General features: G+C 68.2%; 213 protein-coding genes, 1 tRNA gene and 25 pseudogenes (2 of these 239 cut by a window edge). 106 read left to right on the top strand and 133 right to left on the bottom strand.

Translation table 11 applies throughout. The features are described 5' to 3' along the window. The 5 genes and pseudogenes from ACFJI0_RS26205 to metC all read right to left on the bottom strand — a co-directional run. A protein-coding gene (locus ACFJI0_RS26205) for a D-amino acid dehydrogenase (protein WP_382322919.1) crosses the window boundary here: on the bottom strand, positions 1-954 show its 5' portion. 315 nt of this gene lie to the left of the window's left edge; 954 of the gene's 1,269 nt are visible here — the first part of the coding sequence; its start codon is at positions 952-954; the stop codon falls past the left edge of the window. A 64-nt stretch (positions 955-1,018) separates the two neighbouring features. Then, a complete protein-coding gene (locus ACFJI0_RS26200; RefSeq protein WP_382322918.1) occupies positions 1,019-2,032 on the bottom strand; it encodes a Bug family tripartite tricarboxylate transporter substrate binding protein in 1,014 nt (337 codons plus the stop codon). Positions 2,033-2,118: 86 nt separating this feature from the next. Then, positions 2,119-2,898, bottom strand: coding sequence for an SDR family oxidoreductase (locus tag ACFJI0_RS26195; protein WP_382162774.1), 780 nt, complete (start codon positions 2,896-2,898; stop codon positions 2,119-2,121). Position 2,899: 1 nt separating this feature from the next. Continuing rightward, a pseudogene (locus ACFJI0_RS26190) lies at positions 2,900-3,836 on the bottom strand (4-hydroxy-tetrahydrodipicolinate synthase family protein). A 125-nt stretch (positions 3,837-3,961) separates the two neighbouring features. Further along, positions 3,962-5,149, bottom strand: a complete 1,188-nt coding sequence (gene metC, locus ACFJI0_RS26185; RefSeq protein WP_382322917.1) for a cystathionine beta-lyase — start codon at positions 5,147-5,149, stop codon at positions 3,962-3,964. A 126-nt stretch (positions 5,150-5,275) separates the two neighbouring features. Between metC and ACFJI0_RS26180 the strand changes: the two genes are divergently transcribed. Together ACFJI0_RS26180 and ACFJI0_RS26175 are read left to right on the top strand one after the other, a co-directional pair. Beyond that, positions 5,276-5,737 carry an Lrp/AsnC family transcriptional regulator gene (locus tag ACFJI0_RS26180; protein WP_382162782.1) on the top strand — a complete coding sequence of 154 codons (462 nt, stop codon included), beginning with the start codon at positions 5,276-5,278 and terminating at the stop codon, positions 5,735-5,737. Positions 5,738-5,771: 34 nt separating this feature from the next. Continuing rightward, positions 5,772-8,078 (top strand): molybdopterin guanine dinucleotide-containing S/N-oxide reductase, encoded by a 2,307-nt coding sequence (locus ACFJI0_RS26175; protein WP_382322916.1) that lies wholly within the window; start codon positions 5,772-5,774, stop codon positions 8,076-8,078. A 21-nt stretch (positions 8,079-8,099) separates the two neighbouring features. Here ACFJI0_RS26175 and argP read toward each other — a convergent pair whose 3' ends face one another. Beyond that, positions 8,100-9,005, bottom strand: a complete 906-nt coding sequence (gene argP / locus ACFJI0_RS26170; protein WP_382322915.1) for an HTH-type transcriptional regulator ArgP — start codon at positions 9,003-9,005, stop codon at positions 8,100-8,102. A gap of 112 nt (positions 9,006-9,117) precedes the next feature. Between argP and ACFJI0_RS26165 the strand changes: the two genes are divergently transcribed. The 5 genes and pseudogenes from ACFJI0_RS26165 to ACFJI0_RS26145 all read left to right on the top strand — a co-directional run bounded on the left by ACFJI0_RS26165 (position 9,118) and on the right by ACFJI0_RS26145 (position 12,908). Further along, positions 9,118-9,747 carry a LysE/ArgO family amino acid transporter gene (locus tag ACFJI0_RS26165; RefSeq protein WP_382322914.1) on the top strand — a complete coding sequence of 210 codons (630 nt, stop codon included), beginning with the start codon at positions 9,118-9,120 and terminating at the stop codon, positions 9,745-9,747. 16 nt (positions 9,748-9,763) lie between these two features. Further along, positions 9,764-9,973: pseudogene (locus ACFJI0_RS26160) on the top strand (NAD(P)-binding protein); the annotation flags it as partial. Positions 9,974-10,055: 82 nt separating this feature from the next. Further along, positions 10,056-11,441 carry a flavin monoamine oxidase family protein gene (locus ACFJI0_RS26155; RefSeq protein ID WP_382322913.1) on the top strand — a complete coding sequence of 462 codons (1,386 nt, stop codon included), beginning with the start codon at positions 10,056-10,058 and terminating at the stop codon, positions 11,439-11,441. Positions 11,442-11,443: 2 nt separating this feature from the next. Next, positions 11,444-12,244, top strand: a complete 801-nt coding sequence (locus ACFJI0_RS26150; RefSeq protein ID WP_382325843.1) for a carbon-nitrogen hydrolase family protein — start codon at positions 11,444-11,446, stop codon at positions 12,242-12,244. A 64-nt stretch (positions 12,245-12,308) separates the two neighbouring features. Then, positions 12,309-12,908 carry a hypothetical protein gene (locus tag ACFJI0_RS26145; protein WP_382322912.1) on the top strand — a complete coding sequence of 200 codons (600 nt, stop codon included), beginning with the start codon at positions 12,309-12,311 and terminating at the stop codon, positions 12,906-12,908. A gap of 44 nt (positions 12,909-12,952) precedes the next feature. Here the strand turns inward: ACFJI0_RS26145 and ACFJI0_RS26140 are convergent, their stop codons facing one another. Both ACFJI0_RS26140 and ACFJI0_RS26135 read right to left on the bottom strand, forming a co-directional pair. Next, the gene (locus tag ACFJI0_RS26140; protein WP_382322911.1) at positions 12,953-13,108 is read right to left on the bottom strand and encodes a hypothetical protein; all 156 of its coding nucleotides are present in this window, start codon (positions 13,106-13,108) and stop codon (positions 12,953-12,955) included. After that, positions 13,066-13,884: a LysR family transcriptional regulator gene (locus ACFJI0_RS26135; RefSeq protein ID WP_382322910.1), complete on the bottom strand. Its 819-nt coding sequence runs from the start codon at positions 13,882-13,884 to the stop codon at positions 13,066-13,068. The genes ACFJI0_RS26140 and ACFJI0_RS26135 overlap by 43 nt, the downstream gene beginning before the upstream one ends. Before the next feature lie 108 nt (positions 13,885-13,992). Here ACFJI0_RS26135 and ACFJI0_RS26130 point away from each other — a divergent pair, with 108 nt between their 5' ends. The 11 genes from ACFJI0_RS26130 (at position 13,993) to ACFJI0_RS26080 (ending at position 24,514) form a co-directional block, all read left to right on the top strand. Then, complete coding sequence (locus ACFJI0_RS26130) at positions 13,993-14,964, top strand: Bug family tripartite tricarboxylate transporter substrate binding protein (protein ID WP_382162800.1); 972 nt, start codon at positions 13,993-13,995, stop codon at positions 14,962-14,964. A gap of 52 nt (positions 14,965-15,016) precedes the next feature. Beyond that, positions 15,017-16,390 (top strand): MmgE/PrpD family protein, encoded by a 1,374-nt coding sequence (locus tag ACFJI0_RS26125; RefSeq protein WP_382322909.1) that lies wholly within the window; start codon positions 15,017-15,019, stop codon positions 16,388-16,390. Between the two features lie 13 nt (positions 16,391-16,403). Then, positions 16,404-17,594, top strand: coding sequence for a CaiB/BaiF CoA transferase family protein (locus ACFJI0_RS26120; RefSeq protein WP_382322908.1), 1,191 nt, complete (start codon positions 16,404-16,406; stop codon positions 17,592-17,594). Then, positions 17,594-18,403 carry an enoyl-CoA hydratase gene (locus tag ACFJI0_RS26115; protein WP_382322907.1) on the top strand — a complete coding sequence of 270 codons (810 nt, stop codon included), beginning with the start codon at positions 17,594-17,596 and terminating at the stop codon, positions 18,401-18,403. Before ACFJI0_RS26120 ends, ACFJI0_RS26115 begins: the two co-directional genes overlap by 1 nt. Positions 18,404-18,425: 22 nt before the next feature. Continuing rightward, positions 18,426-19,415, top strand: a complete 990-nt coding sequence (locus ACFJI0_RS26110; protein ID WP_382162812.1) for a zinc-binding dehydrogenase — start codon at positions 18,426-18,428, stop codon at positions 19,413-19,415. A gap of 28 nt (positions 19,416-19,443) precedes the next feature. Then, on the top strand, positions 19,444-20,418 hold the full coding sequence (locus ACFJI0_RS26105) for a Bug family tripartite tricarboxylate transporter substrate binding protein (protein ID WP_382322906.1): 975 nt from the start codon (positions 19,444-19,446) through the stop codon (positions 20,416-20,418). Between the two features lies 1 nt (position 20,419). Next, complete coding sequence (locus ACFJI0_RS26100; RefSeq protein ID WP_382322905.1) at positions 20,420-21,235, top strand: ABC transporter substrate-binding protein; 816 nt, start codon at positions 20,420-20,422, stop codon at positions 21,233-21,235. Between the two features lie 43 nt (positions 21,236-21,278). Further along, a complete protein-coding gene (locus ACFJI0_RS26095; RefSeq protein WP_382322904.1) occupies positions 21,279-22,499 on the top strand; it encodes a helix-turn-helix domain-containing protein in 1,221 nt (406 codons plus the stop codon). A 48-nt stretch (positions 22,500-22,547) separates the two neighbouring features. Beyond that, positions 22,548-23,204: a hypothetical protein gene (locus ACFJI0_RS26090; RefSeq protein ID WP_382322903.1), complete on the top strand. Its 657-nt coding sequence runs from the start codon at positions 22,548-22,550 to the stop codon at positions 23,202-23,204. 148 nt (positions 23,205-23,352) lie between these two features. Next, positions 23,353-23,934 carry a hypothetical protein gene (locus ACFJI0_RS26085; RefSeq protein WP_382322902.1) on the top strand — a complete coding sequence of 194 codons (582 nt, stop codon included), beginning with the start codon at positions 23,353-23,355 and terminating at the stop codon, positions 23,932-23,934. Positions 23,935-24,058: 124 nt separating this feature from the next. Then, positions 24,059-24,514 (top strand): SRPBCC family protein, encoded by a 456-nt coding sequence (locus tag ACFJI0_RS26080; protein WP_382322901.1) that lies wholly within the window; start codon positions 24,059-24,061, stop codon positions 24,512-24,514. Between the two features lie 15 nt (positions 24,515-24,529). On the opposite strand, the gene ACFJI0_RS26075 is transcribed toward ACFJI0_RS26080, so the two are convergent. The 4 genes and pseudogenes from ACFJI0_RS26075 to ACFJI0_RS26060 form a co-directional block, all read right to left on the bottom strand. Beyond that, positions 24,530-25,096 carry an NADPH-dependent FMN reductase gene (locus ACFJI0_RS26075; protein ID WP_382162834.1) on the bottom strand — a complete coding sequence of 189 codons (567 nt, stop codon included), beginning with the start codon at positions 25,094-25,096 and terminating at the stop codon, positions 24,530-24,532. Positions 25,097-25,109: 13 nt separating this feature from the next. Continuing rightward, positions 25,110-26,038: pseudogene (locus ACFJI0_RS26070) on the bottom strand (LysR family transcriptional regulator). 63 nt (positions 26,039-26,101) lie between these two features. Continuing rightward, entirely contained in the window at positions 26,102-27,313 is a 1,212-nt protein-coding gene (locus tag ACFJI0_RS26065) for a CaiB/BaiF CoA transferase family protein (RefSeq protein ID WP_382322900.1), read from the bottom strand. A gap of 18 nt (positions 27,314-27,331) precedes the next feature. Next, a complete protein-coding gene (locus ACFJI0_RS26060) occupies positions 27,332-28,255 on the bottom strand; it encodes a hydroxymethylglutaryl-CoA lyase (protein ID WP_382322899.1) in 924 nt (307 codons plus the stop codon). A 107-nt stretch (positions 28,256-28,362) separates the two neighbouring features. On the opposite strand from ACFJI0_RS26060, the gene ACFJI0_RS26055 reads away from it, so the two are divergent. Beyond that, positions 28,363-29,109: an IclR family transcriptional regulator gene (locus ACFJI0_RS26055; protein ID WP_382322898.1), complete on the top strand. Its 747-nt coding sequence runs from the start codon at positions 28,363-28,365 to the stop codon at positions 29,107-29,109. A 117-nt stretch (positions 29,110-29,226) separates the two neighbouring features. On the opposite strand, the gene ACFJI0_RS26050 is transcribed toward ACFJI0_RS26055, so the two are convergent. After that, positions 29,227-30,312, bottom strand: a complete 1,086-nt coding sequence (locus tag ACFJI0_RS26050; RefSeq protein WP_382322897.1) for a porin — start codon at positions 30,310-30,312, stop codon at positions 29,227-29,229. Between the two features lie 379 nt (positions 30,313-30,691). On the opposite strand from ACFJI0_RS26050, the gene ACFJI0_RS26045 reads away from it, so the two are divergent. Beyond that, the gene (locus ACFJI0_RS26045; RefSeq protein WP_382322896.1) at positions 30,692-32,905 is read left to right on the top strand and encodes a malate synthase G; all 2,214 of its coding nucleotides are present in this window, start codon (positions 30,692-30,694) and stop codon (positions 32,903-32,905) included. Positions 32,906-32,947: 42 nt separating this feature from the next. Here the strand turns inward: ACFJI0_RS26045 and ACFJI0_RS26040 are convergent, their stop codons facing one another. The 8 genes and pseudogenes from ACFJI0_RS26040 to ACFJI0_RS26005 form a co-directional block, all read right to left on the bottom strand. After that, positions 32,948-34,042: a Rieske 2Fe-2S domain-containing protein gene (locus ACFJI0_RS26040; RefSeq protein ID WP_382322895.1), complete on the bottom strand. Its 1,095-nt coding sequence runs from the start codon at positions 34,040-34,042 to the stop codon at positions 32,948-32,950. Positions 34,043-34,077: 35 nt separating this feature from the next. After that, positions 34,078-35,033: pseudogene (locus ACFJI0_RS26035) on the bottom strand (PDR/VanB family oxidoreductase). Between the two features lie 3 nt (positions 35,034-35,036). Beyond that, the gene (locus tag ACFJI0_RS26030) at positions 35,037-35,597 is read right to left on the bottom strand and encodes a MarR family winged helix-turn-helix transcriptional regulator (protein ID WP_291117335.1); all 561 of its coding nucleotides are present in this window, start codon (positions 35,595-35,597) and stop codon (positions 35,037-35,039) included. 22 nt (positions 35,598-35,619) lie between these two features. Next, positions 35,620-36,321 (bottom strand): ABC transporter ATP-binding protein, encoded by a 702-nt coding sequence (locus ACFJI0_RS26025; RefSeq protein ID WP_382322894.1) that lies wholly within the window; start codon positions 36,319-36,321, stop codon positions 35,620-35,622. Beyond that, positions 36,314-37,075: an ABC transporter ATP-binding protein gene (locus tag ACFJI0_RS26020; RefSeq protein WP_291117329.1), complete on the bottom strand. Its 762-nt coding sequence runs from the start codon at positions 37,073-37,075 to the stop codon at positions 36,314-36,316. Before ACFJI0_RS26020 ends, ACFJI0_RS26025 begins: the two co-directional genes overlap by 8 nt. After that, positions 37,072-37,833, bottom strand: coding sequence for a branched-chain amino acid ABC transporter permease (locus tag ACFJI0_RS26015; protein WP_382322893.1), 762 nt, complete (start codon positions 37,831-37,833; stop codon positions 37,072-37,074). Before ACFJI0_RS26015 ends, ACFJI0_RS26020 begins: the two co-directional genes overlap by 4 nt. A 243-nt stretch (positions 37,834-38,076) precedes the next feature. Further along, positions 38,077-38,934 carry a branched-chain amino acid ABC transporter permease gene (locus tag ACFJI0_RS26010; RefSeq protein ID WP_382162870.1) on the bottom strand — a complete coding sequence of 286 codons (858 nt, stop codon included), beginning with the start codon at positions 38,932-38,934 and terminating at the stop codon, positions 38,077-38,079. A 25-nt stretch (positions 38,935-38,959) separates the two neighbouring features. Beyond that, a complete protein-coding gene (locus tag ACFJI0_RS26005; protein WP_382322892.1) occupies positions 38,960-40,138 on the bottom strand; it encodes an ABC transporter substrate-binding protein in 1,179 nt (392 codons plus the stop codon). 147 nt (positions 40,139-40,285) lie between these two features. Between ACFJI0_RS26005 and ACFJI0_RS26000 the strand changes: the two genes are divergently transcribed. After that, on the top strand, positions 40,286-40,588 hold the full coding sequence (locus ACFJI0_RS26000; protein WP_382322891.1) for a hypothetical protein: 303 nt from the start codon (positions 40,286-40,288) through the stop codon (positions 40,586-40,588). Positions 40,589-40,601: 13 nt separating this feature from the next. On the opposite strand, the gene ACFJI0_RS25995 is transcribed toward ACFJI0_RS26000, so the two are convergent. Continuing rightward, entirely contained in the window at positions 40,602-41,351 is a 750-nt protein-coding gene (locus ACFJI0_RS25995) for an SGNH/GDSL hydrolase family protein (RefSeq protein WP_382322890.1), read from the bottom strand. A gap of 123 nt (positions 41,352-41,474) precedes the next feature. Between ACFJI0_RS25995 and ACFJI0_RS25990 the strand changes: the two are divergent. Then, positions 41,475-43,062: pseudogene (locus ACFJI0_RS25990) on the top strand (gamma-glutamyltransferase family protein). Positions 43,063-43,097: 35 nt separating this feature from the next. Beyond that, positions 43,098-44,165, top strand: a complete 1,068-nt coding sequence (locus ACFJI0_RS25985; RefSeq protein ID WP_382322889.1) for an acyltransferase family protein — start codon at positions 43,098-43,100, stop codon at positions 44,163-44,165. On the opposite strand, the pseudogene ACFJI0_RS25980 reads toward ACFJI0_RS25985, so the two are convergent. Continuing rightward, a pseudogene (locus ACFJI0_RS25980) lies at positions 44,152-44,962 on the bottom strand (crotonase/enoyl-CoA hydratase family protein). The gene ACFJI0_RS25985 and the pseudogene ACFJI0_RS25980 overlap by 14 nt on opposite strands. 67 nt (positions 44,963-45,029) lie before the next feature. Here ACFJI0_RS25980 and ACFJI0_RS25975 point away from each other — a divergent pair. Genes ACFJI0_RS25975 through ACFJI0_RS25960 form a run of 4 tightly spaced genes read left to right on the top strand, consistent with a single transcriptional unit; the run spans position 45,030 to position 50,443 of the window. Further along, on the top strand, positions 45,030-45,542 hold the full coding sequence (locus tag ACFJI0_RS25975) for a sigma-70 family RNA polymerase sigma factor (RefSeq protein WP_382322888.1): 513 nt from the start codon (positions 45,030-45,032) through the stop codon (positions 45,540-45,542). A gap of 4 nt (positions 45,543-45,546) precedes the next feature. Next, the gene (locus ACFJI0_RS25970) at positions 45,547-48,933 is read left to right on the top strand and encodes a TonB-dependent receptor domain-containing protein (RefSeq protein WP_382322887.1); all 3,387 of its coding nucleotides are present in this window, start codon (positions 45,547-45,549) and stop codon (positions 48,931-48,933) included. Continuing rightward, positions 48,933-50,177, top strand: a complete 1,245-nt coding sequence (locus tag ACFJI0_RS25965; protein WP_382322886.1) for a PepSY-associated TM helix domain-containing protein — start codon at positions 48,933-48,935, stop codon at positions 50,175-50,177. Before ACFJI0_RS25970 ends, ACFJI0_RS25965 begins: the two co-directional genes overlap by 1 nt. A 32-nt stretch (positions 50,178-50,209) precedes the next feature. Beyond that, positions 50,210-50,443 (top strand): cysteine-rich CWC family protein, encoded by a 234-nt coding sequence (locus ACFJI0_RS25960; RefSeq protein ID WP_382322885.1) that lies wholly within the window; start codon positions 50,210-50,212, stop codon positions 50,441-50,443. Here ACFJI0_RS25960 and ACFJI0_RS25955 read toward each other — a convergent pair. Beyond that, positions 50,440-51,549, bottom strand: a complete 1,110-nt coding sequence (locus ACFJI0_RS25955; protein ID WP_382322884.1) for an AI-2E family transporter — start codon at positions 51,547-51,549, stop codon at positions 50,440-50,442. The genes ACFJI0_RS25960 and ACFJI0_RS25955 overlap by 4 nt on opposite strands. 139 nt (positions 51,550-51,688) lie before the next feature. Here ACFJI0_RS25955 and ACFJI0_RS25950 point away from each other — a divergent pair. From ACFJI0_RS25950 to ACFJI0_RS25930, 5 genes and pseudogenes are all read left to right on the top strand, one after another. Then, positions 51,689-53,195 (top strand): annotated as a pseudogene (locus ACFJI0_RS25950) (DHA2 family efflux MFS transporter permease subunit). A 5-nt stretch (positions 53,196-53,200) separates the two neighbouring features. Next, positions 53,201-53,965 (top strand): class II glutamine amidotransferase, encoded by a 765-nt coding sequence (locus ACFJI0_RS25945; protein WP_291117293.1) that lies wholly within the window; start codon positions 53,201-53,203, stop codon positions 53,963-53,965. A gap of 106 nt (positions 53,966-54,071) precedes the next feature. Further along, complete coding sequence (locus tag ACFJI0_RS25940) at positions 54,072-55,097, top strand: ABC transporter substrate-binding protein (protein ID WP_382322883.1); 1,026 nt, start codon at positions 54,072-54,074, stop codon at positions 55,095-55,097. A gap of 1 nt (position 55,098) precedes the next feature. After that, positions 55,099-55,914: an ABC transporter ATP-binding protein gene (locus tag ACFJI0_RS25935; protein WP_382322882.1), complete on the top strand. Its 816-nt coding sequence runs from the start codon at positions 55,099-55,101 to the stop codon at positions 55,912-55,914. A gap of 4 nt (positions 55,915-55,918) precedes the next feature. Beyond that, positions 55,919-56,746 carry an ABC transporter permease gene (locus ACFJI0_RS25930; protein ID WP_382322881.1) on the top strand — a complete coding sequence of 276 codons (828 nt, stop codon included), beginning with the start codon at positions 55,919-55,921 and terminating at the stop codon, positions 56,744-56,746. A gap of 10 nt (positions 56,747-56,756) precedes the next feature. Here the strand turns inward: ACFJI0_RS25930 and ACFJI0_RS25925 are convergent, their stop codons facing one another. Together ACFJI0_RS25925 and ACFJI0_RS25920 are read right to left on the bottom strand one after the other, a co-directional pair. Then, complete coding sequence (locus ACFJI0_RS25925; RefSeq protein WP_382322880.1) at positions 56,757-58,238, bottom strand: rhodanese-like domain-containing protein; 1,482 nt, start codon at positions 58,236-58,238, stop codon at positions 56,757-56,759. 191 nt (positions 58,239-58,429) lie between these two features. Beyond that, a complete protein-coding gene (locus ACFJI0_RS25920; RefSeq protein WP_382322879.1) occupies positions 58,430-58,873 on the bottom strand; it encodes a hypothetical protein in 444 nt (147 codons plus the stop codon). A gap of 155 nt (positions 58,874-59,028) precedes the next feature. On the opposite strand from ACFJI0_RS25920, the pseudogene ACFJI0_RS25915 reads away from it, so the two are divergent. From ACFJI0_RS25915 to ACFJI0_RS25890, 6 genes and pseudogenes are all read left to right on the top strand, one after another. Then, positions 59,029-59,721, top strand: a pseudogene (locus tag ACFJI0_RS25915) (NAD(P)/FAD-dependent oxidoreductase); the annotation flags it as partial. 133 nt (positions 59,722-59,854) lie between these two features. Continuing rightward, on the top strand, positions 59,855-60,367 hold the full coding sequence (locus ACFJI0_RS25910) for an NAD(P)/FAD-dependent oxidoreductase (RefSeq protein WP_382325914.1): 513 nt from the start codon (positions 59,855-59,857) through the stop codon (positions 60,365-60,367). A gap of 129 nt (positions 60,368-60,496) precedes the next feature. Next, complete coding sequence (locus ACFJI0_RS25905; RefSeq protein WP_382322878.1) at positions 60,497-61,375, top strand: hypothetical protein; 879 nt, start codon at positions 60,497-60,499, stop codon at positions 61,373-61,375. Next, positions 61,372-62,169: a lysophospholipid acyltransferase family protein gene (locus tag ACFJI0_RS25900; protein WP_382322877.1), complete on the top strand. Its 798-nt coding sequence runs from the start codon at positions 61,372-61,374 to the stop codon at positions 62,167-62,169. The genes ACFJI0_RS25905 and ACFJI0_RS25900 overlap by 4 nt, the downstream gene beginning before the upstream one ends. A 3-nt stretch (positions 62,170-62,172) precedes the next feature. Continuing rightward, a complete protein-coding gene (locus ACFJI0_RS25895) occupies positions 62,173-62,931 on the top strand; it encodes a glycosyltransferase family 2 protein (RefSeq protein WP_382322876.1) in 759 nt (252 codons plus the stop codon). A gap of 13 nt (positions 62,932-62,944) precedes the next feature. Then, on the top strand, positions 62,945-64,150 hold the full coding sequence (locus ACFJI0_RS25890; RefSeq protein ID WP_382322875.1) for a cation:proton antiporter: 1,206 nt from the start codon (positions 62,945-62,947) through the stop codon (positions 64,148-64,150). 8 nt (positions 64,151-64,158) lie between these two features. Here ACFJI0_RS25890 and ACFJI0_RS25885 read toward each other — a convergent pair whose 3' ends face one another. From ACFJI0_RS25885 to ACFJI0_RS25805, 17 genes and pseudogenes are all read right to left on the bottom strand, one after another. Continuing rightward, complete coding sequence (locus ACFJI0_RS25885) at positions 64,159-65,268, bottom strand: phospholipase A (protein WP_382322874.1); 1,110 nt, start codon at positions 65,266-65,268, stop codon at positions 64,159-64,161. Between the two features lie 10 nt (positions 65,269-65,278). Further along, positions 65,279-65,997, bottom strand: a pseudogene (gene fabG / locus ACFJI0_RS25880) (3-oxoacyl-ACP reductase FabG). Further along, positions 65,994-66,405: pseudogene (locus tag ACFJI0_RS25875) on the bottom strand (3-hydroxylacyl-ACP dehydratase). The pseudogenes fabG and ACFJI0_RS25875 overlap by 4 nt, the downstream one beginning before the upstream one ends. Positions 66,406-66,527: 122 nt before the next feature. Next, positions 66,528-67,323: pseudogene (locus ACFJI0_RS25870) on the bottom strand (beta-ketoacyl synthase chain length factor). After that, positions 67,320-68,516 (bottom strand): beta-ketoacyl-[acyl-carrier-protein] synthase family protein, encoded by a 1,197-nt coding sequence (locus ACFJI0_RS25865; protein WP_382322873.1) that lies wholly within the window; start codon positions 68,514-68,516, stop codon positions 67,320-67,322. Before ACFJI0_RS25865 ends, ACFJI0_RS25870 begins: the two are co-directional and overlap by 4 nt. A gap of 62 nt (positions 68,517-68,578) precedes the next feature. After that, positions 68,579-69,301 (bottom strand): methyltransferase domain-containing protein, encoded by a 723-nt coding sequence (locus ACFJI0_RS25860; RefSeq protein WP_382322872.1) that lies wholly within the window; start codon positions 69,299-69,301, stop codon positions 68,579-68,581. Continuing rightward, positions 69,298-69,894: a polysaccharide deacetylase family protein gene (locus tag ACFJI0_RS25855; RefSeq protein WP_382322871.1), complete on the bottom strand. Its 597-nt coding sequence runs from the start codon at positions 69,892-69,894 to the stop codon at positions 69,298-69,300. The genes ACFJI0_RS25860 and ACFJI0_RS25855 overlap by 4 nt, the downstream gene beginning before the upstream one ends. A 213-nt stretch (positions 69,895-70,107) precedes the next feature. Next, positions 70,108-70,674 carry an alpha/beta fold hydrolase gene (locus ACFJI0_RS25850; protein WP_382322870.1) on the bottom strand — a complete coding sequence of 189 codons (567 nt, stop codon included), beginning with the start codon at positions 70,672-70,674 and terminating at the stop codon, positions 70,108-70,110. A gap of 69 nt (positions 70,675-70,743) precedes the next feature. Further along, positions 70,744-73,086 carry an MMPL family transporter gene (locus ACFJI0_RS25845; RefSeq protein WP_382322869.1) on the bottom strand — a complete coding sequence of 781 codons (2,343 nt, stop codon included), beginning with the start codon at positions 73,084-73,086 and terminating at the stop codon, positions 70,744-70,746. Further along, on the bottom strand, positions 73,083-73,646 hold the full coding sequence (locus ACFJI0_RS25840; RefSeq protein ID WP_382322868.1) for a LolA-related protein: 564 nt from the start codon (positions 73,644-73,646) through the stop codon (positions 73,083-73,085). The genes ACFJI0_RS25845 and ACFJI0_RS25840 overlap by 4 nt, the downstream gene beginning before the upstream one ends. Next, on the bottom strand, positions 73,643-74,548 hold the full coding sequence (locus ACFJI0_RS25835; protein ID WP_382322867.1) for an acyl-CoA synthetase: 906 nt from the start codon (positions 74,546-74,548) through the stop codon (positions 73,643-73,645). The genes ACFJI0_RS25840 and ACFJI0_RS25835 overlap by 4 nt, the downstream gene beginning before the upstream one ends. Continuing rightward, positions 74,545-74,853, bottom strand: coding sequence for a hypothetical protein (locus ACFJI0_RS25830; RefSeq protein ID WP_382322866.1), 309 nt, complete (start codon positions 74,851-74,853; stop codon positions 74,545-74,547). Before ACFJI0_RS25830 ends, ACFJI0_RS25835 begins: the two co-directional genes overlap by 4 nt. Further along, a complete protein-coding gene (locus ACFJI0_RS25825) occupies positions 74,840-76,192 on the bottom strand; it encodes an AMP-binding protein (RefSeq protein ID WP_382322865.1) in 1,353 nt (450 codons plus the stop codon). Before ACFJI0_RS25825 ends, ACFJI0_RS25830 begins: the two co-directional genes overlap by 14 nt. Then, complete coding sequence (locus ACFJI0_RS25820) at positions 76,189-76,851, bottom strand: hypothetical protein (RefSeq protein WP_382322864.1); 663 nt, start codon at positions 76,849-76,851, stop codon at positions 76,189-76,191. The genes ACFJI0_RS25825 and ACFJI0_RS25820 overlap by 4 nt, the downstream gene beginning before the upstream one ends. Before the next feature lies 1 nt (position 76,852). After that, positions 76,853-77,137: a phosphopantetheine-binding protein gene (locus tag ACFJI0_RS25815; protein ID WP_291114403.1), complete on the bottom strand. Its 285-nt coding sequence runs from the start codon at positions 77,135-77,137 to the stop codon at positions 76,853-76,855. A gap of 25 nt (positions 77,138-77,162) precedes the next feature. After that, positions 77,163-78,428 carry a beta-ketoacyl-[acyl-carrier-protein] synthase family protein gene (locus tag ACFJI0_RS25810; protein WP_382322863.1) on the bottom strand — a complete coding sequence of 422 codons (1,266 nt, stop codon included), beginning with the start codon at positions 78,426-78,428 and terminating at the stop codon, positions 77,163-77,165. Between the two features lie 2 nt (positions 78,429-78,430). After that, a complete protein-coding gene (locus ACFJI0_RS25805) occupies positions 78,431-78,670 on the bottom strand; it encodes an acyl carrier protein (protein ID WP_382322862.1) in 240 nt (79 codons plus the stop codon). A gap of 241 nt (positions 78,671-78,911) precedes the next feature. On the opposite strand from ACFJI0_RS25805, the gene ACFJI0_RS25800 reads away from it, so the two are divergent. Continuing rightward, on the top strand, positions 78,912-79,577 hold the full coding sequence (locus ACFJI0_RS25800) for a phosphatase PAP2 family protein (RefSeq protein ID WP_382322861.1): 666 nt from the start codon (positions 78,912-78,914) through the stop codon (positions 79,575-79,577). Here the strand turns inward: ACFJI0_RS25800 and ACFJI0_RS25795 are convergent. Then, positions 79,564-81,103 (bottom strand): annotated as a pseudogene (locus ACFJI0_RS25795) (methyl-accepting chemotaxis protein); the annotation flags it as partial. The gene ACFJI0_RS25800 and the pseudogene ACFJI0_RS25795 overlap by 14 nt on opposite strands. A 63-nt stretch (positions 81,104-81,166) precedes the next feature. Here ACFJI0_RS25795 and ACFJI0_RS25790 point away from each other — a divergent pair. Then, positions 81,167-81,775, top strand: a complete 609-nt coding sequence (locus tag ACFJI0_RS25790) for a cupin domain-containing protein (RefSeq protein WP_382322860.1) — start codon at positions 81,167-81,169, stop codon at positions 81,773-81,775. Positions 81,776-81,977: 202 nt separating this feature from the next. Here ACFJI0_RS25790 and ACFJI0_RS25785 read toward each other — a convergent pair. Beyond that, positions 81,978-82,053, bottom strand: a tRNA-Arg gene (locus tag ACFJI0_RS25785). 144 nt (positions 82,054-82,197) lie between these two features. On the opposite strand from ACFJI0_RS25785, the gene ACFJI0_RS25780 reads away from it, so the two are divergent. Continuing rightward, positions 82,198-83,058, top strand: a complete 861-nt coding sequence (locus tag ACFJI0_RS25780) for a c-type cytochrome (protein ID WP_382322859.1) — start codon at positions 82,198-82,200, stop codon at positions 83,056-83,058. 67 nt (positions 83,059-83,125) lie between these two features. Here ACFJI0_RS25780 and ACFJI0_RS25775 read toward each other — a convergent pair whose 3' ends face one another. The 3 genes and pseudogenes from ACFJI0_RS25775 to ACFJI0_RS25765 all read right to left on the bottom strand — a co-directional run. Beyond that, positions 83,126-83,653 (bottom strand): DUF2946 family protein, encoded by a 528-nt coding sequence (locus ACFJI0_RS25775; RefSeq protein ID WP_382322858.1) that lies wholly within the window; start codon positions 83,651-83,653, stop codon positions 83,126-83,128. Between the two features lie 11 nt (positions 83,654-83,664). Continuing rightward, the gene (locus tag ACFJI0_RS25770; RefSeq protein WP_382325841.1) at positions 83,665-84,663 is read right to left on the bottom strand and encodes a YheT family hydrolase; all 999 of its coding nucleotides are present in this window, start codon (positions 84,661-84,663) and stop codon (positions 83,665-83,667) included. Positions 84,664-84,873: 210 nt separating this feature from the next. Next, positions 84,874-85,008: pseudogene (locus ACFJI0_RS25765) on the bottom strand (DUF4440 domain-containing protein); the annotation flags it as partial. A gap of 181 nt (positions 85,009-85,189) precedes the next feature. Here ACFJI0_RS25765 and ACFJI0_RS25760 point away from each other — a divergent pair. The 3 genes from ACFJI0_RS25760 (at position 85,190) to ACFJI0_RS25750 (ending at position 87,259) form a co-directional block, all read left to right on the top strand. Further along, positions 85,190-85,798 carry a LemA family protein gene (locus tag ACFJI0_RS25760; RefSeq protein WP_382322857.1) on the top strand — a complete coding sequence of 203 codons (609 nt, stop codon included), beginning with the start codon at positions 85,190-85,192 and terminating at the stop codon, positions 85,796-85,798. A 210-nt stretch (positions 85,799-86,008) separates the two neighbouring features. Then, a complete protein-coding gene (locus ACFJI0_RS25755) occupies positions 86,009-86,719 on the top strand; it encodes a TPM domain-containing protein (protein WP_382322856.1) in 711 nt (236 codons plus the stop codon). Positions 86,720-86,731: 12 nt separating this feature from the next. Next, complete coding sequence (locus ACFJI0_RS25750) at positions 86,732-87,259, top strand: TPM domain-containing protein (protein WP_382163109.1); 528 nt, start codon at positions 86,732-86,734, stop codon at positions 87,257-87,259. A 15-nt stretch (positions 87,260-87,274) separates the two neighbouring features. Here ACFJI0_RS25750 and ACFJI0_RS25745 read toward each other — a convergent pair whose 3' ends face one another. The 10 genes and pseudogenes from ACFJI0_RS25745 to ACFJI0_RS25700 form a co-directional block, all read right to left on the bottom strand. After that, positions 87,275-87,820: a cyclic nucleotide-binding domain-containing protein gene (locus ACFJI0_RS25745; RefSeq protein ID WP_291114468.1), complete on the bottom strand. Its 546-nt coding sequence runs from the start codon at positions 87,818-87,820 to the stop codon at positions 87,275-87,277. A gap of 158 nt (positions 87,821-87,978) precedes the next feature. After that, on the bottom strand, positions 87,979-88,395 hold the full coding sequence (locus ACFJI0_RS25740; protein WP_382322855.1) for a F0F1 ATP synthase subunit epsilon: 417 nt from the start codon (positions 88,393-88,395) through the stop codon (positions 87,979-87,981). Between the two features lie 122 nt (positions 88,396-88,517). Continuing rightward, positions 88,518-89,924, bottom strand: a complete 1,407-nt coding sequence (atpD, locus tag ACFJI0_RS25735; RefSeq protein WP_382322854.1) for a F0F1 ATP synthase subunit beta — start codon at positions 89,922-89,924, stop codon at positions 88,518-88,520. Positions 89,925-89,968: 44 nt separating this feature from the next. Next, positions 89,969-90,836, bottom strand: a pseudogene (atpG, locus tag ACFJI0_RS25730) (F0F1 ATP synthase subunit gamma). A gap of 30 nt (positions 90,837-90,866) precedes the next feature. Continuing rightward, positions 90,867-92,429: a F0F1 ATP synthase subunit alpha gene (gene atpA / locus ACFJI0_RS25725; RefSeq protein WP_382322853.1), complete on the bottom strand. Its 1,563-nt coding sequence runs from the start codon at positions 92,427-92,429 to the stop codon at positions 90,867-90,869. A 54-nt stretch (positions 92,430-92,483) separates the two neighbouring features. Continuing rightward, a complete protein-coding gene (locus ACFJI0_RS25720) occupies positions 92,484-93,014 on the bottom strand; it encodes a F0F1 ATP synthase subunit delta (RefSeq protein ID WP_291114483.1) in 531 nt (176 codons plus the stop codon). 40 nt (positions 93,015-93,054) lie between these two features. Further along, positions 93,055-93,526, bottom strand: a pseudogene (locus ACFJI0_RS25715) (F0F1 ATP synthase subunit B). A 125-nt stretch (positions 93,527-93,651) separates the two neighbouring features. Then, a complete protein-coding gene (gene atpE / locus ACFJI0_RS25710) occupies positions 93,652-93,897 on the bottom strand; it encodes a F0F1 ATP synthase subunit C (protein WP_382322852.1) in 246 nt (81 codons plus the stop codon). Positions 93,898-93,973: 76 nt separating this feature from the next. Next, positions 93,974-94,841, bottom strand: a pseudogene (atpB, locus tag ACFJI0_RS25705) (F0F1 ATP synthase subunit A). A 26-nt stretch (positions 94,842-94,867) separates the two neighbouring features. Next, positions 94,868-95,374: an ATP synthase subunit I gene (locus tag ACFJI0_RS25700; RefSeq protein WP_382322851.1), complete on the bottom strand. Its 507-nt coding sequence runs from the start codon at positions 95,372-95,374 to the stop codon at positions 94,868-94,870. 150 nt (positions 95,375-95,524) lie between these two features. Between ACFJI0_RS25700 and ACFJI0_RS25695 the strand changes: the two genes are divergently transcribed. From ACFJI0_RS25695 to ACFJI0_RS25670, 6 genes are all read left to right on the top strand, one after another. After that, positions 95,525-96,409, top strand: coding sequence for a D-amino acid aminotransferase (locus tag ACFJI0_RS25695; protein ID WP_382322850.1), 885 nt, complete (start codon positions 95,525-95,527; stop codon positions 96,407-96,409). Between the two features lie 19 nt (positions 96,410-96,428). Next, positions 96,429-96,713 (top strand): DUF493 family protein, encoded by a 285-nt coding sequence (locus tag ACFJI0_RS25690; RefSeq protein ID WP_382163125.1) that lies wholly within the window; start codon positions 96,429-96,431, stop codon positions 96,711-96,713. Then, the gene (gene lipB, locus ACFJI0_RS25685; RefSeq protein WP_382322849.1) at positions 96,710-97,402 is read left to right on the top strand and encodes a lipoyl(octanoyl) transferase LipB; all 693 of its coding nucleotides are present in this window, start codon (positions 96,710-96,712) and stop codon (positions 97,400-97,402) included. Before ACFJI0_RS25690 ends, lipB begins: the two co-directional genes overlap by 4 nt. 19 nt (positions 97,403-97,421) lie before the next feature. Beyond that, a complete protein-coding gene (lipA, locus tag ACFJI0_RS25680) occupies positions 97,422-98,438 on the top strand; it encodes a lipoyl synthase (protein ID WP_291114503.1) in 1,017 nt (338 codons plus the stop codon). Between the two features lies 1 nt (position 98,439). Then, on the top strand, positions 98,440-99,138 hold the full coding sequence (locus ACFJI0_RS25675; protein WP_382322848.1) for an AraC family transcriptional regulator: 699 nt from the start codon (positions 98,440-98,442) through the stop codon (positions 99,136-99,138). Between the two features lie 102 nt (positions 99,139-99,240). Then, positions 99,241-100,194, top strand: a complete 954-nt coding sequence (locus ACFJI0_RS25670) for a DMT family transporter (RefSeq protein ID WP_382322847.1) — start codon at positions 99,241-99,243, stop codon at positions 100,192-100,194. Here the strand turns inward: ACFJI0_RS25670 and ptsP are convergent. From ptsP to ACFJI0_RS25645, 5 genes are read right to left on the bottom strand one after another with little or no spacing between them, the layout of a single operon-like run. Beyond that, a complete protein-coding gene (gene ptsP, locus ACFJI0_RS25665; RefSeq protein WP_382163135.1) occupies positions 100,191-101,945 on the bottom strand; it encodes a phosphoenolpyruvate--protein phosphotransferase in 1,755 nt (584 codons plus the stop codon). The genes ACFJI0_RS25670 and ptsP overlap by 4 nt on opposite strands. Next, on the bottom strand, positions 101,942-102,211 hold the full coding sequence (locus ACFJI0_RS25660) for an HPr family phosphocarrier protein (protein WP_297398850.1): 270 nt from the start codon (positions 102,209-102,211) through the stop codon (positions 101,942-101,944). The genes ptsP and ACFJI0_RS25660 overlap by 4 nt, the downstream gene beginning before the upstream one ends. Next, positions 102,180-102,626 carry a PTS sugar transporter subunit IIA gene (locus tag ACFJI0_RS25655; RefSeq protein ID WP_382163137.1) on the bottom strand — a complete coding sequence of 149 codons (447 nt, stop codon included), beginning with the start codon at positions 102,624-102,626 and terminating at the stop codon, positions 102,180-102,182. The genes ACFJI0_RS25660 and ACFJI0_RS25655 overlap by 32 nt, the downstream gene beginning before the upstream one ends. 9 nt (positions 102,627-102,635) lie before the next feature. Next, positions 102,636-103,937: an MFS transporter gene (locus ACFJI0_RS25650; RefSeq protein ID WP_382322846.1), complete on the bottom strand. Its 1,302-nt coding sequence runs from the start codon at positions 103,935-103,937 to the stop codon at positions 102,636-102,638. Further along, positions 103,934-104,500, bottom strand: coding sequence for a hypothetical protein (locus tag ACFJI0_RS25645; RefSeq protein ID WP_382322845.1), 567 nt, complete (start codon positions 104,498-104,500; stop codon positions 103,934-103,936). The genes ACFJI0_RS25650 and ACFJI0_RS25645 overlap by 4 nt, the downstream gene beginning before the upstream one ends. Before the next feature lie 67 nt (positions 104,501-104,567). Between ACFJI0_RS25645 and ACFJI0_RS25640 the strand changes: the two genes are divergently transcribed. Both ACFJI0_RS25640 and ACFJI0_RS25635 read left to right on the top strand, forming a co-directional pair. Beyond that, complete coding sequence (locus tag ACFJI0_RS25640; RefSeq protein ID WP_382322844.1) at positions 104,568-105,833, top strand: CaiB/BaiF CoA transferase family protein; 1,266 nt, start codon at positions 104,568-104,570, stop codon at positions 105,831-105,833. Between the two features lie 28 nt (positions 105,834-105,861). Continuing rightward, the gene (locus ACFJI0_RS25635; protein WP_382322843.1) at positions 105,862-106,293 is read left to right on the top strand and encodes a thioredoxin fold domain-containing protein; all 432 of its coding nucleotides are present in this window, start codon (positions 105,862-105,864) and stop codon (positions 106,291-106,293) included. Positions 106,294-106,320: 27 nt separating this feature from the next. Here the strand turns inward: ACFJI0_RS25635 and ACFJI0_RS25630 are convergent, their stop codons facing one another. Next, complete coding sequence (locus tag ACFJI0_RS25630; RefSeq protein WP_382322842.1) at positions 106,321-107,025, bottom strand: DUF4197 domain-containing protein; 705 nt, start codon at positions 107,023-107,025, stop codon at positions 106,321-106,323. Positions 107,026-107,098: 73 nt separating this feature from the next. Here ACFJI0_RS25630 and ACFJI0_RS25625 point away from each other — a divergent pair, with 73 nt between their 5' ends. Beyond that, the gene (locus ACFJI0_RS25625) at positions 107,099-107,626 is read left to right on the top strand and encodes a TlpA family protein disulfide reductase (RefSeq protein WP_382163147.1); all 528 of its coding nucleotides are present in this window, start codon (positions 107,099-107,101) and stop codon (positions 107,624-107,626) included. Positions 107,627-107,698: 72 nt separating this feature from the next. On the opposite strand, the gene ACFJI0_RS25620 is transcribed toward ACFJI0_RS25625, so the two are convergent. After that, a complete protein-coding gene (locus tag ACFJI0_RS25620) occupies positions 107,699-108,148 on the bottom strand; it encodes a c-type cytochrome (RefSeq protein ID WP_382163149.1) in 450 nt (149 codons plus the stop codon). Between the two features lie 150 nt (positions 108,149-108,298). Here ACFJI0_RS25620 and ACFJI0_RS25615 point away from each other — a divergent pair, with 150 nt between their 5' ends. Both ACFJI0_RS25615 and ACFJI0_RS25610 read left to right on the top strand, forming a co-directional pair. Next, on the top strand, positions 108,299-108,967 hold the full coding sequence (locus ACFJI0_RS25615; RefSeq protein WP_382322841.1) for a cytochrome b/b6 domain-containing protein: 669 nt from the start codon (positions 108,299-108,301) through the stop codon (positions 108,965-108,967). 77 nt (positions 108,968-109,044) lie between these two features. After that, positions 109,045-109,542: a GNAT family N-acetyltransferase gene (locus tag ACFJI0_RS25610; protein ID WP_291114544.1), complete on the top strand. Its 498-nt coding sequence runs from the start codon at positions 109,045-109,047 to the stop codon at positions 109,540-109,542. A gap of 66 nt (positions 109,543-109,608) precedes the next feature. On the opposite strand, the gene ACFJI0_RS25605 is transcribed toward ACFJI0_RS25610, so the two are convergent. The 22 genes and pseudogenes from ACFJI0_RS25605 to ACFJI0_RS25500 form a co-directional block, all read right to left on the bottom strand. Beyond that, complete coding sequence (locus ACFJI0_RS25605; RefSeq protein ID WP_382322840.1) at positions 109,609-110,121, bottom strand: peroxiredoxin; 513 nt, start codon at positions 110,119-110,121, stop codon at positions 109,609-109,611. Positions 110,122-110,249: 128 nt separating this feature from the next. Then, entirely contained in the window at positions 110,250-110,519 is a 270-nt protein-coding gene (gene rpsQ, locus ACFJI0_RS25600) for a 30S ribosomal protein S17 (RefSeq protein ID WP_291114550.1), read from the bottom strand. 9 nt (positions 110,520-110,528) lie between these two features. Continuing rightward, positions 110,529-110,735 carry a 50S ribosomal protein L29 gene (rpmC, locus tag ACFJI0_RS25595; RefSeq protein ID WP_291114553.1) on the bottom strand — a complete coding sequence of 69 codons (207 nt, stop codon included), beginning with the start codon at positions 110,733-110,735 and terminating at the stop codon, positions 110,529-110,531. A 16-nt stretch (positions 110,736-110,751) separates the two neighbouring features. Beyond that, the gene (gene rplP / locus ACFJI0_RS25590; RefSeq protein ID WP_066089098.1) at positions 110,752-111,168 is read right to left on the bottom strand and encodes a 50S ribosomal protein L16; all 417 of its coding nucleotides are present in this window, start codon (positions 111,166-111,168) and stop codon (positions 110,752-110,754) included. Between the two features lie 2 nt (positions 111,169-111,170). After that, positions 111,171-112,046 carry a 30S ribosomal protein S3 gene (gene rpsC, locus ACFJI0_RS25585; RefSeq protein WP_291114559.1) on the bottom strand — a complete coding sequence of 292 codons (876 nt, stop codon included), beginning with the start codon at positions 112,044-112,046 and terminating at the stop codon, positions 111,171-111,173. Between the two features lie 15 nt (positions 112,047-112,061). Continuing rightward, complete coding sequence (gene rplV, locus ACFJI0_RS25580; RefSeq protein WP_137918325.1) at positions 112,062-112,391, bottom strand: 50S ribosomal protein L22; 330 nt, start codon at positions 112,389-112,391, stop codon at positions 112,062-112,064. A gap of 9 nt (positions 112,392-112,400) precedes the next feature. Next, on the bottom strand, positions 112,401-112,676 hold the full coding sequence (gene rpsS, locus ACFJI0_RS25575) for a 30S ribosomal protein S19 (RefSeq protein WP_204735724.1): 276 nt from the start codon (positions 112,674-112,676) through the stop codon (positions 112,401-112,403). A gap of 12 nt (positions 112,677-112,688) precedes the next feature. Beyond that, positions 112,689-113,513: a 50S ribosomal protein L2 gene (gene rplB, locus ACFJI0_RS25570; RefSeq protein ID WP_291114567.1), complete on the bottom strand. Its 825-nt coding sequence runs from the start codon at positions 113,511-113,513 to the stop codon at positions 112,689-112,691. Positions 113,514-113,515: 2 nt separating this feature from the next. Then, a complete protein-coding gene (gene rplW / locus ACFJI0_RS25565; protein WP_068174618.1) occupies positions 113,516-113,830 on the bottom strand; it encodes a 50S ribosomal protein L23 in 315 nt (104 codons plus the stop codon). Next, a complete protein-coding gene (gene rplD, locus ACFJI0_RS25560) occupies positions 113,827-114,447 on the bottom strand; it encodes a 50S ribosomal protein L4 (RefSeq protein WP_291114572.1) in 621 nt (206 codons plus the stop codon). Before rplD ends, rplW begins: the two co-directional genes overlap by 4 nt. Continuing rightward, a complete protein-coding gene (gene rplC, locus ACFJI0_RS25555; RefSeq protein WP_137918338.1) occupies positions 114,447-115,121 on the bottom strand; it encodes a 50S ribosomal protein L3 in 675 nt (224 codons plus the stop codon). The genes rplD and rplC overlap by 1 nt, the downstream gene beginning before the upstream one ends. Before the next feature lie 199 nt (positions 115,122-115,320). Continuing rightward, positions 115,321-115,635 (bottom strand): 30S ribosomal protein S10, encoded by a 315-nt coding sequence (gene rpsJ / locus ACFJI0_RS25550; protein ID WP_056266806.1) that lies wholly within the window; start codon positions 115,633-115,635, stop codon positions 115,321-115,323. A 9-nt stretch (positions 115,636-115,644) separates the two neighbouring features. Continuing rightward, positions 115,645-116,835, bottom strand: a complete 1,191-nt coding sequence (tuf, locus tag ACFJI0_RS25545; RefSeq protein WP_382162668.1) for an elongation factor Tu — start codon at positions 116,833-116,835, stop codon at positions 115,645-115,647. A 150-nt stretch (positions 116,836-116,985) separates the two neighbouring features. Further along, complete coding sequence (gene fusA / locus ACFJI0_RS25540; RefSeq protein ID WP_291116159.1) at positions 116,986-119,088, bottom strand: elongation factor G; 2,103 nt, start codon at positions 119,086-119,088, stop codon at positions 116,986-116,988. Positions 119,089-119,179: 91 nt separating this feature from the next. Continuing rightward, positions 119,180-119,650, bottom strand: coding sequence for a 30S ribosomal protein S7 (gene rpsG / locus ACFJI0_RS25535; protein ID WP_137918320.1), 471 nt, complete (start codon positions 119,648-119,650; stop codon positions 119,180-119,182). A gap of 156 nt (positions 119,651-119,806) precedes the next feature. Next, positions 119,807-120,184 (bottom strand): 30S ribosomal protein S12, encoded by a 378-nt coding sequence (gene rpsL, locus ACFJI0_RS25530; RefSeq protein WP_068169701.1) that lies wholly within the window; start codon positions 120,182-120,184, stop codon positions 119,807-119,809. A gap of 132 nt (positions 120,185-120,316) precedes the next feature. Then, positions 120,317-121,445: pseudogene (locus ACFJI0_RS25525) on the bottom strand (D-alanyl-D-alanine carboxypeptidase family protein). Positions 121,446-121,539: 94 nt separating this feature from the next. Further along, on the bottom strand, positions 121,540-122,163 hold the full coding sequence (locus tag ACFJI0_RS25520) for an alpha/beta hydrolase (protein ID WP_382322839.1): 624 nt from the start codon (positions 122,161-122,163) through the stop codon (positions 121,540-121,542). A 6-nt stretch (positions 122,164-122,169) separates the two neighbouring features. Further along, complete coding sequence (locus ACFJI0_RS25515; protein ID WP_382163155.1) at positions 122,170-122,508, bottom strand: ferredoxin; 339 nt, start codon at positions 122,506-122,508, stop codon at positions 122,170-122,172. Then, a complete protein-coding gene (locus ACFJI0_RS25510) occupies positions 122,505-123,626 on the bottom strand; it encodes a VanZ family protein (RefSeq protein WP_382322838.1) in 1,122 nt (373 codons plus the stop codon). Before ACFJI0_RS25510 ends, ACFJI0_RS25515 begins: the two co-directional genes overlap by 4 nt. A gap of 4 nt (positions 123,627-123,630) precedes the next feature. Next, entirely contained in the window at positions 123,631-124,059 is a 429-nt protein-coding gene (locus ACFJI0_RS25505; RefSeq protein WP_382325839.1) for a CopD family protein, read from the bottom strand. Between the two features lie 267 nt (positions 124,060-124,326). After that, positions 124,327-125,451, bottom strand: a complete 1,125-nt coding sequence (locus tag ACFJI0_RS25500; protein ID WP_382322837.1) for a hypothetical protein — start codon at positions 125,449-125,451, stop codon at positions 124,327-124,329. Between the two features lie 246 nt (positions 125,452-125,697). On the opposite strand from ACFJI0_RS25500, the gene hemB reads away from it, so the two are divergent. Further along, a complete protein-coding gene (gene hemB, locus ACFJI0_RS25495; protein WP_382322836.1) occupies positions 125,698-126,699 on the top strand; it encodes a porphobilinogen synthase in 1,002 nt (333 codons plus the stop codon). A gap of 20 nt (positions 126,700-126,719) precedes the next feature. Then, positions 126,720-127,829 (top strand): magnesium transporter CorA family protein, encoded by a 1,110-nt coding sequence (locus tag ACFJI0_RS25490; RefSeq protein ID WP_382322835.1) that lies wholly within the window; start codon positions 126,720-126,722, stop codon positions 127,827-127,829. Positions 127,830-127,833: 4 nt separating this feature from the next. Here ACFJI0_RS25490 and ACFJI0_RS25485 read toward each other — a convergent pair whose 3' ends face one another. The 4 genes from ACFJI0_RS25485 to ACFJI0_RS25470 are packed head-to-tail and all read right to left on the bottom strand — an operon-like array spanning position 127,834 to position 130,713. After that, a complete protein-coding gene (locus tag ACFJI0_RS25485; protein WP_382322834.1) occupies positions 127,834-128,484 on the bottom strand; it encodes a glutathione S-transferase family protein in 651 nt (216 codons plus the stop codon). 5 nt (positions 128,485-128,489) lie between these two features. Next, positions 128,490-129,395, bottom strand: coding sequence for an amidohydrolase (locus ACFJI0_RS25480; RefSeq protein ID WP_382322833.1), 906 nt, complete (start codon positions 129,393-129,395; stop codon positions 128,490-128,492). Between the two features lie 4 nt (positions 129,396-129,399). Further along, positions 129,400-130,083 (bottom strand): dienelactone hydrolase family protein, encoded by a 684-nt coding sequence (locus ACFJI0_RS25475; RefSeq protein ID WP_382322832.1) that lies wholly within the window; start codon positions 130,081-130,083, stop codon positions 129,400-129,402. A 30-nt stretch (positions 130,084-130,113) separates the two neighbouring features. Beyond that, complete coding sequence (locus ACFJI0_RS25470) at positions 130,114-130,713, bottom strand: 2-hydroxychromene-2-carboxylate isomerase (RefSeq protein WP_382322831.1); 600 nt, start codon at positions 130,711-130,713, stop codon at positions 130,114-130,116. A 96-nt stretch (positions 130,714-130,809) separates the two neighbouring features. Between ACFJI0_RS25470 and ACFJI0_RS25465 the strand changes: the two genes are divergently transcribed. From ACFJI0_RS25465 to ACFJI0_RS25455, 3 genes are read left to right on the top strand one after another with little or no spacing between them, the layout of a single operon-like run. Continuing rightward, complete coding sequence (locus tag ACFJI0_RS25465) at positions 130,810-131,559, top strand: SDR family oxidoreductase (protein WP_382325837.1); 750 nt, start codon at positions 130,810-130,812, stop codon at positions 131,557-131,559. Position 131,560: 1 nt separating this feature from the next. Then, positions 131,561-132,058, top strand: a complete 498-nt coding sequence (locus tag ACFJI0_RS25460; protein ID WP_382322830.1) for a MaoC family dehydratase — start codon at positions 131,561-131,563, stop codon at positions 132,056-132,058. 29 nt (positions 132,059-132,087) lie between these two features. Further along, entirely contained in the window at positions 132,088-132,708 is a 621-nt protein-coding gene (locus ACFJI0_RS25455) for a MarC family protein (RefSeq protein WP_382163174.1), read from the top strand. Here ACFJI0_RS25455 and ACFJI0_RS25450 read toward each other — a convergent pair. The 11 genes and pseudogenes from ACFJI0_RS25450 to hpaR form a co-directional block, all read right to left on the bottom strand. Next, positions 132,697-133,704 carry a 2-dehydropantoate 2-reductase gene (locus ACFJI0_RS25450; RefSeq protein WP_382322828.1) on the bottom strand — a complete coding sequence of 336 codons (1,008 nt, stop codon included), beginning with the start codon at positions 133,702-133,704 and terminating at the stop codon, positions 132,697-132,699. The two genes, ACFJI0_RS25455 and ACFJI0_RS25450, sit on opposite strands and share 12 nt — an antisense overlap. Before the next feature lie 4 nt (positions 133,705-133,708). Then, positions 133,709-134,597, bottom strand: a pseudogene (locus ACFJI0_RS25445) (class II aldolase/adducin family protein). Between the two features lie 12 nt (positions 134,598-134,609). After that, the gene (locus ACFJI0_RS25440; protein ID WP_382322826.1) at positions 134,610-135,428 is read right to left on the bottom strand and encodes an aldolase/citrate lyase family protein; all 819 of its coding nucleotides are present in this window, start codon (positions 135,426-135,428) and stop codon (positions 134,610-134,612) included. A gap of 17 nt (positions 135,429-135,445) precedes the next feature. Continuing rightward, positions 135,446-136,273: a 2-oxo-hept-4-ene-1,7-dioate hydratase gene (hpaH, locus tag ACFJI0_RS25435; protein WP_382163182.1), complete on the bottom strand. Its 828-nt coding sequence runs from the start codon at positions 136,271-136,273 to the stop codon at positions 135,446-135,448. 4 nt (positions 136,274-136,277) lie between these two features. Beyond that, entirely contained in the window at positions 136,278-136,724 is a 447-nt protein-coding gene (locus ACFJI0_RS25430) for a 5-carboxymethyl-2-hydroxymuconate isomerase (RefSeq protein WP_382322825.1), read from the bottom strand. An 11-nt stretch (positions 136,725-136,735) separates the two neighbouring features. Then, positions 136,736-137,659: a 3,4-dihydroxyphenylacetate 2,3-dioxygenase gene (hpaD, locus tag ACFJI0_RS25425; RefSeq protein ID WP_382322824.1), complete on the bottom strand. Its 924-nt coding sequence runs from the start codon at positions 137,657-137,659 to the stop codon at positions 136,736-136,738. A gap of 312 nt (positions 137,660-137,971) precedes the next feature. Further along, positions 137,972-139,450: pseudogene (gene hpaE / locus ACFJI0_RS25420) on the bottom strand (5-carboxymethyl-2-hydroxymuconate semialdehyde dehydrogenase). Between the two features lie 8 nt (positions 139,451-139,458). Then, positions 139,459-140,232, bottom strand: coding sequence for a fumarylacetoacetate hydrolase family protein (locus ACFJI0_RS25415; protein ID WP_382322823.1), 774 nt, complete (start codon positions 140,230-140,232; stop codon positions 139,459-139,461). Then, the gene (locus tag ACFJI0_RS25410; RefSeq protein WP_382322822.1) at positions 140,229-140,675 is read right to left on the bottom strand and encodes a fumarylacetoacetate hydrolase family protein; all 447 of its coding nucleotides are present in this window, start codon (positions 140,673-140,675) and stop codon (positions 140,229-140,231) included. Before ACFJI0_RS25410 ends, ACFJI0_RS25415 begins: the two co-directional genes overlap by 4 nt. Beyond that, entirely contained in the window at positions 140,651-140,878 is a 228-nt protein-coding gene (locus ACFJI0_RS25405) for a hypothetical protein (protein ID WP_382322821.1), read from the bottom strand. The genes ACFJI0_RS25410 and ACFJI0_RS25405 overlap by 25 nt, the downstream gene beginning before the upstream one ends. After that, positions 140,875-141,366, bottom strand: coding sequence for a homoprotocatechuate degradation operon regulator HpaR (gene hpaR / locus ACFJI0_RS25400; protein ID WP_382322820.1), 492 nt, complete (start codon positions 141,364-141,366; stop codon positions 140,875-140,877). The genes ACFJI0_RS25405 and hpaR overlap by 4 nt, the downstream gene beginning before the upstream one ends. 78 nt (positions 141,367-141,444) lie before the next feature. On the opposite strand from hpaR, the gene ACFJI0_RS25395 reads away from it, so the two are divergent. Continuing rightward, entirely contained in the window at positions 141,445-142,506 is a 1,062-nt protein-coding gene (locus ACFJI0_RS25395; RefSeq protein WP_382322819.1) for an NAD(P)H-dependent flavin oxidoreductase, read from the top strand. On the opposite strand, the gene ACFJI0_RS25390 is transcribed toward ACFJI0_RS25395, so the two are convergent. After that, complete coding sequence (locus ACFJI0_RS25390; protein ID WP_382322818.1) at positions 142,481-143,560, bottom strand: hypothetical protein; 1,080 nt, start codon at positions 143,558-143,560, stop codon at positions 142,481-142,483. The genes ACFJI0_RS25395 and ACFJI0_RS25390 overlap by 26 nt on opposite strands. Positions 143,561-143,589: 29 nt before the next feature. Between ACFJI0_RS25390 and radA the strand changes: the two are divergent. From radA to ACFJI0_RS25320, 14 genes and pseudogenes are all read left to right on the top strand, one after another. Then, positions 143,590-144,965: pseudogene (radA, locus tag ACFJI0_RS25385) on the top strand (DNA repair protein RadA). A 60-nt stretch (positions 144,966-145,025) separates the two neighbouring features. Then, positions 145,026-145,460, top strand: coding sequence for a glycerate kinase (locus tag ACFJI0_RS25380; RefSeq protein WP_382163201.1), 435 nt, complete (start codon positions 145,026-145,028; stop codon positions 145,458-145,460). Positions 145,461-145,512: 52 nt separating this feature from the next. After that, positions 145,513-146,463, top strand: coding sequence for a branched-chain amino acid transaminase (locus ACFJI0_RS25375; RefSeq protein ID WP_291116073.1), 951 nt, complete (start codon positions 145,513-145,515; stop codon positions 146,461-146,463). Between the two features lie 10 nt (positions 146,464-146,473). Next, a complete protein-coding gene (locus ACFJI0_RS25370; protein ID WP_382322817.1) occupies positions 146,474-146,680 on the top strand; it encodes a zinc-finger domain-containing protein in 207 nt (68 codons plus the stop codon). 108 nt (positions 146,681-146,788) lie between these two features. Further along, positions 146,789-147,859, top strand: a complete 1,071-nt coding sequence (gene rfbB, locus ACFJI0_RS25365; protein ID WP_382322816.1) for a dTDP-glucose 4,6-dehydratase — start codon at positions 146,789-146,791, stop codon at positions 147,857-147,859. After that, positions 147,856-148,776 carry a dTDP-4-dehydrorhamnose reductase gene (rfbD, locus tag ACFJI0_RS25360; RefSeq protein WP_382322815.1) on the top strand — a complete coding sequence of 307 codons (921 nt, stop codon included), beginning with the start codon at positions 147,856-147,858 and terminating at the stop codon, positions 148,774-148,776. The genes rfbB and rfbD overlap by 4 nt, the downstream gene beginning before the upstream one ends. Next, entirely contained in the window at positions 148,773-149,660 is an 888-nt protein-coding gene (gene rfbA, locus ACFJI0_RS25355) for a glucose-1-phosphate thymidylyltransferase RfbA (RefSeq protein ID WP_382322814.1), read from the top strand. Before rfbD ends, rfbA begins: the two co-directional genes overlap by 4 nt. Beyond that, a complete protein-coding gene (rfbC, locus tag ACFJI0_RS25350) occupies positions 149,657-150,196 on the top strand; it encodes a dTDP-4-dehydrorhamnose 3,5-epimerase (protein ID WP_382322813.1) in 540 nt (179 codons plus the stop codon). Before rfbA ends, rfbC begins: the two co-directional genes overlap by 4 nt. A 26-nt stretch (positions 150,197-150,222) precedes the next feature. Then, positions 150,223-151,521 carry a nucleotide sugar dehydrogenase gene (locus tag ACFJI0_RS25345; RefSeq protein WP_382322812.1) on the top strand — a complete coding sequence of 433 codons (1,299 nt, stop codon included), beginning with the start codon at positions 150,223-150,225 and terminating at the stop codon, positions 151,519-151,521. Between the two features lie 9 nt (positions 151,522-151,530). Continuing rightward, positions 151,531-152,485, top strand: a pseudogene (locus ACFJI0_RS25340) (Gfo/Idh/MocA family protein). Between the two features lie 30 nt (positions 152,486-152,515). Beyond that, positions 152,516-154,381, top strand: coding sequence for an acyltransferase family protein (locus tag ACFJI0_RS25335; protein WP_382322811.1), 1,866 nt, complete (start codon positions 152,516-152,518; stop codon positions 154,379-154,381). Between the two features lie 6 nt (positions 154,382-154,387). Further along, a complete protein-coding gene (wbpD, locus tag ACFJI0_RS25330) occupies positions 154,388-154,966 on the top strand; it encodes a UDP-2-acetamido-3-amino-2,3-dideoxy-D-glucuronate N-acetyltransferase (protein ID WP_382322810.1) in 579 nt (192 codons plus the stop codon). Between the two features lie 23 nt (positions 154,967-154,989). Further along, entirely contained in the window at positions 154,990-156,081 is a 1,092-nt protein-coding gene (locus tag ACFJI0_RS25325) for a DegT/DnrJ/EryC1/StrS family aminotransferase (RefSeq protein ID WP_382322809.1), read from the top strand. Between the two features lie 28 nt (positions 156,082-156,109). Then, on the top strand, positions 156,110-157,450 hold the full coding sequence (locus tag ACFJI0_RS25320) for a lipopolysaccharide biosynthesis protein (protein ID WP_382322808.1): 1,341 nt from the start codon (positions 156,110-156,112) through the stop codon (positions 157,448-157,450). A gap of 11 nt (positions 157,451-157,461) precedes the next feature. On the opposite strand, the gene ACFJI0_RS25315 is transcribed toward ACFJI0_RS25320, so the two are convergent. The 6 genes from ACFJI0_RS25315 to ACFJI0_RS25290 form a co-directional block, all read right to left on the bottom strand. Then, entirely contained in the window at positions 157,462-158,667 is a 1,206-nt protein-coding gene (locus ACFJI0_RS25315; protein ID WP_382322807.1) for a hypothetical protein, read from the bottom strand. After that, the gene (locus ACFJI0_RS25310; protein ID WP_382322806.1) at positions 158,555-159,844 is read right to left on the bottom strand and encodes an ArnT family glycosyltransferase; all 1,290 of its coding nucleotides are present in this window, start codon (positions 159,842-159,844) and stop codon (positions 158,555-158,557) included. Before ACFJI0_RS25310 ends, ACFJI0_RS25315 begins: the two co-directional genes overlap by 113 nt. Before the next feature lie 242 nt (positions 159,845-160,086). Beyond that, positions 160,087-163,125, bottom strand: coding sequence for a hypothetical protein (locus tag ACFJI0_RS25305; RefSeq protein WP_382322805.1), 3,039 nt, complete (start codon positions 163,123-163,125; stop codon positions 160,087-160,089). A gap of 68 nt (positions 163,126-163,193) precedes the next feature. Further along, positions 163,194-165,035 (bottom strand): glucosamine 6-phosphate synthetase, encoded by a 1,842-nt coding sequence (locus ACFJI0_RS25300; protein ID WP_382325835.1) that lies wholly within the window; start codon positions 165,033-165,035, stop codon positions 163,194-163,196. A gap of 218 nt (positions 165,036-165,253) precedes the next feature. Then, the gene (locus tag ACFJI0_RS25295) at positions 165,254-166,570 is read right to left on the bottom strand and encodes a lipopolysaccharide biosynthesis protein (RefSeq protein WP_382322804.1); all 1,317 of its coding nucleotides are present in this window, start codon (positions 166,568-166,570) and stop codon (positions 165,254-165,256) included. Between the two features lie 5 nt (positions 166,571-166,575). Then, positions 166,576-167,571 carry a glycosyltransferase family 2 protein gene (locus ACFJI0_RS25290; protein WP_382322803.1) on the bottom strand — a complete coding sequence of 332 codons (996 nt, stop codon included), beginning with the start codon at positions 167,569-167,571 and terminating at the stop codon, positions 166,576-166,578. 399 nt (positions 167,572-167,970) lie between these two features. On the opposite strand from ACFJI0_RS25290, the gene ACFJI0_RS25285 reads away from it, so the two are divergent. The 14 genes and pseudogenes from ACFJI0_RS25285 to ACFJI0_RS25220 all read left to right on the top strand — a co-directional run bounded on the left by ACFJI0_RS25285 (position 167,971) and on the right by ACFJI0_RS25220 (position 181,933). Then, complete coding sequence (locus tag ACFJI0_RS25285; protein ID WP_382322802.1) at positions 167,971-168,162, top strand: hypothetical protein; 192 nt, start codon at positions 167,971-167,973, stop codon at positions 168,160-168,162. Position 168,163: 1 nt separating this feature from the next. Continuing rightward, positions 168,164-168,793, top strand: coding sequence for a CatB-related O-acetyltransferase (locus ACFJI0_RS25280; RefSeq protein ID WP_382322801.1), 630 nt, complete (start codon positions 168,164-168,166; stop codon positions 168,791-168,793). Beyond that, on the top strand, positions 168,790-169,953 hold the full coding sequence (locus ACFJI0_RS25275; protein WP_382322800.1) for a glycosyltransferase family 4 protein: 1,164 nt from the start codon (positions 168,790-168,792) through the stop codon (positions 169,951-169,953). The genes ACFJI0_RS25280 and ACFJI0_RS25275 overlap by 4 nt, the downstream gene beginning before the upstream one ends. Positions 169,954-169,957: 4 nt before the next feature. Next, positions 169,958-171,319 (top strand): hypothetical protein, encoded by a 1,362-nt coding sequence (locus ACFJI0_RS25270; RefSeq protein WP_382322799.1) that lies wholly within the window; start codon positions 169,958-169,960, stop codon positions 171,317-171,319. A gap of 15 nt (positions 171,320-171,334) precedes the next feature. Next, on the top strand, positions 171,335-172,477 hold the full coding sequence (locus ACFJI0_RS25265; RefSeq protein WP_382322798.1) for an N-acetyl sugar amidotransferase: 1,143 nt from the start codon (positions 171,335-171,337) through the stop codon (positions 172,475-172,477). Next, positions 172,474-173,091, top strand: coding sequence for an imidazole glycerol phosphate synthase subunit HisH (gene hisH, locus ACFJI0_RS25260; RefSeq protein ID WP_382322797.1), 618 nt, complete (start codon positions 172,474-172,476; stop codon positions 173,089-173,091). The genes ACFJI0_RS25265 and hisH overlap by 4 nt, the downstream gene beginning before the upstream one ends. Beyond that, a complete protein-coding gene (locus ACFJI0_RS25255) occupies positions 173,091-173,888 on the top strand; it encodes an AglZ/HisF2 family acetamidino modification protein (protein ID WP_382322796.1) in 798 nt (265 codons plus the stop codon). The genes hisH and ACFJI0_RS25255 overlap by 1 nt, the downstream gene beginning before the upstream one ends. Positions 173,889-173,898: 10 nt before the next feature. Continuing rightward, a pseudogene (locus ACFJI0_RS25250) lies at positions 173,899-174,943 on the top strand (polysaccharide biosynthesis protein). A 4-nt stretch (positions 174,944-174,947) separates the two neighbouring features. Further along, positions 174,948-176,069: a capsular polysaccharide biosynthesis protein CapF gene (locus ACFJI0_RS25245; protein WP_382322795.1), complete on the top strand. Its 1,122-nt coding sequence runs from the start codon at positions 174,948-174,950 to the stop codon at positions 176,067-176,069. 11 nt (positions 176,070-176,080) lie between these two features. Next, entirely contained in the window at positions 176,081-177,211 is a 1,131-nt protein-coding gene (gene wecB, locus ACFJI0_RS25240) for a non-hydrolyzing UDP-N-acetylglucosamine 2-epimerase (protein WP_382322794.1), read from the top strand. A 109-nt stretch (positions 177,212-177,320) separates the two neighbouring features. Further along, positions 177,321-178,463: a glycosyltransferase family 4 protein gene (locus ACFJI0_RS25235; RefSeq protein ID WP_382322793.1), complete on the top strand. Its 1,143-nt coding sequence runs from the start codon at positions 177,321-177,323 to the stop codon at positions 178,461-178,463. Continuing rightward, entirely contained in the window at positions 178,460-179,410 is a 951-nt protein-coding gene (locus ACFJI0_RS25230; RefSeq protein WP_382322792.1) for a UDP-glucose 4-epimerase family protein, read from the top strand. Before ACFJI0_RS25235 ends, ACFJI0_RS25230 begins: the two co-directional genes overlap by 4 nt. Then, positions 179,407-179,967, top strand: coding sequence for a sugar transferase (locus ACFJI0_RS25225; RefSeq protein WP_382322791.1), 561 nt, complete (start codon positions 179,407-179,409; stop codon positions 179,965-179,967). The genes ACFJI0_RS25230 and ACFJI0_RS25225 overlap by 4 nt, the downstream gene beginning before the upstream one ends. A 52-nt stretch (positions 179,968-180,019) precedes the next feature. Next, entirely contained in the window at positions 180,020-181,933 is a 1,914-nt protein-coding gene (locus tag ACFJI0_RS25220) for a polysaccharide biosynthesis protein (RefSeq protein ID WP_382322790.1), read from the top strand. 315 nt (positions 181,934-182,248) lie between these two features. Here the strand turns inward: ACFJI0_RS25220 and ACFJI0_RS25215 are convergent, their stop codons facing one another. Further along, a complete protein-coding gene (locus ACFJI0_RS25215) occupies positions 182,249-183,502 on the bottom strand; it encodes an ATP-binding protein (RefSeq protein ID WP_382163266.1) in 1,254 nt (417 codons plus the stop codon). Beyond that, positions 183,499-184,218 carry a response regulator transcription factor gene (locus ACFJI0_RS25210; protein ID WP_382163268.1) on the bottom strand — a complete coding sequence of 240 codons (720 nt, stop codon included), beginning with the start codon at positions 184,216-184,218 and terminating at the stop codon, positions 183,499-183,501. Before ACFJI0_RS25210 ends, ACFJI0_RS25215 begins: the two co-directional genes overlap by 4 nt. Positions 184,219-184,305: 87 nt before the next feature. Here ACFJI0_RS25210 and ACFJI0_RS25205 point away from each other — a divergent pair, with 87 nt between their 5' ends. Then, positions 184,306-185,835, top strand: a complete 1,530-nt coding sequence (locus tag ACFJI0_RS25205) for a class I adenylate-forming enzyme family protein (protein ID WP_382322789.1) — start codon at positions 184,306-184,308, stop codon at positions 185,833-185,835. Between the two features lie 3 nt (positions 185,836-185,838). Here ACFJI0_RS25205 and ACFJI0_RS25200 read toward each other — a convergent pair. Next, positions 185,839-187,222: pseudogene (locus tag ACFJI0_RS25200) on the bottom strand (AmpG family muropeptide MFS transporter). A gap of 62 nt (positions 187,223-187,284) precedes the next feature. Here ACFJI0_RS25200 and ACFJI0_RS25195 point away from each other — a divergent pair. After that, on the top strand, positions 187,285-188,151 hold the full coding sequence (locus ACFJI0_RS25195; protein ID WP_382322788.1) for a M48 family metallopeptidase: 867 nt from the start codon (positions 187,285-187,287) through the stop codon (positions 188,149-188,151). A 2-nt stretch (positions 188,152-188,153) separates the two neighbouring features. Here ACFJI0_RS25195 and ACFJI0_RS25190 read toward each other — a convergent pair whose 3' ends face one another. The 8 genes from ACFJI0_RS25190 to ACFJI0_RS25155 all read right to left on the bottom strand — a co-directional run bounded on the left by ACFJI0_RS25190 (position 188,154) and on the right by ACFJI0_RS25155 (position 195,546). Further along, entirely contained in the window at positions 188,154-188,792 is a 639-nt protein-coding gene (locus ACFJI0_RS25190) for an MBL fold metallo-hydrolase (RefSeq protein WP_382322787.1), read from the bottom strand. A 101-nt stretch (positions 188,793-188,893) separates the two neighbouring features. Next, positions 188,894-189,829 carry a PDR/VanB family oxidoreductase gene (locus ACFJI0_RS25185; RefSeq protein ID WP_382322786.1) on the bottom strand — a complete coding sequence of 312 codons (936 nt, stop codon included), beginning with the start codon at positions 189,827-189,829 and terminating at the stop codon, positions 188,894-188,896. A gap of 32 nt (positions 189,830-189,861) precedes the next feature. Next, complete coding sequence (locus ACFJI0_RS25180) at positions 189,862-190,608, bottom strand: ABC transporter ATP-binding protein (RefSeq protein ID WP_382322785.1); 747 nt, start codon at positions 190,606-190,608, stop codon at positions 189,862-189,864. Further along, complete coding sequence (locus ACFJI0_RS25175) at positions 190,605-191,366, bottom strand: ABC transporter ATP-binding protein (protein WP_382322784.1); 762 nt, start codon at positions 191,364-191,366, stop codon at positions 190,605-190,607. The genes ACFJI0_RS25180 and ACFJI0_RS25175 overlap by 4 nt, the downstream gene beginning before the upstream one ends. Continuing rightward, positions 191,363-192,385, bottom strand: coding sequence for a branched-chain amino acid ABC transporter permease (locus tag ACFJI0_RS25170; RefSeq protein ID WP_382322783.1), 1,023 nt, complete (start codon positions 192,383-192,385; stop codon positions 191,363-191,365). Before ACFJI0_RS25170 ends, ACFJI0_RS25175 begins: the two co-directional genes overlap by 4 nt. Beyond that, positions 192,382-193,257: a branched-chain amino acid ABC transporter permease gene (locus ACFJI0_RS25165; RefSeq protein ID WP_382322782.1), complete on the bottom strand. Its 876-nt coding sequence runs from the start codon at positions 193,255-193,257 to the stop codon at positions 192,382-192,384. The genes ACFJI0_RS25170 and ACFJI0_RS25165 overlap by 4 nt, the downstream gene beginning before the upstream one ends. Positions 193,258-193,263: 6 nt before the next feature. Further along, positions 193,264-194,352 carry a Rieske 2Fe-2S domain-containing protein gene (locus ACFJI0_RS25160; RefSeq protein WP_382322781.1) on the bottom strand — a complete coding sequence of 363 codons (1,089 nt, stop codon included), beginning with the start codon at positions 194,350-194,352 and terminating at the stop codon, positions 193,264-193,266. 15 nt (positions 194,353-194,367) lie between these two features. After that, entirely contained in the window at positions 194,368-195,546 is a 1,179-nt protein-coding gene (locus ACFJI0_RS25155) for an ABC transporter substrate-binding protein (protein WP_382322780.1), read from the bottom strand. A 123-nt stretch (positions 195,547-195,669) separates the two neighbouring features. Between ACFJI0_RS25155 and ACFJI0_RS25150 the strand changes: the two genes are divergently transcribed. Beyond that, positions 195,670-196,149, top strand: coding sequence for a MarR family winged helix-turn-helix transcriptional regulator (locus ACFJI0_RS25150; RefSeq protein WP_382322779.1), 480 nt, complete (start codon positions 195,670-195,672; stop codon positions 196,147-196,149). A gap of 23 nt (positions 196,150-196,172) precedes the next feature. On the opposite strand, the gene ACFJI0_RS25145 is transcribed toward ACFJI0_RS25150, so the two are convergent. Together ACFJI0_RS25145 and ACFJI0_RS25140 are read right to left on the bottom strand one after the other, a co-directional pair. Continuing rightward, complete coding sequence (locus ACFJI0_RS25145; RefSeq protein ID WP_382322778.1) at positions 196,173-196,808, bottom strand: LysE family translocator; 636 nt, start codon at positions 196,806-196,808, stop codon at positions 196,173-196,175. 15 nt (positions 196,809-196,823) lie between these two features. Continuing rightward, positions 196,824-197,615 (bottom strand): exodeoxyribonuclease III, encoded by a 792-nt coding sequence (locus ACFJI0_RS25140; protein WP_382163282.1) that lies wholly within the window; start codon positions 197,613-197,615, stop codon positions 196,824-196,826. A gap of 10 nt (positions 197,616-197,625) precedes the next feature. Between ACFJI0_RS25140 and pyrE the strand changes: the two genes are divergently transcribed. Next, entirely contained in the window at positions 197,626-198,342 is a 717-nt protein-coding gene (gene pyrE / locus ACFJI0_RS25135; RefSeq protein WP_382163284.1) for an orotate phosphoribosyltransferase, read from the top strand. A 13-nt stretch (positions 198,343-198,355) separates the two neighbouring features. After that, on the top strand, positions 198,356-199,057 hold the full coding sequence (locus ACFJI0_RS25130) for a DUF4124 domain-containing protein (RefSeq protein ID WP_382322777.1): 702 nt from the start codon (positions 198,356-198,358) through the stop codon (positions 199,055-199,057). A 3-nt stretch (positions 199,058-199,060) separates the two neighbouring features. On the opposite strand, the gene gatB is transcribed toward ACFJI0_RS25130, so the two are convergent. From gatB to gatC, 3 genes are read right to left on the bottom strand one after another with little or no spacing between them, the layout of a single operon-like run. Beyond that, the gene (gatB, locus tag ACFJI0_RS25125; protein ID WP_382322776.1) at positions 199,061-200,515 is read right to left on the bottom strand and encodes an Asp-tRNA(Asn)/Glu-tRNA(Gln) amidotransferase subunit GatB; all 1,455 of its coding nucleotides are present in this window, start codon (positions 200,513-200,515) and stop codon (positions 199,061-199,063) included. Between the two features lies 1 nt (position 200,516). Continuing rightward, positions 200,517-202,007, bottom strand: a complete 1,491-nt coding sequence (gene gatA, locus ACFJI0_RS25120) for an Asp-tRNA(Asn)/Glu-tRNA(Gln) amidotransferase subunit GatA (RefSeq protein ID WP_382322775.1) — start codon at positions 202,005-202,007, stop codon at positions 200,517-200,519. After that, entirely contained in the window at positions 202,004-202,303 is a 300-nt protein-coding gene (gatC, locus tag ACFJI0_RS25115) for an Asp-tRNA(Asn)/Glu-tRNA(Gln) amidotransferase subunit GatC (RefSeq protein WP_382322774.1), read from the bottom strand. The genes gatA and gatC overlap by 4 nt, the downstream gene beginning before the upstream one ends. A gap of 269 nt (positions 202,304-202,572) precedes the next feature. On the opposite strand from gatC, the gene ACFJI0_RS25110 reads away from it, so the two are divergent. The 4 genes from ACFJI0_RS25110 (at position 202,573) to mrdA (ending at position 207,244) form a co-directional block, all read left to right on the top strand. After that, positions 202,573-203,616 carry a rod shape-determining protein gene (locus ACFJI0_RS25110; protein ID WP_066269288.1) on the top strand — a complete coding sequence of 348 codons (1,044 nt, stop codon included), beginning with the start codon at positions 202,573-202,575 and terminating at the stop codon, positions 203,614-203,616. Positions 203,617-203,676: 60 nt separating this feature from the next. Continuing rightward, complete coding sequence (mreC, locus tag ACFJI0_RS25105) at positions 203,677-204,621, top strand: rod shape-determining protein MreC (protein ID WP_382322773.1); 945 nt, start codon at positions 203,677-203,679, stop codon at positions 204,619-204,621. Continuing rightward, on the top strand, positions 204,618-205,148 hold the full coding sequence (mreD, locus tag ACFJI0_RS25100; protein ID WP_291118056.1) for a rod shape-determining protein MreD: 531 nt from the start codon (positions 204,618-204,620) through the stop codon (positions 205,146-205,148). Before mreC ends, mreD begins: the two co-directional genes overlap by 4 nt. 134 nt (positions 205,149-205,282) lie before the next feature. Continuing rightward, positions 205,283-207,244, top strand: a complete 1,962-nt coding sequence (gene mrdA / locus ACFJI0_RS25095; protein WP_382322772.1) for a penicillin-binding protein 2 — start codon at positions 205,283-205,285, stop codon at positions 207,242-207,244. A gap of 9 nt (positions 207,245-207,253) precedes the next feature. Here mrdA and ACFJI0_RS25090 read toward each other — a convergent pair whose 3' ends face one another. Together ACFJI0_RS25090 and ACFJI0_RS25085 are read right to left on the bottom strand one after the other, a co-directional pair. Next, entirely contained in the window at positions 207,254-207,709 is a 456-nt protein-coding gene (locus tag ACFJI0_RS25090) for a TspO/MBR family protein (protein WP_382325833.1), read from the bottom strand. Positions 207,710-207,771: 62 nt separating this feature from the next. After that, positions 207,772-208,534, bottom strand: a pseudogene (locus tag ACFJI0_RS25085) (sulfite exporter TauE/SafE family protein). 373 nt (positions 208,535-208,907) lie between these two features. Between ACFJI0_RS25085 and ACFJI0_RS25080 the strand changes: the two are divergent. Beyond that, on the top strand, positions 208,908-210,176 hold the full coding sequence (locus ACFJI0_RS25080) for an ammonium transporter (protein ID WP_382322771.1): 1,269 nt from the start codon (positions 208,908-208,910) through the stop codon (positions 210,174-210,176). Between the two features lie 17 nt (positions 210,177-210,193). After that, on the top strand, positions 210,194-210,499 hold the full coding sequence (locus tag ACFJI0_RS25075; RefSeq protein ID WP_382163301.1) for a hypothetical protein: 306 nt from the start codon (positions 210,194-210,196) through the stop codon (positions 210,497-210,499). Positions 210,500-210,590: 91 nt separating this feature from the next. Here the strand turns inward: ACFJI0_RS25075 and ACFJI0_RS25070 are convergent, their stop codons facing one another. After that, complete coding sequence (locus ACFJI0_RS25070; protein WP_382322770.1) at positions 210,591-212,249, bottom strand: GMC family oxidoreductase; 1,659 nt, start codon at positions 212,247-212,249, stop codon at positions 210,591-210,593. Between the two features lie 129 nt (positions 212,250-212,378). Next, entirely contained in the window at positions 212,379-213,896 is a 1,518-nt protein-coding gene (locus ACFJI0_RS25065) for a CoA-acylating methylmalonate-semialdehyde dehydrogenase (RefSeq protein ID WP_382325831.1), read from the bottom strand. Between the two features lie 94 nt (positions 213,897-213,990). Between ACFJI0_RS25065 and ACFJI0_RS25060 the strand changes: the two are divergent. The 5 genes and pseudogenes from ACFJI0_RS25060 to ACFJI0_RS25040 form a co-directional block, all read left to right on the top strand. Continuing rightward, a pseudogene (locus ACFJI0_RS25060) lies at positions 213,991-214,548 on the top strand (LysR family transcriptional regulator); the annotation flags it as partial. 46 nt (positions 214,549-214,594) lie between these two features. After that, a complete protein-coding gene (locus tag ACFJI0_RS25055; RefSeq protein WP_382325829.1) occupies positions 214,595-214,960 on the top strand; it encodes a LysR substrate-binding domain-containing protein in 366 nt (121 codons plus the stop codon). Between the two features lie 222 nt (positions 214,961-215,182). Then, a complete protein-coding gene (locus ACFJI0_RS25050; RefSeq protein ID WP_382322769.1) occupies positions 215,183-215,758 on the top strand; it encodes a PAAR domain-containing protein in 576 nt (191 codons plus the stop codon). A 4-nt stretch (positions 215,759-215,762) separates the two neighbouring features. After that, the gene (locus ACFJI0_RS25045) at positions 215,763-216,311 is read left to right on the top strand and encodes a hypothetical protein (RefSeq protein WP_382322768.1); all 549 of its coding nucleotides are present in this window, start codon (positions 215,763-215,765) and stop codon (positions 216,309-216,311) included. Then, positions 216,308-216,577 carry a hypothetical protein gene (locus ACFJI0_RS25040; RefSeq protein ID WP_382163313.1) on the top strand — a complete coding sequence of 90 codons (270 nt, stop codon included), beginning with the start codon at positions 216,308-216,310 and terminating at the stop codon, positions 216,575-216,577. The genes ACFJI0_RS25045 and ACFJI0_RS25040 overlap by 4 nt, the downstream gene beginning before the upstream one ends. 55 nt (positions 216,578-216,632) lie before the next feature. On the opposite strand, the gene ACFJI0_RS25035 is transcribed toward ACFJI0_RS25040, so the two are convergent. Then, positions 216,633-216,950 (bottom strand): OmpA family protein, encoded by a 318-nt coding sequence (locus ACFJI0_RS25035; RefSeq protein WP_382325827.1) that lies wholly within the window; start codon positions 216,948-216,950, stop codon positions 216,633-216,635. 92 nt (positions 216,951-217,042) lie between these two features. Between ACFJI0_RS25035 and ACFJI0_RS25030 the strand changes: the two genes are divergently transcribed. Further along, the gene (locus ACFJI0_RS25030; RefSeq protein WP_382322767.1) at positions 217,043-217,165 is read left to right on the top strand and encodes a hypothetical protein; all 123 of its coding nucleotides are present in this window, start codon (positions 217,043-217,045) and stop codon (positions 217,163-217,165) included. A 565-nt stretch (positions 217,166-217,730) separates the two neighbouring features. On the opposite strand, the gene ACFJI0_RS25025 is transcribed toward ACFJI0_RS25030, so the two are convergent. The 3 genes in view from ACFJI0_RS25025 to ACFJI0_RS25015 are tightly spaced (at most 14 nt apart) and all read right to left on the bottom strand, a layout consistent with a single transcriptional unit that may run on beyond the window. After that, on the bottom strand, positions 217,731-220,469 hold the full coding sequence (locus ACFJI0_RS25025) for a hypothetical protein (protein WP_382322766.1): 2,739 nt from the start codon (positions 220,467-220,469) through the stop codon (positions 217,731-217,733). Further along, a complete protein-coding gene (locus ACFJI0_RS25020; RefSeq protein WP_382322765.1) occupies positions 220,390-220,839 on the bottom strand; it encodes a hypothetical protein in 450 nt (149 codons plus the stop codon). Before ACFJI0_RS25020 ends, ACFJI0_RS25025 begins: the two co-directional genes overlap by 80 nt. A 14-nt stretch (positions 220,840-220,853) precedes the next feature. Beyond that, positions 220,854-221,180, bottom strand: the 3' portion of a protein-coding gene (locus ACFJI0_RS25015; RefSeq protein WP_382325825.1) for an SdrD B-like domain-containing protein. 3,414 nt of this gene lie beyond the right edge of the window; only the last 327 of its 3,741 coding nucleotides appear in the window; the start codon falls outside the window, past its right edge; its stop codon occupies positions 220,854-220,856.

Below are 221,180 nucleotides of genomic sequence, written 5' to 3'. Positions count from 1 at the left end.
CAGCTCGGCCATGCCCGCCGCGCGGATGCGCCCGCCCAGGCGCGAGATCATGACCTTGTTGTGCTCGTCCATCAGCGCGGGACGGATGTCGGGCGCGTCCGCCAGGAGCGGCACGGTGATCGAATAACCCTTGAGCGGGTAGACCGGCAGGTTCAGCCCCAGCGGGCGCAGCAGGAAGGGGGCCTGGTTGCCCAGGGCCACCACGCAGGCGTCGGCCGTCAGCCGCCCGGCCGAGCTGCGCACGCCGGTGACGCGGTCCCCTTCGGTCTCCAGCGCCTCGACCGTGGTGTTGAAGCGCAGCGCCACGCCCTGGTCGCGCAGCAGCTGCGCCAGCGACTGGGCGAACCGGTGGCTGTCGCCCGAGGCGTCGGCGGGCAGCTGCAGCGCGCCGGCGATGCGGGCGCTGCGCTGCGCCAGCGCGGGTTCGCAGGCATCGACCTCGTGCGGCTCCAGCCAGCGCCAGGGCACGCCGAAGCTGTCCAGCGCCCGCGCGGCCAGCCGCCCCAGCTCGGCCTCCTGCGGTGTGCGGAACAGCCACAGGGTGCCGTCGGCGTGGAAGTCGAAGTCGTGCAGGCCCGCCTCGTCGGCCAGGCTGCGCAGGCAGGCCAGGCTGTAGTGCGCCACGCGCTGCATGCGCAGCTTGTTGCGGCGAAAGCTCTCCGGGTTGCATTCGGCCACCCAGCGGGCGATCCAGCGCCACTGGGGCAGGCTGGCCTGCGGCCGGAAGCGGATGGGGGCGTCCGCCTGCAGCAGCATGCGCATCACCTTGGACACCATGCCGGGCGCGGCCCAGGGGCCGGCGAAGCTGGGGCACAGGCCGCCGGCATTGCCGAAGCTGGTCTCGCCGGCCGCGCCGGCGTTGCGCTCGACCACGGTCACTTCGTGGCCATCGCGCCAGAGGTAGTAGGCCGTGGCGATGCCGACCACGCCCGCGCCCAGCACCAGGACTCTCATCGTCGGATCGGCCCGCTCGCGCGCCCACCGGCTCCGCGGCCCGGGGCCGCGCAAGACCGGGTGGTCACTCGATCTTGATGCCGGCCTTCTCGATGATGGCCTGGTACTTGGCCGTCTCGCTGATGATGTACTTGTTGAAGTCGGCCGAGTTGCGGAAGGTGGCGTCGAAGCCCAGACCGTTGAGCTTGGTCTTGAACGCGGCCGACTTCGTGGAGCGCTCGGTGGCGGACTCCAGCGCCTTCAACACGGGTGCGGGCAGCTTGGCCGGCGCCCACAGGCCGTACCAGGAATAGAACTCGAAGTCGCGCAGGCCGGCTTCGCGCATGGTGGGCACATCGGGCAGCAGCGGGCTGCGCACGCGGCCGGTCTGGGCCAGGGCGCGCAAGCGACCACTCTGCACATGGGGCAGCGAGGACAGGAAGGGGTCCATCATGGCGTGCACCTGGCCGCCGATCAGGTCCTGCAGCGCGGGCGCGGCGCCCTTGTACAGCGCGATCGGGATGCCCTTGTCGGCCAGGCCGACGTCGGACACGAACTGCGCCATGCCCAGGTGGCCCGCGGAGCCATAACCGCTGGTGACGAAGCTGTACTTGTTGGGGTTGGCCTTGACCACGTTGACCAGGTCGATCACCGTGTTCGCCGGCACCTGCGGGTTGACGCTGAAGATCAGCGCGCCTTCGGCCACCATGCCGATCGGCGTGAAGTCCTTGATCGCGTCGAACTTGACCTGGCTCTTGTAGAGCAGGGGCGCCGCGGCGTGGATGGAGGCGTTGAAGTACAGCGTGTAGCCGTCGGCCTCGGCACGCGCCACCGATGCGGCGCCGATCAGGCCCGAGGCCCCCGGGCGGTTCTCCACCACCACGCTTTGTTTCAGATCCTCGGCCAGGCGCTCGGCCAGGGTGCGGGCCACACCGTCCACCGCGCCACCGGCCGCGTGCGGCACGACGATGACGATGGGCTTGGCGGTGGGGTACGGCGCCTGGGCCTGGGCCAGGGGCGCGTGAAGCGCACCAGCGGCGGCCAGGCTGGCCAGGGCGACGCCATAACGGGTGAAAGCGCGGCGATGGATCGATTTCATGGAGACCTCGGATGGTTGGCGATGGGACGGTGGTGGGGACGCTGTCTCCGGTGACGCCGGTCGGGTGCCGGCTTGCAAAACGGATGTCAGAAGGTGCCTGGGTAGGCGCCTCCGTCGATCAAGAGGTTCTGACCGGTGATGTAGCCCGCGCGCGCCGAGCAGATGAAGCCGCACAGCGCTCCGAGCTCATGGGCCTCGCCATAGCGGCCGGCCGGGTTCTGCGTGCCGCGTTCGTGCCAGAGCTGGTCGAAGGTCTTGCCCGTGGTGTCGAGCATGCCCAGGATGTGGTGGCGCTGCGCGTCGGTGGCGAACACACCGGGCAGCAGGTTGTTGATGGTCACGTTGTGGCGCACGGTCTGGCGCGCCAGACCGGCCACGAAACCCACCAGGCCCGAGCGCGCGCCGTTGGACAGGCCGAGCTCCAGCTGTGGCGTCTTGACGCTGCGCGAGACGATGTTGACGATGCGGCCGAAGCGCCGCTCGATCATGCCGTCCACGGTGCGGCGCATCATTTCGATCGGGCCGACCATCATCGAGTCCACCGCGCGGTGCCAGTCGGCCGGCGTCCACTCGCGGAAATCGCCGGGCGGCATGCCGTCGGCGTTGTTGATCAGGATGTCGGGCGCCGGGCAGGCGGCCAAGGCCGCGTCGCGCCCGGCATCGGTGGTGATGTCGGCCGACACCCAGCGCACCGGGGTGCCCGTTTCGGCCGCGATCTCCGCCGCCGCCTGTTCCAGCGTGGCCGGCGTGCGGGCGGCGATCACCACCTCGACGCCCTCGGCCGACAGCTCGCGCGCGCAGGCGCGGCCCATGCCCTTGCTGCCGCCAAACACGAGCGCCTTGCGCCCTGCGATGCCCAGGTCCATGTCAGACCGCCTTCAGCTCGGGCGAGCTCCAGCCGTACTTCTTGTCCAGCTCCAGCTCCTTGACGATGCGCAGGCCCTTGAGCAGCGCTTCGCCTTCCAGGTTCTTGAGCGGCTTGCGCAGGATGCCGGAGGGCAGGCCGACGGCCTTCATGAGGGACTTGATTGCGCACCGGGTTGATGGCGGAGTAGGAGTAATGCAGCATGGGCAGCAGGCCGAGGTAGGCGTCGCGGAAGCTGACCGACACGTCCGGCGTGGTCCAGGGCTTGGAAATGGTGACCAGCTCGGCGGGGGCGATGTTGCCGGTCATGTTCGCGGTGCCGTGGCCGCCCAGGCTCATGGTCGGCACGACCAGGCCCAGGTTGGGCGAGTCGCAGCACATCACCGACACGTCCGGGCGTGCCTTGAGCACCTGCGCGACCTGACCCACGCGGGTGGTCGACTCCTTGTGCACCACGTAGTTGGGGTGCTTGAAGATGCGCAGCAGGTTGTCCCAGTGCAGGTCGGTCTTGACGCGCGGCGGGTTGTTGTAGAGGCCCAGCGGCAGGTCGGTGGCGTCGGCCACTTCCAGGAAATAGTCTTCCAGATCGGCCTCGGGGCCGCAGATGTAGGCCGGTGCGGCCAGGATCGCACCGTCGGCGCCGTTGGCACGGGCGAACTTCAGGTAGTCGATGGTGGTCTGGGTGTTGTTGCCAGTGCAACCGTAGAAGAACTTCATCTTCCCGGTCTTGAAACGCGCGGTCTCGGCGATGATGGTTTCGCGCTCCTTCTGCGAGAGCATGGAGACTTCGCCGGTCGATCCCATGATGAGCACCGCGCTGGTGCCGTGGTCTTCCTGGAATTTCAGCAGGCTGCGAAAGGCGCCGAAGTCGGGGCTGCCGTCCTGGTTGAACGGCGTGATCAGGGCGACGAAGGAGCCCTCAATTTTCATCTTGCTCATGGGGAGATACCTGGGATGGGGTGGAACAGAAAAAAGGCGAACCAGTATGTCCCAAGGGGAACGATGGTAGTCGCCGAAAGGTCATTTGAAGCCGATCGTTTAGACAGATTGGAAAGAAGCTTATGTCAGGCCGCGCGCAGGCGCCGCGGACATCGCACCAGGGCCTGATCGAGGTCCGCGATCAGGTCCCGCGGGTCTTCCAGGCCCACGTGCAGGCGCAGGGCCTGGCCGCGCCAGGGCCAGCGCGCGGCGGTGTGGTCGCCGCCTGGCGTGAAGGGGATGACCAGGCTTTCGAAGCCGCCCCAGGACACACCCAGGCCGAACAGCTGCAGCGCGTCGACGAAGCCGTGCATGTCCTGCACCGAGGTGGTCTTGAGCACCACCGAGAACAGCCCGCAGGCGCCCAGGAAATCGCGTTGCCACAGGGCGTGGCCCGGGTGGCTGGGCAGGGCCGGGTGCAACACGGCCTCGATGGCGTCGTGGCCTTCCAGCCAGCGCGCCACCTCCAGGCCGGCGCTGTGGTGCTGGCGCAGGCGCACGCCCAGCGTGCGCAGGCCGCGCAGCGCCAGGTAGGCATCGTCGGGGCTGGTGGTCTGGCCCAGGTCCTGGGCCGCCTGCTTGATCAGCGGCCAGGTCTGCGCGGTGCAGGTGGCGATGCCCAGCATCGCATCCGAGTGGCCGACGATGTACTTGGTGGCGGCCTGGATGGACACGTCCACGCCGTGCTCGAAGGGCTTGTAGAACAGCGGCGTGCCCCAGGTGTTGTCCATCACCACATGGGCGCCCTGGCGGTGCGCGACCTCCGCAATGGCCGGGATGTCCTGGATCTCGAAGGTCTCGGAGCCCGGCGATTCCACGTACACGACCCGGGTGTTGGGCCGCATCAGCGCGGCGATGCCGGCGCCGATGCGCGGGTCGTACAGCGTCGTCTCGACACCGAAGCGGGCCAGCACGCGCGAGAGAAAACCGCGCGTGGGGCCGTAGGCGCTGTCGGTCACCAGGATGTGGTCACCCTGGCGCAGCAGGCCGGTGAGCACGGTGGTGATGGCCGCCAGCCCCGAGGGAAACAGCTGGGCACGGTGACCGCCTTCGAGCTGCGCGATGGCGTCTTCCAGCGCGTGCGTGGTGGGGGTGCCGAAACGGCCGTAGGTGGTGGCACCCGGCACGTCGGCGGCGCGATCGGCCTTGCGCTGCTCCCATTCGGCCATGCTGGACGAGAGGATCGTCGAGCCGCGAAAGATGGGCGTATTGACCAGGCCGCCGAAGCGCTGGGGGTCTCGGCCGAGGGAGGCCAGGCGGGTGCTTTCTTGCATGTGAGGGAACTCCTTGAGCGGCCAGTCTAGGAGCGGGGGCGGGGACGTTTTTTTCCAAATGGGCGCTCAATCCGCCTTGCAAGTGAAAAAAATTTACCATTGCCGACCCGACACTCGGAAGCACCCATGGACAAGAAAGACCGAGCCATCCTCGCCCTGCTGCAAACCGATGCGCGGCTGCCCGTCAGCGAGATCGCCGAGCGCGTGAGCCTGTCGACCACCGCCTGCTGGAAGCGCGTGCAGCGCCTGCACGAACAGGGCTACATCCGCCAGCAGGTGTGCCTGCTCGACAGCGCCAAGCTCGGCCTGGGCGTGACGGTGTTCGTGTCCATCAAGACCAGCCACCACGATCTGCAGTGGCTGCGCCGCTTCGCCCTGGGCGTGCGCGACCTGCCCGAGGTGGTCGAGTTCTACCGCATGAGCGGCGACACCGACTACCTGCTCAAGGTGGTGGTGCCCGACATCGCGGGCTTCGACGTCGTCTACAAGAAACTGATCCAGATCGTGGAGCTGTTCGACGTCAGCTCCAGCTTCGCGATGGAAGAGATCAAGTACACCACCGCGCTGCCGCTCAACTACGCCGTCTGACCTCCCGTGCCAGACGCGGCCTCCATTTCCGACCATGCAACACCCGCGCCAGCACTTTCCTTCCCTGTCCCACTGGGGCGCCTTCACCGCCGTGGTCGAGAACGGCCGTGTGGTCGACTGCCTGCCCTTCGCGCGCGACCCGGTCCCCTCGCCCATCCTGCGCTCCATGCCGGGCATGGTGCATTCGCCGCTGCGCATCGCGCGCCCGGCGGTGCGCGAGGGCTGGCTGCGCCAGCGTGAGGGCAGCGACCGCGCCGCGCGCGGCCACGACCGCTTCGTCGAGGTCGACTGGGACACGGCGCTGGACCTGGTGGCCGGCGAACTGGCCCGGGTGCGCGGGCAACACGGCCACGACGCCGTCTTCGGCGGCTCCTACGGCTGGTCGTCGGCCGGCGGCCTGCACCACGCGCGCACGCTCACCCAGCGCTTTCTGCACAGCGGCGGCGGCTGCGTCGGACAAGCCGGCAACTACAGCTGGGGCGCGGCCCAGTTCCTGCTGCCGCACGTGATCGGCACCTACGCCCCCGTGACCGGCCGCGTGACCGACTGGCGCAGCGTGCTGGCCCACACCCGGCTGTTCATCGCCTTCGGCGGCCTGCCGCTGCGCAACACCCAGGTCACCTCCGGCGGCGCGGGCGAACACAGCAGCGCGGCCTGGATCGCCCGGGCCGCCCAGTCCGGCATCGAGTTCGTGGTCGTCAGCCCGACGCGCGCCGACGTCCCCGAGGGCCTGAACGCGCGCTGGATCCCGATCCGGCCCAACACCGACACCGCGCTGATGCTGGGCATGGCCCACACCCTGCTGGCCGAGGACCTGCACGACACCGGCTTCCTGCGCACCCATTGCAACGGCTTCGACGCCTGGGCCCGCTACCTGCGCGGCACGGACGACGGGCAACCCAAGGACGCGGCCTGGGCCGCCGCCCTCTGCGGCGTCGACGCCCTCACCATCGCCGAGCTGGCGCGCAGCGCCGCGCGCCAGCGCACCATGATCAACTGCACCTGGTCGCTGCAGCGCGCGCACCACGGCGAACAGCCTTACTGGGCCAGCATCGCGCTGGCCGCCGTGCTGGGCCAGATCGGCCTGCCCGGCGGCGGATTCGCCTTCGGCCATGGCTCCATCAATGGCGCGGCCACGCCCCGGCCCGATGTCGCCGCCCCCCGGCTCTCGGCCGGCCCCAACCCCATCGGCCGCAGCATCCCGGTGGCGCGGATGGCCGACATGCTGCTGCAGCCCGGCGAGAGCTACGCCTTCAACGGGCGCACCGGCACCTACCCCGACATCGAGCTGGTCTACTGGGCCGGCGGCAACCCGTTCCACCACCACCAGGACCTGAACCGCCTGCTGCGCGCCTGGCAGAAGCCCGAGACCATCGTCGTGCACGACAGCTGGTGGACGCCCACCGCGCGCCGTGCCGACATCGTGCTGCCGGCCACCACCACGCTGGAGCGCAACGACGTCGGGGGCTCTTCGCGCGACCGTTACCTGCTGGCGATGAAGCAGGCGATCGCGCCGGTGGGCCAGAGCCGCAACGACTTCGACATCTACCGCGACCTGGCGGCGCGCGCCGGGCACGAGGCCGCGTTCACCGAGGGCCGCGACGAGGCCGCCTGGGTGCGCGCCCTCTACGACAGCACCGCCGAGAACTGGCGCGCCGCCGGCTTCCCGCTGCCCGATTTCGACCGGTTCTGGGAAGAGGGTGTGGCCGAGCTGCCCGAGCCCGAGCGCGAGATGGTGCTGTTCGAAGCCTTCCGCCAGGACCCGCAGGCCGCGCCCCTGGGCACACCGTCGGGCCGCATCGAGCTGCACTCGAGCGCCATCGCGGGCTTCGGCTACGCGGACTGCCCGCCCCACCCGAGCTGGCTCGCCCCCGCCGAGTGGCTGGGCGCGGACAGCGCGCGCCAGTGGCCGCTGCACCTGATCAGCTCGCAACCGGCCGACAAGCTGCACTCGCAGCTCGATGCCGGGGTCGTCTCGCGCGAGCAGAAGCTGCGCGAGCGCCAGCGCGTTCGACTGAACCCGGACGACGCCCGCGCACGCGGCATCGCCGACGGCGACCTGGTGCGCGTGTTCAACGCCCGCGGCACCTGCCTGGGCGGCGCCACGCTGGACGAGGCCGTGATGCCGGGCGTGGTCGTGATCTCCACCGGCGCCTGGTTCGACAGCGACGGTGGCGAGCCGGAGCGCCACGGCAACCCGAACGTGCTCACGATCGACCTCGGCACCTCGCGCCTGGCCCAGGGCAGCAGCGCCATGACCGCGCTCGTGGACGTGGCGCTCTGGCACGGCGAGGCGGCACCCGTGCGCGCCTTCGAACCGCCGACCCTCACCCCCGCCTGAGCGCCACCGCCGCCCGGGCGCTCAGCCCGGCGCCGCCAGGTGCGCGCGCGCCGCCGCCTTCACCGCTTCGGTCAGTCGCTGCGCCGACAGCGATTCGTGCGCCCAGTGCTGCCAGTACAGCGACACGTCCACCGTGGCGCCGGGCAGGATTTCCTGCAACGCCGGGCGGTTCTGCAGGTGCTGCTCGGGCACCATGCCCCAACCCAGGCCGAGCTCGATCGCGGTCTCGAAGGCCTCCACCGCCGGCGCGAAATGGCGCGGGTAGCGCGGCTGGCGCAGGCCGAAGTGCTGTTCCAGAAAGGCGTCCTGCAGCGCATCCTTGCGGTTGAAGATGATGGCCGGCTGCGCCAGCAGCTTGTGCACCGAGACCGCGCCCTTGGGCGTGCGGCAGCGCTGCACCACGGCCGGCGAGGCCACGCAGTGGTAGCGCATCACGCCCAGCGGCTCGGCCACGCAGCCGCGCATGGCCGTGGACAACGCGGTCACGCAGCCCATCACGTCGCCGCTCTTGAGCGCGCTGTGCGTGTGGTCCTGGTCGTCGATCATGATGTCCAGCAGCAGGTGGTGGCGCCGCAGCAGCGGGGCCACGCCGGGCAGGAACCAGCCCGCCACGGAGTCGGCGTTGATCGCCACCGACAGGCTCTGCCAGCGCACGCCGCCCGGGGCCGGCGCCCCGCCCTGCAGGCCGTCGAGCAGGTCGGCCTCCATCAGCCGCACCTGCTTCACATGGGCCAGCAGCGCCTGCCCGGCCGGGGTGGCGCGCACCTGCTTGCCACGCACCAGCAGGCGCTGGCCCAGCGTGTCCTCCAGCGACTTGATGCGCAGCGACACCGCCGCCAGCGTGAGCGAGAGGGCCTGCGCGGCCGGGCCGAAGCCGCCGTGTTCGACCACGGCGGCCAGGGCGTCGAGTTGGCGGGCGTCCAGCATCATTCACTCAAGTTATTTTCAATCGATCTGAGTTTAAGTTAACTTGATTTAAATGAAGCGGTTTTGCGCGCACACTGCCGGCCATTCACCCGTTTTGGTTTCCGGAGTTCGCATGACCCTCGCCTTTCCCACCTTCACCGCCGGCATGGTGCTGAGCATGTCGCTGATCATGGCGATCGGCCCGCAGAACGCCCACGTGCTGCGCATGGGCCTGCAGCGCCAGCACCTGTGGCTCACCGTGATCACGTGCGCGCTGGCCGACGTGGTGCTCATCGGCCTGGGCGTGCTGGGCCTGGCCCAGCTCGGCGGCCTGTCGGACAAGCTGCTCGGCGCGATGATCGGCGCGGGCGTGCTGTTCCTCGGCGTCTACGGCTGGCAGGCCTTCCAGCGTTTCCTGCGCCCGCGCGCCACGCCCTTCAGCGCCGACGGCGGCCTCACCGCCGAGCCGGTGTCGCCGCGCCAGGCCGTGCTCTCCGCCCTGGCCTTCTCCTTCCTGAACCCGCACGCCTGGCTCGACACCGCCGTGCTGATCGGCACCGCCTCGCTCGCCTACGGCCAGGGCAGCGCCGTCTTCGGCCTGGGCGCGGCCACCGGCTCGCTGGTCTGGTTCATCGCGCTGGGCGCGGCCGCCTTCTGGCTCGGCCGCCGGCTCAACTCCCTGCACGTGTGGCGCGTGCTGGATGGCCTGGTTGCGTTGATGATGTGGGGCACGGCCGCCTGGTTGTTGACCAGCCTGTTCTGACCCCGGAGGTTTCACCATGTCCACCCCCCAACGCGGCGCCGATGCGCCCGTGACCCTGTTCGGACCCGACTTCCCGTTCGCCTTCGACGACTGGATCGCCCACCCGCAAGGCCTGGGCGAACTGCCCGCCGAGCGACTGGGGCAGGAAGTGGCGATCGTCGGCGCCGGCATGGCTGGCATGGTGGCGGCCTACGAGCTGATGAAGCTGGGCTTGAAGCCCGTGGTCTACGAGGCCTCGCGCATGGGCGGGCGGCTGCGCTCGCAGGCCTTCGAAGGTTGCGCAGGGCGCGATCGCCGAGCTCGGGGGCATGCGCTTTCCCGCGTCGAGCACCGCTTTCTTCCACTACGTGAACCGGCTCGGTCTCAAGACCCAGCCCTTCCCCAACCCGCTCACGCCCGCCGCCGGCTGCACCGTGATCGACCTCGAAGGCCAGACCCACTGGGGCCGCACCCTGGCCGACCTGCCGCCGCTGTTCGGCGAGGTGGCCGAGGCCTGGGCCCAGGCGCTGGAGGAAGGCGCTGGCTTCACCGGCCTGCAGCAGGCGCTGCGCGAGCGCGACGCGGTGAAGCTCAAGGCCTTGTGGGACCGCCTCGTGCCCCTGTGGGACGACCGCACCTTCTACGACTTCGTCGCCACCTCCAAAGCCTTCTCGCGCCTGCCGTTCCAGCACCGCGAGGTGTTCGGCCAGGTCGGCTTCGGCACCGGCGGCTGGGACTCCGACTTCCCCAACTCCATGCTCGAGATCCTGCGCGTGGTGCTCACCGGCTGCGACGAGAACCAGCACCTCATCGTGGGTGGCGTGCAGCAGGTGCCGCTGGGCCTGTGGCACCACGCGCCCGCCGAAAACGAGCTGCGCCACTGGCCCGCCGGCACCACCCTGGCCAGCCTGCACCACGGCGCGCCGCGCCCCGGCGTCACGGCCATCGCGCGCGCGGCGAGCAACGAACTCGCCGTCACCGACACCTGGGGCAACACGCGCAGCTACCCGGCCGTGCTCACCACCTGCCAGAGCTGGCTGCTGACCACGCAGATCGCGGTGGAAGAGGCGCTGTTCTCGCAGAAGCACTGGATGGCGCTGGACCGCACGCGCTACATGCAGTCGTCCAAGACCTTCGTGATGGTGGACCGCCCGTTCTGGAACGACCTGCGGGCCAATGGTTGGCCTTTGATGGGCATGACCCTCACCGACCGCCTCACGCGCGGCACCTACCTGTTCGACAACGGGCCCGACCAGCCCGGCGTGATCTGCCTGAGCTACGCCTGGATGGGCGATGCGCTCAAGATGCTGCCGCACGGCACCCAGAAGCGCGTGCAGCTCGCGCTGCAGGCCCTGCAGAAGATCTACCCCGACGTGGACATCGCCAGCCACATCATCGGCGACCCGATCAGCGTCTCCTGGGAGGCCGACCCGCACTTCCTCGGCGCCTTCAAGGGCGCGCTGCCGGGCCACTACCGTTACAACCACCGCATGTACAGCCACTTCATGCAGGACGGCTTCGCGGCCACCGAGCGCGGCATCTTCCTCGCGGGCGACGACGTGTCCTTCACGCCCGCCTGGGTCGAGGGCGCGGTGCAGACCTCGCTGAACGCGGTGTGGGGCATCGTCAAGCACCTGGGCGGCCACACGCACGCGGCCAACCCCGGGCCGGGCGACGTGTTCGCCGAACTCGGGCCCATGGCCCTGCCGGACTGAGCATGGACGACACCCTCACCCTCGCCCTCTGGCAATGCCCCTACGCGGGCAGCCCGTCCCAGGCCCTGGTGCTGCTCGACGCCACCGCCGCGCAGGCGCGCGACCAGGGCGCCGGGCTGCTGCTGTGCCCCGAGATGTCGCTCACCGGCTACCAGATCGGCGCGGCCGGCGTGGCGGCCCTGGCCGAGCCGGCCGACGGCGCGCTCGCGCAGGCCGTGGCCGCCATCGCGCAGCGCCATGGCATCGCCATCGTCTACGGCTACCCCGAGCAGAACGCCGACGGCAAGCCCTGGAACGCGGTGCAGTTCATCGACGCCGACGGCCAGCGCCTCGCGAACTACCGCAAGACCCACCTGTTCGGCGACATCGACCGCGCGCAGTTCAGCCCCGGCCCGCAGGCGCCCGCCGTGTTCGCCTGGCAAGGCTGGCGGCTCGGCCTGCTGATCTGCTACGACATCGAGTTCCCCGAACCCGCGCGCGGCCTCGCGCTGCAGGGCGCCGATGCCGTGCTCGTGCCGACCGCGAACATGATCGACTTCGACCAGGTGCAGCGCGTGCTGCTGCCCGCGCGCGCGCTGGAGAACCGCGTGTTCGTGGCCTACGCCAACGCCTGCGGCCAGGAAGGCCACACCACCTACGGCGGCCTGAGCACGGTCTGCGCGCCGGACGGCGCCGTGATGGACCAGGGTGGGCGCGAGGAAGCCCTGCGCTTCGCCACCCTCGCGCGCGGCGCGCTGGCCGAAGCGCGGCAGCACTCGCAGCTGCGCGACCGGCGCGGCGATCTCCCTTCCGCTTGGAGCTGAACCGAGCGCGGGACCGCGCCCACTGCTTCTGCTTCATCCTTTTTGAAGCGAAAGTGAGCCCCCCGTGCACTCCATCTTTGGTACCGGCCTTCGTCCACAGGCAGCCGTCGATCCCGGCGATCTGGCGCGCCAGGCCATCGCCAACCACGACCTGCCCCAACTCATGTGGCAGCTGGCCCAACAGAACGTCAACCTGAATACGCGGAATGCCCAGGGCGTCACCCTGCTGATGGAGACCGTGAGGCACCGCAACGCCAACGCCCTGTACCTGCTGCTCGCCGACGTGGCGATCCGGTCGATCGAACCCGAACTGATGCACCACGATGACCAGGGCAACACGGTGCTGCACGACATGGCGATGCACCTGCCAGATGCCTGGTTTGACGAACCCTCGGACCAACCGGTGCTCGCGAACCTGCTGGAAGACTTCTTCCACGAATTCCACCTGTTCTTCGACTGGGAACGCCACAACATCCGAGGCCTCACTGCGGTCGAGCTGGCCGAAACGGTGCACAAAGACAACCTTCTCGGCTTCCTGGCGACCTACGAAGTCCCGGGCGTGGACACCTCGGCCAGCAGCGACCTCGAGTCCGACCATTCGTTCCGCAGCGGTTCGGATGGGCCGGGCGATCCGGACGTTGAAGGCCACGGCCTGCTGGTCTGAGAGGCGCCACCCGGACAGCCGCTCGCGTTGAAGCGGCCAGCGCGTCAGCCCACGCCTGAACGCCGAAGGCCGCGCCGCGTCGTGGCGCGGCTGGCCTGCGTGAGCAGGCGCGCGAAGGCCGCCGCCGCCGGCGAGAGGCTGCGCCCGGTGCGCTGCGTCAGACCGATGGTGCGGCTGATGACCGGGTGCTCCAGCGGCACGCCCACGACCGAGGCCGGCTGGTGCGGCAGCGTGAGTTGCGGCACGATCGCACGCCCAGGCCGTTGTCCACGAAGCCAATCAGCGTGGAGATGTGGCGGAACTCGCACACCGGCCGGGGCAGCGGCGTCACCTCGGCCAGCGCCTGGTCGATCAGCACGCGGTTGCGGCTGGCGTGCGACACCAGCGCGTAGGGGTAGTCCACGATCTCCTCCCAGCGCACCGAGCGGCGCTTGGCCAGCGGGTGCCCGACCGGGCAGGCCAGCACGAAACGCTCCTTCAGCAAGGGTGTGAACGCCACCTCCGGGTCCTGCATGCCGGTGTAGTTGAGCGCGAAGTCGGCTTCGCCGCTCTTCACGCTGGCCAGCACCTCGTCGGCCCCCTCTTCGATGATGCGCACCAGCACGTGCGGGTGCTGGTCGCGAAAACTGCGGATCACGCCGGGCAGGAAATGGTGCACCGCGGAAAACACACAACCCACCGTCACGTCGCCCGCCTCGATGTGGGCCACGTCGTGCAGGTCGACCACCGAGCGGTCCAGGTCGGTGATGACGCTGCGCACCTGGCCCAGAAAGCGCTGGCCCAGCTGCGTGAGTTCCACGCTGCGCGTGGTGCGGTCGAACAGGCGCACGTCCAGCAGCCCCTCCAGGTGCGAGATGCGGCGCGAGAGCGCCGGCTGCGACAGGTGCAGGGCCTTGGCGGCGGCCGCGAAGCTCTGCAGTTCGCCCACGGTGACGAAGGCGCGCAGGTCCGCCAGCGTGGGTTTGAGCGTGCCCATGGGGTGCCTTTCATTCTTGCAAGCAATGCATCAAGACCTCAGAAAGATGCAATTTACAGCAGGTTGTCCCACTGTCAACATGCGCCCACAACGAAGGAGACAAGCCACATGAAACGCCGCCACCTCTTGCAGGCAGCGGGGGCCACCCTGGCCCTGCCGCAGCTCGCCATGGCCCAACAGGCCTACCCCGCGCGCTCCATGCGCTACATCGTCCCGGTGGCGGCCGGCGGCGGCAGCGACATGATCGCCCGCGTGGTCACCGAGCGCTGGGGCAAGCTGCTCAACCAGAACTTCGTCGTGGACAACCAGAGCGGCGGCGGCGGCGTGGTGGCCTGCCAGCTCACCGCGCGCGCGCCGGCCGACGGCTACACCCTGCTGCAGGGCTACGTCGCCACCCACGGCACCACGCCCGCCACGCGCCGCGTCAGCTACGACGCCGTCACCGACTTCACCCCCATCGGCATGATCGGCGCCACGCCCAACGTGCTGGTGGTCAACAGCAGCGTGCCGGTCAAGGACATCAAGGAATTCATCGACTACGTGAAGCGCCAGCCGGGCAAGCTCAGCTACGGCTCGGCCGGCCAGGGCTCGCTCACCCACCTCACGATGGAGCTGCTCAAGCAGGAGACGGGCATGTTCCTGCTGCACATCCCCTACCGCGGCGTCGCGCCGGCCATGAACGACCTGCTCGGCGGCCAGACCCAGGCCGTCTTCCCCGGCCTGGCCGCGGCCCTGCCGCACCTGCGCTCGGGCCGCATGCGCGCGCTGGCCGTGACCGGCAAGCAGCGCAGCCCGCAACTGAAAGACGTGCCGACCATGGAAGAGGTCGGTTTCAAAGGCTTCGACGCCATGCAGTGGTACGGCGTGGTCGGCCCGGCCGGCATGCCGCCCGACATCGTGCGCCGCCTCAACGAAACCCAGGTCGCCGTGCTCAAGGCGCCCGAGCTGGCCGAGAAGCTCGCGGGCGAGGCGGTGGAGCCGTGGCCCATGACGCCCGAGCAGTTCGGCCAGTACATCAAGGCCGACGTCACGCGCTGGACCGCGCTGGCCAAGGCCCGAAACATCCGCCTGGACGAGTGACGCCCGGCGCCCGCTCTTTCTTTCTCTTCTCCAACCTCAGAGCCCCGAACCCGTGACCCGCAACACCCAAGTCCCCGCCGACCTCACGGCCCCGCCCATCACCACCCTGCTCGCCCGCTTCGTCGCCCGCCACCCCTCGCGCGGCTGGAGCGACGCCGTGGAGCGCGAGGCCCACCGCACCTTCTACAACTGGCTGGGCTGCGCCATCGGCGCGGCGCGGCACGAGGCCGCCGACGCCGCCGTGGCCGCCGTGCAGCTGCTGCAGCCCGCGCCCCAGGCCAGCGTGCTCGGCCGCCGCGAGCAGGTGGACATGGCCAGCGCGGCGCTGGTCAACGGCATCACCTCGCACACCTTCGACTTCGACGACACGCACCTGAAGACCATCATCCACCCCGCCGGCCCGGTGGCCTCGGCCGTGCTGGCCCTGGCCGAGCACCGGGGCAGCAGCGGGCGCGAGGTGCTCGACGCCCTGGTGCTGGGCATCGACGTGGCCTGCCGCATCGGCAACGTGATGTACCCCGACCACTACGACCGCGGCTGGCACATCACCGGCTCCACCGGCATGCTGGGCGCGGCGGCCGGCTGCGCGCGCCTGCTCGGGCTGGACGAGGCGCAGACCGCCATGGCCATCGGCATCGCGGCCTCGCAACCGGTCGGCCTGCGCGAGCAGTTCGGCACCATGACCAAGCCCTTCCACCCCGGCGGCGCGGCGCGCGCCGGCCTCATGTCGGCCCTGCTGGCCAGCCAGGGCTTCACCGCCAGCCCACGCGCGCTCGAGGCACCGCGCGGCTTCGTGCAGGTGGCCTCGGACAAACGCGCCTGGAACGAAGCGACGGACGAACTCGGCGAGCGCTTCGAGATCTCCTTCAACACCTACAAGCCCTTCGCCTGCGGCATCGTCATCCACCCCAGCATCGACGCCTGCGTGCAACTGCGCGACCAGGGTGTGACACCGGATCAGGTGAAGCACATCGAATTGCGCGTGCACTCGCTGGTGCTGGAACTCACCGGCAAGAAGGCGCCGAAGGACGGCCTGCAGGGCAAGTTCAGCGTTTACCACGGCTGCGCGGTGGGCCTGATCCACGGGCGCGCGGGCGAGGAAGAGTTCTCCGACGCGGTCGTCACCGACCCGCAGGTGGTGGCCCTGCGCGACAAGGTGCAGGCCACGGTGGACGACAGCATCGCCGAAGCGGCGGTGCATGTGACGGCCGTGCTGCTCGACGGCCGGCGCGTGGAAGTGCGCGTGGAGGACGCCATCGGCTCGCTGCGCAACCCGCTGTCGGACGCACAGCTGGAAGCGAAATTCCAGGCCCTGGTGGTGCCCGTGCTGGGCGAGGCGAAGGCGCGCGACATCACGGCCGCCTGCGCCTCGCTGGCCTCGCTGCCGGACGTGCGCGCGCTCACCGCGCTGTGCCGCCCGCAGTGACTGGAGGCGCGCCATGCCCCACCTGCCCGCCTCCACCGCCTTGCAGCGCTTTCGCGTCATCGACCTGACCCAGGTGCGCGCCGGCCCCACGGCCTGCCGCCAGCTCGCCGACTGGGGCGCCGACGTGGTCCAGGTGCAGATGCCCGACAGCATGCGCGGCGACGACACGCTCGGCGGCCAGGACGGCTCCGACTACCAGTACACGCACCGCAACAAGCGCTCCATCACGCTCAACCTCAAGACGGACGAAGGCATCGCCACGCTCAAGCGCCTGATCGACGGCGCGGACGTGGTGGTCGAGAACTTCCGGCCCGACGTGAAGTTCCGCCTGGGCATCGACTACGCCTCGCTGGCCGCGAGCAACCCGGGCCTGGTCTACGCCAGCATCTCGGGCTTCGGCCAGACCGGCCCGCTCGCCTCGCGCCCCGGCTTCGACCAGATCGCGCAGGGCATGGGCGGCCTGATGTCCGTCACCGGCACGCCGGGCGACGGCCCGATGCGCGTGGGCATTCCGATCGCCGACCTGTGCGCCGGCATCTTCGCGGCGCAGGGCATCCTGGTCGCGCTGCTGGAGCGCGAAGCCTCAGGGAAAGGCCAGTTCCTGCACACCTCGCTGCTGGAGTCCATGGTCTACATGCTGGACTTCCAGACCTCGCGCTACCTGATCGACGGCGAGGTCGCCACGCAGGCCGGCAACTTCCACCCCACCAGCATCCCCACCGGCGTCTACAAGGCGCGCGACGGCTACATGAACATCGCGGTGTTCGGCTCCAAGATCTGGGAACGCTTCTGCCACATCCTCGGCGCGCCCGAATGGATCACCGACGAGCGTTACCACGACAAACCCTCGCGCTCGGTGAACCGCGACACGCTCAACGCCGAGATCAACCGCCGCCTGGCCGAACACGACCGCAGCCACTGGATCGCGCAACTCAACGACGGCGGCGTGGCCTGCGGCCTGATCAGCAACATGCAGGAAGCGCTGGAAGAACCGCAGGTGCAGCACCTCGGGATGATCAAGGACGTGGTGTCGAAGTGGCAGGGCCCGCAGCGCCTGGTGGGCCAGCCCATGCAGCTGGAGCGCACGCCCAGCACCATCGCGCGCGCCGCGCCGCGCCGGGGCGAACACACCGAAGAAATCCTGGCCGAACTCGGCCTCGGGCCCGAGGACCTCGCCCGCATGAAAGCCGCCGGAGTCTATTAATGACCGATCCCACCTACACCTCCCCCACCGAGCGCGTGCAGACCTGGCTGGACGGGCGCACGCTGTACATCCGCTTCAACAACCCGGCGCGCCACAACGCGCTCTCGGTCGACATGTGGGAGGCCGTGCCGCCGCTGCTGGCCCTGGCCCGCGACGATGACCGCGTGCGCCTGGTCGTGTTCTCCGGCGCGGGCGACAAGGCCTTCGTCTCGGGCGCGGACATCACGCAGTTCGAGGACATGCGCGCCGCGCGCGAGGCCGTCGCCTACTACGAGAAGATGGCCGAGACCACGCTGATGGGCATCCACGACTTCCCCAAGCCCACGCTGGCCTGCATCCGGGGTTACTGCATCGGCGGCGGCGTGAACGTGGCGATCAGCTGCGACCTGCGCATCGCGGCCAGCGACTCGGTGTTCTCCATTCCGGCCGCGCGCCTGGGCCTGGGCTACCGCTATTCCGCCATGAAAAACCTGGTGGACCTGATCGGCCCGGGTGCAGCCAAGGACCTGTTCTTCACCGCGCGGCGCATCGACGCCGCCGAAGCGAAATCGCTCGGCCTGGTCTCGCGGACCTGCGAGCCCGAGGCCCTGCCCGCGCTGCTGGCGGAGTACGCGGGCAGCATCGCCGAGAACGCGCCGCTGACCGTGATGGCCGGCAAGGCGATCACGCGCGAAATCCTCAAGCCCTCGCCCGAACTCGACAGCGCGCTGTGTGCCTCGCTCATCCGCGGCTGCTTCGAAAGCGCCGACTACACCGAAGGCCGCACGGCCTTCATGCAGAAGCGCAAACCCGTGTTCACCGGCCGCTGAGCCACACCAGGAACCCCCCACCATGCAGGCCTACTGGATGCAGATGACCGACACCGCCACCGAGCTCGCCCTGCGCGAGACGCCGGTGCCCACGCCCGGCGCGCGGCAACTGCTGGTGCGCATGCGCGCGGCGGCGCTGAACCGCGGCGAGTTCCTGCTCGGCCATGGCCTGCACGGCGCGCCCGGCACCTGGAAAGCCATCGGCGGCGAAGGCGCGGGCGAGGTGATCGCCGTCGGCGCCGAGGTCACCACCTTCCGACCCGGTGACCGCGTGATGGGCCGCTGCCCGGGTGCCTTCGCCGAGTGCGCGCTGATGGAAGAGATCGAGGCCATGCCCGTGCCGGTGGCGCTCGGCTGGGAACAGGCCGCCGCCGTGCCGCTCACCTTCCTGGTCGCGTTCGACATGCTGGTGCTGCAAGGCCGGCTGCAGGCGGGCGAGTGGCTGCTCATCAACGGCGTGTCCTCCGGCGTGGGCGTGGCCTCGCTGCAGCTGGCCAAGGCCCTGGGCGCACGCGTCATCGGCACCTCGGGCTCGGCCGACAAGCTCGCGGCGCTGCAGCCGCTGGGTCTGGACGTGGCGCTGCACACCCGCGCGGCGGACTTCGCGCCCGCCGTGCTCAAGGCCACGGACCAGCAGGGCGTGAACCTGGTCATCAACACCGTGGGCGGCACGGTGTTCGCCGAAAGCCTGCGCGCGCTCGCGTTCGAAGGGCGCCTGGCCACCGTGGGCTATGTGGATGGCGTGGTGCGCGCCGAGATCGACCTCGAAGCCCTGCACGCCAAACGCCTCGTGCTGTTCGGCGTCTCCAACAAATTGCGCACCAAGGAACAGCGGGCGGCCGCGCTGCCGCGTTTCGTGGCCGAGGTCATGCCCCTCATCGCTGCCGGCCGCATCCAGCCGCACATCGACCGGGTGATGGACTTCTCGCAACTCGAGCAAGCCAAGGCGCGCATGGAAGCCGGCGCGCACATCGGAAAAATCGTCCTGCGCATGCCGGCGGACGCGAGCTGAACCACCACCCGCAAGAGGAGACAACCCCGTGAAGCACCGCAAACAATTCGTCCTGGCGCTCGCGCTGGGCACCCTGGCCTCCCTCGGCTGGGCGCAGCCCGCGCCCTACCCGAACAAGCCCATCCGCATCGTGATCGGCTTCGCGCCGGGCGGCGCGGCCGACTACGTGGCGCGCGCCATGAGCGAGTCCTTCAGCAAGGCCCTGGGCCAGACCGTGCTGATCGACAACAAGCCCGGCAACGGCTCCAGCATCGCGGCCGACATCGTGGCCAAGGCCGCGCCCGACGGCTACACGCTGCTGATCGCCAGCCCCAGCGCCATCTCGGTCAACCCCGCGCTCAACCCCAAGCTGACCTACAAGCCCAGCGACCTGCTGCCCGTGGGCAAGATGACCACCTCGCCGCTGGTGCTGGCGGTCAACCCCAGCAGCAGCATCCGCTCCGTGCCCGACCTGATCGCGGCGGCGAAGAAGGACCCCGGCAAGCTCAACTACTCGACCTCGGGCAACGGCTCGGCGCCGCACCTGGGCGCCGCGCTCTTCAGCCTGCTGACCAACACCGAGATGACGCACGTGCCCTACCGGGGCGGCTCCTTCGCCATCACCTCGGTGATGGCCGGCGAGACGCAGCTCACCTTCGGCACCTCGCCCTCGGTGCTGCCCCAGGCCAATGCGGGCAAGCTGCGCGCCATCGCCGTCAGCACGCGCGAACGCTCGCCGCTGGTGCCCGACATGCCCGGCATGCGCGAGGCCGGCCTGCCCGAATACAACCTGGAGTTCTGGTACGGCATGTTCGCGCCCGTGGGCACGCCGCCGGCCACCGTGAAGACCATCCACGACGCGGTGCGCACCGCCATGCAGCAGCCCTCGGTGAAGGCCGCGCTGGAGCGCGAAGGCACCGAGGTCTCGCTCTCCGGCTCGCCCGAGCAGTTCGCCAGCTTCCTGGTGGAGGACGGCAAGTTCTGGGTCAACCTGGTCAAGACCGCCAACGTGAAGGTGGACTGACATGGACCGCTTTCGCCGCACCCTGTGCGCCGCCAGCGCCCTGGCGCTCGCCGGCTGCGCCGCGCCCGGACCCGCCTCGACGCCCCCGCCGGCCGCCGCGATCGCCGAACTCTCGTCCACCGGCAAGCTGCGCGCCGCGATCAATTTCGGCAACCCCATCCTGGCCACGCGCAGCGCCTCGGGCGAGCCGCAGGGCGTGTCGGTCGATCTCGCGCGCGAGGCCGCACGGCGCCTGGGCGTGCCCATCGAACTGGTGCTGTTCAACTCGGCCGGCAACGTGGTGGAGGCGGTCAAGGCGCGGCAGGTGGACCTCGCCTTCGTCGCCATCGACCCGGTCCGCGCGGCCGACATGGAGTACACCGCGCCTTACGTGATCATCGAAGGCGCCTACCTCGTGCGCAACGACTCGCCGCTGCGCCGCAACGAGGACGTGGACCGCGCCGGCACGCGCGTGGTCGTCGGGCGCGGCAGCGCGTACGACCTGTTCCTCACGCGCGAGATCAAGGCCGCCACCCTGGTGCGCGCGCCCACCTCGCCCGCCGTGACGGACCTGTTCCTCGCCGAAAAGCTGGACGTGGCCGCCGGCGTGAAGCAGCAGCTGGAGGCGGACGCGCAGCGCGTGGGCGGCGTGCGCCTGCTGCCCGGGCGCTTCATGGTGATCGAGCAGGCCATGGGCGTGCCCAAGGGCCGCACGGCGGCGCAAGCCTGGCTCAGCGGGTTCATCGGAGAGATGAAGGCCAGCGGCTTCGTGACCCAGGGCCTGCAACGGCACCAGATCCAGGGCGCCGCCGTGGCGCCCGCGCGCGCCAGCCGCTGACCACGGCGAGGCGCCCCTGCGCCGGCTGGGGTAGCCTGTCGGCATGGATTCCCTCATCACCGCCGCCGCGCGCGCCCTGGCCGCGGGCGACGCGCTGGGCGCGCTCAAGCGCGTGGCCTTGCGCGACGACCCGCCGGCCCTGGCCTTGCGCGGCATCGCCATGGCCCAGCTCGGGGAACATCCGCGCGCACGCGACCTGCTGCGGCGCGCCGGCCGAGGCTTCGGCGCGCACGAAACCCTGGCGCGCGCCCGCTGCGTGGTGGCCGAGGCCGAGGTGGCGCTGGCCATGCGCGACCTCGGTGGCTCCACGCGCCCGCTGGCCGCCGCCGCGGCCACCCTGGAAGCCCACGCCGACCACGCCAACGCGCGCCAGGCCCGCTTGATCGCGGCGCGGCGCCTGCTGCTGCTCGGCCGCCTGACCGAGGCCGAAGCCGTGCTCGCGGCCATCGACACCACCCGCCTGCCACCCGCGCTCGCGGCGGTGGCCGAGCTGGTCGCGGCCGAGCTCGCGCTGCGCTCGCTGCGCGTGGAGGCCGGGCGCGCGGCCCTGGCCCGCGCGCGCGATGCGGCCACACGGGCCGGCGTGCCCGCCCTTCAGGCCGAAGTCGCACAAGCCCAGGCCACGCTGAACCAACCGGCCGCGCGCCGCCTGGGCAACGGCAGCGAGCAGGCGCTGCGGCTGGCCGACGTGGCGGCCCTGCTGGCCTCCGACGCGCTGGTGGTGGACGCCTGCCGCCGCGGCCTGGGCACAGGCGCCGCGTGGCAATCGCTCGCGCGCCGGCCCGTGCTGTTCGCGCTGGCGCGCGCGCTCGCCCAGGCCTGGCCGGGCGACGTGGAGCGCGAGGCCCTGATCGCCGAGGCGTTCCGCACCCGCCGCCCGGACGAGACGCACCGCGCGCGCCTGCGCGTCGAGATCGGCCGCCTGCGCGCGCTCGTCAAACCCCTCGCGGGCATCGAGGCCACCGCGCGCGGCTTCGCGCTGCAGCCCTCGGGCGGGCGCTCCCTCGTGCTGCTCGCGCCGCCCATCGACGGCGAACAGGCTTCGTTGCTGGCGCTGCTGGCCGACGGCGCGGCCTGGTCCACCTCGGCCCTGGCGCTCGCGCTGGGCGCGAGCCAGCGCACCGTGCAGCGCGCGCTCGCCGAGCTGGAGGCCGAGGGCCGCGTGCGCGCCATCGGCCAGGCGCGGGCGCGGCGCTGGCTGGCGCCGCCGCTGGCCGGATTCGCGACGATCTTGTTACTCCCTGCTTCGCTGCCGATTGAATAGAGTGACCCTCAAGCGCCGACACCCGGTGCTGCCACAAGGAGATTCACCATGACCCGTCAGACCACCCCCACCGCGCGCACCGCCGAAGTCGTGCGCGAGTACGGTCCCTTCCTCGGCTCCGAGCGCGTGCACGGCGTCACCCACGACGGCCAGCGCGTGTGGGCCGCCACCGACGAAGGCATCGTCGCCTTCGACCCCGCCAGCGGCGAGGTCACCCGCACGCTGAAACGCGCGGGTGATGCCGGCACCGCCTTCGACGGCAAGCACCTGTACCAGATCGCCGAGGCGCGCATCGACAAGATCGACCCCGCCTCCGGCACCGTGCTCGCCTCCATCCCCGCGCCCGGCGGCGGCGCCGACTCCGGGCTCACCTGGGCCGAAGGCAGCCTGTGGGTCGGCCAGTACCGCGACCGCAAGATCCACCAGATCGACCCGGCCACCGGCGCGATCCGGCGCACCATCGAATCCAACCGCTTCGTCACCGGTGTCACCTGGGTCGATGGCGAACTCTGGCACGGCACCTGGGAGGGCGACGAGAGCGACATCCGCCGCATCGACCCGCAGAGTGGCAAGGTGCTCGAACGCCTCGACATGCCCGCCGGCCTCGGCGTGAGCGGCCTCGAATCCGATGGCGCGGACCTGTTCTATTGCGGCGGCGGGCCGAGCGGGAAGGTGCGCGCGGTGCGCCGGCCCAAGGCCGCATAGGCGGGATTTGGCTGCTCGCGCGCCGCGCCTATGCCGCAGGTCTGCCCCGCGATTTAGCGGCATGGGCGAACCACCTTCGGCCTTGACTCACTGTGGTTCTGGGCCCGTCCTGGGCCCTTCTTCCATCTTGCACAGCAACCGACAACTGATGATCAACCATCTCCAGCCAGCGGGCCTCCAGGCCCCCCACATCCGGCCTTTCACACCCGCTCAGGCCGCACAACACGCCATCACCGAAGGCGATCACGAGGAATTGCGGTTCCTGGTGGAGCAGCACCATGTCCATGCCGCCACGCGAACCGCGAACGGGGAAACGCTGCTCATGTTCGCGACGAGGCAAGCGGACCCGGGCGCCTTCAATGCCTTGGCGCCATCGCTCCAACCGCATCGGGTCAACGAGGTCGATCAACAGGGCAACACGGTGCTGCACCACCTGGCACTGCACCTGACGAATCGCACCATGCAAGGCGGTGCCTGGGCCGACGGCCTGGACGACTTCCTGAACACACTCGCCGCAGACATCGATTGGGAACAAGAGAACCATCAGGGTTCGACGGCTCCGGAGTTCGCCACCGCGCTGCGCAGAACACGCCTCCTGAACGTGCTTTCGGCTTTCATTCCCGACGATACCGACAGCGACGTCAGTGAACCTACCGACAACTCGGCGGGAGACCTGTTGAATGAAGCCCACGATCGATTCATGAGCAGAAAGAGGGGACGGGGCGGCTGAAACCGCCTCGAAACCCCACCGCCTTGTCGAAACGGCGTCACCTCGATCGTCGAGCATGAGGAGCCGGGCGCACAAGCCCGGCCCTGCCCATGTCCCTCGACCCTCACCAGAAAGGACCCTCACCATGAGCACTTCCTCTTCCCGCGCCGTTCGCCTCCATCGCGTCCTCAAAGCCCCGCCCGAGAAGGTCTACCGCGCCTTCCTCAACGCCGACGCCCTCGCCCGCTGGCTGCCGCCCTACGGTTTTCTCTGCAAGGTGGAGCACCTGGACGCCAGGGTGGGTGGCACGTTCCGCATGTCTTTCCGCAATTTCTCGACCGGCCACGCCCATTCGTTCGGCGGCGAGTACGTGGAACTCGTGCCCCATCAGCGCCTGCGCTACACCGACAAGTTCGACGACCCCAACCTGCCCGGACTCATCACGGTGGACGTACAGCTGAAGGCCGTGTCCTGCGGCACCGAGCTCCACGTGGTGCAGGAGGGCATCCCCGACGTGATCCCGCTGGAGATGTGTTACCTGGGCTGGCAGGAGTCGCTGGCCCAGCTGGCGCACCTGGTAGAGCCGGACATCCCCGGCTGAACCGCCGCCGCCCTTTCAGGGCTTTTTCGCGGCCGCGACGAAGGCCGCGAAGCCCTGCACGAATTCGCCGAGCTGCTGGCGCACCTTGTCGTCCAGCAGCGCGCCGTCGGGGCCGAACACGGACGACGCGCGCGAAACCATGAGCCGCCCGCCCTGCCAGGTGTGGGTGCCCAGGGTGCGCAACACCGGCAACCAGTGGGCTTGCGACAGGATGGTGCCGAAGCCCCCGGGCGAGGCGCCGATGACGGCCACGGGCCGGTCGCGGAACACGTCGGGCAGGCCGGGCGTGGGCCGCGAGAGCCAGTCCACCGCATTCTTGAACACGCCGGGAATGCCGTTGTTGTACTCGGGCGTGACGAGCAGCAGGCCGTCGCTGGCGAGGATCTTTTCCTTGAGTTCGCGCACGGCCGCCGGCGTGCCCTCGCGCTGCTCCAGGTCGCCGTCGTAGAGCGGGATGCCGTGCAGCGTGGCGGCGTCGAGCTGTGCGGCGTCGCCCGCCAGCGGAACCGCCGCGCGCAGCAGCGAGGTGTTGAAGGACAGCTGGCGCAGGCTGCCGGAGAGGCCGAGGAGCTTGGTGGTCATGGGTGTGAGGGGTTCAGGTTTTCCAGAAGTCGGGCCGCGCGTACTCGTGCTTGAGGAAGTCGATCCACAGGCGCACGCGCAGCGCGAGGTGCTTGCGTTGCGGGAACAGCACGAAGATGCCATTGGGCGGCGCGGCGAAGTCGTCGAGCACGCTTTCCAGCCGACCGGCGGCGATGTCGGCCTCCACCTCCCAGGTGCTGCGCCAGGCGATGCCATAACCGGCCAGGCACCATTCGCGCAGCACCTGGCCGTCGGTGCAGTCCAGCGGGCCGTTGGGGCGCAGGTGCACGATCTCCACCTCGCCCAGGCCGCCGGGCGCCGGCACGGTGAAGGCCCAGCCCCGGGTCTGCGAGGCGTCGCTGGAGAGCGTGAGGCAGTCGAAGCGCACCAGGTCGGCCGGCACCTGCGGGCGGCCGTGCTGCTGCAGGTAACGCGGCGCTGCGCAGCGCACAGGCGGCGGTTGTCGGCCAGTCGCACGCTGACCAGGGAGGAGTCCGGCAGATCGCCCACGCGCACGGCGCAGTCGTAGGCCTCGCCGGCCACGTCGACCACGCGGTCGCTCAGGTTCAGCGAGATGGTGACCTCGGGATGCAGTTCGCGAAAGCGCGGCACCAGCGGCGCCACATGGCGGCGGCCGAAACCGGCCGGCGCGGTGATGCGCAGGTGGCCGCTGGCCTTGACGCCGCCGGCGCTCACGCTGGCTTCGGCGTTGGCCATGTCCACCAGCAGGCGCTGGCAGTCTTCCAGGAAGGCGCTGCCTTCGTGGGTGAGGGTGATGCGCCGCGTGGTGCGCACCATGAGCTTCACGCCGAGCCGGGCTTCGAGGGCGTCGAGCCGGCGCCCGATGATGGCCGGGGCCACGCCCTCGGCTTTGGCGGCGGCGGTGAGGCTGCCGCGCGTGGCGACCGCCACGAAGGTTTCGAGTTGCTTGAGTTTGTCCACCCGGGCAGATTACCCCACCTGCAGGAGCGAATCAATGATAAATTTGGGCCGATTGATGACTTTTCAGGCGGTTTTGACGACCGTGCGGCTCAGTTGCGCCGCGTCCTCCGCGCCGTAGCCCAGCTCGGCCAGCAGCTCGGCGCTGTGTTCACCGAGTTTCGGCGGGCTGCGGCGCACGCCCAGGCGTTCGCCGTCGAGCGCCAGCGGCAGCAACACGGTCTGCGCGGCCTGGCCGGCGCGCTCGCCATCGGGCAGGGTGATGGGCGCGAGCCCGCCGGTGGCGCAGAGGTGGGGGTCGTCCAGCAGTTCGTGGGGTTTGGTGATGGGCGCGAACGGCAGGCCATGGCGCTCGAACAGCGCGGCGAGATCGGCCGCGCTCTGCTGGGCCAGGCGCTCGCGCAGCAGGGGAATGAGCCAGTCGCGGTTGCGCACGCGGTTGTTGTTGCCCAGCAGTCGCGGATCGGCCTGCAGGTCCTGGTAGCCGAAGGCCTTGCAGAAGATGGCCCACTGCGTGTCGCTCACCACGGCGAGGAAGATCTGCTCGCCGTCCTTCACCTGGAAGACGTCGTAGATGCCCCAGGAGGAGATGCGGTCGGGCATGGGCGCGGCGGCCTTGCCGGTGACGGCGAACTGCATCATGTGCTGCGCGACGAGGAAGACGTTGTTCTCGAACAGCGAGCTCTGCACCTCGCAGCCTTCGCCGGTTTTCTCGCGCGCGCTGAGCGCGGCCATCACGCCGATGGCGCCGAACAGGCCACCCATGATGTCGTTCACCGAGGAACCCGCGCGCAGCGGGTCGCCGGGGCGGCCGGTCATGTAGGCCAGGCCACCCATCATCTGCACCACCTCGTCGAGCGCGGTGCGGTGGTCGTACGGGCCGGGCAGGAAGCCCTTGTGGCTCACATAGATGAGGCGCGGGTTGAGCTTCTTCAGGCTGGCGTGATCGAGCCCCAGCTTCTTCATGGTGCCGGGCTTGAAGTTCTCGCTCACCACGTCGGCGGTGGCGATCAGCTTGAGCACGGCCTCCCGGCCTTCGGGCGACTGCAGGTCCAGCACCAGGCTTTTCTTGTTGCGGTTGAACAGCGGGTAGAAGCCCGCGCCCGAGCCGAGCAGGCGGCGCGTATTGTCGCCGGCGGGTGGCTCGACCTTGATGACCTCGGCGCCCAGGTCGGCCAGCACCATGCCGCAGGTGGGGCCCATGACCATGTGGGTGAATTCGACGACGCGGATGCCTTCGAAGGGCAAGGGACGGGGGGTGTCTTGGGTGTCTGGCATGGCAGGGGTGGAGAAGTTTCAGGCGGCGCGCCAGCCCTTGGGCAGGCCGGCTTCGGGCGTCATGCCGTACACCGGCTCACCGGGCAGGCCGGCGCGCAGGGGATCGCGCGCGGCGATGAGGGTCGAAAGATCGATGCCGGTGCGCACGCCCATGGCCTCGAACATGAAGACCAGGTCTTCGGTGACCACGTTGCCGGAGGCCCCTGGCGCGTAGGGGCAACCGCCGAGGCCGCCGAGCGAGGCGTCGAAGGTGCGCACGCCCACGTCGAACGCGGCCAGGCAGTTCGCCAGCCCGAGGCCGCGCGTGTTGTGCATGTGGGCCGCGCCCGCGCGCTCGCCCAGCTCGGCGCGCAGGCGCGTGAACAGGCGGCGCACCTGCGCGGGGTTGGCGATGCCGGTGGTGTCGGACAGGCCCACCTCGTCCACGCCCGCCTTTACGCAGGCCACGGCCAGGCGGATCACCTCGTCTTCGTCCACCACGCCCTGCAGCGTGCAGCCGAAGGCGGTGGACAGGCCCACCTCCATCGCCACGCCGGGCGCGGTATCGCGGCGCAGCGCGTGCACCTCGCGCAGCTCGTCCACCATCTGCTCGCGCGTCTTGCGCACGTTGGCCAGCGAATGCGCCTCGCTCGCCGACACCGGCAGGGTGATCTTGTGCACGCCCGAGGCCAGCGCGGCCTCGGCCCCGCGCCGGTTGGGCACCAGGGCCATCACGGTGATGCCCTGGTGCCGCAGGGCGTGGCGCACCACGTCGACCACGTCGGCCATCTGCGGCAGCAGCTTGGCGGGCACGAAGGAGCCGACCTCGATCTCGCGCAGGCCGGCGGCCACGAGCGCATCGATCCAGCGCAGCTTGTCGACCGTGGGCATGGTGGCCTTCACGGACTGCAGGCCGTCGCGCGGGCCGACTTCGCTGATGAGGACTTCGGGGGCGTTTTGCATGGAAGAAGCCGGGTTGCTTGCGTTTTACAAGATAGAACGATATTCTTTCTAGTAAAAGAATCGCAGATCACTTCCGTCCTGTCAACCAAGCCCCTTCCTCCTCCTTCATGCCCCGCAAAGCGCAGACCCCTTCCTTGGCCGATGCCAACGCCGCCACCGGCGGCACCGCCGCGGTGGACCGCGCGCTCTCGCTGCTGGGCGCGTTCCACGCGGGCGACGCCTCGTTGTCGCTGGCCGAGCTGGCCGAGCGCACCCAGCTGCACAAGAGCACCGCGCTGCGCCTGCTCGCCTCGCTCGAACACGCGCACCTGCTGCAGCGGCTGGACGACGGGCGCTACGCCCTGGGCGGCGAGGTGGCGCGGCTGCACGGCATCTACGCGGCCTCGTTTTCGCTGGACCGGGTCGTCATGCCGGTGCTGCGCCAGCTGGTGTCGGCCACCGGCGAGAGCGCGGCCTACCACGTGCGCCAGGGCCAAGCGCCGAACCAGACGCGGCTGTGCCTCTACCGCGTGGATTCGCCCCATCCGGTGCGCGACCACATCCGCGCAGGCGACGTGCTGCCGCTGCACCAGGGCACGGGCGGGCGCGTGCTCTCGGCGTTCGGCGCGGGCGATGACAGCCGCAAGCCCACGCCAGCCGACAAGCGCGTATTGGCGCGCATCCGCACCGATGGCTTCATGACCGCCGTGGGCGACCGCCTGGCCGAGGTGGCCGGCATTTCGGCACCGGTGTTCCACGCGGACGGCTCGATCGCCGCCTCCCTCACGCTCACGATGCCGGCGCACCGTTTCGATGAGCGGCACGTGGGCAAGGTGCTGGCGGCGGCGCGGCAGCTGAACGGGCGGGTCGGTTGATCACCGGGTGCCGGATCGACGCGGACCGGAAAGAGAACAAAAAAAACCCACCGCCGGATGGCGGTGGGCAATTCCAGCACCTGGCCCCCTGCGGCCAGGTGTTGACCCTTGTCTTGCTCAGAACCGGTGACGCAGGCCCACGCCGTAGGTTTGGTCCTTCAACGTGCTGACCGGCGCCGATTCCCTCTCGAACTTCACGTTCGTCAGGCCCGCGTACACGGTGGTGCGCTTGCTCAGATCGTGGCGGTATTCGACGCTGGCGGAGGAGGTCTTGCCGACGCGCAGGCCGGTCGCGACCGCCTTGGTTTTCTCGCTGCCGATGCCCGCGTTGAGGCTGCCCGCCGAGCCCACCGGAACGGCCACGCTCAGCACAAAGCCGCTGTCCTTGATGCCGTTGGTCAGGCCGTTCTTCTGGTTGACGAACTGGGCCAGCACCTTCACCGCGGTGAAGTCGTAGCTCACGCCCAGGCCGGTGGACTTGGCCGTCGTGGCGGCCGGACCGGCACTCTTGACGGCCTCATACACACCCTGCACCGCCACCGGACCACCTTCGTAGAGGGCGGACAGGCCCATCGTGCGGCCGGCCGAGACGCCGGGACCACCGTTTTCGCCGAAGGCATATTGCAGGGCGCCGGTGAAGCCGCCCATGTTCGGCGTGGTGTACTGCAGCATGTTGTCACGGCGAAGGGCCGGGGACAGCGCGCCGACCGCCGCAGGTGTCGTGCCGGGGAGCGCGCCCGCAGGCGCCGGGCCAAAGATGGCGTTGGTGGCGGAGAAGCTGGAGGTGCCCTGGGCATCGAACCGGTCCATCAGCAGGAACATCTGCGTGTATTGGCGGCCCATTTCAAAGGAACCGAAGCCACCGCTCAGGCCCACCTTGCTGGTGCGGTTGAAGCCACCGGGCGCGACGCTGGTGCCGGTGTCGGCGTTGAAACCGGACTCCAGCTGGAACGTGGCCTTCAGGCCACCCCCCAGGTCTTCCGTTCCCCGCAGGCCCCAACGGCTGCCGTTCAGGCCGCCGCTCGTCAGGCTCGTGCCTGGGCCGGTGCGGGTGCTGACGCCGGCCACCGTGGTCTTGGTGGTGTTCTTGCCCACATAGAGGTCCACCAGGCCATACAGCGTGACGTTGGATTGGGCGTGGGCGACCCCGGTCAGGGCACCGAAAGCGGCCAGGGCGACCGCCGTCTTTTTCAAGAGTGTCATTTTTGAGATTTGAGATGGGTTCAACACATGCCACCAGCGAGCGCCTTGTGAGCCACCGGTGGCCTCTTAACGGACACGCACACGGTGTTGCGCGCCGAATTTCGGAAGAACCCGGAATCTAGGGATTTAGACTCAAAGAATTACAAACAAGGAATTAGGCAGCTCGAATCAGGATCGAAGTGCAGAAATTCTTCAACCAAAAGAATTCATCCGATCAAGGCAAAGCGGCACGATGCGCCCATTCGAGGCCCATTACCCACAGTCAAGTCACTGATCCGTGACGAAAAATCGAATTAATGCTGACGTGGGTATGGAATACAGTTCGCTCACGCCCGCGCCAGTGCGGGCACCCCCACTTTTCGCCCAGACGGAGCTTTCCATGACCGCACGCACCCAGATTCACGGCCTGAAGGTCGCCACCGAACTGTTCAACTTCATCAACCAGCAAGTGCTGCCCGGCACCGGCGTGAGCGAAGCAAACTTCTGGCAGGGCTTCGACGGCATCGTGGCGGACCTGGCGCCCAAGAACGCGGCCCTGCTGGGCGAGCGCGATCGCCTGCAAACCGAGCTGGACACCTGGCACGCGGCCAACCCCGGCCCGATCCGCGACATGGCGGGCTACCGCAAGTTCCTGGAAACCATCGGCTACCTGGTGCCGCAACCCAAGAGCGTGAAGGCCACGACCAGGAACGTGGACGACGAGCTGGCCGTGCAGGCCGGCCCGCAGCTGGTGGTGCCGATCCTGAACGCGCGCTACGCGCTCAACGCGGCCAACGCGCGCTGGGGCTCGCTGTACGACGCGCTGTACGGCACGGACGTGATTTCGGAAGACAAGGGCTGCGGCAAGGCCGGTCCCAAGGGCGGCTACAACCCCAAGCGCGGCGCCAAGGTCATCGAGTACGCGCGTTACGTGCTGGACCGCACCGCGCCGCTGAAGAAGGGCTCGCACGTGGGCTCGATCGGCTACCGCGTCAACAAGGACGGCGAGCTGGTGGTGACGCTGGCCGACGGCGGCACCAGCAAGCTGGCCGACAAGTCGCAGTTCGTGGGCTACCAGGGTGAGGCCAAGAGCCCCAGCGCCGTGCTGCTCGCGCACAACGGCCTGCACCTGGAGATCCAGATCGACCGCAGCACGGCCATCGGCAAGGGCGACGCCGCCGGCGTGAGCGACCTGGTGGTGGAAGCCGCGCTCTCGACCATCCTGGACCTGGAAGACTCCGTGGCCGCCGTGGACGCCGAGGACAAGGTGCTGGCCTACCGCAACTGGCTGGGCATCCTGCAGGGCACGCTCACCGAGTCCGTCAGCAAGGCGGGCAAGACCTTCACGCGCGGCCTCAACGGCGACCGCGAGTACACCGCGCCCAACGGCAAGAAGAACGGCGTGCGCCTGCACGGCCGCTCGCTCATGTTCGTGCGCAACGTGGGCCACCTGATGACCAACCCCGCCGTGCTCTGGGGCGCGGACGACAAGGAAATCCCCGAAGGCATCCTGGATGCGATGGTGACCACCACCATCGCCCTGCACGACCTCAAGCGCACGAAGAAGGACGCGATCCGCAACTCGCGCAAGGGCTCGGTCTACATCGTCAAGCCCAAGATGCACGGCCCGCGCGAAGTCGAGTTCGCCGCCGAGCTGTTCGGCCGCGTGGAAAAGGTGCTGGGCCTCAAGGACAGCACGGTCAAGCTGGGCATCATGGACGAGGAGCGCCGCACCTCCATCAACCTCAAGGCCTGCATCGGCGCGGCCGCGAGCCGCGTGGCCTTCATCAACACCGGCTTCCTGGACCGCACCGGCGACGAGATGCACACCGCCATGCTGGCCGGCCCCATGGTGCGCAAAGGCGACATGAAGGCCAGCGCCTGGATCCAGAGCTACGAGAAGAACAACGTGATCGTGGGCCTCACTTGCGGCCTGCGCGGCAAGGCGCAGATCGGCAAGGGCATGTGGGCCATGCCCGACCTGATGGCCGAGATGCTGCGCCAGAAGATCGCCCACCCCAAGGCCGGCGCCAACACCGCCTGGGTGCCCAGCCCCACCGGCGCCACGCTGCACGCGCTGCACTACCACCAGGTGCTGGTGTCGGACGTGCAGAAGGAACTGGAGAAGATCGACGCCAACGCCGAACGCGACAACCTGCTGACCGGCCTGCTGACGGTGCCCGTGAGCAGCAACCCGAACTGGAGCGCGGCCGAGAAGCAGCAGGAGCTGGACAACAACGTGCAGGGCATCCTGGGTTACGTGGTGCGCTGGGTGGACCAGGGCGTGGGCTGCTCCAAGGTGCCCGACATCCACAACGTGGGCCTGATGGAAGACCGCGCGACGCTGCGCATCTCCAGCCAGCACATCGCCAACTGGCTGCACCATGGCATCGTGAGCGAGAAGCAGGTGCGCGACACCTTCGAGCGCATGGCCGCCGTGGTGGATGGCCAGAACGCCGGCGATCCGCTGTACAAGAAGATGGCCGGCAACTTCAAGACCAGCAAGGCCTACCTCGCCGCGCTGGACCTGGTGTTCAAGGGCAAGGAGCAGCCCAGCGGCTACACCGAGCCGCTGCTGCACGCCTGGCGCCTGAAGGTCAAGGCCGCGGCCTGACCCCCGAAAGCCCGCCACCCGGCGGGCTTTTTTTGATGGAACTCAGGCCGGCTGCGGATCGGCCGATGCCGCGGTCAGGCGCTCGACGATGCGGCGCGCGCGGTTGCCCCCCACGTCGACGTGGATGTCGATCCAGCTGGGCTTGCCGCCGAAGCGCTGGATGTTGCGGTACTGCTCTTCGATCACCACGCGGTCTTCGTCGAAGGTGAAGGCGGTCTGCTCGATGACGGCCTCGATGTTCTCCGGCATGTCGGGGTGCCGGGTGCTGGACATGCTCCAGAAGTAGTGGCAGCTCTCCTCGGTCTCGGGCGTGATGCCGTGCAGGCCGCGCATGTGGAAGCCGCCGCGCTCGGGGTCGTCGATGGCGTCGGTGCCGGGCTCGACGGCGCCGGTCCAGATCCTGAGGTGCGAGAGCTCGAACTCGATTTCCTGCCAGCGGTCGCAGGTCTCGCCGAAAGGCCAGGCGGCCTTGTAGGTCGGCGGCGGCGTGGAGCCGGGCATGAGGCGCACCACCTTGACCTTGTCACCGTCCTGCGTGACGTTCATCTTGGCGCTCATGTGCAGCCGGGCGTTGCCGCCGATGGTCTTGAGGTGCACGTAGCCGAGGTGGCTCAGGTCCAGCAGGTTGTCGTGGATCAGCTGCCAGGGCGCGTTGTAGTGGTACTGGCCGGAGCCGAACTTGTAGCGCGGGTCGTCGTGCCAGGGGTAGTCGGGCGCCTCGACGGTGGGTGCGCCGCCCTCTTCCTTCGGCATCCAGATCCAGAGGATGTGGTTCTTCTCGGCGACGTGGTAGGCCTTGACCCGGGCCTTGCCCGGAATGCGGTCCTGCCCCGGGATCTCGATGCACACGCCCGTGGGCGCATACAACATGCCGTGGTAGCCGCAGCGCACGCCCGAGGCCTCGACCGTGCCGCACGACAGCGGCAGCGAGCGGTGGCAGCAGCGGTCTTCCAGCGCGGCGACCTGGCCTTCGCCGGTGCGGAACAGCACGACCTTCTGGTTCAGGAAGGTGCGGCCCACGGGCTTGTCGGTCAGGTCGCTGGAGAAGCCGGCCATGTACCACTGGTTCAGCGGAAAGCGACCGCGGCTGGCGGCGGCGGGCGGGATCGGTTGGATGGCGATGCAATCGGCGTTCATGGGGGTCTCCTTGGGTGACGGTCAGGCGGTCGGTCTCACAGGTCGAGGACCAGCGTGGGGGATTTCGAGCGGGAACAGCAGGGCGTGAACTGGTCGTTGGCGGCGCGCTCCGCGTCCATCAGGCAGCTGTCGCGGTGGTCGGGCGTGCCCTCGAGCACGCGGGTGAGGCAACTGCCGCAGACACCGGCCTCGCACGCGTAGTTCACGTCCACGCCGTGGTCCAGCAGCACCTGGAGCGCGCTCACGCCCACCGGCACGTCGAGCGTGGCGCCGCTGCGCTGCAGGCGGATCTGGAAGGCCTGGTCAGCGGTGCTGTCGGCCACGGTGCCCGCGAAGTGCTCGCGGTGCAGGCGCGCCTCGGCCCAGCCGGCCGCGCGCGCGGCCGAGAGCACGAAGTCCATGAAGCCGGCGGGGCCGCACACGTAGAGGTGCGCGCCCTCGGGCGCGGCCCGCAGCAGGGCCGGGGCGTCGAAGGCCTGGGCGACGGCGCGTCGCTGAAATAGAGCCGCGTGTGCCCGGCCAGCGGCCCGGCCTCGATCTGCCCGCGAAACGCCATGCGCCCGGGCGAGCGCGCGCAGTAGTGCATCTCGAAAGAGCGGCCGGTGTCCTGCAGGTGCTGCGCCATCGACAGGATGGGCGTGACGCCGATGCCGCCGGCCACCAGCACGCTGTGCGGGGCCTCGACCAGCTCGAACAGGTTGCGCGGCGCGCTCACCTTGAGCACCGCGCCCACCTGCACCCGGTCGTGCATGCCGGCCGAGCCGCCGCGCGACTGCGGTTCGCGCAGCACGCCGATGCGCCAGCTGCGCCGCTCCTGCGGGTGGCCGCAGAGCGAGTACTGGCGGATCAGGCCGGGCGCGACCTGGACGTCGATGTGGGCCCCGGGGCGGAAGGCGGGCAGCTCGTTCGCCCCGATGGGCTCCAGGTCGAAGCTGCAGATGCCGTCGGCCTCCGGTTGGCGCGCGCGCACCCTGACGTCCAGTTCCACCATGTCTCAGTCGCTTTCGGGGGGCGCCGGCTTTCGCGGCGGTTTGCGGGTTTTGGCGTACTTCTGCTCCACGAAGCGCTGGGTCGCGGTTTCCACGGCCGGCAGGTTTTCGTGCAGGCGGCGCAGCAGCACCAGCAGGGTCTCGGCTTCGTCGGCGGACAACACCTCGAGGAAAGCGCGCTCGCGTTCGAGCGCCACTTCGCGGATCTGATCGTGCATGGCGCGGCCCTTGGTGGTCAGCACCGCGATGCGGGCCCGGCCGTCGCGCGGGTCCAGCTCGATGCGGATGAAGCCACTTTCCTGCATGGACTTGAAGCAGCGGCTGACCGAGGCCTTGTCCATGCCGATGACGCGCGAGACCTGCTGCGCGGAGATCGAACCTTCGATGGCCAGCAGCACCAGGCAGCGCCAGGTCTCGATGCCCACCCCGAAGATCTTCAGGTAGTGCTGGGACGCACCGCGCGAGAGCTTGTTGGCGGTCCAGGTCAGGTAGGCCGGGACGTAGTGGTCGAGGTCGATCTGCTTGAGCGGATCGCTGACGGCGGGGAGGGATTTGGAGGTTTTCATGCCTCTATTCTGGACACGCATGTCAGTGCACCGCCATCCCGACCCAGCGCTCCAGCGCCGCGGTGTCGCGCGCCAGCTCGTCGGCGGGTGCGCCGTGCACCACCACGCCGTGGTCCAGCACCACCGCCCGGCCCGCGTAGGCCAGGGCCTCGTCGACCTGCTGTTCCACGATGACGACCGCGATGCCGGTCTGCCGGCTCATCTCGCCGAAGGCGCGCAGCAGGTCCAGGCGGATCAGCGGCGCCAGGCCTTCGAGGGGCTCGTCCAGCAGGATCAGCCGGGGCTGGCCCAGCAGGGCGCGCGCCACCGAAAGCATCTGCTGCTCGCCCCCCGAGAGCTGGGCGCCCCCGTTGCGGCGGCGCTCGGCCAAGCGCGGGAACAGCTCGTAGGCCTCGCTGAGCGCGGCGCGCGGGCGGTGCTTGAGGCCGGCGAGCAGGTTCTCCTCGACGCTCAGCGAGGGAAACACGTCGCGGGTCTGGGGCACGTAGCCCAGGCCGCGCTGCGCGCGCTGGTGCGCGGACAGCCGCGTGACGTCCTCGCCCTGGAAGGTGATGGTGCCGGCGCGCAGCGGCACCAGGCCCATGACGGCGCGCAGCGCCGTGGTCTTGCCCACGCCGTTGCGCCCGATCATGGCCAGGCGCTCGCCGGCGCCGACCTCGAACGACAGGCCGTTGAGCACCGTCGTGGGGCCGTAACCGGCCGTGGCGTCTTTGACTTCAAGCATGCCGTGTCGCCTCTCCATGGCCCAGGTAGGCCGCGCGGACCAGGGGGTCGCGGCGGATCTCGTCCGGCGTGCCGTCGGCCAGCACCGCGCCCTCGGCGAGCACCAGGATGCGGCTGGCGAAGCGGAACACCAGGTCCATGTCGTGTTCGATGATCAGCACCGCGAGGTCCCGCGGCAGGGCATCGAGCGCGGCGAGCAGGCGCTCGCCGTCGCCCTTGGGCACGCCGGCCATGGGCTCGTCCAGCAGCAGCACCTGGGGCCGCAGCGCCATGGCCAGCGCCATCTCGATCAGGCGTTGTTCGCCATAGGCCAGGTCCTGCGTCGGCGTGGCGGCCTGCCCTTGCAGGCCGAAGCGGGCCAGCAGCGCCCGGGCCTCGGCCTGGAGCGCGGGGAAACTGTCGATGCCGCGCCAGAAGCACCCGCCGAGTCCTTCGCGCTCGAACAGGGCGAGTTCGATCTGGCGCTGCACCGGGAAGTGCGGCGCCAGCGTGGTGATCTGGAAGGTGCGGGCCAGGCCGGCGCGCACGCGCTGGGCCTGGCTCAGGCGAGAGACGTTCTCGCCGCGCAGCCAGATCTCGCCGCTGTCGGCGGGGAACACCCCGCTGATCTGGTTCACCAGCGTGGTCTTGCCGGCGCCGTTGGGGCCGATGAGGGCCAGGCGGTCGCCCGGCGCGAGCTGGAAGGAGACGTCGCGCGTCACGTGGATGCCGCCGAAGCGCTTGTCCAGGTGGCGCAGTTCGAGCAGGTGGCTCATGCGCGGCCTCCCCAGCGGTTGCGCAGCCAGGCCACGGCCTTCGCGGGCGACACCAGCACCACCAGCATCAGCAGGCCCCCCACCACGAACAGCCAGTGGTAGGGGTTGATGGAGGCCGCGGTGTGGTGCAGCACCAGGAACACCGCCGCGCCCACCAGGGCACCGCTCAGGCGCCCGGCACCGCCCAGGATCAGCATGACCAGGGCCTCGGCGGAGAGGGAGAACGACAGGCTGTCCAGGCCCACCACGGCGGTGGTCTGCGCGGAGAGCGCCCCGGCCGCGCCGGCCAGCGCGCCCGCGGCGGCGTACATGCCCCAGAGGCGGCGGTAGACCGGCGTGCCCAGGGCGGCCATGCGGGCGCGGTTTTCGTGGATGCCGCGCACGGCCATGCCGAACGGCGAGTCCACCAGGCGGCGCGCGGCATAGAAGCAAACCACCAGCACCGCCAGCGCGTAGAACGCGGCCAGCCGGCCTTCGAGGTCGAATTGGAACTGCCCCAGCAGCGGGCCCATCACGTAGCCCGAGAGGCCGTCGTCGCCGCCCGTCCAGTCGCGCGCCTTGTGCGCCAGCGACAGCACCATCTGCGCCACCGCCACGGTGAGCATGAGGAAGGTGAAGCCCTGGTAGCGCAGCAGAAAGGCCCCGGTCGCCGCCGCGAGCACGGCGCCCGCCAGCACGCCGACGGCCAGGCCCACCAGCGGGTCGGGCATCACGCGCAAGGCGAACACACCCGCCGCGTAGGCACCCACGCCGAACATCGCGGCGTGTCCCAGGGCTGCGCAGGCCGGCGATGCCCACCACCAGGTCCAGCGACAGCACGAAGAGGCCCATGATGAAGATGCGCGTCAGCAGCCCCAGCTGGTCGGGCAGCAGCAGGCAGGCCGCCAGGCCCAGCGCCAGCATCACCAGCGGCGCGCGCCAGGCCGGCGCGCAGCGCGGCGAAGCGGCATCGCCGTCTTGCGGGCCCGCGAGCGCCCGCGTCTTGAACAAGGACAGGGCGTTCATCGTTTCAACAGTCCGTTGGGACGCCAGGCCAGGAAGAGGGCCATGGCGGCGAAGAAGAAAAGGCTGCCCCAGTCCGAGGCCAGGTACTTGCTCGCGGTCTCGATCAGGCCGAGCACGATGGCCGCGCACAGCGAGCCCGCGATGCTGCCCATGCCGCCCACGGCCACGACGACCAGCACCAGCACCAGGTACTTCAGCGCGTAGTAAGGCTCCAGCGGCATCACCTCCGCGCCCAGCACACCGCCCAGGCCGGCCATCGCCGCGCCGGCGGCGAAGGTCAGGCACTGCACGCGGCGGATCGGAATGCCCAGCGTCGAGGCCGTGCCCGCGTGGTCCACCGCCGCGCGCAGCCAGATGCCGAAGCGCGTGCGCGTCACCGTGAGCGCGGCCAGCACGGCCACGGCCAGGCCCACGCCGATCACGAGCAGGCGCTGGGCCGGCAGGGTGCGGAAACCCAGGTCCACCGAGCCCGACAGCGAGGGCGGCAGCTGGACCATCTGCACCTGCGGGCCGACCAGGGCATTGGTCGAGGCGATCAGCACGAAGGTCAGGCCGATCGTGAAGAGCACCTGGTCCAGCTCCTTGCGCTGGTACAGGTGCCGCAGGACCAGCGCTTCCAGCAGCGCGCCCAGCAGGCCGGTGGCCAGCACCGCCAGCGGCACGGCGATCCAGAAGCTCCACTGGAGCTCGCGCGTCAGCAGGGCCACGCAGTAGCCGCCCACCATGGCGAAGGCGCCATGGCTGAGGTTCACGAAGCGCATGAGCCCCAGCGTGACCGACAGGCCCACGGCGATGACGAACAGCACCATGCCGTAGGCCAGGCCGTCGATCAGGATGTTGGAGAACGTGATCACGTCGCTTCGTCCATCAGCCGCCGCATCAGGGGTTCAGGCCGTGATCGGTCTGCGGTCCGAAGCTCTGCACTTCCTTGTTGACCAGCACGCCGCCCTCTTTCTCCACCTTGCGCAGGTAGACGTTCTGGGTGATGTGGCGCGTCTTGGCGTCGATGCGCACCGGGCCGCGCGGGCTTTCCCATTGCAGCTCGCGCGCCGCAGCCAGGGCCTTGGCGCCGTTCTTCTGGCCGCCGGTGGCCTCGATCATCTTGTGGATGACGTGCATGCCGTCCCACGCGCCGACCGAGGCGTAGTTCGCCACCGCCGCCGGGTTCTGCTTCTTCAGCGCGGCGACGAAGGCCTTGTTCGCCGGCGAGTCGTGCGCGCCGGAATAGTGGAACGCGGTCGTGAGGCCGAGCGCCGAGTCACCGAACTTCTGCAGGTCGAACTCGTCCGTTTCCGAGGTGCCCAGGAACTGGATGCCGGCCTTGGCCAGGCCGTTCTCGTTGTAGGCCTTCACGAAACCCAGGTTCGGCGGGCCGCCTGGCAGGAAGGTGTAGACCGCCTGCGCGCCGCTGGCGCGGATGCGCTGCGCGAACGGGCCGAAGTCCGTGGTGGCGATGGGCATGCGGATGGTCTCGACCACCGTCCCGCCCTGCTTGACGAATTCGCTCTTGAACGCCGCTTCACCGTCCAGGCCCGGGCCGTAGTCCGTCACCGCCGTCACCACCTTCTTGATGCCCTGCTTGGCGGCCCACTGGGCCAGCGGCACCGTGACCTGCCACAGCGTGTAGCTGCTGCGGATGAAGTACTCGGACTTCTCGGTGATCGACGAGGTGGCCGCGTTGAAGATGACCGTGGGCGTCTGCGACTGCTGGATCAGCGGTGCGACCGCGAGCGCGTTGGGCGTGAAGACAAAACCGCCCAGGTAGTCCACCTTGTCCTTGACGATCAGCTCCTGCGCCAGCACCCGCGTCTGCGCGGGGTTCGGGCCGCCGGTGTCGCGGTAGATGAACTCCACCGACTTGCCCGCGAGCTTGCCGCCCTGGCTGCGCACATAGGCCTCCACACCGGCCTTGAACAAGGTGCCGTAGTGCGCGAACGGGCCGGAGAACGGGCCGATGACGCCCACCTTGATCGCCGGGTCCTGCGCGTGGACGGGCGCGGTGGACAGGACGGCGGCCGCCAGGGCCGTGCCGCAGAGAACGCGTCGTGAGATGGACATGTCTGTCTCCTGGTTGTTGCGCCACTCGGGGGAAATGGCATCGGTGTTGACGGCTCGAATTATGGTTGTATTGCCAACCAGTTGCAATATCAACCAAATGCGGGTTTACCCTGAACAGCGTTCGGCGGACCGGCTAAGCTCGCCGCCATGCCCGCAATGAACTACCTGCTTTTTGACGCCAGCGACGACGGCGAAGGCACCGGCACCTGGGACGCCATGGCCAGCGTGCGCGCCGCGCAGCTGCCCGACGTGATGACCGAGGTGCGCGCCGTGCTGGACTGGGCCGAGACCCACGCGCCGGGCCCGCGCGGCCCGCTCGACGAGGGCGGCGCGTGGGACGCCGACGAGCAGGTGCGGGCGGACGGTGAATGGACCACGGTGACGCTGACGGTCACCGGCCCCTGGGGCTGGGGCGAGGCCCTGCTGGCGCACTTCGCGCCAGCCGATTGAAGACCCCGCAGCGCTAGCGCGCCTTCGCGGGCGCCAGCACGGGCTCGAGCCGGCCTTGCGCCATGAGTTCGTCGAACCACACGCGGTAGCCCGCGTCGCTGGGGTGCAGGCCATCGGCCGCGTTGAGCTCAGGCCGCTGGGCGAACGGGTCGTCCGCCTTCTCCTTGAACAGGTTCACGTACACCGCCCCGTGCCGCGCCGCGGCCTCGCGCACGAAGCCATGCATCGAACGGGCGCGCGAGCTCATGAGCCAGGACACCGGTGCGAAGAAAAAGGGCGCGTTGCCCACGTTGCCCGCCGGCATGAGCAGCACGCGAGTGCCGCGCGCGTGGGCGAGCACGGCCACGCGCTCGATGTCGGCGCGCACGCCGTCGAGCGCGCGCAGCCGGATCACGTCGTTGCCGCCGGCCTGCACCAGCACCAGGTCGTGGCGCGCGGTGGCGGCCTCGAGTTGGCCGATCACCTGGGCGAAGGTCGCGCCATCGCTGGCGCGGTTGTCGATGTGCAGCCTCGGGTAGGCCTGCGCCAGCAGGCCGGCCAGGCTGTGCCGCGGGTCGCTGGCACCGGTGCCCACGCCGGTGCTGTCGCCCACGATGAGCAGGCGAAGCGTGGCGTCCGCGGGGGCCTGCTGCAGCGGCTCGCTGCGCTGGGCCAGCTCCCGGGCCTGGCCCATGCGCCAGACCGCGCAGCCCGAGGTCGCGAGCAGCACCACCAGCAGAACGGCGATGAGGGTGGGCAGCACAGGCCAGGACGGGGAACTCATGCGGCCCAGTCTATGCCCCGGCGTCGCTGGCGCGTCAACGACCCGGATTTGGCCCTTCGCGGCGCCGCGACAATAACGGGTTTGCCCCATGTTCATTTCCCGACGCGCAGGAGACCGTTTCCGATGATCCATACCCACAAGGCCCTGGGCGGCATGGTGGTCGCACCCCATCACCTGGCGGCACAGGCCGGGCGCGATGTGCTGCGCGACGGTGGCAACGCGGTCGAGGCCATGGTGGCCGCCGCCGCGGCCATCGCCGTGGTCTACCCCCACATGAACGCCATCGGTGGCGACGGTTTCTGGCTGATCCACGAACCCGGGCAGCCGGTGGTGGCGATCGACGCCAGCGGACCGGCCGCCGCGCTGGCGCACGCGCGACTTCTATGCCGGTGCGCAGGAGATCCCCGCGCGCGGCCCCACCGCCGCGCTCACCGTGGCCGGCACCCTCGGCGGCTGGGCCGAAGCGCTGAACCTGGCCGCGCCCTGGGGCCAGGCCCTGCCGCTGGCGCGCCTGCTGGCCGACGCGATCCGCCACGCGCGCGACGGCGTGGTGGTCACCACCAGCCAGTCCGCCCTGACCCGGCAGAAGCTCGACGGCCTGAAGGACGCGCCGGGCTTCGCCGCCACCTACCTCGTGGACGGCCAGCCGCCCGAGCCCGGCCACCTGCTTCGGCAACCCGCGCTGGGCCAGACCCTGGCCACGCTGGCCGAACGCGGCCTGGACGACTTCTACCGCGGCGAGCTGGGCCGGCGCATCGGTGCCGAGCTGGAGCGCCTGGGCAGCCCGCTGCGCACCACAGACCTCGCGGCCTACCGCGCGAAGCGAGTCCAACCGCTCGTGGTGCGCCTGAAGGACAGCACGGTCTACAACCTGCCGCCGCCCACGCAGGGCCTGTCGGCGTTGATGATCCTCGGCCTGTTCGACCGCCTGGGCGTGAGCGAAGGCGAGGGCTTCGAGCACCTGCACGGCCTGGTGGAGGCCACCAAGCGCGCCTTCCGCGTGCGCGACCGCGTGGTGACCGACCCGGGGCGCCTGCCGACCGACCCGCAAAGCCTGCTGGAGGCCGCCTCGCTGGACACCCTGGCCGCGCAGATCGACCCGCGCCAGGCCTTGCCCTGGCCCGACCCGGCCGCGCCGGGCGACACCATCTGGATGGGCGCGATCGACGCCCAGGGCCGCTCGGTCAGCTTCATCCAGAGCGTGTACTGGGAATTCGGTTCGGGCACCGTGCTGCAGGACACCGGCATCTGCTGGCAGAACCGCGGCACCAGCTTCTCGCTCGACCCGCAGGCGCTCAACCACCTCGAGCCGGGCCGCCAACCCTTTCACACGCTCAACCCCTCGCTGGCGCTGTTCGACGACGGCCGCGTGATGCCCTACGGCACCATGGGCGGCGAAGGCCAGCCGCAGACGCAGGCCGCGGTGTTCACGCGCTACGCGCGCTTTGGCCAGCCGCTGCAGCAGGCCGTGAGCGCGCCGCGCTGGCTGCTGGGACGCACCTGGGGCGACAAGAGCACCACGCTCAAGCTGGAGAGCCGCTTCAACCCGGCCCTGGTGCAGGCCCTGCGCGACGCCGGCCACGTGATCGAGGAACTGCCCGAGGCCTTCAGCGACACCATGGGCCACGCGGGCGCGCTGGTGCGCCACCCCGACGGGGTGATCGAGGGCGCGGCCGACCCGCGCAGCGACGGCGGCGTGGCGGCGCTGTGAGGGCCGCTGCAAGCCTCGGCGCGGGTGAGCGCCTGATGTTCATCGACCTGCTCAAGGCCGTGGGCTCGCAGCTGATCGTGCTGCACCACCTCGCCTTCTACGGCCCCATGTCGGACTGGACGCACCGGCTCGCGCCCGAGCTCGTGACCTGGTTCAGCCAGGACGCGCGCATGGCGGTGCAGGTCTTCCTGGTGGTCGCGGGTTTCCTCGCGGCGCGCAGCCTCGCGCCCGACGGCGTGCTGCGCGCCGCCTCGCCGCTGGGCCAGGTCGGCCAGCGCTACGTGCGCACCGCCCTGCCCTACATCGCCTCGCTGCTGATCGCCATGCTGTGCACCGAACTGGCCCGCCTGTGGATGGCGCACGACTCGCTTTCCGCGCCGCCCGGGCTGTGGCAGTTCATTTCGCACGCGCTGCTGCTGCACACGCTGCTGGACGTGGACTCGCTCTCGGCCGGCGTCTGGTACGTGGCGATCGACTTCCAGCTCTACGCCCTGCTGCTGGGCCTGCTCTGGCTGGCGCGCCGCCAGCACGCGGCCGGCGCCTGGGCGCAGGCGCTGGTGGTGGTGGTGGTGGCGGCCTCGCTGCTGCACTTCAACCGCGAGAGCGACTGGGACAGCTGGGCGCTGTACTTCTTCGGCGCCTACGGCCTGGGCGCGCTGACCTGGTGGGCCACCCACAGCGACGAGGCCTGGCGCAGCGGCCGCTGGCTGCTCGGCGCCCTGGTGGCGATGACGCTGCTGGCGCTGGCGATCGACTTCCGCGAGCGCATCGCGCTGGCGCTCGCGGTGTGTCTGGCGCTGGCCTGCTCGCAGCGCCAGGGCTGGCTGTTCACCTGGCCGCGCAACCGCGTGGTGGCCTACCTGAGCCGCATTTCCTACGCGGTGTTCTTGCTCAACTTCCCCATCGCGCTGGTGGTCAACGCGCTGTTCACGCGCTACGGCAGCGCCGACGCCGAGGTGCAGACGCTCGGTGTGCTGCTGGCCTGGCTCGCGTGCAACGTGGCGGGGGCCCTGTTCCACCACGCGGTGGAACAGCCGCTGGGCCGCCTCGGGCGCCGGCGCGAGCCGGCCCTGGCCGGGACGGCGCCGCTCAGCGCCCGGTGAAGCGCGCGGCGCGCTTGGCCTGGAAGGACAACACGCCTTCGCGCGCGTCCTCGCTGTTCGCCAGGCGCTGCTGCGTGGCCTCGAATTCGTCGGCCGCCGCCGTCGGCCCTTCCTCCACCGCCTTGAGCGCGTTGAGCCGCGTGCGCCACCACCGCCAGCGGCGCCTGCTGGGCGATCGCCTGCGCGATGCGCAGGGCCTCGTCGAGCTCGCTGCCGGCGGGCACCACGCGCTGCACGAAGTGCAGCCGCAGCGCCTCGGCGCTGTCGAACACGTCGGCGGTCAGCAGGTGCAGCAAGGCGTTGCCCAGGCCCGCGCGCTCGGCCATGCGCAGCGTGGCGCCGCCCGTGGCAATGATGCCGCGCTGCACCTCCAGCTGAGAGAAGCGGCAGTCGTCGGCCGCGACCACGATGTCGGCCGCCAGCATGAGCTCGATGCCCAGCGTGTAGGTGATGCCCTTGACCGCGACCACCATCGGCTTGGTGCGGCGACGCAGGCCGGGGCGGCCCAGGTTGAGCGGGTCCACCAGGCCCTCGGCGATGGCGCGTTCGCCGCGCTGCATCAGTGGCGCGAAGCTGGGCAGGTCCAGTCCGGCGGTGAAGTGGTCGCCCTCGGCGTGCAGCACGCCCACGCGCAGCGCGGGGTCGTCGTCGAGCCGGGTGTAGGCCTCGGCGAGGGCCTGCAGCATGGCCGGCGTGAAGCCGTTGCGCTTGGCCGCGCGGTCGATCGCGATCAGCAGCACGGGGCCTTGCACCTCGGTGCGGATGCGGCCTTCGGAAAGGGTGGGGTCGGCGCTCATGCGGCCCATGGTAGCCACGCGCGCACCGACGGGCTGTCGCCTGCGCACGGCGGCACACCGTGCATAATTGCGAATAACTCTCATTTACACATCTTCCCATCCGTGCGCAGCGCACTACTACGCCGAGCTGCTCAACTACTTCTCGCGCGCGCTCCAGAACCGGGAAGCGGCGGCCGACGTGGTGCAGGAGAGCTACGCCCGCGTGCTGGGCATGGACGGCCAGGCGCTGGTGCGCGACATGCGCGCCCTGCTGTACCGCACGGGCAAGAACATCGTCATCGACGACGCGCGCCGCCGCCGGGTGGAGGCCGGCATGCTGGAGACGCTGGGCCTGATCCACCGCGACGAAGCGCCCTCGGCCGACCGCATCGCCAGCGCGCGCCAGCAGCTCTCGCGGCTGGCCGTGCGGCTGGCCACGCTGCCGCGCCGCCGCCGCGAGGCCTTCATCCTGGTGCGCGTCTACGGCCACACGCACGCCGAGGCGGCCGAGCACCAGGGCGTGAGCGTCGAGGCGATCGAAAAGCACGTGGTGCGCGCGGTCTGCGACCTGATGGATCTGGCCACGGCACACGCCGCCTGAGCCGATGCCCGCCACCCGCACCCCTCCTCACGCGCCCGCGGCCTCGCCGCGCGCGCAACTCGAACACGCCCTGCTGCTGATCGCCCGCGTGCACGGCGGCGACGCGCGCACCGCCGAGACCGCGCGCGAGGCCCTGGCGCACTGGCGCAGCGCCCACCCGGCGCACGAATCGGCCTACGGCGCCGCGCGCGCCGGCTGGGACGCCACCAGCGCCGATGCCCTGCGCGGCGAACTGCCCCTGCCGGCCTCGCACCAGGAGCGCCTGCGCGCCGGCCGGCGCAAGGCCCTCTCGGTGCTGGGCCTGGGCGCCCTCTTCCTGGGCGCGGGCGCGCTGGCGCGCTGGCACTGGCGGCAGGCGCTGCACGAGGTGGCGCTGCAGACGCCGCGCGGCCAGATCAAGACCACCACCCTGCCCGACGGCAGCGGCCTGGCGCTGGACGCCCACACGCGCGTGCGCATCGCGCTGTACCGCGACCGCCGCGAGGCCTGGCTGGACGAGGGCGAGGTGCAGTTCAGCGTGGCGGCCGACGCGGACCGCCCCTTCCTCGTCATGACGCGCTGGGGCCAGGTCCGCGTGCTGGGCACGGTGTTCACCGTCGAGGCGCGGCAGTCGCGCATGCGCGTGGCCGTCTCTCAAGGCCGCGTGGCGGTGTGGGCCGGTCCCCTGCCCGAAGGCGGCGTGGGCGCCGCGCTGGCCCGGCCGGTGGACACCGTGCTCGGCGCCGGCCAGGCGGTGCTCACCGAGGCGCAGGCCCTGGGCCCGGTGCTCCCGGTTGCGCACGGCGGAGATCGCCGCCTGGCGCCAGGGCTGGCTGGTGTTCGACAACACCCCGCTGCCCCAGGCCGTCGCGCGCTGGAATCACTACCTCGGCGCGCCGCTGCGGCTCGACGACGACCCGGCGCTGGCGCGGCTGCGCCTGACCGGCAGCTTCCCGCTGCGCTCGCCGGGCGTGTTCGTCGACAGCCTGCCCGCCAGCCTGCCGGTGCGCACCGAGCGCCTGGCCGACGGCGGCGTGCGCATCGCCGCCGCGCGGCGCTGAAAAAAATTGTCCGGTTCCGGGCGCGGGCCGCGTCTTCACAGCAGACCACCCTGCTGAAAGGACCTTTTTCCATGCCCCGTTCCCTGCCCTCCGCCCCGCGCCGCTGGCGCGCCACCGTGCTGGCCTGCGCCGCCGCCCTCGCCACCCTGGGGGCCTCCGCCGCCCTGGCCCAGGGCGCCTCGTCGGCCGCCCTCGCGGCGCCGCACGCCTTCAACCTCGGCGCGCAGCCGCTCGGCCAGGCCCTCAATGCCCTGGCCCGGCAGGCCGGCGTGGCGATCTCGGTCAACGCCGAACTGGTCGCCGGCAAGTCGGCCGCCGCGCTCAGCGGCACCATGAGCCTGCGCGAGGCGCTGGAGCGCGTGCTCGCCGGCAGCGGCCTGGACGCCCACCTGGAAGGCGGCAGCGTGGTGCTGCGCCCGGCCTCGGCCGCGCCCGCGGCCGACCGCGCCCTGCGCGAGGTGCGCGTGGTGGCCGAGCGCACCAGCCCCGGCACCTTTCGGCTCGACGGCGAGCCCGGCCCGGTCGAACCCGGCATCGTGACCGCGCGCACGCTCGAGCGCCACGCCGCGAACGACCTCGAGGACGTGTTCGCCAGCCAGCCCGAGATGGCCGTGGGCGGCGGCCACGCCATTGCCCAGAAGATCTACCTGCGCGGCGTCGAGGACACGCTGCTCAACGTCACCATCGACGGCGCGGGCCAGGTGGCCCAGGCCTTTCACCACACCGGACGCGTGCAGCTCGAGCCCGAGCTGATCAAGCGCGTCGAGGTGCGCCCCGGCACCGGCGACGCCACCGCCGGCCCGGGCGCGCTCGGCGGCGTGGTGCGCTTCGTCACCAAGGATCCCGAAGACCTGCTGCGCGAAGGCCAGTCGGTGGGCGCGCTGCTCAAGGGCAGCTACTTCAGCAACTCGGAAGGCCTCAAGCTGCACACCAGCGTGTACGGCCGCCTCGCCGAGAACTGGTCGGCCATGGCCGCGCTCACCGACCAGGACTTCAAGGACTACCAGGACGGCGCGGGCCGGCGCGTCGCCAACACCGGTTCGCAGCAGGCGCTGGGCTTCTTCAAGCTCGTGGGCAAGCTGGCCCAGGACCACACCGTGCGCCTGAGCTACGACCGGCACGAGGACGAAGGCCTGCGCACCCAGCGCCCGCAGTGGATCGCGAGCAGCTTCAACCGCGCCTACCCGCTGCAGAGCGAGCGCGAGACCTGGAACCTGGGCTACACCTACCGCCCGGCGTCCAACCCGCTGTTCGACGTCGCCTTCAACCTCTACCAGACCGACACCGACATCGAGCAGAACGTGATCGGCCGCTGGGGCCGCTACCGGGGCAGCATCGAATCCACCGGCTTCGACCTGCGCAACACCTCGCACCTGGAGCGGCACGAGATCACCTACGGCGTGGACCACCGCAAGGACCGCAGCAGCGCCGGCCCGGCCACCAACCCCACGTCCGAGCGCGAGCGCGGCGGCGTGACCGGCTTCTACGTGCAGGACCGCATCACCCTCACGCCCGAGCTCACGCTCGACCTCGGCGCGCGCCACGACCGCTACACGCTCAAGGACACCAACGGCCTGTCGTTCAGCCACAGCGGCACGAGCCCCAACGCCAGCGTGCGCTACGCCGTGACCCCGCAGCTGGCCCTGCTGGCCGGGCATTCGCGCGCGCTGCGCGGCCCCAAGATCCGCGACGCCTTCAAGCTCGACACCATCACCAACGACCCCAACATGCGGCCCGAGCGCGCCCGCACCTCGGAGCTCGGCTTCGAGTACACGCGCAGCGCCTGGCGCTTCAACGGCAAGGTCTACGACACCACCATCCGCGACGTGATCGCCGACCCCATCGGCAATCCCGCGCGTTATTTCAACGTGGGCGAACTGCGCTCGCGCGGCGCGCTGCTGCACACCACCTACGACTGGAAGCAGGTGCAGCTCGGCGCCGGCCTGCACCACAACCGCGCCACGCTCAACGGCCAGCGGCTCAACGTGTACGACCACAACGGCCTGGGCGCGAGCATGGGCAACACCCTCACCACCAGCGTGGACTGGCGCGTGACCTCGCGCGTGGACGTGGGCTGGGCCGGCCGCTTCGTGCAGGGCATCGGCTCGCTGGACACGCCGGTGGGCCGCGTGCGCAAGCCCGGCTACGCGGTGCACGACCTCTACGCCAACTGGCGCCCGACCGGCCGCGACAGCTTCACGCTGACCTTCGCGATCAGCAACCTGTTCGACAAGGACTACCTGGACCACGCGAGCAACGAGGACTTCCAGCGCATCCCGGGCTATGAGGGCATCGTGGGCTCGCGCGAACCCGGCCGCGAACTGCGCCTGACCGCGACCCTGCGCTTCTGATGCCGGTCGACCTGCGCAACGGCCTGGTGTGGCTGCACCGGTACGTGGGGCTGGTGATGGCGGCCTTCCTCATCCTGGCCGGCCTCACCGGCGCCGTGCTGGCCTGGTACCACGCCTTCGACGCGGCGATCAACCCGCAGTGGCTGCGCGTGGTGCCGCCGTCGGCCGGCGCGCAGCCGCTGCCGGCCCTGGTGCTGCGCGACCAGGTGCTCGCGCGCCATCCGCAGGCCGAGGTCAACTTCGTGCCGCTCACGCAGCCCGCCGGCGCGCCGGCCGTGTTCTTCATCGAAGGGCCGGAAGACCCGGCCACCGGCCGCCACCGGCCGATCGAGGAGGACGAGGTCTTCGTCGACCCCTACAGCGGCGAGGTGCTGGGCGGGCGGCGCTGGGGCGACATCAGCCAGGGCTGGAGCAACCTCATGCCCTTCATCTACCGGCTGCACTACCAGGTGGCGCTGGGCACGGTGGGCACCTACGCCTTCGGCGTGATCGCGCTGCTGTGGACGCTGGACTGTTTCGTGGGCGCGGCGCTCACCCTGCCGCGCTCGCGCGGCCCACGCGCCGACACGCGGGCGACCGGCTGGTGGACGCGCTGGGCACCGGCCTGGCGGGTGCGCTGGGCGCAGGGCCGCTACAAGCGCTGGTTCGACCTGCACCGCGCCGGCGGCCTCTGGCTGTGGGCCTGGATGTTCGTGTTCGCCTGGTCCAGCGTGGCCTTCAACCTGCGCGAGGTCTACTACCCCACCATGCACAGCCTGGCGGGCACGCAGGAGCGGACCGAAGCGCCGGCCGTGAAACCCGTGCCGCGCGACGAACCCGCCATGGGCTGGCACGCCGGGCTGGCGCGGGGCCGCGCGCTCATGGCCGAGCTCGCGCGCGAAAAAGATTTCAGCGTGCTCAACGAAGAGCGCCTGTCGTACAGCCCCCACCGGGGCAGCTTCCACTACCGCGTGCGCAGCGACCGCGACATCCGCGACCGGCGCGGCACCACCTCGCTGGACTTCGACGCCGCCACCGGCGCGCGACTGGGCAGCTACGTGCCCACCGGCGAATCGGGCGGTGACACCTTCACCACCTGGCTGCTCGCGCTGCACATGGCCGACGTGTGGGGCCAGCCCTTCAAGCTCGCCGTGTTCCTGCTTGGCCTGGCCAGCGCGGGGCTCAGCGGCACGGGCGTCTGGATCTGGTGGAAGAAGCGGGCCGGCCGGCAGACCGCGGCGCGCCAGCGCCAGGCCCAGCGCTGACGCGGCGGCGCGGGGCGAGTACCCTATGCGCCATGTCCGCCCCCACGATCGACCCCGGCCGCTGCCCGCTCTGCGGCGCCGACAACCGCTGCGCGATGGAAATCCAGCGCGAGACCGGTGAACCCCAGCCGCCCTGCTGGTGCGTGGGCGCGACCTTCAGCCCCGATCTGTTCAAGCGCATCCCCGAGGCCGCGCGCGGCCAGGCCTGCATCTGCGCGGCCTGCGCGGCCCAGGCCCTGCGCGCGGCGCGCGAAGCGGCCGGCTAGGGCTCGCGCGGCGGTTGGTCCGCCTCGGGCGGCGGCACCAGCGGCGGCGCGGGCGCCGCGCTCAGGCTGTGCAGCCACTCGCGCCAGATCGCCACCAGCAGCGCCATCAGCACCGGGCCCACGAACAGGCCGACGAGGCCCATGGTCTTCACGCCACCCACCAGGCCGAAGAAGGTCGGCAGGAAGGGCAGCTTCACCGGCCCGCCCACCAGGCGCGGGCGCAGGGTCTTGTCCACGATGAAGAGCTCGATCGAACCCCAGGCGAACAGGCCCACGCCGGCCCACAGGTGGCCCGAGCCCACGAGGTAGAGCGAGACCAGGCTGAACGACAGCGGCGCGCCGCCGGGGATCAGCGCCATGAAACCGGTGCGCACGCCCAGCAGCACCGGCGAGGGCACACCCGCCACCCAGTACGCCACGCCCAGCACCACGCCCTCGCCGATGGCGATCAGGCCCAGGCCGGTCACGGTGGCGCTCACGGTGGCCGGCACCACGCGCGAGAAACGCTGCCATTGCAGCGGCAGGATGCGCTCACCGATGGTGTCGAGCTGGCCGGCGATGCGCGCGCCGTCCTTGTAGACGAAGAACAGCGTGATCAGCATGAACAGCACCGTCAGCGCGAGGTTGACGGCATCGCCCGTGGCGCTGAGCACCATGCGGTAGATGTTGCCGATGTGCTGGCCGCTGAGCAGCTGGATCCAGTCGCCCAGCGCGTGCGGCTCGCCCAGGTGCTCGCGCCAGTAGGTGGCCAGCGTCTCGCCCACCCAGGGCAGGGCTTCGATCCACTGCGGCGGCGGGGCGCCGTAGCGGTTCACGTCCAGCAGCCAGGCCACCAGCCCACCCGCCTCCTTCAGCGCGTAGTGCAGGGCCAGGCTCAGCGGCACCACCAGCACCACGACCACGACCACCAGGGCCAGGCTGGCCGCCAGCGCGGTGCGCCCGCCGCAGGCGCGCACGCCCCGGCGGTACAGCGGCCAGCTGGCGAACCCGATGATGAGCGCGGCCAGCACCGGCACCAGGAAACCACGGAAGAAGTAGACACCGGCCGCCACGATCAGCAGCAGCAGGCCGCGAATGATCAGTGAAGCGTTCGGGACAGGTGGCATGGAGGGAGAAGGGCGCGGAGAGAGACAAAAAGACCTGGGGCAATATACCCGACCCCCCTACGGTGCCCGATGACACGCGCCCGTTCGCGGTCCGGCCCGCAAAGGCGCTAAGCTTGACCGTCACCACGGCACCCACCCCATGAGCCCACCGCCCGACCACTCCCTGCCCGCTTTGCGCGAACGGTACGGCGAGCGTTACCGCTGGCTGCTGCTGCTTTCGGTGATGGTCGGCACCATGGCGGCCATCATGTCGTCCACCATCATCAACGTGGCGATCCCCGACATGAGCCACCACTTCACGCTCGGCCAGGAGCGCGCGCAGTGGGTCACCTCGGGCTTCATGGCGGCCATGACGGTCTCCATGCTCACCACCCCCTGGCTGCTGGCGCGCTACGGCTACCGGCGCACCTACGTGGGCTGCATGTGCCTGCTGATGGCGGGCGGCATGGCCGGCGGCTTCGCCAACGACTACCCGGTGGTGCTGGCCGCGCGCGTGGCCGAGGGCCTGGCCGCGGGCGTGGTGCAGCCGATCCCGGCCATCATCATCCTGCGCGCCTTCCAGCCGCACGAGCAGGGCCGGGCCAGCGGCATCTTCGGCATGGGCGTGGTGCTCGCGCCCGCGCTCGGGCCCAGCATCGGCGGCCTGCTGGTGGACGGCTTCGGCTGGCGCTCGATCTTCTTCATGGTGGTGCCGTTCTGCCTGGCCTCGCTCTGGCTCGCGCACCGCTTCGTGCCCACCACCTCGCCGGGCGGCGCCGCGGCCAACCCGCAGGGCGGCGGGCTGGACTGGCGCGGCCTGCTGCTGGCCGCCGTGGGCACGCTGTGCCTGCTCAACGGCCTGGTCGAGCTGCACGGCGGCACCGCCACCACGGCCACCCTGCTGCTGGGTGGCGCGTTCCTCGCGCTGCTGGCCTTCGTGGTGCTGGAGCGGCGCACGCTGCGCGCGCGCCGGCACCAGCCCGACCAGGGCACGGACCCGCTCATGAACCTCACGCTGTTCAAGGACCGGCGCTTCGCGATGGGCAGCATCGTGGCCTTCATCTACGGCATCGCCCTGTTCGGCTCCACCTACCTGCTGCCCGTGTACATGCAGAGCGGCCTGGGCCTGTCGGCCTCCCACGTCGGCACCATCCTGCTGCCGGCCGGGCTGGTGCTGGCGGTGGCGATCGCGGTGGTGGGGCGCCTGGCCGACGAGCAGCCCACGCACCGGCTGGTGAGCATCGGCCTGGTGCTGCTCTCCGCGTCGTTCGGCCTCATGCGCCACCATCGACCCCAGCCGCCCGGCGCAGATCATCCCGCTGCTGGTCACCTGGGCCATCGTGGGCCGCATCGGCCTGGGCTTCATCCTGCCCTCGCTCAACATCGGCGCCATGCGCGGGCTGGAGCGCGTGGACATCGCACAGGGCGCGAGCGTCATCAACTTCCTGCGCATGCTCGGCGGCGCGGCCGGCGTGAGCCTGTGCGGCATCGTGCTCGAATGGCGCCTGGCCGCGCACGGCGCGCAGCTCACCACCGGCGGCGTGCGCACCCCGGCGCGCGTGGCGGCGTTCGAGGAAACTTTTCTGATGCTCGCGGCCATCTGTGCGCTGGCACTGACCGCCGCGCTGAGACTCAAGGCGGCGCCCAAGGCCCAGGCGTCACAATAAACACCATGTGCCAACTGCTCGGACTCAACTGCGCCACGCCGACCGACGCGGCCTTCAGCTTCACCGGTTTCTGCCAGCGCGGCGGCAAGACCGACCACCACGCCGATGGCTGGGGCATCGCCTTCTTCGAAGGCAAGGGTCTGCGGCTGTTCGTGGACCACCAGAGCGCGTCCGACTCGCCGATGGCCGCCTTCCTGCAGCAGTACCCGCTCAAGAGCCGCAACATCATCGCCCACGTGCGCAAGGCCACCATCGGCGCCGTGGCGCTGGAAAACGCCCATCCCTTCGTGCGCGAGCTCTGGGGCCGCCAGTGGGTGTTCGCGCACAACGGCGACCTGAAGGACTACGCGCCCACGCTGCACAGCCACTTCCGCCCGGTGGGCACCACCGACAGCGAGCGCGCCTTCTGCTGGCTGATGCAGGAACTCGCCAAGTCGCACGCCGGCCTGCCCGACGTGCGCGAACTCACCCTCACGCTGCGCGAGCTGGTGCCGCAGGTGCGCCAGTTCGGCACCTTCAACTTCCTGCTCTCCAACGGCGAGGCCCTGTGGGCCCACTGCAGCACCAAACTGCACTGGCTGGTGCGCCAGCACCCGTTCGCCCAGGCCACGCTGATGGACCAGGACTGGACGGTGAACTTCGCCGAACTCAACCACCCCGGCGACCGCGCCGCCGTGGTCGTGACCACGCCACTGACCAGCAACGAACAATGGACCGCCTTCGAGCCCAACGAGCTCAAGGTGTTCGTGGACGGCCTGCCCCTGCCGTGATTTCCCGGATGCGCGGGGCCGGGCCCCGGGCTACCATGGTGTTTCCAACATACCCCCAGGGGCATTTCGCGCAGCCCTGGCGGCGCTCGCAACCAAGGAGACACCCATGCAAAGACGACACCTGATGGCCGGTGGCCTGGCCGCCGCGGTCCTGCCCCCGTTCGGATTCGCGCAGGGCCTGGAGAAACCCAAGGTCACGATCGCCGTGGGCGGCAAGAACCTGCTGTACTACCTGCCGCTGACCATCGCCGAACAGCTGGGCTACTTCAAGGCCGAGGGGCTGGACGTGACCATCGTCGACTTCGCGGGCGGCTCGCGCGCCCTGGCCGCGGTGGTGGGTGGCAGCGCCGACGTGGTCTCCGGCGCCTTCGAGCACACGGTCAACATGCAGTTCAAGGGCCAGCCCATGCGCGCCTTCGCGCTGCAGGGCCTGGCACCGCAGATCGTGCTCGGCGTCAACCCCAAGACCATGGGCGGCTACCAGGCCCTCACCGACCTCAAGGGCAAGAAGATCGGCGTGACCGCGCCGGGCAGCTCGACCAACGTGATGGTCAACTTCGTGCTCGCCAAGGCCGGCCTCAAGCCCAGCGACGTGAGCATCGTCGGCGTGGGCGCGGGCAACGGCGCGGTGGCCGCGATGCGCGCGGGCCAGATCGACGCCATCAGCAACCTCGACCCGGTCATCACCCTGCTGCAGCGCTCGGGCGACCTCAGGATCATCTCCGACACGCGCATCGTCGCCGAGTCGGCCAAGGTGTTCGGCGGCCCCATGCCGGCGGCCTGCCTCTACGCGCCCCAGCCCTTCCTGGACAAGAACCCCAACACCACGCAGGCCCTCACCAATGCCATCGTGCGCGCCGACAAGTGGATCCAGGCCGCCGGCCCGGGCGACATCATCAAGGCCGTGCCCGAGAGTTACCTGCTGGGCGACCGCGCGGTCTACATCGACGCCTTCATGGCCGCCAAGGGCGCGCTCTCGCCCGACGGCAGCTTCCCGGCCAAGGGCGCGGACACCGCCTTTCGCGCCCTGGCCAGCGTGGACGCCGAACTGGCCAAGGCCAAGCTCGACCTGAACGCCGTCTACACCAACAGCTTCGTGCAGAAGGCCAACGCGAAATACCCGAAGGGTTGATGTGACGAGTCCAGCCGCGATCGACCTGCAGGGCGTGTCCTGCACCTTCATCAGCAAGGACGACCCCGGCCAGCGCTACACGGCGGTGCAGAACGTCACCCTGACCGTGGGCGCGGGCGAGTTCGTGAGCGTGGTGGGCCCCACGGGCTGTGGCAAGAGCACGCTGCTCAACGTCGCGGCCGGCCTGCTCGCGCCCAGCACCGGCAGCGTGCGGGTGTTCGGGCAAGCGCTGCAGGGCATCAACACGCGCGCCGGCTACATGTTCCAGACCGAGAGCCTGATGCCCTGGCGCACCGCCTTGGGCAATGTGATGGCGGGCCTGTCGTTCCGTGGCGTGGCCGAGGTCGAGGCGCGCGCCCAGGCCGAGGACTGGCTGCGCCGCGTGGGCCTGGGCGGTTTCGGTAACCGCTACCCGCACCAGATGAGCGGCGGCATGCGCAAGCGCGCCAGCCTCGCCCAGACGCTGGTGCTCGACCCCGACATCATCCTGATGGACGAGCCCTTCTCCGCGCTCGACATCCAGACCCGCCAGCTGATGGAGAACGAGGTGCTCGACCTCTGGGCCGCGAAGAAGAAGGCGGTGCTCTTCATCACGCACGACCTGGACGAGGCGATCGCCATGAGCGACCGTGTGGTGGTGCTCAGCGCCGGCCCGGCCAGCCACCCGATCGGCGAGTTCGCCATCGACATCCCGCGCCCGCGCGACGTGGCCGAGATCAAGACCAGCGCCCGCTTCGTCGAGCTGCACGCCGCCATCTGGGCCGTGATGCGCGAGGAAGTGCTCAAGGGCTACCAGCAACAACTCAAGGCGGCCTGAACCCATGTGGAAGCACATCAAACCGCAGCCCTCCACGCTGCGCCTGTGGCAAGGGGCGCTGCTGGTGGCGCTCATCGTGTTCTGGTACCTGATGACCACGCCCGGGCTGGTGCCGCCCTTCATGTTCGACAACGACCGCCAGGCCGCCTTCTTCTTCGGTGAGCCGCTGCGCGTGGCCGAGCGCATCTGGACCTGGTTCGTGCGCGACGCCGACATCTACCAGCACCTGGGCGTGACGCTCACCGAGACCGTGCTGGCCTTCGCCATCGGCGCCATCGGCGGCCTGGCCGGCGGCCTGTGGCTGGCGCTCTCGCCCATGGCCTCGGCCATCCTGGAGCCCTACATCAAGGCCATGAACTCCATGCCGCGCATCATCCTCGCGCCCATCTTCGCGGTGTGGTTCGGGCTGGGCATCGCCAGCAAGGTGGCGCTGGGCGTGACGCTGGTGTTCTTCATCGTGTTTTTCAACGTCTACCAGGGCGTGAAGGAGGTCAGCCCGGTGATCCTGGCCAATGCGCGCATGCTGGGCGCGAGCCAGAAGCAGCTGCTGCGCCACGTGTACCTGCCCAGCGCCACGAGCTGGGTGTTCAGCTCGCTGCACACCTCGGTGGGCCTGGCCTTCGTGGGCGCGGTGGTGGGTGAGTACCTGGGGTCGAGCCAGGGCGTGGGCTACCTGATCTTGCAGGCCGAGGGCAGCTTCGACATCAACACCGTGATGGCCGGCATCGTCGTGCTCACGCTGTTCGCGCTGGCGCTCGACGCGGCCGTGGGCCGCATCGAGAAGCGGCTCATGAAATGGCAGCCGCGCAGCGGCGAGACCGAGAAGCTCTGAGGCCGGGGGTCTATTTCATCCCGGGGGCCGAGGTGCTGTACGAGCGGCGCACCGGCGGGGCGCTGTTCGATGGTGCCGGGTTGTAGCCACCGGCGCTGCTGGAGCGGGCACGCGACGCCTCCTGCTGCTCGAGGTGGGCATTGAAGCGATCCACCCAGTTGTTGGCCTCGGCGCGCAGGGTGTCGATGTCGCTGGACCGGTTGCGCCGGTCGCTGCGGGCTTTCTCGAAGGCGGCGATGTTCGCGGGCGTGGCGACCACGGCCACGCGGTCCCAGCTGGCGTCCGGCAGGCAGCCCGAGGCGGCGTGCACGGAGCAGCGGTAACGCGCCGACCCGGTCACCAGGGCGACGGCCTCGTCGGCATTGAAGTCGCCGCCGCTGGTGTGTCCCATGGCCGCCTGCGTGAACGCGCTCTCGGCCCGGCTCTCCAGGCGATCCAGACAGGTCCGGTATTCTTCGAGTCCCGTCTTGGCGGCGTTCCATTGGGCCTGGTTCGAGGGCATGGGGCGATCGAAGGACCCGCACATCTGACGCGCCGATCTCGACGCGCGCGCCTCGTCCAGGGCCATCTTCAAGGCAGGCAGGAACATCTGGTCCAACGGCGCCTTGAGGTGGACCGATGGCGAGGCCTCGACGCGGCTTCGGGCGGCCTTGTAGGCCCGGTCGACCTCCTCCGGCGTGCGGGCGACCAGGGCGTCGATCTCGGCCAGCGCGGGGCTTTGCGTGTCGAGTTTCGCCACTTGCTCGCGCACGCCCTTGAGGCATTCCGTGCGCACGTTTCTGCTCTGCTGGGCTGCCGAACGCAGGTTGGCGGTCAGCAGCAGGTCCGTGGGCGACTTCAGCGCGATCGCCACGAAATCCTGGTCGGTGACGTCGAAGCCGCAGGTGCGCACACCCACCTGGGCATACCGCGTGGCCTCCTGGGCTTTCTCGGCCGACGCCTTGGCCGCCAGATCGCGCTCGAGCGGCAACCCGGCATTCACCCACCCGCTGTTGCCCTCGCGCAACCAGTAGAGCTTGCGGTAGCCGGCCTCCACGGCCCGCTGCACGGCGAACACCGACAGCTGGCAGCGGTCATGGTGGCAGTAGAAAAGCATGGGCGTGTCCTTCTCGCCCCCGGTGAACCGCTGAAAGGCTTTGGCGTACGCCTGACGGATCTCGTCCGAATCACCGGCCACCTGGGGCATTTCGACCAGGGTGCCCGGGATCTTGTCCTGCGTCCGCATGGCCGCGACCACGGCCAGCCCGAGCCCCATCTGCTCGATCATGCAGTGGGCCTCGCGCGGTGAGATGGTGACCGCGCCGGGCACCTGCAGCGGCATGGCGCCTTCGGGAACCGGTGTGCCCTTGGCGACCGCGGCGCGCGCTTCGCGCCCGGGCTGGCACTGCTGCTCCGCCGTGGTCAGCCGATCGCCGCGCGATTGGGCGGCGGCAGGCCCAGCGCTGAACAGCGCGGCAACAAGAACGGCGGCCAAGGGAATGTGCAGTCGCATGGTGCTCCGATCGGGTCGATGGCCCTGTCGCGCCATGGGCGTCGCGCACGGGCAAGGGCGATGCGGCATTTTGTAACAAGCTCATTGCCCCGCTGCCCATCCATTCCGATGAAGTGCGAGAAATGCCACGCTGTGCGGCTTGTGGCGGGCGCTCGAAGCGGCCGTGGGCCGCATTGGGAAGGGGCGACGGGTCAGCCGGCCGGGCGCCCGAAGCAGCGCTGGACGAAGTTCAGGCAACCCGTGCTCAGGCGCGAAAGAAGGCCCGGTCGAAGCACCCTTGGTGGCGGGGACAGCTGTGGCTCGGCATGCACCTGCACCAAGGGCACGCCCTGGCGAGAGATGAATTTCTGATGGCTGCCGTTGAGATCGTCCTGGTCCTTCTTCTCGCCGCGGTCAAGGAGGTTCAGGCGAACGGGGGCCTGGTGGGCGCTGGCGCTTCGGACAACTTCCTGAGCGAAGGCATCTTCTGCCGGCACCTCCCGGATCTTCTGCTCTTCCTGGGCGTCCTCGTAGTTCTTCACCATCTCTTTCGTGAATTCTCTGAATTGCGTGTCTTTCATCAAATCCGTGACCCCGTGCAGGGACGTCCCACCGAGTGGAATGGAAACACTGGACGAGGGGAAGCTGGTGTTCATGGGGTCGTTGCAAGAAAACTGAAGAGCCTCGACTGGGTGAATCTCATCTCCGAAAAGTTCAGCGCAAGCGCTTGTAACCAAAGCCGCTTCGGGCGCTACCACCTTCGTTTGACACCGTACAATTTTGGACTGTCCACTGCCTGAGCATCCCGGCCATGAACCCAGACCATCCAGGCGCCGACCACCAGACCTGTGACGTGCTCGTGATCGGTGGCGGGCCCGCCGGGTCCACCGTCTCTCCCCTGCTGGCCAGCAAGGGCCACCGCGTCGTGATGCTCGAGAAGGCGCACCACCCGCGCTTTCACATCGGCGAATCCCTGCTGCCGGCCAACCTGCCTCTGCTGGAGCGCCTGGGTGTGGCCGACGAGGTGCGCGCCATCGGGCAGCACAAGCCGGGCGCCGAGTTCGTCTCGCCGCACCATCCGCACACCCAGACCTTCGAGTTCGCCGACGCCTGGGACAAGTCCATGCCTTACGCCTACCAGGTCAAGCGCGCCGAGTTCGACGAGATCCTGTTCCGCAACGCCGCCCGAAAAGGCGTGGAGGTGCACGAAGGCTGCAAGGCGCGCTCGGTGGAGTTCCTGCCCGACCGCACGGTGCGCGTGCACGCCGAGCACGACGACGGCCGCACCAGCGTGTGGAACGCGAAATTCCTGGTGGACGCCTCGGGCCGCGACACATTTCTTGCATCCCGTTTCAAGATCAAGGAACGCAACCCGAACCACAACAGCGCGGCGGTCTACGGCCACTTCGCGAACGCGCGCCGCAACACCGGCGAGGCCGAGGGCAACATCACCATCTTCTGGTTCGACCACGGCTGGTTCTGGTTCATCCCGCTCACGGGCGGCGTCACCAGCGTGGGCATGGTGACCTGGCCGTACCACATGAAGACGCGCGCCGGCCGCAGCGTGGAGCAGTTCCTGATGGACAACGCTGCGCACCTGCGCGGGCCTGGCCGAGCGCCTGAAGGACGCGCACCGGGTGGCGCCGGTGGAGGCCACCGGCAATTTTTCCTATGCCGCGCAGCGCAACCACGGCGACAACTACCTGATGCTGGGCGACGCCTACACCTTCATCGACCCGGTGTTCTCCTCGGGCGTGTGGCTGGCCATGAACGGCGGCGAGCTGGGCGCGCAGACGATCGACACCTGCCTGCGCCAGCCCGCGCAGGCGCGCGCGGCGCTCAGGCGTTTCGACCGCCACAGCCGCCACGGACCGAAGGCGTTCTCGTGGTTCATCTACCGCGTGACCAACCCCATCATGCGCGACTTCTTCATGGGCCCACGCAACATCTTCCGCGTGAAAGAAGCCCTGCTGTCCACGCTGGCGGGCGACGTGTATGGCGGCGCGCCGATCGGGCGGTCGATGCTGGCCTTCAAGACCCTGTACCTGCTGGCCAACCTCACCCAGCCGCGCCGCGCGTTCAACGCCTGGCGCAAGCGCCGCTTCAACATCCGGCCCGCGGACGAAGCCGCCCTGGCCCGCACGCCGTGAGCTTGCAACACACCATCAGCCGCGTGTTCGCCGCGCCCGCCGACGGCGAGGTGCTGGGCGGCATGTCGATCGGGGAACCGAAGGACCTGGGCCCGATGGCCTGGCCGACACCAGCCCCTGCGCGCGCCCGTGCTGCCCGCGGGCGCGCCAGCGGTGCACGAGCACTGGCGCGTGGACGGCCCACTGCGCCAAGGCCGCGACGAGGGCATCCACTGGTGCCGAAACGCTGAACTGCTCTATGGCGTGATCGAGCTGAATGAGACCGAACAGGCCCCCACGGCCGAGGGCGGCTCGCCGCTGCAGACGGCGAGCCGAGTGCTCTACGAGCGCCTGTTCCGCCTGCTGCGCGCGCAGGGCACGCCGCACCTGTGGCGGGTCTGGAACTACATGAGCGACATCAACGGCGAGTCGCACGGGCTGGAGCGTTATCGCCAGTTCAACCTCGGCCGCTACGAAGCCTTCGTGCACGCGCAGCGCGAGACCGGTGGCCAGGTGCCCGCGGCCTGCGCCATCGGCGTGGCCGGTGGCCCGCTCTCGGTGGCCTTCCTGGCCGGCCGCTCGCCGGTGGTGCCGCTGGAGAACCCGCGCCAGGTGAGTGCCTGGCGCTACCCCTCGCAGTACGGGCCGCGCGCCCCCACCTTTTCGCGCGCCGCGCTGGCCTACCCGCGCGGGCGCGAGGCGCTGTTCGTCTCGGGCACGGCCAGCATCGTGGGGCACGCCACGGTGCATCCCGGCGATGTGGCCGCGCAGTGCGAGGAGACCGTGCGCAACATCGAGTGCCTGTTGCAGGAGGCCAACCGCGTGGCGCGCTCGGGCCGGCCGTTTTCGTTCACCGGCCTGAGCCACCGCGCCTACGTGCGCCACGCCGCCGACGTGGACACCGTGCAGCGCACGCTGCAGCCGCTGCTGCGCGGCGCTTCGCTGGTGTGCGTGCAGGCCGACATCTGCCGCGCCGACCTGCTGGTGGAAATCGAGAGCCAGGCCATCCACCCGCTGGGGTCGCCATGAGCACGGCGGCGACCCGCCCGACCTCGCTGCTGTGGAGCGTGTACGAGCACCTCGCGATGGTGGTGGGCCTGAGCGCGCTGGCGCTGGTGTGCCTGAGCTGGACGCCACCGGCGCTGGCCCTGTACCCGGTGTTGCCCCGGCCGCTGGGCCGCTGGCTCGGCCGCCAGGCCATCATGCGCGGCTTTCGGCTGTACGTCGGCATCCTGCGCCTGCTGTGCGCCTGCCGCTTCGACCTGTCCGAGATCGATGCGCTGCGCGACCAGGGGCCCATGGTCATCGCGGCCAACCACCCCTCGCTGCTCGACGCCGTGCTGATCACCTCGCGCCTGCCCAACGCGGTCTGCTTCATGAAGGCCGACCTGATGGACAACCCGCTGCTCGGCGCGGGCGCGCGCCTGGCGCGCTACGTGCGCAACGACAACCTGCTCACCGCCGTGCTGAACTGCCGCCGCGAGCTGCAGCAGGGCGCGCAGGTGCTGATCTTCCCCGAGGGCACGCGCACGCGCGGCTACCCGGCGAACCCGATCAACCCGCTCTCGCGCTCCACCGCGCTGATCGCCGCCCGCGCCGAGGTGCCGGTGCAGACACTGATCGTGGAGTTTTCCAGCCCCTACCTGGGCAAGGGCTGGCCGATCTGGCGCCGCCCCCTGCTGCCGCTGACCTGCCGCATCCGCCTGGGCCGGCGTTTCGAGGCGCCACGCAACCCGGGCGCCTTCACGCAGGAGCTGGAAGACTATTTCCGTGCCATGCTCGACCCCTCTTCCCCACCGATGGCGTCGTCCGCCGCCGCCTGATCCATGCCCGTTTCCAGCACCACGCACCTGGTCCTCATTCCCAGCTACAACCCGGGCCGCAAGGTATTGGCGACGGTGCGCGCCGCGCGCGCGCAATGGACGCCCGTGTGGGTGGTGGTCGATGGCAGCACCGACGGCTCGGCCGACTGGCTGACCGAAGAGGCCGCCAGCGACCCCGGCCTGCGCGTGCTGGTGCTGCCCGAGAACCAGGGCAAGGGCTCGGCCGTGCTGCACGGCATCACGGTCGCGGCGCAGCAGGGCTTCACGCACGCGCTGACCATGGACTCCGACGGCCAGCACCCCGAAACCCTGATCCCCGACTTCATGGCCGCCTCGCAGGCCGAGCCCGAGGCCATGGTGCTGGGCAAGCCGGTGTTCGGTCCCGAAGCGCCCCTGGTGCGCGTGCTGGGCCGCAAGCTCTCGAACGGCTGGGCCAACCTGGAAACGCTGGGCTTCGGCATCGGCGATTCGCTCTACGGGTTTCGCGTCTACCCGATCGCGCCGCTGATGCGCGTGATGCACGGCACGCGCTTCATGCGCCGCTTCGACTTCGACCCCGAGGCCGTGGTGCGCCTGAGCTGGGCCGGCGTGCGGCCGATCAACATCGACGCCCCGGTGCGCTACTTCACGCCCGAAGAGGGTGGCGTCTCACATTTCAACTACCTGCGCGACAACCTGCTGCTCAGCGGCATGCACACGCGCCTGTTCACCGGCTTCGTGCTGCGCCTGCCCCTGCTGCTCTGGCGGCGCCTGACCGGCTGACAACCACCCCGCCATGAACACCACCGAGATCTTCCTGATCGCCATGGCGATCATCTTCACCGTGCCGTGGCTGATCTGGCGGCTGGGGCGCACCGACTACTGGGCGCCGCTGGTGGTGGTGCAGATCGTCACCGGCATCCTGCTCGGCCCCGGCGTGCTGGGCAAGGCCTTCCCCGAGTACCACGCCTTCGTCTTCAACCCGGCGGTGATCCAGTCGCTCAACGGCATCGCGTGGTGGGCCGTGATGCTGTTCGTGATGATCGCGGGCATCGAACTCGACCTGCGCCAGGCCTGGAAACACCGGCGCGAGAGCGGCATCACCGCCGGTCTGGCCCTGGGCGCGCCGCTGCTGCTGGGCAGCGCGGCCGCGCTGGTGATGCTGGGCATGCCGGGCTGGATGGGCGCGTCCGCGCGGCCCTGGCAGTTCGTGCTCGGCGTGGGCATGGCTTGCGCGGTCACCGCGCTGCCCATCCTGATCCTGCTGATGGAGAAGCCGCAGCTGCTGCGCCAGCCGCTGGGCCAGCGCATCCTGCGCTACGCGAGCGTGGACGACATCGCGATCTGGGGCGTGCTCGCGCTGATCCTGATGGACTGGCAGCGCGTGGGCAAACAGGGCGCCTTCATCCTCGCCTTCGTCGTGCTGAGCTGGGCCTTCCGCCACCTGATGCGCCGCCTGGCCGAAGCCGACCGCTGGGCCGTCGCGCTGATCTGGCTCGCGGTCTGCGCCTTCGGCGCCGACTGGTCGGGCCTGCACTACATGGTGGGCGCCTTCCTGGCCGGTGTGGTGATGGACGCCGACTGGTTCGACCAGGACAAGCTGGACCAGCTGCGCCACCTCGTGCTGCTGGTGATCATGCCGGTGTTCTTCCTCTCCACCGGCCTGCGCACCAACTGGGACGTGGGCGGTGCGGCGGTGTTCGGCATGGCGGCCCTGCTGCTGCTGGCCTCGGTCAGTGGCAAGCTGATCGGTGTGCACCTGGCCGGCCGCGTGCTGAAGTGGCCGCCGGGCGAGGCCTCCCTGATCGGCTGGCTGCTGCAGACCAAGGCGCTGATCATGATCATCTTCGCCAACATCCTGCTGGACAAGCAGGTGATCACCAGCGAGACCTTCACCGCGCTGCTGTTGATGGCGGTGGCCAGCACCATGCTCACGGTGCCCATCGTGGAACCCAAGCTGCGCAGCGCTGCGCGCGGCGCCAGCGCGCTGCGCCATCCCTGACGGCCGGCTCAGAACTGCAGGAAGCTCACGCCCGCGCCCAGGCTGGTCTGGCGGAAGTTGTAGTCCGACAGCGTTTCGCCATAACCACTGAACAGCTGCACGTACCAGCGCAGCCCATTGGGTTGGTCGCGCACCACGGGGTAGGTCCATTCGAGCGACGTGCTCCCGCGGTTGCCACCGCGCAGCGTGCTGCGGTGCACCAGCGACGCGGTGTGCACCCCGCTCGCCCACCCGAGGTTGAACTCCGCCTTGCCCCGGTAGTCGAGGAGATCGGGGTTGTTGTCGTTCTCTTCGCGTTCCCGCAGCCGCTTGTTGAGTTTCGTCGTGAAGGTCCAGTTGCCGCGCTCGAAGCCGGCACCGAGGTAGACCCGGTTCCAGCTGCGCGACAAGGGGTCGGACTGCCCGTTCGACTGGTGCGCCAGGCCCAGCTGGGTGAAGCGCCATTGCCAACCCAGCGGCAAGGCGCGGAACTGCGGCGCGGTGGGCACCACGTAGATCAACTCGGGCTGGTAGTCGGTGTTGCGAAAGGGCCGCGAGTCGGCGTGGTTGTAGACCTGCCACATCGTCTGCAGGGTGAAGGCGCCCCACAGATCGGCGCCAGGAAAACCCACGTTCTGCAGGAACTTGGTGCGCAGCGACAGCTGGAATTTCGCCTCTTCCCGGCGATCGTCGGGCGCGGTCACGGCCGCCTGCGTCGGCGACTGGGGCGAGCGGTTGATGCGGGAGGTGACGTGCACGGGCAGCACGTAGTTCGGGTGGTAACCCACGAAATTGAACACACCGCGCTTGTCGGCCGGGTCCAGCTCCCAGAACTTGGCCAGCAGGCTGCTGGAAGACGCCGGTGCGGCCGCCGGGGGCAGCTGCCCGCCCGACTGCGACAGCAGCGAGGGGGTCGGGTCCGCCGTGGCCGCTTCGCCGCCGAACGGTTGCTGCGCCACCGGGGCGACAGGCGCCGGCGCGCGCCCGGCGAGCTTGTCGTAACAGGTCAGGCGATCGGCCGCGGCACCGATGGCGGCGCAGGCCTCCAGCGTGGGGGGCGTCTCGGTCTGCGCCTGTGCGGGCAGGCCCGCCGCGAGGCCGCACAGCAGGATGAACGGGGAGAGGTTTTCAGGTTTCACAGGCAGGCCCTCAGCACATCGCACCGTTGATGGAGATCACCTGCCCACTCACGTAGGCCGCCTTGTCGGACACCAGAAACGCCACCAGCTCGGCCACCTCGTCCGCGCGGCCCGCGCGCTGCATGGGCACCAGGCGTTTGATGGCCTCGGCGTCGAAGGCGCCTTCGATCATGTCGGTCTCGATGATTCCCGGGGCCACCGCATTGACGGTGATGCCCCGGCTGGCGAGTTCGAGCGCGAGCGACTTGCTCGCCGCGTGCAGCGCGCCCTTGGCGGCCGCGTAGTTGACCTGCCCCCGGTTGCCCATGAGGCCGGCGATGGACGAGATGCTCACGATGCGGCCCCAGCGTTTCCGGATCATGGGCATGGTGAGCGGCTGCGTCACGTTGTAGAAGCCGTTGAGCGAGACATTGAGCACGCGGTCCCACTGCTCGCCGCTCATGCCGGGGAACACGGCGTCGTCGTGGATGCCGGCGTTGTTCACCAGGACCTGGATCGCACCCGCCTCGGTCAACGTGGCCAGCGCGGCGGCGGTGGCGACGCGGTCGGTCACGTCGAAGGCCACGGCCTCGGCGCTGCCGCCACTGTCGCGGATGGTCGACGCGATGGCCTGGGCCTTGTCGAGCTGGCGGTTGGCGTGCACGATCACGTGGTGGCCGTCGGTGCCAGGCGCTGGCAGATCGCCGCGCCAATGCCGCCGCTGCCGCCGGTGACGAGGGCTCGTTTCATGGCTGCGGGTCCTTGTTGGGGTTCAGGGAGTCGGCGTCGAGCACCACGGCCGCGCGCCCTTCGAGCAGGCAGCGGCCGGCGTGGCCCACGGTGAAGCGGTAGAGCACGTTGGAGGCATCGCCCGAGAGGCGCTCGGCGCGCACGTCCAGCGGGCCCGGCAGGTCGTCCAGCCGCTCGGCGTGCAGGCTGACGCCGCGCACGCTGGTGAGGTAACCCTGGCGCGGCGCGGCCTCGGTGCCGGCCACCAGCGCGCCGTGCACCGCCATGGCCTGGGCCGCGTACTCGATGCCATCTGCGCACGCCCAGGCGGCCGTGCGCGCGCAGCGGGTGCGCCGGGTCGGCGTGGCCCACGGCGCGGCACACCACGTGATCGGCCGACCACTCGGTGACGGCGTCGAGCAGGCACATGGTGCCCTGGTGCGGGATGCGGGCCGCGATGCCCTCGTGGTTCAGCGTGGCCGGGTTCACTGGCGCACCTTCGCCCTGCGGGCCGCGGTGCGAGCTTGCTTGGGAACGGCCCGGCGCTGCGCTCATGCGGGGTCGATCCGGACCGCGAGCCGCAGGCCGGGCAGGTAGTCGATGCAGACCTCGCCGCTGCGGCCTTGCGCCAGGCGCTCCAGCAGCGGCAGCGAACGCAGCGCGGGAATGGTCGCGCGCAAGGGTTCCAGCGTGGCCTGCTCCAGGGGCCGCGCGGGCGCTTCGGTGGTCTGCACGGTGATGCGCGCCAGCGCCTGCGGCGAGGGCTCGCACTCCAGCCGAAGGGACACGCCCGCGCAGTCCGGCACGGGCCGCTTGGCGAACAGGGGTTCGGGGTACTCGCTGTCGTAGGCCAGCAGCAGCGTGGCCTGGCGGTCCAGCACCACCTGGCCGAGCGCGTCGATCAGGCCGGCGCCGAAGCTGCCGTCGTGGGCGCACAGCACCTGGCACGGCGCCATCGACTTCGTGGCGATGCCCCAGTAGCCGGCGGGCGCGTTGTGCACCGAGTTGTGGAAGCGCGTGGGCGAGATGTGGCGGTCGTCGGTGGCGAGCTGCTCGCACAGCGCGTGGCAGTTGTGGCCGTCCGAGCCCGAAGCGCTGAACACCGTCGGCCAGGGTGGACACGTCGGCACCGGCCGCGGCTTCCAGGCCGATGCCCAGCGCGAGCTTGATCACGCGGCTGGCGCGGCGGCGCTCGGCCGGCGGCAGCAGGCTGGGCGTGGGCAGCACCGAGGGCGCGGGCGCCCAGGCCTGCTCACCGCGCAGCACGGCGCGCGCACTGGGCCAGTCGGGCAGGCCCGGCGCGATCAGGCCGATGCCGGTGATCCAGGCGGTCAGGGGCGCGTTCATGCCTGCACCCTCCCGAACACCAGGCTGCAGTTGCTGCCCCCGAAGCCGAAGGAGTTGGTGAGCGCGTGGCGCAGCGCGGCGGGCTCGCCCTGCAGCTGGTAGCGCAGCGGAATGGCGGGATCGCGCTCGCGCGTGCCAGGGCTGCCGGGCACATAGCCATCGACCAGGGCGAGCGCGCACAGCACGGCTTCCACCGCACCGGCCGCGCCCAGGGTGTGGCCGGTGGCGCCCTTGGTGGACGAACACGGCACGCGGTCACCGAACACGGCGGCCACGGCCTTGCCTTCGGCGCTGTCGTTGGCCGGCGTGGCCGTGCCGTGCAGGTTGATGTAGTGGATGTCGCCCGCGTTCAAGGACGACGAGCGCAGCGCGGCCTCCATGGCCAGCTTCGCGCCCAGGCCTTCGGGGTGCGGCGCGGACATGTGGTGCGCGTCGCTGGATTCGCCCGCGCCCAGCAGCCACACGGCCTGCGCGTCGGGGGCGTCAGCGCCGCGCTCCAGCAGCGCGTAGGCGGCGCCTTCACCGATGGAAATGCCGTCGCGCCCCGCATCGTAGGGTCGGCAGGGCTCGGCGGAGGTGAGTTCGAGCGAGGCGAAACCGTACAACGTGGTCAGGCACAGCGAGTCCACGCCGCCGACCAGGGCCGCGTCGATCGTGCCCAGCTCGATCTGGCGCGCGGCGGCGGCGAACACCTTGGCGCTGGACGAACACGCGGTGGAGATCGTCATGGCCAGGCCGGTGATGCCCAGGTGTTCGCGCAGGAACTCGCTGAGCGAATACGGGTTGTGCGTGGTGGCGTAGCTGAAGGCGGCGGGCAGCGCGCCGCTGGCGGGGTCGCGCTGGCGGTAGGCGAGCTCGGTCTCCAGGATGCCCGAGGTGCTGGTGCCCATGAAGACGCCGACGCGGCCCGCGCCATGGCGCTGCACGGCGGCGCGCACGCGGTCTTCGAAACCATCGGCGCGCAGCGCGAGCAAGGCCAGCCGGTGGTTGCGGCAGTCGTAGGCGGCCAGCGAGGCGGGCAGCGCCTGGGCGTCCACACCCTGAATCTCACCCACCCAGGTCGGCAGTTCCACGGTTTCGAAATGGCAGGGCCGCAGCCCGCTGCGGCCTTGGCGCACGGCCTCGCGGTGGGCATCGAGTCCCACCCCCAGGCAGGTGGTGGCGGTGTAGGCGGACAGCAGCAGGGGCTTCACGGGCAGGGGGCAAAAACGGGGTCGGGCATTGTCTCAGATGGTGGCAGGAAAACCGCCCGCGCTCAGTGCGGTACCCGGCAGACCAGCATCACGTTGGCGAAGGGCTTGCGCCCGCTCATGGGCTCGGTCTCGACCACGAAGCCCAGCTGCCGCAGCTCGGCCACCCAGTCCTGCAGGGTGCGGCAGTACAGGCGCGGCAGGCGGTGCCCGCGCGTGTAGGTGACGAGCCGGTCCACGCCGTTGCAGATGCGGTAGGTCAGGCCCGCGCCCGCGTCGCCGATGCGGGTGAGGAACACGCCCCCGGGCGGCAGCGCCTGGCGGATGCGCGCGAGCACCTCGCGCTGCTGCTCGTGGCTGAAGTAGTGCAGCGCGTCGAGGATGAGGATGGCGTCGGGCCGGCCGAAGTCGACCGCGTTCATGTCGCCCTGCTCCACCCGCACCACCGGGTGCTGCGGGCCGAAGGCGCGCGCGGCGCGGTCCACGTCGCGCTGCATGAGCTCAATGCCGCGCAGCTTCCTGGGCTGTGGCGGCGTCGCCCAGCCCGCCGGCCAGCGGCCCTGCTCGTGCAGCCGGCGCGCGGCCAGCAGCCAGGCGAACAGGCTGCCCTGGCCGCAGCCGAGGTCGAGGTAGTGGCCGCCTTCGGGCAGCAGGCCGCGGCGCAGCATCTCGTGGAAGATGCTGTCGTAACCGAGCTTGCCGCGCGCGTAGTGGTAGGCGAAGCGCCCGCTGGGGCGGAAGGTCTGGCTGGCTTCGTTGACCAGCAGCTGGACGGATTGACGGCTCATGGGGGAAGGGTTTGGTTCAGGGTGACGGGAGGAAGCTGGCGCTCGGCGAGGGTCTGCAGCAGGCGCGGCAGCACCACGAGAATGACGGGTTCACCGGCGGGGGTGCGGGCACAGTGGCCGTCGTGCATCAGCACGATGTCGCCCGGGCCCAGGTGTTGCGAGAGGCGCTGGAACACGCGCTCGGGGTCGCCGGTGCGGGTGTCGTAGGCGCGGCGCGTCCAGGTGGCGAGCGTGAGGCCCAGGCCGTGCAGCACCGGGTCGAGGAAGGGGTTGCGCAGGCCGGCGGTGGCGCGGAAGAAGCGCGGCGCCTCGCCCGTGAGGTCGGCCAGCGTGGCCTGCGCGCGCACGATGTCGCGCCGCATGGCGCCCGGGCCGAACAGCGAAAACGCGTTGCTGTGCGCGTACCCGTGGTTCTCCACGCGGTGGCCGCGCCGCACGATCTCGCGGCACAGCGCGGGGTGCCGTTCGGCGATGCGGCCGATGCAGAAGAAACTGGCTTTCGCGTTCGCGGCGTCGAGCAGGTCGAGCACGCGCGGCGTCACCTCGGGGTCGGGCCCGTCGTCGATGGTCAGCGCGACCTCGCGCCGCCGCACCGAGGCCTCGGGCAGGCGGATCAGGTTGGGCCCGAGCAGGCGCGAGCTCGGCCACAGGCCGGCACCGGCCAGCAGCGCGTGGTTGCGCCACCAGCGCGCCCACCGCCCAGGGCCAGGCGGCCGGCACGGCCAGCGTGCCGAGCACGGCCGCCCCGTGCACGGCGGCGCTCGCGCTCAGGAAAGGGGATGGGCTCCAGCGCTTCGTTGGCGATGTCAGTGGAAGTGCCCGGCATCGAGGAAACGCGCCCACAGCGGCCGCCAGGCCGACCAGTCGTGCCCGCCCGGCACGGTGTGGCGCGAGGCGGCCGGGAAGCGCTCGGCCAGTTGCGCGATGCGCGCGGCGAACCGGTCTTCCGTGCCGTGGCCGACGAACACCGGCAGCTCGGCCGGCGGGTTCTGGAGCCACTGCCACACGCGCAGCTCGGGATCCTGCAGGTCCTGCGCGCTGGGCTGCCAGCGATCGATGCCCCCGGCGCGCTCGATCACGTTCACGCTCGGGCGGCTGCCCGGGTAGGGCGCGAGCAGGCACAGGCCGTCGGCCACGCCGGGCCGCGCGGCCAGGTGCGCCATGGCGACCATGCCACCGAGCGAGATGCCGCCCAGCCACACGCGCGCGCCGCGCTCGCGCGCCGGGGTGAGCACCTGGTGCTGCAAGGCGTCCCAGGTGTCGACGGCGTCGAGCCCGAGCCCGCTGAGGTCCACCGCCAGCAGGTCCAGCGCCAGGCCCCGGCGTTCGATGGCGTCGGCGAAGCCGGCCTCGAAGAGCTCTTCGGGCCGCATCGCCGACGCCGGGCAGCATCACGAGCAGCTGCGGCGCAGCGCCCGAGGTGCCGACCGTGCGCAAGGCCTTCACGGCGCGGGCCTTCTGACGGCGAAGGCCGCCGACAGCACCAGCGCCAGCACCGCGCCCGGCCCCACCGTCACGCCGATGGCGTGCAGCACCGGCACCGTCGACCAGGCCAGCACGCCGAAACCGATGACGGTGGTGAAGCTGGCCACGCCGATGGACAGCAGGGTCTCGTCGTCCAGCACCTCGCCGAGCGCGAGGCGGTCGAAGAACAGCGCGTAGTTGGAGCCCACGGCCACGGTGAGCAGCATGCCCACCAGGTGCAGCAGGTGCAGGCGCACGCCGAAGAAGTGCAGGCCGGCGATCACGACCAGCACCGCCATCACCAGCGGCAGCATCACGCTGGCCAGCCGCAGCGCGCTGCGCTGCACGAAGGCCATGGCCACGACGATGGCGAGAAAGCCCGCGAGCGAGAGCACGATGGCCTCGTCGATGTACTCGCCGTAGAGCGTGTCGAATTCGCCCTTGAGGTCGATGAAGAGCGCGCCGCTGCCGGCCAGCGCCTCGCGCACGGCCGCCACCGGGATGTCCGCGCCCGTGGCCTCGGCCGAGGGGCGCAGGGGCAGCAGCACGCTCCAGCCGCTGGGGCGTTGCATCAGCAGCGCGTCCACCGCCAGCCCCAGGCCCGTGCCCTCGAGGTCTTGGCGCGTGAGGTTCGGTGCGCTGCGCGCGGCGGCCACGTCGTCCAGGAAGGGCTGCAGGCGATCGGCCGAGAGCGGGGCGTCCACCAGCGCGCTGCGCAGCCGCTCGCGCAGTTCGTCGGGCGTGGGCAGGCTGGCGCGGCGCGCGGCCTGCGTGGCCTCGCTCGGCAGGAAACGCGCCGGGGTGTCGAAACCGCCGATGAGGCCTTGCTCGACCAGCGGCCGCAGCTTGGCACCCGCGCGCTCGGCGGCCTGCAGCGCGCTCTCGCGGTCGGGCGCGGTGATCACGGCCATGTAGCGCGCATCGGGCGCGCCCAAGTCGCCGCGCAGCCGCGCATCGAGTTCGCCTTCGGCCTGGCTCACGGTGGACAGCGCGGACAGGTCGGACTGCCACACATCGTGGCGCTCCTGCACCAGGTACACGCACGAGACCAGCACCAGCGCCAGCAACGGCCAGCGCAGCACGGTGGCATGGTCCACCAGCGGGCGCAGCAGGCGGCCCTGGCGCGCGCCGTCGTGCAGGTGCACGCCCGGGCCCGCGAGCTGGGGCAGCAGGTAGCGCGTGACCAGCGCGGCCGTGAGCACGCCGGTGATGGCGTACAGGCCCAGCTGCGCCAGGCCCGGAAAACCCGAGAACAGCAGCGCGCCGAAACCGAGCACCGAGGTGAGCACGCCCAGGCGGATGGTGGGCCAGTACTGCTCGCGCCAGGACCCCACGCCCTGCCGCCCCGACTGCACGAAGTAGTAGATGGCGTAGTCCACCGCCTCGCCGATGAGCGCGGCGCCGAAGCCCACGGTGATGCCGAACACGGTGCCGTGCACCAGGCCCACCATCACGATGGCCGCGAGGGTGCCGCTGAGCACCGGCACCAGCGTGAGCAACATCAGGCGGCCACGGCGGTAGACGAAGCCCAGCATCACCGCGAGGATGGCCGTGCTGATGAGCGAGAGGCGGCTGACCTCTTCCTGGATGGTGGCGCGCGCGCGCACCGCGAACAGGCCGGGGCCGGACATCTCCAGCGTCAGGGCCTGCAGGCCGGGCTGCTGCTGCACGACCTGCGCGAAGCGCTCGCGGATCAGGTCGATGGCGGCGGCCTGGCCGTCGGTGTCGGAGCCCAGCGCGTGCGTCTGCACCACCAGCATGGCGCGTTCGCCGTCGCGCGAGGCCCATACGCCGTCCTGCTCGTTGGGCTGCACGCCGGCGTTCAGGCCCGAGACCAGTTCCACCAGCTCGCCGGTGGGGTCGCGCGCCAGGTAGGGCTTGAACAGCAGGCCGGCCGAGGAGCTGAGCAGGTCCACGCTGTGGTTCACCGCGCTGCGCAGGCCCTCCACACTGAAGCGCTCGGGCGTGACGGCGCCGCTGAGCACGTAACGGTGGTCGAGCAGGAAATCGCGCGCGGCGTCCAGCGCCTCCGCCTCGCCGTTCTGCACCGTGTCCAGGCTGGGCTCGTCCTTGAGCGAGGCGCGCAGCGCGCGCGAGGCGTCGGCGCGCTGGTCGGCGCTGCCGCCGACGATGGCCAGCATCAGCAGGCGCGAGACCGCGCCCTCGCGCAGCTGGTCCACCATGACCGACTGCTCGGGCGTGGGCTTGGACGGCAGGAAGAAGGAGACGTCGGCCGAGAAACGCGTGTTCCACAACAGGCCCAGGCCGACGGCCATCGCCGCCAGCCAGATCAGCAGGGCACGCCACACGCTTCGGGTCATGGCGTCGGCTCGATCGTCATTTCGGTGCGGTCGCCGTCGGCCTGCAGGTAGTCGATGCCCAGCACCTGCTGGCGCACGCCCTTGACGGTGATGCTTTTGAGCAGGCTGGTGATGCGCTCGTCGTTGGGCACCAGAACGAGCACCCAGGCCTCCAGGCTGCCGCTGAGCGAGAGCTTGTAGTGGCGCTCCAGCGCGGCGCGGTCGCCCGCGAGCGTGCTGCGGATGCTGTCCACGAAGGCGGCCACTTCGGGGCGCGCGCTCAGGCGGATCGTCATGCGGCGGCGGTCGCGCTCCACGCTGAGCGTGTCCTTGTCGAGCACCATGGTCTCGACCTGGGGCGTGAGCGTGCGTTTCTCCAGCCGGTCGGGCGGCGTGTAGCGCATCTCGCCGGTGGCGATGACGGGTTTGTCGAGCAGCGCGAGGTGGCGCTTCTCGACGAACTTCGCCTGCCCGCCGGGGTTGCGGGCGAGCTCGGCCATCAGCTGGTCGAGATCGAGGGCGGCGTGCGCCAGGGCGGTGAAGCCCAGCAGCGCGAGGCCGCAGAAGAGTCGTCGGATCATGTGCGTTGCCAGAAATCGTAAAAATTGAACCAGTTGTAAGGCGCCCGGCGGCAGAGTTCGCTCAGGCGGTCGGCATAGGCCTGCATGGCCTGCGCGATGGCGGCGTCGCGCTCGCCGCGCTCGACGTTGGAAAAATCGGCCAGCAGCTCGAAACGCAGTTCGTAGCGGTTGTCGCCCAGGTACAGGCCGGCCATGAAGAACACCGGCCGGCGCAGCATGGCGGCCATGCGCCAGGGCCCGACCGCGAACCGCGCCGGCGCGCCCAGAAACATGCATTCTGCCGTGCTGTCGTTGGCGAGGGAACGGTCGGCCAGCAGGCCGACCAGGTGGCCGTCGTCGAGCTTGTCGCGCGCCTTGAGCATGGTATCGGGGTGGCCGAGCGCCACCACGTCCTGCTGGGCGCCCGGTTTGATGGCGTTGAGGATGGCGTTGATCTTCTGCGCGTTGTCCTCGTACATCATCATCGCCACGGGCACGTGGGCCCGGGCATGCGCCATCACCCGCAGGACCTCGAAGCTGCCCAGGTGGGCGCCGAGCAGCAGGGCGCCGCGCTGGCGCTGCAAGATATCGTGCAGCGCGTCGTCGCCCACGAACGTGATGTCGAACAGATCAAAGCGGTCATTGAGCAGGTAGATGCGATCGTGCACGGTGCTCGCGAAGCTGAACACGTGCCGGTAACCGTCGCGCCAGGTGGGCGCACGGCCGAGCGCGCGGCGCAGGTAGTCGCGGCCGGCGCGGCGCGCGCGGGGCGAGAAGAGCACGAAGTACAGGGTGACGAAACGCAGCACCAGGCGGCCGAAGGGGCGGCCCAGCGTGAGCGAGAGCCAGACCATGAAGCGCAGCGCGCCAAGGTGGCTGCGTTCGCGCTGGCGCATCCACTCGGGTGGCGTGTCGCCCCTCATGGCGCCGGGGGCACGAGGCTGCCCGCCGCCACTTCGCGGCCTTCGCAGCTCACGCTGAAGGCGATGGCGCCGCGCGGCGTGGTCTGCAGCGCGAAGCGCAGCACCTGGGACGGCCCGACCGGCACGAAGAACTTGGCCTGCGCGACCTGCCACCCGCCCTGCCACGGGCGTTGGCGCATCTGTCCCGCGAACACGATCGCCTGATCGAGCAGCGCCACGCCCGGCACGATGGGGCGCGCCGGGAAGTGCCCGGCGAAGGCCGGGTGGTCGGGCGGCACGGCCCAGTGGAACTCAGCCTCGTCCATCGCCAGGGCCCACTTTCTCGGTGTAGAGCGCCTGCAAGGCCTGGCGCGGCAGCTTGCCGGTGCTGTTGCGCGGCAGCGCCTCGACGAACACCAGCGGGCGCGGCAGGAAGATCGCGTCCAGCCGCTGGCGCAGGCCGGCCATGAGCGCGCGGGCGTCCAGCGTGGGCGCGACCACGAAGGCGGTCAGGCGCGTCACGCCGTCGTCGCCGAGCTCATCGGGCAGGAAGAAGGCCGCGTCCACCACGCCGGGCAGCGCGCCGATCTGGTGGTTCAGGTAGGCCAGCGAGGTGCGCTTGCCGGCGATGTTGATCAGGTCGGCGTGGCGGCCGTGCAGCAGGAAACAGCCCTCGGTGCCGGACTCGATGATGTCGGCCAGCGGCACGCGGCCTTCGACATGCCCGCCGCTGGCGTAGGTGGTGTCGCCCTCGTGCTCCAGGTGCACGGCCTCCATGAGCCGCCAGGCCGCGCCGTCGAGCGTGCGGCGGCTGGCCAGCGCGGAGGATTCGGTGGAGCCGTAGATCTCGTGCACCGGCGCGCCGCAGCGTTCTTCGGCGCGGCGCGCGAGATCGGGGCTGAGCGGCGCGGTGGCCGAGAGCACCAGGTCCATGGGCGGCAGCGGCAGTTCCGAGGCCAGCAGCGCGGAGAGGTGGAACGGCGTGGTCACCAGCATGCGCGGGCGCGGCACGGCGTCCAGCGCGGCCACGATGTCCTGCGGGTAGAAGGGTTTGCCGGCCGCGAACTGGCAGCCGCCGTGCAGCGCGATCAGAAAGGTCGACTCGAAACCGTAGCTGTGCTGGATGGGCACGGTGCCCACGATGGATTGCGGCCGTTGCATGAGGCCGAGGGCCGTGGCCTCGGCGCGGCCGTTGAGCACCAGCTTCCCCCAGGTCTTGCGGTGCGGCTGGGGCAGGCCGGTCGAGCCCGAGGTGAACAGGATGGCGACCACGCGCTCGGCGTCCAGCCGGGGCATGTCGTGGATCTCGGGCCGGGGCTGCACGGAAAGATCGGGGAACACCAGGCCGGGCAGGTCGGGCACCGCCCCGGGGCGGTCGCCAAGCCAGGACACGCCGGGGTAGTCGGCCGCCAGGCGCTGCAGCGTTTCGGGCGACTGCGACGAGGGCTGCAGGCTGACCTTGCCCGCCAGCAGTCCGGCGGCGAAACCGACCGCGAAGTGGTAGCGGTCTTCGCACACGTTGAGCAGCCAGCCGCCCTCGGGCAGGCGGGCGGCGAGTGCGTGCGCGTCGGCCAGGAACTCGCGCACGCGCACCGCGCCCTGCGCGCGCCAGGCGAACACATCGTCGAGCCCGTGGGCCCCGATCAACGGCAGGGTGTCGTTCATGGCGGTGGTGGCGCGGCGCTGCGGCGCGCCGACTCGCGCTGGTAGGCCCGCCGGATGTCGGCCAGGCCCGGGCGTTCGTGCGGCGGCAGCACCCGCAGGCGGACGAGGTGCTCACCCAGGAACATGAGGCCAATCAGCGGACCGGTCAGCACGTTGGCGTGGATCGACCAGATGGCTGGCGGCGCCCAGATGAAGAGCCCGGTGGAGACCAGCGCGTTGGCGAAGAAGAAGATCGTCCAGGCCAGCGTGGCGCCGCGCGTGTAGCGCAGCTTGCGCTCGGACAGCTCGGACCCGAAGATGCGCCGCGCCATGCGGGTGATGAGGGCGTCGCCGGGGCCGATCAGCGACTTGCCGAACAGCACGCCCAGCGCGATGTGGATGCCCAGGTGCTGGATGTAGTACAGCAGGGCCACGTTGTGGCGCAGCCGCGGCCAGAGCCAGGCCAGCAAGGCGCCCAGCGCCAGCACGCCGGCCCCGCGCACGGCCCAATGGGGCAGCCGCCACAGCGCCATCAGCACGGCCACGGCGATGGGCAGCACGGCCACGGCGGCGTTGAAGTCGGCATTGCCCCAGCCGTTGCTGCCCACGTGCGCCGCGATCACCCAGGCCACCATCAGGAGCAGCGCGCCGAGGTCCCGCAGCAGCGTGGAAGCGGTCATCTCACTGGGTGCGCTGGCTGGCGATGTGGGCGGCCAGGGCGCGCGGCGAAGCGAAGATCTTCTCGTTGTCCTCGTTGTCCGAACGCATCTGGAAGCCATAGCGTTTGGAAATGACGAGCGAGATCTCCAGCATGTCGATGGAGTCCAGGCCCATGCCGTCGCCATACAAGGGGCCGTCGGGATCCACCTCGGCGGGCGCGAGCTCCATGTTGAGGGCTTCGATGATCAGCGCGACCACCTCGGGCCAGAGGGCATCGACGGTTTCAGGGGAGACGGGTTGGGTCATGACGGTCACTCGGGAAAAGGGGTCTTCAAAGGGGCGGCGCGCGGAACGCCAGCACGGCGTTGCTGCCACCGAAGGCAAAGGAATTGGACAGCGCCGCGCGCAGCGGCACCTGGCGGCGGCCTTGCAGCACGTGGTCCACGCCCTCGCAGGCGGGGTCGATGCGACCGGCCAGGTGGGCGGTGGGCGGGATGGCCTGCTCACGCAGCGCCAGCACGGTGCGCACGGCCTCGATCGCGCCGGCGGCGCCGAGCAGGTGGCCGTGCATGGATTTGGTGGCGCTCACGGGCAACTCCGCGGCGCCGTCGCCGAACACCTCGCACAGGGCCGCGACCTCCACCGGGTCGCCCTCGGGGGTGGCCGTGCCGTGGGCGTTGACGTAGCCGATCTCGGCCGGCGCCAGGCCGGCGTCGGCCAGCGCGGCGCGCAGGGCGCGCACCTGGCCCTGCCGGTGCGGGCGGACCAGGTGGCTGTGATCGCAACTGGTGCCATAGCCCACGATTTCACCATGGATGGTCGCGCCGCGGGCGACCGCGTGGTCCCAGGCCTCCAGCACCAGCGCCGCCCCGCCTTCGCCGAGCACGAGGCCGGCGCGGTCGGCCGCGAACGGGCGGCAGGCGGCGGGCGCGGTGTCGGCGTCGCCGGGTGCCATCACGCGCATGGCGTCCCAGGCGCGCAACACGCTGTAGGACTGGCAGACGTCGGAGCCACCGGTGACCATCACCGTGGCCTCACCGCTGCGCACGCGCCGGAAGGCCTCGCCGATGGCGATGCTGGAGGACGCGCAGGCCGCCGTGTGGCTGGTGCTCACGCCGCCCAGGCCGAGCTGGATGGAGATGTGGGCGTTGACCGCGTTGTTCATGCCCTGCACCACCGACAGCGGCGAGACGCGCTCGCGCCCCCGGATCCACAGATCGCGGCCACCGCGCTCGTGCGCCTCCAGGCCGCCCAGGGCGGTGCCCCAGATGCAGCCCCAGGCCTCGCGCTCGGCGCCCTCGGTGTCCGTGGCCTGGCGCGGCAGGCCGGCCTGCTCCCAGGCCTGGAAGGCCGCGGCCACGCCGAGCTGGGCGAAACGCTCCATCATCAGCGCCAGCGGCTTGCCCAGCGCGGCCTCGGGGTCGAAGCCGGCGCAGCCCACGAACGGGTGGGACAGCGGGCGCGGCAGGTCCTGCGTCACCCGCAGGTGGCGCACGGCGGATTCCCCGGCCAGCAGGCGTTCGAAGAAATCCCGGGCATCACCGCCGTAGGGGCTGATCACCCCGATGCCGGTGATCGCGACGCGGTGGGGGCGCATGTTCAACCGGCCTTGAGCGCGGCCAGCGAATCGATCACGGCCTGCATCTCTGCCACCGTCTTGGGCGGCTGCACGTCGGAGGGGATGTCGATGCCCAGCCGGTCCTCGGCTTCGAACATCAGTTCGGCCAGCATCAGCGAGTCCACCCCGAGCTCGGCCAGCAAGGCATCGGGCAGCACCTGATCGGGCTGGACACCCAGGCGGTCGACGAGGAAGGTGCGGATCAGTTCAGTGGAGCTCATGAAAATTGCCCAAGGATGAGACTGGCACGGTGGGGCCTGCACGCAAGCCGATGCGCAAAAACGAACATGGGGGGAACTCCTCCGAAGCAAAGACCGTCTTGGGGTTCTGGTACGGCCTTGGGCGGGCGCGCCGCCCTTGCTTCACAGGGCATGGGATTATACAAAGGGGCTACAGGAAGGCCGGCTGTCACACGCGTGTCGTACATTAGGCCGGCCCCCTGCGCCGGCCCCACCCACACCCATGCCCACCCCCACCGAACGCGCCTGGTACCGCCAGCTCCTGTCCCGGTTCGTCACGCTGTGGTACCTCAAGGCCTTCGGCACCATGGCGTTCATGGTGTTGTTCTTCCAGGCCTACTTCTGGGTGCTGCACCACCCGATGGCCGAACCGCTCATGATGCCCATGCTCGTGGTGGACGACTGGGTACCGTTCCTGCCCGGCGCCTTCTACGCCTACGTGTCGCTGTGGGTCTACGTGTCGCTGGCACCGGCCCTGCTGCCCAACCTGCGCGAGCTGCTGCGCTACGGCCTGTGGGTGGGCGCGCTGTGCGTGTTCTGCCTGGCGCTGTTCTGGCTGGCCCCGACCCAGACACCGTTGACCGACATCGACTGGTCCCAGCATCCCCGGCTGGCCTTCCTGAAAGGCATCGACGCCTCGGGCAACGCCTGTCCCTCGCTGCACGTGGGTTCGGCGGTGTTCTCGGCCTTCTGGTTCCAGCGCATCTTCCGGGAGACCGGCGCGCCGGCCGCGCTGCGCTGGCTCAGCGTATTGCATTGCGGGGTGATCGTCTGGTCCACGATGGCGATCCGCCAGCACGTGTTCCTGGACGTGCTGGCCGGCGCCGCCGTGGGCGCGGTCTTTGCCTGGCTGTCGCTGCGCCGCTGGCTCAGCCCGACGAGAGCCTGAACACCGCCACGGCCTGCACCATCTGCTCGGCGCGGGTCTTGAGGCTGGAGGCCGCGGCCGCGCTCTCTTCCACCAGCGCCGCGTTCTGCTGCGTGGCCTGGTCCATCTGCGTGACGGCCTCGCCGACCTGAGCCACGCCCGAGCTCTGCTCCTGGCTGGCCGCGCTGATCTCGCCCATGATGTCGTTGACGCGGCGGATCGAGTTCACCACCTCGGTCATGGTCACGCCGGCACGGTCGACCAGCGAGCTGCCCTGCTCCACGCGCTCCACGCTGGCGGTGATCAGGCCGCGGATTTCCTTGGCGGCTTCCGAGCTTCGCTGCGCGAGGTTGCGCACCTCGCCGGCCACCACCGCAAAGCCCCGGCCCTGCTCGCCGGCGCGCGCGGCTTCCACCGCCGCGTTCAGCGCCAGGATGTTGGTCTGGAACGCGATCCCGTCGATCACGCCGATGATGTCGGCGATCTTGCGGCTGCTGTCGTTGATGTCGCGCATGGTGTCCACCACCTGGGCGACCACCTCGCCCCCCTGCGTTGCGCACGGTGGAGGCGCTCATCGCGAGCTGGTTGGCCTGCTGCGCGTTGTCGGCGTTCTGGCGCACGGTGGAGCTGAGCTGCTCCATGGACGCGGCGGTCTCCTCCAGCGCGCTGGCCTGCTGCTCGGTGCGGGCCGACAGGTCGTTGTTGCCCTGGGCAATCTCGGCGCTGGCGATCGCCACGCCCTCGGCGTTGCCGCGCACGTTGGAGACCACGCGGCCCAGGCTGTCCTGCATGCCCTTGAGGGCCTGCAGCAACTGGGCGGCTTCGTCGCGGCCCTCGGCGGGGATGGCGCGCGTGAGGTCGCCGTCGGCGATCAGGCGCGCGGTTTCGGCGGCTTGGCGCAGCGGCACGGTGATCGAACGGCTGAGCACGAAGGCGGCCGCCGCGCCCAGCAGGGTCGCGAGCACGCCGCCCATGATCAGGATGGTGCGGCCATTCGCAGCCATCTCTTCGGCTTCTTTCAAGGCCGCGTCGTAGATGCCCTGCTGGCGCTGCTCCAGTTTCAGGATGGTGTTGATATAGGCCTCGGCCAGGGGTCTGAGGTCGCGGTCCAGCGCGGCGCTCATGTCTTCACCGGCCATGCGCGCCTTCATCACGACACCGCGCGGCGTGCGGTAGGCCTCGCGCGCGGCGTCGATGTCGGCGATCATCTTCTTGCCGGTGTCGGACTTGACCAGCTCGACCATGCGATCGCGCGAGGCCTGCGAGATCTTGGAGGTCTCGTCCATGTCCGCCTGCCACGTGGCGATGCGGCTGGTGTCGGAATCCAGGATGGCCGCGCGGGTGCGCACCCAGTTGATGTCGATGGTCTGGCGCCAGCGCGCGGCCAGCTGCAGTTTTTCGTTGTCTTCCCCGGCCAGCGTGCGCGTGGTCTGCACCAGCTCCTGCAGGCGCCAGACGCCGATGCCGGCCATCAGGGCCGTGATCAGCAGAACCAGTCCGAAGGCGATGGCCAGGCGGCTGCCAACCTTGATGTCGTTGAGTTTCATGCGGGAGAACTTTCTGGAGGAGTAAGGGGATCGGCGTCCCGGGCCAGCCCGCTTTTGGCGGTCATGGCCCAGCGCCACCACCCCCAGGGCATCGGCGGATTGGCCACGATCTTGAGCCACCCGCCTGGCGGCGATGCGCCGAAGAGGGCCCGCTCTTGCCCGCTTTTCAGCGCCCGCCCACAATGCCTTCCCATGCCCACCGACTCGAAACCCCTGGCCGTGGTGGCCGCCGACGCCCCGGCGCGCACCAAGCCCTCGAACTATCCCGAGCCTTTTGCGGCCCGCGTGGCCGGGCGCGTCAAGCGTCCCCTGGGCGACTTGTTTGCCCTGAAACACTTCGGGGTCAACCACACGACCCTGCCGCCGAAGTCGGTGTCGGCGCTGCGCCACGCCCACAGCCGGCAGGACGAGTTCGTCTACATCCTGGCTGGGCACCCGACGCTGTACACCGACGAGGGCGCCACGCCCTTGTCGCCCGGCATGTGCGCGGGTTTTCCGGCCGGCAGCGGCAACGGCCACAAGCTGGTGAACGAAACCGATGAGCCGGTGCTGTACCTGGAGGTGGGTGACCGCAGCGAAGGCGACGAGGTCAGCTACCCGGAAGACGACCTGCGGGCCGTGCAGGTCGACGGCCGTTGGGCCTTCACGCACAAGGACGGGCGGCCGTACTGATATCGGCGCCGCGGGCACGGTCAGACCCGCTTTGTCATGCCCTTTTTTTGAGCATCGCTCGCGCCGCCAGGCGGGCCGCGGCCTGCGGCAGTTGTCCCAGGGGTTGTCCACACCCTTGGGCACAGCAGCTGTGAGCAACCCTCGAAAGAGCCTCCTCGGAAACGACAAAGCCCTTGAGGCAACTCAAGGGCTTGAACGTGGTTGGTGCGGCTGGCGGGGATCGAACCCACGACCCTTGGCTTCGGAGGCCAATACTCTATCCACTGAGCTACAGCCGCAACGCCAGCGATTCTATCAGCCGAGGGGGCGGCGCTCGGTGGGTGCCAAGGGGGCTTGGCTATAATCCAAGGCTGTTTGCCCGGCCTGACACGGGCACGCCCCACACCCGAACAGGCCTTGCTTCGCCACCCCCTGAGGACATCATGAGCGACCACGCGCACGAAGAACACCATACCGGTCCCATCAAGACGCCAACCCAGTTGATGTGGACGGCCTTCTTTGCGTTCGTCGCGCCCATCTTCATCATCATCGGCCTGGTGTACTACGTGGTCTCGGCCAACAAGCCGGCGGCCGGCGCGGTGGACATGGAGCAAGCCGTTGCCCAGCGCATCCAGCGCGTGGGCACGGTGGAGCTGCGCGACGCCAACCGCCCGCTGGCTTCCGGCGAGTCGGTGTACACCGCCCAGTGCGCGGCCTGCCATGCGGCGGGCCTGGCCGGTGCGCCCAAGTTCGGCGACGCCGCCGCCTGGGGCCCCCGCATCGCCACCGGCTATGAAGCCCTGCTGACCTCCGCCCTCAAGGGCAAGGGCGCCATGGGCGCGCAAGGCGGCGGCGCGTTCCGCGACACCGAGATCGGCCGCGCCGTGGTGCACCTGGCCAACGCCGCTGGCGGCAAGTTCCCCGAGCCCCAGGCACCGGCACCCGCCGCTGCAGCAGCCCCTGCGGCCGCTGCAACGCCTGCCCCCGCTCCTGCCGTGGCCGCAGCGGCTCCGGCGCCCGCTGCCGCTGCGCCGGCACCTGCCGCCTCGGCCACCGTGGCCGCTGGCGCCGGTGAGGCCCTGTACAAGCAGGCTTGCGCCGTGTGCCACGTGGCCGGCGTGGCCGGTGCACCGAAGTTCGGCGACAAGGCCGCCTGGGCACCCCGCGTGGGCGCTGGCCTGGACACCCTGACCGCCACGGTCATCAAGGGCAAGGGTGCGATGCCTCCCAAGGGCGGCGCAGGCGCCGCCGCGGAGGCCGACATCAAGGCCGCCGTGCAGTACATGCTGAACGCGGTGAAGTAAGGCGCGTCCCCTTCCCCCCAAAAAGCCGGCCCCGTGCCGGCTTTTTTGTGCCCGCGCGCGGCCGCCCTCAGGCGGCTTGTAGCGCCTGGGGATGGGGAATGAAGCCGAACCGCGCTGGCAGCGCATCGGCGCGCACCTCGGCCGGGCGCCAGCGGCCGGCTTCGACCGCGTCGGCGGCCAGGTTCATGTCGGCGCTGTGCACCAGCCCGACACCCAGATCGGTCACCAGGTACAGCCGGCCCAATTCGTCCAGCAGGCTTTCCTGCACGCGCGCCGGCAGGCCGGTGTGGGACAACACACCACCCTCGGGCTGCAGGCGCCAGATCCACGGCGTGGCCTCGAGTTCGACGTACACGCGCTGCGGCCCGTTCTGGAAGTACCACTGGCCTTGCGCGTCGGCCGCGTAGTTGCGGTGGATGAACTCGATGAGCTTGTCGTGCTTGAGCAGCGAGCCCTTGCTGGCGGGGAAAAGCCCTTGCGCCTGCGTGCGGTCGTCGCGCATGTACCAGTTGCCGCGGGCATCCAGGCCCAGCCAGCCATAACAGTGCGGCACATTGGGCCACTTGGCCATCGCGGCCTTGACGATGTCGTCCATGGCGAGGCTCCTCAAAGGTGGGCGAGCAGCCAGTTTCCCACGGCCTCGGGCATCGCGCGCACATGCCCGGGAAGGCCAAGGGGTCCGTACGAGACCGGAAAGCCCACATCGCGACCCTGCTCGGGCTGCCACAGGGTGACGTGATGGCCCGCGTCCTGCTGGGTCGGCAGGGACTCGGCGGGCACGAAGGGGTCGTTGCGCGCATTGAGCGCGAGCGCGGGCACGCGGATGCTGTGAAGCACCGGCTTGGCCGAGGCACGCGCCCAGTAGTCGGTCGTGTCCTTGAAGCCGTGCAGGGGCGCGGTGAAAAGGTTGTCGAACTCGTAGAGGTCGCGCGCGGCCAGCAGCTTCTGCCGGTCGAACAAGCCAGGGTGCTGCTCCAGCTTGCCGAGCGCCTTGGGCACCATGGAGCGCATGAACATGCGGGTGTAGACCACGCGGTTGAAGCCGCGCCCGATGGCGTGGCCGCCCGCGGCCAGGTCCAGCGGGGAACACACCGATGCAATGGCGCGCACGCAGGAGGTCGCTTCCGTGCCCATCTCACCGGCCCAGCGCATCAGCGCATTGCCACCCAGCGACACGCCCACGGCGATCAGCGGCCGGCCCGGGTGTTCCTCGGCAAAACGGCGCAGGATCCAGTCGATCTCCTGGAAGTCACCCGAGTGGTAGGCGCGTGGCGCGTGGTTGAGTTCGCCCGAGCATCCCCGGAAGTGGGGCACCGCGTAGGCCACGCCGTGGGCGGCGGAGAAATCGGCGAAGGCCACGGCGTACTGGCTCGCGGAAGAACCCTCCAGCCCGTGGAACAGCACCAGCAGGGGCGCCTCCTGCGCGCTGCTGTGCAAGGCCTGGTCCACGTCGATGAAGTCGCCATCGGGCGTCTTCCATCGGCTGCGCTTCCAGCGCGGCGGCGGTCCGAAATGGCGGCGGCTGGCCAGCGCGGCCCACACCGTCTGCGGGTTGCCTCCGGGCAACCACCACGGCGCGCGGTAGGAAAAGCGGTCGGACTTCAATGCAGCACCGGCTGGGTGGTGAAGGCCTCGAGCGGCTCGGTGCGTGAGCCGGGGCTGGCGTGGTGCGCGACCATGCGCCAGCCCTGGGCGGTCTTGGCATAGACGTTGGTTGCGCACCACCCAGGCGTGTTGCATGCCATCGTCCGTCATCACGGCCACGCGCTCGACCACGCTGTGCACGCTGCAGCCACCGGCATCGAGCCGGCGCACCTTCTCGGGCTGGGCCTGCACGCTGCCACTGGCGAACATGGTCTCGAACGCGGCGCGCACCGCGGCGTGCCCCACGAGCCGGGGACCACCCGGATGCACACACACGATGTCGTCCTCGTCCGCCCAGCAGGCCATGAGGCGCTCGATGTCGGCGTGTTGCAGCGCGTCGTAGAAGGCCGCCTCCGTGTCGTCCGCCGAACCGGGGGGCAGTTTGGGTTTTCGCATGTGGGCTATTTTGCCGCCAGTGCCCGGTTGCCCGGGTGCACCCCCGGGTATATTCCCGCTGATCGACCTGATCTCATCCAGCGGAGGTTTTATGCGCACATCCATTCGACGCCTGTCCACCGGGGCCGCCGCCCTGTTGCTCGCCACCAGCCTCACGGGCTGTGGGTACAACGACTTCCAGCGCCTGGACGAGCAGAGCCAGTCGGCCTGGTCGGAGGTGCTCAACCAATACCAGCGCCGAGCCGACCTGATCCCCAACATCGTCGCCACCGTCAAGGGCGAGGCCAACTTCGAGCAGGAAACGCTCACCCGCGTGATCGAGGCCCGCGCCAAGGCCACGTCGATCCAGGTCACGCCCGAGACCTTGAACAACCCGGCTGCGATGCAGCAGTTTCAGGCCGCGCAAGGCGAACTGGGCAGCGCGCTCAGCCGCCTGATGGTGGTGGTGGAGCAGTACCCCAACCTCAAGGCCAACCAGGGCTTCAGCGACCTGCGCGTGCAGCTCGAAGGCACCGAGAACCGCATCACCGTGGCGCGCAACCGCTACATCCAGACCGTGCAGGAGTACAACGTGCTCGCGCGCAGCTTCCCCACCAACCTCACCGCGATGGTCTTCGGCTACAGCCCCAAGGCCAACTTCCAGGTCGCCAACGAGGCCGCGATCTCGACACCGCCCACGGTGGACTTCAAGAAGCCATGACGCTGCGCCTGGCCCGGTGGCTGCTGGCCGCCCTGGGGCTCTGGTTCTTCCCCTCCTGGGCGCTGGCGCAAGGCCTGCAGCCCATCCCCGAATTGCGCGCGCGCGTGATCGACCAGACGGGCACGCTCGATGTGGCGAGCCTCGCCGCCATCGAGGCCAAGCTCGCGGCCTTTGAAAAGACGAACGGCTCGCAGGTGGTGGTGGTGATGGTTGCGCACCACCGCACCCGAAGACATCGCCGATTACACGCAGCGCCTGGGCGACGCCTGGAAGATCGGCCGGCGCGATGTGGGCGACGGCGTGCTGTTCGTGATCGCCAAGGACGACCGGCGCCTGCGCATCGCCACCGCGAAGGCGCTGGAAGGCGCGATTCCCGACCTGATCGCCAAGCGCATCATCGACGGCGCGGTGACGCCCGCGTTCCGCATCGGCAACTACGCCGCCGGCATCGAGGCCGGGGTCGATCAGATCCTGGCGCGCATCCGGGGAGAGAACCTGCCCCTGCCTGCGGAACAGGCCACGCGCGATGGCGCCGGCCTCGACGATTTCGACGGCATGGAGGTGCTGGTGTTCCTGGTCTTTGCCGTGCCCATGTTCTCGGCCGTGCTGCGCGGCATCTTCGGCAACAAGCTGGGCACGGTGTTCACGGGCATCGGTGCCGGTGGCCTGGCCTGGGTGCTGACCGCCGTGGTCTGGGTGCGCATCGGCGCCGGCCTGCTCGGCATGCTGGCCGCGCTGTTCCTGCAGTTCCTGCCGGCACCCACTTCGGGAGGCTCCGGCCGCGGTGGGCGTGGCGGCGGCTGGGGCGGTGGCGGCTTCGGAGGTGGGGGCGGAGGACGCGGAGGGGGTTTTGGCGGTGGTGGTTTCAGCTCGGGCGGTGGCGGCAATTTCGGCGGCGGCGGCGCTTCCGGCGGCTGGTGAGGGCAACAGGCCATGAACAAACTCGCCCGCATCCTGAAGCACCGTTGGCTGGACGCCTCGGACACCGCGCGCGCGGTGCCCGACGACATGGCCGAGCGTCTGGCGCGGCGCGTGGCCGCCAGCGAAGGCCGGCACAGCGGCGAGGTGCGGCTGTGCGTCGAAGCCGCCCTGCCCCTGAGCTACCTCTGGCGCATCAATGCCAGCACCCCGCTGTCCACCGTGGTGCGCGAGCGCGCGCTGACCTGGTTCGGCCGCCTGCGCATCTGGGACACCGAGCACAACAACGGTGTGTTGATCTACCTGCTGCTGGCCGAGCACGCCATCGAGTTCGTGGCCGACCGGGCGCTGGCGCAACGCGTCGCGCCGGCCGAATGGCAGGCCATCGTGGACCGTCTGGGCGCGCGCCTGCGCGAGGGGGCGTTCGAGGATGGGCTCACGCAGGCCCTGGAAGAAGTGTCCGCCCTGCTGGTGCTGCACTTCCCGGCCGACGCCGGCGCCACCCGGCGCAACGAGCTGGCCGACGGCGTCGTGCGCCGCTGAAGAGCGCCGGCGGACTCAGCCGCGCCGCTTGTCCTGCGCGGTGCGGCCGTTGTTGAGCGCCACATTCAACTCCTGCTGCAGCGCCTTGTTCATCTGGGCAAAGGTCTTGAGTTTGCGCGTGGTCTCGCGCAGTCGATCGGCCATGCGCTTGGAGATCGCCAGCAGCAAGCGGGCGCCCAACCTCGGGTCGTCCTTGAGCAGGCGCATCAAGGCCGTGCGCGAGAGCACGGCCGCCGCGATGTCGGTGTTGGCGGTGCAGGTGGCCGAGCGCGGCGCGCCATCCAGCACGCCCATTTCCCCGATCAGGTGGCCGGGGCCCATGATGTTCACCACCATGCTCTCATGCAGGCCGGGCAACTCGTTCTCGACCGCGATGTCGCCTTCCAGCACCAGCAGCATGTAGTCGGTCTGCTTGACCTCCCCCTCCTGGATGATGACCGCGCCCGCCTTGATGAGCTTGGGCCGCATGTAGCCCACCACTTTCAACGCATCGCTCAGGGTGAGGTCGGCCAGCGCCGACGAGGTGACCAGCAAACGGGCTGCCACCTCTTCCGGGGCCATGTCGGGGCTCTCAAAAATGGATGACATCGGCGATGCTCCCAACGTGTTCTTGTCTTGTCCGAGATGGTATGCGGACTGTCACACGGCTCGCCGCAAAAGCCGACAAAAAGACCGGCACGAGGCCGGTCCTTCTTTGATAAACGACACGAAGTCGTCGCTTATTTCTTTTGGCGGTATTTGCGCAGAGCGGCGATCTGCGCGGCCATGACCGCGAGTTCCGACGTGGCCTTGGCCAGATCGAGATCGCTCTTGGCGTTCTTCACGGCCTCTTCGGCCTGCCGGCGCGCTTCGGTCGCCTTGGCCTCATCGAGGTCGTCGCCACGGATCGCGGTGTCGGACAACACGGTGATGTGGTGCGGTTGCACTTCCAGAATGCCACCGGCCACGAACACGAATTCTTCACCGCCATCGGCCTTCTCGATGCGCACGGCGCCGGGCTTGATGCGGGTGATCAGCGGAATGTGGCCGGGCAGGATGCCCAGCTCACCGGCCTCGCCCGGCAGCGCCACGAACTTGGCTTCGCCGGAGAAGATGGATTCTTCGGCGCTGACCACATCGACGCGGATGGTGCTCATAGTTACTCCAATAAAAAAGGTGAGTGGAAAGCAAGCAGCGGGGTGGCTGGCTAGGCGCCGCGCGGAGCCGTACCAAGGTACGGCGAGCACGGCAACAACGCCAGACGCCCCGGGGCGCCGCTTTACGCCACCTTTTTGGCCTTTTCGAAGGCTTCGTCGATCGTGCCGACCATATAGAACGACTGCTCGGGCAGGTGGTCGCATTCACCGGCGGTGATCATCTTGAAACCACGGATGGTTTCGGCCAGCGGCACGTACTTGCCGGGCGAGCCGGTGAACACTTCAGCGACGTGGAAGGGCTGCGACAGGAAACGCTGGATCTTGCGGGCGCGGGCCACGGCCAGCTTGTCTTCCGGCGCCAGTTCGTCCATGCCCAGGATGGCGATGATGTCGCGCAGTTCCTTGTAGCGCTGCAGCGTGCCTTGCACGGCGCGGGCGGTTTCGTAGTGGTCCTGGCCCACCACCAGCGGATCGAGCTGGCGGCTGGTGGAGTCCAGCGGGTCCACGGCGGGGTAGATGCCCAGCGCGGCGATGTCACGGCTCAGCACCACGGTGGAATCCAAGTGGGCGAAGGTGGTGGCGGGCGACGGGTCGGTCAAGTCATCGGCAGGCACGTACACGGCCTGGATGGAGGTGATCGAGCCGACCTTGGTGGAGGTGATGCGCTCTTGCAGACGGCCCATTTCTTCGGCCAGCGTCGGCTGGTAGCCCACGGCGGAAGGCATGCGGCCCAGCAGGGCGGACACTTCGGTACCGGCCAGGGTGTAGCGGTAGATGTTGTCCACGAAGAACAGCACGTCACGGCCTTCGTCGCGGAACGACTCGGCGATGGTCAGGCCGGTCAGGGCCACGCGCAGACGGTTGCCCGGCGGCTCGTTCATCTGGCCGTAGACCATCGCAGCTTTCGAGTCCTCGAGCTTCTCGAGGTTCACGACGCCGGAGTCGGCCATCTCGTGATAGAAGTCGTTGCCTTCGCGGGTGCGCTCACCCACACCAGCGAACACCGACAGACCGCTGTGGGCCTTGGCGATGTTGTTGATGAGTTCCATCATGTTCACGGTCTTGCCCACACCGGCACCACCGAACAGACCCACCTTGCCGCCCTTTGCGAACGGGCAGACCAGATCGATCACCTTGATGCCGGTTTCCAGCAGTTCCTGCGAGGGGGACAGTTCGTCGTAGGCGGGAGCCTTGCGGTGGATCGAAGCCGTCAGGGTCTGATCGACCGGGCCACGCTCGTCGATAGGCGCACCCAGCACGTCCATGATGCGGCCCAGGGTGGCCTTGCCGACCGGGACCATGATGGGGTTGGCGGTGTTGGACACCACCATACCGCGGCGCAGGCCGTCGGACGAGCCCAGCGCAATGGTGCGCACCACGCCGTCGCCCAGCTGCTGCTGGACTTCCAGCGTCAGGGTGGAGCCTTCCATTTTCAGCGCGTCGTAAACGCGCGGCATCTGGTTGCGCGGAAATTCCACGTCCACGACGGCGCCGATGCACTGGACGATCTTGCCTTGTACTTGAGACATGATGGATACCTTCTGTTTTCTCTGGATTCGGTTGGGCGGCTGCTTCAGACCGCGGCGGCACCGGCGACGATTTCCGAAAGTTCTTTCGTGATCGCGGCCTGACGGGTCTTGTTGTAGACCAGCTTGAGTTCACCGATGACGCTGCCGGCGTTGTCGGTGGCGGCCTTCATTGCCCACCATGCGGGCGGATTGCTCGGACGCCATGTTCTCGGCGACCGCCTGGTACACCTGGGCTTCCACGTAGCGCAGCAGCAGTTCGTCGATGACGGTGGCTGCATCGGGTTCGTAGATGTAGTCCCAGTCGCGGCCACCGGCGTTGTCCTGCAAGGTGCCTGCATTGAGCGGCAGCAGTTGCTCGATCACCGATTCCTGCTTCATCGTGTTGATGAATTTGGTGTACGACAGGTAGACCGCGTTGATGCGACCTTCGGTGTACGCATCGAGCAGCACCTTGACGGGGCCGATCAGCTTTTCCAGGTGAGGCGTGTCGCCCAGCCCGGTCACGCTGGACACCACCTTGGCACCGATGCGGTTGAGGAAGCCCAGGCCCTTGTTGCCGATCGCCACGGCCTCGGCGCTCACGCCCTGGGCCTGCAGTTCCTTGAGCTGGGTCGTCACCGCACGCAACACGTTGGTGTTGAGACCACCGCACAGACCCTTGTCGGTCGTGACCACGACAAAACCGGCGGTCTTGGCGTCGTTGGTCTGCATGAACGGGTGCGTGTACTCCGGGTTGGCCCGGCTCAGGTTGCCAGCGATCTGGCGCACCTTCTCGGCGTAGGGACGCGCGGAGCGCATGCGCTCCTGCGCCTTGCGCATCTTGGAGGCGGCGACCATTTCCATGGCTTTGGTGATCTTCTTGGTGTTCTCCACCGATTTGATCTTGCCGCGTATTTCCTTACCTGCTGCCATTGGGGCTCCTTAGCTGGTCAATGGGGCGGATCAGTACGTGCCGGTCTTCTTGAAATCGGCAACCGCGGCGGCGAGCTGGGCTTCGGCTTCTTTGTCCTTGTCCAGCGCCTTGCCGCCTTCCATCTTCTGCAGCAGGGCGGCGTGCTTGTCCTTCAGGAAGGCGTGCAGGCCGGCTTCGAACGACAGCACCTTCTTGACGTCGATGTCGTCCAGATAGCCCTTGTTCACAGCGAACAGCGAGGCGGCCATCAGGCTGATGGACAGCGGCGCGTATTGGGCCTGCTTCAGCAGTTCGGTCACGCGGGCACCGCGGTCGAGCTGCTTGCGGGTGGCTTCGTCCAGGTCGGAAGCGAACTGCGCGAACGCAGCCAGTTCACGGTACTGGGCCAAGTCGGTACGGATGCCGCCGGACTGCTTCTTGATCAGGTCCGTCTGGGCAGCACCACCGACGCGCGACACCGAGATACCGGCGTTGATGGCGGGGCGGATACCGGCGTTGAACAGGCTGGTTTCCAGGAAGATCTGGCCGTCGGTGATCGAGATCACGTTGGTCGGCACGAAAGCGGACACGTCGCCGGCCTGCGTTTCGATGATGGGCAGTGCGGTCAGCGAACCGGTCTTGCCCTTGACTTCACCCTTGGTGAAGGCTTCGACGTAGTCGGCGTTCACGCGGGCTGCGCGTTCGAGCAGACGGCTGTGGAGGTAGAACACGTCGCCGGGGTAGGCTTCGCGGCCTGGTGGGCGGCGCAGCAGCAGCGAGACCTGGCGGTAGGCCACGGCCTGCTTGGACAGATCGTCATAAACGATCAGCGCGTCCTGGCCACGGTCGCGGAAGTATTCGCCCATGGTGCAGCCGGAGTAGGCCGACAGGTACTGCATGGCAGCGGATTCGGAAGCCGAAGCGGCCACGACGATGGTGTAGTCCATCGCGCCAGCCTGCTCCAGGGCACGCACCACGTTCTTGATCGACGAGGCCTTCTGGCCGATCGCGACGTAGACGCAGGTCATGTTCTGACCCTTCTGGTTGATGATCGCGTCGATCGCCACGGCGGTCTTGCCGGTCTGGCGGTCACCGATGATCAGCTCGCGCTGGCCACGGCCGACGGGCACCATGGAGTCGATCGACTTCAGGCCGGTCTGCACCGGCTGGTCCACCGATTTGCGGGCGATCACGCCCGGGGCGACCTTCTCGATCACGTCGGTCATCTTGGCGTTGACCGGACCCTTGCCGTCGATCGGCTGGCCCAGGGCGTTGACCACGCGGCCAACGAGCTCGGGACCGACCGGCACTTCCAGGATGCGGCCCGTGCACTTCACGGTGTCGCCTTCGGAGATGTGCTCGTACTCGCCCAGAATCACGGCGCCGACGGAGTCGCGCTCGAGGTTCAGCGCCAGGCCGAAGGAAGGCACGCCATCCTTGTTGGCCGGGAATTCCAGCATTTCGCCCTGCATCACGTCGGACAGGCCGTGGACACGGACGATACCGTCGGTGACCGAGACCACAGTGCCCTGGTTGCGCACATCGCTGGATGCGCCCAGACCCTCGATGCGGGACTTGATCAGTTCGGAGATTTCGGCGGGATTGAGTTGCATGACTCTTTCCTTCTTTCGTTAAATGGTGTGCAGGCGCGCCCGGAAAAACAGCCGTCAGGCCGTCAGGGCAATCTTCATTTGTTCCAGGCGGGCTTTGACCGAGGTGTCGAGCACCTCGTCGCCCACCACCACGCGAATGCCGCCGATCAGATCGGGCTGCAGTTTCACCTGGAGGTTGAGCTTGCGTCCAAAGCGCTTTTCCAGCACCCCGGAGAGCTCGGCCAGCGTGGCGCTGTCCACCTCGAAGGCGCTGTGGACCACCGCGTCGTACGCCCCCAGCTGCGCGTTCTTCAGCGCGCGGAACTGGGCGGCGATCTCGGGCAGGGCCTCGATGCGGCCGTTCTCGATCACGGTGCGCAGGAAGTTCTGGCCGATGGCGGGCAGGCTGCTCTTGAGCAGGCCGGTCATGAGCGAAAGCACCTGATCGGGTTCGGTCTTGGGGCTGTCGGCGAACTGACGCAGCTGTTCATTGGCGGCCAGGGCAGCCAGCTCGTCGAGCCAGGCCGCGGCGCCAGCCGCGTCAGGGCCTGCGGCCTTGAACAGCGCTTCCGCATAGGGGCGGGCAATGGTGGCGATTTCTGCCATGGTGGTCCTTTGAATGCCGGTCGGTGGCGTCAGGCTCGGATCAGAGCTCGGTCTTCAGGCGGCCCAGCAATTCGGCGTGAACGCCGGCATTGATTTCGCGCTTGAGGATCTGCTCGGCACCCTTGACGGCCAAGGCAGCCACCTGCTCGCGCAGGGCTTCGCGGGCCTTGACGACCTGCTGATCGGCGTCCTGGCGGGCGGCCGCCACGATCTTCGAAGCCTCTTCGGTGGCACGGGCCTTGGCTTCTTCGATCACGGTCTGGGCACGTCGCTCGGCGTCGGCCAGGCGGGTGGCGGATTCGTTGCGCGATTTGCTCAACTCTTCTTCCACCCGCTTGTTGGCCACGGCCAGTTCGGTCTTGGCTTTTTCGGAAGCGGCCAGGCCTTCGGAAATCTTCAACGCACGCTCATCGAGCGCCTTGGCGATGGGTGCGCAGCACGAATTTCATCGTGAACCACACCAGAATCGCGAAGACGATGGCCTGCGCAAAGAGGGTTGCATTGATGTTCATCGCAACGCCTTTCTGTGTGTTGACAAGAGGGGTGACGCACCGACTGCCGACACGGGTGGCGGATGGTGGCGACGGGATGGAAGGCCGTCACCGCAACACCAGCCCGCGCGGGGCAGCGAGCCGATTTACAGCGTGAACGGGTTCGCGAAAGCGAACAGCAGGGCGATGCGCACGCCGATCAGGAAGGCAGCGTCGATCAGACCGGCCAGAATGAACATCTTGGTCTGCAGGTCGTTCATCAGCTCGGGCTGACGGGCCGACGATTCGAGGAATTTGCCGCCCATCAGCGCGATGCCGATGGATGCGCCGATGGCGCCCAGACCGACGATGAGACCGCAAGCCAGTGCGACAAGACCCAGAACGTTTTCCATGATGACTCCTATGAAGTGGAAGTTTGTTGAGAAAGGAAAGAAACGAGAGAAACCGAATGCGACCTAGAGAGCCGCGTCAGTGAGCGTCATGCGCCTGCCCCAGATAGATCAGGGCCAGCATCATGAAGATGAACGCTTGCAAGGTGATGACCAGAATGTGGAACAAGGTCCACACCGTGCCAGCGATCAGGTGACCGATGAAGAAGAGCGAGCCGCCCAGCGACAGGGTGGCGTAGGCGCCCAGCAGGGCGATCAGCATGAACACCAGCTCGCCGGCGAACATGTTGCCGAACAGCCGCATGCCGTGCGAGACCGTCTTGGCGACGAACTCGATCATCTGCATCAGGAAGTTGACGATGCCCAGCAGCAGGGCCCAGACCGGGTTCTTGCTGGTGCCGAAAGGCGCGCTCACGAGTTCGTGCGCCCAGCCGCCCAGGCCCTTGATCTTGATGTTGTAGAACAGGCACATCAGCAGCACCGACACCGACAGACCCAGGGTGGTCGACAGGTCGGCGGTTGGCACGACGCGCAGGTAGTCCTTGAAGCCCATGGCCGGGCCGGCGCTGTGCCAGATCTGGGGAATCAGGTCCACCGGGATCATGTCCATGAAGTTCATCATGAAGATCCAGACGAACACCGTCAACGCCAGGGGGGCGACGAGCTTGCGGCTCTGGGCGTTGTGGATGACGGATTTGGCCTGCGAATCGACCATTTCCACCAGCATTTCGACGGCGGCCTGGAAGCGGCCGGGCACGCCGGCCGTGCGCGGCGCGGGCGGCACGCCAGAGCACGAACACCGTGAGCAGACCCAGCAGCGCGCTCACCACGACGGAGTCGAGGTTGATCACCGAGAAATCGACGATGGATTCCTGCTTGTGGTTCGTCAAGTGGACGAGGTGGTGGCGGATATATTCGCCCGGGGTCAAAGTGCCTTCAGCAGCCATGTTCGTGTGTCCGATGAGCCGGAGAGTCAACCGTTTGCATTTGATCGCTTGGCCTGGATGAGGTATCCAAACCAATAGACCTTGAGAACCAACACAAGCCCGGCCAGAAGGCCGAACCAATTCAAGGGAGAGACCACCCAGGGGGCTGCGGCCAACATGACCACCGCCAACAGGATCTTGACGCCCTCCCACAGCAGGAAGCCGGCAAATGCCGCGTTGGCGTGCTTCGCCCACACACGGGACATTGCACTGGAGGTCAACCCGTAGGCCATGAGAGCCGAAGGAATTGCCACCGCCGCCGCGCCATACAGAACCGACCACGCCACCGAGGACGACTGCCACAGCAGTCCACCCACGATGCTCGCCGCCAGCCCCACCAGCCACTGCACCATCACCAGCCGCCAGAGCGAGAGCACTGGCTGGCCAACCCGCCACTGCTGCGCTTCTTCGCGCGTCAATGGCTTGAAATCGGATTCCTGCTCCCCATCTTCCTGGTCTGTCCAACCGGGCGGGATCGAATGGCCTTGCGTCATGTTCGACCTCGCGCGTGACAAACAGACGACAAAGCGCCTGGGTTGCAAAGCCGCTCATTATACGTAGAAACCCCAGCCCTCCGTCAATATTCGGCGGACGGGATAACCGTGCCCGCCACGCGCCCCGAGGGTGCGGCCGATAATCCCGCCATGACCGACCTGCCCGACTCCCTGTGCTTCCTGGATGGGGACTACGGTCCGCTGCGGGAGGCCCGCGTGAGTGTGCTCGACCGCGGTTTCATCTTTGGCGACGGCATCTACGAGGTGCTCCCCGCCTATGGCGGCCGCGTGTTCCGCTTCGCCGAACACATGGCGCGGCTGGAGCGCTCGCTGCGCGAACTGCGCATTCCCAACCCGTTTTCGCCCGACGAATGGCTGGGCATCGCGCGGCGCCTGATCGCCGACCAGCAGACCCGCGGCGTGCACGACCAGCTCGTCTATATACAGATCACCCGGGGCGTGGCCCCGCGCGACCACGTGATGCCGCCCGGCCTCCAACCCACGGTGTTCGCGATGGCCAACCCGATGAAGCTGCGCACCCCGGAGCAACGCGCCCACGGCGTGGCCTGCGTCACCGCCGATGACTTTCGCTGGCGCAAGGCCCACATCAAGGCCACCAGCCTGCTGGGCTCGGTGATGGCGCGCCAGATCGCCGCCGATGCGGGCGCGGTGGAGGTCGTGATGTTCCGCGACGGCTTTCTGAGCGAAGGCGCGTCCAGCAACGTGTGGGCGGTCAAGGATGGCGTGGTCATGGGCCCGCCCAAGGACAACCTCGTGCTCGAGGGCATCCGCTTCGGGCTCGTCGAGGAACTCTGCCGGCAGCAAGGCCTCCGGCACGAGCTTCGCCGCGTCACGCGCGCGGAGGTGCTGTCGGCCGACGAGCTGCTGCTGTCTTCGGCCACCAAGGAAGTGCTGTCCATCACCACGCTGGACGGCGCGCCGGTGGGGCATGGCGCCCAGCGCGGCCAGCCTGGCCCCGTCTGCGCGAGCCTCTATGCGGGCTACCAGCGCGCGGTGGCCGCGCAATCGATCTGAAGAACTGGAAAATGGACCGATGGAACTCCCGCCCGACATCCCCCCCGAACAATCGCTCATCACCTACCCGAGCGACTTCCCCATCAAGGTGATGGGCGCCAACGTGGAAGGTTTTGCCACCGCCATGACGCATGTGGCGCGCGCCTTCGACCCCGGCTTCGACGAAAGCACGATCGAACAGCGCCCGAGCAAGGCCGGCAACTACCTGGGCCTCACGCTCACGGTGCACGTGACCAGCCGCGAGCAGCTCGACGAGCTCTACCGCACGCTGACCACGCACCCGATGGTCAAAGTCGTGCTGTGATCATTCGCACACTGGGCCGGGTGGACCACGCGCCCACCTACGAGGCGATGCAGGCCTTCACCGCGGCGCGCACGGCCGACACGCCCGACGAACTCTGGATCTGCGAACACGACCCCGTCTTCACCCAGGGCCTGGCGGGTCGCGAAGACCACCTGCTGGCCCCGGGCGACATCCCGGTGGTGTCGACCAACCGCGGCGGCCAGGTGACCTACCACGGGCCGGGCCAGGTGGTGGCCTACCCGCTGATCGACCTGCAGCGCGCGGGTTACTTCGTCAAGGAGTATGTCTACCGCGTGGAAGAGGCGGTGATCCGCACCCTGGCTACCTTCGGCGTGACCGGCCACCGCGTGGCTGGCGCGCCCGGCATCTACGTGCGGCTGGACGACCCCGGCAGCCACGCCCTGCTGCCGCAGCGGCCGCAGAAACGGAACCCGGGCGAACCCCTGCCCCCACCCGACTTCACCGGCCTGGGCAAGATCGCCGCGCTGGGCATCAAGGTCAGCCGCCACTGCACTTACCACGGCGTGGCGCTCAATGTGGCGATGGATCTTCAACCCTTCGATCGCATCAACCCCTGCGGCTACGCGGGCCTGCCCACGGTCGACCTTTCTACAATCGGGGTCGCGGCGTCCTGGGACGACGCCGCGGCGGTGCTGAGCCAGAAGCTCATCGCCACCCTGAGCCCCTGACCCCAACCGCGCCCATGCCATGACCCGCCTCGACACCCCCACGGCCCCCGCCAGCAGCACCGTCCGCGACGCCCAGCCCGCTGCCAGCTACGACGCCACGGCCAAGCAGAAAAGCCAGGCCAAGACCGCGCGCATCCCGATCAAGATCGTGCCGGCCGAGGTGCTGAAGAAGCCCGAGTGGATTCGCGTCAAGGCCGGCAGCCCGACCACCCGCTTCTACGAGATCAAGGACATCCTGCGCACCAACAAGCTGGTGACGGTGTGCGAGGAAGCGAGCTGCCCGAACATCGGCGAGTGCTTCGGCAAGGGCACAGCCACCTTCATGATCATGGGCGACAAGTGCACGCGCCGCTGCCCGTTCTGCGACGTGGGCCACGGCCGCCCCGATCCGCTGGACGTGAACGAGCCCGACAACCTGGCCAAGACGATCGCGCAGCTGAACCTGAAGTACGTGGTGATCACCAGCGTGGACCGCGACGACCTGCGCGATGGCGGTGCCGGCCATTTCGTGGCCTGCATCGAAAAGACGCGCGCCCTGTCGCCCCAGACGCAGATCGAGGTGCTGGTGCCCGACTTCCGGGGCCGCGACGACCGCGCGCTCGACATCCTCAAAGCCGCGCCGCCCGATGTGATGAACCACAACCTCGAGACCGTGCCGCGCCTGTACAAGGAAGCACGCCCGGGCTCGGACTACCAGTTCAGCCTGAACCTTCTCAAGAAGTTCAAGGCGCTGTTCCCGCACGTGCCGACCAAGAGCGGCCTCATGGTCGGCCTGGGCGAGACCGACGAGGAAATCCTCGAGGTGATGCGCGACATGCGCGCGCACCACATCGACATGCTGACCATCGGCCAGTACCTCGCCCCCAGCGGCCACCACCTGCCGGTGCGCCGCTACGTGCACCCCGACACCTTCAAGATGTTCGAGGCCAAGGCCTACGAAATGGGCTTCACGCATGCCGCCGTGGGCGCCATGGTGCGCAGCTCGTACCACGCCGACCAGCAGGCCCATGGCGTGCTCAACCCCGAAGTGAAGTGACATGCCCGCCGCGCACGACCACCTGAGCGTGCGCGACTACGGCGCCTCGCACGGCAGCCACGACCACGACCACTTCCAGATCCTGGTGGGCCTGGAAGGTGTGCTCGAACTGGAGGTGGCGGGACGCGGGCAACGCATCGCCGCCGGCGACGGCTGCGTGGTGCCGCCGGGCGAACACCACGATTTCGAAGGACGGGACGCCACGCGCTGCCTGGTGCTGGACTCGCACGACCCCGCCTGGGCCCGGGCCGTCGCGGCGCCGCCCCCCGGCGTGCAGCCCCTGGCGCGTTACCTGGCCGCCGCCGTGTCGGCGGGCCTGCCACGCGCCCGCCAGGCCGGCGCCGGCCTGCTGCTCGAAGCCTGGTTGCAACACGGCCCCGCCACCGCCCTGCCCCTGGAACGGCCTCGCCGCCCCATCGACTGGGCCGCGCTGAACCAGTGGCTGCAAGCGCGCTGGCAAACCCCGCTGACCGTGGCCGACCTGGCCTCGCAGGTGCACCTGAGCCCATCGCAGTTCACCGCGCGCTGCCAGGCCGAGCAGGGCGACAGCCCCATGCAGTGGCTGCGCCGACAGCGCCTGGCCCAGGCCCGCGCCTGGCGCGCCCATGGGCTGAGCGTGGCCGAGACGGCGCGGCGCATCGGTTACCGCTCGCCCTCGGCCCTGACGGCCGCCCTGCGCCGCGAGCCGCCCCGCGGCTGAGCGCCACTCAAGACCCGCGAAACGCGACGACACACCAGCGGATCGCGACGAAGGCCCGGGCTAAGCTCCGGGCATGAGCCTCTCCTTCCTGCCCGGCCACCGATGAGCCGGCCCAACCACTCCCTGGCACTGGGCATCGGCTTTGGCGCCGCCGCCGGTGCCGCCTGGGGCTTCGTGTTCCTGGCCCCCGAACTCGCGCGCGACTTCTCGCCCTTGCAACTCTCGGCCGCCCGCTACCTGGCCTATGGCCTGGTGGCGCTGGCCCTGATCGCGCCGCGCTGGCGCGCCGTGGCGCCCCGGTTGGGCCGACCGGAGTGGTGGGCCCTGCTGCGCCTGAGCCTGCTGGGCAACATCCTGTACTACGTGCTGTTGGCATCCGCCGTTCAGCTCGGTGGCATGGCCATGACTTCGCTGGTCATCGGTTTCCTGCCGGTGGCGGTCACGCTCATCGGCAGCCGGGGCCACGGGGCCGTACCGCTGCGCCGGCTCGCGCTCACCCTGGCGCTGGGCATCGCGGGCATCGCCTGCGTGGCCTGGCAGGCGCTGGGCGTGCCGTCCGAGGCGCCGGTGGCCGACCGCCTCACAGGTTTTCTCTGCGCCCTCGGTGCGCTGGCGGCCTGGACCGCCTACGCCGTGAGCAACAGCCGCTGGCTGGTGCGCCTGGACCATGTGTCCTCGCACGACTGGAGCCTGCTCACCGGCCTGGTGACGGGTGGGCTGGCCCTGCTGCTGGCGGTGCCAGCCTTCATGGGCAGCCGCCTGAGCGACCACACCGGCGCGCAATGGGGAAGCTTCATCGGCGTGGCCGCCGGCATCGCCGTCGTGGCCTCGATCCTCGGCAACGCGTTCTGGAACCGGGCCAGCCGCCTGCTGCCGCTGACCATGATCGGGCAGATGATCCTGTTCGAGACCCTGTTCGCCCTGCTCTACGGCTTCCTGTGGGAGGCGCGCTGGCCCACCGCGCTGGAGGCCCTGGCGATGGTGCTCGTGAGCGCCAGCGTGCTGGCGGGCATCTCGGCGCACCAGCCGCAGCCGGCGCCGGAGCACGGCAACTAGTCGGTCATCAGGGCCGCGGGGTCTTCCGCGGCGAGCACGCTCTGCGCCCAGGTCTGCAGGCGCGTGGTGTCGCAGCGCAGGATCTGCTGCTTGACCGCCAGGATCTGCGAGGGGTGCATGGAAAAGCTGCGCAGCCCCAGGCCCAGCAGCAACCGCGTGAGGCTCACGTCGCCCGCCATCTCACCACACACGCTCACGCCCTTGCCCTTGGCCCGGCATTGCTCGATGGTGCTGGCCAGCAGGTGCAGCACCGCCGGGTGCACCGGGTCGTAGAGGTGCGACACCGCTTCGTCCGCGCGGTCGATCGCCAGCGTGTACTGGATCAGGTCGTTGGTGCCGACGGACAGGAAATCGAAATAGCGCAGGAACAGCGGAATGGTCAAGGCCGCGGCCGGCACCTCGATCATCGCGCCGAGCTTGACGTGGCCATGGGCGATGCCGGCGTTGTCCAGCTGTTCGCGGGCGCGGTTGACCAGCGCCAGGGTCTGGCGGATCTCGCTGGCGTGCGCCAGCATGGGAATGAGCAGGTGCACCGGGCCGTGCGCGGCGGCACGCAGGATGGCGCGCAGTTGCACCAGGAACATGGCCGGCTCGGCCAGGCTCCAGCGGATCGCGCGCAAACCCAGCGCCGGGTTGAGGTGGTCCTCGCCCGCGCGCGAGGCGCCCCGGTCCAGCGGCTTGTCCGCACCCACGTCGACCGTGCGGATGGTGACCGGCAGGCCCTGCATGCCCTCGACCGCGCGCCGGTAGGCGTGGTACTGCTCTTCCTCGTCGGGCAGTTTGCCGGCCCGCCCCATGAACAGGAACTCGCTGCGAAACAGGCCCACGCCCACGGCGCCGGCCTTGAGCGCCGCCACGGCGTCCTCGGGCTGTTCGATGTTGGCCAGCAGTTCGATCTTCTGGCCATCGAGCGTGACGGCCGGCGTGTTCTTCAGGCGCGAGAGGCGCTCGCGCTCGACCTCGCCCTGGCGTTGCTTGAAGCCGTACTCGGCCAGCAGGATGGGCGAGGGATCGACCAGCACCACGCCGGCATCCCCATCGATGATGACCCAGTCGTCCTGCTGGATCAGCTGGCTGGACGAGCGCGCGCCCACCACCGCCGGGATGTCCATGCTGCGCGCGACGATGGCGGTGTGGCTGGTCTTGCCGCCCACGTCGGTGACGAAACCGGCGAAGACGCTCTGCTTGAACTGCAGCATGTCGGCGGGCGACAGGTCGTGCGCAATCAGCACCAGCGGCGCCTCGATGCTGCTGTCGTGCACCGCCTTGGCTTCGCCACCCGGCGCCACCGGCGAGGCCACGCCGCGCATGAAGCGCAGCATGCGCTCGACCACCTGCTCCAGGTCGGCCTTGCGCTCGCGCAGGTACGGGTCTTCCATTTCGTCGAACTGGCGCGCGATCACCTCGAGCTGGGTGGTCAGCGCCCATTCGGCGTTGTAGTGGCGGTCCACGATCCAGTGCTTCACGCCGCTGGTGAGCTGCTCGTCCTGCAGCAGCATCAGGTGCACGTCGAGCAGCGCGGTGAGTTCGGGGTGCGCGTCATTGGGGCCGAGGTCGTGCAGGCTGTGCTGCACCTTCACGATTTCCTCGGCCACCGCGTTGCGCGCGTGGCGCAGGCGTTCGATCTCGCTCTCGACCTGCTCGGCCTGCACGAAGTAGTGCGCCACGTCCACACGGCTGGACGCCACGATCACGGCCCGCCCGATGGCAATGCCCCGGGAGACCGCCAGACCGTGGATGGAGATGGTCATTCGCCCTCGCCGAACTTGTCGTTGACGAGCGCCACCAGCGCGTCCATGGCAGGTTGCTCGTCCTTGCCATCGGTCTCGATCTCGACCACGCTGCCGATGCCGGCGGCCAGCATCATGACGCCCATGATGCTCTTGGCGTTGACGCGCCGTTCGCCGCGCGACATCCACACATCGCAGGCGAAGCCGCCGGCGAGTTTGGTGAGTTTGGCCGAGGCGCGCGCGTGCAGCCCGAGCTTATTGCTGATGGTCACGGTGGTCTTGATCATGCGTGGCTCGTTTGGCCTGGTTCTGGGGCGCGGTCACCGCCACCTGGATGACACCTTGCGTGGCGCCGATCATGGCGCGCGAGATCAGCGCATCCAGCGATTCATGGCGGTACGACACGGTGCGCAACAGCATGGGCAGGTTCACGCCGGTGATGAGTTTGGAATTGATGCCGTCGATGAGTTTCTGCGCCACGTTGCAGGGCGTGGCGCCGAACACGTCGGTCACGACCAGCGTCTGCGGCAGGTGCATCTGGCGCATCAGCGCGCGGGCCTGCGCCAGCGACTCCTCGGGCGGCACGTTGGGTTGCACATCCAGCGCCGACACCGCGTCGGCGCTGTCGGGGAACACATGCAGCACGCACTGGCGCAGTGCGGAGGCCAGCGGCGCGTGCGCCATGATGAGGATGCCGTTCATGGCCCCAGTTTAGCCCGCGCGGCCGGCCGCGCGGCGCAGGTGGGCGCGCAGGAACACGGCGTAGGCGAGAACGCCACAGACGGCAAAGAGGGTGATGGCGCCGCGGTAGCGGGCGACCTCGTTGTCCACGAACAGCCCCAGGGCATCGATCAGCAGCCCGATGCCCCACTGCACCACGAACACGCCACCAAAGATGACCAGGTTGTAGCCCGAGAGCGCCCGCCCGGCGGCCTCGGCCGGCAGGGCCAGGGCCACGGCGGGCTGGGACAGCGAGCCGACCGTGCAGCTGACGCAATACAGGGCCCAGAGCGGCCAGCCGGCGCGCTCGCCCAGCAGCACGATGGCGCCCAGCACCACGAAACTCAGCGGCAGGCCCCAGGCGATCAGGCGCTCGGGCAGCCAGCCCTGGCGCGCCAGCCGCGGGTTGAACACCCCCCAGAGCCAGAAGGTGCACAGCATGCAGAGGTTGATGCCGAACAGGCCGCCGGCCGCCTGCTCCGGCGTGTAGCCCGCGACCTTCACCATCCAGGGCCCGGCCCACAGCGTCTGCACGGCGATCATGCCGCCGTAGTTGACGAAGCCGATCGGCACCATCTGGCGGAAATAGGGATGGCGCCAGACCATGCCGTAACCCGGCTCGGAAACCGGCGCGGCGGCCTCCGCCGGCTCGGTCCGCCGCCAGCGCGGCACCGTCCAGACGATGCCCACCATCGACAGCAGGATCAACCCGCCCAGCAGCCAGAACAGGCCGCGCCAGCCGGTCAGCGGCATCAGCCACTGCACCGGCAAGGTGGCGGCCACCATGCCGAACGAGCCGGTCATGAGCATCCAGGAATTGGCGCGCATCTGCGCCAGGGGCGTGAGCCAGCGCCGATAGCCGGTAAGCGGGGCCATCAGGCAGGCGCTCACGCCCATGCCGATGAGCACGCGCGCGGCCAGCAGCCAGGTGAAGCTGGTGGCCAGCGCAAACGCGGCACAGCCGGCAACCGCCACCCCCAGGAACCACAGGATCACGGTGCGCGGGCCATGGCGGTCCAGCCAGTTGCCCAGCGGCAGTTGCGTGAGCGCGAAGCCGAAGAAATAGCCTCCGGCCAGCAGGCCGAGATCGCCCGCATTGAGCGACATCTCGGCGCTCAGGGTGGGCGAGAGCGTGGCCGTGATGGCGCGCAACAGCGCCGACAGGAAATACGCGAGCGCGAAGGTCAGGAAGACGATGACCACCGTGCGCGGCGCGAGCAACTCGCTTTGCGGGGGGCGCGGCGCCACCGCGCCGTCGAGGCGCACGGGACCGGGTCGAACAGTCGGGTTCATGGCAGCTTGAGTCCGTCAAAAAAGGCGGTGGTCACGTCGTCGCGCAGCGCGGGGCCATAGACTGCCGCCTGGTACACCTGCGTGCCGCGCGCGAAATGCACCGCGCGCACCTGCACCGGTTGGCCTTGGTGGTCGGTGCCTTGCGCCGCCAGGCCCAGGGCCTGGGTGGCGCCGGGCACAGCCGCCGGCCAGCGTGTCGCGGGGTCGTCGGCCCGCGCCGGGTCGACGCGCACGGCCCCCAGCGAGGCGCGGCGCCAGCCGTTCAGCGCGGCGGGCACGCGGGCGGCGTTACCCAGCTCGGCCCAGGCCAAGGCGAAGGTCAGGCCACCCGTGTCGCAGCTGTGCATGTGCAACTCGGCCGGCGCACCGCCATCGAGCGGCACCGGCCGCGCGGCGGACTCGGGCTTGCAGGGCATGAGCGCCAGCAAAGTCGTGCCCTCGGGGCGCAATTCGCGCCAGTTGAAGGTGGGGTTGCACGCACTGAGGACCAGCCCGGCGGACAGCGCGAGCCCCAGCGGGCGCAGGCGGCGGCGCGGCGCACCGCCGGGAACGGGGACAGACATGGAATTCCAGCCAGAGAGGCCACCGCCGGGACACCGCAGCGAAGGCGGGGTCGCGCACAATGGCAACATGAATGCTCTGGATGGTATCCGCATACTTGATCTCTCGCGCGTGCTCGCCGGCCCCTGGTGCACGCAGACGCTGGCCGATCTGGGCGCCGATGTGGTGAAGGTGGAGCGCCCTCCGGGCGCGGGCCATCCCGGCGGCGACGACACCCGCGGCTGGGGCCCGCCCTTTCTGCAGGGACGCGATGGCCAGGACACCGCCGAGGCGGCCTACTACCTGGGTGCGAACCGCAACAAGCGCTCCATCACCTGCGACATCGCCACGCCCGAGGGCCAGGCCCTGATCCGCGAGCTGGCCGCCAAGGCCGATGTGTTCGTCGAAAACTACAAGGTCGGCGACATGGCGCGCTACGGTCTGGACTACGCCGCGCTGCGCGCGATCAACCCCCGACTCGTCTACTGCTCCATCACCGGCTTCGGCCAGACCGGTCCCTACAAGGACCGCGCGGGCTACGACTTCGCCATCCAGGCCATGGGCGGCCTCATGAGCGTGACCGGCGAGCGCGATGCGCTGCCCGGCGGCGGCCCGCAGAAGGTGGGCGTGGCGGTGACCGACCTGTTCACCGGCCTGTACGCGACCATCGCCATCCAGGCCGCGCTGCGCCACGCGGAGCGCACCGGCGAAGGCCAGCAGATCGACATGGCGCTGCTTGACACCCAGGTCGCCATGCTCGCCAATCTGGGCGCCAACTACCTGGTGCGCGGCCGGGATGAAGGCAAGGTGCCGGGCCGGGCGGGCAATGCCCACGCCAACATCGTGCCGTACCAGGCCTTTGAGGTCGCGCCGGATGCACAAGGTCAGGCGCAATACATCATCCTGGCCGTGGGCAACGATGGCCAGTTCGCCAAGTTCTGCGCGGTGGCCGGACGGCCCGGGCTCGCCACCGACCCGCGCTTCGCGCAGAACCAGAACCGCGTGCGCCACCGCGAGGTGCTGGTGCCCTTGCTGGCCGACCTGCTCAAGACGCGCGGCAAAGCCGACTGGCTGGCCGCGCTGGAGGCCGCCAAGGTGCCCTGCGGCCCGATCAACAACCTCGCCGAGGTGTTCGCCGACGGGCACGTGCGCTCGCGCGACATGGTGCACACCTGGTCGCACCCGCTGGCCGAGGCGGTCGACCTCGTCGCCAGCCCGCTCAAGCTCAGCGCCACGCCGGTGCGCAACGACCTGCCGCCACCGCTGTTGGGCCAGCACACGGCCGAGGTGCTGGATGACTGGCTGGCCTGCCCGCCCGAGCGCCTGGCCGAACTTCAACGCCGCGGCGCGGTCTGAACCACGACGCCCCAACTTCGTGACACCCATGAGCGACATCGCCACGCCCCCACCCGCCACCGCCGCGCAGGCCTTGCCCACCCCCACCTCGCTGCGCGGCGCCGCGCAAGCCGCGGCCGCCCGCGGCGAGCCTCTGGTGGTGATGACCACGCTGACCGGCTGCCCCTATTGCGCCATCGTGCGCAACCACTACCTGCTGCCCATGCGGCGAGAAGGTAAGGTCCACGCGGTGCAGATCGACGTGATGGACCGCACCGGCAACCTGCAAGGTTTTGATGGGCAACTGAGCACGCCGGCCGAGCAGGCTCGGGCGTGGAAGGCCCGCTTCACGCCGACGGTGCTGTTCTTCGGCCCGGACGGGCGGGAACTCGCCGAGCGCCTGGTCGGCATTGCGGTGCCCGACTTCTACGGTGAGTACCTGGAGGCCCGCCTGGCCGAGGCCAGGCAGAAGCTCAAGTAATTTCGAAAAAGTATCGCAAGGAGGCGCTTACTTCAAGGTGCCAAAGACCTTTTTCAGGATGGCGCTGCCGGTGCCCACCGGGTCCTGGCGGATCTTGCGCTCTTCCTCGCCAATGATGGTGTAGAGCCCGTCGAGCGATTTGCCGGTGACGTAGCGCTGGATGTTGGCGTCTTCCGACTTGACCAGCCCGATGCCCGCGGCCTTGCCAGCCACCTTGTTGTACTGGTTCGCCAGACCCACCTTCTCTGTGGCCTTGGTCACGATGGGCAGGAACTTCTCGCCCAGCGGGCTGCGCGTTTTTTCAGCAAAGAACTGCGTCACGGCGTTGTCGCCCCCGCCCAGGATGTTCTTGGCGTCGGTCACGTTCATGGACTTCACCGCCCCCACCAGCACATCGCGCCCCATCGGCACGGCCGCCTCGGCAGCCCGGTTCATGCTGGTGACGAGTTCGTCGACCCGTTTGCCCTGGCCGGTCATCTTGAGCAGCTTGGACGCATCCTCGAGAAATCCGGGCAAGGGAATCCGAACTTTTGGGTTGCCCAGGAATCCATCCGTCTTGCCCAGCAAGGCCACCGCGGCCAGCGCGCCCTTTTCCAGGGCCACCTTGATGCCCTGGCTGGCGTCGCCTTCGGTGAGATCGCCCAAGGACAAGGCCCTGGCCTGCTGATGGGCGGCGAGGACCAGAAGGCCGATCATCGCGGTGGTGGACTGGGTAAACTGGCGGCGCTGCATGGCGGTTCCTCCGGGAAGCAAGCTGTTCAATGAATGACGTGGGGCAATGTAGCCCCCGGGAAGTGAAAAGACAATGACCGATCTCAGCCCCCGCGGCCAGCACCGCCGGCGCACCCTTCAAGCGGCCGCCGCGCTGGGTGCCCTCGGCGCCCTGGGCTTGGCGGGTTGCGCGGGCCGCGACGCGGCGCCCGAATCCACCTTCGTGCTGCTCGATGGCAGCAAGGCCACCACCGCCGACCTCAAGGGCAAGGTCACGCTGGTGAATTTCTGGGCCACGACCTGCGTCACCTGCGTGAAGGAAATGCCCTCCATCGTCGCCACGTACCAGAAGTACCAGGGACAGGGCTTCGAGACCGTGGCCGTGGCCATGGAGTACGACCCGCCGGCCTGGGTGCTCAACTTCGCGCAGTCGCGCCAGCTGCCCTTCAAGGTCGCGCTGGACAACACCGGCGACATCGCCAAGCAATGGGGCGACGTCAAGCTCACGCCCACCACCTACCTGGTGGACAAACAGGGCCGCATCGTCAAACGCTATGTGGGGGAACCCGATTTTCCCGCGCTGCACAAGCTGATCGAAGAGCTGCTGGCCCAGCAGGCCTGAACCTTCACGCGCGAGCTTCCATGAAAAAAGGCCGGGATCGTTCCCGGCCTTTTTGTTTGGAGGCGATCCGTCTTATTTGCGGAACGCGTCGTGGCAGGCCTTGCAGGTCTGGGCCGTGGCGCCGAACGCGGTCTTCACGCTGTCGAGGTTGCCCGTTTTCGCGGCGGCCGCCAGCTGGGCGGTGGCGCTCTGGAGCTTCTCCGAGTTCTCCTTGAACTTGGCCTGTTCGGTCCAGATCACGGGCAAGGCGCCGGTGTCGCCCTTGTCGGTGCCCGGCACGAAGCCTTCCCACGGCAGCTTGCTCATGGTCTCCACGATCGCGGCGCTCTCGGCGGCCACCTTGGCATCGAAGGGCGCGCGGCCGTTGGCCATCGCACCGATGCGGCTGAAGTGGTTGGCCATCACGGTCAAGGCGCCCTTGCGGTACTTCACCGCGTCTTCGGGCTTCTGGAATTGCGCGAAGGCGGGTGCCGACAGGGTGCCGAAGGCCAGGGCCAAGGCGAGGGGAGCGATTATTTTCATGAAAACTCCTGAGGAGGTTGTGGGGCGTTGCGGCGTGGCTCCGGGAGCCACCCGCTCAGGAGTGTAGGGAATTGGCCAAAGTTCCACTGGAACGTTTTCCGATATACCTTCTCTATTCCTCGATTCCGAATCCAACCCTCCACGATCACCATGCACACCATCCGCGTCTGGGACCTGCCCACCCGTCTGTTCCACTGGCTGCTCGCGGCCTGCGTCATCGGGCTGATCGTCACCGGCAGCATCGGCGGCAACTGGATGAACTGGCACCTTCGCCTGGGCTACGCGGTGTTGACCCTGCTGCTGTTCCGCCTGGTCTGGGGCTTCATCGGCGGCCACTGGTCGCGCTTCACCCGCTTCATCTATGCCCCCTCGTCGCTGGTGGCCTACCTCCGGGGACGGGGCCGGCCCGAGCACTCGGTGGGCCACAGCCCGCTGGGGGCCCTCTCGGTCTTCGCGCTCCTCTTGATCCTCGCCGCCCAAGTGGGCACCGGTCTCATGAGCGACGACGAGATCGCCTTCTTCGGCCCGCTGGTGCGCTTCGTCTCGGGCGAAACGGTGTCGCTGGCGACCGGTTACCACAAGGAAGTCGGCAAGCTCATCGTCTTCGTGCTCGTGGGCCTGCACCTGCTGGCCATCGCCTACTACAAGTGGGTGAAGAAGCAGGGCCTCGTGCGCCCCATGGTGGTGGGCGACAAGCAGGTGCCGGTCCCCGTGCCCAGCACCCGCGACACGGCGGGCACGCGCCTGCTGGCCCTGGTGGTGCTTGGCCTGTGCGCCGCGGCGGTGAGCTGGTTGGTCAGCCTGGGCAACGCCTTCTGAGGCGGCGGTCGGCCCATGCTGTCGTATAGTGGCAGCCACGCCACCCACCGGGCCTCGCGCCCGCCCTCCCCACCGCCATGACCGACACCGGAACCGCCGTGATCTCGCTGAGACCGGCCCAGTTTCCCGACGATCTGCAGACCGTTCGCCAGCTCTTCCTGGAATACCAGGCAGGACTGGGCATCGACCTGTGCTTCCAGGGCTTCGACGCCGAGCTCGCCGAACTGCCCGGCGCTTACGCCCCACCGGCGGGCACGCTGCTGCTGGCCTGCGTGGACGGCGAACCCGCCGGCTGCTGCGCCATGCGCCCGCTCTACAACACCGACCACCTCAACGCCTGCGAGATGAAGCGCCTGTTCGTGCGCCCGGCCTTTCGCGGCTTCGGCCTGGGCCGCCTGCTGGTGGAGCGCGTGCTGTCGGACGGCCAGCTGTCGGGCTACACCACCATGCTGCTCGACACCCTGAGCGACATGGAAACGGCGCGCGCGCTGTACCAGGAGATGGGTTTTGTCGAGGTGGCGCCGTATTACCACAACCCCATTCCGGGTGCGCATTACCTCAAGGTCGATCTCTAGCCGGACAAGCGCCCACAAAAAAGCCGCCAGGTGGCGACACCGGCGGCTTTTTTCTTGGGTGGCGGATCAGGCGCCGGCTTTGGCCTGGGCCAGCAGGGTGTCGGCGTCGCTCACCTCGAACTTGCCGGGGCCTTCCACGTTCAGCGACTGCACCACGCCGTTCTTGACCAGCATCGAGTAACGGTTGCTGCGCAGGCCCATGCCGCGGCCGGTCAGGTCCAGGGTCAGGCCCGTGGCCTTGGCGAAATCGGCGCTGCCGTCGGCCAGCATGCGCACCTTGTCACCCGTCTTCTGATCGCGCGCCCAGGCGCCCATCACGAAAGCGTCGTTCACGCTCAGGCACCAGATCTCGTCCACGCCCGCGGCCTTGAAGTCGGCGGCGTGCTGGACAAAGCCCGGCACGTGCTTGGCGGAACAGGTCGGCGTGAACGCACCGGGCAGCGCGAACACGGCGATCGTCTTGCCCGCCGACGCCTTCTGCACGTCCACCGGGTTCGGGCCGATGCTGCAGCCATTGCCTTCGACTTCGCTGTATTCCATCAGCGTGGCCGCCGGAATCTTGTCACCAACTTTGATCATGTCGTGCTCCTCGTTGTGTGGCCCGCAGGCCGTGGCTGGAAGGCCCGTTCATGCCGGGCCGGAAAAAGAAAAAGCGACCGGATTGTCGGTCGCTTTTTCGATCTGCGCTGCAAGCAACGCAATGGGGCTCAGACCAGCGCGGCCTTTTGCACCAGGCGCGTGGCGACCCAGTTCTTGGTCTTGGACAGCGGACGGCTCTCGGTGATCTCGATCACGTCGCCCATCTTGTACTCGCTCTTTTCGTCGTGAGCGTGGTACTTGCTGGACTTCGCCACGATCTTGTCGTAGAGCTCGTGTTTCACACGGCGCTCCACCAACACCGTCACGGTCTTGGAACGCTTGTCGCTGACCACCTTGCCAACCAAGGTGCGCTTGAGGGATGTTTTAGCTTCCGTCATGGTCACTCCTTATTTGGCCGCGGCGGCGGCGCGCTGCTTCTCGGCCAGAATGGTCTTGGCGCGAGCGATCGCACGGCGGGTGTCACCCAGCGTGGCGTTGTTGTTGAGTTGTTGCGTGGCTTTTTGCATGCGCAGACCGAAGTGGGCCTTTTGCAGTGCCTTCACTTCGGCTTCGAGGCCGGCCACATCCTTTTGGCGCAGTTCAGCAGTTTTCATCTTGTGTTCTCCTGAATCACTGACCCAACATGCGCGTCACGAACGTGGTGCGCAACGGAAGCTTGGCGGCCGCCAGCGTGAATGCCTCGCGGGCCAGCTGTTCGGGCACGCCCACGATTTCGTAGAGCACCTTGCCAGGCTGGATCTCGGCCACGTAGTACTCCACCGAGCCCTTGCCGTTGCCCATACGGACTTCGGCAGGCTTCTGGGAGATCGGCTTGTCCGGGAACACGCGGATCCAGATGCGGCCGCCACGCTTCACGTGACGGGAGATCGCACGGCGTGCGGCCTCGATCTGGCGAGCCGTCAGACGACCGCGGTCGGTCGACTTCAGGCCGAAGTCGCCGAACGCGACGGTGGCGCCACTGGTGGCGACGCCGGTATTGCGGCCTTTTTGTTCTTTACGGAACTTGCGGCGAGCAGGTTGCAACATGTTTATTCTCCTTTGCCGTCCGCAGCTGCAGATGCGGGCGCGGCGTCTTTGCGAACGCGCTTAACGGCGGGTTTGGTTTCGGTGCCGGTGGCTTCGGCAGGCTTGTCGCTGCCATCGGCCGGAGCGGCATTGGCGCCAGGGCGGCGAACTGCGGCGCGGGCAGGAGGACCTGCCGGACGCTCGCGGCGCGGACCACGCGGACGACGCTCTTCTTCCACACGCGGCTCGGCCACCACGGGCGCATCGTTGCGGCCCAGGGTGTCGCCCTTGTAGACCCAGACCTTGACACCGATGATGCCGTAGGTGGTCTTGGCTTCGGACGTGCCGTAGTCGATGTCGGCGCGCAGGGTGTGAAGCGGCACGCGACCTTCGCGGTACCACTCGCAACGAGCGATTTCAATGCCGTTGAGACGGCCCGACGACATGATCTTGATGCCCTGTGCGCCCAGGCGCATGGCGTTCTGCATCGCGCGCTTCATGGCGCGGCGGAACATGATGCGCTTCTCGAGCTGCTGCGTGATGCTGTCGGCGATCAGCTTGGCATCGATTTCGGGCTTGCGCACTTCTTCGATGTTGACCGCAACCGGCACGCCCAGCTTGGCGGCCAGTTCCTTCTTCAGCTTCTCGATGTCCTCGCCCTTCTTGCCGATCACCACGCCCGGACGCGCCGAGTAGATGGTGATGCGGGCGTTCTTGGCGGGGCGCTCGATCACGACGCGCGAAACGGCGGCGTTCTTCAGCTTGCCCTTGAGGTACTCGCGCACCTTGATGTCTTCGGCCAGCATGCCGGCGAAGTCACGGTTGCTCGCGTACCAGCGGCTGGCCCAGTTGCGGGAAACTGCGAGGCGGAACCCGGTGGGGTTGATTTTCTGTCCCATATTCCTGTGACCTCTTCAGTTGCCAACCGTCACGTAGATGTGACACGTGGGTTTGCTGATGCGGTTGCCGCGGCCTTTGGCGCGGGCCGAGAAGCGCTTGAGCGTGGTGCCTTGCTCGACGTAGATGGTCTTGACCTTCAGTTCGTCGATGTCGGCGCCGTCGTTGTGTTCCGCGTTGGCGATGGCGGACTCAAGAGCCTTCTTGACGATGCCAGCGGCCTTCTTCTGCGTGAACGCCAGGATGTTGAGGGCCTGGTCGACCTTCTTGCCACGAATCAGGTCGGCAACCAGTCGGCCTTTGTCGACCGAGAGGCGAACGCCTCGAACGATTGAACGGGTTTCCATGGTTAGTCCTTACTTCTTCGCTTTTTTGTCGGCCGGGTGGCCCTTGAACGTGCGCGTCAGCGAGAACTCGCCGAGCTTGTGTCCCACCATCTGATCGGTGATGTACACGGGCACGTGCTGCTTGCCGTTGTGCACGGCGATGGTCAGGCCGATGAAATCGGGCAGGATCATCGAGCGGCGCGACCAGGTCTTGACGGGCTTTTTGTCCTTGGTGGCTTGGGCTTTTTCAACCTTGGCCAACAGGTGATGGTCGACAAACGGACCTTTTTTGAGTGAGCGAGTCATGTTGTCAACCCTTTACTTCTTGCGACGCGAGACGATCATCGACTGCGTGCGGCGGTTGTTGCGGGTGCGATAGCCCTTGGTCAGGTTGCCCCACGGATCCACCGGAGCGCGGCCTTCGCCGGTCTTGCCTTCACCACCACCGTGCGGGTGGTCGATCGGGTTCATCGCGGTACCGCGAACGGTCGGGCGGATGCCCATGTGACGCTTCACACCGGCCTTGCCCAACTGGCGCAGGCTGTGTTCCTGGTTGGACACTTCGCCGATGGTGGCGCGGCAATCCACGTGGACCTTGCGCACTTCACCCGAGCGCATGCGCACCTGGGCGTAGATGCCTTCGCGGGCCAGCAGCACAGCCGAGGCGCCGGCGGAACGGGCGATTTGCGCGCCCTTGCCGACCTGCAGCTCGATGCAGTGGATGGTCGAACCGACCGGGATGTTGCGGATCGGCAGGGTGTTGCCCACGCGGATCGGCGACTCCGAGCCGGACAGCAAGGTTGCGCCCACTTCAACGCCACGCGGGGCGATGATGTAGCGGCGCTCGCCGTCGGCGTAGCACAGCAGCGCGATGTGCGCCGTGCGGTTCGGGTCGTACTCGATGCGCTCGACCTTGGCCGGGATGCCGTCCTTGTTGCGACGGAAATCGACCACACGGTAGTGGTGCTTGTGACCACCGCCCTTGTGGCGGGTGGTGATGTGACCGTTGTTGTTGCGGCCGGCCTTCTGGAATTGGGGCTCCAGCAGGGGCGCAAAACCCGCACCCTTGTGCAGTTGGTCACGCGTGACCTTCACCATGCCGCGACGGCCTGGCGAAGTCGGTTTCATCTTGATGACTGCCATGATTAAACGCCCTCTCCGCCGAAGTTCAGCTCTTGACCGGGCATCAGCGTCACATAGGCCTTGCGAACGTGGTCGCGACGACCGACGGTCTTGCCAAAGCGCTTGGACTTGCCCTTCTGGTTGAGCACGGAAACGCCCTTGACCTGGACCTTGAACATCAGTTCAACGGCCGCCTTGATCTCGGGCTTGGAGGCATCACGCAACACCTTGAACATCACGGCGTTGGTTTGCTCGGCAACCTGGGTGGCCTTCTCGGACACGATCGGTGCCACGAGGACCTGCATCAGGCGACCTTCGTCGTATTTCGTGACGCTCATGCGAACATCTCCTTGAGCTGGTCGATCGCCGCCTTGGTGACGATGACCTTCTTGTAATGCACCAGCGACAGCGGATCGGCGTAACGCGGCTCGACCACCAGCACGTTGGGCAGGTTGCGCGAAGCCAGGTACAGGTTCTCGTCGACTTCCTCGGCGATCACCAGCACCGATTGCAGGTTCATGGCTTTGAATTTGTCGGCCAGCTGCTTGGTCTTGGGCGAGTCCACTTTCAGGGAATCGACCACGGCCAGACGGCCTTCACGCACGAGCTGCGAGAAGATGGACGCCATGCCGGCGCGGTACATCTTCTTGTTGAGCTTCTGGGTGAAGTTTTCGTCAGGGCTGTTCGGGAAAATGCGACCGCCCCCGCGCCACAGCGGCGAAGACGTCATACCGGCGCGTGCGCGGCCGGTGCCCTTCTGCTTGAACGGCTTCTTGGTCGAGTGCTTGACCATCTGGCGGTCTTTTTGTGCACGCGTACCTTGACGGGCGTTCGCCTGATAAGCCACCACGAGCTGGTGGATCAGGGCTTCGTTGTAGTCGCGACCAAACACGGTCTCGGGCACGTCCACGTTGGACGAGGCTTGACCCTGGTCGTTCAGGAGTTCAACTTGCATCAGTTTGCTCCCTTGCCGGATTTGGCCTTGATGGCGGGACGCACGGTCACGAAACCGCCGTTGGAGCCGGGAACGGCGCCGCGGATCATGAGCAGTTGACGGGTTTCGTCCACGCGCACGATGTCGAGGTTCTGGATGGTCTTGGTCACATCGCCCATGTGCCCGGTCATCTTCTTGCCGGGGAACACGCGACCCGGATCCTGGGCCATGGAGATGGAGCCCGGCACGTTGTGCGAACGGCTGTTGCCGTGCGAGGCGCGCTGCGAGCTGAAGTTGTGGCGCTTGATGGTGCCGGCGAAGCCTTTACCGATCGAGGTGCCTTGCACGTCCACCTTCTGACCCGCCGCGAAGATCGCATTGGGGGCCACCACGGCACCGGGCTGGTACTGGGCAGCGACGTCGGAGGCGACGCGGAATTCCTGGATGATTTCACCCGCTTCGACACCGGCCTTGGCCAGGTGGCCCGCTTCGGGCTTGGTCACGCGGGAGGCACGGCGGGCACCAAAGGTGACCTGCAGCGCGTCGTAGCCGTCATGGGCCAGGGTTTTGACCTGCGTCACACGGTTGTTCGACACATCGACCACCGTGACAGGCACTGCGTCCCCGTCATCGGTGAACAGACGCATCATGCCCACCTTGCGACCCAACAACCCGAGGGAGTTGCTAAGACTCATTGTTTTCTCCGTTCCCGACTTCAATTGGCCGGGGCTGATGGTGCGGAACCGAGGCTCCGCGCTAAGGGCCGATGATTCAGGATCAAACGGCACCACGAAATCTCCGACCAGAAGCCGGAAAGCCCGCCAGTATAACCGGCGGGCTTTTTCTCTGCAAGCACCGCCGGGCGACTGGCCCGACGGTGCTCAAGCGAGAAACTTACTGCAGCTTGATTTCGACGTCCACACCAGCCGGCAGGTCGAGCTTCATCAGGGCGTCGACCGTCTTGTCGGTCGGGTCCACGATGTCCATCAGACGCTGGTGGGTGCGGATTTCGAGCTGGTCGCGGCTGGTCTTGTTGACGTGCGGCGAGCGCAGGATGTCGAAGCGCTTCATGCGGGTCGGCAGGGGCACGGGGCCCTTGACGATCGCGCCGGTGCGCTTGGCGGTGTCAACGATCTCGGCGGCCGAGCTGTCGATCAGCTTGTAGTCGAAGGCCTTGAGGCGGATGCGGATTTTTTGTTTGGTGGACATACCCGCTCCTTACGCGATGATTTTTGCGACGACGCCGGCGCCGACGGTGCGGCCGCCTTCGCGGATGGCAAAGCGCAGGCCTTCTTCCATGGCGATCGGGGCGATCAGCTTGACCGTGATCGACACGTTGTCACCCGGCATCACCATTTCCTTGCCTTCGGGCAGCTCGATCGAGCCGGTCACGTCGGTCGTGCGGAAATAGAACTGCGGACGGTAGTTGTTGAAGAACGGCGTGTGACGGCCACCTTCGTCCTTGGACAGCACGTACACCTCACCCGTGAAGTGCGTGTGCGGCTTGATCGAGCCGGGCTTGCACAGCACCTGGCCGCGCTGCACGTCTTCGCGCTTGGTGCCGCGCAGCAGGATACCCACGTTGTCGCCCGCCTGGCCCTGGTCCAGCAGCTTGCGGAACATCTCCACGCCCGTGCAGGTCGTCTTCTGCGTGGCGGAGATGCCCACGATCTCGATTTCTTCGCCGACCTTGATGATGCCGCGCTCGATACGGCCCGTCACCACGGTGCCGCGGCCCGAGATGGAGAACACGTCTTCCACCGGCATCAGGAAGGCACCGTCCACCGCGCGCTCGGGCGTGGGGATGTAGGTGTCCAGCGCGTCAGCCAGCTTCATGATGGCTTCTTCGCCCAGCTTGCCCTTGTCGCCTTCCAGGGCGAGCTTGGCCGAGCCGTGGATGATGGGGGTGGCGTCGCCCGGGAAGTCGTACTTGTCCAGCAGCTCGCGCACTTCCATCTCGACCAGCTCGAGCAGCTCGGCGTCGTCGACCATGTCGCACTTGTTCAGGAACACGATGATGTAAGGCACGCCCACCTGGCGCGCCAGCAGGATGTGCTCGCGGGTCTGGGGCATCGGGCCGTCAGCGGCCGAGCACACCAGAATGGCGCCGTCCATCTGGGCGGCACCGGTGATCATGTTCTTGACGTAGTCGGCGTGGCCGGGGCAGTCCACGTGGGCGTAGTGGCGGTTGGCCGTCTCGTATTCCACGTGCGCGGTGTTGATCGTGATGCCGCGCGCCTTCTCTTCCGGTGCCGCATCGATCTGGTCGTAGGCCTTGGCCGCGCCGCCGAACTTGGCCGCCAGCACCGTCGTGATCGCCGCCGTCAGCGTCGTCTTGCCATGGTCCACGTGACCAATCGTGCCCACGTTCACGTGCGGCTTGGTCCGCTCAAATTTCTCTTTTGCCATTTTCAATTCCTAAAGAACAAACCCGTGTCACGGTTTAAGGTCTGCACCACACTGCTGGATCGCCCCGCACGGGAACAGGGCGGCGCATGGTCGCAGACCGGCTGATCAATTGGGGACAGCGCGCCCGAAAGCGCCCCACCCCCAAGGTATTTACTTCGCGCGTGCAGCCACGATGGCTTCGGACACGTTGCGCGGCGCTTCGGAGTAATGCTTGAACTCCATCGTGTACGTGGCACGGCCTTGCGACATCGAGCGCAGCGTGGTCGAGTAGCCGAACATTTCGGACAGGGGCACTTCGGCCTTGATGGCCTTGCCGCCGCCCACCATGTCTTCCATGCCCTGCACCATGCCGCGACGGCTGGACAGATCGCCCATCACGTTGCCGGCGTAGTCTTCAGGCGTTTCCACTTCCACGGCCATCATGGGTTCCAGGATGACCGGGCTGGCCTTCTTGCAACCTTCCTTGAAGCCGAAGATGGCGGCCATCTTGAACGCCATTTCGGACGAGTCCACGTCGTGGTACGAACCGAAGTGCAGCGTGACCTTGACGTCCACGACGGGGAAGCCCGCCAGCACACCGGCGTTGAGCGCCTCGATCACGCCCTTTTCCACCGCCGGGATGTACTCGCGCGGCACCACGCCGCCCTTGATGGCGTCCACGAATTCGAAGCCCTTGCCGGCTTCGTTGGGTTCGATCTTGAACACCACGTGGCCGTACTGACCCTTACCGCCCGACTGGCGCACGAACTTGCCTTCGGCTTCGTCCACGCTCTTGCGGATGGTTTCGCGGTAAGCCACCTGGGGCTTGCCGACGTTGGCTTCCACGCCGAACTCGCGCTTCATGCGGTCGACAATGATTTCCAGGTGCAACTCGCCCATGCCAGAGATGATGGTCTGGCCGGACTCTTCGTCGGTCTTGACGCGGAACGAAGGATCTTCGGAAGCCAGGCGTTGCAGCGCAATGCCCATCTTTTCCTGGTCGGCCTTGGTCTTGGGTTCCACGGCCTGCGCAATCACGGGCTCGGGGAAGACCATGCGCTCGAGCATGATGATGGCGTCCGGATCGCACAGGGTCTCACCCGTCGTCACGTCCTTGAGGCCCACGCAGGCAGCGATGTCGCCGGCGCGGATTTCTTCCACTTCCAGGCGGTTGTTCGCGTGCATCTGCACGATACGACCGATGCGCTCCTTCTTGCCCTTGACCGGGTTGTAGACCGAGTCGCCCTTCTTGAGCACGCCGGAGTACACGCGCACGAACGTGAGCTGGCCCACGTACGGGTCGGTCATCAGCTTGAACGCCAGGGCGGACAGCTTCTCGTCGTCGGACGCCTTGCGCGAGGTGGGCTCCTCGTTGTCATCGGTGCCGCCCACGGGAGGAATGTCCACTGGCGAGGGCAGGAAGTCGATCACGGCGTCGAGCATGCGCTGCACGCCCTTATTCTTGAACGCGGTGCCGCACAGCATCGGCTGGATTTCGGTGGCCAGCGTGCGCGCACGGATGCCTTGCTTGATCTCGGCTTCCGTCAGGTTGCCTTCCTCAAGGTACTTGTTCATCAGCTCTTCGCTGGATTCGGCGGCGGCCTCGATCATCTTCTCGCGCCATTCTTCGGCTTGCGCCTGCAGTTCGGCCGGGATGTCCTGGAACTCGAACTTCATGCCTTGGGACGCCTCGTCCCAGATGATCGCCTTCATCTTGATGAGGTCGACCACGCCCTTGAAGTTGTCTTCGGCGCCGATCGGGATCACGATCGGCACAGGGTTGGCCTTCAGGCGCAGACGCATCTGGTCATAGACCTTGAAGAAGTTGGCGCCGGTGCGGTCCATCTTGTTGACGAACGCGAGGCGGGGCACCTTGTACTTGTTGGCCTGACGCCAAACAGTTTCCGACTGCGGCTGCACGCCGCCCACGGCGCAGTACACCATGCAGGCGCCGTCCAGCACGCGCATGGAACGCTCCACCTCGATGGTGAAGTCCACGTGGCCGGGGGTGTCGATGATGTTGAAGCGGTGCTCGGGGTAGGACAGGTCCATGCCCTTCCAGAAGCAGGTGGTGGCAGCCGAGGTGATCGTGATGCCACGCTCCTGCTCCTGCTCCATCCAGTCCATGGTGGCGGCGCCATCGTGAACTTCGCCGATCTTGTGGTTCACACCGGTGTAGAACAGGATGCGTTCGGTGGTGGTGGTCTTGCCGGCATCGATGTGCGCGGAAATACCGATGTTGCGATAACGCTCAAGGGGCGTGGTGCGGGACATGGAAATACTCCGAAAAGGGGACGAGCCCGCTCCCCTGATTCAGGGAATGCGGGCTCTCGGTTCTGGATGCTCTACTGGACGGCAGCCCGGATCAGAAGCGGAAGTGGCTGAAGGCCTTGTTGGCTTCGGCCATGCGGTGCACTTCATCACGCCGCTTCATGGCGCCGCCACGGCCTTCGGTGGCCTCGATCAGCTCGTTCGCCAGGCGCAGGGCCATGGACTTCTCGCTGCGCTTGCGGGCAGCCTCTTTGATCCAGCGCATGGACAGGGCCAGACGACGCACGGGCCGGACTTCGACCGGCACCTGGTAGTTGGCACCGCCCACGCGGCGGGACTTCACTTCCACCATGGGCTTGACGTTGTTGATGGCGACCGAGAAGATTTCGACCGGATCTTTGCCGCTCTTCTTCTCGATCTGCTCCAGCGCACCGTAAATGATGCGCTCGGCGACTGCCTTCTTGCCGCCTTCCATGATCACGTTCATGAACTTGGAGAGCTCGACATTGCCGAACTTGGGATCCGGCAGGATTTCACGTTTAGGGACTTCGCGACGACGTGGCATTTTTTCACCTCATATTGCTTCAGTTGGCACCTTTTCAGGGGCCGCGAGAGTCATGCAAAACTCTCACTTACTCGACCCGCACGGACCATTCCGTGTTGTGGGCCACTGCGCTTGAACCACCTGCCAGGCGGAACAAACACCGGAAATTTCGAACGATCAGGCCTTCTTGGGGCGCTTGGCACCGTACTTGGAGCGCGACTGCTTGCGATCTTTCACGCCTTGCAGATCGAGCGAACCGCGCACGATGTGGTAACGCACACCGGGCAAGTCCTTGACACGACCGCCACGGACCAGCACGACGCTGTGTTCCTGGAGGTTGTGGCCTTCACCGCCGATGTAGGAGATCACCTCAAAACCGTTGGTCAGGCGCACCTTGGCAACCTTGCGCAGAGCGGAGTTGGGCTTCTTGGGGGTCGTGGTGTACACACGGGTGCACACACCGCGACGCTGCGGAGAGTTTTCCATGGCCGGGCTCTTGGATTTGGTCTTTTCGACCTCCCGGCCGTGGCGCACGAGTTGATTGATGGTTGGCATTAAAACGTCCCTAAACGTTTGAAAAAAGCGAAAACGAAAACTCCTCGGAAGATTCCGAAAAGCCCTCTACTGTAGCACGTGGCCGATTTTCTGACAATGCGAGCCCTCGGAAGGGCCGTGGAGCTCGAAGCGTCACTGGATCCAGAGGCGGATCGCGTCCCACGCGCGGCCGAAGATGCCGCTTTCCTCGACCGTCTCGAGCACGGTCAACGGGATTTCAGCCACCGTGGCGCCGCTGGCGGTGGTCACGCGCAGCGTGCCGACGGACTGCCCTTTCATCAGGGGCGCCACCAGCGGATCGGGGCGGACCACCTCGGACTTGAGCTTGGCGCCCTCGCCCGCGGGCACCGACACAACCACGCCTTCGGCCCGGCCCAGGCGGACCTGATCGGCCTTGCCCTTCCAGATGCGGGGCGTCGCCACCGGCTGACCAACGGGGATCAGGCGCACGGCGTCGAACGCGGTGTAGCCCCAGTTGAGCAGTTTCTGGCTTTCGGCGGCGCGGGCGTTTTCGCTGGATGCACCCAGCAGCACGCTGATCAGGCGCCGCTGCCCTTGGGCACCCTCACCCAGGCCTGGCACCTGCCGGCGCGCGGTGGCGACCAGGCAATAGCCGGCCGCGTTGGTGTGCCCGGTTTTCAGGCCGTCCACGCTCGGGTCGCGGAACAGCAGCAGGTTGCGGTTGGTGTCGTTGGCGGCGGGCGTGCCCGGGTAGCGGTAGCGCTGGATGGCGTAGTACGGCACGTACTGGGGGAAGTCGGCCATCAGGCGCGTGGCCAGCGTTGCGCAAGTCGCGCGCGGTGGTGGTATGACCGGCTTCGGTGAGGCCTTCCACGTTGCGGTAGGTGGTGGACGCCATGCCCAGGGCCTTGGCCTGTTCGTTCATGAGCTGCACGAAGCGTTCGACCGACCCGGCCACGCCCTCGGCGAGCGCCACCGTCGCGTCGTTGCCCGACTGCACGATCATGCCCTTGATCAGATCCTCCACCGGCACCTGCATCTTGGGGTCGATGAACATGCGCGATCCGGGCATCTTCCAGGCGCGCTCGCTCACGCCAAAGGTCTGGGTGAGGCTGATCTTGCCGGCCTTGAGCGCGTCAAACACCAGGTAGGCAGTCATGAGCTTGGTCAGCGACGCGGGCTCGACCGCCTGGTCCGGGTCCTTGGAGGCGAGCACTTGGCCGGAGGTCGCGTCCAGCAGCAGGTAGGCGCGCGCGGCCACCTCGGGCGGGGCGGGCATCTGCGCCAGCGCGGGCACCATCACACCGAGGGACAGGCACAACAGAAAACGGGAAAAGAGACGACGCAACAAAATCCGGTCCTTCAAAGGGGAAAACAAGAGAACCCGCGAGCGGTCAGGCCCGCAGGTGACGCAGCACCAGATCCCGCAACAACGGGAGCTGGCCGTGGAAGAAATGGCCGCCACCGGGCACCACCAGCACCGGCAGCGATTGGGGGCGGGCCCAGTCCATGACGGACGACAAGGGCACCGTGTCGTCCTGCTCGCCATGAACGACCAGCGTGCGGGCATGAAGTTCCGCCGCCACCGGCGCCACCTCGAAACGGCTGGCCGCGGTCCCGATCAGCACCAGGTGCTGAATGTCCCGCGAGTCGTGCAGCCGGGCGGCGGCATGGCTGGTCACGAAAGAGCCGAACGAAAAGCCGGCCAGGCACAGCGGGCCGCTTGGCGCCTGCGCCTCGATCACCGCCATCAGATCGTCGAGCTCGCCGCGCCCTTCGTCGTAGACACCCTCGCTCTGGCCGACTCCGCGAAAGTTGAAGCGCACCGCGGTCCAGCCGGCTTGCACGCAGGCCCGCGCCAGGGTCTGGACCACCTTGTTGGTCAGCGTGCCACCGTGCAAGGGATGGGGGTGGGCAATCACGGCGGTGCCTCGCGCCGCTTCCGTGGGGCGGTCGATCGCCAGCTCCAGCTGGCCCGCGGGGCCAACGATCGACAGAAACTCGGTTTGTGCGTTCATCGCGCCTCAGCGCCCCACGTCCGGTGGCGTCAGCAGGCGTTGCACCACCACACCGTCGCGCAGGTGCGATTGCACGATTTCATCGATGTCGTGCTCATCCACGTAGCTGTACCAGACCGCCTCCGGGTACACGACGGCGATCGGGCCGCCGGCACAGCGGTCCAGGCATCCTGCCTTGTTGACGCGCACCTTGCCCGCGCCCGACAGGCCCAGCGCCTTGGCCTGCGACTTGCAGCGATCGAATGCGGCCTGCGCCCGGTGCTGGGCGCACGAGGCTTCGCCGCCTTCTCGCTGATTGAGGCAGAAGAAGATGTGCCGCTCGTAGTAGGACTTGTTTTCGCTCATGGCGGAATTTTAGTGGTCCGCTCCGAGGCCAGCGGTGCACGCGCGACCACGCGCAGGCCGAAGATCAGGGCGGCGAAGGGCCACAGCCAGCCCAGCCACTGCGAAATTCCGTGGAAACGGATGAAGCGCCCCTGCTCCCAGACTTCCAGCGACTGCGCGAAGTAGGGGCTGTCGGGCGCGAGGTTGAGGAGCGTCAGCGACACCGCCAGGGTCAGCAGCATCACCACGTTGCACAACCGGCGCGGGAGCCCCAGCATCGCCAGGCCCAGCAGCACCGCCATGACCAGGCCCATGGTGGCCTGCGGACTGACCCACGCCCAGGCATGGGATGGCCCATAGGTGAGGGCGGCCGACAGGCCCGCCGCGCCCGCCGCGGCCAGAAAGAACATCAGCAGGAAGAAGACCCGGCGCAGCACCGATCGCATTTCGGCAAACCCCATCAGCAAAGGCGACAGCAAGCACAGCGAAATGCAAAAGGCCTCGGCCAGCGGGCTGAGCGGGTCGGGAGCTTCCAGGCGCACGGGCACCCAGGTCAGAAAAGGGGTGTCCTCCAGCAAGAGCACCAGGCCAGCCTCCAGCCGATCCCAGACCTGACCCAGACCAAACGGCACCGACAGCGGGTAGAGCAGCGCAAACGGCCAGAGCGCCAGCAGCACCAGGCTGCCGTGGGCCGAGGGCTCGAACCAGTTGGCGCGAAACTGGCTCCAGTGGCGCAGCACCCCCAGGCGCTCCAAGCCCCAGGCACAGGCGGCGCCGAGGGCCGCGCCAGCGCTGTTGAGCACGAAGTCGACATTGGACGGCACCCGCATCGGCAGGTAATTCTGCAGAGTCTCCACCGCCAGGGACAACAAGGCCGACACCCCGAACGCCAACCACCAGGACCACCGCCCCCAGCCCGATCGCAGCATCGCCAGGCTCAACAAAAAACCCAGGGGGGCATAGCCCAGCAGGTTGGAGGCCACATCAAAACCGGTCCAGTACTGCGGCAGCGGCGCCCACAGGAAGGCCAACGGCGACACGCCCTGCACGCGCCATCCCGTGAAGGGGTACAGGCTGGCGTACACCACCACACCAGCAAACAACAGTGCCAGCGGCCAGGCGGAGGAGCGGGTTTTCAAAGCGTCAGAAGGGCTTGACCACCACCAGCACCACCACGGCCACCAGCAGGATCACAGGCACTTCGTTGAACCAGCGGTACCAGACGTGGCTGCGCCGCTGGGTACCTTTCACGAACCGGCGCAACAGCAGGCCGCAGGCATGGTGATAGCCCAGGATGAGGACGACCGCGGCAAGCTTGGCGTGCATCCAGCCGTTGCCCGCCCCCCGGCCAATGCCGTAGCCCAGCCAGAGCCACAGCCCCAGGGCCAGGGCCGGCACCGCCAGAATGGTGGTGAAACGCATCAGCTTGCGCGCCATCAGAAGCAGGCGCTCACGCTCCGCGACGCTCTCGGGAGGCACCATCGCCAGGTTCACGAAGATGCGCGGCAGGTAGAACAAGCCGGCAAACCAGCTGGCCACGAAAACGATGTGGAAGGACTTGACCCAGAGCATCCGGGCAGTGTAGCCCCGGGGCTTCAGGGAACGGGTCGAGGCGGGCAAATCGCCAGAATTGACAGGGCAAAAAAAACCCGGCCTTTCGGGCCGGGTCAGGAAGCCTTTTTGCTGTCACACACTAAGGCACCCGCTCAGGGAGGAAAAGCGGGGAGCCGACCTTTCGGCAAGCTCGACAGAAATATTACACCAAGAAGGGGCGGAAACCAAGAGGACCTGTCAGTTCTGACATTGTTCTGTTCGATTTTTTGTTGTAGGCGGAACAGGTCACATCATTTTGGCGAGTTCAAACATCACCGCCGTGCCCAGGGCTTCGCGGATGTTACCCCGCCCCACCTTGGCCATGGAGAACTCACCAAAGCCCGACATGTCGAACGAGCTGTCGTCCGGCGAGATCTCGACGAAGGGGAACTCCAACACTTCGCGCAGCAGTTCGCGGCGGAACTGATCGAAGCCTTCGTCCTTGATCCCGGCATCCACGACGATGAGGTTGGGCATGCGGGAGAGGATCGCCTCGCGCGCCTGCCGGAAGTCGACCACGCTGTCCGAACCGATGCCGATCTCGCGCAAGGCGTCGCGCACATCGGCGCGGATCTGCAACGTGGGCGAGATGGTCAGCACATACACGCCGGACAGCGATTTGAACATCGAGGAATGGTCGTCTGAGAGGTCCACGGCCGAGATGCCGTCCACCGCCTGCACCGTGCGGCTGAACAGGGCGGTGAAGTTCACGCCATCGTCGGTGACCTGGCGGTCGATTTCGATGCCGCCGGCCGCGAGCGCGATCTGGCGCACCAGCAGCCAGCTCAGGCTGTCCGCCGACGCGTGGCTCGATGGGGGTGCGCCGTCGTTGGAGACGCGCAACTGCAACCGGGCGTGCCGCGGCCAGGCATTGGTGTCCATGCGAACGTCCATGCGACTGCCGAACGGCAGCCCCCAGTCGAGCACGGCGTTGACGAAGGTGTGGGCCACGGTCGGGTCCACCAGCACCTCGACCGGCTTGAGCTTGCGCCGCATCTCGATGCCCAGCACGGCAAATTCCTTCTTGCGCTCCTGCAGCACGCCTTCCACCAGGTCGGCCATGCCCACCTTTTCATGCGATTGCCGGATGCGCCCGCCATAGAAGCGGTGGATCTGCTGCGCGCTGACGCCGGACTGCTTGATGCGCTCGGCCGGGATGCTCAGCGCCCGGTGCTCCTGCCGGCTGATGGTGCCCTTGCTCAGCAGGAGATCGATGGTGTTCTGCAGTGCACTCACCCCTTCCGTGACCTGATCGGCCAAGCCGGACAACAGGGTCGGCCAATGCTCGTCCAGCGACCACGACTCGGGCTCACTGGCGCTGGGCTTGGTGTTGGCAAAGCTGTGCGAAGAGGGCTTTTTGGTGGTCAACATGGGCGGACTGGTGGTGCGCAGGGTCTCCCGCGGATCAGTAACAAGATGTGTTGACTGAAGAATAGCGGCTGACACGCCGGATGGTGAGCACTCGGAGACCAGTATTTTCTTCTTACCGTGGAGTTCACCACACCTGCGGCGCATTTTCGGGCGCCCAGCCCCCTGTCAACTTTCCCAGTTCAGCCGGGCAAGCCGCGTCGCGGCGGCCTTAACACGGCGAAAAGGGGCGTTTGCCACAATACGCGCATGCACGCCCCCGCCCCCTACCCCCACAGCCGCCCCCGCCGCCTGCGCCGGGATGCCTTTTCCCGCGACCTGGTGCGTGAGCACCGCCTCAGCCCGGCCGACCTGATCTACCCGGTGTTCGTGCTGGACGGCCAGAACAGGCGCGAAGCCGTGACCTCGATGCCGGGCGTGGAGCGCCTGAGCCTGGACCTGCTGCTGCCAGTGGCCGAGGACTGCGTGGCGCTGGGCATCCCGGCCATGGCGCTGTTCCCGGTGATCGACCAGTCGCTCAAGACGCCGGACGGCCAGGAGGCCCTGAATCCGGACGGGCTGGTGCCGCGCGTGGTGCGTGAGCTGAAGAAGCGCTTCCCGCAGCTCGGTGTGATGACCGACGTGGCGCTGGACCCCTACACCAGCCACGGACAGGACGGCGTGCTCGACGAGCACAACTACATCCTGAACGACCCCACGGTGGAGATCCTGGTGAAGCAGGCCCTGACGCAGGCGCAGGCGGGCGTGGACATGGTCGCCCCCAGCGACATGATGGACGGGCGCATCGGCGCCATCCGCACCGCGCTCGAGGCCAACGGCCTGGTGCACACGCGCATCATGGCCTACAGCGCCAAGTACGCCAGCGCCTTCTACGGCCCTTTCCGCGACGCGGTCGGCTCCGCCACCAACCTGGGCAAAGCCGACAAGAAGGTTTACCAGATGGACCCGGGCAACTCCAACGAAGCCCTGCGCGAGGTGGCGCTGGACCTGGCCGAAGGCGCCGACATGGTGATGGTCAAACCCGGCATGCCCTACCTGGACATCGTGCGCCGGGTCAAGGACGAGTTCGGCGTGCCGACCTTCGCCTACCAGGTCAGCGGCGAGTACGCCATGCTCAAGGCCGCCGCCCTCAACGGCTGGCTGGACCACGACGCGGTGATGATGGAAAGCCTGCTGGCCTTCAAGCGCGCGGGCGCCGACGGCGTGCTCACCTACTTCGCGCGCGACGCGGCGCGCCTGCTGCGCGGCTGACACCAGGCACCCACCCCACCATGCGCATCTTCCACGTCCTGCCCGGCTCGGTGAACGAATCCGGCGCCCTGCCCATGGTGTTGCCGGAGAAAGGCTACATCTGGATCGCCTGCGGGCGGCGCGAGTTCGAGCTGGAACAGGGCGCGGTGCAGTCCACCCTGCAGGTGCTGTGCGGCATGACCCTGGTGGACCTGCACATCGCCGACCTGCTGAACAACCAGCTGCCCTCGCACTACGACTACACCTCGCAGTACGACATCCTGGTGTTCCGCCGGCTGGCCGCCGGCCACAGCGAGACCGACCTCGCCCACCCCGGCGAGGTGCTCACCCAGTCCGTCAAACGCGGCGGCCCGCCCGTGCTGCGGCGCATCGACACCAGCCCGGTGGGCTTCGCGGTGTTCGACCGCGTGCTGCTCACGGTGCACCCCGTCGGCTGCCAGGCGCTGGAACAGTACGCCACGCGGCTGCTCTCGGCCGCCACCGCCGCTTCGCGCGCGGCCGGCGTGCACCTGCCGCCCAGCCCGGCCGACCTGATGCTGCGCATCGTCAACCAGATGGTCGACGGCTACCTCGCGCTGCGCCGCGAGCTCACGCGCCAGCTCGACCACTGGCAGACCGAACTGCTGATGCCCAAGGCCCGCTTCAGCAACTGGGGCTCGCTGCTGGACGCGCGCATCTCGCTGCACCAGCTCGACGAGATCTGCGAGGACCAGCGTTCCGCCATCCAGGACTGGAACGAGAACCTCGCCACCTGGGAGCCGACCGACGCGATCGGCGGGCAACGCGGGCTGGAGCTGCTCAAGGTGCGTTCGCGCGATGTGCTCGAGCACATCGAGCGCGTGGTGCACCACGTGCGCCGGCTGGAGCAGAACGCGGAAACCGCGGTGCAGATGCACTTCTCGGCGCAGAGCAACCGCACCAACGACATCATGCGCACGCTCACCGCACTGACCGCCATCTTCCTGCCGCTGAACCTGATCGCGGGCATCTTCGGCATGAACTTCCAGTTCATCCCGCTGCTGCACCAGCAGACCGGCTTCTGGTGGGCCATCGGCTCCATGGCACTGACCGCCGTGGTGCTCGGCGTGCTGTTCTGGCGCAAGCGCTACCTGGTGCGCACAAGCCGCTGAAGCCTCACACGTAAGGCGGCGCCAGGCCCTCATTGGCCAGCACCCGCTGCACCGATGGCCTTGCCAGCATGCGCTGCAGGTACGGGCCCAGGTGCTGACGGTCCCGCGCCGGCGCGCTGGGGAAGTTGCGCGTCCAGCGGCACAGCGTGAACACGTAGGCATCGAGCAGCGTGAACTGCTCGCCCATGAACCATGGACCGCCACGGCGTTCGATTTCGGCATCCAGCTGGTTGAGCAGCGGCCCCACGCGGGCCTGGGCGTTGCGCTGCACTTCCGCGGCGACCTCGGTGTGCCCGGTATCGGCCCAGCGCTCGGGGTAGAAGTAGACGATGAGCGTGGCCTGCAGCGTGTTGGTCAGCCACATGAGCCACTTGTAGGCATGGGCACGGTCGCGCGTGTCCATGGGTGGCATCAACGCGGCCTTCGGGTGAGTGTCGCTCAGGTGCAGGCAGATCGCGGCCGTTTCATACAGCACCAGATCACCGTCGACCAGCACCGGGATCAGGCCGTTCGGGTTGAGCGCGAGGTAGGCCGGCGTCTTGTGCCCACCGTTCTGTTTGTCGACCAGCACGCGCTCGTAGGGCACGCCGATTTCTTCGAGCAGGATGTGCGGCACCATGGCGGCGCTGCTGGGGGCGAAGTGCAGTTGGATCATGGGATTCAAGGGGTGGGTGGGGGCACGCCAAAGAGCTTCGCGCCATTGTCCCAGGCGATGCGCCGCGCCACGTCGGCCGGCAGCCCGCCCAGCCAGGTGCGGTAGCCCTTCATGAGCTCGTCGTAGTACAACCAGCGCTGGTTGATCCAGGTGTCCGAGCCGATCAGGAAACGGTCCGGGTACTTGAGCAGCAGCGCGCGCCATTCGGGACAGAGCTGGCCGTCGGCGCAGGTCAGGCCGGGGCGGTACGACAGCTCGCCCACCAGGCGCGGGTAACGCGCGAAGAGTTCGTCCACCCGCGCCACCGGCGTGCCACCGATGCCGGTGTGGGCCCAGATCAGGAGCGACCTGCGGCCCTTGGAAGGCGTGTTGGCCATCAGCAAGTCGATCGCCGCATCGTCCACGTGCGCGAGGATGGCAAGGTCCTTCTCTTCGGCCAGGGCCATGAGCTGTTTCGCCACCGGGCCATTGGCGTTGGCGCTGTCGTACAGGTGGAATTCGCCCAGGCCGCGGTAGGGCCCGGCGGGCGTGCCGCGCTGGAGTTCGGCGTTGACCATTTCGACGATGGTGGGGTCGCGGAACCAGTTGTTGTAGTCGGCGCGGTCGCGGTACAGGCGCACGAAGGGCACGACCGCGACACCGGCCTTGCGCGTCTGCTCGCGCGCGCTGGCCAGCGCCTTGGTGCCGTCGTTGGGCCGCGAGTTGGCGACGATGGCGCGCACCCCGTTGCGCTGCATGCGGTCGAGCACATCGGCCATGGGGTGCGGGCAGCCCGGGGCCGGTGTGTCGTGCGTGCAGGCTTCGTTGTTGTAGTGCAGGTGCGCGTCGAACAGCGGGCCGCTGTAGTCGGCGGCCGCCACGCCCGCGCAGGCCCCGATCAGCAGCCCCAGCGATGCCGCGGCGCGCCACACGGTGTCAGCCCAGGTGTTGCGCGAAGAAAGCCAGCGTGCGCTCGCGCGCCAGCTTGGCCGCCGCCTCGTTGTACGAGCCGCGCTGGTCGCAGTTGAAGCCGTGGTTGGCGTCGTACACGTGCACCGTCACGCCGGGCTGGGCCTTCTTGAAGGCCTCCACCGTGTCGAGCGGAATCCAGTGGTCCTGCGCGCCGAAATGCACCATCACCGGCACGGTGGGCCGGCGCTCGAGCTCCGCGCCCACCGTCATGCCGCCACCGTAGTACGGCGCGGCGGCGGACAGTCCCTGCAGCGCGCTGGCCGAACGCCAGGTGAGCAGGCCACCCCAGCAGTAGCCGAGGATGCCGACCTTGCCGGCCTGCGCCGCGTGCTGGATCGCGGCCTGGATGTCGGGCATCACGCCCGGCGCCGGCAGGCCTTCCACGGCGGCCTTGAGCTCCATGCCGGCCTTCATGTCGGCCTCGGTGTAGCCGAGTTCCACACCGGGCTTGGCGCGGTGGAAGGTGTGCGGCGCGACCACGAAGTACCCATCGGCCGCGTAGCCGTCGGCCACCGAGCGGATGTGCGAGTTCAAGCCGAAGATTTCCTGCAGCAGCACCAGGCCGCCCTTGGCCTTGCCGCTGGGCTGGGCCACGTAGGCCGGGCATTTGAAGCCGTCGGCGGAGGTGAGTTCGATCGTCTGACCCATGGTGTTTCTCCTGTTGTCGGGTTGAAAAAGTCAGGCGCGCAGCCGGCGCGCCACGAAGTCGAGGCGGTCCTGGCCCCAGAACAGTTCACCGTCGATGACGTAGCTGGGCGCGCCGAACACGCTGAGGTCGATGGCGGCCTGCGTGTGCCCGTCGTAGCGCGCCTGCACCTCGGGCTGCCGGGATTGCGCCAGCCGCGCGGCATCCAGACCGGTCTCGGCCAGCAGGGCCGCCAGCGTGGCGTCGTCGGCGATGTCGCGCTGCTGTGCCCAGACGGCGGCCAGCACCGCGCCGGTCAGGCGCATCGCGGCCTCGTCGCCGTCGTGCTGGGCCACGGCGGTGATCAGCCGCGCGGCGGGGTCGCCCGCCACGGGAAAGAAGCGGGGCTCGGGGTGGAGCGGGATGTCCAGCGCCTCGCTGAAGCGGCGCAGCTCGAGCAGGCGGTAGGCCTGGCGCTGCGGCGCGCGCTTCTGCAGGGGCAGCCCGCCGGACAGCGGGAAGATCTTGCCCAGGTCCATGGGCCGCACGCGCACGGCCGTGCCGGTCTCGCGCAGCAAGGCCGCAAAACGCGCGTGGCCCAGGTAGGCCCAGGGGCTTTGCGGGACGAAGTAATAGTCGACTGTGCGACGCATGTCGGTCTCCTGTCGCTGTTGTAATGGCAAGCTCGGTGGCGAGCCCGTGTTGTACGCGATGCCACCACATTCTGCAGGAGACGGGTTATGGCTGAGATGACAGGCCGGGCGCTGCTGGTCACCGGGGGCGGGCGCGGCATCGGCGCGGCCACCGCCGGGCTGGCCGCGCGGCAGGGCTGGGCGGTGGCGGTGAACTACACCGCGAACTCGCTCTCGGCCGACGAGGTGGTGCGCGCGATCCGCGCCGAGGGCGGCACGGCCATGAGCGTGCAGGCCGATGTGGCGGACGAAGAGCAGGTGCTCGCGATGTTCGCGAAGATCGACGCCAAGCTCGGCCGCCTGCACGGCCTGGTGAACAACGCGGGCGTGGTCGACGTGACGGCCCGCGTGGACGAGATGAGCGTGGCGCGCTGGCGCCGCATGTTCGACATCAACGTGATCGGCTCGATGCTGTGCGCGCGCGAGGCGGTGCGCCGCATGAGCACAAAACACGGCGGCGAAGGCGGGTCCATCGTGAACCTCTCCAGCGCGGCCTCGCGCCTGGGCTCGGCCGGCCAGTACGTGGACTACGCGGCGGCCAAGGGCGCGATCGACGCCTTCACCATCGGCCTGGCGCGGGAAGTCGCCAGCGAGGGCGTGCGCGTCAACGCGGTGCGCCCGGGGCTGATCGAGACCGGGATCCACGCCTCGGGCGGCCTGCCCGACCGGGTGCGTGACCTGAAACACCTGGTGCCCATGCAGCGCGGCGGCCGGGCCGACGAAGTGGCGCAGGCCATCGTCTGGCTGCTGTCCGACGCCGCGAGCTACACCACCATGACCCTGATGGACGTCTCTGGAGGACGCTGACATGACCACGACCACAAACACCCCCGACACCTCGCACATCAAGTACTGGTGGGAAGACCTGCAGGTCGGCGAGACACGCGACCTGGGCACCATCACGCCGACCGAAGAGGAGACGGTGGCCTTCGCGCGCCAGTTCGACCCGCAACCCTTCCACCTCGACGCCGAGGCCGCCAAAGCCTCGGTGTTCGGCGCGCTCAGCGCCAGCGGCTGGCACACCTGCGCCATGGCGATGCGGCTGATGGTGACCAACTTCCTCAACGAAAGCTCCAGCCTGGGCTCGCCCGGCCTGGAGAGCGTGAAGTGGCTCAAGCCGGTGTTCCCGGGCGACACGCTGCGGTTGCAGCACACGATCCTGGAAAAACGCCCCATGAGCAAGCGCCTGGACGTGGGCCTGGTGCGCACCACCTGGGAGATGTTCAACCAGCACGGCGACAAGGTGCTCTACATGGAGGGCTACGGCATGTTCCGGCGACGCGAGCCTGGCCAGCCGGCCGCCTGATCAGGCGGCCATGCCCCACAATCCTGGGCATGGATTTCAAGCCACTCATCACCCTGCTGGCGATCGTCAACCCGCTGGCGATCGTGCCCTTCTTCATCCACTACACGCAGGGCTTCTCGCGCCAGCAGCGGCAGCGCACGGTGATGATCTCGGCCTTCAGCGCCTTCGCGGTGATCGCCACCTGCGCCGTCATCGGCCTGCAGATCCTGGAGTTCTTCAGCATCTCGCTCGCGAGCTTCCAGGTCGGCGGCGGCATGCTGCTGCTGACCTCGGCACTGTCCATGCTCAACGCGCGGCCGGCGGAGGCCAAGGCCACCGACCAGGAACTGAGCGACACCTCGGCGCGCACCTCCATCGCGGTGGTGCCGCTGACCATCCCGCTGCTCACCGGGCCGGCCACCATGTCCACCGTGGTGATCTACGCCGACCAGGCCAAGACCTTCTTCCAGCACGCCGCGCTGGTGGGTTACGGCGTGGTGATCGCCCTGGCCACGGCCATCTGCTTCACCTTGGCCGAGCCGATCGCGCGCTTCCTGGGCCAGACCGGCATCAACGTGATGACGCGGCTGATGGGCCTGATCCTGGCCGCGCTGTCGGTCGAGGTGATGGCGACCGGCCTGGTGAAGCTGTTCCCAGCGTTACTGGGCTGAGGGGTAGAGGTTCAGCGTCTGCGCCTGCAGGCGCGAGAGGCCCAGCAGCGCGTCGGTGAACGGCGTGGGCACGCCGGTGAGCTGGCCGAGTTCGCGCACCACGGTCACCAGGGCGTCGAGTTCCACCGGCTTGTGCGCCTGCACGTCCTGCAGCATCGAGGTCTTGAACGCGCCGAGCTTGAGCGTGACCGCGTGGCGGTCTTCGGGCTGCTGGTCGATCGGGATGCCGATGCGCGCCCCGATGTCCTTGGCCTCGAGCATGACGCGGCTGATGAAGTCGCGCACCAGTGGGTCACCCAGGATGCGGTCGGTGGTGGCGCCGGTGAGTGCGCTCACGGGGTTCACCGTCATGTTGCCCCAGAGCTTGTACCAGACGTCTTTCTGGATCTGCGGCGACACCGTGGCGTTGAGCCCGGCGCGCCGCAGCAGCTCGGCCAGGGCCGCCACCCGCTCGCTGGACTCGCCCGAAGGCTCGCCAAGAATGAGGCCGTTGCCGAAGTGGTGGCGGATCACGCCGGGCGCGTCCACCGAGCAGCTCGCGTGCACCACGCCGCCGATGACGTGGCGCGCCGGGATGCAACGCTCGATCTCCCCCTCGGGGTCCACCGTTTTCAGGCGCGTGCCGGCACGCTCGCCGCCAAAGCCGTTGAAGAACCACCAGGGCACGCCGTTCATGGCGGTGAGCACCACGGTGTGGCGGCCGATCAGCGGCGCGATGCCGCGCGCGAGGTCGGGCAGCGAAGGGGCCTTCACGGCCACGATCACGAGGTCCTGCACGCCCAGGGTCACGGCGCTGGCGGCGGCCTGCACCGGCGCGCCCTGCAGCTGGCCGTCCTGGTGCAGCTGCAGGCCATCGCGCTGCAGGGCCGCGAGCGTCTCGCCGCGCGCGAGCGCGCTCACGATGCAACCGGTGTGCGAGAGCCGCACGCCGAGCCAGCCGCCGATGGCGCCCGCGCCGACGATCGCCACGCGCTGAAAGTCAGGGGAAGAGGTCAAGGGCTCACTCCAGGTAGCTGCGGTCCAGGCGGTTCACCTGCCGGACCAGCGCGTCGAACACGTCACGGCCGGCGCCGTGGTGGGGGTTGAACTGCAGCGCGTCGCGCGTGCATTTTTCCGCAATGGCCTCGGGCACCGGCAGGGCCGCCTGCGCGCCGCCCATCGAGAACGTGCGCCATCTGGATTTCGCAGGCGCGCTGCAGCGTCCAGAGGATGGCGAAGGTCTGCGGCAGGGTGGCGCCCCAGGCCAGCAGGCCGTGGTTGCGCAGGATCACGGCCGGGCGGTCACCAATGCTTTTGAGCAGGCGCGGCGCTTCGTCCGCGTGGATGGTGATGCCTTCGAAGGTGTGGTACGCCACCATGCCGTGCAGCTGCGCGGTGTAGAAGTTGGTCTGCTGCAGGCCGTCCTTCAGGCAGGCGACGGCCACGCCGGCGGTGGTGTGGGTGTGCATCACGCAGTGCGCACCGGGCAGGCCGTCGTGGATGGCGGCATGCACCGTGAAACCGGCCGGGTTGACCGGGTGCGGCGAACCGTCGAGCACGTCGCCCTGCAGGTTGATCTTCACCAGGTTGCGCGCCGTGACCTCGCTGTAGTGCAGGCCGAAGGGGTTGATCAAGAACTGCTTTCCACAGGCCCCCACGCTCCCCGCTTCGCGTGGTTCGCTGCCCCCCGAGGGGGCTGCCCCGCCTTGGGGCGGCCCGGCGGCGGGTCGGCCTTCTTCCTCCCCCGTCACGCTGGCGGGTAGGCGCAGCGTGATGTGGTTGTAGATCATCTCGGTCCAGCCCAGCATGGCGAAGACGCGGTAGCAGGCGGCGAGCTCGACGCGCGCGGCCCATTCGTCCGGGTGCATGCCGGCGGGCGTGGCGGTGGTGGTGGGCAGGGCGGCGTTCATGGGGGTGGTCTCCTAGTACACACTGCCCTTGGCCTGGGCAGGCACGGCGGGCGCATCGGTCTTGAAGCGCGCGGCCAGGGCGCTGGTCTGGCGCGCGAGGATCTGGGTGTCCAGCCCCACGGCCACGAACACCGCGCCCAAGGCGAGGTAGTGGCGCGCCTGGGCCTCGTCGGTGGTCAGGATGCCGGGCGCCTTGCCGGCGCGCAGGATGCGCGCGATAGCGTCCTCGATCGCGACCTGCACCTCGGGGTGGCCCGGGTCGCCCACGTGGCCGAGCGAGGCGGAAAGGTCGGCCGGACCGATGAAGACGCCGTCCACGCCGGGCGTGGCCGCGATGGCATCAAGCTGCTGCAGGGCCTCGCGCGTCTCCGCCTGCACCAGCAGGCAGACCTGGGCGTTGGCCTCTTTCGCGTAGTTCGGGTAACGGCCCCAGCGCGAGGCCCGGGCGCCGGCCATGCCGCGAACGCCGCCCTGGCCGTCGTTCTGCGGGTAGCGGCAGGCGCGCACCAGTTGGGCCGCCTGCTCGGGCGTGTCCACCATGGGCACCAGCAGGGTCTGCAGGCCGACGTCGAGGTACTGCTTGATGATCGCCGCATCGCCCACGGGCACGCGCGCGATGGCGTGCGCGCCCGGGTAGGCGGCGATGGCCTGGGCCTGCGACAGCAGGTCCTGCAGGCCGTTGGGCGAGTGCTCGCCGTCGATCAGCAGCCAGTCGAAGCCGGCACCGGCGCAGATTTCCGCGCTGTAGGGGTTGCGCAGGCCGAGCCAGAAGCCGATTTGCGCGCGGCGCTCGGCGAGCGCCTGTTTGAAGGGGTTGACGGGGGTTTGCATGGGGTGGGGAGAGAAACTCAGACGAACTGGAACCGAAGACTGCCGAGCGGGCCGTAGTCGGCCTCGAACAGGTCGCCCTGGCGGGCGGCAACCGGCCGGGTGAACGAACCGGCCAGCACGATCTGGCCAGGCTGAAGCGATTCGCCCCAGGGCGCGAGCTTGTGCGCCAGCCAGGCGATGCCGACCGCCGGGTGGCCTTGCACCCCGGCGGCCAAGCCGGTTTCTTCCACCACGCCGTTCTGCCGCAGGATGGCGCCGCACCAGGGCAGGTCGAGGGTGAACGGGTCGGCGCGGTAACGCAGATCGCCCTCGCCGATCACGATGCCGGCGTTGGCCGCGTTGTCGCTGATGGTGTCGAACACCTTGCGCATCACCTTGGTGTGGCGGTCGAACTGCTCGATGCGCGCATCGATGATCTCGATGGCGGGCGTCACGTACTCGGTGGCCGCGAGCACGTCTTCCACCGTCACGTCCTTGCCCTGCAGAGGCGACTTGAGCACGAAGGCGAGCTCCACCTCCACGCGCGGCGCGATGAAGCGCGACGTCGGGATCTGCAGCACCTCGCCCGCCGAGGCGGTGAAGCGCATGCTGTCGAGCAGGGTGCCGTAGTCGGGCTCGTCGATCTGGCTGGAGATCTGCATGGCGCGGCTGGTGAGGCCGATCTTGTGGCCGATCACCTGCTTGCCGGCGGCCACCTGCAGGCCCACCCAGGCACGGCCGACGCGGTAGCCGTCGTCGACCGTCATGCCGGGAAAGCGTTTGGAGAAGTGCTCCAGCGGCACGCGGCTGCGTTCCGAAGCGTCGAGCTCGGCCGCGAGCCGCTGGATGAGGGTGTCGTCGAGCATGGGGTCAGCTCCGGTTGAACAGCGGGTGCAGGGAACTGGTCTTGGCGTCGAACACCTCGTGGCCCTCGTCCACTTGCACGGTGATGCCGATGGCGCGCGTGGCGAGCTGCACGGCGAAGTGCGCCTTCACCACGGCCTGCAGCGCCTCGCCCACGCGCTGGTGGGTGACGGCGCTGCGGCCCTGGGCCATGCGCACGTTCATGTAGACGAAGGCGTAGTCGCCCCCCAGGCCGGCGGCGATGCCGGCCGCGCCGCCGTCCGAGATGGCGCTGTGCGCCGCCGGGTAGGCCAGCACGCGCGTGCCACCGGTGGGGAAGACCTGCTTGTCGGCCTCGTCGCGCACCGCGAGCATGGCGTCGCACAGCTCGCGGCAGAGCGCGCCCATGTCGGTACCGCCTTCTCTGGCGGGCTTGTCGAGGTTGGGGGTGTAGAGGATGACGAGGTGCGGCATGGGTGGCGTTCTCAGAGTCGGGAGACGGCCTGGTATCCCTTGGCCGACGAGGCCTGTGCGGCGGGGATGGCCGCGCCGGTCTGCGGCGTGACGGGGAAGACGGCGTTGATCTGGCCGGTGCCGGAGGCGCCGAAGTACGGGGTGATGACCTCGGCCTGGCCGTCGTAGTCGCTCCAGCCGAGGGCGCCGAGCATCATGGCGGTGTCGTGCATGAAGCCTTCGCCGTGGCCCTTGGCGGCGTACTCGGGCAGCATTTCGCAGAAGGCTTTCCACTCGCCCTGCTCCCACATCTCGACGACGCGGCGGTCGAGCGTTTCGAGGAAGGGGGTCCAGATCTTGAAGGCGAAGTCGGGCGCAAGGCCGTTCTGCGCGAAGCGGTGGCTGAGGGAGCCGCTGGCGAAGAAGGCGACGGTGCCGTCGTAGTGGTCTTCGACGGCCTTGCGCATGGCCCAGCCGAGGCGCGCGCTGTCGTTGAGGTAGTGCGACTGGCACAGCGCCGAGACCGAGACGGCCTTGAAGTGCTGGTCGGCGTTCATGTAGCGCATGGGCACGAGGGTGCCGTATTCGGGGCCGAGGGTGGTGGCGTCGTGGGCCAGGGTTTCGACGCCGTGCTGGTTGCACACCTTGGCGAGCAGCTGGCCGAGTTCGGGGTTGCCCGGGATCTCGAACGGCATGTTGCTGATGAAGTGGGGCAGCTCGTTGCTGGTGTAGGTGCCCTGGAAGTGGGGCGCGCAGTTGAGGTGGTAGCTGGCGTTGACGAGCCAGTGGGTGTCGAAGACGACGATGGTGTCGACACCGAGTTCGCGGCAGCGGCGGCTGATTTCCACGTGGCCGTCGATGGCGTCCTGCCTCGTGCCCTTTCTCGGGCCGTCGAGTTCGCTCAGGTACATCGACGGGACGTGGGTGATCTTTGCGACGAGTGCTAGTTTGCCCATGATCGGTCCTCTGGCTTTTTGTAGATGCTCCGTGGGTTTGCCAGTGGGGGTGGCCGCCTCCGCTCATGTCCTCCGGTCTGGGCTGCGCCCAGCCCTCCCCCTTTACTTCGCTGCGGCGGCCACCCCCACTGGCAAACCCACTGCGGACCGCGCGCTCGACGGAGCTTGTGTGCCAGCGCCGTTTCGGATCGGGCGGGCAGGGCGTTCTGCGCAGCGGGGTAAAGGAGGAGACGGCACCAGCCGTCGGGGGACACCCGCGGAGCAGAGCGCCCTGCTCGTTCGATCCCGCCCACCCGTTGGAGCGAAAGCATTTCAGACACCCCAGTGGGGAATGTGATGCGACCCGAGAGACACAGCGACGTTCTTGGGCTCCAGGAACACCTCATAACTCCAGGTACCCCCTTCGCGCCCCGTGCCGCTCGCCTTGGTGCCACCAAACGGCTGGCGCAGATCCCGCACGTTCTGCGAGTTGACGAAACACATGCCCGCCTCCACGGCCGCCGCCACCCGGTGCGCACGCCCCAGGTTCTCCGTCCACACATAGCTCGAAAGACCGTACTGGATGTCGTTCGCCAGCTCGATCGCATGCGCCTCGTCGCGGAACGGAATCAGGCATGCCACCGGGCCGAAGATTTCCTCCTGCGCGATGCGCATGCGGTTGTCCACGTCCGCGAACACCGTCGGCCACACGTAGTTGCCCTGCGCAGCGCGCGAGGACAGCTCCGGCGCGTACGACGGCCGGTCCAAGCCGCCGCACAACATCGTGGCGCCCTCCTTCGGGCCCAGCTCGATGTAGCTGCGCACCTTGGCCAGGTGCGCCTGGCTGATCATCGGGCCCACGATGGTCTTCTCGTCCAGCGGATCGCCCACCGTGATGCGCTTGGCGCGCTCCACGAACTTCGCCACGAAGTCGGCGTAGATGCTCTGCTGCACCAGGATGCGGCTGCCCGCCGTGCAGCGCTCGCCGTTGTTGCTGAAGATCATGAACACCGCCGCGTCCAGCGCACGGTCCAGGTCCGCGTCGTCGAAGATCACGAACGGGCTCTTGCCGCCCAGCTCCATGCTGAACTTCTTCAAGCCCGCGCTCTGCACGATGCGGTTGCCCGTGGCCGTGGAGCCGGTGAAGGAGATCGCGCGCACGTCCGGGTGCGCGCACAGCGGCTCGCCCGCGTCCTTGCCGTAACCATGCACCACGTTGAGCACACCCGCCGGAATGCCCGCCTCCAGCGCCAGCTCGCCCAGGCGCGCGGCCGTCAGGGGCGACAGCTCGCTCATCTTCAGCACCGCCGTGTTGCCGAACGCCAGGCAGGGCGCGACCTTCCAGGTCGAGGTCATGAAGGGCACGTTCCACGGGCTGATGAGCGCGCACACGCCCACCGGGTGGAACAGCGTGTAGTTCAGGTGCGTGGGCGTGGGGTAGGTGCTGGCAATCCACCCGCGTGCACATCTCGGCGAAGTAGTGGAAGTTGTCGGCCGAGCGCGGCACCAGCTGCTTGCCGGTCTGCGCGATCACCTGGCCACAGTCGTTGGTTTCGGTCTGCGCGATCTCGGGCACGTTCGCCGCGATCAGCTCGCCCAGCTTGCGCATGAGCTTCGCGCGCTCGGTGGCCGGCAGGCCAGCCCATTTCGGGAACGCGTCCTTCGCGGCCTGCACGGCGGCGTTGATTTCCGCCGCGCCGCCCGCGCTGACCTCGGCCAGCACGTCCTGCGTGGCGGGGTTGAGGGTCTCGAAGCTCGCGGCGCTGGCGCAGCGGCCTTGCCGTTGATGAGGTGCTGGATCGTCGTCGTCATGCTGCGGTTCAGGGGTGTTGGGTGATGGTGTTGACGAGGTCGCCGATGCCTTCGATGGACGTGACGATCACGTCGCCGGGCCGGCAGTCGACCACGCCGTCGGGCGTGCCGGTGAGGATGAGGTCGCCGGGTTGCAGCGTCATGAAGGCGCTGAAGTACTCGATCAGCGTGGGCACGTCGAAGATCATGTCGCGCGTGCTGCCCTGTTGCGTCACCTCGCCGTTGACGGTGGTGCGCAGCGCGAGGTTCATCGGATCGGGCACGTCGGCCGCGTCCACCAGCCAGGGGCCGATGGGCGTGCAGGTGTCGCGGTTCTTGGCGCGCAGGTTGGGTCGGTACCAGTTTTCCAGCACGTCGCGGATGACGTAGTCGTTCGCCACCGTGTAGCCGCCCACGAAGTCCAGGGCGTCGGCCCTCTTCACCCGCTTGGCGGTGCGCCCGATCACCACCGCGAGCTCGCACTCGTAGTGCATGAAATCCACGCCGGGCGGGCGCCGCGTGAAGCCGCGGTGGCCGGTGAGCGAGGCCTCGCCCTTGACGAAGGCCAGCGGTTCCTCGGGCGCCTTGAAGGCCAGTTCCTTCGCGTGGTCGGCGTAGTTCAGGCCGAGCGCGAGCACGGTGCGCGGGCGCTGCGGCGGCAGGGGCTGCAACGGTGGCAGCCAGACCACGTCGTCAAAGGCCACGCGGCGGCCTTTCAGGGCCGGTGTGAGCAGTTCGAGCTGGCCGTCGGACTCGATGGCGTCGTGGACCGCGCCGGCCCAGGCGATGCGGGCGCGCTTCATGCGGCCACCTCCTGTGTGAAGCTGTGCAAGGTGGGCGCGAAGCCCGGGGCGGTGATCTCCACCGTGTCGCCCGGGTGCACCAGCGGGCGCGTGCCGTCGGCCAGGCAGTCGGAGCCCAGCATCAGCACGTCGCCCGGCCGCAGGGTCATGAACTCGCTCACGTCGGCCAGCAAGGTGGCGGCGTCGCGCAGCAGTTCGGCCAGGACCGTGGTCTGGCGGTGCACGCCGTTGATGTGCAGTTCGATCTGCAGATCGACCAGCCCGGCCAGGCCTCCGAGCTGTGCGATGGGCACGCACTCGGCGCCCACGCCGAGGAAACCGTCGATGCAGCGCGCCTTGACGGGCGGGCGGTAGTAGCTCTCGTGCGCGATGGCCACGTCGTTGAACAGCACCGCGCCGAGCACGCTGCCCTCGCCCATCACCAGGCCGAGCGAGGCCGCCACCTGCACCGCCGCACCGGCGGGCAGCGCGATGGCCTGGCCATGGGCGTGAAGGTGTTGGCGGTCTTGACGTAGAGCACCGGCGCTTTCGGCGGCGCCTTGTAGGGCGCCTCGTGCATGCGCGGCGCCCACAGAGCGTGTTCGCGCTGGAAGTTGAGCAGGGTGCCGTAGACCGTGCCGGCCGGCATCCAGGGAATCGGGTTCATGCGGCGTCGTCCTCCAGGCCATCGGCCTCTTCGGTGTTCAGGGGTTGTTCGAGCGCGATCACCTCGTCGAGCAGGGCGTAGAGCTGCGCCAGCCGGGCCTTGCCCAGGCGCTGCTCCATCCAGGCGTAGTGCGCCTCGATGGTGCTGGAGAGGCCCTTCACCAGCTTGAGCCCCGCTGGCGTGGCGCGCACCACGGTGCGCCGCGCGTCCTGCGGGCAGCGGCTGCGCGCGATCAGGCCGTCGCGCTCCATGCGGGTGAGCACGCCGGTGAGGCTGGGGCCGAGCAGAAAGGCCTCGCGCGCCACGCGCCCGGTCTCCACCCCGCCAGGCAGCTGCGCGTGTTCGCCCAGCACGCGCAGCACGCGCCACTGCTGGTCGGACAGGCCGTACTGGCGCAGGCTGGGCCGGGTGTGCAGCATCACGGCCTCGCGCGCTTCGAGCAGCAGGCGCGGCAGGTTGCGGTGGATGAAAGGGGTGGTGTCGTCCATTTATTTAATATATTAAATGATTATTCTGGAAACAAATCAAGGGTTTACCCGGAACGGCGGCGCGGTGAGAATGCGCGCATGAACGCACTCACTGCCCTGCTCGGTACGGAATACCCCTTGATCCAGGCGCCGATGGCGGGCGTGCAGGGCGCGGCCCTGGCGGTGGCGGTGAGCAACGCGGGCGCGCTGGGCTCCCTGCCCTGCGCCATGCTTTCGCCCGAAGCCATGGACCGCGAGCTGACGGCACTGGCCTCCGGCACCGAGCGGCCGTTCAACGTCAACTTCTTCTGCCACGCACCACCCGAGGCCGACGAAGCGCGCGAAGCGGCGTGGCGCGCCTGGCTGGGCACCTACTACCGCGAAGCGGGGCTGGACATCGATGCCGTGCCGACCGGGCCGGGCCGCGTGCCATTCAACCGCGCGGCGGCCGACATCCTCGAACGCTTCCGGCCCAAGGTGGTGAGCTTCCATTTCGGCTTGCCCGACCTGGACCTGCTGGACCGCGTGAAGGGCTGGGGCAGCGTGGTGCTGTCCTCGGCCACCACGGTTGAAGAGGCGCGCTGGCTGGAGGCCTTCGGCGTGGACGCCATCATTGCCCAGGGCGTCGAGGCCGGCGGCCACCGGGGCATGTTCCTCACGGACGACCTCACGACGCAGGCCGGCACTTTCGCGCTGCTGCCGCAGATCGTGGCGGCCGTGGGCGTGCCGGTGATCGCGGCCGGCGGCATTGCCGATGCGGCGGGCGTGGCCGCGGCCATGGCGCTGGGCGCCTCGGGCGCGCAGGTGGGCACGGCTTTTCTGTGCTGCCCCGAAGCCACCACCAGCGCGCTGCACCGCGCGGCTCTGCAGAGCGAGGCGGCGCACCACACCGCCCTCACCCACCTGTTCACCGGTCGCCCGGCGCGCGGCATCGTCAACCGCGTGATGCGTGAGCTCGGCCCCATGAACCCGGTCGCGCCGGCGTTCCCGCTGGCCACGGCGGCCATGGCGCCGCTGCGCGCGCATTGGGAGGCCAAGGGCAGCGGCGACTTCTCACCGCTGTGGTCGGGTCAGAACGCGAGTGGCTGCCGGGAGGTGCCTGCGGCGGAGCTCGTGCAGGAACTGATTCAGGGGTTCACGCCAGATCGCGCTGCGCGTTGAGCCAGCGCTTGAGCCGCGCGGGATCCTCCGCCTGCTCGAGGTCGCGCGCCAGCTGAGCCAGGGCGCCCTCCAGCGCGCGCGTCTCATCGATCCGGCTCTGCAACAAGGTGTTGGCGTTGGTTGACACGCCCTCTGGCAGATCGAACTCGTCCGACAGCGCGCTCTGCCGCGCGGCGCGCTCGCGCTCCAATGCCGCCACCTGGGCCTTGAGCAAAAGCGTGAGCGAGGCCAGGCGCTCGTCGGACAGCTGCTGCCCGGCAGCGGGGTCGGCGAGCTCGGCGCGGGCCTGGATCTGCAGCAGCGCGACCAGGTCGCGTTGTTCGTAGGCGGCGTTGGCCTCGCTCATCAAGGCCGTCTTTCGCAACCGCGCCTGCGGGTCGGTCTCGCGGTCGGGGTGCAGGGCACTGGCGAGCTGGCGGAACAGGCGGCGCAACAAGGTGTCGGCATCGTGCTGCTGGGTCTGGCGCGCCGCGGCGCCAGGCTTCTTGCGTTCGCGCCGGGCTTGCGCGGCCCCCCGGCGCTGCTGCTGCGCATCCGCCTGAGAACGCCGCAGGCGCTCCATGCCGGCGTGCAGCAGTTGTTCGGCGCTGAGGTTCTGGCCCTCGTCGTCCAGTGGCTCGCCCAGCACCGCCTCCAGGCGCTGGCGCAGCGCATCGGCCGAGTCCTGTTGGAGTTGCGCCAGGGTGCGTGGGCTGTGGCGGTCGTGCAGTTCACGCATCGCGGCGTCCCCCGCTTCGGCCAGGGCGCGCACCAGGCGGCGCAGCAGCGCGCGCGCGGTGTCGGCCTGCACGCGGCTCAGCAGCTTGCCTTGCAGTTGACCGTCCAGCGCCAGGGCCAGCGCGCGCTGGTCCCGGGCCAGCTGCCGGCGCAGTGGGTCGACCGCCTGGTGGCGTTCCTGGCGGTGCTGCTGCGCGAGCGCATCCATCTCGGCCAGCTGGCGCTTGAGTTTGTCGATGCGGGTGAGTTGCAGGTTGTAGGCGCGCGCGGCGGCCGACAGCGCTTGCGCGCCGGGAGGCAGCACTTGCAGGGCGGCGGCGGGAACAGGTGGGGACATGAGGGTGTCGACTATATTTGCCCGGCACCATCGCCAAAGACAAAACCCAATACATCTGCAACGAATGCGGCGGCACCAGCCCCAAGTGGCTGGGCAAATGCCCGCACTGCAACGCCTGGAACACCCTGGTCGAATCGGTCGCGGAATCGACCGCCCCGGCCAAGAACCGCTTCGCTTCGCTGGCGAAGACGGCCGAGGTCACCACCCTGGCCGACATCGAGGCCACCGACGTGCAGCGCACGCCCACCGGCCACGACGAGCTGGACCGCGTGCTGGGCGGCGGCATCGTGGAGGGTGGCGTGGTGCTGATCGGCGGCGACCCGGGCATCGGCAAGTCCACGCTGTTGCTGCAGGCGCTGGACTCGCTGCAGCGCGCCGGCCTGAAGACGCTCTACGTGACCGGCGAGGAAAGCGGCGCCCAGGTGGCCCTGCGTTCGCGCCGGCTCGGGCTGGACGGCTCGCAGGTCAGCGTGCTGGCCGAGATCCAGCTCGAGAAGATCCTGGTCACGCTGGACGCGACACGGCCCGCCATCGCTGTGATCGACTCGATCCAGACCGTGTACTCCGAGCAGCTCACCTCGGCCCCGGGCTCGGTGGCGCAGGTGCGCGAGTGCGCGGCCCACCTCACGCGCGCGGCCAAGGCCAGCGGCACGGCCATCGTGCTGGTCGGCCACGTGACCAAGGAAGGCGCCCTCGCCGGCCCGCGCGTGCTCGAGCACATGGTGGACACGGTGCTGTATTTCGAAGGCGACACCCACAGCAGCTTCCGCCTGATCCGCGCGATCAAGAACCGCTTCGGCGCGGTGAACGAGATCGGCGTGTTCGCGATGACGGAAAAAGGCCTCAAGGGCGTGAGCAACCCGAGCGCGATCTTTCTCTCGCAGCATTCCGAGCCGGTGCCCGGCAGCTGCGTGATGGTGACGCTGGAGGGCACGCGGCCCATGCTGGTGGAGATCCAGGCACTGGTGGACAGCGGCGGCCCCAGCCCCCGGCGCCTGTCGGTCGGCCTGGACCGCGACCGCCTGGCATGCTGCTGGCGGTGCTGCACCGCCACGCGGGCGTGGCCTGCATGGACCAGGACGTGTTCGTCAACGCGGTCGGCGGCGTGCGCATCAGCGAGCCGGCGGCCGACCTGGCGGTGATGCTGGCCATCACCTCCAGTCTGCGCGGCAAACCGCTGCCCAAGGGCTTCCTGGCCTTCGGCGAGGTGGGCCTGGCGGGCGAGGTGCGCCCCGCGCCACGCGGCCAGGACCGGCTCAAGGAAGCCGCCAAGCTGGGTTTCAGCGTGGCCGTGGTGCCCAAGGCCAACCTGCCGCGCAAGAACGACAAGGCCTTCGAGGGCCTCACGGTGCACGGCGTGGACCGGATCGAGGAAGCCATGGAACTGGCGCGCAGCCTGGCCTGAGCCGGGCCATCCGTACTTGCCGCAAACGGCCCGCCCCGGCCAGCAACGACAATCCCCTTTATGCGATTCCAGAAACTGCTTTACCTCGCGGCCGGCCTGGGCCTGCTGTATTTGTCCCACCGCACCTACGGCTGGCCCGGGGTGGCCGCCGTCGGCGGCGGCCTGACCATGTGGCTGCTGCTGCACTTCACCCGCCTCATGACGGTGCTCAAGCGCGCGTCCGACCGCCCCATCGGCTACGTGGACAGCGCGGTGATGCTCAACGCCAAGCTCAAGCCCGGCGTCACCCTGATGCACGTGATGGCCATGACCCGCTCGCTGGGCGAGCGGTTGTCCGAAGAAAGTGTGCAACCCGAGGTCTACCGCTGGCGCGACAACGGCGACTCGACCGTGACGGCGGAATTCCTCAACGGCAAGCTGCAGGGCTGGAAGCTGCACCGCCCCGCCACGGATGAGGCCCCGGCGGCACCGGAGGGTGGCAGCCCGACACCGTAAAATCATGGGTTTGGCAGCCGGACTGCCCCACGAACAACCCAAGGACCCCCACATGAGCCCCATCGTTCCCTCGATGTCCGACCGCGACGGCAAGATCTGGATGGACGGCCAGATGGTGGATTGGCGCGACGCCAAGATCCACGTGCTGACCCACACCCTGCACTACGGCTGTGGCGCCTTCGAGGGCGTGCGCGCCTACAACACCCAGGGTGGCACCGCGATCTTCCGGCTCGAGGAACACACCGAGCGCCTGTTCAACAGCGCCAAGATCCTGCGCATGAAGATCCCGTTCACGCAGGACGAGGTGAACGAGGCCCAGAAGGCCGTGGTGCGCGAGAACAAGCTCGAGAGCTGCTACCTGCGCCCGCTGACCTGGATCGGCGACAAGAAGCTGGGCGTGTCGCCCAAGGGCAACACCATCCACCTGATGGTCGCGGCCTGGGCCTGGGGCGCCTACCTGGGCGACGAAGGCCTCAAGCGCGGCATCCGCGTGAAGACCAGCAGCTACACCCGCCACCACGTCAACATCACCATGACGCAGGCCAAGGCGGTGAGCAACTACAGCAACTCCATCCTGGCCAACATGGAGGCCACCGACGAGGGCTACGACGAGGCCCTGCTGCTGGACTCCAGCGGCTTCGTGAGCGAAGGCGCCGGCGAAAACATCTTCGTGGTGAAAAACGGCGTGATCTACACGCCCGACCTCTCGGCCGGCGCGCTCAACGGCATCACCCGCAACACGGTGTTCCACATCGCCAAGGACCTGGGCCTGGAGATCGTGCAGAAGCGCATCACCCGCGACGAGGTCTACATCGCCGACGAGGCCTTCTTCACCGGCACCGCGGCCGAAGTCACCCCGATTCGCGAACTCGACCGCATCGAGCTGGGCAAGGGCGACTACGTGGGCAGCCGCGGCCCCATCACCGAGAAGATCCAGAGCGCGTTCTTCGACATCGTCAACGGCCGCAACCCCAAGTACGCCCACTGGCTGGCCAAGGTCTGAGGAACACGCCATGAGCAAAGCAGCCGTCGAACTCAAGGCCTCCGACCTCAACGCCCATGGAGGCGTGTTCTGCCCCAGCCCGCTGGCCGACATGAAGCTGTGGAACAGCCACCCCAAGGTCTACCTGGACGTGGCCGTCACGGGCGAGGCGAAGTGCCCCTACTGCGGCACGGTGTACCGCCTGAAGGCGGGCGAGACCGTTTCACACGGTCACTAAACGAACACGGCGGCCGCCCGGAAGCCCCGGGAGACCGAAGATAATGCGGTGGGCCAGGCACCCTTGACGGGCGCTTGAAGACCAACCCCCAAGGGACAGGGACAACCGATGATTCTGGTCACTGGTGGCGCCGGCTTCATCGGCGCCAACTTCGTGCTCGACTGGCTGGCGCTCCACGATGAGCCGGTCATCAACCTCGACAAGCTCACCTATGCCGGCAACCTGGAAACCCTGGCCAGCCTGCAGGGCGACGCACGCCACGTGTTCGTCCAGGGTGACATCGGTGACCACGCCCTGCTGACCCGCCTGCTGGCCGACCACCGGCCGCGCGCCGTGATCCACTTCGCTGCCGAGAGCCATGTGGACCGCTCCATCCACGGCGCGGAAGACTTCATCCAGACCAATGTGGTGGGCACGTTCCGCCTGCTCGAAGCGGTGCGTGCCCATTGGAGCGGCCTGCCCGAGGCCGACCGGTCGGCCTTCCGTTTCCTGCACGTGAGCACCGACGAGGTGTATGGCAGCCTGGCGCCCGGCGCGCCCGCCTTCACCGAAACCCACGCCTATGAACCCAACAGCCCCTACTCGGCCAGCAAGGCCGCCAGCGACCACCTGGTGCGCGCCTGGCACCACACGCACGGCCTGCCGGTGCTGACCACGAACTGCAGCAACAACTACGGGCCCTTTCACTTCCCCGAAAAGCTGATCCCGCTGATGATCGTGAACGCGCTGGCGGGCAAGCCCCTGCCGGTGTACGGCGACGGCCTGCAGGTGCGCGACTGGCTGTATGTGAAAGACCACTGCAGCGCGATCCGCCGCGTGCTGGAGGCCGGCTCGGTCGGCGAAACCTACAACGTGGGGGGCTGGAACGAGAAGCCCAACATCGACATCGTGCACACCATCTGCGCCCTGCTCGACGAACTGCACCCACGCGCCGACGGCGGCTCGTACACCGCGCAGGTCACGCACGTGAAAGACCGCCCCGGGCACGACCGGCGCTACGCTATCGACGCGCGCAAGCTCGAGGCCGAGCTTGGCTGGAAGCCGGCCGAGACCTTCGAGACCGGCATCCGCAAGACCGTGCAGTGGTACCTGGACCACCCCGACTGGGTGGCGCACGTGCAGAGCGGCACTTACCGGCAGTGGGTGCAGGCGCAATACGGGGCACCGGCCGCCGCATGAAGATCCTGCTGCTCGGCAAGAACGGCCAGATCGGCTGGGAGCTGCAGCGCAGTCTCGCGCCGCTGGGCGAACTCGTCGCGCTCGACCGGCACAGCACCGAAGCCGATGGCGGCTGCGGCGACCTTGCCCGGCCCGACGCGCTGCGCGAGACCGTGCAGCGGCTGCGCCCCCACGTGATCGTCAACGCCGCGGCCCACACGGCCGTGGAGCGGGCCGAAAGCGAGCCCGGGCTGGCGCACACCGTCAACACCGTGGCTCCCGGGGCGCTGGCCGACGCCGCGCACACCGTGGGGGCCCTGCTGGTGCACTACTCCACCGACTACGTGTTCGACGGCAGCGGCCACCTTCCCTGGCGCGAGGACGCCGCCACCGCGCCATTGAGCGTCTACGGCACGACCAAGCGCGACGGCGAGAACCTGGTGCGCGCCAGCGGGGCGCGGCACCTGATCCTGCGCACCAGCTGGGTCTACGCGGCGCGCGGCGGCAACTTCGCCCGCACCATGCTGCGCCTGGCCCAGGAACGCGAACACCTCACCGTCATCGACGACCAGTGGGGGGCGCCCACCGGCGCCGAGCTGATCGCCGACGTCACGGCCCACGCGATGCGGCAGGTGCTGCGCGAGCCCGCCTGCGCCGGCACCTACCACTTGAGCGCCGCCGGCGAAACGAGCTGGAACGGTTATGCCCGCTTCGTGTTCGACACGGCGCGGGCCCTGCACCCTGCCCTGCCCCTCAAGGTGCAGGACGTGGCGCCGGTGCCCAGCAGCGCCTTCGCGACAGCCGCCCGGCGCCCCCTGAACTCGCGCCTGGACACCACGCGCCTGTGCGACACCTTCGGCCTGGCCCTGCCCCACTGGCAGCTTGGCGTGCGGCGTATGCTTGCCGAAATCCTTGGACCCACGGGCACATCCGCATGACGCAACGCAAAGGCATCATCCTCGCAGGCGGCTCGGGCACCCGCCTGCACCCGGCCACACTGGCCATCAGCAAGCAATTGCTGCCGGTGTACGACAAGCCGATGATCTACTACCCGTTGACCACGTTGATGCTGGCCGGCATCCGCGAGGTGCTGGTGATCAGCACGCCGCAGGACACGCCGCGCTTCCAGCAGTTGCTGGGCGACGGCAGCGCCTGGGGCATGAACCTGCAGTACGCGGTGCAGCCCAGCCCCGATGGCCTGGCGCAGGCCTTCATCATCGGCGCCGACTTCGTGGGCAACAGCCCCAGCGCCCTGGTGCTGGGCGACAACATCTACTACGGACACGATTTTGCGAGCCTGCTCGCCAGCGCCGACCAGCAGGCCAGCGGCGCCACCGTGTTTGCGTACCACGTGAACGACCCGCAGCGCTACGGCGTGGTGGCCTTCGACGCCCAGGGCAAGGCCCGCAGCATCGAAGAGAAACCCGCCGAACCCAGAAGCAACTACGCGGTGACGGGCCTGTATTTCTACGACGCCCAGGTGATCGACATCGCCCGGGCCGTGAAGCCCAGCGCGCGCGGCGAACTGGAGATCACCGACGTCAACCAGGCGTACCTGGACCGGGGCCTGTTGAACGTGCAGATACTGCAGCGTGGCTACGCCTGGCTGGACACCGGCACGCACGACAGCCTGCTGGAGGCCAGCCAGTTCATCGCGACGCTGGAACACCGCCAGGGCTTGAAGATCGCCTGTCCGGAAGAGATTGCCTGGCGACACGGCTGGATCGACAGCGCACAGCTGGAGGCTCTGGCGCAACCGGTGCTCAAGAACGGCTACGGCCAGTACCTGATGCGCCTGCTCAAGGAACCGGTGCAGCGATGAAGGTCACCCCCACCCGCATTCCCGACGTGCTGATCATCGAACCCAGGGTGTTCGGCGACGCACGGGGCTTCTTCTTCGAGAGTTTCAACCAGAAGGCCTTCAACGAGGCCACGGGCCTGGACCTGGACTTCGTCCAGGACAACCACAGCCGCAGCGCCCGTGGGGTGCTGCGCGGCCTGCACTACCAGGTGCAGCAACCCCAGGGCAAGCTGGTGCGGGTGGTGCGGGGCGCGGTGTTCGATGTGGCGGTGGACATCCGCCGCCAATCGCCGACGTTTGGCCAATGGGTCGGTTGCGAATTGAGCGAGGACAATCACCGCCAGCTCTGGGTGCCCCCGGGCCTCGCCCACGGATTCCTGGTGCTCAGCGACGCCGCCGACTTCCTGTATAAAACCACCGACTACTACGCCCCGCAGCACGAACGCTGCATTGCGTGGAACGACCCCGAGATCGGCATCCAGTGGCCTGCAGGTGTGCAGCCGCTGTTGTCTCCCAAGGACCAACTGGGCACCACGCTCAGCGCGTCCGATATCTGAAAAATCCCCACCTCATCGATCTGCACATGAACCTGGATCAAAAAACCATTGCCGTCATCGGCCTGGGCTATGTGGGCCTGCCACTGGCCGTCGAATTCGGCAAGCACCGCCCTGTGTTGGGCTTCGACATCGATGCCCATCGCGTCGAGGAGCTCAGGCAAGGCCGTGACCACACCCTCGAGTGCAACGCCCAGGAACTGGCCCAGGCGAAGCAGCTGCGCTACAGCTGCGATGCCGCCGAGCTGCGGGATGCCCAGGTGTTCATCGTCACGGTGCCCACGCCGGTGGACAAGGCCAACCGGCCCGACATGACCCCGCTGGTCAAGGCCAGCGAGACGGTGGGACGGGCGCTCAAGTCCGGCGACGTGGTGATCTACGAGTCCACCGTGTACCCCGGCGCGACCGAGGAAGTCTGCGTTCCGGTCCTGGAGAAGCTGAGCGGCCTGGTCTTCAACAAGGACTTCTTCTGCGGCTACAGCCCCGAACGCATCAACCCGGGCGACAAGGTCAACACCCTGACCACGATCCGCAAGATCGTCAGCGGCAGCACGCCCGAAGTGGCGACCCAGGTCGACGCCCTGTACTCCCAGATCATCAAGGCCGGCACCTGGAAAGCGAGCAGCCTGAAGGTGGCCGAAGCGGCCAAGGTGATCGAGAACAGCCAGCGCGACCTCAACATCGCCTTCGTCAACGAGCTGTCCGTCATCTTTGACCGCATCGGCATCGACACGCTGGAGGTGCTGGAGGCGGCGGGCAGCAAGTGGAACTTCCTGCCATTCAGGCCCGGCATGGTGGGCGGTCACTGCATCGGCGTGGACCCGTACTACCTCACCCACAAGGCGGAAGAACTCGGCTACCACCCGCAGGTGATCCTCGCGGGCAGGCGCATCAACGACAACATGGCGCGCTACGCCGCGCGCAGCATGATCCGCCGAATGCTCAAGAACGGCATCGACGTGGCACGCAGCACGGTGGGCGTGATGGGCATCACCTTCAAGGAGAACTGCCCCGACATCCGCAACAGCAAGGTGGTGGATCTGGTGCGCGAACTCCAGGGCTGGAACGTGAAGGTGGTGGTGGAAGACCCCTGGGCGGATCCCGCCGAGGTGGAGCACGAGTACGGCATCAGCCTGTCCAGGCTGAGCGCCGACCAACCCGTCGACAGCCTGATCGTGGCGGTCGGGCATCAGCAGTTCCGCGAGCTTGGACCGCAAGCGCTTCGCGCCGTCTGCACCCGCACCCACGCGCCCGTGATCGGGGACCTCAAGAGTCTCTACGACCGCCATGCCCTGGACGCCCAGGGTTTCCATGTCTTCCGCTTCTGAACCATCCACATGAAGAACTTTGCACTCATCGGCGCCTCCGGCTACATCGCTCCGCGCCACATGCGCGCCATCAAGGACACCGGCCACCACCTGGCCGTGGCGTACGACATCAACGACTCGGTGGGCATCATCGACAGCATCTCGCCGCAGAGCGAGTTCTTCACCGAGTTCGAGCGTTTCCAGGAGTACGCACACCAGCTCAAGCGGCAGCCCGAAACGGCGCTGGACTACGTGGCCATCTGCTCGCCCAACTACCTGCACCATGCCCACATCGCGGCCGGTTTGCGGCTGGGCTGCGACGTCATCTGCGAAAAGCCGCTGGTGCCGACCCCCGAACTGCTCGACGAGCTGGCGCTGGTGGAGCGCGAGACCGGGCGCCGGGTGTACAACATCCTGCAGCTGCGCCACCACGACGCCATCCTGAAGCTCAAGGAAAAGGTGGCAGCGGCACCGGTGGACACCAAGTTCGACGTCGAGCTGACCTACATCACCTCGCGTGGGCGCTGGTATGCGGAGAGCTGGAAAGGCGACCCCCGCAAGGCCTTCGGCGCTGCGCACCAACATCGGCGTGCACTTCTTCGACATGCTGCACTTCATCTTCGGCAAACTGCAGCGCAACGTGGTCCACCATGCCGGTGAAGCCAAGGCCGCGGGCTACCTGGAGTACGAGCGCGCCCGGGTCCGCTGGTTCCTGTCCATCGATGCCAACGACCTGCCCGACGAGGTGAAGGGCAAGAAGACGACCTACCGCAACATCGACATCAGCGGTGAGCAGCTGGAATTCTCCGAAGGCTTCACCGACCTGCACACCACCAGCTACCGCGAGATTCTGGCCGGGCGCGGCTACGGTGTGGAAGATGCGCGCCACTGCATCGAAACGGTCAACGTCATCCGCACGTTCCGCCCCGTCCGTGCGGCCAGCGATGAAGGCCACCCTTTCCTGAGTCGGCTCGAACTCGCCTGATCGGCACGCGACAGGTCGTCGTTCAAACCCATGTCCGCCCCCGCGCCGAGCCTGAGCACCCAGGACATCAGGCTCGACATCCAGGGATTGCGTGCGCTGGCCGTCCTGGCCGTGCTCGCCTTCCACCTCGACAAATCCTGGCTGCCCAGCGGATTCGTCGGGGTGGACATGTTTTTCGTGATATCGGGCTTCATCATCTCGAGCCTGCTGCTGAAAAACGAGGGGCGGATTTCCCTGTCCGGCTTCTACTGGAGCCGCGCCAAGCGAATCGTGCCGGCCTACGTGGTCACGCTGCTCGTGTGCGCGGTGGTGGCGGCCATCGTGTTCCTGCCACCCGACTTCGCGCTGTTCAAGCGCAGCCTGTCTTCGTCCCTGAAGTTCACCAGCAACCACTTCTTCTCGAACTTCAACGGCTATTTCACACCGGACGCCCATGAGCTGCCGCTGCTGCACACCTGGTCCCTGGCGATCGAGATGCAGTTCTACCTGCTGCTCCCGTTGTGCTTTGTCCTGCTGCGCCGGTCCACGCTCACGCCCTTGTTTCTGCTGCTGATCGTGGCGGGTCTGGCGTTTGCGCAATGGCAGCTGGCCGACCCGGTCAGCTCGCGCGACGCGTACTACTCGCTGATCGCACGGATGCCCGAATTCCTGCTGGGCTCCCTGATGGCGCTGCATGGCGTGGGCAACGGGTGGACCGCCCGGCAACGCGCAGGCGCCAGCCTCCTCGGCCTGGTCCTGATGCTGTCGTCATGGGTCTTCATTCCAGAACAGCATTTCCCGGGCCTGTGGAGCCTGTGGCCTTGCCTGGGCGTGATGCTGGTCATCGCGGGCCGCGCCGAAGGCCGGGCAACGGGCTGGCTGAAGTCGCCCGGGATGGTCTGGCTGGGGGGCCTGTCTTTCTCCCTGTACCTGTGGCACTGGCCCGTGCTGGCCTTCCTGCGCTACATCACCCAGGCCTATGAGCTCGCGCCCGTGCTGTGGCTCGCATTCGCGGCCATCACCTTGCTGCTCTCCTGGCTTTCGTGGTCGTTCATCGAGACGCCCGCGCGCCGACTCCAGTTCAGCCGCCAACGCTGGCCGCGCTGGTTGTTGCTGGGCGCCACAGTGGTGGCGATCCCGCTGATGACGGTCAATCGATTGAACGCCTCCATCGTTCATCCCATGACGCCGTCCACCCTTCGCTACGCCGACCCCAGCCAGATCTGCCATGAGCGCAAGGTGGGCGACTGCCTGCGGGGCATGCCGGGTGCGCCACCGCTGGCCCTGGTGCTGGGCGACAGCCACGCCGCGCAACTCAACCCGGCCTTTGACGTCGCCGGACGGGAGAAAGGTTTCGCCGTTCAGGTCGTCTCGGCCAGCAACTGCGTGCCGATCGATGGCTTCGACGTGGACAGGATTCCCGTCTACGACCGGCAGCCGTGCCAGGACCAGACCCGGTTCGTCAACGCTCTGCGGCCTGCGGTGCACACGGTCATCGTCGCCGGCATGTGGTCCCGACACGCGAACAGCCCGCAGTTCCTCAAGGCCCTGGAAGCGTTCTTCCAGGAGACGGCCCGCCAGCACCAGTCGGTCATCGTGCTGGCACAGGTCCCCATGCTGCAAGGCAATCCGGTGCGGTCGGTGCGGTTCAGCCAGCTCGGGCTGAACGCCCCCATCGCCTCATCGGCCGACGCAGAGGCCGCCAACGCGGCGATCCAGCAGCTGTCCCGGCCGTTCCCGCATGTCCGCTTCCTGAACTACGGCGCAACGGATTTTTTCCGGACCAAGCCGTTCCACGACAATCAGCTGATCTACATGGACCACCACCACCTGAACGAAGTGGGGTCCCGGGCGTACGGGCGCCTTTTCGCTGCAGAGATATATTCAGCCCTTCAAACACAGCCAACCCAGCGTTGATCCAGCATGAGCTACACCGTCCACCCCAGTGCGATCGTCGATGACGGTGCCGTCATCGGCGCAGGTTCGCGCGTCTGGCACTTCGTGCATGTCTGCGGTGGCGCGCGCATCGGCGCTGGCGTCTCGCTGGGGCAGAACGTGTTCGTCGGCAACCGGGTGTCGATCGGCGACCGCTGCAAGATCCAGAACAACGTGAGCGTCTATGACAACGTCACGCTGGAAGAAGGCGTCTTCTGCGGCCCCAGCATGGTGTTCACCAATGTGTACAACCCCAGGGCGCTGATCGAGCGCAAGAACGAGTACCGCGACACGCTGGTGCGGCGCGGCGCCACCCTGGGCGCCAACTGCACCATCGTCTGCGGTGTGACCGTCGGTGAATTCGCGCTGATCGGGGCCGGGGCGGTGGTGAACAAGAACGTGCCGGCCTACGCGCTGATGGTGGGCGTGCCCGCGCGCCAGATCGGCTGGTGCAGCCAGTACGGCGAGCAACTCGACCTCCCCCTGAGTGGCAACGCCAGCACCACCTGCTCGCACACCGGCCAACGCTACCTGCTGGTGGACGGTGTCTGCCAGCTCGCCCCCTGAACTTCACACCACGAGCCAATCCCATGGACTTCATCGACCTCAAATCCCAATACCAGCGCCTGAAGGCGGACATTGATGCGGGCATCCAGCGCGTGCTGGACCACGGGCAGTACATCCTGGGCCCCGAAGTGGGGGAGCTCGAAGAACGGTTGGCGGCCTACACCGGCGCCCGGCACTGCATCACGGTCGCCAACGGCACCGACGCGCTGCAGATCGCCCAGATGGCGCTGGGCATCGGCCCCGGCGACGAGGTGATCACACCCGGCTTCACCTACATCGCCACGGCCGAGACGGTGGCCCTGCTGCGCGCCAAGCCGGTCTATGTGGACATCGACGCGCGCACCTGCAACCTCGATCCGGCACAGCTCGAAGCCGCCATCACGCCGCGCACCAAGGCCATCATCCCGGTGAGCCTGTACGGCCAGTGCGCGGACTACGACGCCATCAACGCCATCGCCGCGCGCCACGGCATTCCGGTGATCGAGGACGCGGCACAGAGCTTCGGTGCGACCTACAAGGGACACAAGAGCTGCAACCTCACGACCATCGCCTGCGCCAGCTTCTTTCCCAGCAAGCCGCTGGGCTGCTACGGTGACGGCGGCGCCATCTTCACGAACGACGATGAACTCGCGCGGGTGATGCGACAGATCGCGCGCCATGGACAGGACCGCCGCTACCACCACATCCGCGTGGGGGTGAACAGCCGCCTGGACACCATCCAGGCCGCCGTGTTGCTGCCCAAGCTCGCCGTGCTGGACGCCGAGATCGCACAGCGGCAGGTGGTGGCGCAGCGCTATGCGCAGCTGCTGGCCCCGTCGAGCGCATTGACCACGCCCTGGGTGGAGCCGCACAACGTGTCGGCCTGGGCGCAGTACACCGTTCAGGTGAAGCAGCGAGACAGCGTGCAGGCCCGCCTCAACGCGTCGGGCATTCCCACGGCCGTCCACTACCCCATCCCGCTGAACCGCCAGCCTGCGGTGGCCGATGAGAGCGCCGTGCTGCCGGTGGGTGACGCCGTGGCCGAGGAGGTCATCAGCCTGCCCATGGGCCCGCACCTGTCGCAGGCCGATCAGGAGCGTGTCGCCGATTGCCTGCAAGCCCTGCAGGCCGCATGAATCGCGCGGCCACCCGCCGCCCCCTGGCATGAGCTTCCTGCGCTCCGTGGCGGTGTTGGTGGGCGGCACCGCAGTGGGACACGGCATCACGGCCGCCGCGTTGCCCGTGCTGTCCCGCCTCTACACCCCGGCGGACTTCAGCCTGCTGGCGGTCTTCGCCGGCCTGGTGTCGATCATTTCCGTGGTCGCCTGCCTGCGATTCGATGTGGCCGTCGCGCTGCCCGAAGAGGACGCCGAGGCCCTGCGGCTGCTCGCCCTGGCCCTTGGCGCGGCGCTCGCCTGCTCGGTGGTGGTGCTGATCGCGGTGCTGGTGGCGCCAGGCTGGATCGCGAACAAGCTGAACCAGCCCGGGCTGCAGACCTACCTGTGGCTGCTGCCCATCAGCGTGCTGCTGGGGGGTGGCTACAGTGCGCTGCAGATGTGGTTCGTGCGCGAGAAGGCATTCGGGCTGATCGCCCGGAGCCGTGTGGCGCAATCCACCGCCAGCGCGGGCACCCAGATCGGCTCCGGCGCCCTGGGCGTGGGCCCCGGCGGCCTCTTGTTCGGGCATGCGATGAACACCGGCGCAGCCTGTCTCTTCCTGGGCTACCGCCTGCTGGCAGGACACCCCGCCCGCGCTGCGTTCAAGCGCATGGCCTGGAGCGAGCTTCGCCAGACGTTCAAGCGCTACGACCGCTTTCCCAAATACTCCACCTTCGAAGCGCTGTGCAACAGCGCAGCCATCCACCTGCCCGTCATCATGATCGCGGCGCTCGCCGCGCCCAAGGAAGCCGGCTACCTCATGCTGGCGACCTATGTCATGCAGGCACCCATGGCCCTGGTCGGTGCGGCGGTGGGACAGGTCTACCTTGCCGGCGCCGCCAACAAGCACCGCCAGGGGCTGCTGGGCGAATTCACCGCGGAGGTGCTGGGCGGGCTGCTGAAAACCGGCACCGGCCCGCTGCTTGCGGTGGGCATCGTCTCGCCCGCGGTGTTCGGCCTCATTTTCGGTGCGGGTTGGGAACGCGCCGGCGTGCTCGTGGCCTGGATGACGCCCTGGTTCGTTCTGCAGTTTCTCAGCACACCGATCTCCATGGGGCTGCACGTCACCGGGCATCAGCGGCTGGCCTTCGCGCTGCAGCTGTTCGGCCTGGCGCTGCGGGTGAGCATGGTGTGGCTGGCGGTGTCGCTCTCCCCCGCCCACATCTCGGAGTGGTACGCGGTCTCCGGCTTCCTGTTCTACCTGCTGTACCTGCTCACCATCCTGTGGCGCACCGGCCTGGACTGGAGGCGCTTTCTCGAATCGAGCCGGCGTGCCCTGCCGGTGGGTCTGTTCTGGATCGCCCTGGCTGCCGCGTTCTTCTTCCTGGTGGCCGCGTTCCGGCCCTAGACCCCGGCGCCTCAGTGCGCGGGCTGGCCCTTCTTCAGCTGCCGCAGATCGGCATGCTCGAGCGTCAGCTGGGAGATGCCCAGACGCTGGACGGCGATTCGCACATAGCGGGCCCCCTCCATGACGCGAAACCGGCGCTGGAATGTCAGCCGGGGCACCTCCGGCGAAAGCGCGAAGTCACCCATCAGATCGCCCCGCCGCAGCTCGACATCCGGTGAACTCAGCTGGCTGATCCAGATGCGGATGAAGCCATCGCCCTCCACACCCAGCGTGATCGTGTATTCCCCGCCGGGCTCAACGGCGATCGGCTCGTTTCCCACAGGATCATGCGGCTGGCCGCCGCCGAGCTCCAGGGTGTGGCTGTAGCTGGCCGGCATGAAGATGGAGGAGGAGCCGTTGGAATACGGCAGGCCATCGACCTGCCGGCCCAGGCTCCGGACGGCCACCGACAGACGCCCCGTCCCCAGGCTGGGGTACTCGACCCAGGTCTTGCGGGACAGATCCATCGAACGCGGTGCCTCGCCTGGCGGGCCGTCAGGGTCCGCGGGCGCCAATCGATACAGCTGATGCGCGTAAACGTCGCGCACCAGGGTGGAAAGCCCGGGTTGGGCCAGCACCGACATCAAGGCGGAGTTGGAGACCGGCGGGATGAAGTAGTTCGGCACCTGGACATACTCGATGCCCAGTTCCTTCAGCTTCGACACGAACCGAACCGGGTCACGTTCACCGTAGACAGGCACCATTTTCGGGTCGAGGTAGCTGACCATTCGCCGGTCCGTGTAGAACATGTCAGCCGGACGGATGGCCAGCACCTTCCTGTCGGGGGGCACATCGGCATTCAGGTTTCTGGCGATCCCGATGCCCGGAATGTTCTCCGCCGGATCGTCGATGACCAGATCGCCGAGTTGGCCGAGGGCCCTGGGCGATTCGCCGGCGAACAACATGCCATAGACCTGCCGCGGCATGAAGTCGGACACCAGGGCTTTCAGGTTGAACAACTGGCCCCACTGCACCAGGTTGGCAAACAGCAGGAACACCGCCGCGTGAAAGGCCAGCGTGAGCGACAGGGTCAGCTTCGTGAGCCGCCGCTTGGCCGCACCGGCCTCATGGCCCGTCCACACCGGCCAGAACCGGGAGAGGATGTCCGTGCATCCGCAGGCCGCCACCACCGACACCGCGGGCACCATCACCAGTAGATAGCGGTCGTTCTTGACCATCAGGTCGGTCCCCAGGGCCAACGAGAGGAGCACGCCGGAAAAGTAGATGCCGCAGATGCAAAGGGAAACCAGGACCGGGCCCATCGGCTCCCACTGGCTTCGCGGCGCCTTGATGAGCTGGGTGAGCCAGCGGCGCAGTGTGCCGGAGAACAACAGGTACGCGCTGCGCCACCAACCCCATCCAGAACACCAGGCCGAAACTGCGTGGGCTGAGCAGGCCCTTGAGCACCCCATACTGCAGGCGCGTGCTCCAGTCGTAGATGGAGCGGGCGTACTTGAAGTAGCTGTCCCAGTCCAGGCTGGGCAAGGCGAACACCACCGGATTGTCCGAAATCAAGGAGCCGTAGATCGCCAGGTTGCGGCCATACGGAAAGGCGGCAACCACGGCGAGGGTCACCAGGGCCTTGAGCGCAAACACGGTGGAAGAACGCCACGCGCGCAGGCCGCCCGACACGATGACCGTGCCGATCAGGATGGGGATGTACAGAATGGCCTGGGAATGGGTCCACAAGGCCAGGCCCACCAGCAGACCGGTGTAAATCGGCGCGCTCTTTCGCTCCGGGTCGAAGCCGATGAGCGCCAGCATCATCAAGACTATGCCGGCCACCGGCAAAGCGTCGATGGCCGCCGTCTGCGCGCCCACCGACAGCAGTGGCGTGGTCACGAACAGCAAGGCCGCGATCCAGGCGGTGTGCGGCCCGTGCAAACGGCCCAGGGCAAACACCCCCCAGGCGGCCGTGAGCATGAACCAGGGCGCCAGGAACTTCATCAGCAGGGCCTGTTCCGCGTTCCCCTGCAGGACGTAGGTCAGATAGATCAGGCTGGTGTAGAGCGGCGGGTGGGTCCAGGGCGCGAAGAAGCCCGAGGCCGCCTGGTCGGTGTCGAGCAGCGGGTACACGCGCAGGCTCTGCGCCTCGTGGATGGCGCGCCCCACCAGGCCGTACTCCAGCGAGTCGTTTTCGGTCAGGGGAAGCGCCAGCGCCAGGTACAGCAGGCTGCCCACGCAGACCACCAGGGTCGCCGCCAGCAACCACCACAGGGGGCCACGGCGGGTCGGAACGTCCGCGGCACCTACCGGCGCCGGCCGAGGCGTCTTGCGCCACAACACCGCACCGATCAGCAGCAGCACGGCGCCGACGATGCCGACGTGAACGGTGGGCGGTGCGCCGTCGGCCACCAGGAGGGTGCGCCACGGTCACCAGCCCCAGCAGGAACGGCGCCAGCGCCGCCGCCAGAGGCCACCGAAGCCGGTGCGCGTGCACGGTGCTGCGCCACGGCATGGCGCGCGCCATGCCGCCCCCGACGAAGGTGGAGGCGACCACAAGCAGCGCCAACGCGCCCCAGGCTGGAAGGTGGTTCATCGGCGTCTCTGGCCTGCCCGCAACGACCCTGTCACCGCGCTCATCGCGCGAGCGGGCCTCATCGCTGCCCGTCCGGTGCCAGCCGCGCCAGGCTCCAGACCACGTTCGCCAGCTCCCAGGGTGAGGTCAACCGGGCGTACTCGTTCGCCACCTCGGGCTGCAGGTGGATGCGGCCCGTGTGCGCCGCCAGCGCCTGGTTGGCCAGGGGATACAACAAGCCCTTGCTGGTGAGCGCGGCCGCGGATTCCAGCGCCTTTGCGTGAACGGCCGGATCGGCCTGGCGGCTGACCGACAGCAGGGCCATCGCGTCGATGGTGCGAAACGAGATCCAGGCCTTGCCCTTGTCGCCCGGGTACTCGGGCTTGTTCTCAGAGACCTTGTCCGCCGAGGTCCAGCCATCGTGGGCGCGTCCCCACCAGTAGTCCCAGACACCCGTCGCGGGCAACTGCCCGCCTGGGGCGATGCGGTCCACGAAGTGCTGGACGATGTCGCGCGCCGCGGCCAGCGGCGCGGCGTCCGCCACCGGATCCGCGTTTTCAGCCACGGCATAGGCCCATTCATTCTGGTGGTTGAAGGGCACCGCCAGGCCGTCGAAATAGAACTTGCTGCCCTTGGGCCAGCGCAGATGGGCCCGCCCGGGCGCCAGCCATTGTTCGGTCTCACCCTGCCGCGCCAGGACTTCGATGTGGTCCTTCAGCGTCAGCACATCCCGCTTCAGGCTGTTGAAAGAAGCCAGGGGCAGCGCCCCGGGCACTTCGGATCGGTAGCGCTGGAACAGCAGCAGCAGGCGGGCGGTCTGCACGGCAAAAAGCGCCTGGCTGCGGTCCACCGTGAAAGCGCGCGTGCGGTAGCGGCCTGCGGCCTGGTGCCGGTCGATCAACGCGATTTCCAGATCCAGTCTCTGGCGCACGCCACTCACCAGCGGGCCGAAAACGCGTCGGGCACCATCGCTGCGGCGCGCCACGTCGAGCAGATCCAGCAGGCCGTTCAGGTAGTAGATCTGCGACCAGGGAATTCGCCCCTCGTCGTTGTTGATGCCGAACTCGAACCACCCACGGTGCTGCGCGGCAAGAAAGTCCCGCGCAAACAGCTGGCCCAGTTGTTCGGGCGAGCGCGCATGGTCGATCTGCAGGCGCCTCACCGACCAGGACAGTCCCCAGGGCACGCCGAGCGCGGGGTCCACGGTGGGCGCCTCCACACCGTGGGGCGCCACCACCTTGAAGCCGCGTGCGCCCGTGGCGCCGGCTTCGGCGGCAATGCACAGGTGCGCAGGCCCTCTTGGCGTGAGGGTGGACTCGATCACGTGGCGGCAGCCCTCCACGCGCCGCGCCGTCAGGCCGTTGGCGTCCACCTGGGCCTCGAGGGCGCCCCCCACGAGGTAAAGGCGGTCGCCCTGCGAGAGAAACCGCAAGGCCGGGATCATCTCGTAGGTCGAACCCGCGGGATCTTCCAGCGAAGGCAGCTTGATCGGCGTGGACATCCTGTCGGTGCACACCGTCGCCAGCGGCCAGCTCACCAGCCAGTTGGCGGAACCGGGGTTGTCGTAATAGACCACATACAGCCGCTCGCCATGCACCGTGGCTGCGCGCAGGATGGGGTTGGCCTCGGCACGGCCTTCGTGATGCACGGGCACCGAACACTCGGCGCGGCCGTCGGCACCGTACCGCTGGAGCATCAGCCGATCCGAGGGGAATTGCCTGAACAGCGCCAGGCGGGACGATGACGAGTCAAACCAGGCCAACGGAACACCCGGCTCGGGCAACTTCTGCGCCCCCCCTGCGGGCGAATGGACCACGGACATGACGTGCGGGTCCATTGTCACGGCCCCCATCGGCGCGCCCAGCAAAGGCAGGGCCGCCGATGCCGGGCTGACCACGGCTAGGTCGCGGTCCATGAGCCGGCGGGTGTTCTCCGACGCGTGCAGAGGACGGTCGGCCCCCGCCGTGGGAGCGACCGATTTCGTCAGCGCGCTCAGGCACGTCATGACACCGCGGTACAGATACGCCTCGTACTCGGCCACCGACAGCACTTCCTGGCCCTCGGTGCCCGCCGGGTACTTGGTGTACTGGCCCTGCTCGTTGCGGTACCTGGGCAGGATCGCCAGCATGGTGTCGCGCAGATCCGCCACGTAGGGCTCCGAACACACGAGGTGCAGCGCAAAGCCCAGGTCGTACGAGCGCGCGGGAATGGCGACGTCGCGCCGGAACGATGGCCAGGCACGCACCGTCTCTCCGCCCACGGGGAAGTCCCGCAAATGGGCGAGCACGGCGAAACGGTCGAACTGCTCGCCCAACAGGCCTTCGTAGGCGATGTAGGTGCGAATGCCGTCAATGATGTAGCCCGCATGGGGCAGGTCGTTCGCCACCTCTTCCTGCACGGAATAGTTCCAGTACCAGCGCCCCTTCAGGGGCGAATTCTGGCGGTACTCCAGCAACGACCGCATGGTGTCGTCGGCCACGGTGCGCAACTGCATCTGGCGCACGGGGTCCTGCGTCTTGCGGCTGAACCGTTGCAGCTGCCCCGCCAGGTAGGCGGCGGGGTTGAAGGTGTCGTAGGGGCGGTCGGAGACCCGCAGCGAATAGGGCACCAGGCCACTGGGCGTGCGCATCGCCTTGTCCAGGTACGGCTGCAGCGAGCGATCGATGATGTCCATGATCTCGCGAGCGGGCGCATCGGCGTCGCGTTCACTCCACGTGAGCAGCGCATCGACCACGATCGCGGTCGAGATCGTGTACTCGGTGTTCGCCGGGTTGATCGAGCCGTCGCCATAGGCGTCCCATGCCACGGGGACGCCCCATCCGATCACGCCGTCGCCATTTTCATCCGCATGGTCCAGCAGCCATCGGCCCGCCGCCGCCGCCATGTTCCGGCTCTCCGGCTTCAAGCCGGCGTCCATCCGGTCGAGCTCGGCCAGCAGGACCATCGCATACGACTTGGGCACATCTTCGGCCGTGTTGCCCGGATAGTCCGTCGTGCCCCGGCCTGGGTGCGCGGGGTTGATGCGCTCGTGCAGATCCGCACCCAGCCGGCGAAGCTCGGCTTCCACCGCGGCTGGCGATGGCGCATCGGCGCTGCACGCTCCCAGGAAAGCGGTCATCAGGACGGCACCGCACAGTGCGGCGGCACGACACAAATTCCATCCAGACATGGCGCGGCTCGCGTGCTTCATCGGTGCAGTCCCAGGGTGTCAAGCGTGTTGATGCGCCGGATGGTGTCGTTGAAGTCCAGGTTGATGGTGTCCAGGTACCACCGCAGCGAAGGCACGCGGGGCCGGTTCTCCACCATGATCGACTCCATCGCCTGCGCGCGGGTGATCTGCCCCTCGCGGATCTGGTTGCTGCGAAAGGTGTCGAACTCGGTGAATCCTCGCGCCGTCATGTAGATGTAGTTGTAGAACGGCGCTGTGCCATCACCGATCCGCCATGTGCTCGGGGAATCGGGCGAGAGCTCCCACTCGTACTCGCCCAGCAACGTGCGATTGACCTCGTCCTCGTTCCAGATGAAGTGGTCGAACATGAAGTAGAAATCGTGCCGCGGCTCCACGTAGTAGGCGAGGAAAGCACCAAAGGTGTCTTGCAGCGAACTGTTGAGGTAGCGCGGGTTCTTCAAGAAACGCGTGGCGTAGTAGCCCGCCAGGCGCGCCTTGCGCCCCAGCGACAGGTAGTCCAGGCGCTTCTTCTCGAAGTCGGGCGACACGTTGCAGAAGCCGGACTTGAAGTCGGTGTTCTCCAGCGGGTTGGCGCACCAGAGATCGAGCTGGATGCCGGTCTGTCGCTTGAGTTCGTTGACGACCCGGAAAAAATGCTTGTCGCCTGCCATGAACAGCGGGACCATGCCCAGATCGGGCTGCTTGAGCCAGGCGCTGACGTTCTTGCGGATGTTGTCGCGCTTGGTCTTGATGTCGGCCGAGACCAGGATGTTCTGGATGCCCAGCTGACCGCACAAGCGGGCCACATTGCGGCGCGCCAGATCGGTCACCATGCCCCAGTCGTAGGTGAAGGTCACCGGCTTGAGCCCGAACTCCTTCTTGATCAGGTGCAGGCCGTAGCTGCTGTCGCGGCCACCGCTGAACGGCACGATCGCATCGGGGCCGGCCGTGTTGCGGCGGTAGCGCTCGAGGGACGCGATGAAGTTCTTGCGGGTCTCTTCCGGGTGCATGCCGGCGTAGCGGGGCCGGTAGCTGCGGCAGTAGTTGCACACCCCGTCGTGGTCGAAGGCGATGAAGGGAAAAGTCTCGGGCAGCACGCAGCGCGTGCACCGGCGCAAGGCCCGGACGCGGGCTTCACCGTAGCGGACCAGGGACTCGTCCGCCAGGCGGGTCAGCACACCCACCGGCTCGATGCGGCCGGTGAAACTGTCGTGGTGAACCGTGGGCGCGGCCGTCACGGCCACCGGGCGGCCTGGCTCACCCGCGTTCGATGTGTCCTGAAACAGCGCATGGCGCCGCGGTGCAGCAGTGCCGCCGACATCGAAGCACAACGCATGGCCGGCGCCCAGCCACTCGATGGCCTCGGCCTTCGGCAAGCCATCGTCCGGCCCCACCGCCCCAAGCACCTGTTCGAGGATGTACCGCTCGGAGGCGAACACCAACATTTGTGACTGCGGGTCCATGGCCAGGTAGATGTCGCCGGTGTTGGTGGCCAGGGTCACGAGAGGCAAGCCATCGTGCACCCACGCCATCGAGGCCGCCCCCTTGAGAGCGGCGTAGATGTGTTGTGTCGCCTGCGCGGGCTCTGCGCCCACCTTGAGGGCCGCATCCAGCATGGCGGCCAGCACCTCGGTGTCCACCTCGGCCTGGCGCTGGAGTTCGGGATGGGCCGCCCAGAGCGGGTCCACATTGACCACGATGCCATTGTGAATCACGCTGACGCGACCGGACCGCACCGGCTGGTTGTTCTGCGGCAAGGCCGCCGTGCCATTGGTGACGAGACGGGAATGGGCCAACAGCACCAGCGGTTCCTGCAACGCGGCACCGGTACCGAACGCGCCACCCAGTGCCGCCTTCATCGCATGGCGGAAAGGGTCCGTCTTGAGAAACTCGGCCGCAGACTGGGTCCCCTTGACGGTCCATGCCAGCCCCTTCGACGGCAGGAAGGCGTGCACGCCTGCGGACTCTTTCCCGCGGCTCTCCGACAACACGTAGAGACGGGACATCACCGATTCGACGGTGTCACGCTTTACCGGCGCATCCCGCTGAAGAAGAACTCCAAAAATGCCACACATGATCAGTTCCGAAAGGTGTTGGAAATTAGGTGCCAGCCGATCTTGCGACGAGCGAGTATGAAGAGGACGGCAATGCCGGTCACGTAGCTCAGGGCCGTGCCCATGGCCGCGCCCTCCAGCCCCCACAGCGGCAGAAGCCATGCGGCGCAGGCCACATTGACGCCAACGGCCATCAGCTGCTGGAGCGTCTGGTAGCCGGGGTGTCCGGACACCAGCATGAGGTTGTCGAAGGGTACCCAGGTGGCGATCAGGTTCAAACCGATCAACAGGATGATCAGCGAAGGCAGCCCTTCAGCCAGGCCCTTGCCGGGAACGATCCAGGCGTCGGCCACCCCATAGGCGGCCACCAGGCCCAGCGACAGGGTCAGCGTGGCGAGAACCGCATAACGCGCCGACAGCGAACGCAAGCTGCGCAGGCGGTTCCAGTCGCCCTGCTTGAGCGCGGCCACCAGCACGGGATTGAAGTTCAGGCGCACCATGGCGAGCACGTGGTAAGCCCCATCGACCAGCATGGCAGCGAAGCTGTAGATGCCCACCGCCCGGTCCGTGAGGAAAACGCCGATCATGAGCACGTCCACGCGCGAGTTCACCTCGGTGAACATGCCCGCCGGCAGGCTCTTGCTGCCGAACGCCAGGTGGCGCCGGCACCACGCCATCGAGAAGCGGGGCCACTGGCTCAAACGCGCCGCGCCGATGAAGATGAGCGCCGAGAGGCAGGTCACCGCCTCCGCCATCACGAACGACAGTGTCGCGGCCTCCGCGGGCCAGTCGGATGCGGCCACGAATGCCACGCCGACCATGACGAGGATGTAGCGCAGGGCCTGCAACACGGCATGGGCACGCATGCAGCGCAATGCGTTCAGATAGGCGAGCAACACCTTGTTGAGCGGAAAGAGCGCCAGGCCGGCCGCACTGAACGCCACGGCGGTGCCAGCGGCTTCGCTGCTGAACAACCGGGTGAACAGCGGTTGTGCCCACCACAGCATGCCGGCAGCCACACACCCGAACAGCAGCGCGCACAGCGCGGCCGTGCTCAACAGCCCCGTGCGCTCGCGCAGGTCATCGGCGTGGTAGGCGCCGTGGCGCAGCACGGAATAGTGCAGCCCCCAGGTCGCCACCTGCGATGCAACGATGTAGACCGCATAGGCCAGATTGAACACGCCCAGGGCAGCGGCATCGCGCAACGCCGTGATGATGACGTTGATGACGATGCCACTGACGGCCAGCACCGCGAAGCTGCACAGGCTGTACGCGATGTCCTGCGACAGCTTGTGCTGCCGCAGGCTGGTGACGATGCCCTGGACGAGCCCTTTCACCATGCGAGTCAGGCTGCGCGCTTGCGCGCCCTCACGTCCCGACTGCGCAGGGGCGGATTCAGGTGCTTGTTCTCTTCATAGTCAAACCACATGGCGAAGAACAGCGAGTTGAACCCGAGGGAGAAGGAGAACAGCCAGCTGAGGAATGTGATCTCGGGGATATGCCCCAGGCCGATCCAGAGCGCAATCAAGCGGATGAACATGATCGCGCTCAGGGCCACGCCAAAGAAGCCAAAGGCGTAGAAGAAGACCAGCGGATGGAAGTTGCGGATGACGTACTTCTCCTTCAGGCGCCAGAAGAAGAGCCTGACCAGAAGCGACCCGATGGTGAAGATCACCTTGCGCACGCGGATGCCCGACTTCTCGCCCACGTCGTACACCGGCTCGATCGGCACGTCGACAACCCGCATGCCCGCCACATTGAGCTTGACCAGCAGGTCGTTGGGCTGGCCGTAACGCTTGTACATGCGATCCCAGTCGATGGCCTCCAGGGCCTGGGCGTTGATCGCGGTGTACCCGGTCTGGGAATCCGCCACGTGCCAGTAGCCCGAAACGATCTTGGTGAGCAGCGACAGGATGGAGTTGCCAAAGAACCGGATCTTGGGGATCTTCTGGAAGGCTTCCCCCGTCACCAGTCGATTGCCCTTGGTGTAGTCGGCCTCATCGTCCACCACGGGATCCAGGATGGCGGGCAGGTCGGCCGGGTCCATCTGTCCGTCACCCGCCATCACCACCGCCACGTCGATGCCGTTGTCGCGCGACCACTTGTAGCCCGTGGCGATCGCTCCGCCCACGCCCTGATTCACCTCATGCTCGATGAGTTGAATGCGCCCGGTCGTGTACACGGCGTTGGCGCGCACCACCTCGGATGTCCGGTCCCGGCTGCGGTCGTTGACGATGACAATGTGGTCCACCCATTCCGGCATCGTGTCGATAACCCGATTGATCTGGGTTTCTTCATTGAACGCCGGTACGACAACACTGACCTTTTTGTTTCGGTACATAAGGTATTCAAGCAGGGAAAGTTGGAGGGAGAGGCCACTGGCCAGCGTGTCGTGCGAAAACCGCGGCACGTAGCAGGCAGCAAAGGGAAACAGTTGGTGACATGATGGACTCCCGGACGTGCCAGAGCATCAGGCCTCGCCGCGCTGGTTGCGCTTTCGTGGTTGTAATATGGGCCGTCTTCGCCGAGGAGGATCCGTCCCGGCGTTCATGATCTACTTCTTGGAGATAGGCACCACTCCCGCCTGGCATGACCAGCCTCCTCGAGGACGCCTGGGTCGTCAGGCGATAGTGGGTGGGGAATTGTAGCGGAGGCAGGTCTCCTTCTGAATTGGTGGTCGGGAAGTTACTGATGTTTCCAGCCGCTCTCGGAAGGCAATCGACCCCCCAGCGGCGGTAACATGCAGGCCGTCGACGAATTCACCCGTCTCCACAGGCAGCGCCAAAGTGTTACCTCTTCAGCACTTGTGACGCGCTTTTTTACCAATGACATCGTTTCTTTCAATTTGAAGGACGGCATCGCGCGCGAAGCGCGCATCGATCACACTGGCAGCCAGGGCACCCGCGCAATGACAAAGCGGTGCATTCCATGAAATGCCCACCCCCATCCACATGACAATCCAGCTGATCTACTCCAAGATTCTCAAGAAGATCCGGGGGAATGCCATTAGACGGTCCGCCATTGACCGCACGTCAAAGGTTGAATCTGGCAGCACGGTTTACGACTCGACAATCGACCGGCATTCCTTTTGCGGCTACGACTGTTCAATCCTGAATGGCGAAATCGGTGCGTTCTGCTCGATTGGCAACAGGGTGTCCATTGGCGGCGTGGCCCATCCGGCGGCATTTGTCTCCACCAGCCCCGTATTCCTGTCCCACAAAGACAGCGTGCAGGCCAAGTTCGCCCACCATGCGTTCCTGCCGGAGTTGAAAACCCGCATTGGCGATGACGTCTGGATTGGGGAGGGCGTCTTCATCAAGGCGGGCATTCAGATCGGGCACGGCGCCATCGTCGGCATGGGCAGTGTGGTGACCCGGGACGTCCCGCCGTATGCCATCGTCGCCGGCAATCCCGCCAGACTCATCCGGATGCGCTTCGAAGACAAGGTCGTTGCCGCGCTGCTGGACATGGCCTGGTGGGCTCTGCCTGAAGCGGAACTGCGCCGCGTGGCGGTCCATTTCAATGATCCCGAGCAGATGCTTCGCCACGAGGGCCGTCTGTGAAGATTGCCCATCTGTGCCTGTCCTGCTTTTATGTGGACGGGTTTTCGTACCAGGAGAACGAGCTCGTCCGCCAGCACGTCCTGGACGGTCATGACGTGGTGGTGATCGCCTCCACGGAGTCCTTCGGTCCCGATGGAGCGCTCAAGCATGTCCAGCCCGGCAGCTACATGGGAACCGATGGCGCCAGGGTCATCAGGCTCCCCTATCGACGCTGGATTCCGAAGATGCTGGCCCCCAAACTCAGGCTGCACCCGGATGTCCACCGGCTGCTGTCCGCCGAGCGCCCTGATGCGATCCTCTTCCACGGCCTCTGTGGCTGGGAACTGCTGACGGTGAGCCGCTACAAGCGCGCCCATCCGGACGTGGCCTTCTTCGCCGACAGCCACGAGGATTTCAACAACAGCGCCCGCTCCTTTCTGTCGCGGTACCTGCTTCACTGGAGCTACTACCGGACCATTCTGCATGCGGCCCTCCGCTCCATCGACAAGGTACTCTGCATTTCCGACGAAACCATCAGCTTCGTTCGGGACTTTTACCGCGTGCCTGTTGAGAAGATCGAGTTTTTCCCATTGGGCGGCAACGTGCTTCCCGACCAGGCCTATTTCGATGCCCGGGCCGCCACCCGGTCGGCCTACAACATCCTGGATACGCACACCTTGCTGGTGCAATCCGGAAAGATGGACGTCCACAAGAAATTGCTGCAATCCTTGCAGGCCTTTGTCCGGCAGCCCGATCCGGACCTGCGGTTTCTGGTGGTGGGCCATCTTCACGACGACATCGCGGCCGAGGCCATGAAGCTGATCGATGCCGACAGCCGGATTGTCTTCGCCGGTTGGAAATCTGCCGCCGATCTGCAATCGATCCTGTGTGCCGCGGACGTCTACGTACAGCCCGGCACGCAATCGGCCACCATGCAGATGAGCCTTTGCCTGCGCTGCGCGGTCATCCTGGACGATGTGCCGAGCCACCGGCGCTACGTGGGCCAGAACGGCTGGCTGATCGGCAAGGACCGGACACTCGATGCGGTGCTGGCGGAGATTTCTCGATCGCCGCAACAACTCAAAGCCATGGCCGAGCACTCCCACGCCTTCGCCATCAAGCACCTTGACTATCAAACCCTGGCCGACCGCATCACCCGCGCCGTCCCGCCATCGCATTAAACCCATGAGAACGATCGCAGCCTTGACCCCCTCACGATTTGCTGAATGCGCAAAAGCACCGAAACCATGGTTGTTCATTTTTTCGATGATTTTTGCGATCGTCATCCATAAAACCCACGCGGCCTACCTCTACCCTGAACACGCCTACCTGGGCTTCCCGTATGTGCCCATGGGGGTGCCGGAATGGGTGTTCATCGTCATTTCGGTCCTGCTGGTTGCATTTTCGCTGCCGCTGAATTTACTGCGACCCTCCGGCATCATTTCATTCATGATGTATGTCATCGTTTTTCTTCCCACGCTGGTGATCACATTGGCCACCGAAGAAGCGGCGCTGAAGAAATACGGAGTCAATCTGTCCGCGCTCACTGCCGGCTATTTGTTCCTGTTGCATGCCACCCAGAAATGGGGCGGCAGCGATGACAGAAATTCGACCGGCATTGCAGGTCGCAATTACGCTCTGTTGTTCACCGCCCTGCTCCTGATTTGCGCAGGATTCCTGTTGTACGCCTTTTGGGATACGATGAATTTTGTGGGCCTGGGTGGCACTTACGCGCAACGCGAAGCCGGCCGCAGCAGAAATCTTTTCGAAGCCTATGGGCAAACCTATCTGGCATTTGTCTTTGCCCCCGCCCTGCTTTCAATTGGCCTGATCCGGAAGAATCCCCTGTACATTGCGCTGGCATTGGGTGGCTTTTTCCTGATGTATTCCATCACGGCGGAGAGAACGGTGTTTCTGTTGCCGGTGGTCATGATCATGAGCTTCCTGGTGCTTCGCTCCCGGCTTTCGCACCCGACATTGATGCTCATCACGCTGATGGCCATTTCTGCGCTCTTCGTGTTCTCGATCACGTTTCGCGCCACCAGCACATTGGCCAACATGTTGTCGCTGTACTTGGTCTTCAGAACCTTCTCGGTCCCGGGCGCCATGCTCTGGCAGTACCAGGAGGTTTTTGCCGAGTATGGGTACACCTTCTGGAGCCATGTTCGCGGCATTGCCTCATTCGTGTCTTCGCCGGTTGCATTGGACGGTGATCAGCACTGGCCGCAGCTCGGGCGCATTGTTGCAAAGCATCTGCTGAATCTGGACATCAATTCAAACGCCAATCTGTTTGCATACGACGGGGTTGCCGGCGCGGGCGCATGGGGCATTCTCTTCATGTGCGCGCTCCTCACCCTGTGGCTCATTGCATTGGACCGGCTGTCCCGTGGATTTGAATCCTGCTTTCCCGCTCTGATTGCAATTCCATTGGGGCTGGTGCTGATCAATGGCCCATTCTTCACCGCCATGATGTCTTTCGGCGGCCTATTCTGGTTGTTTTTCTTCCTTTTCGCCCGCCGTGCCCAGGCGGGCCGAAAGATACAATAAGCGATGCCCTCCCACATGATCAAACGAGAGCCCCAGATGTGCACGCGCTGCATCATGGACACCTCGGACCCGAACATCTCTTTCGACGCGCAAGGTGTTTGCGATTACTGCAACAACTTCGACAAGGTCATTCAGCCCAATTGGGATACGGGTGCCGCAGGCAGCGCCGAGCTGGACGCACTTTCGGAAAAGATCCGCGCCAGCGGCAAGGGTCAGCCGTTCGATTGCATCATCGGGCTGAGCGGCGGCCTGGACAGCTCCTACGCGGCGTTCATTGCCAAGGAGAGGATGGGCTTGCGCCCGCTGCTGTTTCACGTCGATGCGGGCTGGAACACCGACCAGGCCGTCGGCAACATCGAAAAGCTCGTGGACGGGCTGGGCCTGGACCTCTACACGGAGGTGATCAACTGGCAGGAAATGAAGGATCTGCAGGTCGCCTTCCTGCACGCCCAGATTGCCGACCAGGACCTGCCACAGGACGCCGCGTTCTTTTCCGCCCTGTACAAGTTCGCGCGCAAGAACCGCATCAAGTACGTGTTGACGGGTTCCAATTTCTCGACCGAGTGCTGCCGCGAGCCCGAGGAATGGGGCGGTTATCCCGGCATCGACAAAACGCTCTTCAAGGACATTCACCGCCGCTTTGGCGAACGTGAGCTGAAGACCTTCCCCCTGGTCGACATCCTGGTCTACAAGCTGTACTACCAGAAGATCCTGGGCATGGAGATCGTCAAGCCCCTGAACCTCGTGCCCTACATCAAGAAGGACGCCGAGGCCGAACTGGAGCGCCGCTTCGGCTGGCAGAAGTTCCAGCACAAGCACCACGAATCGCGCTTCACGCGTTTCTATGAAGACTATTGGATGCCGCGCAAGTTCGGCTACCACAAGCGCCGGGCGCACTTCTCCAGCCTCATCCTCACCGGCCAGATGACACGCGAAGCGGCGTTGGAGCGCCTGTCCAGGCCCGAAATGGACGAGCACTTCCTGAAGCAGGAGTTCGAGTACGTGGCGAACAAGCTGGGGCTCTCCGTGGACGAGCTCCAGGGCATCTTCGATGGTGAGAACAGGACGTACCGCGACTACAGCAACAAGCGCTGGGCGATCGGCATCGGTGCCAGCGCCATGCGGATGCTGGGCTTGGAAAGAAGGTTGTTCCGGTGATCCACATCGTCGACTACGGCGTGGGCAATGTGCAGGCGTTTGTCAACATGTACAAGCGCCTGGGCGTCGAGGCCACGCGCGCACAAACCGCCGGCGACCTGCTGGGCGCGAAGAAGCTCATCCTTCCGGGCGTGGGCGCGTTCGACCATGCGATGGAGCTGCTCAATGCTTCCGGCATGCGCGAGCCGCTGGATCGGCTGGTGCGGGAGGATGGGGTGCCTGTGCTGGGCATCTGCGTCGGCATGCAGATGCTGGCCGATTCCAGTGACGAAGGCACTGCCGCCGGCCTGGGCTGGTTGAAGGGTCGGGTGCGCAGCTTTGCGAACCATCCGGCGTCAGCGACCCTGCCCATGCCCCATATGGGCTGGAACGACGTGTCTCCCGTCGGTGCCTCCCATGCACTGTTCAAGGGGCTGGAGAGCGATGCGCGGTTTTACTTCCTGCATTCCTATTATTTTGAAGCGGCAGACGAGGCCCACGCCGTGGCGCATGCCGACTACGGCTTCAAGTTTGCCTGTGCCGTCCAGCGCGACCACGTGGCCGGGGTGCAGTTCCATCCCGAGAAGAGCCACCACTGGGGTGCCGCGCTTCTGAAAAACTTCGCGGAATTCTGATGCTGCGCCCTCGAATCACACCCTGTCTGCTGGTTCACCAAGGTGGCTTGGTGAAAACCGTCGGGTTTCGCGATCCCAAGTACGTGGGCGATCCGATCAACGCGGTCAAGATCTTCAACGAGAAAGAGGCCGACGAGCTGGTGGTCCTGGACATCGACGCCACGGTCAACGGCACCGAGCCCGACTACCGGATGATTGCGCACCTGGCCGCCGAGTGCCGCATGCCCCTGTGCTACGGCGGTGGCGTGAAGACACCGGAGCAGGCCCGCAAGATCATCGGGCTGGGCGTGGAGAAAGTGGCCGTCAGTGCGGCCGCCGTTGAAGACACCACCCTGCTCACCCGCATGGCCGAGGCCGTGGGCCGGCAAAGCGTGGTGGCCGTGCTGGACGTGCGCAAGAAGACCGGGCTGTTCGCCAAGGGCTACGAGGTGGTCACGCGCAACGGCACACAGGTGCACAAGCACGACCCCGTCGAGTTCGCCCAGCGATTGCAGGCCGCCGGTGCCGGCGAGATCGTCATCAACTCCGTCGACCGGGATGGTCAGATGAAGGGCTATGACATTCCGCTCGCGCTGAAGATGCGGCAATCGCTGCAGATTCCGCTGACCTTTCTGGGCGGTGCCGGCTCCCACCAGGACATCGAGGCCCTGCTGCAGGCGTGCGGGGTGGTGGGTGCGTCGGCGGGCAGCCTCTTCGTCTTCAAGGGACCGTACCGCGCGGTTCTGATCAACTACCCCAACCCCGCCCAGCGCGAAGACATCTACCACGCCGGCCTGGCGGCACATGCATCAAGGTGACAAGGCTCCGATGTTCAAAGACAAGACGCTTCTGATTACGGGAGGGACCGGCAGTTTCGGCAACGCCGTGCTGCGCCGCTTCCTGAGTTCCGACCTGCGCGAAATCCGCATCTTCAGCCGCGATGAGAAGAAGCAGGACGACATGCGCAAGCATTTCAACCACCCCAAGCTGAAGTTCTACATCGGCGATGTGCGAGATGCCCGCAGCGTTGCGCACCGCCATGCGCGGGGTCGATCACGTGTTTCATGCTGCCGCGCTCAAGCAGGTGCCTTCGTGCGAGTTCCACCCCATGGAAGCCGTGCGCACCAATGTGATGGGCACCGAGAACGTGCTGGAGGCCGCCATCGCGGCGCGCGTGGGCCGGGTGGTCTGCCTGAGCACCGACAAGGCCGTCTATCCCATCAACGCGATGGGCATTAGCAAGGCCATGATGGAAAAGGTGATGGTGGCCGCCAGCCGCAACCTGGAAGGCACCGGCACCGTCATCTGCGGCACCCGGTATGGCAACGTGATGGCCTCGCGGGGCTCCGTCATCCCCCTGTTCGTGGAACAGGTGCGCAGCGGCAAACCCATCACGATCACCGACCCGGCCATGACGCGATTCATGATGACGCTGGCAGATGCCGTGGACCTCGTGATGTATGCGTTCGAACACGGCCACAACGGCGACATCTTCGTGCAGAAGGCCCCGGCCGCCACGGTGGAGGTGCTGACGCAGGCGCTGTTGCAGCTGATGAGCGCCACCGAACACCCGGTGCGCGTGATGGGCAGCCGCCACGGAGAGAAGCTCTACGAAGCCTTGCTCAGCCGCGAGGAAATGGCGTGTGCGCAGGATCTGGGCGACTACTACCGCGTGCCCCCGGACGGCCGTGACCTGAACTACGCGAAGTACGTGGATGAAGGTGAAGAGCGGTTGACGCAAGCCCTGCATGCGGACGAATACCACTCGCACAACACCACGCGGCTCGACGTGGAGGGCATGAAGGCCCTGCTGCTGAAGCTGGACTTCATGCAGCGCATTGCGCGCGGTGAAGCCGCGGCGGCCGAGGAGTGAGGCGATGAAGGTCTTGATCACGGGAGCTCAGGGCTTCATCGGCAAGAACCTCTTGCTGCACCTCGCCGAGCGCAAGGACGTGGAAGTGGTTCCGTTCACGCGAGACAACCCGACCACGGATCTGCCCCGCCTGCTCGACGGCGTGGACGTGGTGTTCCACCTCGCCGGCATCAACCGCCCCCAGGATCCCCAGGAGTTCACGCGGGGCAACGCCGACCTGACCCGGGCGCTGTGCCAGGCGATCGCGGCGCGCGCCGCGCATCGCCCCATTTCGGTGATCCTCACGTCCTCCACGCAGGCCGCCAACGACAACCCGTACGGCCGCAGCAAGCAGGCCGCGGAGCGCGAGCTGTTCGAACTGCAACGCCAGCACGGCACGGCCGTGCACGTGTTCCGCCTGCCCAATGTCTTCGGCAAATGGTGCCGCCCCAACTACAACTCGGCGGTCGCAACCTTCTGCCACAACATCGCCCGTGAGCTGCCGATCCAGGTGAACGACCCCGCCGCACCGCTGACGCTCGTGTACGTCGACGATGTCATCGCCCGTTTCGTCCAGTTGATGGATGGTGCCGAGGCATCGACCGACGCCCAGGGTTTCGCCACCCTCACTCCGCAGTACACCACCACCGTCGGTGAGGTCGCCGAGAGGATCGCGAACTTCAAGGCTAGCCGGCTCACCCTGGTGACCGATCGCGTGGGCACCGGCCTGACGCGGGCGCTGTACTCGACCTACGTGAGCTACCTGCCACCCACGGACTTTGCCTATGCCGTGCCCCGGCACGCGGATCCGCGCGGCGTCTTCGTCGAGATGCTCAAGACCCCGGACTGCGGCCAGTTCTCGTTCTTCACCGCGCTGCCAGGCGTCACGCGGGGAGGCCACTACCACCACAGCAAGACGGAGAAGTTCCTGGTGATCCACGGCCAGGCCCGATTCCGCTTCCGGCAGATGCTCACGGGAGAGACCCACGAATTGCACACGGACGCGGACGCACCCCAAGTGGTGGAGACCGTGCCCGGCTGGACGCACGACATCACCAACACGGGTGAACGCGACATGGTGGTCATGCTCTGGGCCAATGAAATCTTTGATCGCGAACGCCCGGACACCTTCGCTTGTCCGGTCTGAAAGGCTCCGTCATGAAAAAACTCAAGGTGATGACGGTGGTGGGCACCAGGCCGGAGATCATCCGCCTCTCGCGCGTCATGGCGCGCCTGGATGAGCACTGCGAACACGTCCTGGTGCATACCGGCCAGAACTACGACTACGAACTCAACCAGATCTTCTTTGACGATCTGGGCATTCGCAAGCCCGACCACTTCCTCAATGCGGTTGGCGCGAACGCGGCTGAAACGATCGGCAAGATCATCGCGGCTGTGGATGGCGTGCTGGCCAGCGAGCAACCCGATGCGCTGCTGGTGCTGGGCGATACCAACAGCTGCCTGTCGGTGATTCCCGCGAAGCGCCGCAAGGTGCCCATCTTCCACATGGAAGCCGGCAACCGCTGCTTCGACATGCGGGTACCGGAAGAGATCAATCGCCGCATCGTGGACCACACCGCCGACATCAACCTCACCTACAGCAGCATCGCGCGCGAATACCTGTTGCGCGAAGGGCTGCCGCCGGACATGGTGATCAAGACCGGCAGCCCCATGGCGGAGGTGTTGGCGCACTACCGGGACCGCATCGAGGCATCGGACGTGCTCACCCGGCTGGACCTGCAGGAAGGCCGGTTCTTCGTCGTCAGTGCGCACCGCGAGGAGAACATCGACTCCGACGTGCAGTTCTCGAAACTGGTGGACGTGTTGAACCAGTTGGCGAGCCACTACCAGATGCCCGTGATCGTCTCCACGCACCCGCGCACCCAGAAACGGGTGGACAGCCAGGCGGTGGCCTTCCACCCGCTGGTGCGCCTGCTCAAGCCGCTGGGCTTCACCGACTACAACCAGCTGCAGATCCAGGCGCGGGCCGTGCTGTCCGACAGCGGCACGATCAACGAGGAATCCTCGATCCTGAACTTTCCCGCGCTCAACCTGCGCGAGGCGCACGAGCGGCCGGAAGGCATGGAAGAAGCCGCCGTGATGATGGTCGGCCTCGACACTGAACGGGTGCTGCAAGGCCTGGCGATCCTGGCCTCGCAGCCACGCGGCGAGCAGCGCCTGCTGCGCCAGGTGGCCGACTACAGCATGCCCAATGTGTCGGACAAGGTGGTGCGCATCGTTCACAGCTACACGGACTACGTCAACCGCGTGGTCTGGAAAAAAACCTGATCCGGACCTGCCTTGCGAATCTTGGTGGTCAGCCAATACTTTTTGCGCAGAGAATTTCCGCATCAACGATCTCGTCCAGGAATGGACGAAGCGCGGACACGCCGTCACGGTGCTGACCGGCAAGCCGAACTACCCCGCCGGCCAGGTCTTCCCCGCCTTTCGTGACAATCCTGCGGAGTTTGACACGTACCACGGGGCGCGCGTCGTCCGAGCGCCCATGCTGGCGCGGGCGCAGGGCTCGCTGCGGCTGGCGCTGAATTACCTCAGTTACGTGGTGGGCGCCAGTCTGGCCGGACCCTGGCGGCTGCGCGGGGAAGCTTTCGACACCGTGTTCGTGTTCGAGCCCTCCCCCATCACAGTGGGCCTGCCGGCCATTCTGATGGGCCGTCTCAAACGCGCCCCAGTGGTGTTCTGGGCGCTCGACCTCTGGCCCGAGACGCTGGCCGCCATCGGTGTGGTGCGCTCGCCGCGCCTGCTGGGTGCGGTGGGGCACCTGGTGAGCTTCATCTACAACCGCTGCACGCTGGTGCTGGGCCAGTCCCGCGGCTTCCAGGCAAGCATTGCCCAGTACTGCGCCGACCCCGGCAAGATCCGCTACTTTCCCAGCTGGTCGGAGCCGGTGTTCGCCCAGGACCTAGTCACCCCCGCCCCCGAAGTACCGAGCCTGCCGGGGACGTTCAGCGTGCTGTTCGCTGGGAACATCGGCGAAGCGCAGGACCTGCCCGCCGTGGTGGAGGCCGCGACGCGGCTCAAGGACAATCCCCGTGTGCGCTGGCTCATTGTCGGCGACGGCCGCAAGTCGGACTGGCTTCAGGAAGAGGTGCGCCGCCGGGGGCTGGAAGAGCGCGTGCTGTTGCTCGGCCGGTACCCGGTCGAACGCATGCCGTCGTTCTATGCTCACGCCGATGCTCTGCTCGTTTCGCTGAAGAAGGACCCCGTGTTCAGTCTGACCATTCCCGGCAAGGTACAGAGCTACCTGCAATCCGGCATTCCGCTGCTGGGCATGCTCGACGGCGAGGGAGCCCACGTGATCCGCTCGGCACAAGCGGGCCTCGTGTGCGAAGCTGGCGATGCGGCTGGCCTGGCCGATGCCGCGCTGGCCATGGCCGCGATGACCCCTGACGAGCGTCGGGCCATGGGCAGCAACGGCCGCGTCTACGCGAAGAACGAATTCGACCGCGACGCGCTGATGGACCGTCTGGAGCAACTGCTGGAGGAAGCCGTGCAGATCCAAGTCAGGGCACCGTCATGAGCACACTGCTGATCACCGGCGCCAGTGGGTTTGTGGGTACCGCCTTGTGCCGCCAGGCCCAGTCCACCGGCCGTGCGGTGCGCGCTGCCGTGCGCACCGCTGGCGCCGCAGCCACGAATGTGCCGTCGGTCAGCGTGCCGTCCATCGACGGCCAAACCCCGTGGGCCGACGCCCTGCAAGGTTGCGACAGCGTCATCCACACCGCGGCGCGTGTGCATGTGATGAACGAATCGGCCACCGACCCCCTGAGTGAATTCCGCCGCGTCAACGTGGACGGCACGCTCAACCTCGCGCGACAGGCAGCAGCGGCCGGCGTGCGGCGCTTCGTGTTCGTCAGCTCCATCAAGGTCAACGGCGAGGGCACGCAGGCGCAGCGGCCCTTTCTCGCCAGCGACGTGCCCGCACCCCAGGACCCCTATGGCGTCTCGAAGGCCGAAGCCGAACAGGGGCTGCGTCACGTCGCCGAACAGACCGGGCTGGAAGTGACCATCGTCCGCCCGCCCCTGGTGTATGGCCCGGGCGTGAAGGCCAACTTCGGCAGCCTTCTGCGCGCCGTTCAGCGCGGCCTGCCTCTGCCGCTGGGTGCGGTCCGGCACAACCGACGCAGCCTGGTGGCGCTGGACAACCTGATCGACCTGCTGCTCACCTGCGTGGACCATCCGGCCGCGGCCCACCAGACCTTTCTGGTGAGCGACGGCGAAGACCTCTCCACCACCGCGTTGATACAGCGCATGGGCCAGGCCATAGGCCGTCCGGCGCGCCTGCTGCCGGTCCCGGTGTTTCTGCTGCACCTGGGTGCCACGGTGCTGGGCAAGCGGGACGTGGCCCAGCGCGTGCTCGGCAACCTGCAGGTGAACATCGACCACACCCAGGCCACACTGGGTTGGTCACCACCGATCACGGTGGAAGAAGGCCTGCGGCGGGCCGCCCCCAAGGTGCCCTCATGAAACGCCTGTTCGACCTCTCACTCGCCCTCGCAGCGGGCCTCGTTCTGCTCGTGCCGGTGGCGCTCGTCGCCCTGGCGGTCCGGCTTACGTCTCCAGGGCCCGCGCTCTACTGGTCCAACCGCGTCGGCCGCCACAACCGCATCTTCCGCATGCCCAAGTTCCGCAGCATGCGCACCGACACGCCTGCGGTGGCGACCCACCTGCTGACCGATCCGGCCAAGTACCTCACACCCATCGGCCCGTTCCTGCGCAAGAGCAGCCTGGACGAGCTGCCCCAACTCTGGAGCATTCTCAGGGGCGACATGAGCTTCGTGGGCCCTCGCCCCGCGCTGTTCAACCAGGACGACCTGATCGCCCTGCGCACGCAGCAGGGTGTGCACGAGCTGGTCCCTGGCTTGACAGGCTGGGCCCAGGTGAATGGCCGCGACGAGCTGCCGATTCCTCAGAAGGTGGCGCTGGATGCAGAATACCTGCAGCGCCAGAGCCTGGGATTCGACCTGCAGATACTCTGGATGACGTTTGTCAAAGTGCTGCGCCGGGATGGTGTGGCCCACTAAAAGAATGAAAAACAGGGACCATCGAAGCCAAGCCGCCGCCACGCTTCTGCACATGCCACGGGCCGCCAAGCGCCTGTCCGCGGTGCTGGTGGACATTGCATTGTGTGCGCTCACCGTCTGGCTCGCGCTTTGCCTGCGGCTGGAGCACTGGGTGCAACTGACCCCCGCGCATGTGCTGGCCATCATGGGAGCGGTGCTGATCGCCCTGCCCCTGTTCATCCGCTTCGGCCTGTACCGCGCCATCTTCCGCTACGCCGGATGGAATGCCATGGTCAGCCTGGCGCAGGCCATGGTGCTGTACAGCTTGTTCTATGCCACGGTGTTCACCGTGATCGGCATTCCAGGCGTGCCCCGCACCGTGGGCGTGATCCAGCCCCTGCTGCTGCTCGTCACCATCGGATTCAGCCGCCTGGTGGTGCGCTACTGGCTGGGCGGCCTGTACCGCACCATGCTGCAGCGCGAGCATCTGCCAGGCATCCTGATCTACGGCGCCGGCGTGGCGGGACGGCAGCTCGCGGCAGCGCTCTCGCGCGGCAGCGAACAGCGCCTGCTCGGTTTCATCGACGACGACGACCAGCTGCAGGGCAACAGCCTCGATGGCCGCACGGTGCACGACCCGGCCGAGCTGGTGCGGCTGATCCCCAATCTGGGCGTGACGGACGTGCTGCTCGCGCTGCCCTCGATCACGCGCCAGCGCCGTCTGGACATCCTCGACACCCTGCGCCACCTGCCCGTGCACGTGCGAACCCTGCCCGGCATGTCCGACCTCGCGGCGGGCCGGGTGACGATGAGCGACGTGCGCGAGCTCGACATCGAAGACCTGCTGGGCCGCGATCCGGTCACGCCCAACACCGCGCTGCTCCACAGCCTGATCCAGGACAAGGTGGTGGCGGTCACGGGTGCGGGCGGCAGCATCGGCAGCGAGCTGTGCCGGCAGATCGCTGCCTGCGGGCCGCACATCCTGCTGCTGGTGGAGAACAGCGAATTTGCCCTCTACCAGATCCACCGCGAACTGGAAGCGCTGTTCGACAACGAGGCCTCCGCGCCAGGCGTGCAACTGGTGCCTTTGCTGGCCTCGGTGCAGGACGAAGCCCGCATCGCGCAGATCATGCAGGCCTGGCGGCCCGACACGGTGTACCACGCCGCGGCCTACAAACACGTGCCGCTGGTGGAGCACAACCCGGTCCAAGGCCTGCGCAACAACGTCTGGGGCACCTGGGTGTGCGCGCGCGCCGCGCAGGCCGCCGGCGCCGCCAACTTCGTGCTGATCAGCACCGACAAGGCGGTGCGCCCCACCAACGTCATGGGCGCGAGCAAGCGCCTGGCCGAAATGGTGTTGCAGGCGATGGCCGCCGAGCCCGGTGGCGCCACCACGTTCGCCATGGTGCGCTTCGGCAACGTGCTGGGCTCCAGCGGTTCGGTGGTGCCCTTGTTCCGCGAGCAGATCAAGAACGGTGGGCCGATCACGCTGACCCACCCGGACATCACGCGCTACTTCATGACCATTCCCGAAGCCGCTCAGCTGGTGATCCAGGCCGGCGCCATGGCGCATGGCGGCGACGTGTTCGTGCTGGACATGGGCGAGCCCGTGCGCATCATCGACCTGGCCCGGCGCATGGTCGAACTCTCGGGCCTGCAGGTGAAGAGCGAGCAGAACCCCACTGGCGACATCGAGATCCAGATCACCGGGCTGCGACCGGGCGAGAAGCTGTACGAGGAGCTGCTGATCGGCGACAACCCTCAACCCACGCAACACGCTCGCATCATGAAGGCACAGGAAGACATGCTGCCCTGGAGCGAGCTGCAGGCCTTGCTGAAGTCGCTGGAAGAGGCCATGGAGTCGAACGACGTGACCACCTTGCGGGCCCTGTTGCAGGCTTGCGTGCAGGGCTACCAACCCACCGGAGAGGTCGTTGACTGGCTGCACTCCTCTCCGGGGAGCAGCCTGGAATCCACCCGCGTCTGAACAAAAAAAGCCACCGCAGGGTGGCTTTTGAAAGTCCTTGAAGGGACGTCGTTGGGAGACCAGATTCAAACGTTTTTCATGACGTGTGGTGTTTGCCGGATCCGTTGTTCTGATGTTGTGACAGCATCGATGCGAATTGTGCGCTGAGGCTCTGTTTTCGGCCATCCCCCATTTGTGGGAACCGGGCCGTTTTCTTGGTGAATAAAACCCGAAAATCCCCTCGGAATCCAAGAACGGCCTCGTGACCGACATCCGGGCGCGCGAAATCTCCGCCAGCTCAGCAGACCAGCGGCAGCTGGCCTGCCTCGCCATCCGTCAGACCGGCAGGTCCACCACGAAGCGCGCGCCGCCGCCGGGACGGTCCTCGCAGCGCACGCGGCCCCCGTGGCGCTCGATGATCGTCTTCACCAGCGACAGGCCCAGGCCCACCCCGCCTTCGCGTTCGCTGGCGCCGGGCAGGCGGTAAAAGGGCTCGAAGATGCGCGCGCGCTGATCGGCGGGCACCCCGGGGCCCCGATCCTCCACCCAGAGTGTCACGCGCGGTGCGCCCTGCCCCGGGGCAGACGTGGGCGCAAAGATGCTCAGGCGCACCTGCGAATCGGCCGACGCGCCGACATGGCCATAGCGGCGCGCGTTTTCCAGCAGATTGCGCAACACCCTGCGCAGCAGGCGGGCCTGGCCGTGCACCAGCACGGGCGTGGCACCGGCCGCGATCTCCAGGTCGGCACCGGTGCGCGCGCATTCTTCGGCCGCCAGGCCCACCAGGTCGACCTCTTCCGTGGGGCCGAGCGCGCTCGCGTCGCGCGCGTCGATCAGGTCCAGCCGGCTCGCCAACAGGATCTCGTCGATCAGCTGGTCGAGTTCTTCGATGCTGCGGGCGATCTCGGCGCGCTGCGGCGCCCTTGCGTTGTCCTTGTCGAGCAGCTCCAAGCCCATGCGGATGCGGGCCAATGGCGAACGCAGTTCGTGCGAGGCATTGGCCAGCAAGGCCTTGTGCGATTGCAGCAGTGTCTGCACCCGTTCGGCCGCGGCGTTGAAACGGGTGGCCAGAAACGCGACCTCGTCCTGCCCCTGCATGGGCAACCGGGTGGAGAGGTCACCGTCGCCCCAGCGCTCCACGCCCTTCTGCAGCGCTTCGAGGCGCTTGGTCAGGCGCCGCACGATGGGGTAGGCGCCCAGGGCCACGGCGAAAGCCACCAGGCCGAGCAGCCAGGCAAACCCGGTCGGTGTCTGGAACCACTCGGGCGCGCGGCGCCCCGGGTTGTTGCCCCCGGACGGGCGGGGCGGGCGCGGCAGCAGCACGTACAGGGTCTGCCCATCCTTCATCACCACCTCGAATTCCCAGCCCTCGCCGGGAATGCTGACCGCCCGCGCAGGCGCCTGCCCCACGATTTCGCGCGCGCCATCGCGCACGATGATCGTGCGGGTCACCCGCGCCTCACGCTCGGCGCGGTCTTCGTCCAGCGCCTGCTGCCACAGCCAACCCGTGACCAACGTCAGCACCGTGACCGCGGCGACCACCGCCAGCCAGATGCGGACGTACAGCCGGGAGCCGAAGAGCGAACTCATTCCTGCTGCTTCGCGAACACGTAGCCCACGCCGCGCACCGTGAGGATGCGCTTGGGGTCCTTGCTGTCGGCCTCGATGGCGTTGCGGATGCGCCCGATGTGCACGTCGATCGAACGGTCGAAGGCTTCGAGCTCGCGGCCGCGCACCGCTTCCATGATCTGGTCGCGCGTGAGCACCCGGCCCGCGCGCTCGGCCATGGCGACCAGAAGATCGAACTGGTAGGAGGTCAGCTCGCAGGGCTGGCCGGCCACCTGCACGGTGCGGGCGTCGCGGTCGATGTCGAGCGAACCGAAACGCAGCACCGGCGTGGAGCGCGACACAGCCGCGCTGCCGGTGGGCTCGCCGCGGCGGCGCAGCACGGCGCGCACGCGCGCGAGCAGCTCGCGCGGTTCGAAGGGTTTGGGCAGGTAGTCGTCGGCGCCGAGCTCCAGGCCGATGATGCGGTCCATGGGGTCGCCCTTGGCCGTGAGCATGAGCACCGGCACGCGCGCGGCTTCACCCGGCATCGAACGGATGCGCCGGCAGACCTCCAGCCCATCGATGCCGGGCATCATCAGGTCCAGGATCACCAGCTGCGGCTGAATGAGCTGCAACTGCTCCAGGCCGGCTTCGCCATCGCTGGCGTGGGTCACCTCGAAACCCGACTGGCCCAGGTACTCCACCACCATCTGCGCGAGGCGGCCGTCGTCTTCAATCATCAGCAGGGGAGCGTTCATGGTTTTCAGTGTAGCGGCGGGCGCCGGAGCCCATCATCGTGTCAGCGCTGTGTGAAGCGGGCTTTCGGGTCACGTAAAGTCATGTAAATGGCACCGCCCACCCCGCCCCCCACCCTGCCTGCCGGTTCGCTGGCCGCTCTGCTGCGCCAGCAGGCCCAGGCAAGACCGCAGGCGACGGCGCTGCGCTGGCGCGAGCCGGGCCAGGCCAGCCCCGACCCGCGCTGGGGCCAGCTGTCGTTTGCCGAGCTGGCCCGGCACGCGGACGCGCTGGCGCAGGGGCTCGCGCGCGCCCACGGCGTGCGCGAGGGGGACCGCGTGGTCTGGCTGGGTTTGAACCACCCGGCGCAGATCGCCCTGCTTTTCGCGCTGGCGCGGCTGGGCGCGGTGCTGGTGCCGCTGAACCACCGCCTCTCGCCCGCCGAGTGGGCCGCGCTGCTGCAGGATTGCCGCCCCGCCCTGCTGGTGCACGACACGGCGCTGGCCGCCGCGGCCCGATCGCTCGCCCACCCCGCCACGCTCCACCTGGACGGCCTGCCGGTCGATCCCGTGGCCGACGGCGCAGGCGAGCAGGGCAGCGCCGACCACCCGGCGCTGCTGGTCTACACCTCGGGCACCATGGGCGCGCCCAAGGGTGCGGTGCACACCCAGGGCAACCTGCTGGCCAACATGGCGATCGCCGCGCAGGTGCAGGGCCTGAGCGAACACGACACGGTGCTCACCGTGCTGCCGCTGTTCCATGTCGGTGGCCTGTGCATCCAGACCTTGCCCGCGCTCTCGGTGGGCGCGCAGGTGCTGCTGCACAGCCGATTCGACGCCGGCACCACCCTGCGCAGCCTGCACGACGACCGTCCCACCCTCACGCTGCAAGTGCCCGCCACGCTGCAGGCGCTCACCACGCACACCGACTGGTCCGGCACCCACCTGGGCAGTCTGCGCGCCATCTGGGCCGGCTCCAGCCTGCTGCCCGCCCCGCTCATCGAAGCCTGCCACGCGCGCGGCGTGCCGGTGTGCAATGTGTACGGCAGCACCGAGACCGGCCCGTTCTCCATCGCCCTGCCGCCCGCCCATGCGGCCAGCCACCTGGGCGCCTGCGGCTGGCCCTCGCCCGGCGTGCAGGTGACGCTGCGCGACCCCGCCGGCCAGCCGGTGGGCGTCGGCGAAGTCGGCGAGCTGTGGCTGCGTGGGCCCAATGTGGTGCAACGCTACTGGCCCGACCAGCCGGCCTGCGACGCCGAAGGCTTCTTCCACAGCGGCGACCTCGCGCAACAGGCGGCCGACGGCAGCTTCACCGTGGTCGGCCGCGCCAAGGACATGCTGATCTCGGGCGGCGAGAACATCTACCCCGCCGAGATCGAGAACCTGCTGGTGCAGCACCCCTGGGTGGTCGAATGTGCGGTGGTCGGCCAGGCCGACCCGCGCTGGGGCGAGGCGGTGGTGGCCGTGGTGGTGCTGCGCGACGGCGCGGCCGAAGATTGGGCGGCCGCGCTGCAGGGCTTTCTGGACGGCCGGCTGGCGCGCTACAAGTGGCCGCGCCGATGGCACCGCGTGGCGGCCTTGCCCAAGACCGCGCTGGGCAAGGTGCAGAAGCCGGCCGTCAAGGCCCTGCTGGAAGCTTGAGCCTCAGGCCTTGGGCTCGACCGGTGCCAGGCGCGTCGCCAGCCAGATCAGCAGCAGCACCGGCACACCGAGGCAGGCCGTGGCGATGAAGAAGGTCGTGTAGTCGTAGGCATCCACGAAAGCGCCCGAGTAGCCCGCCAGCCACTTGGGCGCGAGCAGCATCATCGAACTGAACAGCGCGTACTGCGTGGCCGAGTAGCGCACATTGGTCAGGCCCGAGAGGTAGGCGATGAACGCCGCCGAGGCCACCCCGGCGCTGAGGTTGTCGGCGGAAATCACCAGAATCAGCGCCGTCACGTCGTGCCCGTGCCCCGCCAGCCAGGCGAACAGCAGGTTGCTCGCGGCCGAGAGCACGGCGCCCAGCATGAGCACCCGCATCACGCCCAGGCGCAGCGACAGCGCACCACCGATGAAGGCGCCGACCAGCGTCATGATGACGCCGAACACCTTGGTCACGGCCGCCACCTCGTCCTTGGTGTAGCCCATGTCCACATAGAAGGGGTTGCGCCATGATGCCCATCACCACGTCGCTGATGCGGTAGACGCCGATCAGCGCCAGGATCAGCAGCGCCTGCTTGCCGTAGCGCCGCAGAAAGTCGGCGAACGGCTCGATCAGCGCGCCGCGCAGCCAGTCGGCGGCGTTCTTCGCGGGAGGCAAGGCCACGCGCGCGGGTTCGCGCGAGAACAGCACCGTGAGCACCCCCACGAGCATGCTCGCGGCCATCACCAGGTAGGCGGTGGTCCAGGCCGCCTGCTGGTAGAGCGCGCCGGGCGCGGTGGCCCCGGCGGCGGGGGCGATTTCCGCGCGGGCGGCGATCCACAGCACGCCCGCCCCGGCCCAGATCATGGCCAGCCGGTAACCGGTCTGATAGGTGGCCGCCAGCGCGCCCTGGTGGCGCACGTCGGCCGATTCGATGCGGAAGGCGTCCAGCGCGATGTCCTGCGTGGCCGAGGCAAACGCCACGGCCAGGGCGCACCACACGACCAGCTGGAGCTCGGTGCGCGGATCGGCCAGCGCCATGCCCACCAGCGAGGCCATGATCAACGCCTGAGACAGCAGCAACCAGCTGCGCCGCCGGCCGAGCCAGCGCGTGAGCAGCGGAATGGGCAGGCGGTCCACCAAAGGCGCCCAGCACCATTTGAAGCCGTAGGCCAGGCCGACCCAGCTCAGGTAGCCGATCGTGGTGCGGTCCAGCCCGGCCTCGCGCAGGCGAAAGCTCAACGTGCCCAGCACCAGCAGCAGCGGCAGGCCGGCGGAGAACCCGAGCGCGAACATGCGCAGGCTGGCCGGCTCCAGGTACACCCGCAAGGTCTCGCCCCAGGTGGGTCGGGCGGTGGTGTCAGCGTCCGTGGGGGCAGTCTGCGGCAAGGTGGGGGGCACGGACATGGAAGTGGATAAAAGGAAAAAAGGTGCAGGCACAAATGCCCGGCTTTGTCTATTATTCACGCATGTGCCTGCTCTGCGACCTGAAGTCCCCCGCCCCTGAGACCCCTCGGCCCGAACACGTGTGGTCGGCCCGCCGCGCCTTCGTGCTGGCGGGCACCGCCGCCGCCGCGGCGTCGGCCCTGCCGGCCGTCGCGCAGGTGAACGTGGGCGAGGGCTCCACGCTGCGCAAGCTGGTGCCGGCCGATGAGCTGGAAAACGCCGCCGGCCAGCAGTACGGCCAGATGATGGCCGAGGCCAACGCCAAGAAGGTGCTGATGCCCGACGGCCACCCGCAGGTGCAGCGCCTGCGCACCATCGCGCGCCGCATCATTCCCCACTCGGCGCAATGGAACAAGCGCGCCACGCAGTGGAAGTGGGAAGTCAACCTGATCCAGAGCACGCAGATCAACGCCTTCTGCATGCCGGGCGGCAAGATCGCGTTCTACACCGGCATCCTGGAAAAGCTCGGCCTCACCGACGACGAGACCGCGATGATCATGGGCCACGAAATGGCGCATGCGCTGCGCGAGCACGCCCGCTCGCGCGTCGCCAAGAGCAACGCCACCGGGATCGGCCTGTCGATTGCGGCACAACTGCTGGGCCTGGGCCAGCTGGGCGACGTGGCCGCCAACCTCGGCACGCAGCTGCTCACCCTCAAGTTCAGCCGCGAGGACGAGACCGAGGCCGACCTGGTGGGCCTGGAACTCGCGGCCCGCTCGGGCTACCAGCCGCGCGCCAGCGTGAGCCTGTGGCAGAAGATGGCCGCCAACGGCGGGGGCTCGGGCGCAAGCTTCCTCTCCACCCACCCCAGCGGCCCTGATCGCATCCGCGAACTGGAAGCCAACGTGCCCAAGGTGCAGAGCCTCTACGAACAGGCCCGCAAGGGCTGAGCTCAGGTCCCGCGCACGTACGGGTTGCTCTGGCGCTCCCGGCCGAAGGTGCTCTCCGGCCCATGGCCGGGAATGAACACCGTGTCGTCTCCCATGGGCCAGAGGCGGCCCGTGATGCTGTCGATCAGCTGCTGGTGATTGCCCTGCGGGAAATCGGTGCGACCGATGCTGCCGGCGAACAGCACATCGCCCACGAAGGCGCGCTTGGCCTGCGGCGAATGAAACACCACGTGGCCCGGCGTGTGCCCCGGGCAGTGCCGCACGTTCAACGTGCAATGGCCGATCTGCACCGTGTCGCCATCGGCCAGCCAGCGCGTGGGCGTGAAGGCCTCGGCCGGTGGAAAACCGAACATCGCGCCCTGCTGCGGCAGGCCCGAAATCCAGAACTGGTCGCCCGGGTGCGGGCCGATGATGGGCAGGCTCAGGCGGCGCGCGAGTTCGGCCGTGCCACCCGCGTGGTCGATGTGCGCATGGGTCTGCCAGATGGCCTTGAGCTTCAGGCCCAGCCGCTGCACCTCGGCCAACAGGCGCTCCAGGTCACCGCCGGGATCGATGACCGCCGCGTCCATGGTGTCGTCGCACCAGACGAGGGAGCAGTTCTGCGCGAACGCGGTGACGGGAACGGTGTGGTAGCGGAGCATGGATCGGGACTGGTCTTTGCGAATCAGGATGGAACGCCGTCGAACGGGCGACCGTACTTTAAACGCCAGGCATCTGACGATTCGAAGGCCGCCCGGGATCGTCAGAGGTCCAGAACCAGACGGGCCGATTTGGCCCGAGAGCAGCAAGGCAGGAACTGGCTGTTGGAGGCCTGCTCCTGCGGTGAGAGGTACAGGTCGCGGTGATCCGGTTCGCCCGCCACGACGCGCGTCAGGCAGGTGCCGCACACACCCTGCTCGCAGGAGGTCGGCACAGGCACGCCCGCCGCGGCCAGCGCGGCGGTCACGGATTGGTCCGCCGGCACGTGGATCACGCGACCCGAGCTGGCCAACTGAACCTCGAAGCCGCCGTCATCGCTCTTCTGGACCGGCCGGGCGTTGAAAAACTCATGGTGCAGCCGGTCCTCGGGCCAGCCGGCCTGGCGGGCCGTGGACAGCACGGCATCCATGAAGCCTTGCGGGCCGCAGGTGTACAGGTGAACGCCGCGCCGAGGGTCCCGCAGCAGCTCGCCGATGTCCAGCCGCTGATCAGAGGCGCCATCGTCAAAGTGGAACGCCACCCTGTCCGCGTAGCCAGAACGGCCGATGCGGTCCCGGAAGGCCATTCGCTCCACGGAGCGCGCGCAGTAGTGCATCTCGAAGGGGTGCTGCAGGGCCGAAAGCCGGTCGGCCATGCACAGGAGCGGCGTGATGCCGATGCCGCCGGCCAGCAGCAGCGACGAGTCGGCCGCGTGCGCCAGGGGAAAGTGGTTCTTCGGTGCGCTGATGGAGATCACATCGCCGGTTTGCACGGACTCGTGCATGGCCCGGGATCCCCCACGGCCATGGGGATCCTTGAGCACCGCGATCTGGTACCGGTGCGCCTCGGCAGGATCGTTGCACAGCGAGTACTGGCGGGTGAGGCCATTGGGAAGAAAGACATCGATGTGCGAGCCGGCGGCGAACGCCGGCAGCACCGAAGCCCCCTCGGCCCTCAATTCGAACAGGGCGATGTCGCGCGCCAGGGGTTCTTTGCGCATCACGCGAACGCGCAGGGGATTGGAACAGGTGGTCATCGTTGAAGCTCTCGCGCGGGACGGGCCGAACCGGACGCGCCCTGGGACAGACCGATCAAGGCGTCGAGCCGGGTCCGGTCGTTCAGCAGTTCCTCCGCGCGGCCATCGAAGCGCACCGCGCCTTGATCGAGCACGATGGCCTGGTCGCTGATCCGCAGGATGGCCTGGGGGTGCTGCTCGACGATGATGGCGCAGATGCCTTCATCGCGCGTGATGCGCCGGATGGCCCGCAGGAGCTCTTCCACGATGATGGGAGCGAGGCCTTCCAGCGGCTCGTCCAGCAGCAGCAGCCTCGGATTGAGCACCAGCGCCCGTCCCACCGCCAGCATCTGCTGCTCCCCGCCGGACAGTTGCGTGCCCAGGTTGGACTTGCGTTCCGCCAGCCGGGGAAACATCTCGTAGACGCGAGCCGGCGTCCAACGCCCCGGGCGGGCCACCGAGCTCAGGTTCTCATGGACCGTCAGCGATCTGAAGATGTTGCGCTCCTGTGGCACCCAGCCGATGCCCGAGGCGGCGCGCTGGTGCGAGGCCAGGCCCTGCAGCGATCGGCCGGCCAACCGGATGTGGCCGGCATGTTGGCGGGTCGCCCCCGCCAGGGTGTCGATCAGCGTCGTTTTCCCGACGCCGTTGCGGCCCAGCAGCGCCAGGGTGGCGCCTTCGTTCAAGGCAAACGACACGTGATGCAGCACAACGGCCTCGCCGTACCCCGCCGACACGTTCTCCAGTTGAAGCAGCGCGCTCATGCAGGGACCTCCTGTCCATGGCCGAGGTACACCTCGGCCACGCGCGGATCGCGGGCGATCTCGTCGGGCGTTCCTTCGGTGAGGACGCACCCGTTCACCAGAACGGTCATGCTGCGGGCGAAGCTGAAGACGAGGTCCATGTCGTGTTCAATCAGGAGCACCGACACGTCGTCCGGCAACGAGGCGACCGTTCGGAGAATCTCTTCCCGCTCCCCCGCCGGCACGCCGGCCACGGGCTCGTCGAGCAGCAGCACCCGGGGGCGGCAAGCCAGGCCCATCGCGATCTCGAGAAGGCGGCGCTTGCCATACGGCAACCGTTCCGTCGGCACATCGGCCACCGGCTCCAGATGGAACTGTTCGAGCAGGCGATCGGCCTCGCGCGCCACTTGCTCGCTGCGCCCCAAAGGGCGCCAGAACGACGCGCCGTCTCCCGCGCGCTGGGCGATCACGAGCGCCAGCGTCTCCAGAGGCGTCATGGATGGAAACAACTGGTTGATCTGGAAGGTGCGCACCAGGCCGCGCTTGACGCGTTCGTGCGGGGACAGCCCCGTGATGTCCTTCCCCTCGAGCACGATGCGCCCTTTCGTGGGATCCAGCACACCCGTCAGCAGGTTGACCAGCGTCGTCTTGCCGGCCCCATTGGGGCCGATCAGCGCATGCCGCGCGCCGCGTTCGATGCCCAGCGTCACGTTGCCGGTGGCGGTGATGCCGCCGAACTGCTTGACCAGCCCCTCGGCGGCCAGAACCACGTCCTTCATGCTTCACCTCCCACCTTGGTCGCGATCCCCTGTTGTCGTCGGGTCACTTTCCGCCAGGGCCCGAACCAGCGCCAGGGGCGCACCAGGCGATCGCGGCCGACCAGCACCAGCACCACCAGGAACAGGCCCAGCCAGAAGGTCCAGTACTGGGGTGTGAGGCCGGAAACCACTCCGTGCAGGGACTTGAAGACAATGGCCCCGATCACACCGCCGTACAGCCAGCCCGCGCCGCCAATGACGAGGATCAGGAGCACATCGGCCGAGCGGTGGAAGTCAAAGACATCCAGCGAGGCGAACGCAGAGGTCTGCGCCAGCAGCGCGCCCGACACGCCGGCGAGCGCCGCGCCGAGGGTGTACACGGCGGTCAGCCGCGAGTTGACCGGGATGCCGATGGCGGTGGCGCGCAGGCGGTTGTCGCGGATCGCTTTCATGGACATGCCAAAGGGGGAGTTCATCACCCGACGCACGACCAGGAAGCACACCAGCAAGACGGACAGCGCGTAGTAGGCGGCCGTGCGGCCCACCAGGTCGAATTCGAAGCGCCCGAGCACCGGCGCCATCGCGACACCTTGCAAGCCATCCGCCCCGCCGGTGAGCCAGTCCAGCTTGTTCGCCGCCTCGAGCAGGATCAACGAGGTGCCCAGGGTCACCATCACGCGGGTGAGATCGGTTCCCCGATGAACCGTGAAACTGGCCACAAAACCCAGCAGCGCCGCGGGCAACACCCCCATCACCAGCCCCAGCAAGGGGTCGGGATGCACATGCTTGGCGAACAACGCCGCCGCGTAGGCGCTCAGACCGAAGAAGGCCGCATGCCCCAGCGACACGATGCCGGCGTAGCCCAGAACCAGGTCCAGCGAGATGGCGAACAGCGCGACGATGGCGATCTCGCCGATGGCGTGTGCGTGCTGGGGCAGCAGGATCGGCGATGCGAAGGCCGCCACCCACAGCACGGGCTCCCACCAGCGCCATTGCGCGGCGCCCAGCAGCTTGCGCTGCGAGATGCAGATGGGGTTCATGCGCGCCTCCCTTGACGGACGAACAGGCCATGGGGGCGCCAGAGCAGGATGGCGATCATCAGGACGTAAACGATGAACGCGCCCATTTTGGGGATGTAGTACTTGCCCGCGACATCCGCCACGCCCAGCAGGATGGCAGCGATCAGCGGTCCGGTGACGGAGGAGGTTCCACCGACGGCCACCACGATCAGGAAATAGATCATGAACTTGAGCGGGAAGGTCGGGTCCAGCCCGAGGACTTCCGCGCCGAGCGCGCCCCCCAGGCCCGCAAGGCCGGAGCCGAACGCAAAGGTGGACAGGAACACCACATTCACGTTGATGCCCAGACCGGCGGCCACGCGCTGATCGTCCACGGAGGCGCGCAGGCGGGCACCAAAGCGCGTGGACGCCAGGATCCATTGCAGGACCAGCGTGACGGCGGCACACACGCCGATGATGAACAGGCGGTAGTGGCCCATGGCCAGCGTCAGATCGCCCGAACCGATCTCGGTGCGCCCCATCAGCCACTGGGGCAGCAGCACGTTTTGCGGCGAGGAGCCGAAGTGGTAGTCAAAGCCCGCCACCGCCATGAAGACCAGGCCGATCGAGAACAGCACGTGGTCCAGGTGGGAACGCTGGTACAGGCGCCGGTAGAGCGTGCCCTCCAGCACCGCGCCCAGGGCGGCCGCGACGAGGAAGGCGATGGGCAGACACAACAGGAAGGGCATCTCGGCCCGCTGCAGGAGCAGCACCGTCGTGTACCCCCCGACCATGGCGAAAGCGCCGTGCGCGAGGTTGATGAAGTTCATCAAGCCCATGGTCACCGAGAGACCCACCGCCAGGACGAACAGCAGCATGCCGTAGGCGATGCCATCGAACAGGATCGTCAACATGCTCTGTCACACCATCGCCAACTCGGGCGTGGTGTCTTCCATCATCAGTTGCGGCCGGTAGACGAAGTTCGGGTCCTCGTTTTCCTTCCTCACCAGCGCCTCGAGCAGGCGGCGCGCCCGGATCGGCGCCTCGTCCACCTTCAGGGCCACGCGCGGTACGGCGCCCCCGTGCCTGCTCACCTGCGACTGCTGGATCTTGAGCACCAGGGCATCCTCGTCGAAAGTCTGCTCGATCGCCCGGCAGACCGCCTGCGTCAGGCCCTCGTCGTCCAGGCGCCGGTTGCGGGCGACCGACCAGAAATAGTGGGTGGTCTTCTCGCTCTCCGGTGTGAGCAGGTGCAGGACATGGCTTCTGTAGGCGTGGTCCGCGGAGGTGCCCACCGGGTACACGCCGAAATCGGTCATGCAGATCGAGGGCGCCAGGCTGACGGCGGTCTGCCAGCGGTTGATCTTGCCCTGGTGATCCAGCACCATCGCGAAGAACGGCGGCGCGTCGATGTTGGGCATCTCGCGGTGCGCGTGCAGCAGGCCTTCGCCCTTGACCGTCACCTTGACGGGATAGCTGGGAATCGCTTCCTCGTCCTCCTGGCCGATGGTGCGCAGGTGCACCCAGCTTTCGTGTCCGAGATCCATCAGGTTGTCGACCGACAACTGGAAGCCCGCCTCCACATGGTGGTAACCACGCGACGGCGTCCATTCCGGGTGGTCGTTCCAGCGGATGTCGGGAACGAGGTCGGCGTCGGCGAGATCGGGCCTCCCCATCCAGATCCAGAGCAGCCCATGGCGTTGCGCCAACGGGTAGTTGCGCACACAGGCCTGCGCCGGGATGTGCGACTGACCCGGTGCCAGCGTGCACACACCTGTCACACCGAAGCGCATGCCGTGGTAGCCGCACTCGAGCTCGTCGCCGATGCGCTTGCCGGCGGACAAGGGCATGAGCCGGTGAGGACACATGTCCTCCAGCGCGGCGATGCGCCCATCGGAGTGCCGCAGCATCACCACGGGCGTTCCCAGAAAGGTGCGGGCAACGACCTTGCCGCCATCGAGTTCGTTCTGAAAGCCTGCGACGTACCAGGCGTTTTTCAACCAAGCCATTGAGATCTCCTGGGATCAGTTGCCGCGCCCGGGATCGCGCACGGCTTTCATGACATCGAACTCCACGTTGTAGAGCTCGCCCTCCTTGCGTTCGACGCGCCGGATGTAGACGTTCTGCACGATGTCTCGCGTCTGCGGATCGATCTGCACAGGCCCGCGCGGGCTGTCGAAGGATTGCCCTTTCATCGCGTTCAACAGCGGCTCGCCCCCCTTGCCGCCCGTGGACTTCAACGCGTTCGAGAGCACGCGCATGCCGTCGTACCCAGCCACGGCCATGTAGTTCGGCCGCTTGCCACCATTGGCCTTCTTGAAGGCCTCCACAAACGCCTGGTTTTCAGGCGAGGGGTGCGCGGCGGAGTAGTGGTGAGACGTGACCACCCCCAGGGCGACGTCGCCCATGTCGTTGAGGATGTCGTCTTCGGTCACGTCACCCGTGCCGATCAGCCGGATGCCGGCCTTGTCCAAGCCACGCGAGGCAAATTGCTTCATGAACTGGGTTCCCACACCGGCGGGCAGGAAGACGAACACGGCGTCGGGCTTTTCGTCCCGGACCTTCTGCAGGAAGGGCGAAAAGTCGGGATTTCGCACCGGCACCCGGATGGCCTCCTTCACCGCGCCGCCACTGGCTTCGAAGCGCTTCTTGAAGGACAGCTCGGCGTCGATGCCCGGGCCGTAGTCGCTGACCAGCGTCACCACGCTCTTGATGCCGTTGCGGGGCGCCCACTCGGCCACGCCGACCGAGTTCTGCGGCAGGGTGAAGCTCACCCGCACAAAGAACGGGGACGCGTCGATGACGCTGGAGGTGCCCGCCGACATGACGATGGCCGGCGTCTTGCTCTGGGAGGCCACGGGCGCGACCGCAAGCGCCAGCGGCGTGAGCACGAAGCCCCCCAGCACATCCACCTTGTCGTTGACGACCATTTCCTGCGCGATGCGTTTGGCCTGGTCCGGCAAGCCGCCATCGTCCTTGACGACGAACTCGATCTTGCGGCCCGCCATCGTGTCGCCATGGCGGGTGAGGTAGAGCCTGGCGCCGGCTTCGATCTGCTTGCCGGTGGCGGCAAAGGGGCCGGTCAGCGAAAGGACCAGCCCGACCTTGACGGGCCCGGTCTGGGCGTGCGCGGGAGCCCCCGTGGCAAGGACCAGGAGGCCGGCGATCGCCACCAGCCCGTGGAGTCGGTATCGGAAGTTCATGAGGCGTCTCCTGCTGTCGATGGGTGAGAATGTAGTAGGACGCATACTGATATTCAGCATGCTGAACTTCAGTTTAGTGAATTCCATTTCTCGTAAAATTGGGGCTAACCCTAGGGACACGTCATGAAGAGCCAACAACACCTCGAGGTCGACCTCAACGATTTGCCCGGGCACTACGCGCGCCGCATCCACCAGATCGTGGTGGCGTTGTTCGTGCAGGAGATGGGCGACATCAATGTCACGCCCGTGCAGTACTCGTCGCTGCAGACGATCTGCAAGTCGCCGGGCATCGATCAGGGCACGCTGGCCCGGACCATCGGCTTTGACACGTCGACCATCGGCAATGTGATTGACCGCCTGGAATCCAGAGGGCTGGTCAAACGCGAGGTGTCACCGACGGACAAGCGGGTCCGTCAGGTCACGGCGACGTCAGAGGGTGAGCAATTGCTGGCCAAGGTGGTCCCCCCCATGCTGCGCTCGCAGGACCTGTTTCTTGAGCCGCTCCCGCCCAAGGACCGCAAGGAGTTCATGCGGCTGATGCACGAGCTGATCGAAGCGCATGCATCGAAGGGGCGCGGCTACAGCCTGCCCCCGTCGGACTGAGCCGCCCGCCCGGCCCCGGAGGGTTACAACGCGCTGCGCTGCTTGAGCGACAGCACCGACAGGCCGGCGGCGATGAAGGTCAGGCCCGCGCCCACGTTCACGCCGCGCACCATGCGCGGTCGCGCCTGCAGCCAGCCCGCCAGGCGGGACGCGAAGCCGCCCATGAGCGCGAAGATCACCGCCGTCATCAGCGCGAAGATCGCGCCGTAGACCAGCATCTGCACCACCACCGGGCCGCGCCCCGCGCTCACGAACTGCGGCAGGAAGGCCAGCACGAACAGGCCCGGCTTGGGGTTGAGCACGTTGGACAACACGCCCGTGAGCAGCACCTTGCGCAGCGGCACGCGCGCCGAGGGCTGGAACGAGATCAGGTCACCGGCGACCAGCGCCTTGTAACCCAGCCACAGCAGGTACAACGCGCCCACCACCTTCACGGCCCAGAACGCCTCGGGCGAGCCCTGGATGATGAGCGACAGGCCGAAGGTGGCCGCGAGCGTGTGGAACAGGATGCCCAGTCCCGCGCCGAAGGCCGAGAGCGCGGCGGCCAGTGGGCCCTGGCTCAGGCCCCGGCCGATGGCCAGGATGTTGTCGGGCCCGGGCGACACCACCACCAGGGTGCAGGCGGCCACGTAGGCCAGCAGGATCTCCGTCGGGAACATGGGCCGCTCCTTCGCTCAGTGTTGGAAGTCGTATTCGATCGTCAGCGGCGCGTGGTCGGAAAACTTCTCGCCCTTGTAGATGGACTCGCTGCGCGCGAGCGCTGCCATGGCCGGCGTGGCGAGGTGGTAGTCCAGCCGCCACCCGACGTTGTTCGCGTAGGCCTGGCCCCGGTTGCTCCACCACGTGTAGCAGGTGTCGGTGGTGTCGGGCTGAAGCCGGCGGTAGACGTCCACCAGCCCGGCCTCGTCGAGCAGCTTGGTCATCCAGGCGCGCTCCTCGGGCAGGAAGCCGCTGTTCTTCTGGTTGCTGCGCCAGTTCTTCAGGTCTTTCTGCTGGTGGGCGATGTTCACGTCGCCGCACAGGATGAACTCGCGCCCGCCCTTGAGCGCCTGCAGGTGGGGGTAGAAGCCATCGAGAAAGCGGTACTTGGCTTCCTGCCGCTCGGGGCCCGAGGAGCCGCTGGGGAAATAGACGCTCAGGATGGAGAGCTTGCGCTGGGGCGTGTCGAAGCGCAGCTCGGTGAAGCGGCCCTCGGCGTCGAACTCGGTTGAACCGTAGCCGATGATCACGTCGCTCGGCTCGTGGCGGGTGTACACCGCCGTGCCCGAGTAACCCTTTTTCTGGGCGTAGTGGAAGTGCCCCTTGAGGCCGGCGATTTCTTCAAAGCGGCCGCTCACATCGGCGGCCTGGGCCTTGACCTCCTGCACACAAATACAATCGGGCCGGTGCGCGGCGAGCCATTTCTCCAGCCCCTTGGTGGTGGCGGAACGGATGCCGTTGAGGTTGAGGCTGGTCAGTTTGAACAAGGATGTCTCCATGGTGTTGGATACAGGCGCGGCGAAGGCCGGCGCGCCCGATGCTGCGCTCGCGCAGGAATTCGTGCAGTTTTGCGTCGATGCCGGCGTGTTGCGCTTTGGTGAATTCAAGACCAAGGCCGGGCGCATGAGCCCGTATTTCTTCAACGCCGGTCTGTTCGACGACGGCGCCAAGCTGGGCCGGCTCGCACAATTCTATGCAAAAGCCCTGGTCGCCAGCGGCATCGAGTTCGACATGATCTTCGGCCCGGCCTACAAGGGCATTCCACTGGGCGCGGCGGTGTCCATCGAGCTCGCGCGGCTGGGCCGCAATGTGCCCTTCGCCTACAACCGCAAGGAAGCCAAGGACCATGGCGAAGGCGGCACCCTGGTCGGCGCGCCGCTCAAGGGCCGCGTGCTGATCGTCGACGACGTGATGTCCGCCGGCACCGCGGCGCGCGAATCCATCGCGCTGATCCGCGCCGCCGGCGCCACGCCGCACGCCATCGCGATCGCACTGGACCGCCAGGAAAAGGCCACCGAGGTCGGCGCCGACGGCCAGGTGCGCGACGTGGACCACAGCGCCGTGCAATATGTCCAGCGCGAGCTGGGCATGCAGGTCTGCACGATTGCGAGGCTGGCCGATTTGCTGCACTATTTGACCGCCCGCTCTGGCGGCGAGTTCGATTCGCACCGCGAACGGGTGCTGGCCTACCGGCAACGCTACGGCGTGTCCTGACCCTTCTTCCACGATGACCCTGCACCACCCCCTGTTCTCCGTTCTCTCCCGCCGCCTGTGGCTGGCCGGTGGCGCGCTGTTGCTCGGCGGGGGCCTGTGGGACACGGCACACGCGCAGGCGGGCATGTACACCTGCAAGGATGCCAAGGGCAACACCATCGTTCGAGACCGCCCCATCGTCGAATGCCTGGACCGTGAGCAGCAGCAGCTGGGCAACAGCGGCACCGTGCGCAAGACGCTGCCGCCGAGCTACACCGCCGACGAGCGCGCCAGGCTCGACGCCCAGCGCAAACAGGAAGAGGAACAGCGCAGCCGCCTGCAGGAAGAAAAGCGCCGCGAACGCGCCCTGATGATCCGCTACCCCAACCAGGGGGTGCACGACAAGGAGCGGGCCGACGCCCTGGCGCAGATCGACGAGGTCATCGGCGCGGTGAACAAGCGCGAGCTGGCGCTGGTGGCGCAACGCAAGGACATCAACGTCGAGCTGGAGTTCTACCAGAACGACGTCAGCAAGGCGCCCAACTGGCTCAAGCGCAAGATCGAAGACAACGAGAAGCAGATGGTGGTGCAGAAGCGCTTCCTGGACGAGCAGGTCCAGGAAAAACAGCGCATCAACGCCCGCTTCGACGAAGAGCTGGCCAAGCTGCGCCAGCTCTGGACGGCCGCGGGCGGCAACCGCACCGGCGTCGGCAGCCCGGCATCCGCCGGGCGCTGACCCTCAACCGAGTTTCTGGCGCAGCAGGTCGTTGACCTGTTGCGGGTTGGCCTTGCCCTTGCTCGCTTTCATGGCCTGGCCGACCAGGGCGTTGAAGGCTTTGTCCTTGCCGGCGCGGAACTGCTCGACCATCTCGGCGTTGGCGGCCATCACCTCGTCGATGATCTTCTCCAGCGCGCTGCTGTCGTTCATCTGCTTGAGGCCCTTGGCCTCGATGACGGCGTCGACCTCGCGGCCCTCGCCGGTCCACAGGGCGTCAAAGACCTGCTTGGCGGCGTTGTTCGACACCGTGCCGTCGGCGATGCGCCCGATCACGGCCGCCAGTTGCGCCGCGCTCACCGGCACGCCGGCGATGTCGCGTTCCTCGGCGTTGAGCCGGCGCGAGACCTCGCCCATGATCCAGTTGCTGACCAGCTTGGCCTGGCCGCTGGCCTGGGCCGCCGTCTCGAAGTAGGCGGCCATCGCCGGGCTTTGCGTGAGCGTGGTGGCGTCGTACTCGGGCAGGCCGTAGTCGCGCACCAGGCGTTCGGCCATCGCGCGCGGCAGCTCGGGCATGGCGGCCTTCACCTGGTCCACCCAGTCGCGCGCGATCACCAGCGGCGGCAGATCCGGGTCGGGGAAGTAGCGGTAATCGGCCGCGTCTTCCTTGGTGCGCATGGCACGCGTCTCGCCGGTGTCGGGATCGAACAGCACGGTGGCCTGCTGGATCGCGTGGCCGTCCTCGATCTGCTCGATCTGCCAGCGCACCTCGTAGTCGATGGCCTGCTGCATGAACTTGAAGCTGTTCAGGTTCTTGATCTCGCGGCGCGTGCCCAGCGGCGCGCCGGGCTTGCGCACCGAGACGTTGGCGTCGCAGCGGAACGAGCCTTCCTGCATGTTGCCGTCGCAGATGCCGATCCAGGTGACGATCTTGTGCAGCTCCTTCGCGTAGGCCACGGCCTCGGCGCTGGAGCGGATGTCGGGCTCGGTCACGATCTCAAGCAGCGGCGTGCCGGCGCGGTTGAGGTCGATGCCGCTCTGGCCGATGAAGTCCTCGTGCAGGCTCTTGCCCGCGTCTTCTTCCAGGTGCGCGCGCACCAGGCGCACGGTCTTCTTCTCGTCACCGAGGAAGAACGAGACCTCGCCGCCCTGCACCACCGGGATCTCGAACTGGCTGATCTGGTAGCCCTTGGGCAGGTCGGGGTAGAAGTAGTTCTTGCGCGCGAACACGCTCTGCTCGGCGATGTGCGAACCGAGCGCGAGCCCGAGGCGGATCGCGAGTTCGACGGCCGCGCGGTTCATGACCGGCAGCGTGCCGGGCAAAGCCAGGTCCACCGCGCAGGCCTGCGTGTTGGGCTCGGCGCCGAAGGCCGTGGGCGCGCGGCTGAAGATCTTGGATTGCGTGGCGAGCTGGGCGTGGGTCTCGAAACCGATCACCACCTCGTAGCCGCCGACCAGAAGGGATTTGCTGGAACTCATGTCAATAGCCTTGCGGAGCGCGGGTGTGCCAGTCGGTCGCCTGCTGAAAGGCGTGCGCGGCCTGCAGCAGCGGGCCTTCCTGGAAATGGTTGCCCACAAGCTGCAGGCCCACCGGCAGGCCACCCGCGCCGAAGCCGGCGGGCACGCTCATGCCGGGCAGGCCGGCGAGGCTGGTGGAGAGGGTGTAGATGTCGGCCAGGTAGTTGGCCACCGGGTCGTTGCTCTTTTCGCCGAGCTTCCAGGCCACGGTGGGCGCCACCGGGCCGGCGATCAGGTCGCACTGCGCGAACGCGGCCTGGAAGTCCTGCGCGATCAGGCGGCGGATCTTCTGCGCCTGCAGGTAGTAGGCGTCGTAGTAGCCGTGGCTGAGCACGTAGGTGCCGATCATGATGCGGCGCTGCACCTCGGGCCCGAAGCCTTCGCTGCGCGACTTCTTGTACATGTCGGTCAGGTCCCCGTACTGCGCGGCGCGGTGGCCGAACTTCACACCGTCGAAACGGCTGAGGTTGGAGCTGGCCTCGGCCGGCGCAATGATGTAGTAGACCGGGATGGAGAGCTCGGTGCGCGGCAGCGAGACCTCGACCAGCGTGGCGCCGAGCTTTTCATACTCCGCCAGCGCGGCGCGCACGGTGGCGAGCACGTCGGGCGCGCAGCCTTCGCCGAAGAATTCCTTGGGCAAGCCGATGCGCAGGCCCTTGAGCGGCTGAGCGGCGGTGGCGCCTTCGCGCGGCTGGCCGAGCAGCGCGGTGTAGTCCTCGGCCGGGTGGTCCAGGCTGGTGGAATCGCGGTCGATGTCGGGGCCGGCCATGGCGCTGAGCAGCACCGCGCAGTCGGCGGCGCTGCGCGCCATCGGGCCGGCCTGGTCCAGGCTGGAGGCGAAGGCCACCATGCCGTAGCGCGAGCAGCGGCCGTAGGTGGGCTTGATGCCGGTGATGCCGCAGAAGCTCGCCGGCTGGCGGATCGAGCCGCCGGTGTCGGTGCCGGTGACGGCGGGTGCCAGGCGCGCGGCGACGGCCACGGCGGAGCCGCCCGAGGAGCCGCCCGGCACGCGCGTGGTGTCCCAGGGGTTGTGCACCGCGCCAAAGGCCGAGTTCTCGTTGCTGCCGCCCATGGCGAACTCGTCGCAGTTGAGCTTGCCCAGCGTCACCGCGCCCTGCGCGGCCAGGCGCCGCACCACGGTCGCGTCGAACGGGCTCTGGTAGCCCGCCAGCATCTTCGAGCCGGCGGTGGTGGCGAAGTCCTTGGTGACGAAGATGTCCTTGTGCGCCAGCGGCACGCCCAGCAGCGGCGTGCGTTCGCCGGCGGCGATGCGCGCGTCGGCCGCGCGGGCCTGGGCCAGCGTGGCCTCTTCATTGAAGGAAAGGTAGGCGCCGAGCGCGCTGTGCTGCTTCGCGCGCGCCAGCAGGTGCTGGGCGGCCTCGACGCTGCTGGTTTTCTTGTCGGCGATGGCGGCGGCCAGCTCGCTCACGCCCAGGATGTGCAGATCGTTCATTCGATCACCTTGGGCACGAGGAACAGGCCGCGCTCGACCGCCGGGGCGCTCTTCTGGTTGGCTTCGCGGTCGTTGGGCTCGCTCGCCACGTCCGGGCGCAGGCGCAGCGAGACGTGGTCGATCACCGCCGTGGGATGGGCCAGGGGCTCCACGCCGGTGGTGTCCACCGCGTTCATCTGCTCGACGATGTCGAAGAAGCCATTGAGCTGGATGCGCATGGTCTCGCTCTGCGCGCCGGAGAGCTCCAGGCGCGCGAGGTTGGCGATGCGCCCGATGTCGGACGGGGTCAGGGACATGGCAAAAGAGGGTTCCGGATGGGGAAGAGACGCACCGTCTGCGGGTTTTCCGCCCTGAAACGGCTTGTAACTGGACAAAATGCACCCTGTTTGCGCGCAGTTGTACACAGGGGATACGGTATTATCCAAGGTTTAACGGCAGCGCCCGTGCCGTTGCGGTTTTCGCCTAGGAATCAACCACTTAGCACCGATGCCCGGCCAACGACCCGGCCCCATACCCGGCGACGAGCGCGCACAGCCGCGCCCGTGCCCCACAGGACCCATGCACCATGTTTGAAGCTTTCCGTCGGCAATTTTCGACCGACCTGGCCATCGACCTCGGCACCGCCAACACCCTCATCTACGTTCGCAACAAGGGCATCGTGCTCGACGAGCCCTCCGTCGTGTCCATCCGCCACGAAGGCGGCCCCCAGGGCAAGAAGACCATCCAGGCGGTCGGCCACGAGGCCAAGGCCATGCTGGGCAAGGTGCCCGGCAACATCGAGGCCATCCGCCCCATGAAGGACGGCGTGATCGCCGACTTCACCGTCACCGAGCAGATGCTCAAGCAGTTCATCAAGATGGTGCACCCGCGCTCGATGTTCAAGCCGAGCCCGCGCATCATCATCTGCGTGCCCTGCGGCTCGACCCAGGTCGAGCGCCGCGCCATCCGCGAATCGGCCCTGGGCGCCGGCGCGTCCGAGGTTTACCTGATCGAGGAACCCATGGCCGCGGCCATCGGCGCCGGCCTGCCGGTGTCGGACGCCTCCGGCTCCATGGTGGTCGACATCGGCGGCGGCACCACCGAGGTGGGCGTCATCAGCCTGGGCGGCATGGTCTACAAGGGCAGCGTGCGCGTGGGCGGTGACCGCTTCGACGACGCCATCATTGCCTACATCCGCCGCAACTACGGCATGCTGATCGGCGAGCCCACGGCCGAAGCGATCAAGAAGCAGATCGGCTCGGCCTTCCCCGGCAGCGAAGTCAAGGAAATGGAAGTCAAGGGCCGCAACCTCTCCGAGGGCGTGCCGCGCAGCTTCACCATCTCCAGCAACGAGATCCTCGAAGCCCTGACCGATCCGCTCAACAACATCGTCACGGCCGTGAAGATGGCGCTGGAGCACACGCCGCCCGAGCTGGGCGCCGACATCGCCGAGCGCGGCATGATGCTCACCGGCGGCGGTGCGCTGCTGCGCGACCTCGACCGCCTGCTGGCCGAAGAAACCGGCCTGCCGGTGCTGGTGGCCGAAGAGCCGCTCACCTGCGTGGTGCGCGGTTGCGGCATGGCCCTGGAGCGCATGGAGCGCCTGGGCACGATCTTCACCAGCGAATAAACCCCGGCCGCCGCCCGGCGGCCGCGCCTCCCCACCACCGACCAGACCCCTCCGAGCGCCATGCCACTGGGCACCCTGGACCGCACCCCGCCCCCGTTCTTCAAGCAGGGTCCGTCGGCCCTGTCCAAGCTGGTGGTGTTCAGCGCCCTGGCGCTGTTCCTGATGGTGGCCGACCTGCGCTTTCGGCTCACCGAGCCGATCCGCACCGCCATGGCCGTGGTGCTCTACCCCGTGCAATGGGCGGTGCTGCAGCCGGTGCAGCTGGCCTCCATGGCGGGCGGTTACTTCACCTCGTTGCACGCCGCGCAGAAGAGCGAAGGCGAGGCGCTGCAGCGCCTGGCGGTGCAGGCCGAGCGCAGCCTGCAGCTGGAGCAGATCACCCTGGAAAACCAGCGCCTGCGCGAACTGCTGGCCATGCGCGAGCGCATCGGCACCCAGGCCATCGGCGCCCAGGTGCTGTACGACGCGGCCGACCCCTACTCGCGCAAGATCGTGATCGACCGCGGCCAGACGCACGGCATCGAGGCAGGTTCCCCGGTGGTCGATGAAAGCGGCGTGCTGGGCCAGGTCACGCGGGTCTACCCGCTGGTGGCCGAGGTCACGCTGCTGATCGACCGCGACCAGGCCATTCCCGTGCTCAACACGCGCACCGGCGTGCGCAGCGTGGCCTACGGCCAGCCGTCCACCAGCGGCGACGGCCTGGAGCTGCGCTACACCCTGGCCAGCGCCGACATCGCCGAAGGCGACCTGCTCTCCACCAGCGGCGTGGACGGCGTCTACCCCGCCGGCCTGCCGGTGGCGCGCGTGACCCTGGTCGAGCGCCAGGCCGAGTCGTCCTTCGCGCGCATCCAGTGCGAGCCCCTGGCCCGCGTGCAGGGCACGCTGCACGTGCTGGTGCTGGGCTCCATCGCGGCCTCGGTTCCGCCCTCCCCCCTGGCCGAAGCCGCCGACACCCCCCGCCCGGCGCGCGCCAACCGCCCGGGTGTCCGGAGCACCGCGCCATGATCATGCGTCCCGGCCAGCAGCTGCTGCTGCCCGCCAACCCCGGCTTCATCTGGTTCAGCCTGCTGGCCGCGCTGGTGTTCAACATGCTGATGAACATGGGCCTGTTCGGCCGCGCCGCCTGGGTGCCCGATCTGCTGGCCGTGGTGCTGGTGTTCTGGAGCGTGCACCAGCCGCTGCGCATCGGTGTGGGCGTGGCCTTTGCCTTTGGCCTGGCCATGGACGTGCACCAGGGCGCCCTGCTCGGCCAGCACGCGCTGGCCTACACCGCGCTGGGCTTCCTCGGCATTTCCATGCACCGGCGCCTGCTCTGGTTCAGCGTGCCCAACCAGTCGGTGCAGGTGCTGCCGCTGTTCGTGGCCGCGCACGTGCTCGAACTGCTGGTGCGCATGGCCGCCGGTGGCAGCTTCCCCGGCGTGTTCTACCTGCTGGCCCCGGTGATCGAGGCCGCGCTCTGGCCGGTGGTGAGCGTGCTGCTGCTGGCGCCGCAGCGCCGCGCGCCCAACCCCGACGACAACAGACCTCTATGAGCACCCCCCGCGCCGCCTTCGGCGTCACCCCCCAAGGGGCGCCAGCTGCGGCCCGGCAAAGCCGGTTCCGCGCTGGCACTGGCCGCGGGTCGGCAAACTCACGCGGTCTTTGCCATCTCGGATAAAACACGGTCATGACGGAAATCCGCAACGTCGAAGCCGATCTGGCGCAGTTCCGCACCCGGGCGCTGCTGATCGGCCTCACGGTGGTGTTCGCGTTCGGGCTGATCGCCTCTCGCATGGTCTACCTGCAGGTGATCCGCCACGAGGACCTGGCGGCGCAGGCCGAGAGCAACCGCACGGCCGTGCTGCCGGTGGTGCCCAACCGCGGGCAGATCCTGGACCGCAAGGGCCGCATCCTGGCCACCAACTACTCGGCCTACACGCTGGAGATCACGCCCTCGCGCGTGGAGGACATGGACGCCACCATCGCCGGCCTGAGCGAGCTGGTGGAGGTCACGCCGCGCGACCAGCGCCGCTTTCGCAAGCTGCTGGAGGAGTCGCACCGCTTCGACTCGCTGCCGCTGCGCACCCGCCTGACCGACGTGGAGGTCGCGCGCTTCACGGCGCAGCGCTACCGCTTCCCCGGCGTGGACGTGCGCGCGCGCCTGCTGCGCCAGTACCCCAACGGCGAGGTGGCGAGCCACGTGATCGGCTACATCGGGCGCATCAACCAGCGCGAGACCGAGCTCATCGCCGACTGGCCGGAAGAGGACCAGGCCAACTACCGCGGCACCGAATACATCGGCAAGCTCGGCGCGGAGCAGAGCTACGAGCGCGAGCTGCACGGCATCACCGGCTTCCAGCGCGTGGAGACCTCGGCCGGCGGGCGTGCCGTGCGCTCGCTGGCCAACACGCCGGCCACGCCGGGCAACGCCGTGGTGCTGTCGATCGACATCCAGCTGCAGAAGCTGGTGGAGGACATGTTCGGCGAGCGGCGCGGCGCGCTGGTGGCGATCGACCCGCGCTCGGGCGAGGTGCTGGCCTTCGTGAGCAAGCCCACCTTCGACCCCAACCTGTTCGTCGAGGGCATCGACGTGGAGAACTGGCGCGCGCTCAACGAGTCGATGGACAAGCCTTTGCTGAACCGGGCCCTGCGCGGCACCTACCCGCCCGGCTCCACCTACAAGCCCTTCATGGCGCTGGCCGCGCTCGAAACCGGCTCGCGCAGCGCGAGCCTGGTGATGAACGACCCCGGCTACTGGATGTTCGGCGGCCACCGCTTCCGCAGCCACGGCGACGGCCTGGGCGCGGTCGACATGCACCGCGCCATCGTCAAGTCCAGCAACACGTATTTCTATTCGCTGGCCAACGACATGGGCGTGGACACCATGCACGACTTCATGAAGCCGCTGGGCTTCGGCCAGATCACCGGCATCGACCTCAAGGGCGAGGTGCGCGGCGTGCTGCCCAGCCAGGCCTGGAAGCGCAACACCTACAAGCGGCCCGAGCAGCAGCGCTGGTACGCGGGCGAGACCATCTCGCTGGGCATCGGCCAGGGCTACAACAACTTCACCATGCTGCAGATCGCGCACGCCATGGCGACGCTGGCCAACGGCGGCATCAAGTACAAGCCGCACCTGACCATGGCGACCGAGAACGTGATCACGCGCGAGCGCGTGCCGCTGCCCGGCCCGCCGCCCGAAAACCTCGGCTTCAAGCCCGAGAACGTGCGCATCGTGCTCAACGCCATGCAGGCCGTGACCACCGAAGGCACCTCCACCCGCGTGTTCGCCGGCGCGGGCTACGCCAGCGGCGGCAAGACCGGCACGGCGCAGGCCGTGACCATCGGGCAGAAGGAGCGCTACGACGCGCGCCGGCTCGAAGAGCACCAGCGCGACCACTCGCTGTACCTGGCCTTCGCGCCGGTGGACCAGCCGCGCGTGGCGCTGGCGGTGATCGTGGAGAACGCCGGCTTCGGCGCGGCACACGCCGCCCCGATCGCGCGCCGCGTGTTCGACTACTTGCTGATGGACCAGTACCCCAACCCGCAGGACCTGGCCGCCGTGCGCGTGGGCCAGGCCAGCGCCCCCATCGGCACGCCGCTCAAGGCCAGCAGCCTGCCCTGGCCGCCCGACGCCCCGGTCGCGCCCTGAGGGCCCGCGCTACAGCACGCCCGGGTTGGCCCGCCACATCGCCCAGGTGAGCGCGCTCGCGAAAGCCACCCAGGCCAGGTAGGGCCACAGCAGCCACGCGGCCAGCGGGCGCACGCGCCGGAACAGCGCGATCGCCGTGGCGATCAGCACCAGCAGCAACAGCACATCGGCCAACGCCCAGGCCCCCCGGTGCCAGGCAAAGAACAGCCACGACCACAGCGCGTTGACCGCCAGTTGCAACACGAAGACGACCAAAGCCGGTGCCCGCGACGGCTGGGCCGGCTCGCGCCAGACCAGCCACGCGGCCACCGCCATCAGCCCATACAGCAGCGACCACACCGGTCCGAACACGCCCGCCGGTGGCGCCCAGCCGGGCCGGTTCAGCTGCGCATAGAACGACGCGGCCTCCACCGACGCCAGGGCACCCAGACCCCCCGCCAGCAGCACCAGCGCCAGCCAGCCCATAAAACCCAGGGTCTGTGCACGGATGGAGCGAGACGGCATAAGGGCCTCCTTGGAAGTGGGTGTCAGCGTCGGATCCAGGCGTCGTACGTGGTCTTGAGGATCAGCGCGCTCACCACGAAGATGAACACGATGCGCACGAAGCCGCTGCCGTGTTTCAGGGCAAGCCGCGTGCCCAGCAGGCTGCCGACCACGTTGGCGATGGCCGATGGCGAGCACGAAATGCCACCACACATGGCCCTTCCAGGCGAACAGCGCCAGCGCGGCCAGGTTCGTGGCGGTGTTGAGCAGCTTGGCGCTGGCGCTGGCGTGCAGGAAGTCGTAACCCAGCCAGCGCACGAACAGAAAGACGAAGAAGCTGCCCGTTCCAGGGCCGAAGAAGCCGTCATAGAAGCCGATGACGGCACCGAGCAGGCTTGCGGCCAGCATTTCCTGGCGGCCGCTGAAGCGCGGCGTGTGGTGCCGACCCAGCTCCTTGCGCGCCAGGGTGTAGCCCAGCACCAGCAGCAGCACCAGCGGCAGGGCACGGCGCAGGAAGTCGGGCGAGATCACGGTGACCGTCCAGGCCCCCGCCATGGAGCCGGCAAAACCCACCGCCGCCGCCGGCAGCAGCGCATGCCAGGGCATCTCGACCCGGCGCGCGTACTGCAGCGTGGCCGCCGCCGTGCCCCAGACCGAGGCGCCCTTGTTCACACCGAACAGCGTGGCCGGGTGGGTGGTGGGAAACATCGCGAACAGCGCCGGCACCAGGATGAGGCCGCCGCCACCCACGATCGAATCGACAAAACCGGCGAACAGCGACGCCAGCGAGACCAGAAGCAGTTCCATCCCAGGATTGTCGCCGGACGGCTCCGGGCAAAAAAAAGCCGACCCTTGTGGGGTCGGCTCGAGGAATCTGGCATCTCTGGAGGACGCTGAAACCGTTGTTCGAATTGGACTGGGTTGTCTCCTCGGTCCCCCGCGGTCACCAGCGCTGGGCGCTGTTGGCGAGTGCATGCACTGTAGCGGCCCGCACCAGGGCTGTGCATCCGGGCTTTCCCTTGCTTTCTGGCGGTTTGGCACAGGAAATGCAACGGTCTGTTCGTCGTTGGAAGAGAGCCATTCATGCACCAATACCGCTATTTCGTTCGGCGGGGCCTGCTCCTGCCCACCTTGCTCTGCGCAGCTTTTGGCCGCCTCGCAAGGCGAAACCACAGAAGCCGTGACAAAAGTCACGCTCGATGCACCAGGCCTGGTCGCGGCCAGCGCCATCCAGGGGGCCGACACGGCCTGGCTCATGGTCAGCACCGCGCTGGTGCTGCTCATGACGCTGCCGGGCATCGCCCTGTTTTATGGCGGCATGGTGCGCCGCCTGAACGTGATCAACACCATGGCGAGCGTGGTCGGCATCGCCGCCGTGGTCAGCGTGCTGTGGTTCGCGCTGGCCTATTCGCTGGCCTTCACCCCCGGCGGCGCGCTGGGCGGCTTCATCGGCGGTCTCGGCCGCATGGGCTTCTCGGGCATGGACTACCTGGGAACCACCGGCCAGGTGGCGGTGAGCCACATCGCGCAGCACGTGCCGGAATCGGTGTTCGCGATGTTCCAGCTCACCTTCGCCATCATCACCTGCGCGCTGGTGGTGGGCGCGCTGGTCGAGCGCATGCACTTCGGCGCGCTGCTGCTGTTCGCCGGCCTGTGGCTGCTGCTGGTGTACGCGCCGGTCGCGCACTGGGTGTGGGAACCGGGCGGCTGGCTCGCGCAGCTGGGTGCGCTGGATTTCGCCGGCGGCGCGGTGGTGCACATCAACGCCGGCGCGGCCGCCCTGGTCTGCGCTTACGCCCTGGGCCCACGCTCGGGCTACGGGCAGGAGCCCTTCGTGCCGTTCAACCTGGGCCTGACCATGGCCGGCACCGGCCTGCTGTGGGTGGGCTGGTTCGGTTTCAACGCCGGCTCGGCCCTGGCCGCCGACGGCCGCGCGGGCCTGGCCCTGCTGGTCACGCACGTGGCGGCCGCCTCGGGCGCGCTCGCCTGGATGGCCGCCGAGTGGCTGGCGCGCAAGCGCGCCTCGCTGCTGGGCCTGTGTTCGGGCGTGGTCGCCGGGCTGGTGGCGATCACGCCGGCGGCCGGGTTCGTCACGCCGCGCGGCGCCCTCCTCATCGGCCTGGTGGCCGGCGTGGCCTGTTACTGGGGCGCGACCGCGCTCAAGCGCCAGCTGCGCGCGGACGACTCGCTCGATGTGTTCGGCGTGCACGGCGTCGGCGGTCTGGTGGGCGCGCTGCTCACCGGCGTGCTGGCCGACCCGGCCATATCAGGCGTGCAGGCCAGCCTGCTGGCGCAGCTGATCGCCTGCGTGGCGGTGCTGGCCTACAGCCTGGTGATGACGGCGGTCGTGCTGTGGATCACCTCGCGCTTCACCACCTTGCGCGTGCGCGAGGGCGTGGAGCGCGCCGGGCTGGATGTGTCCCTGCACAACGAACAGCTCGGCCACTGAGCAGCGGCACCCCCCCCATGAGCACCGCGCCCGACCCCTTCGCCATCGCCGCCCACCTGCACGTGCTGCTGCGGCGCAAGACCGGCCGGGTGACGGACACGGAGTGGATGGCGACCAACGCCGACTACGCGCGCGAGATCGTGCGCCATGCGCGCGAAAAAGCCGCGAGCGACGGGCACGAGGAGCTGCTGCCCTGGGCCGAGAAGCTGGAGGCGGCCATTCCCGCCATGGGCGTGCCGCCGCGCAAGACCCTGCTCGACGTCGCCACCGAGGCGCTGCGCGGCAAAGGTGACGGAAACCAGTACGTCGGCCGGTTGAGGTAATCGCATCCAGAGACACCGAGGGTCCGGCTCCGCCGGCCCCAGGGGTCGTCCCCCCTCTCAGGGGGGAAGCCGCGTCAGCGGCGCAGGGGGGTCACTCTCCTGCCACGATCCAGGTCGCGGCCTTCTCCGCGATCATGAGCGTGGGGCTGTTGGTGTTGCCGCTGGTGATGGTGGGCATCACGCCCGCGTCCACCACGCGCAGCCCGGCCACGCCGCGCACGCGCAGGTGGCTGTCGACGACGGCCATGGGGTCGTCGGCGCGGCCCATTTTGGTGGTGCCCACCGGGTGGAAGATGGTGGTGGCGATGTCGCCGGCCAGGCGCGCGAGCTCCTCGTCGGTCTGGTACTGCAGGCCGGGCTTGAACTCCTCGGGCTGGTACTTGGCCAGCGCCGGTTGCGCGACGATCCTGCGCGTTACGCGCAGGCTGTCGGCCGCGACCTGCCGGTCTTCGGCCGTGCTCAGGTAGTTCGGCGCGATCAGTGGCGCGTCCTCGAAGTTCGCGCTGCGGATGTTGACCGTGCCCCGGCTCGTGGGGTTGAGGTTGCACACGCTGGCGGTGAACGCCGGGAAGCTGTGCAGCGGCTCGCCGAAGGCATCGAGCGAGAGCGGTTGCACGTGGTATTCGAGGTTGGCGTAGGGCTGGGCCGGGTCGCTGCGCGTGAAGGCGCCCAGCTGCGACGGCGCCATGCTCATCGGCCCGCTGCGCTTGAACAGGTATTCCAGCCCGATGCGCGCCTTGCCCATCCACGAGGAGGACAGCACGTTGAGCGTGGGCGCGCCGTTGACGGTGTAGACCGAGCGGATCTGCAGGTGGTCCTGCAGGTTCGCGCCCACGCCGGGCAGGTCCACCACCACGTCGATGCCGTGCTGGCGCAGCAGCGCGGCCGGGCCGATGCCCGAGAGCTGCAGGATCTGCGGCGAGCCGATGGCGCCGGCGCAGAGCACCACCTCGCTGGTGGCCTCGGCGGTCACGTGCGCCACGCCGTCCCACACCTCCACCCCGGTGCAGCGCAGCTCGCCGTCGGCGCCGCGCTGCGTCACCAGGCGCGTGACCTGCGCGCTGTTCCACAGCTCGAAGTTGGGCCGGCCATAACAGGTCGGGCGCAGGAAGGCGCGCGCGGTGTTCCAGCGCAGGCCCTCCTTCTGGTTCACCTGGAAATAGCCCACGCCTTCGTTGTCGCCGCGGTTGAAGTCGATGCTGTGCGGGATGCCGGCCTGCTGCGCGGCTTCGGCGAACGCGTCGAGCACATCCCAGCGCAGGCGCTGCTTCTCCACCCGCCATTCGCCGCCATGGCCGTGGTACGCGCGGAAGTTCGGGTCGCGCTGGGCGGCGTTCTGCTCGTCGCCCAGGTAGTGGTTCTCGTGGCGCTTGAAATCGGGCAGCGCATTCTCCCAGCGCCAGGCGTCGTCGCCGGTGAGCGCGGCCCACTGGTCGTAGTCGCGCGACTGGCCGCGCATGTAGATCATGCCGTTGATGCTGGAGCTGCCGCCCAGCGTCTTGCCGCGCGGGTAGCGCAGCGCACGGCCGTTGAGCCCGGCCTCGGCCTCGGTCTGGTAGAGCCAGTCGGTGCGCGGGTTGCCGATGCAGTACAGGTAACCCACGGGAATGTGGATCCAGTGGTAGTCGTCCTTGCGGCCGGCCTCGATCAGCAGCACCCGCTTGCTCCGGTCGGCGGACAGCCGGTTGGCCATCAGGCAACCCGCGGTGCCGCCGCCGATCACGATGTAGTCGAAGGTCGTCTCACTCATGCTTGTCCCAATGTTGTTGTCGTTGTGATGTCGCCGGCGAAGATACCAGGGCTGTCAAGGGTCCGGCTCCGCCGGCCCAAGACAGCGTCCCCCCCTCGGGGGGAAGCGCCGAAGGCGCGCAGGGGGAACCTACTTTGCCGTGGGCATGATGAACTCCGCACCTTTCCCGATACTTTCAGGCCAGCGCTGCATGATGGACTTCTGCTTGGTGTAAAAGCGCACGCCCTCCTCGCCGTAGGCGTGCATGTCGCCGAACAGGCTCTTCTTCCAGCCGCCGAAGCCGTGCCAGGCCATGGGCACCGGGATCGGCACGTTGATGCCGACCATGCCGACCTGGATGCGCCGCGCGAACTCGCGCGCCACGTTCCCATCGCGCGTGAAGCAGCTCACCCCGTTGCCGAACTCGTGGTCGTTGATGATCTGCACGGCGTTGGCGAAGTCGGGCACGCGCACGCAGCTGAGCACCGGGCCGAAGATCTCTTCCTTGTAGATCTTCATGTCGGTGGTCACGTGGTCGAACAGCGTGCCGCCCATCCAGAAGCCGTGGTCGCAGCCCTCGCCCGCGTCGCCGCCCTGGAAGCCCCGGCCGTCCACCCGCAGGGTGGCGCCCTCTTTCGCGCCGGCCTCGATGTAGCCCGCGATGCGCGTGTGCGCGGCCGCCGTGACGATGGGCCCCATCTCGGCCGCGAGGTTGGTGCCGTTGAGCACCTTGAGCGCCTGGGTGCGCTCGACCAGCTTGGGCATGATGCGCTCGGCCACGTCGCCCACCAGCACCGCCACGCTGATGGCCATGCAGCGCTCGCCGGCCGAGCCATAGGCCGAGCCGATCAGCGCGTCCACCGCCTGGTCCAGGTCGGCGTCGGGCATCACCACCATGTGGTTCTTCGCGCCGCCCAGGGCCTGCACGCGCTTGCCGTGGTGCGCGCCGGTCTCGTAGATGTAGTTGGCGATCGGCGTGGAGCCGACGAAGCTGATGGCCTTCACGTCCGGGTGCACCAGCAGCGCGTCCACCGCCTCCTTGTCGCCCTGCACCACGTTGAACACGCCATCGGGCAGGCCGGCCTGCTGGAGCAGCTCGGCCATGAACAGCGAGGCCGAGGGGTCGATCGGGCTGGGCTTGAGGATGAAGGTGTTGCCCGCGGCGATCGCCACCGGGAACATCCACATGGGCACCATCACCGGGAAGTTGAACGGCGTGATGCCGGCGACCACGCCCAGCGGCTGGCGCAGGGTCCAGTTGTCCATGCCGGTGGACACCTGGTCGGTGAAGTCGCCCTTGAGCAGCTGCGGGATGCCGCAGGCGAACTCGATGATGTCGATGCCGCGCGAGACCTCGCCCTGCGCGTCGGTGAACACCTTGCCGTGCTCGGCGGTGATCAGGCGGGCCAAGTCGTCCTTGTGCAGGTTCACCAGTTCGAGGAACTTGAACATCACGCGCGCGCGGCGGATCGGTGGCGTGTCGGCCCAGGCGGGAAACGCGGCCTGCGCGGCGGCCACGGCCGCGCCCACGTCGGCCGCGTTCGCCAGCGCGACCTTGCCACTCACCGCGCCGGTGGCGGGGTTGTACACGTCCTGGCGGCGCGGCGAGCTGCCGGCGTTCACGGCGCCGTGGATGAAGTGATCGATGGAATGGGGGGTGGTGGCGATGGCGGTCTCGCGGGAGGGTGTCGAAGGAAAGAGGGCCAGTTTAGGCAGCGGAAAACCCCTCGCCTAGTGGCCGGACCTGAATTGATTGTTTGCCATGATGAACAATAGGGCCATGAATGACAAAAAAGTGGAAGACCTCTGGATGCACCTGCACTGGCTCACGGTGCTGGCGCAGCAGGGCAGCTACACCGCCTCGGCGCAGCGCCTGGGCGTGAGCAAGGCCGCCATGAGCCAGCGCATCAGCGAGCTGGAGCGCGCCGCCGGCCTGCCCCTGGTGCAGCGCACCACGCGCAGCGTGCGCCTGACCGAGGCCGGCCAGCGCCTGGTGGACGGCCTGCGCGACCCGTTCGAGCGCATCGCGCAGAGTTTTTCCAGCGTGCGCGACCTGGCCGACGAACCGGCCGGTCTGGTGCGGGTCACGGCGCCGGTGGCGTTCGCGCGCCAGCAGCTGGTGCCCCGCATCGCGGCCTTCGCGCGCGAGCACCCCAAGGTGCGGCTGGAGCTGGACCTGTCGGACCGCCTGAGTTCGCTGCGCACCGAGGGCTTCGACCTCGCGATCCGCCACACCGCCGCGCCGCCGGACACGCACGTGGCCTGGCCGCTGTGCGCCACGCGCTCGGTGCTGGTGGCGCAGCCGCGACTACCTACGGCGCCACGGGCACCCGGCCGCGCCGCCCGACCTCGCGCAGCACGCCTGCCTGCACTACCCGCGCGCGCAGGACACGCCGGCCTGGCATTTTCTGCCGCCCGAAGGCCGGCGCAAGGCGCCGCGCCAGCGGATCACGGTGCCGGTGTCGGGCCCGTTCTGCGCCAACAACAGCGAGGCCCTGCGCGACGCCGCCATCGCCGGCCTGGGCATCGCGCTGGTGCCGGACTTCAGCGCGCAGGCGGCGCTGCGCTCGGGCCAGCTGGTGGAGGTGCTGGAGGACTGGGCCTCGGTGGGCAGCTTCAGCCCGCAGATCTACGCGATCCGGCCCTACGCCAGCCACGTGCCGCGCGCGGTGTCGGCCTTCGTGGCGTGGCTGCGCGGGGCCTTGGCGGAAGGCTTCGACGCGCGGGCCTGAGCCGGCCTCGTGCGCGCCGATGGCGCCGCGCCAGGTGGTGCTGCGCCGGCTCAAAGGCCCGAGCCGCCCGAGCCGGCTGGTGATGGTGCGCAACGAGCGCCAGATGCAGGACGCCTGGGGCAGCCAAGTGGTGCGCGAGGCCTTGCTGGAACTGCAGACCCTGCAGGCGACCATCCGCAAGAAGATGCCTTGAGTCGGCCAGCGGCCACACAAGACAGTGACATGGATGTTTGGATATATCGTAATTTAAAACTTTTATACTGCATTTCTTCTGAATCATCCAAAAAATGGAACTATATGGCTCAAAGAATGAATCTGCACGGCAAATCCCAATGTGTGCTGGGCGACAAAACCAGCCACGGAGGAGTCGTCATTTCTGGGAGCGAGACCAACTCATGGCACAACATTCCTGTTGTCCGCAAGGGCGACAAGGTCTATTGCCCGAAATGCAAGCCCCACTTCTTTGTGGTTGCAGAAGGACTGGACCAATGCACAGACACGAATGCGGCCCTGCCCATGTCAACCGAGGGGCACTCAACCACCTGCGGTGCGGTGCTGATTGCAGAAAGTGCCCCGATCAGCCTGATGCAAGAGGCATTGCATCTGAACAACAAAACCGGATTTGATGATCTCTACGTACTCAGAGATGCCCAGGGCAATGCCATGAGCAATACCTACTACGGCGTGCGAAAGGGAAACGGTCCCATCGAATTCCACACGACAGACGAAGCCGGACGCACCCAACTTCATCTCACCGGCGAACAAGCCAGGGAGATGAATTTTTACATCGCGGGGTGATCGAATGCCTGAAGAAGTCATTCAGAGCCCGGACGGAGAAGTCCTGCGTTTGATTGCAAGGGTCAAAAGCACGCCACACAGTGACACCTCCATCAAGCCAATCGCAACCGATTCAACGACTGTGGAGATCATCGTCAGCGACGGTCGGATCGTCAGCCGGGGTTCGCAATGGGGCCACGTTGCCATGGAGATCGATGGCATGGTTTACGGCATGTCACACGATGGGTATGACCGGCGGCCCAAAGACGTTTACATCGTCAGAAATTCGTATCGCGACTCGATTGGCGTGGTGTTGCGCGTTTCGCCGGCAGAGCGCGAAAAGATGCGCCGTGAATTTGAGCGAAGGAAGAACCTGGGCCAAGGTTACAACCTGATATCAAACAGCTGTTCGACCAATGTCGCCGATGTTCTCGAAAGCATTGGCATACTGGCTCACGACCCCAGATTTTTCTTTGCCCCCGCGTCGACAGCTGGCGTGGCTCCCAAAGAGTTGCTGACCACCATCAAGAAGTCGAAGCGGGTCGTCAGGATCATCGACTATCCGAAGAGATGAAAGCCATTCTCCTCACCCTTCTCTGCATGACCCTTCTGCCAAGCTGCAAAAAACCCGAGGGAAAGTGGGAAGCGCTTGAAGATGTCAGGGTTTTCAAGGAGGCAGATGAAGCCGATGAGTTGAAGTTCATCGTCGAAAAAGGGGCCATCTGTGAGCTGGGCGGGGAGCGGGTGGTGAAGTCTTTCATGTACAGGGAAATCGCGTGCAACCAGGGCACGGGATGGATCGCCTATGAAGGGGGATACCCCTTCAGGAAGATGGACTGAGCAAACCACTGCGCCCTCATATCCGCAGACATATTCAGAAGCCCGTGGATGTGAATCAGCGCCGAGGCACAGCCGACACCGGCTGCACCCGCCCGCGGATCTCCACCTCCACGCGCCGGTTGTCGCGCAGGCAGGCGATGAGCGCGCTGCGCGCCAGGCCGTCGCTGCAGGTCTTCACCGGCTCGGCGCTGCCCTTGCCTTCCACCGTGAACAGCGCGGCATCGAGCCCGCGCGCCACGAGGTGGTCGCGCACGGCGGTGGCGCGCTGCAGCGAGAGCGGCTGGTTGTGCGCGTCGCTGCCCAGGCGGTCGGTGTGGCCGATCAGCACGATGCGTTCGATGCCTTGCAGGCCCTTGGCGCGATCGGCCAGCACGTCCAGGCGGGCGCGGCCGGCCGCGCCGATGTCGTTCAGGCCCGAGCGGTCGAACTCGAACACCGCGTCGGTGCGCCAGCACCAGGCGTTCGATGATCCGCTCGACCACCACCGGTGCGGGTGCCGGCGCGGGCGCGGCGGCCACGCCCGGGCCGGCGCAGGCGGCCTGGGCGGTCTCCAGGCGCGCGGCCATGGTTTCGGCCATGCCGATGTAGGGGTTGGCGTGGCGCCAGCCGCCTTCGGCGTACTCGTGGCCCATCCACACCAGCTGCACGTCCAGGCACGCGGCCTGGGCCGCCACGCAGGCCGCACCCGCGCCGGTGCGCCCGCGTTCGGCGCGCGCCCACAGGTCTTCGCGCAGGCGCACGGCGCCGCCGATCAGGGGGTTGGTGACCGCCGGCGTGGTGCCCTTCTCCAGCGCCTCCATCAGATTGACCGACTCGGCCAGCGCCTCACCGATCACCGGGCCCCGGTCGTTCTCGTGGTAGTTCTGGCGCGCCATGTCGAGCCAGCACTGCGCCTTGGCCCAGGGGTAGCTGGTCTGGGGCACGCGGCCGTCTTTCTGCAGCGCGGCCAGGCGGTCCTGCACCGATTGCAGGGTGCGGTGGTCGGCGCGCTGCGCCTCGTCGGTGAAGCGCGTGGCTTCGGCGAAGGGCGGCACGGCGCCGGGCGCGCGGTCGGTGGCGCGCGGGTCGGTCACGGCGCAGCCGCTCAGGGCCGCCAGCGCCAGCAGGGACAGAAGAAAGGATTTGGAAGTCATGGCAAGGGCCTCTCAACAGATCAGGGACGGGCGGCCGAAGCCAGCGGGCTCAGGGCGCGGTTGGTGGCGGGATCGCTGCCCCGGAACAGGGTCTCGTCGAACTTGAAGCGCAGCCGCAGGTACACGCCCTTGCGGGTGTAGGCCGCGCCGGTCAGCTCGTCGTCGCGGAAGCCGCGCAGGTTCACGCCGAAGGACAGCCAGAGGTTGGCCTTGACGAGGTAACCCGCTTCGACGCCAAAGGAGTCCTGGCGTGTGTTGCCCTGCGGGCTCCACATCAGGTGGTGCTGCAGGCCCACGTCCCAGCGCTCGGACAGGTCCCAGGTGATGCGGCCCCCGACCAGCCAGGCGGTGTAGTTGGAGCGCATGCCGCCGAGGAAGCGCTCGGACACGCGCTTGCCGGCCAGGCGCCCGGTGAGCCACCAGGGCCGGCTGGGGTGGTAGTCGGCGTGCAGCGAGACCGCGTGCGAGGTGCGGCGGTAGTCCACGCCGGGGTTTTCGTCGTTCTCGGCGCGCAGCTCGTACAGGCCGAGCGCGTTGACGCGGTTGAGGTCGGTCTGGCGGTAGGCCGCGCCGATCTGGAAGCGGTCCTGCCACTGGTCGAAGGCGCCCGCGTGGCGCGCGTTCTGCAGCGAGAGCGTGTTGCGCGCGAGCAAAGACCAGTCGCGGTCGATCTTCACCGTGGTGCCCAGGGTGGAGAGCCAGGCGTCGTGGTTGCGGTCGCGGCGCCACTCCAGGCGGCCGGTGGCGCGCCAGGTCGGGTCGTAGGCCAGGTCGATGCCGCCGGTGAGCGCGGTGGCGGACGAGGCATCGCCCGCGATCGCCTTCTGGTGTTCGACGCTGGCGCTGTAGCGCACGCCCTCGGCCACGCGGAAGGTCTGGCGCAGGCCGATGGCGTTGACCGCGTCCTCGCCCGAGATCGCGTCGCGCAGGCGGTACTCGTTGAAGACTTCGCCGTCGCGGAAGGTCTCGCTGGAGAGGCCTGCCACGAGCGCGGTCTCGCGCCCATCGGTGGCCAGGCCGTTGACACCACCCAGGCCCTTGGACACCTCGGCGCGACCGTAGGCGCGGAACTGCTCGCTCAGTCGGTAGTCGGCGCCGAGCGTGATGCGCTGGCCGCGCGCGTTCTCCACGTCCTGCTCGAGTTCGCCGAGCACGGTGAGGCGGTCGCTCAGCTGGCCTTGCGCGCTCAGCGAGAGCGCGGTGAAGCTGCGCGTCTGGCCCGGCGCGGCGGAGAACAGCGGCGCGTTGATCTGGAAGGGCGTGAAGCCCGAGGTCTGCGGGATGTTCACGCCCCAGGCGGAGGCCGCGTTGGGCACGCCGCCTTCGTCGCGGCCATGGCGCAGGCCCACGCCCACAGTCCACTTGGGCGTGAGGCGGTACTGCACGCCGGCGTAGGCCGTCTCGCGCACCGCTTCCACCGCCTTGTCCTCGGAGCGCATGGCGTCCACGCGCAGCGACCAGTCCTCGTTGATCTGGTAGCTCGCCACCGCGCCGGCCTCGGCGCGCCCGCCGTTGTACGAGGACGAGAGGTTGGAGAACTCGCGGTCGGTCTCGCCGGCCCACAGGCGCGCGTCGAGCCGCTCGCCCTGGTGGCGCACTTCCACGCGCGCGCCGTCGCCCTTGCCCCGCTCGCCCAGGGCCTCGCGGTCGGAGCGCGCCAGCTCCACCAGCGCCCAGCTCTGCTCGCCCAGGCGCAGCGTGGCGTTCACGCCGCTGAGCTTGTAGGGGTCGGACGGGTCCTGCGATTCCACGTGGCTGGCGCCGATCTCGAGCGCGGGCGTGATGCGCCACGAGCCGTCCACGCCACCGAGCCAGTACTTGGGCCCGCCCTGCTCCACCTCGTAGGTGATGCGCACCGACATCGGGTTCATGTTCGCGTCTACCGAGGGCACGGGCGCGCGGAACACCACGCTGCCGGCGAAGGGCTCGAACTCGTAGTCCACGAAGCGCACCATGGGCTCGGCGCGCAGGATGATGGAGGGCTGGTTGCGGTCGCGCGTGAGGATCTCGACCTTCTCGGAGCCCGAGATGCCCTCGCTGCTGGAGAGCCGGTAGGGGCCGGAGACGCCGCGCGCGGGCTGTTCGTCCACCACCTGCGCGACGTTGTCGCGCACCACCCAGGCGTTGGCCTCGAAGGTCTCGCCCTCGTGGTGCAGCTGCAGGCCGGAGACCGAGCGGTTGAGGCGGCTGAGCTCGCGCGCGGGCCCGCCGGTGCCGGTGTTGAAGTCGCCGAACAGCACGAAGGAGCGGCCCTGGTCGACCCGCACGTACAGGCGCTGGCGCGACTGCGCGTCGAAGCCGCGCAGCGAGGAGTCGCCGTAGATCGGGTAGTACTGGTCGGGCTGGATGTCGCGGAACAGCCGGCCCCGGCTTTCCTTCTCGGAGTCGTAGGCCAGGGTGAGCAGGGTCTCGCCTTTCACCACGCCCTTGAGGAAGAACGCGGTGCGCGCGCCGAGCGAGCCCTTGCCGTTGTCGAAGCCGTTGGCGTGGCGCTGGATCTCGAGCTCGAAGCCGTCGTTCTCGCGCGCCGGGCTGACCTGCGAGGCCTTGAGGCGGCTGAGGTCGAGCGTGCCTTCGATGACGCCGACGGCGATCATGGGCCGGCGCTCGGTCACCATGCCCACGCGCCCGTGCACCACCACGTTGCCGGACTGCACCTGCAGCTCGGCATCGCCCGGCTCATAGGACGCGACGAGCTCGACCACGGCCTCGCCCCCGCGCACCGTGAGGCGCAGGTTCTGGCGCGGCGGTTCGTCCACGGCGGCATCGGGCAGGCGCACGCGCCCCCGGGTGGTGGCGCACGGTCACGTCGATGGGCGTGGTCACCTTCTGGCCGTCGCGGTCGAACAGGCGCAGGGTGAGCAGCACGACCGAGCGGCCGTCGGCGGCGACCTGGTCCTGCGCGGCCTCGAGCACCAGCTGGCCGTGGTCGGCCAGGCTGGTGGCGCGCCAGTTCGCGGCCAGCGGCAGCGCGGTGGTGGGCGCGGGCAGCGCGGTCTCACCCGGGCCCCGGGCCGGGTCGCTGCCCGGGGCCAGGGGCGTGAAACGCGGGGCCAGGGGCGCGGTGGTCTGCGCGAGCGCCAGGCCCAGGGGCAGGAGCAGCACGGCCGAGGTCAGAGCGGATCGCATGGGAAGACGGGCTTTCATTTCGCACCTCCCACGCGGGCCGGCGGGCCGGAGCGGAAGACGCGCGGGGTGGGTGTCGGTGGGTCGACCAGCGGGGCGACGATCTGGCCGAGGCGGCGGCGGTTTTCCACCTGCTCGAGCACGGCGGGCGAGCAGCTGCCTTCGATGAAGTCGGCGCGGTGCAGCTCGCCGAACTTGAGGTCGAGGAACAGGCTGCCGGCGTCCAGCGCGTTGCGGTTGCTGCTGGTCACGAGCTGGCTGCCGGCCGGCAGCGTGGTCGGGTCCACGCGCAGCACCGAGGTGCGCGCGGGCAGGCCGCAGATGCTGTACTTGCCTTCGCTGTC

This window comes from Hydrogenophaga sp. UC242_53, from assembly GCF_042696965.1.
Classification (GTDB): domain Bacteria; phylum Pseudomonadota; class Gammaproteobacteria; order Burkholderiales; family Burkholderiaceae_C; genus Hydrogenophaga.
The sequence above is the reverse complement of the archived record's forward strand: the minus strand, read 5'-3'. Positions and strand labels throughout refer to the sequence as shown.

Excerpts from the sequence above, each read along its gene's own strand:
- ACFJI0_RS26200 (WP_382322918.1), bottom strand. The coding sequence starts at position 2,032 with ATGAAATCGATCCATCGCCGCGCTTTCACCCGTTATGGCGTCGCCCTG.
- ACFJI0_RS26195 (WP_382162774.1), bottom strand. The coding sequence starts at position 2,898 with ATGGACCTGGGCATCGCAGGGCGCAAGGCGCTCGTGTTTGGCGGCAGC.
- metC (WP_382322917.1), bottom strand. The coding sequence starts at position 5,149 with ATGCAAGAAAGCACCCGCCTGGCCTCCCTCGGCCGAGACCCCCAGCGC.
- ACFJI0_RS26180 (WP_382162782.1), top strand. The coding sequence starts at position 5,276 with ATGGACAAGAAAGACCGAGCCATCCTCGCCCTGCTGCAAACCGATGCG.
- ACFJI0_RS26175 (WP_382322916.1), top strand. The coding sequence starts at position 5,772 with ATGCAACACCCGCGCCAGCACTTTCCTTCCCTGTCCCACTGGGGCGCC.
- argP (WP_382322915.1), bottom strand. The coding sequence starts at position 9,005 with ATGCTGGACGCCCGCCAACTCGACGCCCTGGCCGCCGTGGTCGAACAC.
- ACFJI0_RS26165 (WP_382322914.1), top strand. The coding sequence starts at position 9,118 with ATGACCCTCGCCTTTCCCACCTTCACCGCCGGCATGGTGCTGAGCATG.
- ACFJI0_RS26155 (WP_382322913.1), top strand. The coding sequence starts at position 10,056 with ATGCGCTTTCCCGCGTCGAGCACCGCTTTCTTCCACTACGTGAACCGG.
- ACFJI0_RS26150 (WP_382325843.1), top strand. The coding sequence starts at position 11,444 with ATGGACGACACCCTCACCCTCGCCCTCTGGCAATGCCCCTACGCGGGC.
- ACFJI0_RS26135 (WP_382322910.1), bottom strand. The coding sequence starts at position 13,884 with ATGGGCACGCTCAAACCCACGCTGGCGGACCTGCGCGCCTTCGTCACC.
- ACFJI0_RS26130 (WP_382162800.1), top strand. The coding sequence starts at position 13,993 with ATGAAACGCCGCCACCTCTTGCAGGCAGCGGGGGCCACCCTGGCCCTG.
- ACFJI0_RS26120 (WP_382322908.1), top strand. The coding sequence starts at position 16,404 with ATGCCCCACCTGCCCGCCTCCACCGCCTTGCAGCGCTTTCGCGTCATC.
- ACFJI0_RS26115 (WP_382322907.1), top strand. The coding sequence starts at position 17,594 with ATGACCGATCCCACCTACACCTCCCCCACCGAGCGCGTGCAGACCTGG.
- ACFJI0_RS26110 (WP_382162812.1), top strand. The coding sequence starts at position 18,426 with ATGCAGGCCTACTGGATGCAGATGACCGACACCGCCACCGAGCTCGCC.
- ACFJI0_RS26100 (WP_382322905.1), top strand. The coding sequence starts at position 20,420 with ATGGACCGCTTTCGCCGCACCCTGTGCGCCGCCAGCGCCCTGGCGCTC.
- ACFJI0_RS26095 (WP_382322904.1), top strand. The coding sequence starts at position 21,279 with ATGGATTCCCTCATCACCGCCGCCGCGCGCGCCCTGGCCGCGGGCGAC.
- ACFJI0_RS26090 (WP_382322903.1), top strand. The coding sequence starts at position 22,548 with ATGACCCGTCAGACCACCCCCACCGCGCGCACCGCCGAAGTCGTGCGC.
- ACFJI0_RS26085 (WP_382322902.1), top strand. The coding sequence starts at position 23,353 with ATGATCAACCATCTCCAGCCAGCGGGCCTCCAGGCCCCCCACATCCGG.
- ACFJI0_RS26080 (WP_382322901.1), top strand. The coding sequence starts at position 24,059 with ATGAGCACTTCCTCTTCCCGCGCCGTTCGCCTCCATCGCGTCCTCAAA.
- ACFJI0_RS26075 (WP_382162834.1), bottom strand. The coding sequence starts at position 25,096 with ATGACCACCAAGCTCCTCGGCCTCTCCGGCAGCCTGCGCCAGCTGTCC.
- ACFJI0_RS26065 (WP_382322900.1), bottom strand. The coding sequence starts at position 27,313 with ATGCCAGACACCCAAGACACCCCCCGTCCCTTGCCCTTCGAAGGCATC.
- ACFJI0_RS26060 (WP_382322899.1), bottom strand. The coding sequence starts at position 28,255 with ATGCAAAACGCCCCCGAAGTCCTCATCAGCGAAGTCGGCCCGCGCGAC.
- ACFJI0_RS26055 (WP_382322898.1), top strand. The coding sequence starts at position 28,363 with ATGCCCCGCAAAGCGCAGACCCCTTCCTTGGCCGATGCCAACGCCGCC.
- ACFJI0_RS26050 (WP_382322897.1), bottom strand. The coding sequence starts at position 30,312 with ATGACACTCTTGAAAAAGACGGCGGTCGCCCTGGCCGCTTTCGGTGCC.
- ACFJI0_RS26045 (WP_382322896.1), top strand. The coding sequence starts at position 30,692 with ATGACCGCACGCACCCAGATTCACGGCCTGAAGGTCGCCACCGAACTG.
- ACFJI0_RS26040 (WP_382322895.1), bottom strand. The coding sequence starts at position 34,042 with ATGAACGCCGATTGCATCGCCATCCAACCGATCCCGCCCGCCGCCGCC.
- ACFJI0_RS26030 (WP_291117335.1), bottom strand. The coding sequence starts at position 35,597 with ATGAAAACCTCCAAATCCCTCCCCGCCGTCAGCGATCCGCTCAAGCAG.
- ACFJI0_RS26025 (WP_382322894.1), bottom strand. The coding sequence starts at position 36,321 with ATGCTTGAAGTCAAAGACGCCACGGCCGGTTACGGCCCCACGACGGTG.
- ACFJI0_RS26020 (WP_291117329.1), bottom strand. The coding sequence starts at position 37,075 with ATGAGCCACCTGCTCGAACTGCGCCACCTGGACAAGCGCTTCGGCGGC.
- ACFJI0_RS26015 (WP_382322893.1), bottom strand. The coding sequence starts at position 37,833 with ATGTTCGGCGTGGGTGCCTACGCGGCGGGTGTGTTCGCCTTGCGCGTG.
- ACFJI0_RS26005 (WP_382322892.1), bottom strand. The coding sequence starts at position 40,138 with ATGTCCATCTCACGACGCGTTCTCTGCGGCACGGCCCTGGCGGCCGCC.
- ACFJI0_RS26000 (WP_382322891.1), top strand. The coding sequence starts at position 40,286 with ATGCCCGCAATGAACTACCTGCTTTTTGACGCCAGCGACGACGGCGAA.
- ACFJI0_RS25995 (WP_382322890.1), bottom strand. The coding sequence starts at position 41,351 with ATGAGTTCCCCGTCCTGGCCTGTGCTGCCCACCCTCATCGCCGTTCTG.
- ACFJI0_RS25985 (WP_382322889.1), top strand. The coding sequence starts at position 43,098 with ATGTTCATCGACCTGCTCAAGGCCGTGGGCTCGCAGCTGATCGTGCTG.
- ACFJI0_RS25970 (WP_382322887.1), top strand. The coding sequence starts at position 45,547 with ATGCCCGCCACCCGCACCCCTCCTCACGCGCCCGCGGCCTCGCCGCGC.
- ACFJI0_RS25965 (WP_382322886.1), top strand. The coding sequence starts at position 48,933 with ATGCCGGTCGACCTGCGCAACGGCCTGGTGTGGCTGCACCGGTACGTG.
- ACFJI0_RS25960 (WP_382322885.1), top strand. The coding sequence starts at position 50,210 with ATGTCCGCCCCCACGATCGACCCCGGCCGCTGCCCGCTCTGCGGCGCC.
- ACFJI0_RS25955 (WP_382322884.1), bottom strand. The coding sequence starts at position 51,549 with ATGCCACCTGTCCCGAACGCTTCACTGATCATTCGCGGCCTGCTGCTG.
- ACFJI0_RS25945 (WP_291117293.1), top strand. The coding sequence starts at position 53,201 with ATGTGCCAACTGCTCGGACTCAACTGCGCCACGCCGACCGACGCGGCC.
- ACFJI0_RS25940 (WP_382322883.1), top strand. The coding sequence starts at position 54,072 with ATGCAAAGACGACACCTGATGGCCGGTGGCCTGGCCGCCGCGGTCCTG.
- ACFJI0_RS25930 (WP_382322881.1), top strand. The coding sequence starts at position 55,919 with ATGTGGAAGCACATCAAACCGCAGCCCTCCACGCTGCGCCTGTGGCAA.
- ACFJI0_RS25925 (WP_382322880.1), bottom strand. The coding sequence starts at position 58,238 with ATGCGACTGCACATTCCCTTGGCCGCCGTTCTTGTTGCCGCGCTGTTC.
- ACFJI0_RS25920 (WP_382322879.1), bottom strand. The coding sequence starts at position 58,873 with ATGAACACCAGCTTCCCCTCGTCCAGTGTTTCCATTCCACTCGGTGGG.
- ACFJI0_RS25900 (WP_382322877.1), top strand. The coding sequence starts at position 61,372 with ATGAGCACGGCGGCGACCCGCCCGACCTCGCTGCTGTGGAGCGTGTAC.
- ACFJI0_RS25895 (WP_382322876.1), top strand. The coding sequence starts at position 62,173 with ATGCCCGTTTCCAGCACCACGCACCTGGTCCTCATTCCCAGCTACAAC.
- ACFJI0_RS25890 (WP_382322875.1), top strand. The coding sequence starts at position 62,945 with ATGAACACCACCGAGATCTTCCTGATCGCCATGGCGATCATCTTCACC.
- ACFJI0_RS25860 (WP_382322872.1), bottom strand. The coding sequence starts at position 69,301 with ATGAGCCGTCAATCCGTCCAGCTGCTGGTCAACGAAGCCAGCCAGACC.
- ACFJI0_RS25850 (WP_382322870.1), bottom strand. The coding sequence starts at position 70,674 with ATGCGGCCCGAAGAGCTCTTCGAGGCCGGCTTCGCCGACGCCATCGAA.
- ACFJI0_RS25845 (WP_382322869.1), bottom strand. The coding sequence starts at position 73,086 with ATGACCCGAAGCGTGTGGCGTGCCCTGCTGATCTGGCTGGCGGCGATG.
- ACFJI0_RS25840 (WP_382322868.1), bottom strand. The coding sequence starts at position 73,646 with ATGATCCGACGACTCTTCTGCGGCCTCGCGCTGCTGGGCTTCACCGCC.
- ACFJI0_RS25835 (WP_382322867.1), bottom strand. The coding sequence starts at position 74,548 with ATGAGGGGCGACACGCCACCCGAGTGGATGCGCCAGCGCGAACGCAGC.
- ACFJI0_RS25830 (WP_382322866.1), bottom strand. The coding sequence starts at position 74,853 with ATGGACGAGGCTGAGTTCCACTGGGCCGTGCCGCCCGACCACCCGGCC.
- ACFJI0_RS25825 (WP_382322865.1), bottom strand. The coding sequence starts at position 76,192 with ATGAACGACACCCTGCCGTTGATCGGGGCCCACGGGCTCGACGATGTG.
- ACFJI0_RS25820 (WP_382322864.1), bottom strand. The coding sequence starts at position 76,851 with ATGACCGCTTCCACGCTGCTGCGGGACCTCGGCGCGCTGCTCCTGATG.
- ACFJI0_RS25815 (WP_291114403.1), bottom strand. The coding sequence starts at position 77,137 with ATGACCCAACCCGTCTCCCCTGAAACCGTCGATGCCCTCTGGCCCGAG.
- ACFJI0_RS25810 (WP_382322863.1), bottom strand. The coding sequence starts at position 78,428 with ATGCGCCCCCACCGCGTCGCGATCACCGGCATCGGGGTGATCAGCCCC.
- ACFJI0_RS25805 (WP_382322862.1), bottom strand. The coding sequence starts at position 78,670 with ATGAGCTCCACTGAACTGATCCGCACCTTCCTCGTCGACCGCCTGGGT.
- ACFJI0_RS25800 (WP_382322861.1), top strand. The coding sequence starts at position 78,912 with ATGCCCACCCCCACCGAACGCGCCTGGTACCGCCAGCTCCTGTCCCGG.
- ACFJI0_RS25790 (WP_382322860.1), top strand. The coding sequence starts at position 81,167 with ATGGCCCAGCGCCACCACCCCCAGGGCATCGGCGGATTGGCCACGATC.
- ACFJI0_RS25780 (WP_382322859.1), top strand. The coding sequence starts at position 82,198 with ATGAGCGACCACGCGCACGAAGAACACCATACCGGTCCCATCAAGACG.
- ACFJI0_RS25775 (WP_382322858.1), bottom strand. The coding sequence starts at position 83,653 with ATGGACGACATCGTCAAGGCCGCGATGGCCAAGTGGCCCAATGTGCCG.
- ACFJI0_RS25760 (WP_382322857.1), top strand. The coding sequence starts at position 85,190 with ATGCGCACATCCATTCGACGCCTGTCCACCGGGGCCGCCGCCCTGTTG.
- ACFJI0_RS25750 (WP_382163109.1), top strand. The coding sequence starts at position 86,732 with ATGAACAAACTCGCCCGCATCCTGAAGCACCGTTGGCTGGACGCCTCG.
- ACFJI0_RS25745 (WP_291114468.1), bottom strand. The coding sequence starts at position 87,820 with ATGGCCCCGGAAGAGGTGGCAGCCCGTTTGCTGGTCACCTCGTCGGCG.
- ACFJI0_RS25740 (WP_382322855.1), bottom strand. The coding sequence starts at position 88,395 with ATGAGCACCATCCGCGTCGATGTGGTCAGCGCCGAAGAATCCATCTTC.
- atpD (WP_382322854.1), bottom strand. The coding sequence starts at position 89,924 with ATGTCTCAAGTACAAGGCAAGATCGTCCAGTGCATCGGCGCCGTCGTG.
- atpA (WP_382322853.1), bottom strand. The coding sequence starts at position 92,429 with ATGCAACTCAATCCCGCCGAAATCTCCGAACTGATCAAGTCCCGCATC.
- ACFJI0_RS25720 (WP_291114483.1), bottom strand. The coding sequence starts at position 93,014 with ATGGCAGAAATCGCCACCATTGCCCGCCCCTATGCGGAAGCGCTGTTC.
- atpE (WP_382322852.1), bottom strand. The coding sequence starts at position 93,897 with ATGGAAAACGTTCTGGGTCTTGTCGCACTGGCTTGCGGTCTCATCGTC.
- ACFJI0_RS25700 (WP_382322851.1), bottom strand. The coding sequence starts at position 95,374 with ATGACGCAAGGCCATTCGATCCCGCCCGGTTGGACAGACCAGGAAGAT.
- ACFJI0_RS25695 (WP_382322850.1), top strand. The coding sequence starts at position 95,525 with ATGACCGACCTGCCCGACTCCCTGTGCTTCCTGGATGGGGACTACGGT.
- ACFJI0_RS25690 (WP_382163125.1), top strand. The coding sequence starts at position 96,429 with ATGGAACTCCCGCCCGACATCCCCCCCGAACAATCGCTCATCACCTAC.
- lipA (WP_291114503.1), top strand. The coding sequence starts at position 97,422 with ATGACCCGCCTCGACACCCCCACGGCCCCCGCCAGCAGCACCGTCCGC.
- ACFJI0_RS25675 (WP_382322848.1), top strand. The coding sequence starts at position 98,440 with ATGCCCGCCGCGCACGACCACCTGAGCGTGCGCGACTACGGCGCCTCG.
- ACFJI0_RS25670 (WP_382322847.1), top strand. The coding sequence starts at position 99,241 with ATGAGCCGGCCCAACCACTCCCTGGCACTGGGCATCGGCTTTGGCGCC.
- ptsP (WP_382163135.1), bottom strand. The coding sequence starts at position 101,945 with ATGACCATCTCCATCCACGGTCTGGCGGTCTCCCGGGGCATTGCCATC.
- ACFJI0_RS25660 (WP_297398850.1), bottom strand. The coding sequence starts at position 102,211 with ATGATCAAGACCACCGTGACCATCAGCAATAAGCTCGGGCTGCACGCG.
- ACFJI0_RS25655 (WP_382163137.1), bottom strand. The coding sequence starts at position 102,626 with ATGAACGGCATCCTCATCATGGCGCACGCGCCGCTGGCCTCCGCACTG.
- ACFJI0_RS25650 (WP_382322846.1), bottom strand. The coding sequence starts at position 103,937 with ATGAACCCGACTGTTCGACCCGGTCCCGTGCGCCTCGACGGCGCGGTG.
- ACFJI0_RS25645 (WP_382322845.1), bottom strand. The coding sequence starts at position 104,500 with ATGTCTGTCCCCGTTCCCGGCGGTGCGCCGCGCCGCCGCCTGCGCCCG.
- ACFJI0_RS25640 (WP_382322844.1), top strand. The coding sequence starts at position 104,568 with ATGAATGCTCTGGATGGTATCCGCATACTTGATCTCTCGCGCGTGCTC.
- ACFJI0_RS25635 (WP_382322843.1), top strand. The coding sequence starts at position 105,862 with ATGAGCGACATCGCCACGCCCCCACCCGCCACCGCCGCGCAGGCCTTG.
- ACFJI0_RS25630 (WP_382322842.1), bottom strand. The coding sequence starts at position 107,025 with ATGCAGCGCCGCCAGTTTACCCAGTCCACCACCGCGATGATCGGCCTT.
- ACFJI0_RS25625 (WP_382163147.1), top strand. The coding sequence starts at position 107,099 with ATGACCGATCTCAGCCCCCGCGGCCAGCACCGCCGGCGCACCCTTCAA.
- ACFJI0_RS25620 (WP_382163149.1), bottom strand. The coding sequence starts at position 108,148 with ATGAAAATAATCGCTCCCCTCGCCTTGGCCCTGGCCTTCGGCACCCTG.
- ACFJI0_RS25615 (WP_382322841.1), top strand. The coding sequence starts at position 108,299 with ATGCACACCATCCGCGTCTGGGACCTGCCCACCCGTCTGTTCCACTGG.
- ACFJI0_RS25610 (WP_291114544.1), top strand. The coding sequence starts at position 109,045 with ATGACCGACACCGGAACCGCCGTGATCTCGCTGAGACCGGCCCAGTTT.
- ACFJI0_RS25605 (WP_382322840.1), bottom strand. The coding sequence starts at position 110,121 with ATGATCAAAGTTGGTGACAAGATTCCGGCGGCCACGCTGATGGAATAC.
- rpsQ (WP_291114550.1), bottom strand. The coding sequence starts at position 110,519 with ATGACGGAAGCTAAAACATCCCTCAAGCGCACCTTGGTTGGCAAGGTG.
- rpmC (WP_291114553.1), bottom strand. The coding sequence starts at position 110,735 with ATGAAAACTGCTGAACTGCGCCAAAAGGATGTGGCCGGCCTCGAAGCC.
- rplP (WP_066089098.1), bottom strand. The coding sequence starts at position 111,168 with ATGTTGCAACCTGCTCGCCGCAAGTTCCGTAAAGAACAAAAAGGCCGC.
- rpsC (WP_291114559.1), bottom strand. The coding sequence starts at position 112,046 with ATGGGACAGAAAATCAACCCCACCGGGTTCCGCCTCGCAGTTTCCCGC.
- rplV (WP_137918325.1), bottom strand. The coding sequence starts at position 112,391 with ATGGAAACCCGTTCAATCGTTCGAGGCGTTCGCCTCTCGGTCGACAAA.
- rpsS (WP_204735724.1), bottom strand. The coding sequence starts at position 112,676 with ATGACTCGCTCACTCAAAAAAGGTCCGTTTGTCGACCATCACCTGTTG.
- rplB (WP_291114567.1), bottom strand. The coding sequence starts at position 113,513 with ATGGCAGTCATCAAGATGAAACCGACTTCGCCAGGCCGTCGCGGCATG.
- rplW (WP_068174618.1), bottom strand. The coding sequence starts at position 113,830 with ATGAGCGTCACGAAATACGACGAAGGTCGCCTGATGCAGGTCCTCGTG.
- rplD (WP_291114572.1), bottom strand. The coding sequence starts at position 114,447 with ATGCAAGTTGAACTCCTGAACGACCAGGGTCAAGCCTCGTCCAACGTG.
- rplC (WP_137918338.1), bottom strand. The coding sequence starts at position 115,121 with ATGAGTCTTAGCAACTCCCTCGGGTTGTTGGGTCGCAAGGTGGGCATG.
- rpsJ (WP_056266806.1), bottom strand. The coding sequence starts at position 115,635 with ATGTCCACCAAACAAAAAATCCGCATCCGCCTCAAGGCCTTCGACTAC.
- tuf (WP_382162668.1), bottom strand. The coding sequence starts at position 116,835 with ATGGCAAAAGAGAAATTTGAGCGGACCAAGCCGCACGTGAACGTGGGC.
- fusA (WP_291116159.1), bottom strand. The coding sequence starts at position 119,088 with ATGTCCCGCACCACGCCCCTTGAGCGTTATCGCAACATCGGTATTTCC.
- rpsG (WP_137918320.1), bottom strand. The coding sequence starts at position 119,650 with ATGCCACGTCGTCGCGAAGTCCCTAAACGTGAAATCCTGCCGGATCCC.
- rpsL (WP_068169701.1), bottom strand. The coding sequence starts at position 120,184 with ATGCCAACCATCAATCAACTCGTGCGCCACGGCCGGGAGGTCGAAAAG.
- ACFJI0_RS25520 (WP_382322839.1), bottom strand. The coding sequence starts at position 122,163 with ATGAACGCACAAACCGAGTTTCTGTCGATCGTTGGCCCCGCGGGCCAG.
- ACFJI0_RS25515 (WP_382163155.1), bottom strand. The coding sequence starts at position 122,508 with ATGAGCGAAAACAAGTCCTACTACGAGCGGCACATCTTCTTCTGCCTC.
- ACFJI0_RS25505 (WP_382325839.1), bottom strand. The coding sequence starts at position 124,059 with ATGCTCTGGGTCAAGTCCTTCCACATCGTTTTCGTGGCCAGCTGGTTT.
- ACFJI0_RS25500 (WP_382322837.1), bottom strand. The coding sequence starts at position 125,451 with ATGTTGACCACCAAAAAGCCCTCTTCGCACAGCTTTGCCAACACCAAG.
- hemB (WP_382322836.1), top strand. The coding sequence starts at position 125,698 with ATGCACGCCCCCGCCCCCTACCCCCACAGCCGCCCCCGCCGCCTGCGC.
- ACFJI0_RS25490 (WP_382322835.1), top strand. The coding sequence starts at position 126,720 with ATGCGCATCTTCCACGTCCTGCCCGGCTCGGTGAACGAATCCGGCGCC.
- ACFJI0_RS25485 (WP_382322834.1), bottom strand. The coding sequence starts at position 128,484 with ATGATCCAACTGCACTTCGCCCCCAGCAGCGCCGCCATGGTGCCGCAC.
- ACFJI0_RS25475 (WP_382322832.1), bottom strand. The coding sequence starts at position 130,083 with ATGGGTCAGACGATCGAACTCACCTCCGCCGACGGCTTCAAATGCCCG.
- ACFJI0_RS25470 (WP_382322831.1), bottom strand. The coding sequence starts at position 130,713 with ATGCGTCGCACAGTCGACTATTACTTCGTCCCGCAAAGCCCCTGGGCC.
- ACFJI0_RS25465 (WP_382325837.1), top strand. The coding sequence starts at position 130,810 with ATGACAGGCCGGGCGCTGCTGGTCACCGGGGGCGGGCGCGGCATCGGC.
- ACFJI0_RS25460 (WP_382322830.1), top strand. The coding sequence starts at position 131,561 with ATGACCACGACCACAAACACCCCCGACACCTCGCACATCAAGTACTGG.
- ACFJI0_RS25455 (WP_382163174.1), top strand. The coding sequence starts at position 132,088 with ATGGATTTCAAGCCACTCATCACCCTGCTGGCGATCGTCAACCCGCTG.
- ACFJI0_RS25440 (WP_382322826.1), bottom strand. The coding sequence starts at position 135,428 with ATGCAAACCCCCGTCAACCCCTTCAAACAGGCGCTCGCCGAGCGCCGC.
- hpaH (WP_382163182.1), bottom strand. The coding sequence starts at position 136,273 with ATGCTCGACGACACCCTCATCCAGCGGCTCGCGGCCGAGCTCGACGCT.
- ACFJI0_RS25430 (WP_382322825.1), bottom strand. The coding sequence starts at position 136,724 with ATGCCGCACCTCGTCATCCTCTACACCCCCAACCTCGACAAGCCCGCC.
- hpaD (WP_382322824.1), bottom strand. The coding sequence starts at position 137,659 with ATGGGCAAACTAGCACTCGTCGCAAAGATCACCCACGTCCCGTCGATG.
- ACFJI0_RS25415 (WP_382322823.1), bottom strand. The coding sequence starts at position 140,232 with ATGAAGCGCGCCCGCATCGCCTGGGCCGGCGCGGTCCACGACGCCATC.
- ACFJI0_RS25405 (WP_382322821.1), bottom strand. The coding sequence starts at position 140,878 with ATGAACCCGATTCCCTGGATGCCGGCCGGCACGGTCTACGGCACCCTG.
- hpaR (WP_382322820.1), bottom strand. The coding sequence starts at position 141,366 with ATGGACGACACCACCCCTTTCATCCACCGCAACCTGCCGCGCCTGCTG.
- ACFJI0_RS25395 (WP_382322819.1), top strand. The coding sequence starts at position 141,445 with ATGAACGCACTCACTGCCCTGCTCGGTACGGAATACCCCTTGATCCAG.
- ACFJI0_RS25390 (WP_382322818.1), bottom strand. The coding sequence starts at position 143,560 with ATGTCCCCACCTGTTCCCGCCGCCGCCCTGCAAGTGCTGCCTCCCGGC.
- ACFJI0_RS25380 (WP_382163201.1), top strand. The coding sequence starts at position 145,026 with ATGCGATTCCAGAAACTGCTTTACCTCGCGGCCGGCCTGGGCCTGCTG.
- ACFJI0_RS25375 (WP_291116073.1), top strand. The coding sequence starts at position 145,513 with ATGAGCCCCATCGTTCCCTCGATGTCCGACCGCGACGGCAAGATCTGG.
- ACFJI0_RS25370 (WP_382322817.1), top strand. The coding sequence starts at position 146,474 with ATGAGCAAAGCAGCCGTCGAACTCAAGGCCTCCGACCTCAACGCCCAT.
- rfbB (WP_382322816.1), top strand. The coding sequence starts at position 146,789 with ATGATTCTGGTCACTGGTGGCGCCGGCTTCATCGGCGCCAACTTCGTG.
- rfbD (WP_382322815.1), top strand. The coding sequence starts at position 147,856 with ATGAAGATCCTGCTGCTCGGCAAGAACGGCCAGATCGGCTGGGAGCTG.
- rfbA (WP_382322814.1), top strand. The coding sequence starts at position 148,773 with ATGACGCAACGCAAAGGCATCATCCTCGCAGGCGGCTCGGGCACCCGC.
- rfbC (WP_382322813.1), top strand. The coding sequence starts at position 149,657 with ATGAAGGTCACCCCCACCCGCATTCCCGACGTGCTGATCATCGAACCC.
- ACFJI0_RS25345 (WP_382322812.1), top strand. The coding sequence starts at position 150,223 with ATGAACCTGGATCAAAAAACCATTGCCGTCATCGGCCTGGGCTATGTG.
- ACFJI0_RS25335 (WP_382322811.1), top strand. The coding sequence starts at position 152,516 with ATGTCCGCCCCCGCGCCGAGCCTGAGCACCCAGGACATCAGGCTCGAC.
- wbpD (WP_382322810.1), top strand. The coding sequence starts at position 154,388 with ATGAGCTACACCGTCCACCCCAGTGCGATCGTCGATGACGGTGCCGTC.
- ACFJI0_RS25325 (WP_382322809.1), top strand. The coding sequence starts at position 154,990 with ATGGACTTCATCGACCTCAAATCCCAATACCAGCGCCTGAAGGCGGAC.
- ACFJI0_RS25320 (WP_382322808.1), top strand. The coding sequence starts at position 156,110 with ATGAGCTTCCTGCGCTCCGTGGCGGTGTTGGTGGGCGGCACCGCAGTG.
- ACFJI0_RS25315 (WP_382322807.1), bottom strand. The coding sequence starts at position 158,667 with ATGGTCAAGAACGACCGCTATCTACTGGTGATGGTGCCCGCGGTGTCG.
- ACFJI0_RS25305 (WP_382322805.1), bottom strand. The coding sequence starts at position 163,125 with ATGACCGCTTTCCTGGGAGCGTGCAGCGCCGATGCGCCATCGCCAGCC.
- ACFJI0_RS25300 (WP_382325835.1), bottom strand. The coding sequence starts at position 165,035 with ATGAAGGCGGCACTGGGTGGCGCGTTCGGTACCGGTGCCGCGTTGCAG.
- ACFJI0_RS25295 (WP_382322804.1), bottom strand. The coding sequence starts at position 166,570 with ATGGTGAAAGGGCTCGTCCAGGGCATCGTCACCAGCCTGCGGCAGCAC.
- ACFJI0_RS25290 (WP_382322803.1), bottom strand. The coding sequence starts at position 167,571 with ATGTACCGAAACAAAAAGGTCAGTGTTGTCGTACCGGCGTTCAATGAA.
- ACFJI0_RS25285 (WP_382322802.1), top strand. The coding sequence starts at position 167,971 with ATGCAGGCCGTCGACGAATTCACCCGTCTCCACAGGCAGCGCCAAAGT.
- ACFJI0_RS25280 (WP_382322801.1), top strand. The coding sequence starts at position 168,164 with ATGCCCACCCCCATCCACATGACAATCCAGCTGATCTACTCCAAGATT.
- ACFJI0_RS25270 (WP_382322799.1), top strand. The coding sequence starts at position 169,958 with ATGAGAACGATCGCAGCCTTGACCCCCTCACGATTTGCTGAATGCGCA.
- ACFJI0_RS25265 (WP_382322798.1), top strand. The coding sequence starts at position 171,335 with ATGATCAAACGAGAGCCCCAGATGTGCACGCGCTGCATCATGGACACC.
- ACFJI0_RS25255 (WP_382322796.1), top strand. The coding sequence starts at position 173,091 with ATGCTGCGCCCTCGAATCACACCCTGTCTGCTGGTTCACCAAGGTGGC.
- ACFJI0_RS25245 (WP_382322795.1), top strand. The coding sequence starts at position 174,948 with ATGAAGGTCTTGATCACGGGAGCTCAGGGCTTCATCGGCAAGAACCTC.
- wecB (WP_382322794.1), top strand. The coding sequence starts at position 176,081 with ATGAAAAAACTCAAGGTGATGACGGTGGTGGGCACCAGGCCGGAGATC.
- ACFJI0_RS25230 (WP_382322792.1), top strand. The coding sequence starts at position 178,460 with ATGAGCACACTGCTGATCACCGGCGCCAGTGGGTTTGTGGGTACCGCC.
- ACFJI0_RS25225 (WP_382322791.1), top strand. The coding sequence starts at position 179,407 with ATGAAACGCCTGTTCGACCTCTCACTCGCCCTCGCAGCGGGCCTCGTT.
- ACFJI0_RS25220 (WP_382322790.1), top strand. The coding sequence starts at position 180,020 with ATGCCACGGGCCGCCAAGCGCCTGTCCGCGGTGCTGGTGGACATTGCA.
- ACFJI0_RS25215 (WP_382163266.1), bottom strand. The coding sequence starts at position 183,502 with ATGAGTTCGCTCTTCGGCTCCCGGCTGTACGTCCGCATCTGGCTGGCG.
- ACFJI0_RS25210 (WP_382163268.1), bottom strand. The coding sequence starts at position 184,218 with ATGAACGCTCCCCTGCTGATGATTGAAGACGACGGCCGCCTCGCGCAG.
- ACFJI0_RS25205 (WP_382322789.1), top strand. The coding sequence starts at position 184,306 with ATGGCACCGCCCACCCCGCCCCCCACCCTGCCTGCCGGTTCGCTGGCC.
- ACFJI0_RS25195 (WP_382322788.1), top strand. The coding sequence starts at position 187,285 with ATGTGCCTGCTCTGCGACCTGAAGTCCCCCGCCCCTGAGACCCCTCGG.
- ACFJI0_RS25190 (WP_382322787.1), bottom strand. The coding sequence starts at position 188,792 with ATGCTCCGCTACCACACCGTTCCCGTCACCGCGTTCGCGCAGAACTGC.
- ACFJI0_RS25185 (WP_382322786.1), bottom strand. The coding sequence starts at position 189,829 with ATGCGCAAAGAACCCCTGGCGCGCGACATCGCCCTGTTCGAATTGAGG.
- ACFJI0_RS25180 (WP_382322785.1), bottom strand. The coding sequence starts at position 190,608 with ATGAGCGCGCTGCTTCAACTGGAGAACGTGTCGGCGGGGTACGGCGAG.
- ACFJI0_RS25175 (WP_382322784.1), bottom strand. The coding sequence starts at position 191,366 with ATGAAGGACGTGGTTCTGGCCGCCGAGGGGCTGGTCAAGCAGTTCGGC.
- ACFJI0_RS25170 (WP_382322783.1), bottom strand. The coding sequence starts at position 192,385 with ATGAACCCCATCTGCATCTCGCAGCGCAAGCTGCTGGGCGCCGCGCAA.
- ACFJI0_RS25165 (WP_382322782.1), bottom strand. The coding sequence starts at position 193,257 with ATGTTGACGATCCTGTTCGATGGCATCGCCTACGGCATGCTGCTGTTC.
- ACFJI0_RS25160 (WP_382322781.1), bottom strand. The coding sequence starts at position 194,352 with ATGGCTTGGTTGAAAAACGCCTGGTACGTCGCAGGCTTTCAGAACGAA.
- ACFJI0_RS25155 (WP_382322780.1), bottom strand. The coding sequence starts at position 195,546 with ATGAACTTCCGATACCGACTCCACGGGCTGGTGGCGATCGCCGGCCTC.
- ACFJI0_RS25150 (WP_382322779.1), top strand. The coding sequence starts at position 195,670 with ATGAAGAGCCAACAACACCTCGAGGTCGACCTCAACGATTTGCCCGGG.
- ACFJI0_RS25145 (WP_382322778.1), bottom strand. The coding sequence starts at position 196,808 with ATGTTCCCGACGGAGATCCTGCTGGCCTACGTGGCCGCCTGCACCCTG.
- pyrE (WP_382163284.1), top strand. The coding sequence starts at position 197,626 with ATGGTGTTGGATACAGGCGCGGCGAAGGCCGGCGCGCCCGATGCTGCG.
- ACFJI0_RS25130 (WP_382322777.1), top strand. The coding sequence starts at position 198,356 with ATGACCCTGCACCACCCCCTGTTCTCCGTTCTCTCCCGCCGCCTGTGG.
- gatB (WP_382322776.1), bottom strand. The coding sequence starts at position 200,515 with ATGAGTTCCAGCAAATCCCTTCTGGTCGGCGGCTACGAGGTGGTGATC.
- gatA (WP_382322775.1), bottom strand. The coding sequence starts at position 202,007 with ATGAACGATCTGCACATCCTGGGCGTGAGCGAGCTGGCCGCCGCCATC.
- gatC (WP_382322774.1), bottom strand. The coding sequence starts at position 202,303 with ATGTCCCTGACCCCGTCCGACATCGGGCGCATCGCCAACCTCGCGCGC.
- ACFJI0_RS25110 (WP_066269288.1), top strand. The coding sequence starts at position 202,573 with ATGTTTGAAGCTTTCCGTCGGCAATTTTCGACCGACCTGGCCATCGAC.
- mreC (WP_382322773.1), top strand. The coding sequence starts at position 203,677 with ATGCCACTGGGCACCCTGGACCGCACCCCGCCCCCGTTCTTCAAGCAG.
- mreD (WP_291118056.1), top strand. The coding sequence starts at position 204,618 with ATGATCATGCGTCCCGGCCAGCAGCTGCTGCTGCCCGCCAACCCCGGC.
- mrdA (WP_382322772.1), top strand. The coding sequence starts at position 205,283 with ATGACGGAAATCCGCAACGTCGAAGCCGATCTGGCGCAGTTCCGCACC.
- ACFJI0_RS25090 (WP_382325833.1), bottom strand. The coding sequence starts at position 207,709 with ATGGGCTGGCTGGCGCTGGTGCTGCTGGCGGGGGGTCTGGGTGCCCTG.
- ACFJI0_RS25075 (WP_382163301.1), top strand. The coding sequence starts at position 210,194 with ATGAGCACCGCGCCCGACCCCTTCGCCATCGCCGCCCACCTGCACGTG.
- ACFJI0_RS25070 (WP_382322770.1), bottom strand. The coding sequence starts at position 212,249 with ATGAGTGAGACGACCTTCGACTACATCGTGATCGGCGGCGGCACCGCG.
- ACFJI0_RS25050 (WP_382322769.1), top strand. The coding sequence starts at position 215,183 with ATGGATGTTTGGATATATCGTAATTTAAAACTTTTATACTGCATTTCT.
- ACFJI0_RS25045 (WP_382322768.1), top strand. The coding sequence starts at position 215,763 with ATGCCTGAAGAAGTCATTCAGAGCCCGGACGGAGAAGTCCTGCGTTTG.
- ACFJI0_RS25040 (WP_382163313.1), top strand. The coding sequence starts at position 216,308 with ATGAAAGCCATTCTCCTCACCCTTCTCTGCATGACCCTTCTGCCAAGC.
- ACFJI0_RS25030 (WP_382322767.1), top strand. The coding sequence starts at position 217,043 with ATGATCCGCTCGACCACCACCGGTGCGGGTGCCGGCGCGGGCGCGGCG.
- ACFJI0_RS25020 (WP_382322765.1), bottom strand. The coding sequence starts at position 220,839 with ATGCGATCCGCTCTGACCTCGGCCGTGCTGCTCCTGCCCCTGGGCCTG.